Origin of the sequence: Heyndrickxia ginsengihumi (assembly GCF_011008565.1) — a bacterium.
Taxonomy (GTDB): Bacteria; Bacillota; Bacilli; order Bacillales; family Bacillaceae_C; genus Weizmannia; species Weizmannia ginsengihumi.
Map to the genome: position 1 here is coordinate 1 of NZ_JAAIWK010000004.1, position 206,850 is coordinate 206,850.

Consider the following 206,850-nt stretch of genomic DNA (forward strand, 5'->3'; position numbering starts at 1 on the left):
GATCATATGTTGAATAATGCTCATCTAATTCCTTTAATATCTCGTATTTCTCTTCTGCAGAGTAAGATCTTTTGGACATAACAAATACTCCCCCATAAGCAGCCAGATTTTTATTTTTTAATCTGTCTACCTAAAGGGGAGCATATCAAGTATCCCATCGGGTTTTCTTTATAAAGGACCGGTCTTTTTTGAAAGGACTTCCTTATTTTTGCAAATTTGATTTTAACATGTTCGTTACTTTTGATCTTTCGGAATCTGGAACAGATAAGTAATAAATGCCGTTTATCTTTTCACTTGTTCCCTGCACTTCGTATTGTTCAACGTTTTTACTTGCCCCGCGATAATTAGACTGGATCTTCATCATATCGTCAAATGTTAGATTCGTTTTAACATTGTCTCCTAAAGCATTAAATATTTCATTAAAGCGTGTGACAGATTTTATGCTCGCTGCTTTTTTAATAATGGCTTCAATAACTTGACGCTGACGTTGATTTCGTCCAAAGTCACCATTCGGATCAAGGTGGCGCATTCTTACATAACCGAGCGCCTGTTTACCATTTAAATGTAATTCGCCCTTGTGATAATGATAACCTTTTTTATAATATCCTTCATCATACCAGTCAAGTTTGTTATTAACTGTAATTCCTCCGACTGCATCGACAAGCGCGCTTAGTGCCTGCATATTCACTCGTATATAATAGTTGACTGGTACGTTTGTGAAGTTTTCCACTGTTTGAATAGCCATTTTCGTACCACCATATGCATATGCAGCGTTTATTTTGTTCATAGTACCGCGGCCTGCAATTTCTGTTCGAGTATCCCTAGGAATACTGACCATTTGCATTTTTTCTGTTTTTGGGTTTAATGTAATAAAAATAATCGTATCTGAACGTCCGACATCATTTTTACGTTGATCGACGCCTAGCAAAAGAATAGAAATCGGTGGCGCATTTTTGGAATTTAATTTAGGTGTTGTATGTGATTTACCAAGGTTAACTGATTCATGCATTTTATCGGCTGTTTCCTTTGCAGAATGGTAAAGATAGTAGGCATATCCTCCACCAGCAACAATGATAATCCCAATAACACTCAAAATCGTAATTAGGACTTTTTTCATGCGTTTTTTCCTCTCTTTAAATTAAAATAGTGTCATAATAGCAGATTATAGCATGATTCTCCAAAATAGGACATTAAATTTGCAGAGGATGAAATGCTACGAAAACTTTTCTCATTGAATTATTATGTTGTTTTAACACTAATTTAGGATTTTCCCTTTATCATTATAAATGTTGCAGGATTTAAACCCTTTTTCCCTTTTTATTAAACATTAGCTAAAAATGATTCCGGTATACATAAACCGGAATTTTTTTTGTTCGCTATAACAGTGTGAAAGAAAAAAGTATAGTTTAAGAAGTATACAATTAGTATGGAAAGCATTCGCAATTTTATGTGTCATTCAGCGAATGCTTTTTTTATCGTTTTAATTTTGATTAAGAAAAAATTAAGAAAGAAATTGGACAATAGACTCATCAAGAAAAGCTTGGCTTGTGAATCAAGTATGAGAGGAGAACAATTATGAAGAAGTGGTTAGTGATTATTGTTATTTTCATTGTGATCATAGGAGGAGGTTCATTCTTTTATATAAAACATAAACAGAGTAGCAGGCAGACATTTGCACAACAAACACAAACATCCACAGTTCAAAAGGGTTCGTTAAAAGTAACAGTAAGTGGTTCCGGTACTGTTAAGTCTGCGAGTAGTAAAGATGTAACATCTGATACGATGGGAACTGTTGACGAAGTACTCGTTTCTAAAGGGGACAAGGTTAAGAAAGGTGATGAACTTGTTACTTTTACGGATGGCAGTGACCCAATTACTGCACCAAATTCAGGAACAGTTACAAGTCTTAATGTCGAAAGCGGCGATAAAGTAAACCAAGGTAAGGTTGTTGCTCATATTACAAACTATAGTGATCTGGAAACGACAATTAATGTAGACGAGCTTGATATTAATAAAGTCAAGAAAGATCAAGATGCAACGATTACATTAAGTGCAATAGAGGATAAAACATTCAAGGGAAAAGTAACAGATGTAGCACAAGAAGGTACTTCTACAAACGGTGTTTCTACATTTGAAGTGACTGTCTCTATTGAAAATCCGAAAGATATTAAGGTTGGTATGACTACTGAAGCTAATATCGTCACAGCTAATAAAAAGAATGTCGTCTACGTTCCAGTTGATGCTGTTCATACGAATGGAACTAAAAAATATGTTGTTGTGAAGAATTCAGATGGAAGCACAAGTATGCAAGCTGTTAAGGTTGGTATTAATAATGACGACAATATTGAAATTACAAGCGGCTTAACTGTTGGACAAGAAATTGTATTGCCAACGATTAAGAGCAGTTCATCTAGTTCTTCTACTTCCGGTCAAGGACGATATGGCGGAAGTGGAATGGGTGGAATGAGCGGCGGTATGCAAGGCTTCAGTGGAGGAATGTCAGGCGGAGGCTTCCGAAGTGGAGGGGCAAGCAGATGAGTAAAACATTAATTGATATTAAACAGATGGTAAAAACATATAAAATTGGTGGAGAGACCGTGACGGCTCTTCACCGAGTTTCCCTTCATATTGAAAAGGGAGAATTTATTGCAATTATCGGTCCGTCGGGATCGGGGAAATCAACATTAATGAATATGATTGGCTGTTTAGATAAACCTGATTCAGGAGAGTATCTACTAGAAGAACAACATGTCGGGAAAATGAATGATAACCAATTAGCTACGATTCGTAATCAAAAAATTGGCTTCATCTTTCAAAACTTCAATCTACTCCCGAAATTAAGTGCGATTGAAAATGTTGCATTGCCATTATTATATCAAGGAGTTTCCCAACATGATCGTGTTGAAAGGGCGAAGGAGTGCTTGAATAAAGTTGGGCTTGCTGATCGTGCCTACCATCTTCCAACACAGTTATCAGGTGGACAGCAGCAACGGGTCGCCATTGCACGCTCATTAATTTGTAATCCGCCGATTTTGCTGGCAGATGAGCCAACAGGTGCGTTAGATAGTAGAACCAGTCAAGAAATTATGGAAGTGATAAAGGCTTTAAATGAAGAAGGACGTACAATTATTTTGATTACACATGACTTAGGTGTCGCAAAACAAGCAAAAAGGGTTGTTCAAATAAAAGACGGGCAGCTCTTTGAGAACGGGGGTAATTTCATTGAAACTTCTGCCCTCTCTTAAGCTGGCATTTATCAATATTAAAACGAGTAAATTAAGATCTATTTTAACGATGCTTGGGATCATTATTGGTGTTGCATCCGTCATTGCCCTTGTATCGATTGGACAGTCCAGTACAAAATCTGTTACATCCTCAATTAATAGTCTCGGAACAAATTTATTGACCGTTACTGTCCAAGATTCAGATAGTAATGATTTTACACTAGATGATGTGAATGCACTAAAAAAATTAAGTGGCGTTAAAAATGTTGCTCCGGTCGTTAGCGGCAGGGTGACAGCAAAATATAACAGAACATCTTCTACGATTAATGTAGTAGGAACGACGGCATCCTATCAAACGATCAAAAATACAACTGTCCAAAATGGCCGTTTTTTAGCAGACATCGATAACGATCTAAGGTTAAAAGTGGCTGTCATTGGATCAGAAACGGCAACAACATTATTTGGGGCAGATAACCCTATTGGGCAACAAATTCAATTAAATGGTACTTCTTATAAAGTTGTCGGTGTTCTAAAATCGGTCGGAAGCTCAATGGGAAGCAGCGGCGATAATACAATCATTGTTCCATTAAGCACAGCAGAAAGATTATTACAATCGACAAGTATTCAATCCGTTTATGTACAAGCACAAAATTCAAACATGGTCACATTTGCTGAAAATGAATTAAATCGTTCACTGTATTCTGTTTTCCATGACAGTGATAGTTATAGTGTCGTCAATCAACAAGATGTTATGGATACAATGAGTTCTGTTTCTAGTACGTTATCACTAATGCTCGGAAGTATTGCAAGTATTTCTTTGTTAGTTGGTGGTATTGGAATCATGAATATTATGTTTGTGTCCGTTACAGAAAGAACAAAAGAAATCGGCATTCGGAAAGCAATTGGAGCGAAACGAAAAGATATATTAATGCAGTTTTTAATTGAAGCGACTGTTTTAAGCGCGCTCGGAGGATTAATTGGTATTGGCATAGCCTTTATAGCCATCAAAATTTATGAGCTGTTTGCAAGTACAACAGTTGCTTTGTCTATACCAGTAACATTGTTAGCCTTTGCCTTTTCAGTTGTCATTGGCATAGTCTTCGGTGTATTCCCGGCAAATAAAGCATCAAAATTAAATCCAATACAAGCTTTAAGGTACGAATAAAACGAGGGCATGATACGAATATCATTTGTGAATGATATTCAAGTATCAGGCCCTTTTTAAAAAACGCCGGGAAAATCTTCAATATATAGAAACTGTTTTGTTATAATTGGGAAAATGGAGGTAGAGAACATGAAACTACTTATAATAGAAGATAATGAGTCATTATTAGATTCTATGAAGCAATTTTTACAAGATGAATTCGAAGTTGAAATTGCAACAACGGGGGATGATGGCCTTTATATGGCGCAGCAAGATATTTACGACATTATTATTCTTGATGTGATGCTTCCTGAAATAGATGGATTTGAAATTTTACGGCATTTACGCCATGATAAAATTATGACGCCTGTATTGTTTGTGACAGCAAAAGATTCTCTAGAAGACCGTGTTAAAGGCTTAGAGATTGGCGGTGATGATTATATTGTCAAACCTTTTCAAGCAGATGAATTAAAAGCAAGAATCCGTGCATCTTTAAGAAGATCGGGCAGCTTAACGATTGATCATACATTACGCTATCGCGGTATTGAGCTATTTGGTAAGGAAAAAGAAATAAACATAGATGGGAAACCACTTAAACTAACAATTAAACAGTATGAATTATTAGAGTATTTAGTTCAAAATAGCGGTCATATTTTAACTAGAGAGCAAATTTTTGACCGCATATGGGGGTTTGAATCGGATACAACCGTTGCAATTGTAGAAGTGTATATTCATCATTTACGGAAAAAATTAGAGCCGTTTGGATATCACAAAGATATTCAAAATGTAAGAGGGATTGGCTATTTGCTAAAGGAGCCTACTGAATAATATATGTTTCAGAAAACAAGAATAAAATTAACGGTTTTGAATTCATGCGTGTTTATTTTACTAATCAGTGTATTAGGAAGCGTTATTTATATGTATGTCAGAAACCATATGTTTGATGATGTTGATCGCAATATTATGGATGCCATTCATCGTGTTGAAAAAGCAGGGCTAGTTCAACAAATGCATGATCCACGATTGCGGCTATTAATTTGGGGTAACGATAAAATCATTAGTAATATAGATGGTCCTGATGAGTATATTTTTGAAAAAAACGCATCTAAGTTTATGCCCCATCAAATGAACGAATTTCAAGATATAGAAGTAGACGATTCGTATTTTCGTACTTTTTCTGTAAAAGCCATTGTCCAAGGTAAGACAGTTACATTGCAATTTGTAGAAAATATTGATGGAGAAATGATGATGCTTCACAAGCTTATGCTTATTACGATTATCGGCTGTGTTTTAGCGGGCATCTTTGCGGTAATCGCAGGTTTTATTTTAGCCGAGCGGGCATTAAAACCAATTAAGCGATCATGGGAGAAACAGCAGCAATTCGTTTCTGATGCGTCACATGAGCTCCGGACACCGCTGGCGGTTATTCAGTCGCGAGCTGAATTATTGCTCCAAAAACCAGCGGCAACCATCCAAGATCAAATTTCTAATATTTCTGTTGTCTTAAAAGAATGCAGACGTTTGACTAAATTAGTGGCGAACTTGCTTACATTAGCACGTTCAGATTCCAATGAAATTGAAATTGAAAAGAAAGAATTCTATTTGGATGAATTATTAAAAGAGATTACCGAGCATTTTTCAGAAGTGGCATCTATTCAAGGAAAAGAAATCGTATTAAAGTCTGCTCCACCTATTACGTTTATCGGTGATCGTGATCGTATTCATCAACTGATTGTTATTTTACTAGATAATGCGATGAAATATACAGATGAACACGGAACCATCCAACTTTCTTGTTTTGAAGAGAAGAACCACGTAGGATTGATGGTGAAAGATAATGGGATTGGCATTAAAGAGGAAGACCAGGTAAAAATCTTTGACCGGTTTTATCAGGTGAGCAAGTCGAGAACGAAGACCGACAGCTTAGGATTAGGTCTTTCAATTGCACAGTGGATTGTAGAAAAACATGGCGGGAAAATTAAAGTAGAGAGTAAGTTTGGGGAAGGTACGACCTTTATTATTACTTTTTCGAAAAAGAAAATAAAGTAGCTAAAAGGGACAGATGTGATGGAATGAACTCATATCTGTCCCTTTTTAATAATGTATATAAGATAAAAAAATATGTGAGCGTAAAAAGCTCACATATTCTTTGAGATTAACTTTCAATTTGGACTTTGCTGTTACGGCTAATTTTCCATGATAAAACAAAACCGATTATAGATAATAATAGGAAGACAATATTAATAATCAGTCCAATGATACTGGATTCGATTCTCATTAATGAGAAGGAATTGTTATATCTTTGCACTCCTCCAGCTCCCATTCCAGCCATTTGGCGGTTTCCGTATCCGCCGCTCATTTCTCCTGAACTATTTGTACTGTTTGAACTGCTAGTTGAACTACTGCTGGAACTATTATTACTATTGTTATTTCCATATTGTTGCATCATTCCGGATGGCCGCGACATGTTATTTTTCATATGGGAAGTTGAAAAATACGAATAAATTCCTAATCCCCCTTGAAGAAATAATAAGATGGAAGTAATGAGGCTTATCCAAAAATGGGCTTTCACTGTCTGTGACATTTTCAATACTCTCCTTTTTATAAAATAATGAACTTGTTGTAGGTATGGACTTCAACACCTATTATGAAATAGTTTCATTAATTTTCACTTAAAAAGGAGAAGAGGTTTTCCCGAGAATTATTTATTCTTGTTCATCAATTTCACGAATTAAGTTCCAAGTACGATAAATACGGTCTGTCATTTTTTCTGGATCTTTCAATAACAATTGATAAAAATTTTCATTATGGCTAAGTGTATCTAATAGTTTTTTCTCAGAAGAGCTGATCAGTTCACTTGGTTCATTTATTTCCGGATTATTAGTAATTCCTAATAAATAGTCAACAGAAACTTTCAGTGTCCGTGATATTTCATATAGAACTTTAATAGAAGGAAAACTGTATCCTGTTTCGTAATTTGAAATATTCCGATCTGTTGTGCCAATCAATTTAGCAAGTTCGGGCTGAGTATATCCGCGATCTTCACGGATCTTTTTTAATCGAGTAGCAAAAAATTGTTTCAGCTCATCTATGCTTCTATCTTTTTTGTCTGGCATAGTATAATTCTCCTTAAAAATTTCAAAAATTAAGTTGACACACAAAATAATTGTGTTAATATATGATTAAAGAAATTATTTTGTGGTTAATCTTTTAATAAAGATTATTAAAAACGTTGATAAGAGTTACAGGATAAAGTCATGCCAAAACTAAGAAACTTTATCTTCACTATAAAGCCTCAAATTCGCCAAATTATTAGTTGTCGTCCTGTAACTCTTTTTTTTACATTATACTAATATTAGTTTATCATGTATTTCGTTATTTTTTAATATTTATAGAGTTAAGTTTCATTTCTTTTCGAGAGAAACCCCCGAATATGATTATATTCGGGGGTTCGTGGTTGCCGTGTAATGCTATTTCAAATTTTGTAAATGGGTATTTACATTAATGGCGTGAAAACGGCTGTCATCATCTGAATTTTTATAGATGGTAATTCCCGTATTTTCTTGGGGAATCATACGATAATTGCGAAACGGTATTTCAAGTGTCCCCGCAACAAAAAATCTAATGGCTAAACTATGGGCGACAATTAAGATTGTTTCATTCGGATGCTGTTCTGTTTTTTCATCAATGAATGCGCGGAACCGTTTATAAACCTCACTGCCATTTTCGCCTTCAATTCCAGCCCTTGTTGTATATGGATCTTCTAACCAATGACTCCAATTATCTGGGTATTCCTTGGAGAAATCTTCTAACTTTTTTCCTTCCCATAAGCCAAAATCAGTCTCAACAATTCTGGCATCTTGTTGTACAGTAATTTCTCTATTTTGTAAAATCAAGCGGGCAGTATCGTATGCACGAGACAATGTGGAAGAATATGCTGCATCAAAATCCACATTTTGCAAATATTCACCAGCTTGAAGAGCCTGTTTTTTTCCAAGTTCAGATAAGCCAATATCACTTAATCCGCAATATTTATTGTCATGTGCGTTCCATTCTGATTGACCATGTCGTACTAAATAGAAAGTTGTCATATTAACCTCTTTTCATCTTCTTTCTGTAAAACTTTATCTTTATTGTAGCAAATCACGGACAATGAAGAAAATATGATAGAAGAAGTATAATTTTTTCTAATCCAAAAATTAATAATTGATAAGATATAATCATCTATTATATAATAATACAGGATGCTAGCTATAGTACTATAATAGTTAGTAGAGATGAACCAAACATTTTGCACAATTCCATAATATCGCTCAATTACATTTTTTGTAAGCGGGGGAACCAATTTTTGTACATGTTTGTACATTTGGGGTGAAACCTTTTATAGGTGGGGAGACTCTTTATTCCCTAATCCGTCAGCTAACCTCGTAAGCGTCTAGAGAGAGTCATGCGTGTCTAGTAACACGTATTTTTCAAGTGCTTACTGCGAAGGATCTCTCTTTCGTAGTTTTTTTTTACAGTAATATGTATAGTAGAATCTAACATTCTACTATTACTGAAATCAGTATCATTATATATAACATCTAGGAGGGGTTTTTATGAGAAAGATAAGCTTAGCTTGGCAAATTTTTATTGGCTTAATACTTGGCATTATCATTGGGGCTGTTTTTCATGGCAGTGATCAAGTAGCCAACTTTCTGCAACCATTTGGGGATATTTTCTTACGATTAATCAAAATGATTGTGATTCCAATCGTAGTGTCAAGTCTAATTGTTGGTATAGCTGGGGCAGGGGATTTAAAGCAAGTTGGTAAATTAGGGCTCAAAGCACTGATTTATTTTGAAATCGTGACAACGATTGCGATCATTGTTGGATTATTATCAGCTAATTTGGTTCATCCTGGTTCAGGTGTTAATATGGGTTCATTAACGAAAACAGATATTAACAGTTATGTGCAAACAGAAAAGCAAACACATGAGCAAGGTTTTGTAGCTACAATTGAAAGTATCGTTCCAACGAATTTATTCGAATCACTAGCGGAAGGAAATATGCTTCCAATCATTTTCTTCTCAGTTATGTTTGGTGTTGGTGTAGCTGCTATTGGGGAGAAAGGTCAACCTGTTCTTCGCTTTTTCCAAGGTGTTAGTGAAGCGATGTTTTATATTACGAATTTAATTATGAGATTAGCACCAATTGGCGTTTTTGCTCTAATCGGTGTAACTGTGACAAAATTTGGACTCGTTTCTTTAATCCCATTAAGTAAACTCGTTATTACTGTTTATATTACAATTATCTTTTTTGTTATCGTCGTACTAGGGTTAATTGCAAAACTTGTTGGAATTAATATTTTTAATATCTTTAAAATTTTAAAAGATGAATTAATATTGGCGTATTCAACAGCAAGTTCAGAGGCAGTTCTGCCGAAATTAATGGAGAAAATGGAAAAGTTCGGCTGCCCTAAATCAATTACGTCACTTGTTATTCCAACTGGTTATTCTTTTAACTTAGATGGTTCTACCCTTTATCAATCGCTTGCAGCATTATTTATTGCACAAATGTATGGCATTCATCTATCTATTAGTGCCCAAATTTCACTTGTGTTGGTATTAATGGTTACTTCAAAAGGGATTGCGGGAGTTCCAGGAGTTTCCTTCGTCGTATTATTGGCGACATTAGGTTCAGTCGGCATTCCATTAGAAGGACTTGCATTCATCGCAGGTATTGACCGTATTCTGGATATGGCAAGAACAGCTGTCAACGTAGTCGGTAACTCTCTTGCAACGATTGTTGTCTCAAAATGGGAAGGAAAATACGACAAAGCAAAAGCAAAAGCATATTTGGCAGAAATTGATCATAAAGAATCTGAATATGCAACAGAAGCAAAATAATAGAAAAAAAGATCACATCTACATTGGATGTGATCTTTTTTACTTTACTGTATAAAAGGGGTCAGGCACCATGAATAATTTTGCAATTCTTCCACAAAATATATAAAAAAGATAGGAGTGGAAGTATATGAAAAAAATAGTTCTTTCAATAGCTATACTTCTTTCGATTAGTATTGGCGCTTATTTTCAGGAGGGACATGCAAAAGTAGAAAATACAATGCAAACAAAACATCATCATATATCTGAAAAACAAGCTAGAGAAATTGCCTTGAAAAGAGTAAAAGGAAAAGTGATCCATGTAGAATTGGAAAAAGATAATGGAAATACCTATTATGAGGTAAAAATGAAGGCATCCAACAACATATACAAACTTGAGATTGACACAAAAACAGGAAAAATTGTCGAAATAGAAAAAGTAAATGAATAGTAATAAACATGATAAAAGACTGTATATAAAAATTGATATACAGTCTTTTATCATGTAAGGGCGATGTACGGGATTAATCTATTTTCGTATTTAATGACAGTGAACTATCAAAACAATAATGAGGATGTCACATTTTTCTTAGTGATAACGCTTCCCCGATTTTGTTTAATATTTTTTCGCTCTTTTCTTTTCCTTTTGTCATAACATTTACGTATAGGGCATCAATTAAACTTAATTGTGCAACGCGTGCTGAAATGGCACCTGAGCGAAAATCTGATTCGCATGAAGTAGTAAATAAAGGAACATCAACCTTTTGGCTTAAAGGGGATTTGGCAAAATTTGTTATACCGATTGATTTGGCACCGCTCTCTTTTACGACTTCAAGAAGTTGCAGCATATCTTTATTAGAACCAGAATAGGAGATAATAATTGCGACATCTTGAGGTGTTAATTGTGAGGCGCTCATCATTTGTAAATGCGTATCTGTATATGCAACTGTTTGCAAGCCTGTGCGTAAAAATTTATGTTGGGCATCAAGAGCAATAATGCCAGATCCCCCATTACCATAAAACTCGATTCGTCTTGCATTCAAAATGATATGGACAGCATGATGAAAAGAATTTTCATTAAACGTATGCATTGTATCTTGCAAAGTATTCATATTTGACTTAAATACTTTTTCAGCAATTTCTTTTTCACTATCAGTTTCTTGAATCGTTTCAAAGATATCTTGAACAGGTGTAGATATCTCAGAAGCTAAGGCGATTTTCATTGCTTGAAAGCCATTAAATCCGATCCGTTTACAAAAGCGAAAGACAGTTGCATCAGCAACAAACATGTCTTCAGCTACTTGGCTAATTGTACTATGAATTACTTTATTAGGATAATTTGTAATATAGTCAGCTATTTTTCTTTCTTTCTCGCTAAACTGTGTATACATCGCATGAATTCTCCGCAAGCACGGAATTGATTCCATATTTTCTCCCATTGTCCATACCCCTTTATGCATAATTCTTAATAGTATTGTATTACAAAAAAAATAAATTTGAAAGCGTTATCCATTGGTGCCTGACCCCTTTTGTGCTTTATTGCACAAAAGGGGTCAGGCACTTTTTTGAAAAAAATTTCAACATTTTTCTTGAATAAAAAAATTTTTGTCGTAAAATTGAATTATACTAAAAAATATTTCACTGGTAATGAATGTAACCGATTACTAGATTAGTTGTAAATTTTTTTGTTGTGAATTGTAAGCCTTATCAAGCAACATTAATCAACACGAAATTATTCAATCGATTAGGAGTGGGCAGAATGGAAAGTTTGTTTGGGTTAAGTCATAGTAATAGTTTGCTAATTTATACGTTAGTAGCTATTATTCTATTAATTTTTCTTATTGCTAAAGTGAATTGGCATCCATTTATTTCATTATTAGTTGTATCAGTTCTCCTCGGAATGGCGGCAGGAATGAAATTGCCAGCAGTGGCCGACGCCATTCAAGATGGTGTTGGAAGTACACTTGGCTCGATTGCAGTCATTATTGGTTTAGGTACGATGCTAGGAAAAATGATGGCAGAGTCAGGCGGTGCAGACCGTATTGCAAATACATTGCTAAATAAATTTGGGGAAAGAAAAGTTCACTGGACTATGATGGCTGTTGCCTTTATCGTTGGTATCCCTGTTTTCTTTGAAGTTGGTGTTGTATTATTAATTCCACTTCTTTATACAATTGCAAGAAGAACAAAAATGTCATTAGTAAAGATTGGTATCCCAATGTTGGCTGGCTTATCAACTGTTCATGGACTACTTCCACCACATCCAGCGCCAATGATCGCTGTTGAGGGGTTACACGCAAACGTTGCCAAAACGATTTTGTATGCAATCATTGTTGGACTTCCAGCAGCAATTATTGCTGGGCCAGTATTTGGTAGTTTTATCGCAAAAAGAATTAAAGTAGAACCTCCAAAACAATTATCAGAGCAGTTTTCTAAAAAAGATGATAGGAAATTGCCTAGTTTCGGAACAACAATGATTACGATTCTATTACCAGTGATTTTAATGTTAATTGGATCATTAAGTACTGTTTTCCATGAAAGTTCAGTTATAGCTGAGTGGAGCTCATTTTTAGGAAAACCGATTATTGCTTTAGTTATTTCTGTAATCGTTTCCTTCTTTACACTCGGATATGCTCGAGGATTCAATAAAAAACAACTTTCCTCATTTATGGGTGAATGTTTGGCGCCAACTGCAACTATTATTCTTGTGATCGGTGCAGGCGGTGCGTTTAAAAATATTTTAATTACAAGTGGAGTTGGTAATGCAATCGCTGATTTAGCAACAAGCGCAAATATCTCACCAATTTTATTTGCTTGGTTTGTTGCAGCGCTTATTCGTGTTGCTACAGGTTCTGCTACAGTAGCAATGACAACAGCAGTAGGAATTGTGGCACCAGTATTAGCACATGCAACTGGCAGCGTAAATATTGAATTAATTGTTCTTGCAATCGGTGCGGGATCACTCATCCTATCCCATGTAAACGATGCAGGCTTCTGGATGGTAAAAGAGTTTTTTAATATGACAGTTACACAAACATTAAAAACATGGACAGTAATGGAAACGCTTCTTTCAGTCATTGCTTTAGTTCTTATTCTCGTGATTAATGCTATAGTATAATAGTATTGAAGGACGGAAATATTCGAATAATAAAAATATGTTTTGAAAGCGAATTATAAAAAGTGGGGCAAGATCCCTTTTAGAGGTGACAGACATGCAGTGGAAATATATGTTGGGTGTAGATATCGGAACAACGAGTACGAAGGCGGTGCTTTTCACAAAAAAAGGAGAATTTGTGAAGAAGGTGTCGAAAGGATATCCATTATATAGTCCAACGCCATCAGTTGCTGAACAGGATCCCGATGCAATCTTTCGGGCTGTCATGTTGGCGATTGGTGAAGTAATGATTGAAAGCGGAATTGAAAAAGAAGAGCTCGGATTTATTTCATTTAGTTCAGCAATGCATAGTGTAATAGCTGTCGATGAAAATGGTGTCCCCCTTACTAAAAGCATTACATGGGCAGACAATCGAAGTGTGAAGTATGCGGACCAATTGAAAAAGTCTCCAAGAGGGCAGCAAGTTTATCAACGGACAGGGACACCGATTCATCCAATGTCTCCATTAGCAAAATTAATGTGGTTAAAAGAAGAACATACAGATGTCTTTGCAAAGACTGCCAAATTTCTAGGCATTAAAGAATATATTTTCTATAAATTATTTAACGAATATGTAATGGATTATTCTCTTGCTTCCGCAACAGGAATGTTTAATATTGAAAAGCTAACATGGGATGAAGAGGCATTAGAAATTGCGGGTGTTCAAGCAGATCGCTTGCCAAAATTAGTTCCAACTACATATATGTTTAAAGAGCTAAATGAAGATATGGCCTCTAAATTAAACATATCACCGAATACTCCCTTTGTGATCGGGGCAAGTGATGGGGTATTATCAAATCTAGGTTTGAATGCAATTAAACCTGGTGTTTTAGCAGTAACGATTGGAACGAGCGGTGCCATTCGTACGGTTAGTGATCGTCCAATCACTGATCCGAAGGGGAGAACGTTCTGCTATGCATTAACAGAGAACCATTGGGTAGTAGGAGGTCCAGTCAATAATGGCGGTATCACATTCCAATGGGCGCGCGATCAATTCGGCCAGTTAGAGATTCAGAAGGCAAAAGCTGGGGGAGAAGACCCATATGAATTATTAACGGCAATGGCAGAGCAAGTCGCTCCTGGTGCTGATGGTCTTATTTTTCATCCGTATATGGCAGGTGAACGTGCACCACTATGGAATGCCGAGGCGCGCGGTTCTTTCTTCGGACTTGCATTACATCATACGCGTGCACATTTTGTACGTGCTGTGCTTGAAGGTGTTATGTACAATTTGTATAGCGTCATGCTCGCACTCCAAGAACTAGTCGGTGAACCGAAAAAAATTCATGCAAGCGGAGGATTTGTTCGTTCGAAACTTTGGAGACAAATTATGGCAGATGTCTTTAATCAAGAAGTGATGATTCCGGAAAGCTATGAAAGTTCAAGCCTTGGTGCTGCTGTGTTAGGATTATATGCGCTTGGCGAAGTCGAAAGTCTTGAGGTTGTTGAACAAATGGTTGGTTCAACAAATAAGCTTGAGCCGATCGAAGAGAATGTCAAAGTTTACGAAGAATTAATGGGGATTTTCTTATCAGTAAGCAGAAAACTGGAAGACGATTATCATAGAATCGCCAAATATCAAAGAAAACATTTAGATGAATAATGTTGATTGAAGCCGTACATTTGTTGTACGGCTTTTTTATACGGCTTTGTTAAATAATTTTGTTGATATTCGATAAAAACAAACAAATGTTCTATAATAATCAAAAGAACGTATGTTTGTATTTCTTGAAATGACGTTAAGAGAATTGATAGCGGAGATAAAAAAATTAAATTCAGCAGAACAATATCGTTTAAAAGAATTCTTTATTAATTCAATTGCGTCATTTTCATTTAGTGAACCAGTATTTCGGGAAGTAACAGAACGTAAAAATAAAGATGATACACTTGTGTACATTGTGGTTCTAAGCAAGTTGTACGTTTTGGTAAGTATGGGGTGAAACTCGGACTTAAAGAAATTAAACTTCAAAGATACCGTTGTAAAGATTGTCATAAAACTTTTACTGATGTTACCTCAACTCCCCTTCACCACACTCATAAACCTGAAAAAATGGTTAGACTTTATTAGATGTATGTTGGAAGGGTATTCTCTTCGTAAATCAGCAGACCTTATTGGTGATGTTCATTTCGTTACCCTATTTTACTGGAGACACAAAGTATTATCATCCCTTAAACAAATGGATTTCGAGAAATTTTCGGGGATAGTGGAAATGGACGAAACGTATTCTCTGTACTCCGAAAAAGGAAAAAGAAATATCGAAGGGAGAAAACCTCGCAAACGTGGAGGTTCTTCAAAGTTTCGTGGTATCAGTCACGAACAAGTTTGTGTTTTAATTGCAAGAGACCGCCAAAAATTTACCTATTCAGGTGTTCTTGTAAAGGGCGAATTATGAAAACTCAATTAGACAAGGTTATTGGCTCTAAATTATCATCAGATAACACACTTTGCATAGATGCTTGGAGGGCTTTTTCCACTTATGCTAAAAGCAAAGGATTAGAACATTACCGTTTTAAGTCAGATGGGACAGAACGAGTAAAAGGGCTGTATCATATTCAAAATGTCAATGACTATCACAGTCGATTAAAAAGATGGATGCAACGATTTAATGGCGTAGCAACAAAATATCTCCAAAATTACCTTGTGTGGTTTGCATTTCTCGATAGCGTACATTTTAAAACAGATGGTATGTTTATCAAACAGTTTCTTGTGGAAAGTTGTGTTCATCCAATGACAGAAACGAATAGAACACTCCGTAAAAAGAAATTTGTTGCATAAATGAACTTGTGTAATCAAAAGGTATTTCGAAATTTTCACAGAATTTATGATATTAAATTTAAATATACAATTTAACTGCTCGAACTTTTACTAAAGGGGGCAATAAGAAAAGAGGTGTTAAATTGAAATACATTTACTATGTGTTATCACTAATTCCAGTAGCGTTTTTATTTCATTTCTATGAATATGGGCAACATCTAAAAGGAGAAGAGGCGAGATATTTATTTCCAACTTGGCTCATTTATATGCTAATTACAGGTTTGTTGTCTGTGTATATCAAAAAGCGTTATATGCTATTATTCCAAATTATTTCTTGTGTAATTTCTGTTTTATTAGCAAAATTATGGATAGCAAATGATGGTGCTTGGTTTACACCATTTGGACGAGATGTGGCAGTAGTCTGGATTGCAGGGATAACTTGTGTAGGGCAATTGATTATAAGGGCTTGCTTAAAGGTTTTTTAAAAGAATGGCAAATTATCTTTGAATCAAGATGGGAAGTGAAAATAGTTTTTTAGGTAAAGCAAGTTGATAAATAGGCTCAGTTCTTTTCCAATAGAACCGAACCTATTTTTTACATGTGTTAATCAACATTATAGTCTAACATAGCCTTTTATAAAAATCGCTTTCTTGACACGTTCCTTTACAGTAGGATCGGAAAATAAGCTTGTTCTTTTCTATGATTCACGAAAATAAGAAAGTAAAGAAACAATTTATTTTCGTGAACTAAATTGTTTCTATAAAAGTATCAAAGCTGATTGAAGCGGAAGGTGCGAGATGTGTATGGAGATTAACGAGATTGCTGAAACCCGCAGATGTGCAGCACCAAGGAGGTCTCAGCGTGTTCATGAAAAGCGAGCATCCTGAAGCGAAAATCAACGAATAAAGCCATTGTGTAAAAGAACGATTGTTTAGATAAAAGATAAAATAAAAAACAAGTGATGCATGATAGAAAAATATTGATAAAATAGTGAAGGAGGAAAGAAAACATTTATGGAGGGTATTCATAATGGTGTGAAAAAAGGTTTTAATCAAAAATTAAGGGGAAATTAATATTGTTCTAGTAGAAAAATGCATAGAATAAGATATAATTTTTTTGAAAACGAAAAGGAGAAGAAAATGATGCTAAAACGTTTCAGTTCAATCATTCTTAGCGCTGCTGTTATATTAGGGCTTGGAATGAACAGCGTTGTAAAAGCTGCAGGTTCAGATGATCAAGGAATAGATGAAAAATATGGGGAACCGATTGTTGTACTTGGAGAAACATTATCCGCTTCCCAAAAAGCTGAAGTAGAAAAATTACTTGGCGTAGATGATAGTAGTCAAGTACAAGAAATTACTGTAACTGGTGAAGATCTTGTTCACTATATTCAGGGTGAAGATCGCAACTCACATATGTACTCTTCGGCAAAAATTACGAGAAATGATTCTGGAAATGGAATCAATGTTAAAATCGTAACGCCAGAGAATATTACACAAGTTACGGCTGATATGTATAAAAATGCTCTATTAACAGCGGGAGTTGAAAATGCAGATATTGAAGTAGCTTCCCCAATTAAAGTGAGCGGGCATTCTGCTTTAGTAGGTATATATAAAGCATATGATTCAAGTAGCAGCAGCAATGATAAATTAGATTCTGACCGCACGAAAGTAGCAAGCCAAGAATTAAATGTAGCAACAGACTTAGCTAAAAATGATAATTTAAGCAATGATCAAGTAACACAACTTTTGTCTGAAATTAAGCAAGAAATTGCCAATCAACATCCAGCTACAAAAGCAGATATTGAACAGATTGTCGATGATAAATTAAAGTCTTTAAACATTCAATTAAGTGATTCTGATCGCCAGTTGCTTATTAATTTATTTGATGAAATGCGCAAGCTTAATATTAATTTTGGTTCTGTAAAAAGTGAATTAAGCGATTTATCAAGTAAGCTAAGCGATAAATTGAAAAATGTTGCGAGTGATAAAGGATTTTGGCAAAGTGTTGCTGACTTCTTTGGGAAAATCTTTTCAGCAATTGGAAGCTTTTTCTCTAGTCTTGCAGGATAATTGGTCGGTATTGCAAAAAAGGTTTGACATCCATTCAACGATGGTGTCGAACCTTTTTTTGTGTTGCGTAGTAAAAAAATAAAAATAATGATTGAAATCGAATGAATTATCAGTTATATTTTATGTAATCGATCTCAGAAAGCGCTTTCTTTTTTTCGGTTATATGTTTAAAGCATCTCATATTTTACGGTTTTTATAGGAGGGGAGAGCGTCACGCAAATAGGAGGATAACATGGCAAACATAGAAGATGTAGCAAAACTGGCAGGCTTATCAAGAGCAACAGTTTCTCGCGTTATTAACAATCAAAAATATGTAACAGAAGAAACAAGGCAGCGTGTGTACAAGGCAATGGATCAATTAGGGTATTATCCCAATTCCTCAGCGCAAAGATTGAGAAATCAAAGAACAAATACAATTGCTGTACTTGTACCATTTGTAACGAATCCTTTTTTTGCTTATTTGCTTGAAGGGATAGATGCCGTAGCGATGAAATATGGAATTCAGCTGCTTGTCTGTCAAACACGAAATAGTAAAGAAAAAGAGTTACAGTTTTTTAGATTTTTACAAGCAAAACAAGTAGATGGCATTATTTTAACATCAATAGAAAATCGCTGGGACGATCTAAAAACACTAACAAATTTTGGTCCTGTCGTCCTATGTAATGACTACGTAAAAGAAGCAAATCTTGCGACGATCAAATTAGATCAGCAATATGGAAGTTACATTGGGACAAAACATTTGCTTGAAAGAGGGCATACAAAAATTGCCTATTGCGAAGGGAAAGGCGGCAGTGATTTAGCAAAGGATCGGCTGGAGGGATTTAAACTTGCCTTAAAAGAACATCAATTGCTGTTACGAAAAGAATGGATGTTTCAGCATGCAACAAATATTGAAGGAGGGAAAATGGTCTTGAGAAAAATCTTGGCCATGGAGGATCGCCCTACAGCTATTTTTTCCGGAAGCGATCAGGTTGCTGCTGGTATTATGATGGAGGCGCAAAAGGCCGGTATTCAAATTCCAAATGAATTGGCAGTAGTGGGATTCGATAATCAGCCGATTGCAGAATTAACTTCTCTTGGGATTACAACGATATGTCAGCCAATAGAAAAGTTGGGGGAAAAGGCAATGTATCGTTTGCTGCAAATGCTTTTTCCAGAAGAACAATATCCTGAAACACCTGAACTAACGATGAAGCTCATTATTAGAGGATCAACTTAAATTTTTTTGGGGGGTTCATAATGAACAAACGAACAAAATTATGGGGAACAGTTGTTGTTTCTTTGTCCTTGTTGTTAGGTGCGTGTTCTAGCCAAACGAGTGGTGATTCTAAAAAAAGTTCAGACGCCAAATCTGGCAGTAAACCAGTTACCATTGTCTATGCAAAAGGAAAAGATGTGACAAAGGGAACAGAAAAAATGATTGAGGCATTCGAAAAAAGCCATCCGAACATTAAAATAAAATATCGAGAAATGCCAAACGACTCCAATCAGCAACATGATGCCTACGTAACAGCTTTAAATGCAAAATCCTCAGAAATTGACGTCTTTGATCTAGACGTAGTATGGCCAGCAGAATTTGCTCAAGCCGACTATTTATTACCTCTTGATCGCTTTATTCAGCGAGATCACATTGATTTAAATGAGTATAACAAAGGTGCATTAGCAGCATCTCAGTATAATGGAAAGCAATGGGCTTTGCCAAAATTTATCGACGCTGGGCTTCTTTATTACCGTAAAGATTTAGTAAAGCCAAATGAGGTGCCAAAAACTTGGGATGATCTTTTGAAAGAAGCTAAAGAAAAGCAAGGACAAGGCGGTACGAAGTTTGGATACGTAATGCAAGCAAAACAATATGAAGGCATTGTTTGTAATGCGATTGAATTTGTTGCTTCTTATGGCGGCCAATTTATCAATGATAAGAACCAAGTAGTTGTGAACAGCCCTGAAACGATTAAAGGGTTGAAAAAAATGGTTGAAATTGCACGTTCAAGTGCCGTCCCTAAAAATGTAAACACGTTCACAGAAATTGAATCAGATCAGGCATTTGTCGAAGGCCAAACTGTTTTCCTACGCAACTGGCCATATGAATATGCTAGTGCAAACGAGAAAGATAAATCTAAGATTGCCGGTGAAGTAGGGATTGCTCCTCTTCCTGCTGGGGATAAAGGCTCTGCAGCTGCATTAGGCGGTTGGCAAGCAGGAATTAATAAATATTCAAAACATCCGAAAGAAGCATGGGAATTTTTGAAATTTATGGCGGGTGAACAAGGACAAAAAATTGATGCGATTTACGGCGGTCATGCTCCAACGATTACGAAATTGTACCAAGATAAAGATGTGCTCAAAGCAAATCCAACATTTGCAGACAAAGGCTTCCAAAACGGCTTAAATGCTGCTGTACCTCGACCAGTCACTGCAAATTACCAAGAGATTTCTGAAATTATCCAAATCGAAGTATCAAAAGCAATTGCGGGAAAAGAAACGGTAGAGCAAGCGGTGAAAAATATGGAAACACAAATGAAAGCAAAAATAAAAGATTAACACATGAAAGGGGTCTGACCCCTTTCATGCAGTGAAGTGTGAAAGGGTAGCTTGGGAGAAAAATGGTTCGAGGGGTGATGAAATGGCAGATCGCTCAGAAAATCAACGGCCGCGAAAGAATCGTGATAAAGCCAAAGAGAAACGATTAGGTTATTTATTTGTAGCACCATCTTTACTATTGATTATCGTGATTGCCATTTGGCCAGTGCTGCAATCCTTTTATTTTAGTCTGTTTGATTTGCGTTTAAACAGTCCTACAAAATCAGAAACGCATTTGAATTACAGTATTGATTTGGAACAATATTTAAATCAATATCCATTTTTATTGACTGCCGTAGAAAATGAAATTCAACAAGAGCATTCCCCAGCAGCATTCAAGGATGTTAAAGAAAAATTAACTTCGATGGACAAAGAGCTCCAACAAAATCCAAAAGTAAAAGCGAATTATAAAAAAGTAAATGATAAACTACTAAACTATGAAAACGTCGATGCTAATAGCAGCATTGTCCCAATTGATAAAAAAACAGCGGAATCGATCCAACACTCATCGCAGCAAATATATAAAGAAGTGAAGGACGTTTCATCTAAGACAAAATTAAATCAAGGAAATAAACTTGTTGGACTTTCCTCAGGTTTGACGGAGTCAATTGTGAAGCCAAATTTTGTTGGTTTGCAGCATTATCAGCAAGATTTATCTAATCAAAGATTATGGAAAGCATTAAGTAATACAGTCATTTTTACGATCATTTCAGTTGGCATTGAACTAATTCTAGGAATGGCGATAGCACTGCTCATTAATAAAGCATTTGTAGGTAGAGGATTGATTCGCGCTACGATTTTAATTCCCTGGGCAATACCGACTGCTGTTTCAGCATTGATGTGGAAATTTCTATATGATGGCCAGAATGGCGTCGTTGCAAAAATATTTGAAGGTATCGGGCTTGTCAACAATATGGCGGATTTGCTTACAACCCAGACGGGTGCGATGTTTTCTATTATTTTTACGGATGTATGGAAAACAACTCCTTATATGGCACTTTTATTACTAGCAGGTTTGCAAACGATTCCCTCTTCGTTATATGAAGCTGCAGCGATCGATGGTGCTAGTAAATGGAAACAATTTTTAACTATTACTTTGCCATTGATGAAATCTAGTATGCTTGTTGCATTATTATTCCGTACATTAGATGCGTTTCGCGTATTTGATCTCATTTTCGTATTAACAGGCGGGGGTCCGGCAAACTCTACAGAAACCATCTCTGTACTTGCCTACAAGGTTATGTTTAACCAAACAAATTTTGGAGACGGCTCTGCCCTCTCAGTAATTGTGTTCATATGCGTAGCTATTATTTCAATGATCTATATTAAAATCCTTGGACGCGATTTATTAGGAAGCAATGGGGGGAAGGGGTGAAGGGATGAAAAAGCAAACGAGTTTTCTATTTTATATATTGTTGATCATATTCGTGTTTGTCGTGATGTTTCCTTTTTTGTGGATCCTTTGTGCTTCGCTGAAACCGGCCATTGAATTATTTGGAAGCAACGCCTTTACACCTTTTACAAAGCACCCAACTATTGAAAACTATGTCTCTGTCTTTACTAATTATCCATTTTTAAGATATTTATGGAATAGTTTCGTAGTTTCAACAATCACAACCCTTTACACTGTTTTCATTGCTTCCTTTGCGGCTTATGCGATTGCACGTTTAGAGTTTAAAGGAAAAACATTTATTTTAGGGCTTGTATTATCTGTAACAATGTTCCCGCAAATTGCGACACTCTCTCCAATATATATCTTTTTGAAAAATTTAGGGCTAACGAATTCTTACTTAGGGTTGATCATTCCGTATACAACGATTACATTACCTTTGTCTATTTGGATTCTTGTCACCTTTTTCCGCAAAATTCCACTTGAATTGGAAGAAGCGGCAAAGATGGATGGTGCATCTATTATCCAAACGTATTTCCGTATTATTTTTCCGCTGGCAGCACCAGGAATTTTTACAACTTCAATCCTTGTTTTTATAGCGGCTTGGAATGAATTTTTATTTGCATTAACGATTAATACCGAAGAAAAATTTAAAACGGTGCCGGTGGGAATTGCCATGTTTCAAGGGCAATTTACGATACCGTGGGGAGAAATTGCTGCAGCAACTGTCATTGTGACAGTTCCACTTGTTATTTTAGTATTAATTTTTCAAAGAAGAATTGTCTCAGGCTTAACATCAGGCTCGGTAAAAGAATAACAATATTCGTCTCCTGAAAGGTGGAATTTCTAATGAAAATTGGCGTTATTGGCTGTGGAAGTATTGCTCAACATCGGCATTTACCAGAGTATGCCGCACATCCCGATGCAGAGATTGTTGCGGTGTGTGATATTGTTCCAGAACGTGCTCAAACAATCGCAGATCAATATGGGACCCGTGCGTATACTGATTATCACGAAATGTTAGCAAATGAGGAAGTTGAGGCTGTAAGTGTATGTACACCAAATTATTTACATGCACCAATATCTATTGCAGCATTACATGCGGGAAAGCATGTATTGTGTGAAAAACCGATGGCATTGACGGTAGAAGACGCAGATAAGATGATCGAGGCAGCAAAATCTAATCAAAAAACATTGATGATTGGACATAATCAACGATTCGTTCGTTCACATGAAATAGCCAGAGAATTAATTGAAAGTGGAAAGATCGGAAAGATCTACAGTTTTCGGACGACATTTGGCCATGGCGGACCTGATACATGGAGTGTTGACGGAAAACATAGCTGGTTTTTCCAACAAGAAAAAGCAGGAATTGGCGCAATGGCAGATTTGGGCGTCCATAAAGCGGATTTAATTCGCTATTTGCTCGGTGAAGAAATCGTTGAAGTCGCTGCATTTGCAGGTACGTTTGCCAAGTCAGCTACAGTTGATGATAACGCGGTTTGTATTTTAAAAACTGAAAGCGGGATTGTCGGTACATTAACAGCAAGTTGGTCATATGTGTCGAAAGAAGATAACTCGACAATCATTTACGGTGAACGTGCCATTTTAAGATTAGAGGATCATCCACATTACTCATTAATTGTGGAGTACGCGAACGGCGAGGAAGCCCATTATGCTTTAGGAAAAATCCAATCAAATGAAGAAGGCGGACAAAATACTTCTCATGTGATCGATCATTTTTTAAAAAGCGTGATCAATCATGAAGAAGTACCTGTAACTGGCAGCGAGGGCAAACGCTCTTTAGGTGTTATTTTAGCGGCGATGGAATCCAGCCAGACAGGTAAAGTAATAAAAATCCACCCATAAGGAGCAGTTCTATGAGTCTATTGAAAATAGGGATTGTTGGAGTTGGAGGTATTGCAGTCAGTCGTCATATTCCGGCATTGTTACAGTTGGCAGATGAGGTTGAAATCATTGGGGTATACGATGTCAATATTGCTAGAGCAAAGGAAGTTTCTTCACAGTTTCGGATTACACATGTCTTTCATACGATGGAGGAACTTTTTCAACAAGCGGATGCAGTTGTAATTTGTACACCAAATAAATTTCATGCTGAAATTGCCATCGCTGCCCTTGAAGCTGGCTGTCATGTTCTATCCGAAAAGCCGATGGCAATGACGAGTAAAGAATGTATGGAAATGATTACGGCAGCTAAGAAAGCCCAGAAACATTTATCCGTTGCCTATCATTATCGCTTTATGAAGGAAGCACAAGCAGCGAAAAAAATAATGATGGCGAAAGAAATTGGAAAGCCCATGGTCGTACGTGTGCAGGCTTTAAGAAGAAGAAAGGTCCCGGGATGGGGTGTTTTCACAAATAAAGAATTGCAAGGCGGAGGCAGTTTAATTGACTACGGTTGTCATTTATTAGATCTTTCCCTTTGGTTGATTGGAAATCCAAAAGCAACAGAAGTAACGGGAACAACTTACAATGCTTTAAGTAAAACGCCTGATCAAGTGAATGAATGGGGCCAGTTTTCTCATGAAAACTTCGAAGTGGATGATCATGTTACCGCCTATCTTCGCTTTGAAAATGGCGCAACGATGCTAGTTGAAGTATCATGGTCAGCAAATATTGAACAAGATCAAGAAACGGTTAGCATTTCCGGAGATGAAGGCGGGCTTAACGTTTTTCCATTAAAGGTGAATTATGCAAAACATGGGATGTTGTTTACGAGTAAAGCAGATTGGATTCCACCTGTTTCAGATCCCGGGTTCGAGCAAGCGAAAAACTTTGTGAATGTTTGCCTTAATAGAGAGGAACCGATTGTTAAATGGGAAGAAGCATTGCAAGTTTCTGAAATCATTGAGTCGATATATAAAAGCAATGATGAAAGGAAAGGCATTCAACTTTAAACTTTAGGAGGTTTTAATCATGAAATTAGGTGTGTTTACTGTATTATTTAGAGATAAATCTTTTACAGACATGTTGGATTATGTGAAAGAAGCCGGGCTATCAGCTGTGGAAATCGGCACAGGCTGCTATTCCAGCGGGGTGCATTGTCCACTTGATGAGCTCCTAGAAAGTAAGGAAAAACGAGATGCTTACTTAAATGAAGTTGAGAAAAGAGGATTAACAATCAGTGCTTTTAGCTGCCATGGCAATCCTCTTTCACCTGATAAAGAATTTGCAAAACAATCCCATGAAACTTATTTGAAGACAGTCCAATTATCAGAGTATTTGAACGTTCCTGTTGTTAACTGCTTTTCTGGTACGGCAGGTGATCACGAAGGAGCAAAACATCCGAATTGGCCTGTAGCGCCATGGCCACATGACTATGGTGAAGTGTTGAAATGGCAATGGGAGGAGAAACTGATTCCTTACTGGAAAGAGGCTGGTGAATTTGCCGAACAACATCATGTGAAAATTGGATTAGAGCTTCATGGAGGTTTTTTAGTTCACACGCCTTATACTTTATTGAAATTAAGAGAAGCTACATGCGAAGCAATTGGTGCCAATCTAGATCCAAGTCATTTATGGTGGCAAGGAATTGATCCAGTTGGTGCAATTAAAATATTAGGAAAAGAAAAGGCTATCCACCATTTTCATGCAAAAGACACGTATATTGACCAGGATAATGTTAATATGTACGGTTTGCTTGATATGCAGCCGTATAACAATGTGCAAACGAGATCATGGTCATTTCGGTCAGTTGGTTATGGCCATGGTATTAAAGACTGGTCAGATATGATGAGCGCTTTAAGATTATATGGCTACGATTATGTAGTTAGCATTGAACATGAAGATCCGATTATGTCGATTGAAGAAGGATTTTCACGTGCAGTACAGAATTTGCAAACAGTATTAATAGAGGATAAACTAGAGAAAATGTGGTGGGTATAAATAAGTAGTAACCGAGGATAGTAGCTGTCCTCGGTTTTTTTTTCGTGAATGTGCATATCTTTTCTTTGTGTAGAACGGTATATAGAAGGTGTAGGGAGGAGGTGATGTTGATGCCAGAGGCTGTTTTAAAGGATACGAAAATTAGTTTAGTTTTTGACAATGGGGTTGATGCAAATGGAAAGCAGCTCTATAAAACGAAAACATTTAATAATGTCGCATTGCGAACAACACCAGAGGGAATTCAGCAATTTGCTCAAGCGATTGCGTCATTGCAGCAAAAAGGCTTGCTTCGTGTAGAAAGGAATGACAGCAGTGATGTTTTAAACTAATCAAAGGAGGAAAGGAGTGTCATGGATGAAAACGTTAGAACTGCAATTTTTATCAGAAGATCAAAAAACAGTGCGTGTTTCGATCGAAGATCCAATTGAACCAATTGATACAGCTAAAATAAAAGATGCGATGAGCAACGTACTTTCTTCCCAAGTTCTTGTTGGGTCTGCAGGCTTGCCCTTAACATCAATGAAAGGAGCACGCCTAATTGAACAAAACATTACGAATTATACGATTGAAGGATAGTTCAGTAAGAAGTGCCTGATCTCTTATGATCAGGCCTTTCATTTAAAATGGCAGTGGAGGTGCCTGTAGTGAATGATATGATGATTCTTATCAGTGAGGTTGGTTTCCCGATTGCAGTAACTGTTTATCTTTTATATCGGATTGAAGTCAAATTAGATGCGGTCATTGAATCGATTCAAACCTTGCCGGAACGGATGAGGAGTATTTGATATCAGGCAAAGACTCGGCTCATGCTTGTCCGAGTCTTTGTTTTAGATTGTATAAATTTAATCATTTTCTCCATAATAAACCTTAAAAAAAGAAGAAGGTTAGAATGTTATGACTAAACATGTATTGATTGCAATAATATGCTGCGTGCTATTTAGCTTGGCAGGATGCTCATCACAAAAGGTTCAACACCACGAAGCCATCACAACTTCAACAGCTAACGATTTATGCTCTGCACAGTCCAAAAATGAACGGCTCAAAATGGCAGTGCTCTGGTACGAAAATGCTGGGGAAATGAAAGCCCTTTATTATCAAGGATACCGGCTTGGAAAACAAGTAGTTGATCGCAGCTTACAACAACATATAGCGAAAAAAAGAGCAATTGTGTTAGACATCGATGAAACCGTTTTGAACAATGGTCCCTATTTAGAAAGCTTAGTAAAATCAGGTACAGATGATTTTGATCATGATTTTGGAGAGTGGGTAGAAAAAGCAGAAGCAAAACCATTGCCAGGAGTCCGTGACTTTTTAAATTATGTGAACAGAAAAGGCATTGATATTTATTATATTTCCAATCGCAATGAAAGACATTTAGAAGCAACAATGAAAAACTTAAAGATGGCAGGCTTGCCCCAAGTAACGAGCTCACATGTTTTATTAAAAACAAATGAAGCGAGTAAAGAATCACGGCGTCAATTGGTTGAAAAAAACCACGAAATTATTGCTTTGTTTGGTGACAATTTAATTGATTTTGCCCACGAATTTGATGGCAAAAGTACAGCCGAACGGAATAACGAAGTAGAACAGATGCAACAACTATTTGGAGATAAATTTATCGTCTTCCCAAATTCGATATATGGTAGCTGGGACGATGACCTTGATTGCCGCATTAAAGGGGCCTGACCCCTTTTGTGCTGTAACGAATAAAAGGGGTCAGACCCCTTGAAATGATTTTTATTTTGTACTATAATTCATATTGTCTTGAAGAAAGTCGCTGGTGTAGCACAGTTGGTAGTGCACTTCACTCGTAATGAAGGGGTCGTAGGTTCAAGTCCTATCACCAGCATTATAAAATCCTTGATACGATGCGGTTTCTCGTCATTAGAGAGACTGCATTTTTATTTTATTTTTGAGTGTATACGGAATTATTTAGTGTATAATTTTGTTTGAAGGTTTAAAAATTACAAATAATTCTGTGAGGCGATGGAGTTGAAAATTAGAGATGCGCAAATAGATGATTTGCCTGCAATGTTAGAGATTTATAATGATGCTGTTCGCAACTTAACGGCAACGTTTGACTTAGAAGAACAAACACTTGAGACTCGCCGTGAATGGTTTTTTAGTCATGGAGGGAGATATCCGTTGATTGTTGCTGAATCAGAAGGAAATGTTGTCGGCTATTGCTCATTATCGAAATATCGCGAGAAAGAGGCTTACATAAACTCTGCTGAACTTTCGGTCTATATTTCGAAAGACTTTCGGAGAAATGGACTCGGAACAATTTTTTTAAAGGAAATCATTAAGCGGGCAAAAGAGCTTAAATACCATACAATTATTTCTGGCATTACTGATGGAAATAGCGGAAGTATAGCACTCCATGAAAAATTTGGCTTTCATTACATAGGTTGTTTTCGCGAAGTAGGATATAAATTTAATCAATGGCAAGATGTTCATTTTTACCAGTTATTACTGGAGGATACAAAGCGATCAATAGAATAATATGAGGCTGGGACAAAACTCAAAAGTGGTTAGCTAAAGACGAACATTGCACAAATTAACTCCGGAAATAGACGTAGACCCTACGGGGGCTCACCAACCGCCCGCGGACAGCGCAGGATATTTCCGGAGCGTGGTGGAGCGCAATAGTTGGGGGTTCTTTAGTTAGTATTCTTTTGTCCCAGCCTCTCTTGCTATTTATTCGATGAAAGTTTAAATTTATTAATTAAATTTCCTAACGTTGCAACTACTAGCGAGCTTTTTTCGGAATCAAAGTGTGCTTCCCTCGTTAACTGGACCATTTTTTCAGTTGACTGATCTACACTTTCTACTGTTTTTGCATTTTGTTCATTAATACAGGCAATATTATGAATAATATCCCGCATTTGTTCTGTTACGTTTGGATGGGTAGCTGATGCTTGTGACATAGACGTTAATACATCTTGGACAATACGAATAAAATTAGATCCCTTTTCCACTTCTATATTGCTATCTTGAATCGCTTTCTGAACTAAAAATGAGTTATTTTCAATCTGTTTTAACATATTACTAATTTCGTCTGTTGCAATCGTTGTTTGATCAGCTAGTTTACGAATTTCATCGGCGACAATTGTAAATCCAAGCCCGTACTCTCCAGCTCTAGCTGCTTCAATTGTTGCATTTAATGCGAGCATATTTGTTCTTTTAGCGATCTGATAAATGGTCTCTACTATTTGTTCAATGTTTCGAGAAGATGCTGAGAACTGATTTGTTAAGCGTAAAGCAGCATTTACTTTTTCAACGATATGATTCATTTTCTCCGCTATTGTATTAACTTGATCTTGTGCTTCTAGTAATTGTTTTTGCGATAGGCGTTCTAAACTATTGAGTCTTTCACCGATCTCATCTACTTGCAACATCGCTGCTTGAACATCCTCGACTTGTTGATTAATCCCTTGGAACATCTCTCGCATTTGTTCAATAACAGTAAAAGAACCTTTCTCAACAAAAAGCGTTTTTTCACGTAATGATTCGTTATGTTTTTCCACATCATATGTGGCTGATTTTACTCTGCTCATCAAATGATCTTGAGTATCAATCAAATTATTTACCCATCTTCCTAGATCGCCTGTTTCATCATGAGAGAGCAAGTGAATATCTAAACGGCGTGTCAAATCTCCGCCTCCTTCAGCAATCTCACGAATAATAGCTGTCATGTTTCTCATACGTGTCACAATGGGCATTAATGTTTGTTTATGAAATAGGAAAGTGGCAATAACCGCATATATTAGCTCGACAAGAATCTTTATTGTGGATGGAAGGATTGTAAACATATGTAATAATTGATCAAGGATAAGTCCTAAAAATATGAAGAGAGCAAATTTCTTTGCGATACTCCAACTAATTGAACGATTGCGATAAACTTCTTCTAAATCGGCCTCACACATCATCCCCCACGTATCAAGTGAGCCTGGTAATTGAAAGGTAATCCCTTTTCCGATAACAGGAATATGACGATAATCAGAATAACCAGGAAACTGTACAAATAAATTTTCACCATGTTGAATCGTATTTTGAACACCAGGATGTAAATCGTTTGTTGCAGGATCTGTAAAGCGAATTTCAAATTCAGTATGCTTTTGTACCTGAACAATCCCCCAATGCTTTGTATGGATGCCATCTTTTAAGTTGTCGCCTAATGTAAAAGTACGATCTTCAAACCGGCTTCTAGATAGAGCAATTCCTTGGGGAATCGTCTCATCTAAAAAAGATCTCACCATAAACAAATAGTTATCTCCTGAATCGCGATAAACATGCCCGGCTTCCCGTTGGATAAGATCACCTAGTACGTCATTAGGGATGCGTCCTGCTAAAATGGTATGAACTTGTCCATTATGAAACACTGGCTGTAAAAATAATAACGTTACTTCGTCATGAAAATGAGAGGTTCTTGGACCGATTGCTAACGTAATTGGGTCAATAAAAGGTCCATATAATAGGTGTTTTTTCGTTCTGATGACATGTGTAATTGCTTGATGATAGACAGGGAAATGCTTTTTATCATAAGAAGTATCTATATGTTGTTTATATGTGGAAGAAGTTACGTTTGCTTCAAGATCGATTAAAAATAGCTCTGTAAAATATGTACTCTGTGATAATCTTAATTCAAGATATTTATTCAATTGATTTGCAGATGCTCTTTCAATTTCGGTTGCAGTATATTTCATAAAATCCCACTGTTCATTTGCCCAGTCTGTTAACAATACTACGCGTGTTTTCGCAATTCCTTCAAATATTTCTTCAATTGTGATCTTCTCTTGTTGATTTAATTTATACGACCACCACAACGGAAGCCCTTCCCGAAAGTCCAACCAATCAAAAAAACCCATATTTCCCACTCCTATTAATCTTCTTATTCAGCTTTTTATTTGAAAAGTGTTTCTTCTTTTGTTAGGTAATTGTTCGAATTATGTCATATTTTGTAACATTATGTATTTAATATCTATTATATGCACAATTGTTTATTTTTACAATAGTTAATAAAATTAAAAAAATCACTCTTTAAAAACGTTGTTTCTTTGTTCACGGATACCTATAACAAGGTATCCAAGCTGTTTTTAAAGAATGATAAACGATGCTTCATATTTATTCTTGCAAATTAAGTCAAGATATCTGTAGCAGCAGCCGGCGTGTAATTTGTGACTGAAAGAACGATCGGAACTCCTGCTTCTACTGTAGAACCTTCAGGAACGGTAACGACAAGTTGACCTGTACCTGTATCGCCTGGCGTGTATGCTAATAAGTTTCCCATTTGTTGAATGCCGTTGATAAAAACGTTGAAGAAACTGTTATTAGTTGTTAGAGCAGGCAATGTTGATGCGTTGGCTCCAGTATCTGTCCAGAAACTTTCAACAGGAATTGTGATTGTTCCCGCTCCCACAACTTGTGCGGCATTCTCATAAAAGAATGTACTCACTACTGGGTTTGCAGTAACATTTGTTGTGGCAGATACTGCCAATTTCATAATCTTAAGTGCCAATATGTTCACCACCTTTTTTACTATGGCATATTTTATGATTTCATTTTATTTGGTGCTTAGACTTTTTAAATTGTTCATAAAATGTACGAATCACATAAGGTAAAAGAGTTTTATATAATAACCATATCAAGAGTGAAGGAGTAGGCAGAGGTGGAAAATCCAAAATATGAACGTGCTCAAAATGATCCTTCAAGATTATTTTTAAATCTGCCCAGTGTCCAGTATGAACGAGAGTTTCGGCTCCATCTTCCTAACAAAGTAATGGTTTATGAGTTTTATACAATTTCGGACGGTTGTAGAAAAATATATACAAATAATGATGGAATTGAAGGAAACAACAAAATACTCGACCCTCTAACAGTGTCATATACAAGCCTGTTTATTAATGGGGTATTGCAACCGAGGGAAAACTATGTCATTCAAGAAGGGAAGCTCTTATTATTAACAGAGGATATCCCTATATTAGGTGCCCCAATTGTGCTGCAAATGATCAAATTATAAAGGTACAAGATTGGGGATGCAGTAGAAATCAGTTGCATTTTTTGGTGTTTCAATATAAAATATCAACGTGTTAAATATATTAGAAATTTGGAGAAGTACCCAAGTGGCTGAAGGGGGCGCACTCGAAATGCGTTAGGGCGGTTATTGCCGTCGCGTGGGTTCAAATCCCACTTTCTCCGCCATAAATGATGACAAAGTCAATTCCATTCCTAATGGAATTTTTTTGGTGCCTGACCCCTTTAATGCTAAAAAGCATTAAAGGGGTCAGGCACCTCTCTAGTATTTATGTTATTTTACACATACAATAGAAATAACATATTTTGTGGGAGGGAATGGCATGAATTTATTGACTAGTCATACATTAGAGGAAAGGCTGGAAACGATTGAATCGCTTTCGGGACAGTTTAAAGATAGAGCGGCGGAGAACGATGAAAAAGGACGGTTTCCGTTTGAAAATATTGAAGATTTAAAACGAATAAAGTACACCCTACTTACTGCGCCAAAAGAATATGGCGGGGAAGAGATTTCATTACATGAATTTGTTCGCCTGCAAGAAGCAATTGCCATTGGTGATGGCTCTACTGCTCTTTCCATTGGCTGGCATATGGGGCTGATAATGCATCTAGCAGAAACACGTCCATGGGATCCAAAGCTGTTTGAATTTATTTGTAAGGAAGTTACAAAAGGGGCTTTACTCAATACTTGTGCTACTGAAGCGCAAACAGGAAGCCCAACAAGAGGCGGGAAGCCAACAACGATTGCACAAAAATCTGGTGACACATGGATTATTAATGGAAGAAAAACATTTTCTACGATGTCCCCGGCGTTAGATTTTTTTGTTGTAACAGCTACAATTGATGAAACAGGCGAAGTGGGGAGCTTTTTAATTCCGCGAGAAACAAAAGGGCTCTCTGTAATCGAAACTTGGGACAGTATTGCATTAAGAGCAACGGGAAGCCATGATGTTGTATTGGATCGTGTAGAAATTCCTTTCGAGTATATGACTGAAATGATGTCTGCTAATAAAAAAAGGCCAGCCGGCTATTTATTGCATATTCCAGCTTGTTATTTAGGAATTGCAGAAGCTGCGAAACGAGAAGCGGAGTCGTTCGCGAAAAATTATACACCGAATAGCCTAAATCACCCGATCTCAGAGTTACCAACGATTCGTCAAAAATTTGGAGAGATTGAATTGAAATTAATGCAATCAAGGCATTTCCTTTATTCTGTTGCTAAAATGTGGGATGGGGGAAGTGAACAAGAGCGCCAACTGCTCGGCCCTGAGTTAGGAGCAGCTAAATTAACTGTCACAAATCAAGCGATAGAAGTTGTTGATTTAGCAATGAGGATAGTTGGGGCAAGAAGCCTTTCGCAAAAAAGTCCATTACAGCGTTATTACCGTGATGTCCGCGCAGGTCTACATAATCCACCAATGGATGACGTAACCATTATGCAACTTGCTTTTAGGGGTCAGGCCCCTTTTATGCGTTAACGCATAAAGGGGGTCTGACCCCCTTTTGAAATTTTTTTAGTAAAATAATTGCATATTTTTACTAAAAAAACTAAAATAAAAGTAAGCGTTACCAAAGGGCTGTTATTTTAAAAATGGGGGGATTATGGATGACTATAGAGCATTTAGATAGAAAATTTTATGAGTATTTTCAAGCGGAGCCTGTATCTGCCTTTTTTGCACCAGGCAGAATCAACTTAATAGGGGAGCATACAGACTATAACGGCGGTCATGTATTTCCTTGCGCAATTACATTAGGGACATATGCTTTAGCGAGAAAACGAGATGATGAAAAGATTCGATTCGTTTCTTTAAATTTTGAAGAAAAGGGAATAATTGAATTTACAATAAATCAATTAAACTATGATCAACATCATGGATGGGCAAATTATCCTAAAGGGGTAATTAAATTTGTTAAGGAGCAGGGATACGAATTGCATCATGGCTTTGATTGCCTTATCTATGGCAATATTCCAAACGGTGCAGGCCTGTCATCATCGGCTTCCATTGAGCTTTTAACAGGGGTAATGCTCGAAACATTATATGCTCTACAGATCCCAAGAATTGATTTAGTAAAGATAGGGCAGCAAGTAGAAAATCATTACATTGGCGTCAATAGTGGGATTATGGATCAATTTGCGGTAGGTATGGGCAAAAAAGATACTGGTATTTTTCTAGATTGTAACAAACTTGAATTTGAATATGCCCCTATTAAATTAGATCAACATCAAATTTTAATTATGAACACAAATAAACGCAGAGAATTATCAGATTCAAAATATAACGAACGTCGATCCGAATGTGATGATGCGTTAGCACAGTTGAAAAAAGTAGTATCTATTAAATCATTAGGAGATTTAACAGAAGAAGGATTTGAAAAAAATCAACATATCATAGAAAATAAGATTGTAAGGAAAAGAGCTAAACATGCAGTCTATGAAAATAGACGTACAATAAACGCTCTGAAAGCATTAAAACAAGGAAACTTGACTGAATTTGGAGAACTGATCAATGCTTCTCACCGTTCTTTACGTGATGATTATGAAGTGACAGGTAAAGAATTAGACACTTTAGTAAAAGCTGCCTGGGCGCAGGAAGGCGTACTTGGGGCGCGCATGACTGGTGCCGGTTTCGGTGGCTGTGCAATTGCTATAGTTGAAAAGGATAAAGTAGATGCTTTTATTGCCAATGTTGGAGCAATCTATGAACAAGAAGTTGGATACAAGGCAGATTTTTATATTGCTAGTGTTGGTGATGGAGCGAAAGAAATTAAATTGGAGGAAATTTCATGAGTATTTTAGTATTAGGCGGAGCGGGCTACATTGGCTCACATGCCGTTTATCAATTAATTGACCAGCAATTTGATGTAGTTGTCATTGATAATCTACAAACAGGTCACAGAACTGCCATTCATCCAGAGGCGAAATTTTATGAAGGGGATATTCGTGACCGTGCATTTATGAGAAATGTATTTAAACAAGAAAAGATTGAAGCGATTATTCACTTTGCCGCTAATTCACTTGTAGGTGAATCAATGGAAAAACCGCTAGAATATTTTGATAATAATGTGTTTGGGACACAAGTTGTTTTAGAGATGATGCAGGAATTCAACGTTCCACATATTGTCTTTTCATCAACTGCTGCCACATACGGTGAGCCAGAAGTTGTACCAATTACCGAAGAGATGCCTGTTCAACCGACGAACACATATGGTGAAACGAAACTAACGATGGAAAAAATGATGAAATGGTCTGAAAAGGCTTATGGCATTAAATACGTAGCACTTCGTTATTTTAATGTTGCTGGAGCAAGATCAACGGGGGAAATTGGAGAAGACCATCATCCTGAAACACATTTAATTCCTGTTGTGATCGAAACAGTGCTAGGGAAACGAGAGGCTATTACGATTTTCGGAGAAGATTACGATACAAAGGATGGCACTTGTGTACGTGACTACGTTCATGTAGAAGATTTAATTGCTGCTCATATTCTTGCTTTAAAATATTTACAAAACGGCGGCGAAAGCAATGTATTTAACTTAGGAAGCAGCCAAGGGTTCTCTGTGAAAGAAATTGTTGAGACGGTGAAAAAGGTGACCGAACGAGAAATCAATGTAAAAATTGGAGAAAGACGTGCCGGGGATCCAAGTACATTAATTGCTTCTTCCGATAAAGCAAAAAAAATTCTTGGCTGGAATCCGCAAAAAACTAATATTGAGAAAATCATTCAAGATGCTTGGAATTGGCATCAGCATCATCCAAATGGCTACGACGACAGAGGGTGAGATCATTGGACATTTATACAGTAGTTCAGCAGTTGGTGGAAAAGGCGGCTGCTGTCCATCTAATTGAAGATGCGGACAAAATTTATGCACGTAATCAAGTTTTGTCCCTCCTTCATTTGGAGGAATATAAAGAGGTTATTCATGAGGAAAGTGATCAAGATATTCCAACGTTACTAGAAGAGATTGTTCACTTTGCTGTGCAAAAAGGATTGATTGAGAATTTTTTTGATGATCGGGAAATATTTGCTAGCAAAGTTATGAACGTATTTATAGCAAGACCATCAACAGTTAATGAGCAATTCTATCAAAAATATTACGAAAGTCCAGTTAAGGCTACGCAATACTTTTATGAGCTTAGTAAAAACAGCAACTACATACAGATGAAGCAAATCCGTAAAAATATCGAATATAAAGTTGCAACACAATATGGAGATTTGGATATTACCATTAATCTTTCAAAACCAGAGAAAGATCCGAAAAGTATTGCGAAAGCGAAAGCAGTCAAAAAAGGTAACTATCCATCATGTTTACTTTGTGTTGAAAATGAAGGGTATGCCGGAAGAATTGGACACCCTGCTCGTTCCAACCATCGGATGATTCGAGTTCCGTTATTAGGAGAAGTATGGTATTTACAATATTCGCCGTATGTCTATTATAATGAGCATTGTATTGTCTTGGCAGAGGAACATCGCGATATGAAAATTAATCGCGATACGTTTGAAAGATTGTTGTTGTTCGTAGAAAAATTCCCTCATTATTTTCTTGGATCAAATGCAGATTTGCCAATTGTTGGGGGATCCATTTTATCCCATGATCATTATCAAGGCGGCGAATATGAATTTGCAATGGCGAAAGCAGAGATTGATTGGACTTTCAAAATGGATGCGTTTCCTGAAGTGGAAAGTTTCGTCCTAAAATGGCCAATGTCTGTGATCCGCCTGAGAAGTAAAGCTATTAATCAGCTTGTTTCTGCAAGCTCACGTATATTAGAAGTTTGGCGAACTTATTGTGACAAAACGGTTGAAATTGTTGCAGAAACAAATGGAATTCCGCATAATACGATTACACCGATTGCACGCAAACGTGGAGAGTATTTTGAAATCGATTTAGTTCTTCGTAACAATCGTACGAATGAGCAGCATCCACTTGGCATTTTCCACCCGCATGCAGAGGTTCATCATATTAAAAAGGAAAATATTGGTCTTATCGAAGTAATGGGTCTTGCGGTTTTGCCAGCACGTTTGAAAAATGAGCTAGTTGAAGTAGAAAAGTTTTTGTTAAACAAACCTAATCAAATCGAGAGTTATCATCTTCCATGGGCCAATCAATTAAAAAAGAAGTATGATCATTTCACAAATGAAAATGTCAGTGATATTGTAAGAAAAGAAGTTGGAAAGGTCTTTTTGCAAGTATTGGAGCACGCCGGCGTATTTAAAAGAAATGAACAAGGAATGACAGCGTTTAAAAAATTTCTGCAAAAGGTCTCCTTAGTGAAAGATTGACCTTGCTGATGAAAGGAAATGGTAATGATGGAAATCACTAAACGTTTATTCGGATATGTTAAAAACAAGCCAGTAATAGCTTTCCAATTGAAAAACGATCACGGCATAAAGATGACTTGTTTAAATTATGGTTGTGTCATTAGTGAGTTAATTGTACCTGACAAAGATGGAAAATTCGAAAATATCGTCCTTGGTTTTGATCATATTGAAGATTATATAAAGTACTCCCCTTATTTCGGGGCCGTCGTTGGTCGTGTTGCCGGGAGAATTAAAGATGCAGAGTTTGAATTAAATGGAAAAGTATATAAGTTATCAAAAAATGAGAACGGAAACCAGCTCCATGGTGGAGATCACGGATTTCATCATGTCATATGGAATGCGTCTACAATCGAGCGAGAAGATGCTGTAGGTGCGGAATTTTCATATAGCAGTGCTGATGGTGAAGAAGGTTATCCGGGAAATCTCGAAATACAAGTGACGTATTTGCTGACAAATAATCAAGAACTATTAATTACTTATCGGGGGAAGACAGACAAAAAGACAATTGTGAACGTAACCAATCATTCGTATTTTAATTTAAGCGGCAATTTGAAACGCGATGTAAAAGAGCACACGCTCCAGCTGGACAGTGATCAGTTTTTAGAATTAGATAAGGAATTGCTGCCGACAGGTAAAAAACTGAATGTTGATGGTACGGTATTTGATTTTCGTCATGGACGAAAGATCCGTGACGGGATTGAATCCCGCCATCCGCAAAATGTGCTAGTTGGAAATGGTTATGATCATCCGTTTCTTTTAAAGGGGGATAAAAATCCTATCATACTGCAAGATCAAGAAAGCGGTCGTATATTAGAAGTGGAAACAGATCAGCCAGCAGTTGTATTATATACAAGTAATTCTTTAACAGATGACTTTTCAATTCGAGGAAGAAGATCGAAAAAATATCTCGGCGTCTGTCTTGAAACACAAGGGGTTCCAGATGCGATCCATCATCCTGAATTTCCCTCAGTTGTGTTAAATCCTGGAGAAGAGTATACAGCAAGAACGAAATATGCATTTCGTGTATAAGATGTTGGAGTGATTGCATGGCAACCATTAAAGATATTGCAGAAAAAGCAGGCGTTTCAATCTCGACAGTTTCCCGAGTGTTGAACTACGATGAGACTTTGTCTGTAACAGATGAAACGAAGAAAAAAATTTTTGAAGTGGCTGAAGAGCTTTCTTATAAAAAAAGAAATGTAAGGAAGTCCGAAACAAAGAATATTGCGCTTATATATTGGTATACCGAGAGAGAAGAACTCGATGATTTATATTATATGTCGATCCGTTTAGGAATTATGGAGCGCTGTCAGCAAAAAAATATTCGGGTTATAACCTATTATCTTGATCAAATTGATGATTTTCATAAAGAAGATATCCAGGGGATTATTGCTGTTGGAAAGTTTAGTTTGAAGCAGGAAGAAATGTTGAGGCAACTCTCAACACATATCGTCTTTGTTGATTCGTCACCGAATGATGATCAATTTGATGCGGTTGTCGTCGATCTAAAAAAAGTAACGAAAAATATTATAGACTACTTCATCGACCATCAGCATAAACGGATTGGATTTATTGGCGGTCATGAAACGTTTAAAGATCAAACAGCTGAAATTGAAGATTCAAGAGAAACGACTTTTAAACAATACATGACTGAAAAAGGATTATTAGATGAATCACTGATTTATATTGGAAAGTTTACAGCACAGGATGGATACACTTTAATGAATCAAGCGATACGGGACCACCAGCAACAATTGCCGACAGCTTTTTTTGCTGCGAGTGATGCAATTGCGGTTGGCTGTCTGCGTGCATTATTAGAAAATAAAATTGCTGTACCTGAGCGTGTCAACATTATCGGTATTGATGATATCAGCGTTGCAAAATATGTATTTCCAGCATTAAGTACTGTGAAAGTGTATACAGATCTTATGGGAGAAACAGCTGTAGACCTATTACTGGAACGTATTGAAGGTAGAACAATCGCTAAGAAAGTATCGATTGCAACGAAGTTTATTAAAAGAAATAGCAGTTTTTAACAAAAGGGCCGTTTTCAAAAAGATTAGCGGAAAACTTTGGAGCGGGAACCAACGACTCTTTTTTATTAACATAAATAGTTTCATTTCGCACCCTCGTTCTAACTATTTTAGTTTTTACAAGATGCTTACCTTTAATCATGCTGGTTAGAGCGGAAGGATGCGAGACGCCTGAGGGAAAGTGGGCATCTTGGAGTTCCACTAGCAGCTTAACAACATGATGTTCGAACTAAACAAACAGTGACTGATTTCCTTCAATCATGAGTCAGTTATTATTTGTTAAGTTCGTTTTTTTTTTGTATGTTTTGGAGGCAATTAGCATAAAGTAAAAGGTATGGAAAGCTGTCCTCTTACCGTTAATTATTGTAAAAAGACTTTTTTCTAGTGATTTGTGTTATACTATAAAGAGAAGGGAGTCGTTTATGAATGGCATATTTTAATAATCAAAAGGAACCAGTTCCTGAAGTAGAGACGACTGTATGGGCTTGTACGAGTGATGATTGTAACGGTTTTATGCGTGAAAATTTTTCATTTGGTGAACATCCAGAATGCCCGTTGTGTCATTCTGAAATGAAGAAAGAGGTTAGAGTATTGCCACTTATTGGCGGATAATACTTTGCAAGTCATTCCTTTCATTTATGTTCTAAAAGAGCTAACCATCTCCCTGAGACGATTAGCTTTTTTTATTTTTATTATTATATTATAGTTTCTTTTCGATCATTATTTTTTATCGAATTCTTTGAAAATTTCATCAGCAATTTCTTCTAGTGATTTTACTTTTCCGTGAGGATGCTGTGTTTCTTTTCTAACTTCCCACTCTCTTTCTTTTTCATGTTTGGACTTCGTCATTTCACTCACCCCTTTTTAAAAATTTTTTCTTCATACATCTTTAATATCTCCATTACTCGGTAAAATTAAAATCATCCTTTTATATCTCTATAAGAATGTTATAATTACCTAATATTAGAAAATTGATTGAAAGAAAGAAGGAATGACGATGGCATTACAGGCTGGTACAGTAGCAACTTTAGACGTGATAAGAGAAGCCCCATTTGGGTATTTTTTAACGGACGGAACAGATGAAGTATTATTGCATCATCAAGATATGACAGATGACTTTGATGCTGAGAAACCGCAAACGGTATTTTTATTTCAAGATCATCAAGGGAGATTAACGGCAACGATGACTATTCCTGAGATTCAAATTGGAAAATACGGTTGGGCAGAAGTTGTCGAAGTGAAAGAAAAGCTTGGCGTATTTGTAACAATTGGGATTTCTAAAGATGTGTTAGTCTCATTGGATGATCTTCCAGCGATACACTCATTATGGCCGATAAATGGAGATCGATTATACATTACACTAAAAATTGGAAAAAATGGCCGCTTGTTTGGTAAACTTGCAACTGAAAATGTTATGAAGGAAATATCAACATCAGCAACAAGAACAATGTTTAATCAAAATATTCAAGGACACGCTTACCGCTTGTTAAAAGTAGGGACTTTTATCATGACAGATGAAGGATATATTGGGTTTATTCATGAATCTCAACGAAGACAAGAGCCGCGCCTCGGCCAAAAGGTAGAAGGACGAGTGATCGATGTTAAAGAGAATGGGATTGTCTATGTTTCTTTATTAGGAAGAGCCCATGAAGAAATAGATCGTGATGCCGAAGCTATTTTAGCATATATGGACAGTCGTGGTGGGAAAATGCCTTTCTGGGATAAAAGTACACCTGAAGATATTAAAGAACGCTTTGATATCAGTAAAGCTGCTTTTAAACGTGCACTTGGAAAATTGATTAAAGAAGATGTCATCTACCAAGAAGAAGGTTGGACATTTCGTAAACATCAGGGAGAAAAATAATCATGGCAATTCATCTGAAACGCGTTCATCATATTGCTATTATATGCACGAATTATGAAAAGTCGAAGCATTTTTATGTAAATATTTTAGGACTTCGGCCCATTAGAGAGATTTATCGTGAGGAAAGAAGATCTTATAAATTAGATTTAGCGGTAGGAGATGAATATCAAATTGAATTATTTTCTTTTCCTTCCCCTCCATCTCGACCTTCCTTTCCAGAAGCTGCTGGTCTTAGACATTTAGCGTTCGAAGTCGACTCAATTGATGACACCGTATCGGAAATTCAGGCTGCAGGAATTGAGGTTGAAGATGTGCGCATCGATCCAACGACGAATAAAAAATTCACTTTCTTTACAGATCCTGATCAACTTCCAATCGAAATTTATGAAGGTGCCTGACCCCTTTATTTCTGTGATATAATAAAGGGGTCAGACCCCTAAAAAGGAGAGGAATTAATATGCCTTTATTTCTAGAACCAGTTTTTCAAGAGAGAATTTGGGGAGGTACTGCTTTAAGAGATCAATTTGGATATGAGATCCCATCAGATCATACTGGGGAGTGCTGGGCAATTTCTGCACATCCAAATGGTCCTTCAGTTGTGAAAAATGGAGCTTTTGCAGGTAAAACGTTACAGCAATTATGGCAGGAACAGCCACAATTGTTTGGCCATTATCCAACAAAAGTCTTTCCATTATTAACGAAAATTTTAGATGCTAATTCTGATTTATCTGTGCAAGTGCATCCGAATGACGAATATGCAAATACATACGAAAATGGCGAGTTAGGGAAAACGGAATGCTGGTATATTATTGACTGTAAGGAAGGTGCAGAACTTATTTATGGGCATCATGCACAGTCAAAAGATGAGCTAATTGCACTCATTCGTGAAGGTAAATGGAATGATTTGTTACGTAAAGTTTCAATAAAGCCAGGAGACTTCTTCTATGTTCCGAGCGGTACGATTCATGCATTGTGTGAAGGGACACTAGTGCTAGAAACACAACAAAGCTCAGATACAACTTATCGTGTATACGATTATGATCGGACAGATGATAAAGGAAACAAACGTGAGTTACATTTAGATAAAGCAATTGATGTTTCTACTGTCCCACATCAAGATGCTGAAGTTCAGCTTGATGTAGACAAGCAACAAGGTGTGAATATTACAACGTTTGTAAAAGAAAAATACTTTACTGTTTATAAATGGGAAGTAGATGGCAGTGCTCAGTTGATACAAGATCAGCCATTTCAATTAGTCAGCATTATTAGTGGGGAAGGGATGTTAACTGTAGATGGGCAATCATTCCCACTAGAAAAAGGAATGCATTTTATTTTGACTGCTGATGAAAGTAAATTCTTGATTGAGGGAAAACTGACTGCAATCGTCTCACATCCATAAGAAAAAAATCCGTTGTTGCCGCAACGGATTTTTTTCACAAACTTTTTTATATGCAACACAATAAAAACGTTTATTGGTGGATAATTTATTTCGTATTCAGAAATAGATTGCTCATTACGAAAAAATCCTTTATAATAATAAAGAAATAGTTACCTTGATAACTTTTTTGGAAAACAGGAGTTTAACATCATGTCAAATTTTGATCCATTTTTTCATTTATTTTCACAAGTTGCTAGATCGATTCAGAAAAAGAGAAATGAAATATTATCTCCTTTAAATCTTTTTTATTCACAATGGTCAATTCTTTTTTACTTGAAAGAACATGGTCCATCAACACTCGTTGGGATCAGTAATTATTTGTTTGTGGAAAAACCGACGATCACGAGGACGGTGAAGCGCCTTGAGGAAAGTGGGTTAGTTCATCAAATTGATACAGCGGATAGACGTGAAAGATGTATTGATTTAACACCTTATGCAAGAGAACATTATGAAGAATGGCGTGACCATATGAGATGGATGGACGAAAAAGTGTTAGATGGAATACCTGAAGAAGAAATTGCGAATGCTCAACAGTTTCTTTCTAAAGTAATGAATAATTTAAACAATATGAAGGAGTGAGATGCTGTATATGAGTAAGCCAAAACTTTGGACGAAAGATTTTATTATTATTTCTTCCACAAACTTTTTTAGTTTTGTTACGTTTTATTTGTTAATGGCGACCATTTCCTTATTTGTAACAGAGCAATATCATGCTAGCCAAAGTGTAGCTGGGCTGGCAGTAGGGATTTTTGTCATTGCGACATTATTAGCACGGATTGTGATAGGAAAATATTTAGATCGTATTGGCCGCAAGCGGGTGTTAATTGTTTCGTTAATTGTCTTTTTAGTCATTACGTTGCTACACTTTGAAGCAAATAGCTTAATGTTTCTAATGATCATTCGCTTTATTCATGGTGCGGCATTTGGCGTGATTTCCACTACTGCAGGGGCTGTTGTCGCAGATCTTATTCCGGATGAGCGCCGCGGTGAAGGTACTGGCTATTTTGCGATGAGCATGAATTTAGCGATGGCTATTGGCCCGTTTTTAGGAATGATTTTAAGTCAGTATACTGGATTTAAAACAATCTTCCTTGTTGGCAGTATTTTTTCAGTAGTCGGTTTTATTGCGACGTTATTTTTAAAAGTACCAAAAGTAGAACTTTCAGAGCAACAAATAAAAGAAATTGCGAGTTTTAAAGTTAGAGATTTTTTCGAACCGAAAGCAATTCCAATTTCTGTCGCAGTTTTAGCTGTAACACTTGCCTATTCTAGTCTTCTTTCATTTTTATCTACGTATGCAAAACATATCAATCTAGTAGAAGTTTCAAGTTTCTTCTTCATCGTGTATGCAGTTGCGCTACTAGCAACACGCCCTTTTACAGGAAGATGGTTTGATGAACGTGGAGCTAATTTTGTGACTTATCCGCTTATTATTTGTTTGGCAATTGGCTTTTTCTTCTTAAGTCAAGCACATAACAGCATTATTTTTCTAGTAGCAGGTGCGTTAATTGGGATTGGATATGGAACAGTACAATCAAGCTTTCAGGCAATCGCTATTAATCAAGCGCCGTCCCATCGAAAAGCGTTAGCGACATCAACTTATTTTATTTTTCTTGATTTAGCAAATGGGGTCGGCCCATATGTGATCGGAACAGTCATTGCATTGATTGGCTTCCGAGAATTATATGTAGCGATGTCTATTTGGATTCTTGCTTGTATAGGAATTTATTATGTCATATACGGTAAAAAAGCAGCTGCTGAAAAAAAGAGCGCCGCTGTACAAAAAGCAACAGAATAATCTAAAAAGCCGACAAGCAATTTATAGCTTCTCGGCTTTTATGATTAAATGATGAAAATATGTGTAAGTGATAATCAAGGTGTCTCCACTTTTGTTATCATCCGGTTTCGACACCTAGCCCCTCGAGGTCAAATAACCTTTCGTCAATTAAGTCAAAGAGCGACTTTCTTGCCGAAAGAACATTTGCTTGTCGGGGCTAATCAAGGTGCCTCCACTTTTGTTTTTTTATATGTTTTTTCTTTTTTTAGTTGTGGGATAGCGAATGATAGGAGTAAACCGATAAGTGCGACTGTTGCCATTGTAATAAAAATATGATGAATGCCTGATACGAGTACACTTCGCAATAAGTTACGCGCAGAGGTTGAGAAAGTATGGGCATTCTCTGGATTAATAAGAGCGTTCAAGGCATTTCTTGTCAGGTGCTGCGGATTCTCTTTTTTCATTAATGAATTTGAAATGGTTGCATTAAAATATGTTCCAAATAAAGCAGAGCCAACAGATTGCCCTAAATTACGGAAAAATGTATTGGAGGCTGTTGCAGCTCCCCGATGTGACGAATCTACAGCAGATTGAACACAAACTAAGGAAATGGTCATCGCAATTCCGAATCCTAATCCACTAATAGCAGAAAAAATGTAGAAACACCACTCCATCGTATCAATCGTAAATGTCGATAACCAACATTCACTTATTAAAATCAATATTAACCCAACGATGAAGGCGAAGCGTGTTCCTTTATTCAATTGAATTTTTCCACCGAGAAATGATCCGATTGTCCATCCAACTGGCATCGGTGCTAACATAAGTCCAGAAACAGTTGCACCATGACCGAGCAGCCCTTGTGTCCACATTGGAATATAAACGTTAATTCCAATCAGAATGGCACTTGCTAAAAACCCGATTAGATTCGAAAGAGCGATTGCACGAATGCTAAACAGTTGTAGAGGAATCATCGGTTCTTCATGCCGGGATTCAATAAATAAGAAAATTCCAGTCATGATGATCGTCAAAATAAAAAGCCCAATAATTAGCGGAGATGACCAAGTATTCGTATCGCCTCCTTTTTGTAAAGCATAAAGAAAGGAAAGCATTGCGATTGAAAAAGTAATGGCCCCCCAAATATCGATCTTTTTCTTTCGTTTTTCCATATGTTCCTTTAAGGAAATAATGACCATAATGGTAGCGACAAGACCAAAAGGGACATTGATGAAGAAAATCCAATGCCAAGATAATTGATCGACAAAAAATCCGCCGATCAGTGGGCCAAGAACGCCGGCAATCCCCCAAGCAGCTGCCATAAATCCTAACATTTTTGCTCGTTTATGGTGCGGATAAATATCGGCAATGATAGTATTTGTTACAGGCATGATTGACCCAGCTCCAATTCCTTGGATTGCCCTGCAAATAATTAACATATCCATTGAGCGAGAAATTCCGCATAAAGTAGAGCCAATAAGAAAAGTAATAATACCGATCATAAAAATATTTTTGCGGCCAAATATATCAGATAATTTCCCGAAAATCGGAACTGTCACTGCGGATGTTAATAAATAGATGGTGAACACCCAGTTCATTATTTCGATTCCTTTTAAATCACTGACAATTCGCGGCATTGCAGTACTAACAATCGTTCCTTCAATTGCCGTTAAAAAAGTTGCAACAAACAAGGCGATTGTCACGACTTTTACATTTGTTTCTTTCATACATTAATCCTCCGTTTATTAATTAAGCCAACATCTAGTATATACTATCTTTTTCGAGAAACATAGCAAGCCGCCTAGTAAACAGGGAGTTGACTTTATAAAACAGAACGGTCTATAATTGGTATAGACAACTATATATATAAACCTTAAGAGGTGAAAAACATGACACAAAAAGTGTTAATGAATGTGGACATTTATACAGGTAAAGGGAAAGTGTTGAATGGGTATATACGCTTTTCAAAGCACATTATTGATATTGGAAGCATGGATGAATTGCAGTTGCAGGCGAATGATGAAGCGATAGATGGAAATGGTAAAAAGGTGATTCCAGGTATGATTGATATTCACATTCATGGTGGATACGATATTGATACGATGGATGCAAATGCTGATACGTTAGTGGAATTAAGCGAGAAACTTTTAAATGAAGGCGTTACGTCTTTCTTTCCAACGACGATGACACAAAGCTACGATGCTATTGAGAGAGCGTTGCAGGCTGTCAAGGCAGCGAAGGAAACAGGGAAAACAATTATAGAAGGCATTCATTTAGAGGGGCCATTTATTTCAAAACTCCGTGCTGGTGCACAACCATTACAATATATCCAAGCACCAGATATACAGCAATTTATGAAATGGTATGAGGCCTCAGGGGAATTGATAAAGTTAGTGACTTACGCTCCTGAAAATGAACATGCCCGTGAATTTGAAGAACTTTTAATCAACCATGGGATTGTTCCTTCAATGGGGCATTCTGATGCGGTTCGCGCGGAATTACTTCATAGTAAAACGACCCATGCGACACATATGTACAATGGCATGCGCGGACTTCATCACCGTGAGCCTGGCGTTGCAGGACATGCGTTGCTATCACCTCAAATTCAAGTAGAAATGATTGCAGATGGACTACATGTTCATCCTGATATGGTGAAACTGACTTACGAAATGAAAGGTCCGGAAAAATTAACTGTAATTACCGATGCGATGCGTGCTAAAGGACTTTCAGACGGTGAATCAGAGCTTGGTGGTCAAAAGGTATTCGTTCGTAACGGTGAAGCGAGACTCGAAAATGGAGCACTAGCTGGAAGTATTTTAACAATGGATGAAGCTTTTCGCAATATTATTGCATTCACAGGATGTTCCATTGAAGATGCTGTGCAAATGACATCAGTGAATCAAGCGCGAGAATTTGGTTTAGCGACAAAAGGTGAGTTAACAACGGGAAAAGATGCCGATTTTGTTATCCTTGACGAAGCATTGCAGGTAGTTGACACATATCATCTTGGAAAACGTCATGTAAGGGAGGAATAGAAGATGGAAATGTATACTTTTTCTACAAAGGAACAAGCATCAGCATTTGCATTTGAATTAATTGAAGCAGGTATTAAAAATGGTGAAGTTCGTACACTAGGTCTTGCAACAGGAGGAACACCTGATAAACTTTATGAATGTATGAGAAAATCTAATATAGACGTTTCAGAGATTACGACTGTAAACTTAGATGAGTACGTCGGCTTGGCTCCTGAAAATGAGCATAGCTACCATTATTACATGGAGAAAGAACTTTTTTCCCATCTACATTTTAAACAATCGTATTTACCAAATGGTATGGCTGCAAATTTACAAGGAGAATGTGATCGCTATGAAAACATTTTAGCGGAGCATCCAGTTGATCTTCAAGTGTTGGGAATTGGTAAAAATGGTCATATTGGTTTTAATGAGCCTGGTACGTCTTTTCAATCGAGAACCCATATTGTTGAACTGACTTCCTCAACAAGAGAAGCAAACCGTCGTTTTTTTAAGAGAGAAGAGGATGTACCTACACATGCCATTTCCATGGGTATTCATTCAATTATGTCGGCAAAAAAAATCGTATTGCTGGCATTTGGAGAAGAGAAAGCAGAAGCTGTTCAGCAAATGATCAATGGCCATGTTGATGAGCAATGTCCAGCAACTGTTTTACAAACACATGAGAATGTCATTGTCATTACAGATACACTAGCGGCATCAAAGATAAAGGGATGAATATAGAATGATTGATAAGGAATCACCCATCCCGATTTATTTTCAAATTCAAGAATATATTAGAAAAATGGTTGAAAGTGGAGAGTGGGAAGTTGGCGATGCCATTCCATCTGAAAGAATATTATCAGAACAATTTTCTGTAAGTCGAATGACGATTCGTCAGGCAGTGCAAGGGCTAGTTGATGAAGGGCTATTAACAAGAAAAAGAGGAAGTGGCACTTTTATTAGCAGTCAAAAAGTGGAGCAGCCTTTGGAAGGACGAACAAGTTTTACGAAGTTAATGGAAGATAGAGGGATGAAGCCTTCGAGTGAAATCATTGCCTTCCAGCAACGGAAAGCAGAAGGAACAGAGATAAAAGCGCTGAAATTATCGGAAGATGCACTCGTGTTATTAATCGAAAGAATTCGTTATGGGGATGATATTCCGATTGCTCTTGAAAAGATCGTAACTCCATGGGAAATTTCAAAAGATATAACAAAGGAAGAATTAAATCAATCATTTTATCAGTTTCTTGAAAGAAAAAAGGGACTGAAATTAGGAAATGGAACGCAATCAATTGAAGCAGTTGCTGCCGATGAACGTGTGGCACAATTATTAAAGATAAATAATGGATCTCCAGTTCTTTCAATTGAAAGGGTCACAACGCTAGCTAGCGGAGTTCCTTTTGAATATGTTCATTCACAATACGCAGGAAGTAGATTTAAGTTTTATATATAAAATAACAATAGAGGGTGCACAACGCACCCTCTATTGTTTTAGCCTATGGTCAAGCTTGACATGTTAAAGTTTTCCAAATTCTTCAAATTCATGATAGAAAAAATAAACATCGGCTTATGTAAACTTTATGCTAAATAGATGTGGTTCTCCGAAGTTTATCGCTCGCTTTCCGCGGGCAAGTGCCGAGCCACTTGCAGGGTCTCGTCAGTCTTGCCTTTCCCGTAAGAGTAGAGCGGATGTTTCTCCGAACCAATGAATATTCCTTTTAATAGGGATTAAAAAGAGGGTGCGTTGTGCACCCTCTTTTAGTAGTTGAATCAATATATTAATAGAAACGTTTATAGCTGTCGAAATGTGATTTCCAGTACGAATTATCAAGGGAAGCAATTTCAACTTTATCAGAAGCCGCTGAAATAAATTCCCCGTTGTCAAGGTAAATTCCTACATGTGAAACACCTTGTTTATATGTATTGTCAAAGAATACTAGATCTCCTGGCTGCGGACTTGAAACATAATAAGAACGGCTGTAATAACCAGATGCAGATAAGCGTGCAATATCATAACCAGCGTTATTAAACACGTAGTAAATAAAACCGCTGCAGTCAAAACCAGATGGAGAAGATCCGCCAAATTTATATGGAGTATTAACTAAGCTTTCTGCTAAACTAATCACTTTCGATGCTGATTTAGTAGAAGATTGAGTAGTCGTTTTTGTAGTTGCAGTTGTATCGCTTTTTACAACTGTTTTATTTGTGCTTGAAGCACTTACTGTTCCTGTAAGTTTTAATTTTTGTCCTACGTAGATCGTATCAGATTTCAAGTTGTTTAGTGATTTAATCGTTGAAACAGATACGTTGTAATGGCTGCTGATTCCCCATAAAGTATCTCCAGCTTTTACAGTATAAGTGGATGTAGAAGTGGAACTAGATGAGCTTGAGCTCTTAGTCGATGTTGAAACAACAGCGCCTGAAACTTTTAATACATCTCCAGGATGAATAAGAGTGGAAGATAAATTATTTAAACTCATAATCTTTGAAACTGTTGTGCTGTATTTTGCGGCAATAGCACTAAGCGTATCTCCAGATTTTACTGTGTACGTCTTCGTAGATGAAGAAGATGTTGAGCTTGCAGAAACTTTACCACTTGATTTAGATACTGTTAATACTTGATTTGGATAAATCGTGTCAGACTTAAGCTTGTTTAAAGATTTAAGTGAACTAACAGATGTATTGTATTGTTGTGAGATTTTCCAAAGGGAATCTCCTTTTTTTACTGTGTATGATTGAGCAAATGCTTGACTTGTGAAAGTTGTCGCTAATAATGTCGTTGCAGCAACAGATACGATTGTCTTTGATTTTCTATTCAACCTATGTAACCTCCATTGTTAGTATGTATTTTTTTAAGAATTATTTAATATCATTCTAACAAAATTTTTGTAAAAAGGTATCATTTTTTGGAATGTAATAAGAATGTAATATAACTAGAAATTTGATGGAAAATAAGATAAGAGGTCTATCATATCAAGAAATCGCAAAAAAATGTCTGTAACATTTTTGTATTAAAAATCGAAATTTCTGGAAATATTAGATAGGATAATCAATAAAATAGAACGAAGGTCTAGTCTAATTTCAATTTAATCGCTTTATAATTTGCAATTATTGCAAAAAACTGGTTCATTCGTATGATAAAAGAGATTACATACGAATGAACCAGTTCGTTTAGTAGTATTTAACTCATATTTTCTTTTTTAATTAGTTCCCTAAATTGATGGGCCTCATTGGTCGTTTGTGCCAAATATTGCGCAATCGTTTCATGATCTGATGTCATAGTTTCAATGGTGGCAGACATTTCTTCTAGGCTTGCAGATGTTTCCTCAATAATAGCCGCCAGCTCATTAGAAGCTCCTTCAACTTCATGTGCTTGATTTGTTACTTTACTAGAAAGAGATTTAAACTCTTTGAACTTCTCAACTTGATTGACTAATGTTTTTGATAATTTTCTAAAATAAGTAGTAACATTTTGACTCGATTCAGCAGTTGTTAAAATTTGTGTACTGCTTAATTGCATTTTTTCATGTGCTTTTGCATTACTTTCATTTAAATCAGTTAAATTTTCATTGATCTTTTCTGTCGTTTGATGAGTTGTTTCTGCGAGCCGACGAATTTCATCAGCAACAATAGAAAATCCTCGCCCAGCTTCGCCTGCTCTAGCTGCTTCAATAGATGCATTCAATGCTAATAAATTTGTTTGTTCTGTAATCTCTCTAATGCTATCTGTGAAACTGTTTGTTTCTGTAATTTTTTTCGTGAGTATTTCGAATGTATTATTCAATTCCATAATCGTATCAATAACATCGCTAATTTCCAGTGTTAATTTATCGACAAACTGTTCCCCTGATTTCGCAATATCTGTAGCTTCTTCAGCCTCATTCGTTAATTCATTAGAAATTGTATTCAAAATTTCCATAGAATGTAAAGTATTAGTAGCTTGACCGGCAATATTGGAAATTTGTTCACTTTGGGTTAAGCTTCCCTTTGAAATTTCATTAATAGCTGTTTTAATCTCATCATGAGATTGCAAATTTGTTTGGATATTTTCATTTGCTTGTGTGACATTGTCAATAATATTGGACATTTCTGATTGGTAATGTTGAGCCCGTTTTTCGACTTGTTCTTTCGTTTCTGTTAATGAAGAAAGGAAGGAGCTGCTCATTGATTTATGTAAATAAATAAGCGCATACAATAAAAATGTTGACAAAAGGTATACAGATATAATCGTTGTAAAATAAGTATCAATTAATCCGTGGTCAACAGATTTTGCAAAAAAACTGATTAACAGCTCGACAATGCCAAAACATGCGCCGATGATAAATAATGCGTTTTCAAATTGCATTGCAGAATAAATAAGTAAAAAGAATATTAAAAAGATCGTCGAAAAACTGTTATCAATAAATGAAATGTCAAGCAGACAGACAACGTGAGCCATAATGACCGTTATGTACGAGTAGCTGTTAAACCTTTTTAGACCTCTCACTAATGCAAAATATAGTATAATGATTAAAATCGCTTCAATTATAAACAAAATAGAGGCACCAATTGTTTTAGTAAATAAAGTCTCAATACTAGCAGCTACTAGTGCAATTAGTAAAGTGATAAATAATAGAAAGGTTTTTTTTCGTGTGTTCTCAATTTTTATTTGTTCGATGCTATTCATAGGAACCCCCCTTGAATGATGATGTAACATAAATGTATCATAAAATTAGATAAATATCTCTTTTTCTCGATATTTTTCTACTAAAAATGTATAAATTATGAAAGGGCTTTTTTGAGGAGAAGAGAACTTATTAATACTAGTTAAATAGGAGGTATTGTATTGAAAAAAAGTATGATACTTGGGACGTTGCTTCTGCTTGTTCTAACAGCATTAGCAGGGTGTCAAAAAGTGCCAACACCGAATGAAAGATTGTCTGATTACACTAAGCTTTGGAATAAACAAGACTTTACAAAAATGTATAATCAATATCTTTCTACAGAATCGAAGAATGAATATAAGACAAAGGATTTTGCATCACGATATAAAAAAGTATATGAAGATCTCAATGTCACGAAATTACATATTACTTTTGATTCCGTAAAAAAAGACGCTTTTAAAAACAAAGATAAAGTAAAGATTCCGGTGAATATTACTTTTGAAACGGTTGCAGGCAAAGTTTCATATAAAAAGACTGCTGAACTTGTGAAGGAAAAAAGAGATAAGAAAACAAACTGGTATTTAAATTGGGATCCAAGTTATATTTTACCGAACTTAACGCAAGACGATAAAATCCAGTTGAGTGAACAAAATCCTGAGCGGGGAGAAATTTTTGACCGCAATGGAAAAGGACTTGCTATTAATGCGAAAGCGTATCAAGTTGGTGTCATTCCAGGGGAAATTTCTAAAAAAACAAAAGAAAAGGTTGCCAAATTACTCGGTATTTCTGTAAAAGAAATTAATCAAAAACTTGGGCAGTCATGGGTCACGGAGAATGTATTTGTTCCTATTAAGGAAGTGCCGCAAACCGAAAAAGAACTGCTTAATAAGCTTACGGCCATGAAGGGTGTCAGCTTACAAACAACAGAAGTAAGAGAGTATCCATATGGAGAAGCGGCTGCGCATTTAACTGGCTATATTGGAAATATTACGGCAGATGAATTGAAAAAATTAAAAAATAAAGGCTACACGGCAAACAGTGTCATAGGTAAACGCGGATTGGAACAGCTTTATGATGAACAGTTGCGTGGAGAAGTCGGAGCAAAAATTAGTATTCAAAAACCAGATGGAAGTACATCAGTTGTCGCTGAAAAAACTGTGAAGAACGGTAAAGACATTCATACAACGATAGATGCAGCGCTGCAAAAGAAAATTTTCAACCAAATAAAAGGCAATGCTGGTACTGCGTCAGCAATTAATCCAAAAACAGGTGATGTACTAGCTTTAGTGAGTGCTCCATCCTTTGATCCAAATGAATTTGTTTTAGGCATGTCTAATAGTGCTTATAAAAAATTAGCTGACAATAAAAAACAGCCGCTTCTTAATCGGTTTGCTTTAACATATGCACCAGGATCAACGATTAAGCCAATTACAGGGGCTATCGCTTTAAATACAGGAACAACGACAACAACAGCTACAAAGACAATTAAAGGAACTGCTTGGAGTAAAAACAGCGACTGGGGTAACTATAAAATTACGCGTGTCCATGTAAATAATAGTCCTGAAAACATGGAAAAGGCGCTTATCCTATCTGATAATATTTTCTTTGCACAAACAGCACTTGATATCGGCGCTAATAAATTTGCAAAGGGATTACAAAGTTTTGGTGTTGGAGAGAATATACCTTTCGATTATCCATTAAAGGATTCACAAATTTCTTCCAATGGTAAATTTAGTAATGATATTCAATTAGCAGACAGCGGTTATGGCCAAGGACAAATGCAATTAAATATTTTGCATTTAGCTGTTGCTTATACGCCTTTTATTAACGACGGAAATATGATAAAGCCACATTTACTTAAAAATGAAAAAACGGAAACTTGGAAAAAAAGTGTGATCAGCAGTCAGACTGCAAATACGGTGGCAAAAATGCTCCGCCAAGTAGTAGCTGATCCAGAAGGAACCGGACATGCAGCCAATATTTCTAATGCCAAATTAGCTGGTAAAACAGGAACAGCAGAATTAAAAACAAGTAAAAAAGACAAGAATGGCAAAGAAAATGGATTGTTTGTCGCTTATGATGCGAATAAGAAAAATGTGTTAATTTCAATGCTGATTGAAGACGTAAAAAATCATGGCGGTAGTGGACTTGTTGTCCAAAAAGTAACCAATGTTTTTCGATAATAATTTAATATCTTTTGGAGAAAGATAAGGGATGGAGTAATCCATCTCTTTTTTTATATATTATGTACTTTTTACAAAGATATATTTAGAATTGGTAAAGAAAAAAAACAAGAAATATATCATATTAAATAAAATGATAGTGGATAATTTGTCGGAATAACATTATAATGAAAACAGTGTAAATTAATTAAAGAATTTGTTAAGATATTTTTAATAATTATACGTTATATTGTGAAGCATAAATGAATAAAAAATATACGTCGGTTTCTTTTCGTGTAGAAAAGGAGGAGGTAAAACATTGACTTACCTTACCTTGTTTGTTTGCTTTATGATGACCATTCTCATCACTCCATGGGTAAAAAAACTAGCAATTAAAATTGGTGCGGTAGATAAACCGAACAAGCGAAAAATTCATATGAAGTTAATGCCTCGTTTAGGAGGCCTTGCGATATATATTAGTTTTATTGTGGGAGTCCTCATTCTTAGGCCAGATAGTCCTCATTCATTCCCAATCTTGTTAGGCAGTCTAATTATTGTGATAACAGGGGTTGTGGATGATATTAAGGAACTGTCACCTAGAGTAAAACTATTGGGGCAATTATTATCCGCGATTGTTGTTGTCGTAGGTGGCATTCATGTTGAATTTATCAACCTTCCTTTCGGTGGACAGCTTGAATTCGGGATTTTCAGTATTCCGCTCACAATTTTATGGATTGTTGGTGTCACAAATGCGATTAATTTAATTGATGGTTTAGATGGGCTAGCAGCAGGTGTATCATCTATTGCCTTATTTACGATTTCAGGTATGGCAATTATTATGAGCGATCCATATGTTACAATTTTAGGTTTGATTTTAATGGTCAGCACAGTTGGATTTTTATTTTATAATTTCCATCCTGCAAAAATCTTTATGGGCGATACTGGGGCACTATTTTTAGGATATATGATTGCTGTTCTGTCATTACTTGGGTTTAAAAATGTAGCGTTTATCTCATTGATTATCCCAGTTATTATTCTAGGTGTTCCAATTTCAGATACGATCTTTGCCATTATTCGCAGATTTGTGAATAAACAGCCATTATCGGCTCCAGATAAATCTCATTTGCATCATTGTTTATTGCGTCTTGGATTTTCACATAGACAAGTTGTATTGATCATTTATGCGATTGCTGCAATGTTCAGCTTGGCGGCATTTATTTTCTCAATGGCAACGTTATGGGGCTCTCTCATTTTTATTGGCGTCTTGCTTATATCGATTGAGTTATTGGTCGAAAGTATCGGCCTTGTCGGAAAAGATTATAAACCATTATTGAATTTGTTAACTAAAAAAGGCTGAGTAATCAGCCTTTTAAATTTGTCATCAAAAGTATATTAATTAAAGAAACCCCGAATATTGCGTTCTAACTCAGCTCTGGAATATACTTCGCTTTCCGCAGGCGGCTCGTAAGCCTCCTCGTGCTCATGCACTTCGGGGTTCACCGATGCCTATCCTTCCGCAGGAGTCTACGTCTATTTCCGGAGCTGATTTGTGCAATGTTCCTCTTTAGCTAACGACTTGTTTTTCCAACTAAGTAATCAGCTCTTATAATTAAAAATTAAATCTCTTTTTCAAGATAAAGTACTTCGCCTTCAGTAATTGCTGCTTGTCCGTTCGTAAGTTCTGTCATCCACTCGATAAATGCTTCAACTTGGTCCGTTTCTACGTAAGTAAGAATCTCAACTTGATCAAGATAGTTGATTTCCTTTATGTTATTAAATATAGACGAGCGCAATTCATTTTCCACCTTACCGAGCCATGTATAATCAATTTTCGTGTGCACAATGCATACAAGAATTCTTTTCACAATGCCTGTATGATCAATGCCTTCAGAAGTTGATTTGCTATAAGCGCGAATCAGGCCGCCAGCGCCAAGCTTAATGCCGCCAAAATATCTCGTTACGACAACAGCTGTATCTTTTAAGTCTTTTTTCTTCAATACTTCCAGAATCGGCACGCCAGCAGTGCCGCTCGGTTCACCGTCATCGCTTGCTTTTTGAATTTGATTTTGTTCGCCAATCATATAAGCGGAGCAATTATGTGTCGCATTCCAATGCTCCTTTTTTATGGTCAAAATGAAGTTTTGTGCTTCTTCTTCTGTCGTGACCCGATTTACATGGGCAATAAATCTAGATTTTTGGATGATAATTTCGTGGGTTCCTTCACCTTTCACTGTTAAATATTGTTTTAACATCGTGACCTCCTAATGTTGATAATCCAATATCTTTCTTCATATATTCCATGATCAAACATTACAGTCAATAAATTCCTGTGTGTATCTCATTATATCATTGATTTTGTATGTTATAATTTTTTTAGGACGTTATTTAATAAGCAAACGTTGTAAGAAATAACATATTCCATTTTACTAGATGAGAAGAATACGTACAAAAGTTCTAGGGATAATGAATCAAATTTTGATATTTTCTATTTGGAAATAGTTTACTTACATGTTTCGAGGTAAAATAACTCTATAATCCGCAACGATTGAGGAGATATTTGGAGGAATGAACATGTCTTTAAAGTCTTTTAATTCTAAAGTGCTTGATGAAATTTTAGAGAAAATGGTTGCGGCAGTAGAGGAAAGTAAGCATGATATTTTTGAAATTGGGGAGCAATGTCGCCAAGACTATCAATCTCTTACAAAAGAGTTAGAAGAAATTAAGACTGTAGTAGGCCAAGTCATTAAGCGAACGGATGAATTTGAGCAAAAATCAAAATTTGCACGGCAACGTTTAGCGGAGGTTAGCCAGCATTTTCGCCATTTTTCGGAACAACAAGTTCGTGAGGCGTACGAAGATGCTCATAAAATTCAAACGCAATTGTCGATGTGCAGACAAAAAGAATTGCAGCTACGAGATAGAAGAGATGAATTAGAAAGGAGATTACAATCTCTTCAAGATACAATTGAACGTGCTGATCATCTTATTACACAAGTAACGATTGTACTTAATTATTTAACAAATGATTTACGGAGTATTAGTGATGCGATTGAAGATGCTAAGCATAAACAAGCATTTGGCTTACGTGTTATTGAAGCACAGGAAGAAGAAAGAAAACGTATTTCCCGGGAGATACATGATGGTCCTGCGCAAATGTTGGCAAACATGCTAATCCGTTCAGATTTAGTTGAAAAGGTATATCGTGAAAGGGGGATAGGTGAGGCACTGGCTGAAATTCATGACTTAAAAGAGCTAGTAAGAGATTCTTTAAAGGAAGTCCGCCGTATTATATATGATTTACGACCAATGGCATTAGATGATTTAGGCTTAATTCCAACCCTGAAAAAATATCTATCAACAATCGAATCTTATAATAAAGATGTATTTATTACATACCGGCATATTGGAGAAGAAAAACGACTTCCTACTAATTATGAGATTGCCATTTTTCGGCTAGTGCAGGAATCTGTCCAAAATACGTTAAAACATGCTAATGCTAAAAATGTGGATGTCAAAACAGAGATGAGAAAAGATTCTTTTACCGCAGTTGTGAAAGATGATGGTAAAGGATTTGACACTACCATTGAAAAAGAAGATTCTTTTGGCATTGTTGGTATGAAAGAACGTGTGAAATTATTAAATGGGGAAATTTCAATACACTCAAAAATCAGAAAAGGTACACTGGTAATTATTCAGATACCGCTTTGTTAATATATGCAAAGTTAAGGGAGGCGAATGGCATGACGACAAAGATCGCTATCATAGATGATCATCAATTATTTCGAGAAGGCGTTAAGCGTATTTTAGAATTTGAAAAAACATTCGAAGTTGTGGCAGAGAGCGAAGATGGAGAACACGCATTAGAGATTATTGAACAGTATCATCCTGATGTTGTGTTAATGGATATTAATATGCCAAATCAAAATGGAGTGGATACGACAAGACAGCTTGTAGAGGCATATCCAGATACAAAAGTCATTATCTTATCTATTCACGATGATGAAAGCTATGTCACACATGCATTAAAATCGGGTGCAACTGGATATTTATTAAAAGAGATGGATTCAGATTCATTAATTGAGGCTGTGAAAGTTGTAAAGGAGGGTGGTTCTTATTTACATCCAAGAATCACTCATAATTTAGTAGAAGAATTTCGCAGACTATCAGATCGCCTATCATCAGGTGCGGCCTACCAAAAACAAGAACTAATCCGCCCCTTACACCTATTAACACCACGAGAATGTGAAGTATTGCAATTATTAGCAGATGGAAAAAGCAATCGTGTGATAGGTGAAACTTTATATATTAGTGAGAAAACGGTCAAAAACCATGTAAGTAATATATTACAAAAAATGAATGTGAACGACCGAACACAGGCTGTTGTCACCGCAATTAAAAACGGCTGGGTTGAAGTTCGTTAATAAAAAATGTCCCTTCATAAGGGGCATTTTTTATGTTAGATGGATAATCGTTCTCCGAGCCAATGGAATGTTTGCTTTTTAATTTCTTTCTTTATATTGTTTTTTGTATGATATAGGCTATTTTATTTCTGTTCTGTGGGATTTATCACATTATCGAAACATGTATTTAAAGGATACTCCTAATAGTCTTTATTCGAAATTCGTTTTGATAGCCGCTCTAAGCAAAAAACTCATTATAAGGATATTTAAATATTATTTTATGACTAGTAGTTAGAGCGGAAGTGCGAGACCCCTGCGGGAATAGCGGAAAGCGAGTATCCTGAAGCAGAAATCATTACTTACTGAAGGAAAAGGTTTTAAGACTTCTGTATAAGTTCAGTTTTCATACAAATTGAACAACACTAATTCATAGTAAATGTACTATTCCTCCCTTTTCAAATCATGTATTTTCAACTAAAATAAAAAAAACATTTCTTTCAGTTAGTGTGGTGTTCCCATACTATGAAAATAAAGGAATGCGATGAAAGGAAAGTGAATATGAAAACTGCAATTGTAACAGATAGTACTGCTTATATTCCGAAAGAAGTGCGAGATGACCTTCATATTCATATGATTCCATTAAATGTCATTATTAATGGAGAATCTTTTCAAGAAGAAGTCGATATCACTGCGGAAGAATACTATGCAAAAATGCGGACTCTGGACAAGCTCCCTACATCCTCACAGCCGGCTATTGGTAAATTTGTTGAACTGTTTGAGCATTTAGCAAAAGATTATGATGCCATCATCAGCATTCATTTATCAAAAAACATTAGTGGAACATATCAAGGAGCGATGACAGCTGGTGACATGGTTGACGGTGTTGACGTTTATGCCTTCAATTCAGGCTGGAGCTGTATGGCGCAAGGGTTCCACGCCATTGATGCCGCTAAAATGGCACTGGATGGAAAAACCCCAGAAGAAATCCTTGCACGTTTAGAAAAGTTAAAAGCATCGACGAAAGCTTACTTCATGGTAGATGACTTATCACATTTACAGCGCGGTGGCAGATTATCCAGTTCACAAGCAATGATCGGAAGTCTATTAAAAATCAAACCATTGTTAACATTTAAAGATGATGTCATTGTTCCTTTTGAAAAAATTCGCACGCAGAAAAAAGCATTGAACCGTATTTATGAACTACTTGGTGAAGATGTTGCAAAAGGACTCCCTTTAAGAGCATCCATTATACATGCCAACCGCGAACAGCAGGCACAAGATATTAAAACGGAATTAGAGGCAAGATACCCAAATGTAGATTTTTCTATTAGCTATTTTGGACCTGTAATTGCAACCCATTTAGGTGAAGGTGCAATCGGGATCGCTTGGATGCTAAAATAAATAAAAAGTCAGTGTGATCAGGATGTTTCGCACTGGCTTTATCATTATTCATGATAGGAGTGATAGAAAGTTGACTACTGCTTTTACCCTCTCACAAGAACTTCAGCGCCATTTAGCTGGACGTTCCCTCCTCTTATCGGAAATCCCCTTTCCACTTGAACTCATTGAATCCCATAAAAAACAAGGGCTGATTACTGAACAGCCAGGTATTATTCAATCAACATTCACCTTCATCTGTCAAAGATGCGGAAATCAACATCCTTCTTTATTTGCTTCTTTCCCTTGTGCCCATTGCGGCAAGACGAGCATCTATTGTCGAAAATGCATCATGATGGGGCGGGTGGCAACTTGTACCCCATTATTTAATTGGATAGGTCCAGAACCGGAAATCGTTGTATCGCAATCGCCGCTGCGATGGAATGGCGCTTTATCATCAGGGCAAGAAGTTGCTGCCCAAGAAGTTGTTGAAGCGATTCGTCATTCATCAGAGCATTTAGTTTGGGCTGTATGCGGTGCAGGAAAAACTGAGATTCTTTTTAGAGGAATCAATGAGGCACTCCAGTCAGGAAAACGGATTTGTATTGCAACACCAAGAACAGATGTCGTCTTGGAACTCGCTCCCCGTTTGCAGCAAGTTTTTCCCACTACGAAAGTGGCAGCATTATATGGCGGCAGTCCTGATCGTCACGTATATGCACCATTAACCATTACTACGACCCATCAATTATATCGATTTCAACATGCATTTGATGTCATGATTGTCGATGAAGTTGACGCCTTTCCATATACGTACGATCAAACATTACAATACGCTGTTCAAAAGGCAGCAAAGAAACAGTGCGCGCATATTTATTTAACGGCGACGCCAAATGAGGCTTGGCAACGTGAATGCCGTTCTGGAAAACGTTCTTTTACAACGATTCCTGCTCGTTTTCACCGGCAGCCTCTTCCTGTCCCAGATTTTCGCTGGATTGGAAACTGGCGCAAACAACTTGCAAAAGGAAATATTCCGCATCGACTAGAACGCTGGATAAAACAACATCTTATTGCTAAGAAACAAGCTTTACTTTTCCTTCCAAATATTCATCTTATGAACACGATCCTACCAATGATGCAAATTTTTCACCATGCCATTGAATCCGTCCATGCTGAAGATCCTGATCGTAAATCAAAAATAGAAAACATGCGGACAAAACAAATCCCCATTTTGCTGACGACGACAATACTAGAACGTGGTGTCACAATTTCCAATATAGATGTAGCCGTTATTGGTGCTGAAGATGATATTTTTACAGAAGCAGCACTTGTACAAATTGCCGGCCGTGTTGGCAGAAGCGCACAATTTCCGTCAGGTGAGATCACTTTTTTTCATTACGGACGTTCTAGAGCGATGGTTCAAGCAAAGCAACATATTATGAATATGAATAGAGAAGCAAGAAGGCGGGGGCTCCTCGATGAATGAATACTGCTTATATTGTCATGAACGATTGGATGTGCAGCTTTCATGGTTCACACTTATGTTTCCGCCAAAGACAAGCTGGCTTTGTCATGTTTGTAAGAGGAAACTGACACGAATAACAGGTACGACTTGCAGAATGTGCTGCCGGCCGCTGGAAAACATTGCGGCTGGTTTTGTACAAAATGATTTATGCTTAGACTGTGTGAAATGGGAAAGGGACTCAAACTTTGCCGATGTGCTCGTCCAAAATATTTCTTTATTTGCATATGATGATGGGATGAAAGAGATGTTAGCACGGTTTAAATTTCGCGGCGATTATATTTTAGCAAAACTGTTTTCAGACGATATCAAACAAGCTTTACAAACATTACAATTTGACATGCTCGTTCCAATTCCGTTAAGTAAGGAGCGTCTTGCTGAACGCGGTTTTAATCAAGCGAAAGCACTGGCAGTTGAAGCCGGGTTCGAAACGTCAGACTGCCTTAAACGTATTCATACGGAGAAGCAATCAAAGAAAACAAGGGCAGAACGCTTTCAGTTAGAAAATATTTTTTATGTAAATGACCATTATGATATTAATGGGAAAACTATTTTATTAGTGGATGATATTTATACGACAGGTTCAACCGTCCGCCATGCTGCCTACGTATTAAGAAAACATGGCGCAAAAAAAGTCTGTGCATTTACATTGGCAAGGGGTTAAGAAAAAAGAAAATTTGCCGATATAATGATATAGAAACAATTAAGGGAGGATTAACGGATGGGTGAATTGGCAAACTGTCCGACATGCGGTAGATTATATACGAAAAATCCCGTACGAGACGTATGTGAAAATTGTTATAGAGAAGAGGAAAAAGCATATGATCGTGTTTATGCTTTTTTAAGAAAACGCGAAAATCGTGCCGCAACAGTTGAAACGATTGTAGAAAAAAATGATGTTACAGAAGAACTTGTATATAAATGGGTGAGAAAAGGACGGTTATTAGTAGCGCATTTTCCAAATCTCGGGTATCCGTGTGAACATTGTGGAACGTTAATTCAAAAGGGAAAACTATGTAACAGCTGTGCGAGTCGATTAAAAAATGATTTAGAACGTTTTGAGAATGAACAGCATAGACAAGAAGAGCTTTTGAGAAAAAGAACGTATTATTATAAAAAATGAGCGTTAAACATTTCGGAAAAAAACCGATATAATAGTTAGAGATAGTTTTTATGGTCGGACATGACGAAACGGAGGGATAGACGAATGAAGATTAATCCTATGAATATGTCGGGAATTCAAGCTTATCAAAGGACGCAAAATCAAAAGCAAGCCCAAACAAAAGCGGCTGATGCAAAAACAGATAAAGTGGAAATTTCTTATCAAGCGAAAGAAATGCAGGAAACATCACAAATTGATAAAGAGCGTGCAGATAAAGTAGCAGCATTGAGGCAGCAAGTCCAAAGCGGCAATTATAAAGCAGATCCTGAAAAGATTGCCCAAGGCTTATACAACTACTATGTTAAAAAATAATGAACAGTAAGGGGGTTCCTTCATGTCTATGCAACAACTGATCGTCTGCCTAGAAAAACTGCAAAAACTTCATGAAAGTTTACTCCAATTGGCTCGTGAAAAAACGGAGATGATAAAAACGAATGACATGGAGGGACTGCAAAAAATTACCAGCAATGAGCAGAAACATATTCGGGCCATTTCTACGCTGGAATTACAAAGAGATCAATTGGCACATGAGCTTGTTGACGGTCAAGAAGATGTGACGGTTTCGGCCTGCATCGAAGCCGCTGCCGGGGAAGAACGTTCAAAGCTGGAACAATTACGTGATATGCTGCTGCAAACGGTGGACAAGCTGAAGGAACAGAATGAGTTGAATCAGCTGATGATTTACCAGTCATTACAATTCATCAACCTTACACTTGATGCGATTTATCCGCAAAAACAGCCAACGACGTATGCGCCACCTGAAAAGTGCCAATTACAGACAAGTATTTCAAGATTTGATTCGAAAGCATAAATAAATGGTAAAACGGAGGATATGATATGAGCTCGACTTTTTCTGGCCTAGAAATTGCCAAGCGTGCAATGGCTGCTCAGCAGAGCGCTTTGTACACAGTCGGAAATAACGTTGCTAACGCAAATACAGAAGGCTATACAAGACAACGTGTGAATTTAACACCAACAGATGAGTACCCAACAGTCGCGAGAAACCGTCCACAAATGGCAGGACAAATTGGAACTGGTGTAGAAGCAGGATCTGTGCAACGTGTCCGTGAAAAATTTCTCGATGTTCAATATCGCGATAATAATAATACACTTGGCTATTGGAATGCACGTTCAGATTCATTAAGCCAATTGGAAGACGTCATGAATGATACGTCTGATAGCGGGTTGTCTAATACACTTGAAGATTTTTGGGAATCGATTCAAGATTTGAGTACTAATCCGGAAGACGTTTCAGCACGTTCTGTTGTGATTGAACGCGGGGAAACAGTAGCTGATACTTTTCATTATTTGAGTCAATCACTTTCAACGATAAAATCAAATTTAGGAAGTGAAATCAGTGTTTCGGTGAACGATATTAACTCCATTTTAAAAAGAATTGGAGATTTGAATAAACAAATTAGCCAGCAAGAAGTTAATGGCTATTTGCCAAATGATTTATATGATCAGCGTGATAATTTAGTCGATCAATTATCTAGTTATCTTAATATTAAAGTAAGTACCCAATCAAGCGGCGGCCAATCACCTGCGATGGCAGATGGCATATACAATATCACACTTGAAAATGGAGATGGACAAGAAATCTCACTTGTGCAAGGAAGTTCGTATTCAACACTTCAAGTCCAAAATGGAGTTGATAGTGACGGCGATGGTGTGCTTGACGCACCGCCAGCAGATGGAGAAATGACGGGGATTGTCGTTGGCGATACAACCCTTTCATTTGCGGATGCAAACGGCAATGTAACTTTTGCACAAGGTAAGCTTCGCGGCTCAATCGAAAGCTACGGCTACCAATATACAAACAGTGCAGGTAATACAGTAGCAACAGGTATTTACCCGGATGCGCTTGATCAATTAGACCAATTAGCATATACATTTGGTACGGTATTTAATGCAGTCCATGAAAAAGGAACAGACCTAGATGGAAATACTGGAAATGATTTTTTTACATTTGATGGTTTAACTGATTATCATGGTGCTGCAAATGCGCTAAAGGTTGATCCAAACATGACCTATAGTAAGGTTGCAGCTTCTACCAATGGCGACAGCGGTGATGGAACAAACGCGATCAATCTTGGCAATATTGAAGACTTTGAATTATCTTCTAGTTCTATCAGCTTGCAAGGTTTTACTGACCAGCTTGATTTATCATCACTAAATTTACCGATTTCAACTGGTACAATTGCAAGCAACTACGAAGGAATGATCGGTAAAATTGGTGTTGATGCCCAAGAGGCGAATAACTTACAAAGCAATTCCGAAAACTTATTGAATTCCGTTGATTCCAACCGTCAATCTGTCAGTGCGGTGTCTCTAGATGAAGAATTAACGAATATGATTAAATACCAACAGGCGTATAACGCTGCGGCCCGAAGCATCACCGTTTGCGATGAAATGCTCGATAAAATAATTAATAGCATGGGAACTGTAGGAAGATAGGTAGGTGAAAGAATATGCGTGTAACACAATCAATGTTAGCAAGTAACTTTTTAAATAACTTATCGAAAAACTATCAGAAGATGGCGACTTATCAAGAACAATTATCATCAGGGAAAAAAATCAACAAGCTTTCCGATGATCCCCTTTCTGCGATGAAAGGTATTGAATATCGAAGAACAGTGTCACAAGTACAGCAATTTGAAAGCAATTTTTCCGAAGCGAATACTTGGACACAAACGACAAATGATGCATTATCAGAAGCAAACAGTGTTATGCAGCAGATCCGTGATCTAACTGTTCAAGCTTCTTCCACAGGAACTGTAACAGATTCTGATCGGACAGCTATAGCTGATGAAGTTGAACAGCTTCGTGATCAATTGGTTACGATTGCTAACACGAAAGTTGGAGATAAATATATTTTTAACGGTACAGATACGGTCGATAAACCAATTGATGTTGATATTAATACAGTTGGAACGACGGCAACATTGAATATTAATAATCAACCGGTGCAAATTGAATTATCAAAGGGCATCTATTTACAAGTAAATGCGGATGGTTCAAAGGCGTTCTCTAATGATCTTTTTTCTGATTTGAATTCTTTGCTAAGTGATTTAAAATCGGATCAGCCGTCACAACCGCTTGATTCATATTTATCAAAAATTGATGACCATATAAATGCAATTTTAAGCGAGTTATCTCTCACAGGAGCACGCAGTAACCGTATTGAATTGATGCAAGACCGTGTTACCCAGCAAGAAACGACTTCAACAGAATTGATGTCCAATAATGAAGATGCTGATATAACCGAGATTTATACGGATTACTCAGTTCAACAAAGTGTGTATGAAGCGGCATTAAAAATTGGTGCTCAAGTGATGCAGCCAACATTATTAGATTTTCTAAAATAAATGTTAGACACCCTTGCCAATAATAGGTGATGAGGTGTCTTCTTTTTTACCATATAAGGAGTGTGACCAATGAACATTCAAACAAAATATCACGGCGAAATTAAAGTCAATGAACAGGAGATTTGGCATTTTGAGAAAGGTTTGCCAGGTTTTCCGGATGAAAAACAATTTGTGTTATTGCCATTACCCGATAATGATGTCTTTATGATTTTGCAGGCAGTGCAAACGCCATATATTGCTTTTGTAATTACAAATCCATTTCTAACGTTTAAAGACTACGAATTTAAGATTGATGACAGTACGCTTGAACAGCTACAATTAGAAAGTGAAAAAGATGTTGCTGTTTATTCGATCTTAACGGTAAAGGATCCGTTTGTGAACACAACTATCAATTTGCAGGCGCCGCTTATTTTTAACGTGAAAAATCATCAAGCGAAACAAATGATTTTAAATGATTCTCCATATCACACAAAACATTTGTTATTTCAACATGCACAAGAACCGGTAAAGGAGTGATTCGATGCTAATCTTGACGAGGAAAAAGGGTGAATCGATCCAAATTGGAGATGACATCGAAATCACGATTTCAGCAATCCAAGGTGAACAAGTAAAGATTGGCATCAATGCACCTAAATATATCGAAATTCACCGTAAAGAAGTTTATCTGGATATACAAAATGAAAATACTGAAGCCGCAAAAGGAATTCAGGATCTTCTCGATTTAATTAAAAAAGGGTAGACACGATAATGTTGTCTGATCCTTTAATATTTTTATAAAAAATTTTTTCAATATCTATTAAACAATTACTAAATTTGTCGATATAAGTAGTAAGCGGGGGAACAGGGCGGCCGACTTATTCCCCTGGAACATTAAACAGTTCACAAGGATGTGAACTTCAACATTCAAGGAGGAAACATACATGATTATCAATCATAATATTGCAGCGTTAAACACATTAAACAAATTAAATGCTGCTTCAAATGCACAAAGTAAGGCAATGGAAAAATTATCTTCAGGTCAACGTATTAACTCTGCAGCTGACGATGCAGCAGGTCTTGCAATTTCTGAAAAAATGCGTTCACAAATCCGTGGTTTGGATCAAGCATCAAGTAACGCACAAGATGCAAGTTCATTAGCTCAAACAGCTGAAGGTGCATTAAACGAAACAACTGATATTCTACAACGTATGCGTGAATTAGCAGTTCAAGGTGCTAACGATACGAATACTGACGAAGACCGTCAGCAAATCCAAACAGAACTTGATCAATTAACATCTGAAATCGACCGTATTTCAACAACAACACAATTTAACACACAAAATCTTTTAGATGGAAGCTTTAAAGGAACATTCCAAGTTGGTGCAAATGCAGGTCAAATTATTACCTTCTCTATCGGAACAATGAATTCAGCTGCTCTGTTTTCATCAGCAAGCATCAGCGTAGGATCGAATGCTAATGCAAGTGCGTCAATTTCCTATATTGATGGTGCAATTAAGAAAGTTTCAACACAACGTGCTAAATTAGGTGCTTTGGAAAATCGTCTAGATCACACAGTAAACAATTTAACTACTTCTTCAGAAAACTTAACATCTGCTGAATCACGTATAAGAGATGTTGATATGGCTCAAGAAATGTCTGAAGAAACTAAGGACTCTATCCTTTCACAGGCTGCACAAGCAATGCTTAGCCAAGCAAATCAACAGCCACAACAAGTGTTACAATTGTTGCGATAATATAGTATACGTCTCCTTCTTTTTAGAAGGAGATTCAATAAAATACCGTGGTGTTTTAAATATCACGGTATTTTATTGAATCAAAAACGTATTTAATGAGGGATATTATGAAACCATTTGTTTCTTTATGCATGATAGTAAAAAATGAAGAAAAAGTATTAGGCCGTTGCTTAGAGTCTGTTAAGGAGAATGTTGATGAAATTGTAATAGTTGATACTGGTTCAACAGATTCAACAAAAGAAATTGCTTCAAATTATACTGATAAAATATATGATTTTAAATGGACGGATAGTTTTGCAGATGCAAGAAACTTTGCACAATCAAAGGCAACTGGAGAATGGATTCTTGTATTGGATGCAGATGAATATTGTGATTCAGAAAACCTTAAAACTGCGATTCATGAGCTTAAAACAAAGGATAAAGATATTGACGCATATGAAGTGAAAATTTATAATTTTACCGGATATTCTGGGGAATCTATTGTTCAAAATGTTAGTATTCGATTATATAGAAATGATGAGACGATTGGATATTATAGAGCAATACATGAGCAAGTTTCGAAAAAAGAAGGTGAGTTAAAGACAGATGTTTCATCTTTGGTTCTTTATCACTCAGGTTATCTAGTTGGAGTAATTAAGAGTAAGCAGAAAAATGAAAGAAACTCTAAATTAATCGATAAAGAAATTAAGACATCTGGAAATAGTGCATTTGACTATTTTAATTTAGGAAATGAATATCGTTCTGTAGGAAACGTGGAGAAAGCATTGGAGTCATATATCAATGCTTATAAGAATAAACCAGATATTCGATATAGTTGGGTAGCCTTTGCGATTGTTCAAATTATTAATTGCTTATGTGATCTACATAGGTATTTAGATGCGCTTCATGTTATTGGCGATGCAGAATTACTTTATCCGACTTCACCAGATTTTAAATTTTTTAGAGCTAAAGTATATTTTGATCAACATCGTTTCGACGACGCAGCAGTTGTGTTAGAGGAAGTAATCGAAAATAAAGATAAATATCAATACTGTATTACTAGTGTTGATTTTTTAGAGTATCGACCACATCAGATGCTTGGATTGATATATAAACACAAAAATGATAATGATAAGGCAGTTTATCACTTTGCAAAGGCACTAAGTAAAAATAAATTTTGTAATGTTTCTCTTTTCAATTTAATTGAGATATTAACAAATAACTGTAGTTTGGCTGAGGTAGAATCTTTCATTCAAAATAATGAGTTTATAACAAATGAAAATGAATTATGTAAGTTTATTAAACTTTTTATATCTTTATCACAATTTGATCTAGCTAATCAATATATTCAAAAATTGAAAAATGATGGACTAATTCACCATGGATTTGCTATGAAATTACAGCTTGTGCAAGGAAATTATTCAATGATGGATGAATTTTTCAAAACAGATACGATCAATAATTTGAACTTGTTAATCAATAAAGGATGTTTAGATTTTTATGATCTTGTTTTATATAGTTTAACAACCAATGATTCTGATAGAATAGCTAGCTTATTAATAAGTTTGATAAATGATGAGGAGAAAAAGCAGTTATTAAACTTTTTATTTAATAGTCAAAAACCGAGTAAAATTATTAAAAATGATCTGCTAGAGCTTGTTGAAAGAACTTTGCAAGTTAAAAATATAAAATGGTTTACAGTACTTGCTCAAAAAATAGATGCATTTCCTGCAATTTATCAACCTGTGGGGCATTTATTGTACCAATATAATTTTAAAAACGAGGCTGTTCAAATATATAGTAAGATTAAGAATACCTACTATGAAGAACAAACATTTGTGAATTTAATTGAGTACCATAGTAGCAATGGCAATTTCTTAGTTGCCAAGGATCTTATTACAGAATCAATAGAGATTGGATATACTGATTTTAGAATTTTTGAATATGCACTGAAATTGGACGGTTACTTTGCAAAAACTGATGGTTGGAATATTAATGAAATTGTTAACAATGCTTTTTCACACTATCCAGGTAGTCAAAGTTTAGGATTATTATATAATTTAGTTCAACAGCAATCACAAGGTAACAAAGGTAATTCTAATCAATTGACGGTCGGCTTTTTCTTGGAAACTACTTTTCATTATTATGTATATGAATCAATTATTAATGAATTATTAAATAAAGGTGTTAATTGTCACCTTGTAATTAATGACTATTTTCAAGAACAATCTGAAACAAGCTATATGTATGATGATTTAATGTCCTTTATTCAAAGCTTAGATAGAAATGATATTGAAGCTTTTGCTGTTTCTATGGTAAAAGAAAGTCAATTTAAATATGATTGCATGGTAAGCTGTTATTATTCCGTACATTTGAATGAGATAGCAAATAAACATGTTAGAGTTATGTACGGATTAGCTAAAGATAATTGGAATTTTTCTTGGTGGAATGTTTTCTATGACAAAATTCTATGTTACGGAAATTATGATTACAGAAAATTAAATATCGATGATAATAGTGTAATTATTGGTAATCCAAAATTCGATAAATGGTTTAGAAAAGAATTTGATATTGAGAGAACTAAAGAAAAATTACTAATCGATGAAAATAAGAAAACTATTTTATATGCACCAACTTATGGTCATTTAAGTTCAATTGATGATTGGATTGACGATGTTAAGGCTTTAAATGATGACTATAATATCATTATAAAAATGCATCATGGTACAGCATATAGAGAGAGTGAAACATATCGTCGCGAAATGATAATGAGTAGTTTTAAAAATATAACTAGTGACCCTAGTGATCTACTTTCTCTTTTTGCAATATCCGACTTTGTTATTACAGATAATAGTGGAATTATATTTGATGCCATCTTAGCAGAAAAAAATATATTGTTATTAAATACAAATTACAATACGTCTCATAAAGATATGGGTAATGAGATAAAAATTAGAGAGACAATCATAAATTTAGATAAAGGTTATGATCTTAGAAGATATCTAGAAAATGAAAGTATTTTTAAACGTCAAAAAGATAAATTATCTAGCATAGTTTCAAATATGTATCATTTTAGAGATGGTAATTCTGGAAGTAGAGCTGCAGATGAAATTATTCGCCTTTTGAATCAGGAACAGTCAGCAACTGAAGAAAATAAATTTTTATATAGTCTTAGAAGGAGAGTTTTTGGAATCTAGATTATATATAAGCTTTTTCTTAAAAGAATCTAAAATTTCATAGTCATTGAACTTATTTTAAAGAACAACATAACTCAAGGGAACCTTCTGGTGTTTATAATAAATGTAAGATATTCAGAAGGTTCATATTGCCGCAAAATGAGTGACGAAAAATAATCGCTTAAAGGAATGTTTAATCTTGGTGAAAGGAAACGTAAAAGTAAGTGTTATAGTTCCAATGTATAATGTAATGTAACTAAAGATCAAAATGATTTATTTGCACTTTTTAAACTTTCTGACTTTGTAATTACTGATAATATCAGTATGATTTTTGAGGCAATGTTGGCAAAGAAAAATATATTATTGCTAAATCCAGAAAGAAGCTTTCCAATTAATGATAATTCTGGAGAAAAACTTATTAGAGATAATATTATTAATTTAAGTAAGGGATCAGATATTCGTAATTATTTAAATAATATTGAACTATTTAATAAGCAAAATGAGCGGGTTGAAAACATAATTAATAAAGTATATCAACTTACAGATGGATTTTCAGGAAAAAGGGCGGCAATTGAAATTCTGAAATTGATGGATGAAGAAGCACGACAAAATCAAGAAAATTATTTATTACGAAGTATTAGGCAACAAGTATTTGGTATTTAATGATTTCATCTTTTTTTCATCCTTTAGAATTAAGTATTTTAATATATGCTTATCTGGGAGGACTTTCTAATGTATTTATGAAAGTCCTTTTCTTTTGTGAATATTTACGGAGATATACTAGTTGAGTTAATGAATTTAAATGAAAGAAAATATGACTAACCTTACTAGTTCACTATTGTTTTATAGTTAATATAAAACAAGTTTTTTATAAACTCTAGCAAATTTTTCATAATAAATTAATTGACAAACAAAGACATAACTAACAGACGATAAAAAAGCACATTTTCTATTTAGATAGAAAATGAAAAAATAGTTAAAGGGAAGCCCTTAATACGGGAGGTAAGAAATGAAAATTACAAAAAAAGAAACAGTCTCAGCAGTCATAATGATAGACAAAATACACAATGTATTATCGGATAATGCAATGAAAGATGCTGAGTTCGTTAAACTTGTACCTGTTGTTGCAAAAATATGTATCAAATTGCATCCCTTGTATCACAATGATGTGCATTTTATGGCTCTTTTTAACTATGTAATCCAGTTGCTTGCTACTTTTAAAAGCGTTCCTATCGTTCCAATAAGTAAATCAATGGATAATAAAAGGCGTAAGCTCCTTTCTCTTCTTGAGCAATTCGAACTTTTGCAATTTAAGGATGTTCGATTTCATATTTATTTATATAACTGTACAATTGGGGATCTACCGATTAATGGTAAATATGTGCACTCTATTACGAGCTTACCTAGCAATACAAAAATACCGGTATCTATTCTTCAGTTTCAGGAAAGTAAGTCGGACTTTTCTGTATTAATTCATTCTGGTCAATTATCGAAAAATGATACAGCTTATGCAAATTTTTGTTTTCTACTAGAAGAAATTATGGACTCAATGAATGTCATAATTTCTGATTTGAAAAATCTTGATTATTACATGCGTGATAGACTTTACCTTGAAGCAAAATTAGAGAGTTTAAAAAAAAGATCAGATATTAGACTTTTGCTTGCAGGTTCCTCCTATACAATGTGTGGATTATTCGAAGAGCAAATGCCATTACCTGCACGAAATGTTGCAATAGATGCACAGGATCTATACTACACATTAAAAACAATTCGTACTGCGCTTACTTATAATCCGAATATTACGCACTGTATAATTTCATTTGCCTATTATTTTTGGGGATACGATTTATCTCTTTCAACTTCTATTTATCAATATAAACGTGTAACTGAAGTGAATTATCCTGTGTTTAAGGATAAACACAATTTTTCAGGAGACCCAATTGGAGAAACACAGACTTTTCTAACATCTATTACCCCTCTTAAAAAAAGTCTTTTTTCATTTGAAACATGGGCAGGTCAATATATTGATATTATCAAAAATAATTTGGCAGATTCACATTATTTTCCTTATCCGCGTGAGGACAGCGAAGTTCTTAAACATGATGATGTAACCAATCGTGAGAAGGCATTAGAAAGAGCTGAGAGCCATAATAAGTTTTTTAAATATACTTCTACTGTTAAAGAGAATCAAAAATTGTTTGCTGATTTCTTAAAGGAAATGAATAACTATGGAATAAAAATTCTTCTATATGTACCTCCTGTAACAGAATTTTATCGAAACAGCATTAATCCATGTTTAATTTCCGACTTCTACGCTTGTATGGAGCCACTTAAGGCAAACTATCATTTCAAATTGATAGACTTATTTAATTCAGATGCCTTTGAAAACACTGATTTTGCGGATTATGATCACCTAAATGATCTAGGTGCAAGGAAGCTTGCGGAAATTTTGGTTCATGAGTTGGAGTTTTAAAAGAAATTTGTGATACAGTGCCTGAATTTTTTATTACATCGCAATCCGCTCGTTATGATGGATAAGTGAGCACTGATTTATATGGATAGTTTCCTTCAAAATAAGTTTTTTTGAATAGCAGATAATTCTTTTTCTAAGTGTATTCTAATTTAGAGTAAATTGTTAAGAAGAACACGTCAAATTATCCAGCATTTTAAGGATTGAATATTAAAAAGGAGAGATTATTACTTTGTGGAATCTCTGCTCTACTGGTAGAATGAAAAAGACATCAGTTTTACACCGATGTCTTTCTTTTATTTACCAATAATATCCAGGTAATCCATACCCATACCCGTAAGGATAACCACCATATAAAGCAGGTCCAAGCAAGGCTGAAGTAGCAAGCCCACCAACCAGCCCTCCTAAGAACGGACCGCCAAATCCAAATCCGAATGGTCTGCCAAATCCGAATGGTCTGCCAAACCCGAATGGTCTGCCAAATCCGAATGGTCTACCGAATCCGAATGGTCTACCGAAGCCAAAAGGCCTTCCAAATCCAATTGGTTGTCTTTCATCTCCATAATATTCATTCACATCATAATAGGGCCCTTCTTGATAAACTTGATTCATATTGTCGTTGCCTCCTCAAAATTTATAAATAATTCTATAAAAGTGTATGCTTCGGCCTACAATTGGTATAGGTATATGCCTGTTTCATTAAAATTTTTCCGCTAAAGCTTTCGGAGAATCAACCGATACTAATAATAGAATATGAAAAAAGGGGAGTTCATAAATGATTGATCCGCTGCAGTGGCAATATTCTCCATCAACTGTGCCGGTTCAAGATCAAGCTTCTAATGTTAGTGCAACAGAACCGCTTCAATCACAAACGAACAGTAATGTAGATCAATATAAAGATAGCGATGAACATATTTCGGAAGAAAAAGTAAAAAGGGTCGTTGATGATTTAAATCAATCATTAGTAGGGGCAAATACCCATTTGAAATTCCAGTTTCATGAAAAACTGCAAAAATATTATGTAGCGATTATTGATGATCAAACAAATGAAGTGATTAAAGAAATTCCACCGAAAACATTGTTAGATACATATGCGGATATGATGGGTCATCTCGGATTATTAGTTAATACAAAGGCTTGAAAGGAAGGGATATAAAATGGTGCAAAGAATTGTAGGCTTGGCAAGTGGGATGGACATTGATTCCATGGTTAAATCAATGATGGATGCCGCCAAACAGCCGCTTATTAAACTGCAGCAAAAACAACAAATACTTGAATGGCAGCGCGACGACTACCGTACATTAAATCAAAAATTTTATGACTTTCGTTCATCTCTAACTCAAATGAAGTTAACAGCGCAGTATAGAGCAAGAACAACAACTTCATCTAATGAAAGTTTAGTAACTGCAACGGCAACAAATGTGGCCTCATTATCATCAACAACGATACAAAGTGTTACGCAATTAGCGACAACAGCAACAAGAGTCACAAATAATTCGGTAGCTAGTGACGCAACCAATCCAGGAATTGATGTCACAGATACGTTATTGAATCAAAGCTCAAACTTTGCAGCGAATATTAATTGGAGTAAAGGCGCGATTACATCGACTAATGTAACAGCAACAGGAACAAACTCACTTTCTTTAAATTTAGCAGGAACTCCACTTGCAGATGATAGTGGCAATGTCTCAATGAATGTCAAAGTAAATGGGAAAACATATAAAGTCGTTACAAGTGATGTTGTATCGGATCCTAGCCAACTTGATGATAACACAGTTCTTTTTACTCAATCATCAGATGGAACAACAGGGACATTACAATTTAAATCCGCGATATCAAGTGGGACAAGTGTAAGTGTTGAGTATGCATCAGAAACAGCGACACAAAATGTAACGCTTGCTTCAACTGATACAAAAACGATTCAGTTAAGCCGAAAGGGGCTCGCAACTGATACGACAGATACATTTAGCATGACAGTTGGTGATCATACGTATCAATTAGATGATTCGGGAAACTTATATGATACCGCTGATTCCTCAATCATTGTTGGAACAATTAATGGTGATAATGGGACCATTCAGTTAAATGATACGTTCTATACTGAAAATCCTGTATCTGATAGTACACCATTAAATGTTTCTGTTACTTATCAGCAAAAATATACTACGTTTAGCATGGGTGCTTACAATAGTGATGGTGAAGTAGATCATACTTTTTTTGTCCAAGCTAGTGATTCATTAAACGACGTAATTAATGATGTTAATAACTCAAACATAGGTGTCACGATGTTTTATGATGATGCTACCGGAAAAATGTCGCTAACACGAAAAGAGTCTGGAGATTTTAATAAATCTGGGGAAGAAATTATTATACCTGAGAAGACTGATAGTTCATCTTATAATTTCCTATCAGACACATTAGGGTTTGGCGATAGTACAGAATCAGGCGGAGAAAATGCAAAATTTACGATCAATGGATTAACAACTGAAAGAACGTCTAATTCATTTACAATTAACGGCGTTACTTATACGTTAAAAAATACATTTAATACAGAGAGCAATCCAAGTTCACCAGTGACAATCTCAGTGAACAATGATACTGATACAATCTTTAATAATATTAAAAACTTTGTCGATCAATATAATGACTTGATTAGTACTGTTCAATCTAAATTGAATGAAGAACGCTATACAGATTATCCGCCACTAACAGATGATCAGCGTTCACAAATGACGGATAATCAGCAAGATGAATGGGATGAAAAAGCGAAAAGCGGTTTGTTAAAAGGAGATTTAACCTTAACAAGTGCACTTTCAAATATGCGTTCATTAATTTATATGCCTGTTCAAAATGCTAATGTATCATCCGCTTACAATCAATTATCGAGTATTGGTATTACGACTTCTCCTGATTATACACAAGGTGGTAAGTTGGAAATTGATGAAGATAAATTGAGGGCAGCAATTGAAAATGATCCTGATTCAGTTGAAAACTTATTTCGTGGTACTGGAAGTAGTACTTCAGAAGAAGGGATTGTTCAAAGGTTATATGATAGTGTCAACAACACGTATAATACAATTGTTGATAAAGCCGGAACCTCAGCTTCAGTAAATAGTCAATTTTCAATTGGTAAAGATTTGGATCAGATTTCAAAACAAATAGATGATATGAATGATAAATTAGATGATCTTGAAAATAAATATTATGCGCAATTTGACGCAATGGAACAGGCAATTCAGCAATATAATAATCAGGCGACTTCTTTAGCGAGTTATTTTAGTTAAAAGGAGAGAAAAAGTAATGGCAACGAAAAATCCATATCAAGCGTATCAAAATAATTCTGTAACAACAGCGTCTCCAGGTGAATTAACACTGATGCTTTATAACGGCTGCTTAAAGTTTATTCATCTTGCTAAACAAGCGATTGAACAAAATAATATTGAAGAAAAACATAAAAACTTAATAAAAGCTCAAAATATCATTCGCGAATTGATGGTAACATTAGAACCGAAATTTGATGGGGCTGAAAATATGATGCGTCTTTATGATTTTATGTTGCAGGAGTTAATTGCGGCAAATTTAAAAAATGATATAAAAAAATTAAACGATGTTGAGGAATTAGTTACTGGCTTCCGTGATACATGGAAGGAAGTTATTCAATTAAACCGTAAGCAATCGTATGCTCAAGGCGGCAAAGCATAATGAATCATCTTGAAAACTACTTACAACTAACAGAGGAGCTATTGGCGCTTTTCGATCAAAAGATTGAAAGAGTAGAATTGATTTCACATGTTAAAGAGTTGCTTGCGAAGCGTGAAAGACATCTTGCACATATTCAACCGCCTTTTACTGATGATGATCAAATGGTTGGAAAGAAAATCGTAGATCTCGATCAAACATTAAAACCATTGTTACAACAGGTTAAAATTGAGATTCAGCAAGATATGAAAACAGTCGTGAAAAAACGGACGAATATGAAACAATACATTAATCCGTATACATCTTTACAGTTACATGACGGCAGATTTTACGATCGGCGCAGATAAAATAGAAAAAGGCTAGGACAAAACTCAAAAAATGGTTAGCTAAAGATGAACATTGCACAAATCATCTCCGAAAAGCGAAGTATATTTCCAGAGATGGGTTGGAGTGTAATGTTTGGAGGGGCTTTAGTTAATAAACCTTTGTCCCAGCTTTTTTTTGCTTTTCACAATTTCGTAAAAAAATTTCGCCAAAAAAGCAGGAATTTAGACAAGCTGTGTGTAATTATATAAGTGTAAGATTATTTGAATACTTACACAATTCGTTTAGGATTTTTAGATGAAAGGTTCCAAACGGCTTTGTAAGGAGATTTAGGAGGGGTCCACATGATGAACTACAACATTCGCGGTGAAAACATTGAGGTTACTCCAGCTCTACGAGATTACGTTGAAAAGAAAATTAGCAAACTTGACCGTTATTTTCTTGAAACGTTAAACACTGATGTTCATGTGAATTTGAAAGTCAACCAAGATAAAACAGCGAAAGTGGAAGTTACCATTCCTTTACCACAATTAGTGCTTCGTGCAGAAGAAGTACATGAAGATATGTATGCAGCCATTGATTTAATTGTCGATAAGCTTGAACGGCAAATCCGTAAACATAAAACAAAAGTAAATCGTAAAATGCGTGAAAAAGGAACAACAAAGGAATTCTTCAAACCAGTTGCTGTTAATCTTGAAGCTGAAGCTGAAACCGATAAGGATGATGCAGAGCTGCCAATTGTGCGGACCAAACATTTTAATTTAAAACCGATGGATAGTGAGGAAGCGGTTTTGCAAATGAACTTACTTGGCCATAACTTCTTCATTTATACAGATGCAGAAACCAACCATACCAATATTGTCTATAAACGTAAAGACGGAAAATATGGGCTTATTGAAACAAAATAAAGTTGAACAACACCCGCGATAACGAATTATATCGCGGGTGTTTTAATAAGGTGAGTGATCGCTGACCCCTTTAGGAGAGTGAAGAAAATGAAACCAGATTTTTTGTATCATCCTTATTCGTCAACAAGAAATACTGTATTTGCTAAAAATGGCATGGTGGCGACATCACAGCCACTGGCAGCACAGGCAGGGCTGGAAATGCTACAAAAAGGTGGAAATGCAATTGATGCGGCGATTGCGACGGCTGCCGCTTTAACGGTTGTGGAACCTACCTCAAACGGAATTGGTGGAGATGCATTTGCACTTGTTTGGACAAATGGAACATTACATGGCTTAAATGCAAGTGGTCCCGCTCCTCAATCGATCTCCATTGATTCGGTGAAAGCAATGGGCTATGAAAATATGCCGACTCATGGCGTGATTCCGATTACTGTTCCAGGTGCACCATCGGCATGGGCAGCGCTCTCGGAAAAATTTGGCGAACTTCCTTTTACAGAAGTATTAGCGCCTGCTATTCGCTATGCTGAAGAAGGCTATCCGTTAACTCCAACATTAGGGAAGTATTGGAAAATGGCATATCATCGCTTTACAGAAATGTTTCAAGAGGAAGTTTTCCAGCCGTGGTTTGATACATTTGCCCCCAATCATAAAGTTCCTGAAATAGGTGATGTATGGAAATCGCAAGGCCATGCGGATACGCTAAAGGAAATTGCTAAAACAAGAGCTGAAAGTTTTTATAGAGGTAATCTGGCAGCGAATATTAGTGATCATGTACAAAAATTTGGTGGCTTTTTATCAAAAGAGGATTTGGCCTCATACTATCCAGAATGGGTTGAGCCGATTTCAACGAATTACCGAGGTTACGATGTTTGGGAGATCCCTCCAAATGGGCAAGGATTAATTGCTTTGATGGCATTGAATATTGTAGGCGGCTTCCAATTCAGTGAAAAAGACTGCGTTGATACATATCATAAACAAATGGAAGCAATGAAGCTCGCTTTCACAGATGGAAAAGTATATATTACTGATGGCAACGAAATGGCGGCAGAAGTGAAAGATTTATTGTCAGAAGAGTATGCTCAAAAACGACGTGCTTTCATCCAAGATGAAGCGATCTTTCCGAAGCCTTCTGAGTTTACAAAAAGCGGAACAGTCTATTTAGCAGCCGCTGATCGCTACGGGAACATGGTATCTTATATTCAAAGTAACTACATGGGATTCGGTTCAGGAGTTGTCATACCTGGAACAGGCATTGCTTTACAAAACCGTGGTCATGATTTTTCTTTAGATCCTACTCATGCAAATGCCTTAAAGCCTGGGAAAAAAACTTATCACACAATTATTCCTGGATTTCTAACAAAAGATGGTCAGGCTGTAGGGCCTTTTGGAGTGATGGGCGGATATATGCAGCCGCAAGGTCATTTGCAAGTCATTATGAATACGATTGACTTTCATCTTCATCCACAGCAAGCTCTAGACGCTCCTCGGTGGCAGTGGATAGAAGGGAAAAAAATATTAGTTGAACCCTCATTTCCAAACCATTTGGTGCAAGCACTTATTCGCAAGGGTCATCAAATTGAAATTGCAAACGACAGCGGCCATTTTGGACGTGGGCAAATCATTTGGAGGAATCCTGATACAGGTGTTTTAATGGGAGGAACAGAATCGCGGACAGATGGAACAATCGCAGCATGGTAAAGGTGCCTGACCCCTTTAATGCTTCAAGGCATTAAAGGGGTCAGGCACCTGTTGTATATAGGGATTTTCAGTGTTAAAATGAAAAAAGGTGTATTTTTTAGCATGTAGCTTAAAAATACGAAATTTCTCTATAATATGGTAAAATAGAAATTTACAGAGGAAGTTATATAATTGTAGTGGATGATGTTCTAACACTCTCGTAAGTTTCGTTTATCAATTTAACATCATCATGAGGAGATTGGATTTGTACTCTCCTATTTGATCATAAAGGAGCGTTTTTGAATGGTAGCATTTTTAGATAAAGTGTTTGATGCCAACAAACGTGAAATCAAGCGTCTTGAGAAAAAAGCCAATCAGATCGAAAGTTTAGCAGCTGATATGGAAAAGCTCTCAGACGATCAATTACGTCAAAAAACAGAAGAATTTAAGCAACGCTATCAAAATGGTGAAACATTAGATGATTTATTAGTTGAAGCTTTCGCTGTTGTGCGCGAAGGAGCAAAGCGGGTGCTCGGTCTTTACCCTTATCATGTGCAATTAATGGGTGGGATTACGCTTCATGAAGGTAATATTGCGGAGATGAAAACCGGTGAAGGTAAAACATTAACAGCAACGATGCCTGTTTATTTAAATGCATTATCAGGCAAAGGTGTTCACGTTGTTACTGTCAATGAATATTTAGCTAGCCGTGATGCCAGTGAGATGGGGGAACTTTATCAATTTCTTGGCTTAACAGTTGGACTAAATTTAAACAGTATGTCAAGTGAAGAAAAACAGCAAGCATATGCTGCAGACATCACATATGGAACAAATAACGAATTTGGTTTCGACTATCTTCGTGACAATATGGTTGTTTATTTGGAACAAAAGGTTCAGCGGCCTCTTCACTTTGCTGTCATCGATGAAGTTGACTCGATTTTAATTGATGAAGCCCGTACCCCTTTAATCATTTCTGGACAGGCTGAAAAATCAACGAAGCTATATACGCAAGCAAATGCCTTTGTTCGTACTTTAAATAAAGAAACAGATTACACTTATGATGAAAAAACGAAAAGTGTACTGCTTACTGAAGAAGGAATTACAAAGGCAGAAAAATATTTCGGCTTGAAAAACTTATTTGATATTAACAATGTAACGATCAACCATCATATTAACCAAGCATTAAAAGCAATCGTAAGTATGCATCGTGATGTTGATTATGTCGTGCAAGATGGTGAAATTGTCATTGTAGACCAATTCACAGGTCGTTTAATGAAGGGCCGTCGTTTCAGCGAAGGATTGCACCAAGCAATTGAAGCGAAAGAGGCTGTTGAAATTCAAAATGAAAGTATGACGATGGCAACAATCACTTTCCAAAACTATTTCCGTATGTATGAGAAACTTGCCGGGATGACTGGGACAGCGAAAACGGAAGAGGAAGAGTTCCGCAACATCTATAATATGAAGGTTGTTGTCATTCCGACGAACCGTCCAATTGTTCGTGATGACAGGCCAGATCTCATTTACACAACGATGGAAGGAAAGTTCAAGGCCGTTGTTGAAGACATTAAACAACGTTATGATCTCGGACAACCAGTGCTTGTTGGTACCGTTGCAATTGAAACATCAGAATTAATTTCTGCAATGTTGAAAAAGAAAGGTGTACCGCATAATGTTTTAAATGCGAAAAACCATGAGCGTGAAGCTGAAATTATTGCTCAAGCTGGTCAGCGCGGGGCGGTTACGATCGCAACAAACATGGCAGGTCGTGGTACAGATATTAAATTGGGCGAAGGCGTCGTCCAACTTGGCGGTTTAGCTGTAATTGGTACGGAGCGTCATGAATCAAGACGTATTGATAATCAGCTCCGTGGACGTTCCGGACGTCAAGGAGATCCTGGTATTACCCAATTTTATTTATCAATGGAAGACGAATTAATGCGTCGTTTCGGTTCAGATAATATGAAGAGTATGATGGAAAGACTCGGCATGGACGATAATCAGCCGATTCAAAGTAAAATGGTATCAAAGGCTGTTGAGTCTGCACAAAAACGTGTCGAAGGAAACAACTTTGATGCGCGTAAACAATTATTGCAATACGATGATGTGTTGAGACAACAACGTGAAATCATTTACAATCAACGGAACGAAGTATTAACTTCTGAAAACTTGCGTGAAATTGTTGAAAATATGATCAAATCCGTTATTCAAAGAACAGTTGGTCTCAATGCCCCTGAACATGAAGATGAAGAAGAATGGAATCTTCAAGGGATTGTTGATTATGTTCATGCGAATCTGTTACCTGAAGGGGATATTACATTAAGCGATCTTCGCGGTAAAGACCCAGAAGAGATGGTTGACCTTATTTTTACAAAAGTAAAACTGCGTTACAATGAAAAAGAAGAAGCATTTGGACAAGAAAACATGCGCGAATTCGAAAAGGTGATTTTACTTCGTTCAGTTGATTCGAAGTGGATTGATCATATTGATGCGATGGATCATCTTCGCCAAGGGATTCATTTACGTGCATATGGTCAAATTGATCCATTGCGTGAATATCAATCTGAAGGCTTCGCAATGTTTGAACAAATGATTGCTGCGATCGAAGAAGATACAGCGAAATATATTATGAAAGCTGAAATTCAAGAAAATCTTGAAAGAGAAGAAGTGGCAAAAGGACAGGCAGTCGTTCCAATCGAGGAAGGCGAAAAGATTAAGAAAAGACCTGTTCGCAGAAAAGCGCAAGTTGGAAGAAATGCGCTCTGTCCATGCGGAAGCGGGAAAAAATATAAAAACTGCCACGGTAAAATGGAATAAGTAGTTTGAAGTCTGACATCACATTGTTGTGATGGTCAGATTTCTTTATGAAATTTATATGAGGTGATCTTAAATGGAATTATCAGAAATTCGATTAGAGCTTGAAAATACAGCCAAGAAATTGGCGGACTTTAGGGGGTCTCTTTGAATTAGAAACAAAAGAGACTCGTATTGCGGAATTAGACGAAATGATGCTGGACCCACATTTTTGGGATGATCAGCAAGGAGCGCAAAAAGTAATTAATGAGGCAAATGGCTTAAAAGAGCTTGTGAACGTTTATCACGATCTTATTGAGTCACAGGAAAACCTGGAGTTAACTTATGAATTGATTAAAGAAGAAAATGATCCAGAGTTACAGCAAGAATTAGAAGCAGAACTGCATGAATTTGTTGAAAAACTAAATGAATATGAACTTCAATTATTATTAAATGGTCCATATGATGCAAATAATGCAATTTTAGAGCTTCATCCAGGTGCTGGCGGTACGGAGTCACAAGACTGGGGTTCTATGCTTCTTCGCATGTATACACGATGGGGTGAAAAGAAGGGGTTCAAGGTTGAAACGTTGGACTATCTTCCTGGAGATGAAGCAGGGATTAAAAGTGTGACATTGCTGTTTAAAGGACATAATGCATATGGTTATTTGAAGGCGGAAAAAGGGGTTCATCGCCTCGTTCGTATCTCTCCTTTCGATGCTTCCGGACGCCGGCACACATCCTTCGTTTCTTGTGATGTCATGCCTGAATTTGATGATGATATTGAAATCGAAATCCGAACGGAAGATTTACGAATTGATACGTATCGTGCAAGCGGTGCTGGTGGTCAGCATATTAACAAAACAGAATCTGCTGTACGTATCACACATATTCCAACAGGTATCGTTGTTTCTTGTCAATCTGAACGTTCGCAAATTCAAAACCGTGAACACGCAATGAAAATGTTGAAGGCGAAATTGTACCAAAAAGAATTAGAAGAACAAGAAAAGGCATTGGCTGAAATACGCGGTGAACAAAAAGAAATTGGCTGGGGTAGCCAAATTCGTTCATATGTATTCCATCCGTACTCCATGGTAAAAGACCATCGGACAAATGCTGAAACAGGAAATACGCAGGCAGTCATGGACGGTGACATCGATATGTTCATCGACGCGTATTTACGTTCGAAAATTTCTTAATGAATTTGAGCCTATCTCATAAGTGCCGGTTTGGCACCAACTATCACCATATGATGATTTAAACATCTTTTCTCGTATATGGCGATTGCAGGTGCCTAGCACTTATAGAGATAGTTTTTTTATGCGTAAAAATACATTCGTATGAGACGTCATCGCTTTGGAAAATTAAGTTCTACTAAATTAAGCAAATAGATCTGATTTTCTGGAAGAATGAGGCGCTTACGTTTTCAATGTGAGGGTGAACTATGAAGAAGAAAAGAAATCGGCAAACAAATCAATTACATTCAAAACTGCTGGAACTGGTTTATATTTTAATCGGCTCTACGATTATCGCTATTTCATTTAATGTGTTTCTTTTGCCAAATCAAGTTGCCTCTGGAGGGGTCAGTGGTATTAGTACAATTCTTCACGGGTTATTTGGCTGGAAACCAGCATATGTGCAATGGGCTTTAAATATCCCGCTCTTTATCGCTGGTTTAATCTTTTTAGGTTATCAATTTGCGATAAAAACGTTAATCGGGACGTTCTTTTTACCGTTTGTCGTTATTTTGACGGAGCATTGGCAGCCATGGACGCATAATCCTCTACTTGCATCTATCTTTGGCGGCATTGGCGTTGGCTTAGGGCTAGGGATTGTCTTTCTAGGACAAGCTTCTACTGGTGGAACGGATTTAGCTGCGCAAATCATTCATAAATTCACAGGTCTCTCATTAGGCAAATGTGTCGCAGTGATTGACGGTCTTGTTGTGTTATCAGCTGCAATTGTATTTGATATTGAAAAGGGATTATACGCTATTATCGCTTTATTTGTTACGAGTAAAACAATTGATTTTGTTCAAGTAGGATTTAATCGTTCGAAAAACGTTCTAATCATTTCTGATAAACATGCAGCAATCCGCGAAGAAATTTTGCACAACATCGACCGTGGTGTTACGAAATTACAAGCTTTTGGCGGATTTACAGAACAAGAAAAGCCAATACTAATGTGTGTCATTGATCAATCTGAATTTACAAAACTGAAGCAGCTTGTCAAAACAATTGATGGAAATGCCTTTGTTATTGTAATGGATGCTGCCGAAGTGCTTGGAGAAGGTTTCAACACTCCGTAATGGCTATAATAACAAATAACTCTATGAAAAATGGAGGTATAAAGAGTGAAGAAATGTCTCAGTGCGATGATAGGAATTTTTCTTACCATCAATCTTTCTGCCTGTGGGAATGGTTCGAGTAATAATGGCAATAATTCAACAAGTGCTGGCGATGCTGAAACAATCTTCAATCAGAAATGTTCAAGCTGCCATGGGCAAAATCTCGAAGGAAATGTAGGGCCAAGTCTAAAACATGCTGGCTCAGATTTAAGTGAGAAAGAAATTTTAACGATCATTGAAAAAGGAAAATCTGGTGATAAAGGCGGTATGCCAGGAGGGCTAATTAAAGGCGACGATGCCAAGAAAGTAGCAAAATGGCTGTCTGACAAGAAATAGTGATAAATGGAGTGCAACTGACTGCACTCCATTTTATTTATGACTTTAGTCAGTTGAGCTCACCAAAGCGTGCGAAACAAAAAACCACCTGCTACGCAGGTGGGGATCAGTCGGCTATACCAAGAAACTCACTATCTTCTATAATAGAGATTGTTCAAGCCTCTAACTATAGAAAGGAAAGTGAGTATATTGGCCAATAAAGCAAATAGCTTGGCACATCCAAAATGGATGAATAAATACCATATTATATTTACTCACAAGTATAGACAAAAAATAATTTACAATTAATAAATATAGAAGATGCATTTGTGAAATACTGCGAATGCTTTGTCAATATAAGAATGTCCAGATAGTTGAGGGACATTTTATGCCAGATCATGTACATATGTTGGTAAGTATTCCACCTAAGATACGAACATGGCAGAAATCAGCTCCGGAAATATACGTAGACTCCTGCGGGAGGATAGGCATCGTTGAGACCCCGCAGTGCATGAGCACGAGGAGGCACACCAGCCGCCCGCGGAAAGCGAAGGATATTTCCGGAGCGGGGTTGGCGGGCAATTTCGGGGGTTCTTTCGTTCATATACTTTTGTCCCGGCTTCATTTTTTCATATTCCTCACATGGTTCCCTTCACGTACATTAAGTACTATTTACGATTGAAACTTGTAAAAATTTAACTAAATATGTTGAAATTGAAATATAATTGTAATATTTTTGTTCATGATTCTACATAGGCATGATGTTATAATTAAATCTGTACTTTTATTCGAGAAATTACGCATTTTTCGCTTTTTTTTGTGAGAATTTTGTTGAAAAATGGCGTTTTATCTTTTTTTTAGGTGCATCACAGTCTCTCATCTTTTAAAATGAATGAGGAAAAGTTAGGTGATTACATGATAGAACTACAAAATGTATATAAGAAGTATCCAAATGGCGTGATGGCTGCCAATGGATTGAATGTAAAAATTAAACAAGGAGAATTCGTTTATGTCGTCGGTCCAAGTGGTGCCGGTAAATCTACTTTTATTAAATTAATTTATCGGGAAGAAAGACCAACTAGCGGAACGATTATCGTGAATGGCGTCAACCTTTCAAAAATGAGGAATGGAAGAATTCCTTATTATCGAAGACAAATTGGCGTTGTATTCCAAGATTATAAACTGCTGCCTACTTTAAATGTTTACGAAAATATTGCTTTTGCCATGGAAGTTATTGAAAAGAATCCAGCAGAGATTCGTAAACGTGTAATGGAAGTCCTTGGTCAAGTTGGTTTAACACAAAAAGCGCGGATGCTGCCGGAAGAATTATCAGGCGGTGAGCAGCAAAGGGTGTCTATTGCGAGATCGATTGTCAATAAGCCAAAAGTGGTTATTGCCGATGAACCGACAGGAAACCTTGACCCAGAAACATCTTGGGAAATTATGAAAATCCTTGATGATATAAATCAGACGGGAACGACGATTGTTATGGCAACGCATAACCGTGAAATCGTAAATGCTATTCAACATCGTGTCATCGCTATTGAGGGCGGAAAAGTTGTCCGTGATGAAAGACAAGGAGGTTATGGATATGAAGATTAGTACGTTCATACGTCACCTCCGCGAAAGCTTTAAAAGTCTAGCTCGTAATGGATGGATGATGTTTGCTTCTGCCAGTGCAGTAACGATCACACTCCTGCTCGTTGGTGTTTTCTTTGTCATTATTATGAATATGAATAAATTTGCAAATGACATTGAAAAAGATGTAGAGATCCGCGTGCATATTGATCTTACAGCGAAAAAGGCAGACCAAGAAAAATTACGAAGCCAAATTGAAAGCATCAATGCAGTTCAATCCGTTAAATATTCTTCGAAACAACATGAGTTGAAAGATTTAATCAAAACAATGGGGAATGATTTTAAATTATTTAAACAAGAGAACCCATTATATGATGTTTATATTGTAAAAACGAAGAATCCTACCGATACTCCTAAAGTTGCCAAACAAATTGAAAAAATGGATCATGTAGAGTCAGCAATATATGGTAAAGGGAAAGTTGAAAATCTCTTCCACATTTTAAGCATTTGCCGCAATATTGGTTTAGTGTTGATTATTGCTTTATTGCTTACCGCGATGTTCTTAATCTCAAATACCATTAAAATTACAATCTTTGCTCGTAGAAAAGAAATTGAGATTATGAAATTAGTAGGTGCGACGAACTGGTTTATTCGCTGGCCGTTCCTGCTCGAAGGATTATGGTTAGGAATTTTAGGATCGATTATTCCAATTTTAATCGTTTCATTCGGATACTACTATTTATATGAGCTAGTATCTCCAAAACTTCAAAATCAATTTATTCAAATACTTGATTTTACACCGTTTGTATATGAAATTGACGTGTTGCTTATTTTGATGGGGATCTTAATCGGTGTTTGGGGAAGTACGATGTCGATCCGCCGCTATTTGAAGGTGTAATGTGTAAAACGAAAGAAGAGCATGGATCAACTAAATAAATAGATTTATTAACATTTTTGCTAGGGGAGGTTCGTTCGAGCATTCCTCTAGCTTCTAATAGATTTAGGATACATAATGGGAAAGGGGAAAGTCATGAGGAAACGTACTATGCTGTCGCTAGCTGCGGTATGTACGATTTGTGCGGGCAGTATATTTGCGCCTCACCTGTCTGCATTTGCTGCGAGCTTATCGGAATTGCAACAAAAAAAGCAAGACGTGGAAAATAAAAGTTCTGATGTTCAAGATAAAATCAATGACAAAGATAGTAAAATATCAGATATTAATGACAAGCAATCATCATTAAAGGATCAGCTTGATGCACTTAATGGAAAAATTGATGATGCCAATCAAAAAATATCCAGTAAGCAGAACGAAATTGATGATACGAATCAACAAATAGATCAATTAAAGAAAGACATTTCTGAATTAAAAAATAGAATTGAAGAGAGAAATAAAGTCTTAAAAGAGCGTGCCCGGGCAATACAGGAAAATGGCGGAGGCTCTGTTGATTACGTTGGTGTTGTTTTAGATTCAAAAAGTTTAAGTGATTTCTTTGATCGCCTTTCAGCAGTAAGAACTATTGTAAATGCCGATCAAAAAATTATTGACCAACAAAAACAAGATGAAGCGAATTTACAAGATAAACAGTCTGTATTTGAAAAGAAATTAGCTGATCTTCAAACAATGTTAGCAGACTTAAAAGATATGAAAGCGAAATTAAAGGATGATCAGGCGGCGAAAAATGCCCTTGTTGCAAAATTAAGTAAGCAAAAAGATGATCTTGAAGAAGAGAAAATGTCTCTTAAAGAGCAACAAGAAATTTTAGCCGATCAAAAAGCTTCAATAGAAAAAGCGATGGAACTTGCTAAAAAAGAATTAGCTGAGCAAAAGGTTGCCAAAGCAGCAGAAGCTAAAGCTAGTTCGAGCTCTAGCAGTTCTGATAACAGCTCTAATACTAGTACAAACAGTTCTAGTGGAAGCCTTCCAAAAGTTTCCTCTGGTGCATTTACAAGGCCAGCCGCTGGTTATATCTCCTCAGAATTTGGTAAACGGTCTGGTGAATTTTCTGGGTTCCATCCGGGAATTGATATTGCAAATAGTGCAGGTACCCCGGTTGTAGCAGCAGCTGACGGTGTGGTGTTTAGAGCTTATCATTCATCATCTTATGGAAATTGTGTAATGATTAGCCATTATATAAGTGGTAAATTGTACACAACTGTGTATGCTCATTTAAGCTCTTATTCTGTAAGTGCTGGTCAGCATGTAAGTAAAGGGCAGCAAATTGGCTCAATGGGATCGACAGGTGAATCCTCAGGACCGCATTTACATTTTGAAATTTATAATGGACAATGGACTCCACCACCACATAACGGCGCCCAAAATCCACGTAATTATATTAACTTTTAATAAAAAGTCGGACATCATTTAAGAGATGGTGTCTGGCTTTTTTTGTGTAGTCTGTTTCGTAACTTTTATGCTTTTTCATCTGGCTCATTTAAACCGCTCATAATAAAATTGATTGAGTGGAAGGATGCGTGACTCCTAATGGAATAGCGGAATTGATGAGACCCCACAGGCGTGCAGCACCGAAGAGGCTCAGCTTCCGTCCGTGGAATGCGAGCATCCAGGAGCGTAAATCATCTGCTCCACTTTTATGAAGAACCTCCAAATTTACAAAAAAAAAAAATAACATTTTATAAGGATAGTTGCTTTGAAATAAATTTCATTCGCTTAAACCGCACACAATGTTAATTGGAGGAGAAGGCAAGTATGAGTGAAAATCAACTCACACCATTTAAAAAACGCACCACTTTCTTTTAGGTGATAAACATGAACGGAAATGATCAAGAGGATAAAAACAAGATTATGTGTTATGATACATATGATATTTTGATCAGTGTCGCCCAGTCCGATTTAGTTCATTAACAAAGGAGAATGCGATGATATTAACAGTATTATTAATTTTATTTTTAATTTTAAACTTAATTTTATTAGGGACCGTTATTTTTCTAGAACGGCGTGATGTTGGTGCAACTTGGGCTTGGCTTTTAGTTTTGTCCTTTTTACCTGTTGTTGGATTTATACTTTATTTAATTTTGGGTCAAAATTTAAGCCGGAGAAAAATATTTGATTGGAAAGTCCAAGAAAAAGTCGGAATAAAAGAGATTTCCGAGTATCAAATCAGCTTACTGAAAAATAATTCATTTCCGTTTCATGATGAAAGAACGATTCAATATAAAGATCTTATTTACATGTTGCTGATGAACGATGGCGCTATTTTGTCACAAGATAACCATGTTGATATTTTTACAGATGGAAAAGAAAAATTTCAAGCATTGTTTGAAGATATCCGTAATGCCAAAGATAGTATTCATCTTGTTTATTATATTATTCGAAATGATCAACTTGGAAAAAGTTTAGTTGAATTGTTGACGATGAAGGCAAAAGAAGGTGTCAAAGTTCGGGTATTATATGATGATATGGGATCACGAACATTACCGCGGAAATTTTTTAAATCGCTTATCGAAGCAGGGGGCGAAGCGGCAGCCTTTTTTCCTGCCAAAATACCGTTGTTCAATTTGCGTGTGAACTTTCGCAACCATCGTAAGTTGGCCATTATTGACGGGCAAATTGGGTATATTGGCGGTTTTAATATTGGGGATGAATATTTAGGATTAAATAAAAGATTCGGTTACTGGCGAGATACGCATTTGCGTATTATCGGGCGTGCAGTTTATGGGATGCAGACAAGATTTATTATGGACTGGAATCAAGCATCTGTACACGATATTCATAATGCAAAACATTATTTCCCGGTTATCCCTCCTAAAGGCGAGACAGATATTCAAATTATTTCGAGTGGACCGGATTCACAGTCAGAACAAATTAAAAATAGCTATATTAAAATGATTAACTCTGCCAAAAAATATATTTATATGCAATCCCCCTATTTTATTCCTGACGATAGTTTGTTAAATGCGCTCAAAATTGCAGCATTATCTGGTGTAGATGTGCATTTAATGATTCCAAATAAACCTGATCACATGTTCGTTTATTGGGCGACCTATTCGAATGTCGGTCAACTATTAAAAAATGGTGTGAAAGTTTATATTTATGAAAATGGCTTTATTCATGCAAAAATGTTAGTGGTAGATGGAAAAATAGCTTCTGTTGGAACTGCTAATATTGATGTTAGAAGCTTTCGATTAAATTTTGAAGTGAATGCGCTATTGTATGATCAAAATCTTGCGGCGCGGTTAGCCAATATTTTTAGAGAAGACATGGAACAGTCAAGTGAATTGACTTTTGAAGCATATCAGCAGCGCTCAAGCATGATCCGTTTTAAAGAATCAATTTCTCGTTTGTTATCCCCTATTTTATAATTGTGAGTTTATTGTATTTATTGAAATCTTATTTTTTTCAAAAAAAAGGGTTGACGACTGTGATATAGTTTTCTATAATCCTAATCAAGAGCTATTTAAAATTTAAGAATATTATTCAATTACTCTTATCGAGAGCGGCGGAGGGACTAGGCCCTGCGAAGCCCGGCAACCTTCAAGGTAAATCCTTGAAAAGGTGCTAATTCCTACAGATCTTTGGTCTGAAAGATAAGGGGAGGTTTTTACATAATTGTAACCCTCTTCCTTATGAAGAGGGTTTTTCTTTTTCCTCTCTTCATAGCCTCTAGATCTGCCCTAATATGACGGAATTGTCGATATACTATTTTTCCTAGATAATTTTAAACCAAATAGGAGGAATTTAAGATGACAAGTGAATCATTACGTCCAGAAACATTATTATTACATGGTGGTCAAGAACCAGACTCTGCAACAGGATCCCGCGCTGTACCTGTATACCGCACTACTTCTTATGTGTTTAAAGATACCGATTATGCTCAAGGTGTATTTAATCTATCAGAAGAAGGTTTCATTTATACACGGATTGGAAATCCAACAGTTGATGTATTTGAAAAACGTGTCGCATTGCTAGAAGGAGGTACAGCAGCAGTTGCTTTATCTTCTGGTGCTGCAGCAATTGGATTTTCCATTTTAAACGTTGCAAGAGCCGGTGATGAAATTATTTCCGCTAGTAATTTATATGGCGGAACTTATAATCTATTTGCGGCAACACTTCCTCGTTACGGAATTACAGTAAAATTTGTTGATGCCTCTGATCCCGAAAACTTTAGAAAAGCTGTTACACCAAAGACGAAGGCATTCTTCGGAGAAATTATTGGAAATCCAAGCTTGCAGGTATTAGATGTGGAAGCAATTGCGAATATAGCCCACGAAAATGGTGTTCCATTAATTGTTGATAGTACGTTTGCTACACCATACTTAACAAATCCGATTCAATCTGGTGCAGATGTCGTTGTTCATTCGGCAACAAAATGGATTGGTGGACATGGAACGGCAATTGGCGGAATTGTTGTGGATGGCGGTCATTTTGATTGGAATACAGAAAAATTCCCTGACTTTAGTGAGCCGGATCCAAGTTATCACGGACTTCGTTACGGAGTAGATACGGCAGAGGCAGCGTTTGCGACGAAGCTCCGTGTTCAATTACTTCGTGATTTAGGCCCTGCCCTAAGCCCTGATAATGCATTCTTATTTTTACAAGGACTTGAAACATTGCATTTACGTGTTGAAAGACATAATAGAAACGCTTTGGAAATTGCGGAATTTTTACAAAATCATCCTGATGTTGCTTGGGTGAATTATCCAGGTCTTAAAGATCATCCATCACATGAATTGGCAAAGAAATATTTTAATGGTGGATTTGGATCAATGGTTAACTTCGGGGTGAAAGGCGGACGTGAAGTTGGAAGAAGAGTGATTGATCATATCAGTCTATGGTCACATGTTGCCAATGTCGGTGATGCGAAGTCGTTAATTATTCATCCGGCAACAACGACACACTCACAATTAAGTGATGAAGAACTTAAAAAATCCGGTGTAAGTGAAGACTTGATTCGACTATCTGTCGGCCTAGAAAATGTTGAAGATTTGAAAGCTGATTTAAATCAAGCAATTGAAAAAGCAAAGCAACTAGCAGTGAAATCATAAAAACTGTATGGGGGGAAGAAGGATGGAAAAGGTAGAAATTGGTACTTTATTATTGGAAAACGGAGAAACCATCCCTCATGCAGAACTAGCTTATGAACGGCGTGGCCCTATGGACGCGCCGATTATTTTAGTCTGTCATGCATTAACAGGAAGCCAGTACACGGTTGGAACGAGCGAGGAACCGGGATGGTGGGATGGATTAATTGGGCCAGGAAAATATATTGATACGAATCAATATCAAGTCATAACCTTCAATGTACTTGGCAGTTGTTATGGAAGCACTGGCCCACAATCAATTAATCCAGAAACGTCTCGTCCGTATCGAATGGATTTCCCATTTATTACGATTCGAGATATGGTTCATGCACAAAAAAGGGCATTGCTAGCCCTTGGTGTGAATAGAGTTAAAGCTGTGATCGGAGGTTCTCTTGGCGGCATGCAAGTACTAGAGTGGGGACTTCTGTACCCGAATGATATGGACCAATTACTGTTGTTTGCTTCAACCCCTTACTATAGTGATTATGGTATTGCCTTTAATGAAATTGGGATTACAGCGATTGAAAATGACCCAGGATGGAAAAATGGCTATTATCAATCTTCAGAGGATGTAAAAGGCCTTGAAATTGCGAGAATGGTTGGAATGGTCAGCTATCGAAGTGCTCCATTATTTGAAAGTAGGTTTAATAGAAAAATAGCGGAGGATAATCACAATAAATTTTCTTCGTATGAAGTATCATCATATATGCGATATCAAGGAAAAAAATTAACGGAGCGATTTGATGCGAATAGCTATTTATACTTACTGCGGGCGATGAATAGTCATGATATCGGCAAAGGAAGAGGAGGATGGAAAAAGGCTGCTTCGCAATATAAAGCGAAATTAATTGCTTTTGGATTTCAGCATGATTTAATTTTCCGACCTGAAGATATTGAGGCGTTCGCTCGTGAAGTTCCGGATAGTGAATATCATTTTGTTCCAACAAAGTTTGGGCATGATGGTTTTTTAGTTGAATTTGAAAATTGGGGACACATTGTACGGGAAGCGTTACAAGAAGAAAGTAAGATTCAAGTTTGGGGGTAGGCGAACAATGACGAAAATAAAAGCTGCATTGCTTGGATTCGGTACGGTCGGTCAAGGTGTATATGAAGCAATAAAAAGCCACCAAGAAAAGCTGCAGGAGCGATTAGTTGCAGAGGTTGAAATTGTTGCCGTTTTAATTAAAGAGCCATATAAAAAAAGAGAAATTGACCCATCTGTTTTAATTACAACGAATTTCGAAGATATTCTTAACATTCCAGACCTTGATGTTGTATTTGAAGCAATTGTTGGTGAGACACCAAGTTTTACATATTTATCAAAAGCAATTGAAAAAGGCTGCCATGTCATTACGGCTAATAAAGTGATGTTTGCCAAGTATGGTAAATTATTACTTGAAAAGGGAAGAAAGAAGAATGTGTATGTAGGATATGAGGCAACAACAGCAGGCGGGGTACCGATTATTCGTACGATTAGCCAGCAATTGCAAGTGAATGATATTCAACGTGTGCAAGCTGTTTTAAACGGCACATCCAATTTTATTTTAACAGAAATGAGAGAAAAAGGACTTTCTTTTCAAAAGGCTTTAGAAAGTGCTCAACTTCATGGATATGCTGAAGCAGATCCCGCAAATGATATTGAAGGAAAGGATGCCTTTTTTAAGTTAATGATTTTAAGTGATCTTGTCTTTGGTGCTCAGCCTGATTGGGATGCAGTGGAAGTTGAAGGTATCCAACATATTACTGTTGAAGATATTCAAGCAGCAAAAACTCAACATTTAAGGTATAAACATATCGCAGACATATACCGATATGGTCGAACGCTAAAAGCTTCTGTGAAACCAGTTTTAGTTGCTCCGGATCATGCCCTCTATTCTATCGAAGGTGTTGAAAATGCTGTCACGATCTATGCCAGTTTAGTTGATAAAATCACCATTTCTGGTCCTGGCGCTGGTAAATTTCCAACAGCGAGTGCGATGATTGAAGATTTCGTAAGTGGCTACCAAATTCCTCGTTACCAATTTACCTTAAACATTTGATATCATTATAACCCTTTGAATTGATCATTTTTATTATAAGAGAACATAACTTGTCCTTCTTGCACATATATTGAATTAAAGAATTTGAAAGTGTCTTAGTATCGGACACTTTTGGCAGGGAGGACAAGACTTGTATGAAGCGAAAATGGTTAGCGCTTGTAATTTCAGGTTCTTTACTTACTGGTGCGGGCAGTACATATGTAGGAACGAAATGGATGGAAGAAGCCCACAAAGAACCTGAAGCATCTCAGCAGCCACAATCAAAATCAATGCAAATGAGCAGTGAAGATTTAACGAAAATCGCTCAAGCCTATGATTTAATAAAAAGTCAATATGTACAAAAGGTTAATGAAAATGACTTAGTAGAAGGCGCGATTCAAGGGATGGTCAGTACTTTAAAGGATCCATACTCTGTTTACATGGATAAAGAAACTGCCAGCCAATTTAATGACTCTCTTGATTCCTCATTTCAAGGGATCGGAACAGAAATTACGAAAAAAAATGGAAAGATTATGATTGTATCACCATATAAAAATTCACCAGCTGAAAAAGCAGGGTTAAGACCAGGAGATGTGATTTCAAAGATTAATGGAAAAAGTACAGACGGTCTTGATCTATACGAAGCAACAACGCTCATTCGCGGAAAAAAAGGAACGGCTGTGAACCTTGAAATTATAAGAGAAGGCTCGGATAAACGGATAGCTGTAAAAGTGAAGCGTGATGATATTCCATTAGATACTGTTTATTCGGATCTTAAATATGAAAATAAAAAACCAATTGGCTATATTGATATTACACAATTCTCGAAAAACACAGCTGAAGATTTTAATAAAGCTTTAAGTAAGCTTGAGAAGGAGAATATGCAAGGGCTGATTATTGATGTTCGGGGAAATCCAGGCGGACTTTTATCAAGTGTTGAGGCGATCCTTAAGCAATTTGTACCAGAAGGGAAACCATATTTTCAAATAGAAGAGCGAAATGGACATAAAGTCCAATACGTATCTCATTTGAAAAAGAAAAAATCATATCCAATCGTTGTGTTAGTGGATAAAGGAAGTGCGTCTGCTTCAGAAATTTTAGCAGCTGCTTTAAAAGAAGCCGATGGTTATCCATTAATTGGTGAAAAGACATTCGGAAAAGGGACAGTTCAAGAAGCAGTGCCGATGGAAGATGGCGGTACGATTAAGCTGACGATGTTCAAATGGTTAACACCAGACGGAAATTGGATTCACCATAAAGGCATAGAACCTACAATTGCCGTAAAACAACCTGATTATTTTAATGTGCATACGTTAAATGTAAAGAAAACCTTGTCACCAGATATGAACAATGATCAGGTGAAAATTGCTCAGCAAATGTTAAAAGGACTTGGTTTTGTCCCTGGTAGAGAAGATGGTTATTTTGACTTGCAGACCGAGAATTCTGTAAAAGCATTCCAGTATAAAAAAGGCCTGAAAGTGACAGGGGAAATTGATGAAAAGACAGCAACGCAGTTAGAACAAGCTATTCTCGCAGCAATGAAGAAGGAAAAAAATGATCTTCAATTGCAAGTTGCATTGAAATATTTTAATAAAAACTAAGATGATGAAAGACAGATACTTTTCTCAAAGTATCTGTTTTTTTATAGAAGCCGATTTCACTTTATTTCAAATTATGTTGATCAAAAATAAATGGAGCCCCGTCAAAAAGATTGTAAGTGTTATTCCAAGATGGATAGGTTTTAGTCTATATATCTGTTAAAATAAGGTATAGAAGGATTGTGTGCAAGATGGAAGGTGATTATCTTTGGGACAAATATGGATAGAAGAGTTGCTAAAAGGGGTTGTACGATTTTTTCTGCAGCCAATTGTTTATTATGCCATTTTAATAGCTATTTTTACAGGCTATTTACGTGTGAAAAGAGAACGTAAAGATTTTCATGTGCGTTTATTCTCGATATTTCAAGAACTTAAGTTTTTATTTCCACTTGGACTACTTGCCGGTCTTATTCTTTCAATAGTGTCGGTCGTAACCGGGTATACAATTGCCTATCCCTTTATTGTTGCTGTCACGATTGTAACGATTCTATTTTCGCTTATAGGTCAATTTCGATATTTATCTCCAGCATTCACAATGGGGACGGCGCTTATTCTATTATTTTTACTAAGGATTGTTCCGATCTCTTCCCTAAGTAACATTGTACAGGCAGTATCTTATCATATGTACACTGGTTTTGCGATATTACTAGGATTATTCATGATTGTCGAAGGCTGGCTTATGCGCCAAAACGGTGCAAAACAATTATCACCTAAATTACGCAAAAGTCGAAGAGGCTTCACCGTTGGTGCATTTCAAGCAAAACGGATTTGGCTTGTTCCGGTATTATGCTTGTTGCCACTTGGCCCACTTACATCGTTTGTTGATTGGTGGCCAGTTATTTCGTGGGGTGGGCATTCTTTTTCTTTTGTGCTAGTTCCTTTTCTCCTTGGATTTCAACAGCAGATTCAAAGCACTTTGCCGCAACAAGCGATTGACCGTGTAAGCAAACAAGTGTGCTTAGTAGGGATATTAACGATTATTATTGCTGCAGCAGGATATTGGTATCCTATTTTTAGTATTGTTGCAGCATTTGTTGCCATCTTACTAAGAGGGTTTATCTCTTTAGGGCACCGAATGCGAGAAAATGCAGCCCCGTATTATTTTACACCACAGAAAAAAGGATTAATGGTGTTAGCTGTGATTCCCGGTTCTCCTGCAGATAAAATGGGCTTGGAAAAAGGTGAAATCATTCAAAAATGTAATGGAAAAATGGTTCGTCATAAAGATGAGTTTTATCAAGCGTTGCAAATCAATCCCGCCTTTTGTAAGCTTGAGGTTTTGGACATTCATAATGAAATTCGTTTTGCCCAAGGAGCATTATTTGTGGGGGATCATCATGAATTAGGCTTATTAACATTGGATGAAAAACCCGATTGGGATTCAGAAAAACATTATTCTTAAGTTTTCAGGCTTTATTCTTGAATCAATTATAACTTGTATGGAAAATCTAATGTATTAAAAAAGAGGCTGGACAAAACTCAAAAGTGATTAGTTAAAGACGCGAACATTGCACAAATTAGCTCCGAAAATATATGTAGACTTCTGCGGGAGGATAGGCATTGGTGAGACCATGCAGAAAGCGAAGTATATTTCCGGGGCGGGGTTGGAGTATAATATACTTTTGTCCCAGCCTCTTAGTTTATTTTGTCCCTATTTATTAATAATAGAACGCAAGGCCATGTAGCGAAGATCTCTCAGATCCTTGGCGTAAATCATCTCTTCTCCTTAAAGAAGCGCAAACATTCATTCACTCACGCTAAAAAATTTTCGACTCAATTCCAATTTAAGAGAAATCGTTTGAATTAAATGAGATTAATTCTCAATTACTAATTGACATTGGTTTTTAATATCTATAAAATAGAAGATGAGAATGAGAATCAACTATAAACTGGTTGAAAATTGAACGCCTATAAAGATCACCATATTATTTATTTAAATCCAAGTTATTGATATCCTTTCAGTGGACGGACTAGTGTCAGTAGCTGAAAGGGTAAAAGAAATAGAAAAAGGAATACAATCATCACGTTAAGGACAAAAGAATTAAAAAAAGCGAGAATCACTTGTTTGTGATTCTCGCACATTGATCAAGACGTGAAAAATTCACGTGCCTTTTCTAAATAGACCATATCTTTTTCTTCTAATTCTTCTTCATGATAAATTGCTTCTACCGGACAAACGGCTTGGCATGCGCCACAGTCGATACAAATATCTGGATCGATATAGAACATATCTTTTCCTTCAGATATACAGTCAACTGGACAAACGTCAACGCATTCAGCAGCTTTTTCGTTTTCACACGGTGAAGTGATTACAAACGCCATTTTTTAAACCACCTTTTTATTTTTATTACCATTAATTTTAAAATACATAAAAACAAGGCAACAACATGCCTCATTTAATCCTTCATTAGTATATCATAATATACCATCTTCTAGTAAAATGAAACAATTCTTATAAAAAAATTTTTGAAAAGCTGTTTACATAAACTTGTTTAGTAATTCAATCAAGCTGTTCATAGAGTTGGCAGAGCAAGCGAGGAGGTCTGGGATCAGCCCGCGGAAAGAGAGTCATCCCGAAGCGAAAATCAACACCTTAGCAAAAATAACCCCCTATTTTAAACAGAATGACTTGTTGATTGAAGTGGAAATCACTTCTTTAATATAAATATAAGTGTGAAAAAATGTGAATGAATTTAATATTAAAAGGTATCTTTTTATATTATTTCTTTTTAAACATTTCTCTATGTATCCCTGTTAATATTTGAAACATTGCAGTCAATATGTAAGTATTTGCTTCAAATTGTGTGCGATCAAATGATAGAGTAGCTTTACAATTTTAATAGACAGAAGATACAATAAAAGAAAATTGGGTTTGAGAAAGAAGGGGTTATTTTGTCTAAAAGAATATTAGTTGTTGATGATGAACCGTCTATTGTTACATTACTAAAGTTCAACTTAGAAAAAAACGGCTTTGAAGTAATGACTGCAGATAATGGAATAGATGGATATACAATGGCAGCAGAAGGCACATTCGATTTCATTATTTTAGATTTAATGCTACCAGGCATGGATGGGATGGATGTTTGCAAACAATTACGGCAGGATAAAATTTCAACACCGATTCTCATGTTAACAGCAAAAGATGATGAGTTAGATAAAATTCTAGGACTAGAATTAGGGGCAGATGATTATTTAACGAAACCATTCAGTCCACGTGAAGTAATTGCAAGAATTAAAGCAATTTTACGGAGAACAAAAACAGAAAATGAAACGCAAGTAAAAACAGACCATGTGATTCATATAGGCTTTCTTGACATTTTTCCTGAACAATATGAAGCGACTTATAAAGGGGAAAAATTAGATCTTACTCCTAAAGAATTTGAATTGCTATTATATTTAGCAAATCATGCTGGTAAAGTCCTAAGCCGTGATCAACTACTTGATGCCGTCTGGAACTTTGATTTTGCCGGTGATACTCGTATAGTGGATGTTCATATTAGTCACTTACGTGAAAAAATTGAAGAAGATACGAAGCAACCAAAATATATCAAAACAGTTAGAGGTTTTGGATATAAAATGGAAGTTATGTAAATGAATAAATTATGGATACGCATTACGTTTACTTTTTTAACATTGCTAGCAGTTGTTTTACTTACGATAGGCCTTTTTATTGCTGATTTAGTTAAAAATACATATATGGATATGACAAGAACTCAATTAGCTCAAGACGCGAAATTATTGTCAAAGACGATGAATATTGAAAAATTAAGTAAAAAACCAGGCTTACTGCAGGAAAAAATTGCACATAATTACTCTACTTATGAACCGCGTGTAACGATTATTAATTTGAACGGTAAAGTGTTAGCTGATTCTTATAAAGATCCTACAAAAATGGAAAATCATGCGAATCGTCCCGAATTTAGGGAAGTTGTTGATCAACATCTTTCACGCGGAGAGTCTATTCGGCCTAGCAAAACACTCGGCTATAGTATGTTGTATGTTGCTCATCCGCTTAAATATCACGGAAAAACAGTTGCTGTTGTAAGAATCGCCATTTCTCTAGAAAAAATTGAGACGGTATTACGAAGGCTATGGATTAGTCTAGCTTGCGCATTGCTCATCGCTTTTGTTATTGCTGCAATAATAGGTTTCAGAATTGCTAAACGATTTACCCGACCAATTGAAGCAAGCATTGAAGTAAGTACCAGACTTATGGAAAAGGATTATGATAGCCGCGTGCATGTAAAAGCGAGTGGTGAGCTCAAACAATTAACGGGTGCCATTAATGATTTGGCGGAAAATTTAAAACAGCAAATGGATGAGATTAAGGAAAATCAACAAAGATTAACGGCTGTTTTAGAAAATATGGTTAGTGGTGTCATGCTAATCGATGCAACAGCACAAATTGTACTTGTGAATCGTGCGATGGAAAAATTAACAGGAATGACATCTGCACAATTAATAGGGAAGCGACATATTGAGGCATGGAAAAATTTTGGTTTAAGTCAATTAATTGACTATGCTTTTCATGATCGAAAGAGTATGCATGATGAAGTGCATTTATACTATCCAACTGAAAGGATTCTAGATGCTCATGTAGCACCGTACTTAGATGATAAAGGCAGTATAAAAGGTATTGTAACTGTTTTACATGATATTACGGATATACGCCGCTTGGAAAAAATCCGTAGTGAGTTTGTAGCAAATGTTTCACATGAATTAAAAACACCGATCACGTCAATTAAAGGATTCGCTGAAACATTACTCGATGGTGCAATACAAGATGAAGAAACTTGTCAATCATTTCTTAAAATTATTTATGATGAAAGCGATCGCCTTCATCGTTTAATTTCAGACATTCTTGATTTATCAAAAATTGAGCAGCATCGTATTCCGCTTAAAGTACATTCACTTGATTTAATCCAAGTTATTCATGAGACAATTGCAACAACGCAAGAGCGTATTCAAGCAAAGCAATTAACTGTTTTGCTTCCTACACAGCATGAGGTTATGATGGAAGCTGACAAAGACCGTCTTCAACAAATCATCTTAAATCTTGTTACAAACGCCATTGCCTATACCCCTGAAAAAGGTCTTATCCAAATTGAAGTGCAGGAAAGAACATCAGATCTTGATCTAATCGTTCGTGATACAGGAATCGGTATTTCAGAAACCGATTTACCACGTATATTTGAACGCTTCTATCGCGTAGATAAGGCACGTTCCCGTCAATCTGGGGGAACAGGCTTAGGACTAGCAATCGTAAAACATCTTGTTGAGTCATCGCAAGGGAAAATTGCTGTTCAAAGTGAGGAAGGTAAAGGGACCACGTTTACAATTACATTACCGAAAAAACAAAAAGTCTGACATCGTCAGACTTTTTGTTTTTATTCTATGAAGAGTAATGGATGATCTTAGATAAAAAAACATTTTAAAAGCAAACATTCCACTGGTTTGGAGAAGCGTCCGCTCGACTCCTGCGGGAAAAGCAAGACAGGCGAGACCATGCAAGAATGCAGCGACGAAGCGGCTCGGCGCTTGCCCGCGGAAAGCGAGCGGTACACTTTGGAAAACCACCATCTATCTAACATAAAGAGGGAACGGCAAACTTAAAAGCCAAAGAGACTGGGACAAAAGTATATTAACTAAAGAAACCCCGAATATTGCGCTCCAACCCCGCTCTGGAAATATCCTTCACTTTCCGCAGGCGGCTGGTGAGTTTCCCAGTGCAATGTTCGGCTTTAGCTACCACTTTTAAGTTTTGTCTACAGTCTTTTTTATATAAAGTATTTTATGAGAGATATAATGAGATGATGGAAAATAAATGACGAGAAACAATATGACTGAGAGAGATAGATTAGAAATGCTCACAATAGACCAGTTAATACTGCAAGATCATTTGGTACGTAAGGTTGAAGCTGCTATCGATTTCTCCTTCATTTATCTATTAGTTGAAAATCTCTACTCACCATTCGTTCGTCGGAGTATCAACCCTGTAGTGATGCTTAAAATGAATATGTATTCGGTATTTGCCCTATGCGACACATTATTAAAGAAATAGAAACAAACATGGTAACTTACTTGAATAGACTAGTTGATTGGAGCGGAAGGGGCTTGACTCCTGGGGGATTAGCGTTACAGACGAGACCCCGCAGGAGCGTTAGCGACGAGGAGGCTTGGCGAACGCCCCCCGGAAAGCAAGCACCTGGAGCGGAAATCAACGGTTTTTACCGCAATTCCATTCAAAAATGATAAAAGACATCGGGAGTAAGTGCTCTCGATGTCTTTTGTCGACAATTTGAAGTCTGACATTGTCAGATTTTTTTTACGAGGTCAATTATTTGTTCCGCAATATGTTTGCCGTTTAACATACAATCTGCTAGACCTACACCATAATAGGAACAGCCTGCTAATAAAACATTTGGATCGCTTGCTTTCAGTTTTTGATTTAATGAATCAATCGTTTTTCGATGATTCAAATCATATTTTGGCATTTTTTGGTGCCATTTTGTTACTTCAGCTGTCACTGGTTGACCGGTAATATGAAGACTTTTTTCTACATCTTTTAATGCGATCTTAACAAGCTCTTCCTTTGATAGATGATTAAGCATATCATATACTTTTGGATCAGAATTTTTATAAAAAAGTCGTAATAATAACTGTTTACGTTCTGAAGTATGCGACCATTTTCTGCTTGTCCATGTACAAGCGTTGCAAACTAAGTCACTATTTTCAGGGACAATAAATCCTGTACCATCACTAGGAAGAATTGAGTCAGGAAGATCAAAACCGAGATATACACTAATGAGTGATGCTGTTTTTAGTTGATTAAACTCAGCATCTAATGATGGATTGTTTAACAGTGACTGTGCAACTGTATGAGGAGTTGCTAATACGATATAGTCTGCTGTAATATGGCGATCATTTGAAAGTGAAATTGTATAACCTTTATGTTGCCGTTCAATTTTGAGTGCTCTCGTATTTTTTAAAATGGTCGCATCTACTAATGTTTCTTCTAGACGATCAATAAGCGTAGAAAGACCGTTTCTAAAAGAAATAAATTTTTTCCGATCAGCAGATAAAAATTGCTGCCGATGATGGTGAAACCCACGGATGATGCTTCCATATTCATTTTTATAATCTACAAGAAACGGTAGTGTTGTTGCTAACGTGAGTTCATGTAGTTTCCCTGAATAAACACCCGATAAAACTGGAGCGATTTGATATTGAACTAATTCCTTGCCAAAAAATTGCTCAAGAAATTCACCTACTGAGCTATCTTTTGTAAATGTAGCGTTCTTTGTAATCAAATCTTTCAATGCGACCACTTTTCCTTTTGTCGAGACTAATTCGCTTCGAAAAAGTGATTCAATACTAGTAGGAATTCCAAAAACGGTATCTTCTGGTATGGGCTTTAATTGCTGCTGCTGATAAAGATAAGATTTTCCAACATCATTATAGACAACGTCATTTTGTAACTGCAATTCCTCTAAAAGCTCACTTACACCTTTTTTACGAGCGACGATGGAATCTGCTCCAGTTTCCATTATAAATTCCCCGTTATGAACGGTACTAATCTTTCCGCCTAAACTTGCATTTTCTTCTACTAATGTTAAATGTAAATCAAGCTGAGCGTTCTTTTTTAATTTTTGAAGTTCATACATCATGGTGAGGCCTGTAATACCACCACCAATCACTACGACTGTTTTCAAGTCCTTCTCTCCTTTTAATTCTTTGTCCTCTTATTATATATCAATTAATCCTTTTATGCTGATGTTGAATTTGTCCGTAATGTGACACCGTGCCGTTTCTACTAATCATCTTTACAAATTCTTAACATTTCATTCATATAGGCTTAATACCATTCTACTATATTTAGTTTTGTAAGATTCATTCACACATAAACCTTAGGGGGCAAAAAGATGAGAAAGAAGTTTGTTGCTTTATTTAGTTTTCTATGCATTTTTGCAATTATTGCAGCGGGTTGTGGAAACAGTTCTTCTAGTAGTTCTAGTGGAAGCAACAAAAAAAGTAGCTCTTCTTCCAATGCTACTGGATCAATTACAGCAGTAGGTTCGACTGCTTTACAACCATTAGTACAGGAAGCAGCCACAGAATATATGAATAATCACTCTGGAACAACAATTAATGTTCAAGGTGGAGGAAGTGGCACTGGTTTAAGTAAAGCTGATGAAGGTGCAGTTGACATCGGTAACTCCGACGTTTTCGCTGAAGAAAAAGATGGCATTGACGCTAGTAAACTAGTAGATCATAAAGTAGCAGTTGTCGGATTTGCACCAGTTGCAAATAAAAATGTAGGTGTTAAAAACTTAACTAAAAAACAATTGATTGATATTTTTACAGGAAAAATTAAAAACTGGAAAGAAGTCGGCGGTGCTGACCAAAAAATCGTGATTATTAATCGTGCTGAAGGTTCTGGTACACGGGCTGTATTTGAAAAAACAGCGCTTGATGGTGCTACACCTGTAAAATCACAAGAACAAGATTCTTCTGGTACTGTTCAAAAAATCGTAAGTGAAACACCTGGAGCAATTAGTTATCTTGCATTCTCTTACCTAAACGATAAAGTGTTAGCTCTGAATGTAGATAATGTTAAGCCAACTGAAGCCAATGTTCAAACAAACAAATGGAAAATTTGGGCTTATGAACATATGTACACAAATGGTGAAGCAAAAGGACTCACAAAAGCATTTTTAGATTATATGCTTTCAGATGATGTGCAAACAAAACTTGTTCCAAAATTAGGTTACATGTCTGTAGCAGATATGAAAGTAGAAAAAGATGCTAAAGGCAACATTACAAAGAAATAAAAGATTTAAAAAACAGATATGAGTAGCAGGGGATTTAACCCCTGCACTTATGTCCGTTTTCTTATGTGAAAGAGAGGGGAAACAGTTTGAACGAAAAGGCGCTAAAGTGGACAGAAATTGAGAGTAAAAACAAAACATCTCAATCAAAAAGAAGTGTTGAAAGACGCGGTAAAATGATTACATTTGCTTGTATTGCCATAATGGTTATCATCGCTGTATCAATGCTCGTTTTTGTCGCTTCTAAAGGTTTGAGTACATTTTTTGTGAACAAAGCAAATGTCATTGAATTTTTCACTGGAACAAACTGGGATCCAGGAAAAACCGATAAGACAGGGGCGCCAGCATTAGGTGCATTGCCAATGATTATTGGATCTTTTGCGGTTACGTTTATGGCTGCAATCATTTGTGCACCGTTAGCGATTGGTGGGGCCGTATTTATGACCGAGATTTCTGCAAGAATTGGTCAAAAAATGTTACAGCCTGTTATTGAATTATTAGTTGGAATTCCTTCGGTTGTATATGGATTTGTCGGTTTAAGTGTTATTGTACCGTTTATTCGCGAACACGTATCTGGCAGTGGATTTGGTATTGCAGCAGGAACTGTTGTATTAACCATTATGATTTTGCCGACGATGATGAGTTTATCGGTTGATGCCATCCGTGCGGTACCAGCATCATTACGCGAAGCATCTTTAGCGCTAGGAGCAACAAGATGGCAAACGATTTATAAAGTTGTTTTAAAAACTGCTCGTCAAGGAATTTTGACTGCCATTATTTTCGGAATGGCACGCGCCTTCGGTGAAGCACTTGCTGTTCAAATGGTAATTGGAAACTCTACTGTTATACCAACTTCGTTATTTGAACCTTCCTCAACATTGACTAGTATTTTAACAATGGGAATGGGGAATACGGTCATGGGGCAAGTAGAAAATAATGCTTTATGGACGCTCGCACTTATTTTACTGCTCATGTCATTAATTTTTATCATCATCGTTAGAATTTTAGGACGCAGGAGGACATATTAATGAAAGCAAAAATAGCAGATCGCGTCGCAACTACAGTGTTATACGCCATTGCATTGTTTATTGTATGCTTGCTTGTTAGCTTATTGGGCTACATTTTAGTTCATGGCCTTTCTCACATTAGCTGGTCATTTATTACTTCACCGCCGCAAACATTTGCTAAAGGCGGGGGAATTGGTCCGCAACTATTTAATTCCTTCTATTTATTAGTGTTAACTTTGATCATTAGTATTCCACTTTCATTAGGTGCAGGCATTTATATGGCTGAATACGCGAAAAAGAATCTTGTGACCGATATACTGCGTACAGCTATAGAGGTTCTTTCATCACTGCCATCTATAGTTGTTGGATTGTTTGGGTTTTTATTCTTTGTGTTAACAATGGGATGGGGGTTCTCCATTCTATCAGGTGCATTTGCTTTAACACTTTTTAACTTGCCGCTTATGGTGCGAGTTGTCGAAGATTCATTAAGAGGTGTGTCATCACTACAGAAAGAGGCAGGCTTAGCTTTAGGAATTTCAAAATGGGAAACAATCAAACATATTTTACTGCCAGCTGCCTTACCAGGTATTGTCACAGGCGTTATTCTTGCATCAGGGAGAATATTTGGAGAAGCTGCAGCACTTATTTATACAGCGGGTATGAGTTCGCCAAACTTAGATTTTCATAATTGGAATCCATTGAATAGCACTTCTCCTTTAAATCCGTTACGTCCTGCTGAAACGTTGGCCGTCCATATTTGGAAAATAAACGGTGAAGGGATTATGCCTGATGCGGCTGCAATTTCTAGCGGTGCATCTGCTGTTCTCATTATTTTTATTCTTTTGTTTAATATAACCGCTCGTTTAATTGGAAAAATCATTCATAAGCGTATGACAGCAAGTTAAAAAGGAGGCGCTAATTATGGCGACAACAACATTAATGAAGCCTAAAAACGAATATTGGGAGACGCAAGCTGTTTCTTTTGAAAAAGAAACAAAGCCAAAGGAAAATATTTTAGAAACAAAGGATTTACGAGTTTTTTATGGAGAGAAAGAAGCGCTGCACGGTGTTAGTTTATCCTTTCCAAAAAATCATGTAACAGCTCTAATAGGACCATCTGGCTGTGGAAAATCAACATTTTTGCGCAGTTTAAATCGTATGAATGATGAAGTGGCAGGGTGTCGAGTAAAAGGAGATATTCTTTATCGAGGATCTAACTTGAATACGAATCATGCTGATATTTTTATGATACGGAAGCATATTGGCATGGTATTTCAAAAGCCAAATCCGTTTGCTAAGTCTATTTATGAAAATATTGCATTTGGTCCGAAACATCATGGCGTTAAAAAGAAAGTAGTATTAGATCAAATTGTAGAGGAAAGTTTACGAAAAGCAGCGATTTGGGATGAAGTAAAAGATAGACTGCACAAATCTGCACTAGCACTTTCAGGCGGTCAGCAACAGCGCCTTTGTATTGCGAGAGCTTTAGCAATGGAACCAGATGTATTATTACTTGATGAACCAGCATCTGCTTTAGACCCAGTTTCAACCGGAAAAATTGAAGAATTAATTAGAGAGTTAAAACAAGATTACACTGTGGCAATCGTGACTCACAATATGCAACAGGCTGCACGTATTTCAGATTATACAGCATTCTTTTACATGGGAAATTTAATTGAAGTCGATGAAACTTCAGTAATGTTTACGAATCCAAAACAAAAACAAACAGAAAATTATATTTCGGGAAATTTCGGTTGATTTTTGATCATTCATGTCATGTGTAAGGAGAATAGATGATGATGACTTTATTGAAGCAAGCTACAGAGAAAGATACAGCCATTCATGCTCAACATGTAAATGTATTTTATAACGATTATCAAGCATTACATCAAATAGATTTAGAGGTTAAAAGAAATCAAGTAACAGCGTTAATAGGTCCGTCTGGCTGTGGAAAATCTACTTTTCTACGTACTTTAAATCGTATGAATGATCAAGTTCCTGGATTCCGGGTAGAAGGAAATATTTTCATTGAGAATCAGCAAATTTATGATTCAAAAATAGATATTGTTAATTTACGGAAAAATGTTGGGATGGTTTTCCAACGTGCAAATCCGTTTCCAATGTCAATTTATGATAATGTTGCATACGGCCCTCGCATCCATGGGATTAAACGAAAAAAAGTATTAGATGAAATTGTTGAAAAAAGTTTACGCTATGCGGCTTTATGGGATGAAGTGAAAGACCGTTTGCATGCTTCGGCTATTGGTCTATCTGGCGGACAGCAACAAAGATTAGTCATTGCGAGAGTACTAGCAGTTGAACCAGCTATCATTTTAATGGATGAACCTGCATCTGCACTTGACCCAATAGCAACTGCGAAAATCGAGGAATTGATGCTGGAGTTGAAAAAGTCCTATACAATCGTTGTTGTTACACATAGCATGCAGCAAGCAGCACGTGTTTCTGATCAAACCGCATTCTTTTTAAATGGAAAAATTGTAGAATTTGCTGAGACGAAAAAATTATTTACCAATCCTCAATTTCAAGAAACGGAAGACTATATTTCTGGACGTTTTGGGTAATGCCAAGGAAGGGGGCTATTCATGGTCAGACGAATGTTCGAAGATCGGTTGCTAGAATTGCATGAAACTTTATTTAAAATGGGGTTGCTAGTGGAAGAGGCTATTTATAAAAGTGTGCAATCTTTTATTGAAAAAGACAGTACGATAGCGAATGAAGTGATCTTGGAAGATCAGAAGATTAATGATTTTGAAATAGAGATTGAGAAAAAATGCTTTGAATTAATTGCAACCCAACAACCAGTTGGCAAGGATTTACGTTTAATTGCAACGATGCTAAAGGTTTCTACTGATTTAGAACGAATAGGGGATCATGCTGTAAGTATCGCCAAGACGACAGGAACATTAAGATATGAACCAGCTATTCATATGTATACCCAAATCCAAGAAATGGCTAATACTGTAAAATCAATGGTTCACGAGGGGCTTGATGCCTTTATTGCACTTGATGAAACAAAAGCAATTGAGGTTTCTAAAAGAGATGATGATATTGATCGAGACTTTAAATTGACTTTTTCAGAACTTGTAGAACTTATGAAACATGATCAATCTAATATTCAACAAGCATCTTATCTATTGCTTGTTGTTCAGCATTTAGAACGGATCGGTGATTACGTTACAAATGTTTGCGAGTGGATCGTGTATTTAAAGACTGGATCTCTTGTTGATTTAAATTAAATATAGCAATGTGGACGATGAATAAATCCAGAAACCTTGACGCTGGGTTTATTTTTTTTTAGAATATTATGCAATATACACAAGCTGATCACCACACATCATCATAAGATGTAAAAGAGGGTTTTATTGCAATACTTGGACAAAGTTCTATTGCTAACAATAAGATTCAGACTTTTAGAAAAAAGTCATCATTCTTTATAAGGAGTGAATTTCATGGGTGTGCACCATTATTTTAAAACGTTGTCAGATCTTGAGAAAATCTATCGATGTCCTGGAAAATTTAAATTTCAAGAACATTCAGTTGCAAGTCATTCTTTTAAAGTAACGAAAATTGCACAGTTTTTTGGAACAGTTGAAGAAAATGCGGGGCAGCAAGTAGATTGGCGGGCATTATATGAAAAAGCAATCAACCATGATTATCCTGAACTATTTACAGGAGATATTAAAACACCTGTAAAATATTCATCCGCAGAATTACACAGATTATTTACCCAAGTTGAAGAGGAAATGACAAAAAATTTTATTTTACGAGAGTTTCCAAAGGAATTTCGTGATATTTATTTAAACAGATTTAAGGAAGGAAAAGATGATACACTCGAGGGGAAAATATTATCTGTTGCGGATAAAGTAGACCTATTATATGAATCATTTGGTGAGATTCAAAAAGGGAATCCTGAACCGCTCTTCCAAGAAATTTATGAGGAATCTTTGCGAACGATCTTGCAATTTTCTGATATGGCATCGGTACAATACTTTTTAAAACATATTTTGCCTGAGATTTTATCGGAACGTTTTATTGAACAAAGCGAACTTCGAGCCATTACGAATAAAATCATTGAAAATGAATTCGAAAAATAATTCATTTTCAATGATTTTTTCTTGTATTTTTTCATGATATATAAAAAAATAAAGATAATCATCTTTTTATTCATCTATTGCAGAAGACATATTGTATTTACATATATTTAATTCCTTAGTGAATTTATTAGTTGGAGTGATCTTAAATGATTGACAAAGTATTGGCTGCTGTCTTTTTTCCGTGTTTCCTTGTCATTTTCTTTTCAAGAGTTACCTTTAACCAAGTAGTTGGTCTTATTCTATCTGTCGCACTTATTGTGGCATCCGTTTATAAAGGATACACCCATACTTGGCTTCTGTTTCTTATCGATGCAGCTTCTTTGACGATCGGATTTTATTTTGCTAACATCATGTTACATAAACAAAAAAAGAAACAGCGAGAACGCAGATTGAAATAGTTGAAAACATGCGGTAAGGATGAATGTCCCTACCGCTGTTTTCTATTTAAAAGCATCGATTAGAGCGAAATAAACGAAACAATGGATCAATTACATCTAAAACACCCGTTGTTTTTTAAAAAAAGGGGAAAATTTGTTCGTATTTATTGATTATTCCTATTTTGTTTGTGGTAAAATAAAAACTATAAAAATAGGAAATGACTGATATAAAAGGAAAAAGAGAAAGAGACAAATCAAACAAAAAGGAGGTCTTTCGTTGGAACAACATCCATTTCAGCTCGTTTCAAAATATCAACCTCAAGGAGATCAGCCTGAAGCAATTCGTCAACTCGTTGAAGGGATCCGCACAGGTAAAAAACATCAAACATTGCTTGGGGCAACAGGGACAGGAAAGACCTTTACGATTTCGAATGTAATTAAAGAAGTAAATAAACCTACACTCATTATTGCACATAATAAGACATTGGCCGGTCAGCTTTATAGTGAATTTAAAGAGTTTTTTCCAAATAATGCAGTTGAGTATTTTGTCAGTTATTATGACTATTATCAGCCTGAGGCTTATGTACCGCAAACAGATACATATATTGAAAAAGATGCAAGCATTAATGATGAGATAGATAAGTTACGGCATTCTGCCACCTCTAGCTTATTCGAACGGAATGATGTCATTATTATCGCCAGTGTCTCCTGTATTTATGGTTTAGGTTCACCAGAGGAGTACCGTGATTTAGTTGTGTCGTTAAGAGTAGGGATGGAGATTGAGCGAAATCGATTATTAAGTAAACTCGTCGATATTCAGTATGCAAGAAACGATATTGATTTCCAACGTGGAACTTTCCGTGTTCGCGGTGATGTAGTTGAAATCTTCCCTGCTTCCCGTGATGAACATTGTATTCGCATCGAATTTTTTGGAGATGAAATTGATCGGATAAGGGAAGTAGATGCACTTACTGGGGAAATTATTGCTGATCGTGACCATGTAGCAATTTTTCCGGCTTCTCACTTCGTTACACGAGAAGAAAAAATGAAAATCGCGATTCAAAACATTGAAAAGGAGTTAGAGGAAAGATTAAAAGTAATGAGGGACGCTGGAAAATTATTAGAAGCGCAACGCTTAGAGCAGCGGACTAATTATGATTTAGAAATGATGAGGGAAATGGGATTTTGTTCTGGTATTGAAAACTATTCCCGCCACTTAACATTACGTCCGCCAGGTGCAACACCATACACATTACTTGATTATTTTCCAAAAGATTTCCTACTTGTAATAGATGAATCGCATGTTACGATACCACAGATTCGCGGGATGTATAACGGTGACCAAGCAAGGAAACAAGTTCTCGTCGACCATGGTTTTCGGCTTCCATCAGCATTGGATAACCGTCCTCTTCGCTTTGAAGAGTTTGAGGATCATATTTCCCAAATTGTGTATGTATCTGCAACACCAGGTCCTTATGAATTAGAGCATACACCACAAGTTGTTGAGCAAATTATCCGTCCAACAGGATTATTAGATCCGATGATTGATGTTCGTCCGATTGAAGGACAAATTGATGACTTGCTTTCCGAAATTAATGAGCGAATTGCAAAGAAGGAAAGAGTTTTAATTACAACATTAACAAAGAAAATGTCGGAGGATTTAACCGATTATTTAAAGGAAATTGGTATTAAAGTTCAATATTTACATTCTGAGATTAAAACTTTAGAAAGAATTGAAATTATTCGCGATCTTCGTCTTGGCAAATATGATGTCCTTGTTGGCATTAATTTGCTCCGGGAAGGGCTTGATATTCCTGAGGTCTCCCTTGTCGCGATATTAGATGCTGATAAGGAAGGATTTTTACGTTCGGAACGTTCATTGATTCAGACAATTGGTCGTGCAGCTCGAAATGCAAACGGTCAAGTAATCATGTATGCTGATAAGATAACAGACTCAATGAAAAAAGCGATTGAGGAGACGAAACGTCGCCGCAAGATTCAAGAAGAATATAATGAGCAACATGGTATTACACCTAAAACGATTCAAAAAGACATTCGCGATACGATTCATGCCACATACGTAGCAGAAGAAACAGAAACGTATGAAGCAGCAGAAACAAGTAAAGCAATGACAGCAGAAGAACGTGAGAAGCTGATTGTTGAATTAGAAGAAAAAATGAAGGAAGCGGCAAAAGCGTTAGATTTTGAGACGGCTGCGAAACTTCGAGATACCCTTTTAGATTTAAAAGCGGAAGGATGACCTTTATATGGGACAAGATTATATTACTGTAAAGGGAGCGCGTGTCCATAATTTAAAAAATATTGATGTGACGATTCCAAGAGATAAACTTGTTGTATTAACAGGACTATCGGGTTCTGGAAAATCATCATTGGCGTTTGATACCATTTATGCTGAAGGACAAAGGCGTTATGTTGAATCATTGTCTGCCTATGCACGCCAATTTTTAGGACAAATGGATAAACCTGATGTCGATGCGATTGACGGATTATCTCCAGCAATTTCTATTGATCAAAAAACGACGAGCCGAAATCCGCGCTCAACAGTGGGTACTGTAACGGAAATTTATGATTATTTACGTTTATTGTATGCGCGGATAGGAAGACCGATCTGTCCAAATCACGGGATTGAAATCACATCGCAGACTGTTGAACAAATGGTTGACCGAATTATCGAATATCCTGAAAGAACGAAACTTCAAGTATTAGCTCCGATTATTTCGGGTAAAAAGGGCGCTCATGTCAAAGTGCTAGAGGATATAAAAAAACAAGGATTTGTTCGTATCCGTGTAGATAAAGAGATGCAAGATTTAAGTGAACCGATAGAATTGGATAAAAATAAAAAGCATTCAATAGATGTTGTAGTAGATCGTATCGTCGTAAAAGAAGGAGTAGAAACGAGACTTGCGGATTCCCTTGAGACAGCATTAAAGCTTGCTGATGGAAAAGTCATTATTGACGTCATTGACCAAGAAGAATTGCTTTTTAGTGAACATCTAGCATGTCCGCTATGCGGATTTTCTATTGATAAGTTAGAACCAAGAATGTTTTCGTTTAATAGTCCTTTCGGTGCTTGTCCGGAATGTGATGGACTTGGATCTAAATTAATCGTTGATATGGACGCTGTCATTCCGGACTGGTCGCTTTCATTAAATGAAAATGCAATTGCGCCTTGGGAACCAATTAGTTCGAAATATTACCCTCAATTATTAAAGGCTGTTTGCGATCATTATGGAATTGATATGGATACACCTGTTCGCGATTTGCCAAAGCATCAAATGGATAAAATTTTACACGGTTCTGGTAGTGAAAAAGTCTATTTTCATTACGAAAATGATTTTGGCATGGTTCGCGATCATTATATTGAGTTTGAAGGAGTTATTCGCAACATTGAACGCCGCTACAATGAAACGAGCTCTGATTTTACACGCGAACAGATGGAAAAGTATATGGCACAACAGCCGTGCCCAAAATGTAAAGGATATCGTCTTAAACCTGAAAGTCTTGCGGTGAAGATTAATCAGAAACATATTAGTGAAGTAACTAAATTCTCAATTGCAGAAGCTGCGCACTTTTTCCATCATCTAGATTTAACAGAAAAGGAACAAACGATTGCAAATTTGATTTTGCGCGAAATTGATTCGCGACTAGGTTTTTTGAATAATGTAGGATTGGATTATTTAACATTAAGCCGTTCGGCAGGTACGCTATCAGGTGGAGAGGCGCAGCGGATTCGTCTTGCAACGCAAATTGGTTCGAAGTTAACAGGTGTTTTGTACGTATTAGATGAACCGTCTATTGGCTTGCATCAGCGCGATAATGATCGGCTAATTGAAACGTTGAAAAATATGACGAGCATTGGCAATACCCTGATTGTCGTAGAACACGATGAAGATACGATGCTTGCTGCTGACTATTTAATCGATATCGGTCCAGGCGCTGGCGTTCATGGTGGAGAGATAGTTGCTGCTGGAACCCCTGAAGAAGTGATGAATGATCCGCATTCTCTCACAGGAAAATATTTGTCTGGAAAAAAATTCATTCGTTTGCCAATTGAGAGAAGAAAAGGTGATGGCCGTTTTATAGAAATAAAAGGTGCTAAGGAAAATAATTTAAAAAATGTTAATGTGAAATTTCCACTCGGGACTTTTATAGCTGTTACAGGTGTATCAGGCTCAGGAAAAAGTACGCTTGTGAATGAAGTTCTTCACAAAGCATTGGCACAAAAATTATACAAATCTAAAGAGAAACCTGGTGCACATAAAGAAATTAAAGGAATTGAACATCTTGATAAAGTTATTGATATCGATCAATCACCAATAGGAAGAACGCCGCGTTCAAATCCTGCTACTTATACAGGTGTTTTCGATGATATTCGTGATGTTTTTGCAGCAACGAATGAAGCAAAAATCCGCGGCTATAAAAAAGGAAGATTTAGCTTTAATGTAAAAGGTGGCAGGTGCGAAGCTTGCCGCGGTGATGGAATCATTAAAATTGAAATGCACTTTTTGCCAGATGTTTACGTACCTTGTGAAGTATGTCACGGGAAAAGGTATAATCGAGAAACATTAGAGGTAACATATAAAGGAAAAAATATTGCAGATGTTTTGGATATGACAGTAGAAGATGCTTTAGAATTCTTTGAAAATATCCCGAAAATAAAGCGGAAATTGCAAACAATCGCAGATGTCGGGTTAGGATATATTAAATTAGGGCAGTCTGCAACAACATTGTCAGGCGGAGAAGCACAGCGGGTAAAACTAGCTTCGGAATTGCATCGACGTTCAACAGGTCGCTCGCTTTATATATTAGATGAGCCAACAACAGGTTTGCATGTCGATGATATTGCAAGGCTACTAGATGTTTTACAAAGGCTCGTTGAGAACGGAGATACTGTTCTTGTCATTGAGCACAATTTAGATGTGATTAAAACAGCAGATTATATTGTTGATTTAGGACCAGAAGGTGGAGATAAGGGCGGAACAATTGTAGCAACAGGAACACCGGAAAACATTGCAGGGCATCCTCAATCATATACGGGCAAATATTTAAAACCTATATTAAAAAGAGACCGTGCAAGAATGGAACATGACATTCAACAGATTGGGACTGTATAATGATAAAAGTCTGACACGTATCAAATGAAAACACTTGAATATGGCGTCAGACTTTTTGTTTATTTTTTTAGTTGTCCTGTTAACTTCATGAAAAACACATCGAATATGAACTGAAAAACATTCAATATTCTTTTCCATCGTGAAGGCTGCTTAAGAAGTCGATACAGCCATTCAATATTTAATGCTTGCCAAACTTTTGGGGCCCGTTTCACACGATTTGCCCAGACATCAAAACTACCACCGACACCGATGAAAATTCCTTTTTTAAATAGAGAAAGATGATTTGCAATCCATTCTTCCTGTTTCGGGAAGCCTAAGCCGACAAAAACTAAATCTACTTCTTTTTTTTGAATTTCATCTACTATTGATTGATCATTTTCATCAATATATCCGTGATGATAGCCAGCGATATCTATATGAGGATATTTTTTCTTTATATTATGAACGGCATCTTCAATGACCTCTGGTTTTGCTCCGAGAAAAAAGACACGGTATGAATGGTCATTTGCTAAAGATAGGAGCTGAGTCATTAAATCGAAACCAGCAAGTCTTTCATGTAATGGTGAACCTACTAATTTAGAAGCAACAATGACACCAATTCCATCTGGTATAACATAATCAGCTGATTGGATCGTCTTTTTATAAGAAGGTTGACTGCCAGCTAATTTTAAAATTTCTGGATTTGCGGTAACAACGAATGTTTTTTTCGAATCTTTTATTCTCTCGTGCAGTTCATCCGTTAACTGATTCATATTTGAATGAACGAATGAAATTCCCAATACTTTTTTTGTTTCAAGCATCCTTCAACATCCTTACCAGGTATAGTTTGTCTAAAAATGTAGATTAGTATATTTAAAGTGAATGGATCAAGACTATTCAACTAGTTAGACAGCCTCTTGATTTTTTGTAAAGCTAGTGTATCATATCTTAAAAAGATTGAATAGGTATGCTCATATGAAAATGTTGGTGAAAAGTTTGCCAATTATAAGCAATCAGTAAGTATTTGAATTCCAATCAAAATAGACTATAATGTGTTATGTTGGAAATGATAAATATAAATGTTTAAGGGAAATATAAGAATAATATAGGATAATTTCAAGATATTACTGAACTAGGGAGAGAGTTAAATGAAAAAAGTAATCACATATGGCACATTCGATTTGCTTCATTGGGGACATATTAATTTGCTAAGAAGAGCAAAAGAACTTGGTGATTATTTAATTGTAGGTTTGTCTTCTGATGAATTTAATCAAATTAAAAATAAAAAATCTTATCATAGCTATGAAAACAGAAAAATGATTTTAGAAGCGATCCGCTATGTAGATGAAGTAATCCCGGAACATAATTGGGAACAGAAAATTGAGGATGTTCAAAAGCATAATATTGATGTTTTTGTTATGGGCGATGATTGGAAAGGAAAATTTGACTACTTGAAAGAATATTGTGAAGTCGTTTATTTACCAAGAACCGTAGGCATTTCAACATCAAAAATTAAAAATGATTTATTTTCTGTGAAATAATGGCTAGAGAATTATTTGTTACCATATACTTGTTGTTCTTTCGCATTTTATTTTTAGTATGCAAATTATTTCCATTGCAAAAAAAAATTGCGTTCGTTGTGTCGTTTAAACAGAACAACTTATATGTATACAAAGAAATTAAAAAGCAGCAAATTCCTGTAAAGATTGCTTTTATGTGTACTTCTTCCTGTTATGATAATGTTAGAAAAGAATTACCAACAGAAGAAGTACGCATGTTTGGTATTAACCGTCCGTTTGATTTTCTTAAAAGCATCTACCATCTTGCTACATCAGAATATGTGGTGGTAGATAATTACTACGGATTTTTGGCTGCTGTTCAATTTAAAGATGGCGTTGAGTGTATCCAATTATGGCATGCTGCTGGCGCAATTAAAACATTTGGTTTAAAAGATCGTAATATTCATCATCGCAGTAACAGAGCACTAAAAAGATTTAAAAAGGTTTATTCTCAATTTCATAAGGTCGTTGTCGGTTCTGATACAATGAAGCACATTTTCATGGAAGCATTCGGTCTTCCTTATGAAAATTTTTTATGCACGGGTGTTCCTAGAACCGATTTTTTTTATGATGAAAAATTGAAATCTACCATTATTAAAAAATTATATGATGCCAATCCTGAATTAAGAAACAAAAAGATCATTTTATATGCCCCAACATTTCGGGATGATGAATTAGATCATTTTCAATTGATGCTAGATGTAGAAAAAATGTTTAATGAATTACATCAAGATCATGTATTGCTCATTAAGTTGCATCCGGCAATCAGACATCATTTAGAATTAGAGGACTATAATGGGTTTGTATTTGATTATTCATACTATAAAGATGTGAATGAGCTATTATTAATTACAGATATTTTAATTACAGATTATTCATCGATTCCTTATGAATTTTCAATTTTGCAACGGCCGATGATTTTTTATCCATATGATTTGCAAAAATATGAAGAGAAGCGTGGATTTTGGGAAACATATGATAAAATGGTTCCAGGACCAGTCGCATTCGACACAAATCGCGTTATTCAGCTTATTAAACATAAACAATTTGACATACATTTGATCGCGGATTTTTCAAAATCCTGGAATACTTATTCAACAGGGAAATCAAGTGAAAAATTGGTAAAGTATCTTTATCAACATGAGGGAGATACGATTGTTGAGAGGAGTTAAGAATACATATGGTAGAACAGACGTTCAAAAGATGTACATTAAAAGAGTTGAGAATTGAACGTGATGATTATGTGCTTGATATATATGTTCCAACTCGTAAAGTATCAGAAGACAGTATATTATTTGTAAACATGATTGAAAGATATACAGAAAAAGAAGTAACTCTTGCTGCAAATGAAATAGAAAGAACAGATGAACTTATTTTAATTCAGGCGAGAATAGAAAAACGTCAATATGAGCAGTTGATGAGTGATAATACTTTCTGGGATGTTTATATTATATCTGAACAAGAAAATGATGTGGATACAGAAGAAGATAGTGATAGTGAAGCACCAAAAATAACTAAGTTTCGTGTGAAAAGCAATCAACAATATTTGGAACTATTATATACACATCAAAAAGAAATAGGAAAATTGTGGATACCATATGCAACAAATAAACAAAACCTATCATTCAAGATAAAAGAGCCACATATCATTGCGAGAGTAGAAGATGCTATTCTTGATAAAAACGGTATATTGACGCTTAAAGGGTTTGCAATTGATCCTTTAGAGAAAGATGTTATGTTGGAAAAAAATCTTGTTCTACAAGATGCAAATCATGAATTTGAAAAGAAGTACCCAGTTCAAACAGTTGAACGTCCAGATTTAGCAGAACAGTATGGTGATGGCGGGAAAACCTACAATTTTGCCGGTTTTACGGTTCAAGTGAATGTCATTGATTTAATTGAACGTATCGACGATAAAATTAGAATCAAGGCATATATTGAAATGCCGATCAATGGAGTGCCTGTACTAAGTTCACGCCTTAAATATGTTATCCATCATAAGCCGTATGCTGCTCAACGATATGTTAAAAAGGTAAATCAACAAAAGAAAAGAATTTCGTTAGCACGAACAAAAAAAGCAAAATATTTACGCTTGACAGTTGATGACTATTCTCTCATCCGTAGCGCTAAATCACTTGTTAGAAGGAAATTGATCGGGTTTAAGAAAAGTAAACAAATCAAAAAGACATATAAGTTAGCTTTCAAAATCATTGGTACATTACCGGCTAAGAAAAATGTAGTTATGTTTGAAAGTTTTCTTGGAAAGCAATATAGCGATAATCCTCGTGCGATTTACGAATACATGAAAGAGCACCATCCAGAGTTCAAACTGTATTGGAGCATTGATAAAAGATTTATTCATAATTTTGAAGGAAAAGATTTAATATACATTAACCGCTTTTCGATTAAATGGTTATTTGCTATGGCGCGAGCTCGTTATTGGGTGACGAATAGTCGGATGCCATTATGGATTCCGAAGCCAAAACATACAATTTATTTGCAAACATGGCATGGAACACCGTTAAAAAAATTAGCTGCCGATATGGATGAAGTTCATATGCCAGGTACAACGACAAGTAAATATAAACGGAATTTCTTGAAGGAAGCTAGTAATTGGGATTATTTAATTTCTCCAAATGCCTACTCGACAGAAATTTTCCGTCGAGCATTCCAATTTGAAAAAGAAATGTTAGAAACTGGTTATCCGAGAAATGATGTATTGTATAATGAAAATAAAAAAGAAACGATCGAAGCATTTAAAGTAAAATATGGATTGCCACTTGATAAAAAAGTCATACTGTACGCCCCAACTTGGCGTGATAATCAATTCTATGGAAAAGGTCGATATAAATTTGACTTAGCCCTTGATTTAACAATGTTAAAAGAGCGTCTTGGCGATGAGTATATTATTGTGCTTAGGATGCACTATCTTGTTGCTGAAAACTTTGACTTAACGCCATATACAGGATTCGCCTATGATTTTTCAAATCATGAAGATATTCGCGAACTGTATCTAGTGGCTGATTTACTAATTACAGATTACTCGTCTGTGTTTTTTGATTATGCGAATTTAAAACGACCAATGATTTTCTTTGTTTATGATATTGATGATTATCGTGATAATCTACGTGGCTTTTATTTCGATTTTGAAGAAAATGCACCAGGACCTTTAGTAAAAACAACTGAACAAGTAATCGTGGAGATTCGCAAGTTAGAATCGAACGGATTTACACTTTCAGAAACATTTAATGCATTCTATAATAAATTTTGCTATTTAGAGTCTGGACATTCTTCACAAAAGGTTGTGGATCGTGTATTTCGGGGAAGGAAAGACATATGAAGTCAATGATTACAGTTTTAAAGGAACAAATGAATAGTTTTTACTTAATTATGCGATTGTCCTTATATGAAATGAGAAGTGACAATAAAAATAATTATTTAGGAATTTTATGGGAAATTATTAATCCAATGATTCAAATCGCAGTGTATTGGTTTGTATTTGGTTATGGAATTAGGGGAGGACATAAACCTTTAGGGTTTATTCCATGGCTATTTGCAGGGATGACGATTTGGTTTTTTATTAATCCCGCTGTACTGCAAGGATCAAAATCGATATATACACGTATTCGAATGGTTGCGAAAATGAATTTCCCAATGAGTGCGATCCCGAGTTATGTTATATTCTCAAAGTTTTATCAGCATTTAATGCTATTAGTAGTGATAATGGTTATTTTGCAATTTTTAGGGCATCCCGTGTCGATTTATTATGCTGAGCTGCCTTATTATATGTTTAGTGTTCTAGTATTTACCTTTGCTTTATCACTGATCACATCGACGTTGTCAACGATTGTACGGGATGTGCAAATGATCGTTCAAGCGGTTATGAGAATGATGATCTATTTAACACCGGTGTTGTGGGATCCGTCAAATCTTGGTCCAAAAGTCCAAACAATAATGAAATTAAATCCTTTCTATTATGTGATTGAAGGCTATCGTTCTGCATTGCTAGGCAATACTGGCTGGTACTTTATTTCACATTGGCATTATACAGTATATTTTTGGGTTGTAACGATTATTATGTTAATGATTGGCTCTACTTTACATTTAAAATTTAGAAGTCGCTTTGTTGATTTCCTCTAAAAAAATTTGTCAATATAGTGAACAAAATATATTTCAAAAAAGTCGTTTTAATGACGGCTTTTTTGTTTATATTTAAAGTATAATAATGGTAAATTATTGTAATAATGGGGGGAATTACATTGGGAAATGTTACACCAGTTTTTATTTTTAATTCATTAGACATTGTTAGAGGCGGATTAACGAAAGCTGTTTTAACAAGAGCAAATACATTAGTTGAGTATTTTCCAGAAACACAATTTTTCACATTACTGTATCAAAGAGATCATAAAGAAATTATTCAAAAGTTGTATGAAAGTGGAAAATTGGATAAACGTATTAAAGTTCATAATTTCTTTTTGGATGCTATACCTTCAAAGGATGAAAGCAAAATAAATTCGACATCAGTCATCCAATCAGTTAAAGAGCAAGGGCTCATAGAATTTATTGATTCTGGTTCAAAACAACCAGCCTATCGTTACTATCAAAATGGATTGTATGTAAAGTATAAAAAATTCGATAAACAACAGCGGCTAATGTTTATCGATTATATGGATGAAGGCCGGCATCGCACAAGAAGAGAAGAGTTTGATCCAGATGGTAACTTATCAAGAATTCAACATATGGATTTAGTGACAAATACTCCAAAACTAGAGCGTTATGTAGACAGCAATGGTGAATGTTTTCTATCAATATGGGTAAATCCAAAAAGTAAAAAAAGCGGACGTTGTTTACTATTTCATCCAAAACCACGTGAATTTAATGACATTAGTAAGCTATATGCATTTTGGATCGCTGAAAAAATAAAACATCTAAATCATCCTATTTTAATGTCAGACTCTAGAGCTACTGATGAAGTTTTATTAAATATTAAAGAAAATGGTGTTAAAAAAATCGCGATTTGTCATAACAACCATTTTACAAAACCATATACAAAAGATAGTGAAATCAAAAAGACATGGGTCCCTTTATTAACAAATCTAAATGAGTTCGATAGAGTTGTTTTGTTAACAAATGAACAAAGGGAGGACATCGAAGAAACGTTTGGAAACCGTGATATTTTACGAGTAATTCCGCATAGTGTACAGCCAATTGAGACAAGCCATCAAAAGGTGGAACCATCACCATATTTGGCTGTTACTTTAGCTCGTTACAATGTCCAAAAAAGATTAGATGAAGCCATCAAAGCTTTTCAATTTGTAGTTGAAAAAATTCCAAACGCTGAGTACCATATTTATGGATTTGGTTCTGAAGAGGATAAACTAAAAGACTTAATTTCAAAATTAAAGCTACAAAAGCATGTATTTCTAAAAGGATTTACAAATGATGCAGTAGCCACTTATCAAAGTGCATGTTGTTCTATTTTAACTTCAGACTATGAAGGATTTGGACTTGTCATGACGGAGAGTTTGGCAGCAGGTACACCAGTAGTTGCATATGATATTAAATATGGTCCTCGTGATATCATTAGGGATGGGGTAGATGGCTATCTTGTTCCTAAAGGTGATCAAAAACAATTAGCAGAGAAAATTATTTACTTAATGGAAAATCCGAATATACGGAAACAGTTCTCAGAACATGCAAAAGATGTATTTCAACGTTTTAATTATGAAGATTATAAAAGACAGTGGAAAGAATTATTTATGGAATTTGAACCAAATAATAATGAAAATCAAGAGATAGAACAAGATGTAGAAGAAAAACAAGAGAAGCGTAGCATGTGGAGAATGCTATTCAAGAAATAATAACAACAGTGTAAAGTGACTCCCTCACAGAAGAACGAATAATTTCTGTGAGGTTTTTTACTTTCTTAAATAAATATGAAACTTACATATTGGGTATACGTAAATATAGTAATGATGTTTTTTAAAAAAGGAGGCATTACGATGGAGGATCAACGTAAACGGATATTAGAGCTTGTAAAAACGGGTACATTAACGATAGAGGAAGCGCTGACGCTTTTAGAGGCTTTAGACAAAGAACAACAGCATAAAAGTAAAACGCAAAACGAAGAAAGAAATCAAGCTGAAGAACAACATCAGAATGAGCATAATGAACAACAGAGCTCAACGAAGGATAAGGAACAGGCGAATACTTTTACGGAAGCAAAAGATAAAATATTTGATTTTGTAGGTGGAGCATTGAAAAAAATAAAAGATTTTGATTTTCCATTAAACCAGTCGGTAGAAATTTCGCATGTATTCCAGCAATCATCGGCAAATATAAACAGCATTAAGATTGACGTTGACCACGGGCATGTTCGCTTTAAGCAGTGGGACCAAGAGGATGTACGGATTGAATGTGAGGTAAAAGTATTTCGAACTGATGATTTCGAAGAAGGACGGAAATTTTTTCTGAACAATAGTACGTTTACACTTGACGATGAGCAATTGCAGTTTACAACTCATTCAAAATGGATGAAAGTGGATACGATTGTGTATGTTCCGCAACATAAGTATGAAACCATCGTTCTCCGCACTTTTAATGGATCAATACATGGTGAAGATATGACGGCGGTAAAAACAAATATAAAAACATTGAATGGCAAAATTTTTATTAAAGATAGTGAAATCAATCGTTTAGAAGCAGAAACGGCGAATGGAACGATTGACTTTGAAAAGAGTAATATCAATGAAGTTGAAGCGCAAACGATGAATGGGGAAATTAAATGGAATGGCGCATTTGTAACATCGGATTTTGAATCATTTAATGGGAATATTTCTATTTCCTTAACAGATGAGTATGCAGATACACTACATGCCAAAACTGTAACAGGAAATATTGAAATTATATTGCCTGACAAAACGGCAGTACAAGGAGAATGTAAAAGTAATTTTGGGAACTTCATGATTGCTTTAGAAGGAATTGAACGTATGGATGAGAAAAAAGAGATGATCCAAAAACAACTTCGTTTCAGCAGAAATTATGATACGAATAAACATTTATATATTTTTGCAGATGCTAAAACTGGAGCGGTATCTATTAAAGAAGGAGAAATGGATAAAAAGAAAGAACCTATTACGAATGAAGCGGAGGAAACTCAAGCAGACAGTCATGAAGAATAGGCTAGTCCTATAATAGCGCAACAAAATTTAGTATACTTAGCATATCTTTAAATGAAAAGGTTTGATGTTAATGCGATGGATTGTTGGAATCTTAATTAATGCTGTGCTGTTTATTGCAATATCCGGATATTTTGATGGCTTTTATGTATCGAGCGTTGGTTCAGCAATAATGGCAAGTATTTTATTATCAATATTAAATATTTTAGTGAGGCCGATTTTGATTTTGTTAACATTGCCCATTACTGTCGTAACATTGGGGCTATTTTTATTGGTTATCAATGCTGTCACCCTTATTATGACAGATAAGTTTATGGGAAATCGTTTCGAAATCGATAGTTTTGGAATGGCCTTGCTCGTAGCAATTATGATGGCTATTGTTAATCTCATTCTGCAGAAAACGGTCTTTAACAAGGAAAATAGAGGATAATCAAAAAGGGTCGAGGAGTGGTCTCATAGATCTAGCACATCACATATATCTATTTACAATAAGATATGATAAATGTGGTGGAGGATCTTTCTGTTGAGAAAGCTCAAGGCTCTTTTTTTACAATATTTCCCTCCTTTTATGATTTAGCAAAAGGGCTGGTCTAGAAGATTATATAAATGATAAAATAATATGAGGCTTTGAAATCATTCGATTAATATCGTTTTTTAAAGATTTTACATCGGATCTTGTAATAGGAGGATTAAAAAATTGGCAAAGGTTCGTGTTGCAGATATTATACAAAAGTTTAATCTCGAATTAGTAAGTGGTGAGGAAGGGATTCATCGTCCCATTACAACAAGTGATATTTCACGTCCTGGTTTAGAAATGACTGGCTTCTTTGACTACTATCCTGCAGATCGGATACAGTTGCTAGGAATGGCAGAGATTACATTCAGCCAACGTCTTACTTCCGAGGAACGTAAGCAACGGATGGAAAAACTATGCAGCGATATCACACCAGGAATTATTATATCGCGTGATTTGCCCGTACCTGAAGAATTAATAGAGGCTTCTGAGGAATATTCTATTCCTGTCATGAAAACACCGATGAAAACAACACGGTTTTCCAGTCGTTTGACAAACTACTTAGAATATAAATTAGCTCCGACAACTGCAGTACATGGTGTTCTTGTAGATGTGTACGGCGTTGGCGTGTTAATTACAGGAAGCAGCGGGGTTGGTAAAAGTGAGACGGCTTTAGAGCTTGTAAAACGTGGGCATCGTCTTGTAGCAGATGATTGTGTGGAAATTGTTCAGCAGGAAGAAGGCTCTCTAATTGGACATGCACCTGACTTAATTGAGCATCTTTTAGAGATTAGAGGTCTTGGCATTATTAATGTAATGACATTGTTTGGTGCAGGGGCTGTTCGAAGCCATAAACGCATAACGATGATCGCAAGTCTAGAACTATGGGATCAGCATAAGCATTATGATCGTCTCGGTTTAGATGAGGAAAAAGTTAAAATCATCGATACCGAAATTACAAAAATTACTGTTCCTGTCCGACCTGGGCGAAATCTAGCAATTATTATCGAAGTGGCAGCGATGAATTACCGGTTGAAAAATATGGGTGTCAATACTGCTCAGCAGTTTACAAGTAAGCTTGCAAATGCCATTGAAGAGCATAGCAACCATGATCATACACAGTTTAACTAAATCAGTTTATACAAAAAGAAGCAGAAATCATTCCCATCAAGATACAAATGTATTATAAGCACACGAATAAATATCTATTATGGATGTGAAAGAGGAGAAGGTATAAATGGAATCAAATATTAAACCATTAAATCCAATTGCCTTTCATTTAGGCGGGCTCGAGGTCCATTGGTATGGAATTATTATTGGCTGTGGAATTATTTTAGGATTATATATTGCGATGCACGAAGCGGCAAAACGCGGAGTTGACCAAAATATCATTGCGGACTTACTTATTTGGGCTATTCCAATTTCGATTATTTGCGCACGTATTTACTATGTATTGTTTGAATGGGGATACTATTCACAACATCCAAACGAAATTATAAAAATTTGGAATGGCGGAATTGCCATTCATGGAGCATTAATTGGGGCCGTCGTAACAGCCATTATTTTCACAAGAAAAAAAGGTGTTTCTTTCTGGAAAGTTGCAGATATTGTTGCGCCAAGTATTATTTTAGGACAAGGTATTGGACGCTGGGGAAATTTTATGAACCAAGAGGCGCATGGACGTGAAGTCAGCCGACAGTTTTTAGAACATCTTCATTTGCCAGATTTTATTATTAATCAAATGTACATAGATGGTACTTATTATCAGCCGACATTTTTATATGAATCTTTATGGGATATTCTCGGTTTTGTTATTTTGATTTTGTTAAGAAGAGCAAGTTTACATAGGGGAGAAATTTTCTTAAGCTATTTAATTTGGTATTCTATTGGCCGATTTTTTGTCGAAGGCTTACGTACAGATAGTTTAATGTTGACAAGTCATTTGCGGATTGCACAAGTAGTATCCATTGTCCTTATTATCATCGGATTATTTTTATGGGTTTATCGCAGAAAAACTGGTTTATCATCTAAATTGTATACAGAGCTTTAAACTCCGACAAAAAGATATCATTCAATCTTTGAAGCCTACATTAATAACAGCCTTTAAAATAACGTGAACTTTGGGGAAGATGATCTTCCCCATTATATTTATTGTAACGATTTTACAATATACACCTGTAAAGCGTTAAACTGCACACGTGAATGGAAACTTTTTGTTTGTAAAATATATTTATATTTAGAGAAATCAACTTCTCTTATTGATCAACCTATATTGACCGGAGCGGAAATCCATTATGTATTTAAACTGTTCATAAAGAGTTGAATTAGAGCAGAAGGTGCGAGAATCCTGCGGGAATAGCGGAATAGATGAGACCCCACAGGCGTGTAGCGCTGAGGAAACTCAACATCCCCCCACGGAAAGCGAGCATCCTGGAGTGGAAATCAGTAACTCCCTTTGATGAAAATCAGATAATAGTACGAAAACAGACTTGTTTAAAGTGTGCTGTAATTAAAAGAAGTGGATTTTACATAACCTATTTATTAAAAAAGATTGAAGCGGAAGGATGCGAGACTCCTGCGGGAATAGCGGAATAGATGAGACCCCGCAGGCGTGCAGCGCCGAGGAGGCTCAGCATTCGCCCGCGGAAAGCGAGCATCCTGGATCGGAAATCAACTCCTTTCCTGTTAAACCAACAACAAAGCTTGCGAAAACAGCTTTATAAGCAAATAATCATTTTTTATGTTTAACCTGTTAGAAAACCAGTTTGAAGCGGAAGGTGCTTGCGGGAAAAGCGAGATTGCGGAGACCCCACAGGCGTGCAGCGCCGAGGAGACCCAGCATCCCCCCGCGGAAAGCGAAACCCTGAAGCGAAAATCATTACTCCTTTTCCAGTTTATTTAAATAGAAAGGTGGCTTTTACATGCAAAAACAAATTACAACACTACTGTTTGATTTTGACGGTACATTAATCGATACAAATGAATTAATTACACAATCACATTTACATACACTCAATAAGTATTATCCTGGACGTTATAAACGCGAAGATGTACTAGTGTTTAACGGACCACCATTAATAGAAAGCTTCTCGACTATTGATCCAGAGCGGGCTGCTGAAATGGTGGAAACATACCGTGCTTTCAATCTTGCTCATCATGATGAATTGATAAAAGAATTTCCAGATGTCTTAGAGACTTTAAAAGAACTAAAGGAAAAACAGTTTAAGCTTGCCATTGTTTCTACGAAATTTCGAGACACTTTGCTGCGCGGATTAAACCTCATTCATCTTGATTCAATTTTCGATGTTATTGTGACACTAGATGATGTGAAACATGCCAAACCACATCCGGAGCCAATCGAAAAAGCATTGCAATTATTAGGGTCAGAACCAGGAGAGACATTGATGGTTGGAGATAATTCTCATGATATTGAATCAGGAAAGAATGCAGGTACATATACAGCTGGAGTTGCTTGGTCCGCAAAAGGGCGTGCTTATCTTGAAGCACTTCAACCAGATTTTATCCTTGAGAAAATGACGGATCTCTATTCAATATTAGGAGTTCGGCATCCATGAGAAATACAGAGCGGCATCGTGTTTCAGGAGCGAATTCGCTATGGCAAATTTATAAAACTGTGTCATTTTGGAAAGTGATGAAAAACTTTACGATCATTCAAATTGCTCGATATATGCCTTTTCTGAAAGTGAAAAATTGGCTATATCGGGCTTTCTTAAAAATGAATGTTGGTGATCAAACGGCTTTTGCTTTAATGGTAATGGTCGATATTATGTTTCCTGAAAAAATCACAGTCGGACGGAATTCGATTATTGGTTACAATACAACCATCCTTGCCCACGAATACTTAATTGATGAATACCGACTTGGTGAAGTCATTATCGGCAATGAAGTAATGATTGGTGCCAATACAACGATTCTTCCAGGAGTAAAGATTGGAGATCGGGCAATTGTTTCAGCGGGGACTGTTGTTCATAAAGATGTACCAGCAGGGGCATTTGTAGGTGGAAATCCTATGAGATTGATTTATACAAAAGAAGAAATGGAAAATAGAAAAAAATAACTTTAGTGGTAGTAGAACTGTCTCATTCAAGGTTCATTATTAAATCAAATATATGTTATACTACAATAAACTAACTATGTATAAAAATATTTGTGAGGGACCTTCATGGCAAAAGATATAGAAATACAACAAGAGCGGGATAATATTCGTTTCTTTATCCCTTCAGGGGATTTCTACTTTAATAAAGGAATGGACGCTTTTTACCGTAGTGATTTACAAAAGGCAAAAAAATATCTAGAACGTGCTGTACAATTGGAGCCAAAAGATCCGGTTTTTACTTTGCAATTGGCGGTCATTTATTCGCATTGTGAAGAGTTTCAACAAGCCATTGAGTTATTTCAAAGAATTTTAAAAGATTTGAATCCAAAAATGGTGGATTGCTATTATTTTATTGCTCATAATTATACGGAGCTTGGGTATTTTAATGAAGCTTATTATCATGTGAAAAAGTATCTTGAAAAAGATCCAGATGGGAAATATAAAGAAGAAGCGGAAGAATTACTGTACTTGATTGAAACAGAAGATGACGATTTTGAGTATTCATTATATGAGCAAGATGAATTAATGATGAAGCAAGAAGAAGCAAGATGGCTCCTTGAAACGGGTAATTTTGAAAAGGCCTTAATCCAATTGCGGGAATTAATTGAAAAGTATCCAGATTATTGGTCTTCCTATAATAACATGGCCCTTGCTTATTTTTATTTAGGACAAGTCGATCAAGCAGTTGAGGTGTTGGAGGAATTACTTGAAAAAAATCCTGGGAATTTACACGGATTGTGCAATTTGGCTGTCTTTTTCTATCACCATCGAAGAGATGAGGAATTAGGAAAGATACTAGAAGGACTTGAAAAGGTTCAGCCGTTATCGACTGATCATCAATATAAATTAGGGGCAACCTTTGCAATTGTCGGACGTTATGAACAGGCATATTATTGGCTAAACCTCTTAAAGAAGCGGGGGTTTGAGGGAGATGCCTCTTTTTATTATTGGTTGTCTAATGCAGCCCATCATACAGGACAATTCCAAGTGTCAAAAGCCGCATGGGAGCAGCTGTTAAAACTTGATCCAGAGAAAAAAGGACGGGAGCCATGGTTTCATCAGAATGAGCCTTTTCTTTATTTAGAAGAAGATATTAATGCTATTTTAAAAATGTTAAGCAGTGATAAAATGGTTGAACGTTTATTTGCCATCTTTCTTCTAGGAAATTCCTCACACCGAGATGAAATTATTGCTCATCCGGATTTCAAAGATTTAAATGAGTTTTCATTAACGGAAAAGCTTTATTTATCGCATGTTCTTGCGACGAAAACAAATATATCCTCTAATGTAAAGGAAATGTTTGTGCAAGCACATCAAGTAGCTTGTTTATTGCATGAGCATCACCGTCCGATTCATACAAACGCTCGTGATTTGTTTCTTTTATGGTTTTCAATCTTCTTGGAAGGATTGAAAAAGGAAGAGTTATTTAAAAATGAAAATGCTTATGCAGCAGCAACAGATTATGTTTGGAATAAACTAAATGGTGGTAATTTATCGCAAGCAGCAATTGCAAAGCAGTATCATATTTCAGTTTCAACTTTACAGAAATATGCCAAAAAAATACGTATGTTTATTCAATGAGCATTTTTTTGGACGAAGTGACAAGCATTTTTTATACTAAATGAAAGGACAGTAACCTGTCATTCCTTGAACTTATTTCCCCCACTTACAGGTGGGGATTCATTTTGATATAGAAAATGAATGTATGAAACTAATCTTATGTGGAAGTTTAAGAAAAAAATTACCAAAAGGAGTGTTGAAAATGGCAGATGAACAAATTTATGACGTTGTAATTATCGGCGCTGGTCCTGCGGGGATGACAGCTGCAGTTTACGCTTCACGTGCCAATTTGAAAACAGTTATGATCGAACGTGGCGTTCCTGGTGGACAAATGGCAAATACTGAAGAAGTTGAAAACTATCCTGGATATGATTCTATTCTCGGACCTGAGCTTTCAAATAAAATGTTTGAACATGCGAAAAAATTTGGCGCTGAATATGCTTATGGAGATATAAAGGAAATTGTTGTAGACGGGGATTATAAAATCGTAAAAGCCGGATCAAAGGAGTACAAAACTCTTGCTGTTATTATCGCAACAGGTGCAGAATATAAGAAATTGGGCGTTGCCGGCGAAAATGAACTAGGCGGTCGCGGAGTTTCTTATTGTGCTGTTTGTGACGGTGCTTTCTTTAAAGGAAAAAATCTAGTTGTAGTTGGTGGCGGGGATTCGGCTGTTGAAGAAGGAGTTTATTTAACTAGATTTGCAAGTAAAGTAACAATCGTCCACCGTCGTGATCAGTTGCGTGCACAAAAAATTCTTCAAGATCGGGCTTTTAAAAATGAAAAAGTTGAGTTTATTTGGAACCATACAGTAAAAGAAATTAATGAAAAAGATGGTAAAGTCGGATCTGTAACCCTTGTGAATACTGAAACAGGGGAAGAGAAACCATTTGAGACAGATGGTGTTTTCATCTACATTGGAATGGTGCCATTAACTAAATCTTTCCAAAGTCTCGGAATCACAAATGATGAAGGATATATTGTGACAAATGATGAAATGGAAACAAATATTCCTGGAATATTTGCAGCTGGAGATGTTCGTGAAAAAACACTTCGTCAAATCGTAACTGCTACTGGTGACGGAAGTATTGCTGCTCAAAATGCTCAGCACTATGTAGAGGAAATCAAAGAAAAATTGAATGTTTAAAAAGTTATGTTGTTTTAATGTTATTGTAACGGACATGAAATAATAAATTGTTACGATAATAATGTAGAAATTAACCCCCTTTTTAATAAATTTCTCCTTGAGCACAGTATATCTGTGCTCTTTTTTTAGTAATATCAATAAACGAATACAAAAATGTTTTTTTCTAGGTTCTGTAAATGGTAATTATAGTTGATTTGCTGTTATTAGCGGAACTCTGTTTATTGACGTTTAGCTATGATGGAGTATAACTAAAAATCTAATTCAATTTCCGTCGTACGCCTTCTTAAAAAGGAAAATGAGTTGGATTTTTCTTGAAAGCATGCCTATCTCTTTCATTGTTCATGAGTTTTATAAATAGTATAATATAAGCAAGTATCAGTCCGTTTTTATCAAATGTTCTCAAATTGGAAATATAACTTTACCATGAACTAACTTAAACATGCTCTTTTTAGTTGTGCGATTGTCAAATAGATGAATGAGGAATTGAGGTGTATCATTTGCAGCGTATTACAAATTGTGTGTACATGAAAGATGATAAAGTTTTATTATTACAAAAGCCGCGAAGAAATTGGTGGGTAGCTCCAGGCGGGAAAATGGAACAAGGTGAATCGATACGAGAAGCGATTACCCGGGAATTTCGTGAAGAAACGGGAATTTATATTAAAAACCCAGAATTAAAAGGGGTTTTTACGATTCTAATTAAAGACGGGGATCAAGTTGTATCTGAATGGATGATGTTTACCTTTTTAGCTACCGAAGGAGATGGTACTCATTTAGAAGTGTCACCAGAAGGGATATTACAATGGCATTCTCTGAATGAGATGAAAAACTTACCAATGGCAGAAGGCGATCATCATATTCTTGATTATATGGTGCAAGGTAGTAAAATGATCTATGGCCAATTTACTTATACACCTGATTTTGAACTTCTTTCATACCGACTTGATCCCAGCTAAATATAAGCGTAAGCTAATTCTTGCTGCTTTTTGGGACTATGTGTAAAGCATACCTAAAAGCCTATAAGCAATTCTCTATAGTACCCATTTAAACTAAGGCTGTTTTCGTGAATTTTTTGTTTGGCATCAAATTGTTCATATTGTTGATGTGCGCGAAAGGAGTGAGACTCCCGCGGAAAACGAGTATCCTTGAGCGAATATCAACTACCTCCTTTTTAACGAAAACGAAACAAGCCTGTTCTTCCTGCCTTGGTGGGAGAATGTAAGCTCATGATTTAACATTGTCTTTAAATGAAAAGAGAGTCGCTTTTAACTTTTGTTCCTTTCGATAGGGGGAAAAAACAATGAATACAGAACTAGATAAAGTACAACTCGTGATCATTACCGGTATGAGTGGAGCAGGTAAAACAGTAGCTATTCAAAGCTTTGAAGATTTAGGCTTTTTCTGTGTAGATAATTTACCACCAACACTTTTACCAAAGTTTCTTGAACTTATGAAAGACACAAGTAATAAAATGAATAAAGTAGCCCTTGTTATGGATTTACGCGGTCGTGAATTTTTTGATTTTCTGTTTAAATCGCTAGATGAATTGGATCATATTGCATGGGTTACACCAAAAATTATTTTTTTAGATGCCGAAGATTCTGTGCTAGTCCGAAGATATAAAGAAACACGAAGATCACATCCTTTAGCGCCATCTAGTTTACCGTTAGAGGGAATTCAACAAGAACGCAAGCTTTTAGAGGACTTAAAAGGACGATCACAAATTATTTTAAATACGTCAAAGATGAAGCCCCGGGAATTACGGGAAAAAATTATTACGGAATTTTCCGTGGAAAAACAGCCTATTTTTACGGTTAATGTTGTATCGTTTGGTTTTAAAAATGGAATTCCAATTGATAGTGATTTAGTTTTTGACGTCCGTTTTCTTCCAAATCCTTTTTATATTGAGCATATGCGTCCAAAGACAGGGCTAGATAAAGAAGTTTATGATTATGTTTTTAAATGGAATGAAACACAAACATTTGCAAACAAGTTAACAGATTTACTTTCCTTTATGCTGCCGCATTATAAACGAGAAGGAAAAAGCCAGCTTGTTATTGGAATTGGGTGCACGGGTGGTCAACATCGCTCAGTTGCACTAGCCGAATATATCGGTCAGTATTTTAAAAAAGATTATCATACGAGAATTTCTCATCGTGATATGAAGGGAAAGGAAAAGAACTAATGAGTGATAATAAACAGCCAAGAATTGTCATCATTGGTGGTGGAACAGGGCTGCCTGTTTTATTAAGAGGAATTAAAAAATATCCTGTTGATATCAGTGCGATCGTGACTGTTGCAGATGATGGCGGGAGCTCTGGTCGAATTCGCAATGAAATGAATATTCCATCTCCAGGTGATATTCGCAATGTATTAGCTGCATTATCGGATGTTGAGCCTCTTTTTGAACAGATGTTTCAGCATCGTTTTAAAACGAAGAATGAATTGTCGGGGCATTCTCTTGGAAATTTGATCATTGCGGCATTGACCTCAATTACTGGAGATTTCGTGCACGCCATTCAAGAAGTCAGTAAAGTACTAAACGTACGTGGAGAAGTGTTGCCAGCTGCTAACCAAAGTGTTATTCTTCATGCGGAAATGGAAGATGGATCAATCGTTTCTGGAGAATCGAAAATTCCTTTTTCAGGGAAAAAAATCAAAAGGGTGTTTTTAACACCAGAAAAGATCTCACCATTACCCCATACGTTAAAGGCAATTGAGGAAGCAGATTTAATTGTCATTGGCCCAGGAAGTTTATATACAAGTATTTTACCTAGTTTACTTGTTCCTGGATTAGGTGAAGCGGTTTGTAATGCCTCAGCCAAAAAAGTATATGTATGTAATTTAATGACGCAAGCAGGGGAAACACTTGATTTTACGGCAAGTGATCATGTTAAAGTATTAATCGATCATATGAAAAATGCGTGTATCGATAAAATTTTAGTTAATAATCAAGAAATCCCTGTGTCGATTCAAGAACGATACCGTGAAGAATTAGCTAAGCCAGTTATATATGATGTTGAAGCATTATCACAATTAGGATTGGAAATTATTTCAGATCGAATTCTCACTTATGAGGACGGCTATATTCGTCATGATACGAATAAAGTAGCGAGTATTCTTTATTCATTATTGAAAAGTAATGGAAAATAATTGAATTGTTCATGGATGAATATGATAGTTGATCATATCGCGTCCCCTTCAATAGCCTATTTAATATCACATTAGTGATAGCGAACGAATGAAAGGCGCGTTCTATACTGTTCTTAGGGGGTCTGAGCGATGTCATTTGCTTCAGAAATTAAAAAGGAACTTACGAATCTATCTGTTACAGATTGTTGTGCAAAGGCAGAATTATCCGCTCTTATTCGTATGAACGGTTCCCTGTCTTTTTCAAATAAAGTGCTTGTTGTGAATGTTCAAACCGAAAATGCAGCGATTGCTCGGAGAATCTACATCCTTGTAAAAAGATTATATGATATTCCTGTGGAATTATTAGTTAGAAAAAAAATGCGCCTGAAGAAAAATAACGTTTATATTGTCAGACTTAAGGCAGGCGCAAAAGAAGTATTGGAAGATTTACAGATACTAGGTGAGAATTTTACATTTATACAAGATATTTCTCCAAATCTTATTAAGAAAAAATGCTGCAAGCGCTCCTATTTACGCGGAGCCTTCCTTGCTGGTGGATCTGTCAATAATCCTGAAACATCTTCTTATCATTTAGAAATCTTTTCACTTTATAAGGAGCATAATGATTCTCTTTGTAAGCTAATGAATGCTTTTCAATTGAACAGTAAAACACTCGAAAGAAAAAAAGGGTTTATAACCTATTTAAAAGAAGCAGAGAAAATCACTGAATTTCTTAACATTGTTGGCGCACATAATGCTCTTCTTCGTTTTGAAGATGTACGAATTGTAAGAGATATGCGCAATTCAGTTAATCGTCTAGTGAATTGTGAAACAGCTAATTTAAATAAGACAATTGGTGCAGCTCTTAGGCAGGTAGAAAATATTCGATATATAGAAGAAACAGTGGGCCTGCAAGTATTACCTGACAAATTAAGAGAAATTGCTGAATTACGGGTAGCACATCAAGATGTTACGTTAAAGGAATTAGGTGAGATGGTATCGGGGGGCAAAATAAGCAAATCTGGTATTAATCACCGCTTGCGTAAAATTGATGAAATTGCTGATAAACTACGAGCAAATGATTCGAATCATCAGACTGTATTCGAATCTACACAAACATCCCAATAATTGCTCTATTTGTATGTAAGTTTTGGGGGAGGAATCAATCTCCTCTCTCATTAAAAAAGGAGAGGTGAGTAACATGATTGTCGAACAGGTCGAAGTTAAATTAAAGCATGGTTTGCAAGCGCGACCAGCAGCATTATTTGTTCAGCAAGCAAATCGATTTGCTTCCGAAATATTTCTTGAAAAAGATGAGAAAAAAGTAAACGTAAAAAGTATTATGGGATTGATGAGTCTTGCGGTAGGGCATGGTTCAGTTATCACTTTAATTGTGGACGGTCCTGATGAGCAAGAAGCATTTGAAGAGCTAAAAAAATATATTGAAGATCGCTAACAGAAAAATCCTACGAAGGATATTGATTTTTTCGTAGGATTTTTCTTTTGAACTAATTTTCTAGTTGCTTCGTTTTTACGGTTAAGAGAAACAGTGAAAAAATTGCTGAATGAAAAAGGTAGTTATAAAGAATAGGACTGAATTATTATAAGCCTTTGTGCCAATACAAATAAAATAAGGATACCCAAGTATTTGGGCATCCTTAATCATTCATGATTATTCATTATTTCCTTTTAGCTCATTACGTGTAATGATATGGTCGATTAATCCATATTCTTTTGCTTTTTCAGCAGTCATGAAATTATCGCGATCAGTATCTTTTTCAATCACTTCAATTGGTTGACCTGTATGATCTGATAAGATTTTATTTAATTTTTCACGAGTGAAGAGAATATGTTTTGCAGCAATTTCGATTTCAGTTGCTTGACCTTGTGCTCCGCCTAATGGTTGGTGAATCATTACTTCACTGTTTGGAAGGGCATAGCGTTTCCCTTTTGCACCAGCTGTTAATAATACAGAACCCATAGATGCAGCCATACCAATACAAATTGTTTGGACATCTGGCTTAATAAATTGCATTGTATCGTAAATAGCCAAACCAGCTGTTACACTGCCACCAGGGCTGTTAATATATAGGGATATATCTTTTTCCGGATTTTCTGATTCTAGAAATAATAATTGGGAAACAATTGAGTTAGCTACGTTATCATCAATTGCACTACCTAGCATAATAATACGATCCTTTAATAAACGGGAATAAATATCATATGCGCGTTCTCCACGATTCGTTTGTTCAATTACTGTAGGAATTAAATTCATTCTTTTTTCCTCCTTTAACGGGTTCATGTTTTCTTATCGTTTTCATTTGAGTTCAATAAGATAGGGATTAATGATAATCCTTATGTATTGTAATCATACAATATTGGTCAATTAAGGTCAAACCATTCGCTTGATTTTTCTCATAAATTTTGGATTTCTTTCAAAAGATTGCTGTTTTGTTAAATTTCCGCTCCAGGATGCTGCTTTCTGTGCGCAGATGTTGAGCCCGCTCCAATCAACTTTATGGATAGTATGAAAAGAAAACAACAAAGCTTATGAAAACAGCATATAATGTTGATCATTGACCATAAGACTTCTACTGGAAACATTTTCTTCTATAGAATACCATATTATCCAATTTTTCAGTAATTTAAACAAAATTAAGTATTGCAATTAGCTGTTATATCCACTATAATTAATAATTGTTCGATAAATATGCCCTCGTGGTGCAACGGATAGCACGTGAGATTCCGGTTCTTAAGATGTGGGTTCGATTCCTGCCGAGGGCGCTAAAAAATCAATATGAAACCCCTATTGAATTTATTTTTCGGTAGGGGTTTTTCTATTTTTCCAATTTCTAAGTTCGAGCAGCAACGAAGCGGCTCAGCTGACTGCGGAAAGCGAATGGTAAGCTTCGGAGAACACAGCAATAAGAATCGTCCCTGCATATTTATAACGCAGGGATTTTTTATATTTTGTATAATTTTCATTATAGAATAGCAGAGGATACTTGTGTAACAATACATTTGGAGACTTTTAGATTCATTCAGAACTTTTTGATGAAGTATATATAAAATTTTTTTAATCCCCATTTTTTATCTTCCATAAAGTAAATTTGATGTTACAAAAACACCAGCAGGAGGAAGGAGATTACCTTTAATAGGCGGTCCAGTAAGGTTAGTGTTAGTTGTAGCGATCCATGTTCCGTGTTCACCAGCCTGCAAAGACGGAGGGTTCATTATGAGCGGGCCACTAAACAGTAAATGCCGGATGTGAATCCCGGCATCATCAAATAAAGTTAGGTGGCCGGAAAATGAAGCATATGGTGTTTGAAATGTTAGTTGTTTACTACTTTCATTCCAATATCCGTTAATTGGAATAGGGGTTCCACGAAAATTAATTGTACCACTTACCCTATTGTTCGTAATTGAATGAAGGGTGAGCACTCCCCAAATGATCGGTCTACCAGCAATAGTGGCATGGATGCCCCAATCCGATGGAAAGGGAATACTTGTCGAGCTTTTTTGTGGTGATGCCAAAAAAATCCCTCCTTATGAAAATTGATAAATCAGCATGTAGATGCTTTTCCACTTTCGACTTCAAATACCTTATGATCTTTTTACTGTTTGGAAAAAAGATAATAAAGTATATGCAACGAGCATGATATTTGAGCAAATAGAAATTCACATCTAATTTTCTTATGTCACATTCAGGACAGACAAAAACCGTCGTTATTTGAATAGAATATATTAATCAATTAGAAATGGATCGTAAGGCAGTCTTTTTTTAAATAGAAATCCTATATGTATGTAAGTGTCAGAAATGTGAATGGTAATATATGTAAATCAAACAGTTGAAAGATTCTATGATATACATACATTTATAAATATTGTATATTAAAGAAAGAGGGGGAAAACTTATGGATATTCAAGTTGGGTTATGGCAAAAACAATCCATGAAATTGGCAATGACTCAGGATTTAAAGCAAGCAATAGAAATGCTTCAATTTTCATCACAGGAATTGACATCTTTTCTTGAAGAAAAAGCTGAAGAGAATCCCCTAATTGAACTTTCGAATACACATATGAAGCTAGTAGATTCACGTTTTTCAAGTATGAACAAAAAGAAAAAAAGTAAAGATAATCAAGATAAATTATGGATTGAGCAAATTGCCGATCGCACGGATTCTCTTGAAGATCATCTTTTTATGCAGTTAGATTTGAAAACGTTGCCACAAAATATGGCTAAAATAATTCACTTATATATACATCATCTCGATGAAAATGGATATTTAAATATATCTGTAGAAACTGCAGCAAAACAAGCGAAAGTATCTACAGAGGAAGCACAAGAAGGATTGGAAATATTGCAAATGTTAGATCCAGCAGGCATTGGAGCACGTTCATTGCAAGAATGTTTGCTCATTCAAATTTCACGGGATGCGAAAGCACCAGCTATTGCGTCAGAAGTAATTGAACATCATTTCTTAGAATTCGCTGATAAAAAGTGGAAACATATTGCGAAAGCTATCAATGTTCCTATTCAAGATATACAAAAGGTTTCTGACTATATACAAACATTAAATCCGAGGCCTGCAGCACCATTTATTAATGACTTACCTCAATATATCACCCCGGATTTAATGGTGAAATATCATAACGGGGAACTAGAACTATATCTTGTAGAACATGCTGTGCCTCGGATAGGTTTAAATGAAGATTATACGAGTATGATGTCAGCATCACAAGATGAGCAAGTCAGCCAATTTTTAAAGGAAAAAGTCCAAGAATATCGATGGATCCAAAAAAGTATCCAGAGTAGAAAAGAAACTTTATTAAAAATTGGCAATATCTTATTGGAAAAACAACATGATTTCTTTTTATATGGGAAAGGACAGCTTAAGCCTTTAACAATGAAAGAAGTATCTGAAATGATTGATATGCATGAATCAACGGTAAGCCGGGCTGTTCGCGAAAAATATATACAAACGCCATTCGGCACATTCCCACTGAAGTCGTTTTTTTCAAATGCTTTGCCAATTCACACAGAAACAGGAGAAGATTCAGCATCAAGCACACAAATTAAAACGGCTATTTCTGATTTAATTGCCAAGGAAGATAAGAAAAAACCGTTATCAGATCAAGCGATTGTAAATCTCTTAAATCAAGAAGGCTATGCTATTTCCCGCAGAACTGTAGCGAAATATAGAGAGCAATTAAACATACCTTCTTCAGCCAAAAGGAAACGGTATGATGATTAACGTTTGGTTTACTGTTAGAGGCTGGGACAAAAGTATATTAACTAAAGAAAACCCGAATATTGCGCACCAACCTCGGTGCGGAAATATCCTTCGTTTTCCGCGGGAGGCTAGTGTGCCTCCTCGTGCTCATGCAGCACTGCGGGGTATCACCGATGCCTATCCTTCCGCAGGAGTCTACCTATATTTACAGAGCTGATTTGTCAATGTTCGTCTTTAGCTAGCTACCACTTTTGCGTTTTGTTCCAGCCTCAAAAAATAAATGTGCAATCTTTGTCAACGTTGTCGTAACAAAAAAATAACTGGTGAATAATATATGAACAAAGTGTAAAAGATACACAAAGATAGCGTTTTTAATAGAAAAAACAGTTGTTTTTAGTTGAAATTCAAAATTTATCCTGCTACAATAATAATCGTTGCAAGGGTTATTTTTTTAGGACTGAGTGGGACGTAAATCGTCTTACTGGGACTTTATACGACCCGTGCAGGAAATTGAAGGAGTAATCATCTATGCTGTCGTTGATAGAGGTTCAAAAAAAATTATTGCCTGATCTCTTAATAATAATGCAAAGACGCTATCAAATTTTGCGATCCATTTCATTTATGGAGCCTGTTGGAAGAAGAACATTGTCGCAAGCAATGGGGCTTTCAGAACGAGTACTTAGAAGTGAAGTAGAATTTTTGAAAAGCCAAAAACTTGTTGACATTAAATCTTCTGGTATGAGTATTACAAAAACGGGTTCTAAGCTTTTACAAGAATTGGAAATCATGATGAGAGAAATATCGGGTATTAATGAAATAGAAGTTCAGTTGAAGAAGAAATTGAACCTTGAAGACGTAATTGTTGTCCCAGGAAATAGCGATGAAGAGCCTTGGGTAAAAAATGAACTTGGAAGAGCATGTGCTTTAAGAATGAAAGCATGCTTAACTGGGAACAATATAATCGCTGTGACTGGTGGAACGACAATGGCAGCTGTTGCAGATGCATTAACTGCTGATTTTTCTAACGATCAACAAGAAGTTCTCTTCGTTGCCGCAAGAGGTGGCATTGGGGAAGATGTTGAAAATCAAGCAAATACGATCTGTGCCAAAATGGCAGAAAGATCTGGTAGAAAACATCGCGTTCTCTATGTTCCAGATCAAGTAAGCCCAGAAGTGTACAAATCAGTTGTCACTGAACCTTCTATCAAAGAAGTGCTCACTCTTATTAAACAAGCAAATATTGTGTTGCATGGCATTGGCGATGCTCTAGTGATGGCGAAACGCCGAAAAACAAAAGACGAAGAAATGGAAAAAATTCTTCAAGGGCATGCTGTAGGTGAAGCATTTGGCTATTACTTTAATGAACAAGGTGAAGTTGTTCATAGAGTACAAACGATAGGGTTGCATTTAAAAGATTTACCTCATGTCGAGCATGTACTTGCTGTAGCGGGCGGCGTTTCAAAAGCAAAGGCCATCAAAGCCTACATAAACAGCAAACCAAAATCAACTGTGCTAATTACAGATGAAGGTGCAGCAAAACAAATATTAGCTTGCTCTTAAATTTGTTTTTAAAAGGGATTTCCCTTTTGAAATATATAAAATAAAACTATTATTTTCATTTTTAAGGAGGAAACAAAAATGACAGTTAAAGTTGGTATTAACGGATTTGGTCGTATTGGACGTAATGTGTTCCGTGCTTCATTAAATAATCCTAACGTAGAAGTAGTTGCTATAAATGACTTAACAGATGCAAAAATGCTTGCACACTTATTAAAATATGACACTGTACATGGTACTCTTGAACAAGAAGTATCTGTTGATGGAGATTCAATCGTTGTTAACGGTCAAAAAATCAAAGTTCTTGCAGAACGCGATCCAGCTCAATTAGGTTGGGGCAAACTTGGTGTAGAAGTAGTTGTTGAATCTACTGGTCGTTTCACAAACCGTGACGATGCAGCAAAACACTTAGAAGCAGGTGCTAAAAAAGTTGTTATTTCTGCACCAGCTAGCAACGAAGATATTACAATCGTTATGGGTGTTAACCAAGACAAATATGATCCAGCACAACATAGCGTAATCTCTAACGCTTCTTGTACTACTAACTGCTTAGCTCCATTTGCTAAAGTATTACATGAAAAATTTGGTATCAAACGCGGTATGATGACTACTGTTCACTCATACACAAATGACCAACAAATTCTTGACTTACCACACAAAGACTACCGTCGTGCGCGTGCAGCTGCTGAAAACATCATTCCTACAACTACTGGTGCTGCTAAAGCTGTTGCATTAGTATTACCTGAATTAAAAGGTAAATTAAACGGTATGGCTATGCGTGTTCCTACTTCAAACGTTTCTGTAGTTGACTTAGTTGCTGAACTTGACAAAAACGTAACAGTTGAAGAAGTTAACGCTGCATTAAAAGAAGCTGCTACAGGTGAATTAAAAGGAATTCTTGCTTACACTGAAGAACCACTTGTATCTAAAGACTTCAACGGTGTAACTGCTTCTTCTACAATTGATGCTTTATCTACTATGACTCTTGAAGATAACATGGTTAAAGTTATTTCTTGGTACGATAACGAAACTGGTTACTCTAACCGTGTAGTTGACTTAGTAGATTACATTGCTTCTAAAGGTCTATAATTCTCTAGAAACAATTAAAACTATGTAAAGAGCAATTAAAGGGGAGCGGGGAAGAATCCCCACTCCCTTTTTACATATTGCTTGCCAATTAAAAGGAGGTTCGACAGTCATGAACAAAAAATCTATTAAAGACGTTGAATTGCAAGGTAAACGTGTGTTCTGCCGTGTTGACTTTAACGTTCCATTGAAAGATGGACAAGTTACAGATGAAACAAGAATTCGCGCTGCCCTACCAACAATCCAATACTTAATCGATCATGGTGCAAAAGTAATCTTAGCTAGTCACTTAGGTCGTCCAAAAGGCCAAGTAGTAGAGGAACTAAGACTTACTCCAGTAGCAAAGCGTCTTAGCGAATTGCTTAATAAAGATGTGAAAAAAGCTGATGAAGCTTTCGGTGACACTGTTAAAGCTGAAATTAGCAATATGAACGATGGCGATGTTCTTTTACTTGAAAATGTTCGCTTCTATCCTGGAGAAGAAAAGAATGATCCAGAATTAGCGAAAGCATTTGCTGAGTTAGCTGATATCTATGTTAATGATGCATTTGGTGCTGCACACCGTGCCCATGCTTCAACAGAAGGTATTGCACATTATTTACCAGCAGTTTCTGGTTTCTTAATGCAAAAAGAATTAGATGTTCTTGGTAAAGCTCTTTCTAATCCAGATCGTCCATTCACTGCAATCATTGGCGGTGCAAAAGTTAAAGACAAAATTGGTGTCATTGAAAACCTTCTTGATATCGTCGATAACCTCATTATTGGTGGCGGCCTTGCTTATACATTTGTTAAAGCACAAGGTTATGAAGTTGGTAAGTCTTTACTTGAAGAAGATAAAATTGATCTTGCTAAATCTTTCATTGAAAAAGCAAAAGAAAAAAATGTCAACTTCTATATGCCTGTTGATGCTGTTGTTGCAGATGACTTCTCAGAAACAGCTAATAAAAAGGTGGTAGCTATTGAAGAAATCCCTGCTGATTGGGAAGGTCTTGATATCGGACCAAAAACAATTGAGTTGTACAAAAAAGTCATCCAAGACTCAAAACTTGTTATTTGGAACGGACCAATGGGAGTATTCGAAATGGATGCATACGCAAACGGAACAAAAGGTGTTGCCCAAGCATTAGCTGACGCGAAAGACACATACAGTGTGATCGGTGGTGGTGACTCAGCTGCAGCAGTTGAAAAATTCCATCTTGCTGATAAGATGAGCCATATTTCTACAGGTGGCGGTGCATCACTTGAATTTATGGAAGGTAAAGTTCTTCCAGGCGTAAATGCTTTAAACGATAAATAAGCTGCTTTCTCATTTTGGGAAAGAGAAAGGAAGTGCTCTAATGCGTAAACCAATTATCGCAGGAAACTGGAAAATGAATAAAACATTGTCAGAAGCAAAAACTTTTGCAGAAGAAGTGAAAAGTTTAGTGCCAAAAGCATCTGTTGTTGACAGTGTCATTTGTGCTCCAGCATTATTTTTAGAACGTTTAGTGGAAGTGACAAGCGGTTCTGATGTTAAAATCGGTGCTCAAAATATGCATTTTGAAGAAAGCGGCGCTTTTACAGGTGAAATTAGTCCAGTAGCTTTAGAAGATTTACATGTTGATTATGTAATCTTAGGACATTCAGAACGCCGTGAAATGTTTAACGAAACAGATGAGGCTGTAAACAAAAAGGTAAAAGCTGCCTTTGCTCATAAGTTAATCCCAATCGTTTGTGTTGGTGAAACGCTTGAACAACGCGAAAACAATGAAACAATGTCATTTGTCGGTTCTCAAGTAAAAGCTGCTTTTGAAGGCCTTACAGATGAACAAGCAAAACAAACTGTCGTTGCATATGAACCAATTTGGGCAATTGGAACAGGAAAATCTTCAACAGCTGCAGATGCAAATGAAGTTTGTGCCCATATTCGTTCCGTAATTGCTGAACAATTTTCTCAAAATGTTGCAGATGCTGTTCGTATTCAATACGGTGGCAGTGTAAAACCTGGCAACATTAAAGAATACATGCAACAGCCAGACATCGATGGTGCATTAGTAGGTGGAGCTAGTCTTGAAGCTCAATCTTATTTACAACTATTGGAGGCGGTAAGCCATGAGTAAAGCACCTGTTGCACTCATTATTCTAGATGGTTTTGGACTTCGTAATACTGTCCAAGGTAATGCCGTAGCACAAGCGAAAAAACCGAATTTCGATCGTTATTGGAATGAATTTCCGCACAATCAATTGACTGCTTCTGGTGAAGCTGTTGGTCTTCCACAAGGTCAAATGGGGAACTCAGAAGTTGGCCATTTAAATATCGGTGCAGGCCGTATTGTGTATCAAAGCTTAACACGCGTGAATATTGCGATCCGTGAAGGTGAATTTTCTAAAAACGATACATTTTTAGGCGCTATTGAACACGCTAAAAAGAACGATAAAGCTCTTCATTTGTTTGGACTTTTATCTGACGGCGGTGTGCATAGTCATATTAATCATATGTTTGCCTTATTGAAATTAGCTGCTGATCATGGTCTTAAAAAAGTGTATGTACATGCTTTTCTAGACGGTCGTGATGTTGGTCAAAAAACAGCTGAAAAATATATTAAGGAAACACAAGAAAAATTTAAAGAATACGGTGTTGGAGAGTTTGCAACAATCTCTGGCCGCTATTATTCGATGGACCGTGACAAACGTTGGGATCGTGTAGAAAAATCTTATCGTGCAATGGTTTATGGTGAAGGACCTGCTTATACAGATCCACTTGAAGTTGTGAAAGATTCTTATGAAAAAGGAATCTATGACGAATTCGTTATTCCATCTGTTATTACAAAAGAAGATGGTACACCAGTTGCAACTATTCAAGATAACGATTCAGTGATTTTCTACAATTTCCGTCCGGACCGTGCGATTCAAATTTCGAATACTTTTACAAACGAAGATTTTCGTTCATTTGATCGTGGACCAAAACATCCGAAAGACTTGTACTTCGTATGTATGACACATTTTTCAGAAACAGTCGATGGATATGTAGCATTTAAACCTGTTAATTTAGATAATACGATCGGTGAAGTATTATCCCAAAATGGTTTAAGACAATTGCGTATTGCCGAAACTGAAAAATATCCACATGTTACTTTCTTTATGAGTGGTGGTCGTGAAGAGGAATTCCCTGGTGAAACAAGAATTCTAATTAACTCGCCAAAAGTAGCTACTTACGACTTAAAACCTGAAATGAGTGCTTATGAAGTAACAGATGCATTGTTAGATCAAATTCAAAATGACAAACAGGATGCAATTATTCTCAACTTTGCTAACCCTGATATGGTTGGACATTCAGGTATGCTTGAACCAACAATTAAAGCAATTGAGACAGTTGATGAGTGTCTTGGAAAAATTGTCGATTTGATTTTAGAAAAAGGTGGGACTGCTATTATTACGGCTGACCATGGTAACTCTGATGAAGTGGTAACTCCTGAAGGTAAACCAATGACAGCACATACAACAAATCCAGTTCCTGTTATCGTTACGAAAAAAGGTGTCGAACTCCGTAGCGGCGGTATTCTAGGTGATTTAGCACCTACAATGCTTGACCTACTAGGTATCGAAAAGCCAGCAGAAATGACTGGTTCTACTTTAATAAAACATTAAGGGTTTGTCCCAATTAAAAGGAGAGAAATGATTATGTCAATTATTACTGAAATTTACGCACGTGAAGTACTAGATTCCCGCGGTAATCCAACTGTTGAAGTTGAAGTTTATACTGAATCAGGCGCATTCGGCCGCGCATTAGTACCAAGTGGTGCATCTACTGGTGAATATGAAGCAGTAGAACTTCGCGACAACGACAAAAACCGTTACTTAGGTAAAGGTGTAGAAACTGCTGTTAAAAACGTTAACGAAGTAATCGCTGAAGCAATTATTGGTTTTGATGTAACTGATCAAGTTGCAATCGATAAAGCTATGATCGAACTTGATGGAACAGACAACAAAGGTAAATTAGGCGCTAATGCAATCCTTGGTGTTTCTTTAGCTGTTGCTCGTGCAGCTGCAGACTTCTTAGAAGTACCTTTATACCAATACCTTGGTGGATTCAATGCAAAACAATTACCAGTTCCAATGATGAACATCTTAAATGGTGGTGCTCACGCTGATAACAATGTGGACATTCAAGAATTCATGATCATGCCTGCTGGTGCTCCAAACTTCAAAGAAGCATTACGCATGGGTGCTGAAATTTTCCATAGCCTTAGATCAGTATTAAAAGCTAAAGGTTACAATACTGCTGTTGGTGATGAAGGTGGTTTCGCTCCAAACTTAAAATCTAACGAAGAAGCTCTTTCTACAATCATTGAAGCAATCGAAAAAGCTGGCTACAAACCAGGTGAAGAAGTACTTCTTGCTATGGACGTAGCATCTTCTGAAATTTACAGTGATGAAGATAAAAAATATCATTTAACAGGAGAAGGAAAAGCCTTAACTTCTGAAGAAATGGTTGCTTGGTATGAAGAACTTACTGCTAAATACCCAATCATCTCAATTGAAGATGGTTTAGATGAAAACGACTGGGAAGGTCATAAACTTCTTACAGAACGCATTGGTAAAAAAGTTCAACTTGTTGGTGATGACTTATTCGTTACAAACACTGAAAAACTTGCTCGTGGTATCGAACAAGGTGTTGGTAATGCAATCCTTATCAAGGTTAACCAAATTGGTACATTAACTGAAACTTTCAATGCAATTGAAATGGCTAAACGCGCTGGCTACACAGCAATTATTTCTCACCGTTCTGGTGAAACTGAAGACAGCACAATTGCTGATATTGCTGTTGCTACAAACGCTGGTCAAATTAAAACTGGTGCTCCTTCACGTACTGACCGTGTTGCGAAATATAACCAATTACTTCGCATTGAAGATCAATTAGGTGAAACTTCTGAGTTCTTAGGACATCAAACTTTCTACAACCTAAAAAAATAATGGCTAATCATTGAGCTGTTTGCTTCCTAGTTATTATTTAGGAAGCAAGCAGCTTTTTTATTACAAAATCTCTATACTCTGCAAAAAGGTGATGCACGTCCCGTATTGCAGTTCATGAAGCAATATGATAAACTCAAAATTAACGTATGGTTCGTTGCAGGAGGTGTGTCTTTCGTGCATACATTATTAGTGACTTTGTTAATTATTGATGCAATTTTCCTAATTGCCCTTGTACTATTGCAGTCTGGAAAAAGTGCCGGCTTATCTGGAGCAATTTCTGGAGGTGCGGAACAGCTTTTTGGAAAGCAAAAAGTACGTGGAATTGATTTAGTGTTGCATCGGATTACGATTGTATTAGCGGTGCTTTTCTTTTTACTTGCAATGGGAATTGCGTATTATGACTTATAATTGATATCTTCATTCCTGACCACAGTCGGTCAGGGTTTTTTTTACGATTATGTTTTCCTATGTAAACATATTACTGGAAACTTTCTCCTTTGTTTGTAACAATAAACTTAGTTGCCAAAAAAGAATTGAACGCGTGATAAAGGGGCTTTGATCTATGAAAATCGTTTTACCAAAACCGTTTACGTTCGAAGCAGGGAAAAGAGCTGTACTCCTTTTACATGGTTTTACAGGAAATTCTGCAGATGTCCGTATGCTCGGTAGATTTTTAGAGAAAAAAGGATATACATCACATGCACCGCATTATAAAGGACACGGTGTACCACCTGAGGAGCTCGTCTCAACTGGTCCAAAAGATTGGTGGCAAGATGTTTTGAACGGATATGAGCATTTAAAAAGTAGAGGCTACAAAGAAATTGCTGTCGCTGGTTTGTCATTAGGTGGGGTATTTTCCTTGAAATTGGGTTACACTTTACCTGTAAAGGGAATAATACCAATGTGTGCGCCAATGTATATTAAAAGCGAAGAAACAATGTATGAGGGTGTCATTCAATATGCTCGGCAATTTAAGAAGTACGAAGGAAAAAGCGAGGAGCAAATTGAAAAAGAAATAGAAGAGTTTAAAAGGACACCGATGAATACGCTGCAGACCCTGCAACAATTAATTGCGGACGTACGGGCACATGTTGATTTAATTTATGCACCTACTTTTGTTGTACAAGCAAGAAATGACCATATGATAAATACAGAGAGCGCTAATATTATTTATAATGAAGTTGAATCAGTACAAAAGCAAATTAAATGGTATGAACAATCAGGCCATGTTATTACACTCGATCAAGAAAAAGAACAGCTTCATGAAGATGTTTATGAATTTCTTGAATCACTAGATTGGACAGTTTAATCACTCCCGATAAAAGGAGGGAATTTTGATGGAGCAAGAATTAATAGAACAAATATTATCTTATATGAAAGAAGAAAGTTATAAGCCTTTGACTGTTCAAGAATTGGAACAGGCGATGAATATTACTTCTTCTGCAGACTTTAAAGATTTTGTAAAAGCGCTCGTGCATATGGAAGAAAAGGGACTTGTTGTTAGAACACGAAGCAATCGTTACGGTTTACCTGAAAAAATGAACTTAGTTCGTGGTAAATTTATTGGTCATCCAAAAGGATTTGCATTTGTTTCGCCAGATGAGCAGGGGCTTGATGATATTTTCATCCCGCCACATGAAACGAATAATGCGCTAAATGGAGACACTGTTATCGTTCGTGTTTCGAGAAAAAGCTCGGGGCAAAGACAAGAAGGGACCATTGTCCGAATACTTGAACGCGGCCAGCAGGAGATTGTTGGAACGTATGTCGAAAGTAAACATTTTGGCTTCGTTATTCCGGATGATAAAAAATTTGGCAGTGATATTTTTATTCCGAAAAGTGCCAATGGTGGAGCTGTAGAAGGGCATAAAGTAATTGTGCACCTTACCTCGTATCCAGAAGGTACAAAAAGTGCCGAAGGAGAAGTTATTCAAATATTAGGGCATAAAAATGATCCTGGTGTTGATATTTTATCGATTATTTATAAACATGGATTGCCACAAGCTTTTCCTGAAGAGGTACTTGAACAGGCAAATGCTGTTCCGGAAGAAATTGATGAAAATGAAATTGGTAATCGCCGCGACTTAAGAGATCAAGTAATTGTAACCATTGATGGAGCAGATGCAAAAGATTTGGACGATGCTGTAACCGTGCAAAAACTAGCAAATGGAAACTATAAATTAGGTGTCCATATCGCTGATGTCAGCCATTATGTTCAGGAAGGATCGCCGATTGATCGTGAAGCATTTGAACGAGGTACAAGTGTTTATTTAGTAGACCGTGTTATTCCAATGATTCCACATCGGTTATCAAATGGAATTTGTTCACTTAATCCGAAGGTAAATCGTTTTACACTTTCATGTGAAATGGAAATTGACGAAACCGGTACTGTAGTGAAACATGAAATTTTTGAAAGTATAATCAAAACGACAGAGCGAATGACCTATGCAGATGTTAATAAAATTTTGGTTGATCATGATCAAGAAACGATGCAAAGGTATGAATCACTTGTCCCAATGTTTAAAACAATGGCAGAGCTTGCTGAAGTTTTACGGCATAAAAGAATGAGCCGCGGGGCAATTGATTTTGATTTTAAGGAAGCAAAAGTGCTTGTAAATGAAGAAGGAAAGCCGACAGATGTCGTGATTCGTGAGCGTTCTGTTGCTGAAAAATTAATCGAAGAATTCATGCTGGCAGCAAATGAAACAGTCGCAGAGCATTTTTATTGGCTCGATGTTCCGTTTATGTATCGAATTCACGAAGATCCAAAGGAAGATAAACTGCAACGATTTTTTGAATTTATTACAAATTTCGGGCTAATTGTTCGTGGTACAGCTAACTCAGTTCACCCACGTGCCTTACAAGATATTTTAGATAAGGTAGCAGGTCAGCCAGAAGAAATGGTTGTTTCAACTGTGATGTTGCGCTCTATGCAACAAGCAAAATATAATCCTGATTGTATTGGACACTTTGGTTTATCTACAAAGTTTTATACACATTTTACGTCGCCAATTCGCCGTTATCCTGATTTAATCGTACATCGTTTAATTCGTACGTATTTAATTGAAGGCAAACTTGATGAACATACGAAGGAAAAATGGAATGCAAGCTTACAAGAAATCGCTGACCATGCATCAAAAATGGAACGTAGAGCAGTTGATGCGGAACGTGATACTGATGAGCTGAAAAAGGCTGAATTTATGGAAGACAAAATTGGTGAAGTCTATGATGGCATCATTAGTTCTGTTACGAATTTCGGTATGTTTGTTGAACTGCCAAATACGATTGAAGGTCTTGTCCATGTCAGCTATATGACGGATGACTATTATCATTTTAATGACCGTCAATTTGCAATGATTGGTGAAAAAACTGGAAATGTTTTTCGTATTGGTGATGAAATTACGATCCGTGTCGTCAATGTGAACAAAGAAGAACGCAATATTGACTTTGAAATTGTCGGAATGAAAAATAATCAAAAGAAAGCACCGCAAGATCGGCCGAAAAAAATTGTCAAAGTAAGATCAGCAAAGGGCGATAAAAAAGACAAGCGGGAACATAAAGAAGAGTGGTCAACAAGACCGCCGAAAAAGAAAAATAAAAAAAGAAAAGCAAAACGTAAATAAGGGTCAAACACCACATACAATCTATGAGTTCGCTCTATGTTTTAGATTTGGATTGTGGTGTTCGTCCCTTCGTCAATGAAAGAGGGGAAACACATGCCTAAAGGTGAAGGAAAAGTTATTGCTCAAAATAGGAAGGCTAATCATGATTATTTTATAGAAGAAACATATGAAGCAGGGATAGTGCTTCAAGGGACTGAAATTAAATCGATTCGTGCTGGACGTGTCAATTTAAAAGATTCATTTGCCCGAATTGAAAAGGGAGAAGTGTTTTTATATAATATGCATATTAGCCCATATGAGCAAGGAAATCGTTATAATCATGATCCTTTAAGAACGAGAAAATTACTTCTTCAACGCAAGCAAATCAATAAATTGATTGGTGAAACGAAGGAACAAGGATATTCTTTAGTTCCATTAAAAATGTATATTAAAAATGGATATGCGAAAGTTTTAATTGGACTAGCACGTGGTAAAAAGAATTATGATAAACGTGAGGATTTAAAGAAAAAAGAAGCGAAACGCGAAATTGAAAGAGCGTTTAAAGCAAAGCAATATTAATGGAAAAACTTAACGTTTGAATAATGATGTTTTCATGATATAATAATTTATGTAACGAAGCCAGTTAATGCAATTTGCTTAAACATCTCAATCTATATTGTTCCTTTTTTATACGGGGACGTTACGGATTCGACAGGGATAGTTTGAGCTTAAGTTGCGAGCCGAGGGGTCGTCCTCGTAAAAACGCAAGCCTAAATATAACTGGCAAATCTAAACAAAACCTCGCTTTAGCTGCCTAATAAGCACTAAGCGGATCCTCCCTCCATCGCCCATGTGGTAGGGTCAGGGTCTCAACTTTAGTGGGCTACGCCGGTTGTCCTCCGCCTGGGGACGATGGAAGAGATGAATCAGGCTAGCACTTCGGACGCCCGTCGATAGGCAGAAGAAGCTGCGAAACGAAAATATATCGACTACGCTCGTAGATGCTTAGGTGTCGATATTTCTGGACGTGGGTTCGACTCCCACCGTCTCCACCAAATACATAATTAACCATTTGGTGGTATACATACAAATATAAAGCATAAGTTTTCCGAATGGAGAGCTTATGCTTTATTTATTATATGGGGCTTTCCAAGAGTGGGAAACAATATTATTTGCTTGTTTCCCGACGTATAACAGGCGCAACCTCGGTTGCCAGTTTTTCGATATTTTCCGCCACTTTTTTAAATGGCATACCGCCTATGTCCATTTGGGCAATAAATCGTTGATGACCGAACAGTTCATATTGGCGCATAATTTTTTCGATAATTTGCTGCGGACTTCCTACAAATAATGCAGTATCAGGTCCACATATTTGTTCAAAATCTTCTTTAGAGATAGGGGTATTCGTTTCAGATGGCTGTTTGGAATATCCCCAATAATTTAAGTAATAAGGAAAGAATTCATCTTTTGCCTTTTGACTCGTTTCCGAAATATAGCAATGCCCTGTTACTCCGACCTTCAAGTCTTCCTGTGCATGACCAGCCTCACGAGCAGACTGATGATATATATCGACAAGCGGTTTAAAACGGGCGGGATCTCCTCCAAGTATTGCCAGTGCTAACCCTGTTCCCAATCTTCCTGCTCTGGCAGCACTTTCTAAAGTTCCACCAACTCCGATCCATACCGGAAGATGCTTCTGGACAGGGCGCGGTGAAATTTCTGCATCCATTAATTCTGAACGAAATTGTCCTTTCCAAGAAACTTTTTCACTTGAGTTCAGCTTCAAAAGTAAATCAATGTTTTCTTCGAATAATTGATCATAATGTTCAAAGCTATAACCAAATAAGGGGAAGCACTCTATAAAGGCCCCGCGTCCAACCATCATTTCCGCACGCCCATCTGATAGAAGATCAAGGGTAGCAAAATCTTCAAAAAGACGGACAGGATCAATTGTACTTAATACGGTCGTAGCACTTGTCAGCTTGATTTGTTTTGTTGTTTGTGCAATCGCAGACAAAACAATCGCCGGTGCAGATACGGCGTAGTCAAGACGATGATGTTCGCCGACGCCAAACACATCTAACCCTGCCTCATCAGCCATTTTCGCTGCTTTAATGATTTCTTGAATACGTTGTTTTGTACTGACCGTTTTTCCAGTATGTGGATCTTGTCTTACATCAGCCAATGAATATATTCCGATTTCCATACCGGCATGTTTGCCTGCGAGATCTTCCTTCATGTTTCTCTCCTCCTACAATTCTACAATTAAAATATTGGTGTTTAGGGAAATTTCTCTGTTAAAGTACGGATAGGACTTCCAATAAAGTAATTTCCCTACTTGTATGAAAGCTCATCATTCTTCTGTAACTTCACCAATTATCAGTTTTACTTATAGCATATTCTTACGATCCGAATGGGTACCCAACCTAATGCAAGTATTATTTAAATAAGCATGATAGAGAACGATTCCATTAGCGGGACAATTAAACACAGTTGAAACAATGTTTATGACTGCTTAATTCAAAAGGGATTAGAAGAATTTATAAATACTTTTGTAAGTTTACTTATTGCTTAAAAATGAGGGTTAATATAATATGGAAGTCACATTCATATTATATTGACAGTAACTTTCATTTGTTATAAACTTTCTTTATGAATTTACCTTCAAGATATATATTTTGAAAATGGAGAGGCGGAGTAATAATGGGAACTAAGGAAACAAAGAAATGGTGGATATTGGGAGCATTATCATTTGCGTTATTAGCTGTTGGTCTTGATATGACCGTATTAAATGTTGCTCTTCCAACATTGGCTACTTCATTGAATGCTTCTACAAGTCAATTACAATGGTTCGCAGATTCATATAATCTTGTGTTAGCAGCGTTGTTATTACCAGCAGGAATGCTTGGTGACCGATACGGCCGTAAAAAGATGCTGTTAATTGCTTTACTTGTCTTTGGAGCAGGATCAATTGGTTGTGCTAATTCTGATTCTCCAGAGATGCTAATCTCTATGCGCGTATTTTTAGGGTTAGGTGCCGCATTTCTTTTGCCTTTGTCAATATCAGTTTTACCTGTTTTTTTTCATGGTGAAGAACGGTCAAGGGCGATGATGATTTGGGCAATAACGAATATGTTAGGAATACCTTTAGGACCGATTGTTGGAGGGTGGTTGTTAAAGCACTTCGAATGGGGTTCAGTATTTTGGATCAATATACCTTTTGTTGTCATTGGTCTAGTTGCAATTTCTTTCTTAATGCCAGAAAATAGCAGCAAGATTTCTTCAAAGATTGATTATCTTGGGATATTTACATCTAGTATTGGATTAACGATGGTCACATACGCAGTTATTAGAGCAGGTGAAAAAGGTTGGAGTGATGCTAGTGTTATCATTTTATTAATTGTTGGTGTAGTGATTTTGGGAATATTTACGATATGGCAACGTTATACGAAGCATCCACTTATTGATCTATCATTATTTCGTTCTGCTAGTTTTACTTGGGGATCAATTTTAGCTACATTAGTTTCTTTCGCGATGTTTGGTTTACTTTTTGCAATTCCTCAATTTTTTCAGGCAGTGAAAGGATATGATACATTTGGAACTGGACTTCGCCTATTACCTATGATTGCTGGCTTAATGGTTGGAGCGAAGATTTCAGATCAGTTAAGCAAGAGAATTGGGAGCAAGAATAACGTCGCAATTGGTTTTCTAGTGCTAGCGATCGGATTAGGAATTGGCGCATGGACAGATCTAGAAAGCGGCTATTGGTTCGCTGCTCTATGGATAACTATTTCAGGAATTGGTCTTGGATTATCACTGCCTAACTCAATGGACGCGGCACTTGCTGAATTGTCTGCAGAAAGAAGCGGAATTGGTTCTGCACTTATTATGGCACTTCGGCAGGTTGGAGGGACTATTGGCGTGGCGATTTTAGGTACGGTCATTAATTCAAGCTATCGTCATCATTTAAATATGAAAGGTTTACCATCGACGGTAACGGAAAAGGTGGAGCAAAGTGTTTCTGCAGGAGTTGTGATTGCTAAACAATTAAAATTTAATAGATTATTAGACTCTGTTCAAAAAGCATTTATTCATGGAATGGATATGATGTTAATTGGATGTTCAGGCATCGCTATAATCGGTTGTCTGCTTGCTTTTTTATTCTTGCCCCATAAACAACATGGTGCAAAGAAGGCAAACAAAGCTTGATCAAATATTGTGCCTCCCAGCATAAAATTGTAAACTAGATAGTATCGGATACTTATTGAAAATGGGTACAATTGTATGGCGGGGGTGAAAACTTGTCTATCGAAAATCAGCAAAAACCGAGTCTGCGTGAACGAAAAAAGGCGAAGACAAGGGCAATTATTCAGCAAAATGCATTGCGTTTATTTCGTGAAAAGGGATATACGGAGACGACAGTCGAACAGATTGCTGAAGCTTCTGAAGTTTCTTCAAGCACTTTTTTTCGGTATTTTCCAACGAAGGAATCTGTCGTGTTGGATGATGATTATGATGTAATGTTAGTTGAAGAATTCAAAAAACAGCCAAAGGAATTAAGTCCGATTCAAGCATGCCGAGTTGCTGTAAAAGCGGTGTTTTCTAGACTTCCAGAAGAGGAAATGCAAGCAATTAAGGAGAGAGTGGAATTAACGTTAGGTGTTCCAGAATTACGTGTTGCATCTTTTACGCATTTTACAAATACAATTGAAATGATCTCGCAAATTGTTGCTGAAAGAGTTGGATGTGATTTTGAAGACCAAGCAATTATAGTATTCTCAGGCTCGCTTGTAGGTGCAATGATGTCAGTGTGGATGTATGTCTTTAAACATCCAGAAAGCGATATTTTAGAGGCAATTGATGATGCTTTAGCATTATTAGAATCCGGATTACCTTTATAAATAGTTGAAATGCCGAATAGGTGATAATCGATAAATATCACTTATTCGGCTTTTTTATTAGGATAAGTATGCTAAAAGTGAGTAATTTCTACACTCATTTGTTGCAAACTCTATGAGGCTTACAAACTGAGTCTCAAACGACATCAGCTGTCCTATTTTCTCATTCCTTGTTATCTAGTTGGAGAAACTGGCGGACGTGCTTGATTTCGTCTTCCCGATTATAAATTGAGTATAGTTTACTGGCTAATCTTACGGGGTCTCCAAAGAAAAAGCGCTCGTATAAAGCTTGCCGTGTACCGAACGCACTCATTGAAGTATCCCAGGCGAGTCGAAAGATTTTTACACGATTTTCGGCATTTTCCGCTGCCCCTTGTAAATAAATATCGAGATCACTTCTTAAAGGTGAGGAAAAATCATTTTCGGTTGGTATGGCAACAAGCCCGCTAGCACCAATTTGCTGAAGAACTTCCATGCAGCGTCCATACAGTTTCGGAAATAAATTGGTGGCAACATCTAATTGTGTAGAGTTTGGCACCATTGTTCCCCACTTATCGATTGTTGCCTGTAACTCTGAAGTTAATAGAAGCGCTTTTAATGACTCTAAACCAATAATGATATCGCTCACTTTTTCATGTATATGTTGGTACTCTCCAACATTGATCGTACTAATCAAAACTTGTGTCAACCCAAGAATAAATTCAATTTTTATAATGCGACGGGAAAGGACTTGATGTGCAGTTAATGGGTTGTAGCTGCTCTCATTGTAAATTTTATAAGCAATTTCTGAGTTTTTATAAAAGAAAACTCTTTCCCAAGGAACTGTCACATGATCAAACACAACAACCGTGTCCACCTCGTCAAAACGTGATCCAAGTGGATGATCAAATGAAGATGGCCGATATCGGAATGATTCACGGCTAATAAACTTTAGTCCAGGGGTGTTGCTTGGAATCGAGAAGCCATATGCATGTTTTTCGTTAAAGGCTCCAGAAGGGGCAGGAAAAACTAAAATTTCGTCAGTAATACCGCCCTGGGTTGCTAATAAGCGTGCTCCTTGTATGACAATTCCATCACTATTTTCTTCCATTGTTTGTGCAGCAATAATTTGATCTTTGTCTTCATCAAAAAATGATTGTAATACTGCTCTATTTTTTTGCGGATTAATAAATGTATGAGTAAAGCACCAATCATTTTCCTTCGCATCTTCAAACAGCTGCTGCATATTTTTCGTAAATCTTTTCTCTTGTTCTGATAAAATGTCTGAGGCAGTAGCAAAAGTCATTAGCACCGTATTCATATAATCGGGAGATCTTCCCATCATTCCGGCACTTACTTTTGCCCACTCTTGTGTCATCAGCCTTCGTTTTTCTAAATCTTCTTTTGTTTTAGGTTCCAAAAATGATGTACCTATTTTATTTCCCGTTGTGCCAGATGTAAATGTCATTAGATCAGATTTTGTTGGGTCACATTGTAAATCATATAACTTAGCTTGGCTATTGATAATTCCTTCAAACGCAGGATGTTCAGAAATTTTTCCTTTAATTTTTTCCCCGTCCATCCATAAATCAGTTTGCAAAGCATTAATTCTTTCAATATATTCTTTTCCTGAAATAATAGGCATTTTCCTCACCATCCTTTTGCTCAATATGTATGTTATTCGGGGACGAATAAAGTGGTGAGAAAAGGTTTCATTATCGACTAAAAAAGCTCTCCTTTTAAAAAAGAGTCGGAAACTTATTTAACATTCACATTGAAATCTGCAATATGAAAAAAATCATATGAACTTCTCCTATTAGTTGTCCGTCCTTTTACATGAATGCTTTACTTCCTATGGAGGAGAATAAATGAAAAAAATATTAGTCATGCCATTGTTGCAAATGCCTTCTGGTCATCATCAGGTTGCTGAGGCATTAATCAATAAAATAGAAAATCTTAATGAAGAGGTTTTAGTAAAAAAAATTGATTTAATTTCCTATACAAATAAAACGTTAGAGAAAGTCGTAACAAAGACTTATTTAGAGTGGATCTCTAGAGCGCCAAATATATATCAGTGGCTCTATAAAACTTATATTTATTCGAAGTCTGGTTCGACATCGCTAATAAATATATATAACCATCTTTTTATGAAAAGAATGGAGCAGTTAATTAATGTAGAGCAACCGCATTTAATTATATGTACCCATAGCTTTCCGTCAATGTTACTTGCGCGCTTAAAAATAAAAAAAGGTCTGAAAGTACCAGTTATTAACGCCTACACAGACTTTTTTATAAATGATATGTGGGGAAAACAAGAAATTGATTTACATTTTGTTCCAAATAAACAAATAAAATTACAGTTAATAAATGAAGGAGTAAACGAAAGAAACATTTATATAACAGGGATTCCAATAGATGAAGAATTTAAAATGAATACTCACTTTCGTAAACAAGTCGAACGAAAAAAAATCTTAATTACAGGCGGCAATAGTGGTTTAGGTGATATGAAGCGTCTACTAAAAAGAGTGAGAAATAATCTACAATTTGATTACTTTGTTTTATGCGGGAACAATCAAGCGTTGTTTCAACAAATACAATCATGGAAATTACCGCATATCAAACCGATTTCGTATGTTTCTTCCCGAAAAGAAATGAGTTATTTGTACGATCAAGTTGATGCCGTCATTACGAAACCTGGGGGTGTGACGATAAGTGAGGCAATCCAAAAAAAGATTCCAATCTTTATTCACGCTAGTTTGCCTGGACAAGAAAAAGTCAATTTAGCTTTTTTAAAAGAAAAAGGTTTAGTCTTTGAGCTTGCAGGTGACAAGTCGATAGAGCAGCAACTGCAGGAAGTATTAATGAATGAGAATATTTTAAAGAATTATTATCAAAATGTGAATGCTTATCATTTAGAAATTGATGTAAGCAAGTTGAAATTGCAAGCTATTTTAGCGGCAGCTATTAATCATCCATATAAACCAATGAGAAGAAGTAAAAGGGATCAATTATATGTTTCAACATCTTATTGACATGATACAAGGAATGGGCATCATTGGGGTTTGCATTGTGATGCTGATTGAAGGATCATCCCTTCCATTCCCAGGTGTATTTATCTTAGTATCTTATGGGGCTGTTTCGCATTTAAATTGTAATCAAATATTATTCACGGCAGTCTTGATGGCAATAACTTATACGATTTCAAGTTTTATACCGTATTACATCTCTTCAGCGCTACAAAAAAAGATTCCTAAGAAATTTCAAAAGGGCATTGAAAAAGCGCAGTGCTTATTTCAGCGTTTTGGTGTTTGGACCATCGCCTTTACTAGACCGTTTAGTATCGGAAATTATATTTCTTATGTCGCAGGTCTATGCAAAATACCAAGATGGAAGTATAGTATTTTAACATTTATAGGAATTTATCCTTGGAGTATAGCCGTTCTATTTCTCGGGAAATCTTATCTGACTTTCGTATATGAAATAAATAAACAATTTAGCTACAGTACTTCTGTTCTTTATCCTGTAGGGATCATGTTAATTGTCTTATTATTTTTATTGGTTAGTATGAAATGTTGGTATAGGTATAGAGCAAACATGAAAGAATGAGATCATGGAGGAGATTAACCGTATGAATCATTTATTAAAGGGATTAACTTTGACATATAGGAATTGTTCATTATTAAATATAATTAGACTTCCGAAAAATAGTCGGTTAATAGAATTTGAATATGAGAAATAATCGTCTACTTTTAAAATTAGATCGTTACCTCGCTTCGTTTAGAGGGAGTTGAAAAGGGTGGAGCAAGATTTAAAGAAATTAATTCGTAAAGCAAAGAATGGAAACGTCGATGCCTTCTCTGCTCTTATTACGATGTATAAAGGACAAGTATTCCGGCACGCCTATGCAATGGTCAATGATCGAATGGAGGCAGAGGATATTGCCCAAGAAGCGTTTGTCAAAGCATATTATTCATTATCAAAATTGGATCATGAATATGCGTTTGTTTCGTGGTTAACGAGGATTGTGACGAATTTATGCTATGACCGCTTAAAAAAGATTCAGAAAAAAACGTCCATGCAAACAGAGATAGATGAACAGGAAGTTAGCAAGAGTGCATCGAATATCGAGCAGGCTAACATGAGAATACAATTACAGGAAGCTATGAAAAAGCTATCTCCTGAACATAGAAGTGTGTTAGTGTTACGTGATATCCAAGGCTATTCTTACGATGAGATTGCAAAAATTGTTGACATCCCTCTAGGAACAGTTAAATCACGAATCAATATTGCAAGAAAAATATTAAAAAACGAGCTCTCGAGAGGGTGATAAAATGGGTGAGCATGTTGAAGATTTGTTGTCTGCCTATATTGACCATGAATTAGATGAAAAGGATTTACTTGTTGTAGAAAGACATATTTCCGTTTGTCCATCTTGTCAACAAGAATTGGATCATTTAAAGATGATTCAAGAAGAGATGATCCGTTTTTATCAGGATATTGAAATTCCTAGTATGAATTTTGAAAAAGCAGTTACTGCGAAAATATTAAATGAAGAAGTCCGAATGGTTTTAAGTTATCGAGGATTTATTTGGTTTTTTGTACTATGTTTCGCCATATTGAGCGTATTGATGTATCCATTATTTAGGGCTAGCTTCTATGTTGGTATTAACATCGGTTCTGCGCTTGTTAATATTTTCATTAGTGCATTTAACTTAGCTGTATCATTACTTTCAACTGTGCCTAACTTATTTGGCATTATCGGCGTGATTACCTTCATTATTTTAGCATTCTGTTCATGGTCCGTCTTTCGTCTGTTACGAATCAAACCAGTAGAAGAGTGAGGGGATTTATCTTGAAAGGGCGCAGAATTATTATTAGTTTTATCACCGTTATGATTGTTAGCATGGCGATCTTTAATACGGCATTTGCAAAAGAGCCAAAAAATATTATTCACAATAAGCAAACGGTTATTCCTAAAAATCAACAATTGGAAAATGTTATTGTCCTAGGCGATGATGCCGTCATTAGTGGGAAGGTAAAAACAGCTGTTGTTGTCATAAATGGGAATCTTACCGTGAAAAAAGGCGCAGACATTAGAGGTTCTGTCTTTGTTCTAGGTGGAAAGGTTAGTCAAGAAAAAGGTGCAAAAATTACAGAACATGTCATTAATGTGAATTTGAACAATGAAACATTACACAGTCTAATCTTTGCTGGAACAATCATCTTGACGCTATGGTTTATGAGATTGGCTGTTAGTCTCATTTTAATTGTATTAACTGTTCTCGTTGGCGTTTTGATGAGAAAGCGAATTTCAATTGATTCTAAGTCGGTGTATTTTACTCCTGGAAAATTAATTTTGACAGGTTTTATGGGGACGATTGCATTAAGTGCATTAAGCATATTTTTAACCGTAACGATTATTGCAATTCCCCTTGTAATTATTGTCTTTTTAGGCATATTTGTTTCATTTATAATTGGACTTGTTTTCTTGAGCAGGGAAATAGGCAAGGAGTTTGCAATTGTTCGTGAAAAACCGGAATGGCTGGCATTATTTGTCGGTATTGTTCTTCTAACAGCTTTAATGAATATTCCACTTATTGGAGGAATCATATTTTTAATTTTATTATGGTATTCACTTGGATTATCCATTACCTCAATTTATCGAAAACTAAAAGAAAGAAGAAAAAGGAAAGGGAATGTTTAACATTTTTGCAAAAAAATTAAAATGAACTTTTTAAGATGAAGCTTTGTCTTTTCAATGTACATTCAATTTAGAAGGATAAGTATGATTTGAAACATGTAGATAAATAGACAAGGGGAATTAATGATGATAGAGGGAAAAGACAATGTTCTCATTTTAACGGGTTCCTTTGGAGAAGGGCATGTACAGGCTGCACATGCAATAAAACAAGCTATCAATATCCGTTCTCCCAAAACAGAAGCAACGATTGTAGATTTTATGGAGTGGGTACATCCCAATCTTTATCCATTAAGCCATTATGTATATATGAAAAGTTTAAAAACATGTCCGCATATTTATGGTTACATGTATGAGAAAACGTATGACCAGTCTGTTTTTTCTAAAACGATTAATACATTATTATCAGGCGGAATGAAAAAGGCGCTGCAAATGTTAAAGATGGTTCAGCCATCTGTTATAGTCAGTACTTACCCATTTGCGTCTAGTGTCATTTCTAAGTTAAAAGAATACGGACTGATCACCATTCCGCTCGTAACAGTAATAACCGATTATAGTTATCATAGTTCCTGGTTACATCCCTATACAGATCATTATTTAGTAGGGTCATATAATATGCGGCAAAAGTTAATTCGTCTTGGTATATCAGGTTCTAAAATTTCTTGTACAGGTATTCCAATTAAACCTAGTTTTCTTAAACAAAGGAAGAAAGAAGACATATTGAAAAAATATCATTTTCGTCCTGATCTTCCTACGGTACTCATTATGGGCGGCGGAGATGGGATGATGGGAAATGGTATTTTAGAGACGGAAAAACTAAATGACATCCCATTCCCTGTTCAGTTCATCATCATATGTGGTCATAATGAAAAATTACGAGTTCGTTTAAACAAACAGCTCATATCGTCAAAACATATATTTCATATAAAAGGATATATAGATTATGTTCATGATGTAATGGCTGTATCAGATGTAATGATTACGAAGCCGGGTGGAGTAACGACAGCTGAGGCACTTGCAATGGAGCTGCCAATGATTTTGTACAAGCCATTGCCAGGTCAGGAAGAGGATAATGCTCGTTTCTTAATACATTCTGGAGTTGCTGTCCAAGCAGAAGATGGAAGGGAAGTAATTGAGCAGATCACATGTTTACTTAGCAATCAGAGAGAACTTGAAGCAATGAAGGTGCAAACTCGGCAAATTCAAAACAAAGAATCTGCTTTCCGAGCTTTAAAGATTATTGATCGCTCAAAGGACATTCAATATCATGAACCACCTGAAATGCCGACACAGTTTTTAAAAAGAAAAAGATACGCCCGGATGAGGAAAAAATCACTACTGATGAATCAAGGGCAATAAATATAGAGCTCGTTACTTTTATTGAGAATTAAAGGAAGGATGTCAATCTGTGCTCATTTTTGCAGTATTAATACTTTTTATATTGTTAATGATTTATGCAATTATTCCATACATGTTATCTACTTGGGCAGGAGTTGGCGCATTTAAAAAAGGGAAAAGGGAGAATGAAATTGCTTTTACATTCGATGACGGGCCAGATCCAATTTATACGCCTGAGCTGTTAGACCTTTTAAAAGCGCATCGTGTAAAGGCAACTTTTTTTGTAGTTGGAGAAAGAGCAGAACGGTATCCTGCACTCATCAAAAGGATGCACGAGGAAGGACATTTAATTGGGGTTCATAATTATATCCATCATTGTAACTGGTTGATGTATCCTTGGACAATTAAAAAGGGCCTCGATCGTTCTGCAAACATTATAGAGGGCATCATCGGAGAAAAGCCGAAATTTTATCGTCCTCCATGGGGAATGATGAATATATTTGATTTTGTTATTCATCCGCGCTTCCATACGATTTTATGGTCATTAATGGTCGGTGATTGGAAAAGTAAAGGTGGGGCTGAGAAAAGAGTGAGAGGTATCCTGAACAATGTGAAGTCAGGAGATATTATTTTATTGCACGATTGTGGGGAAACATGGGGGGCAGATGAAGATGCGCCCCATTATACAATTGAAGGATTAAAAATTGTTTTGCAGGAAGTTCATAGTAGAGGATATCATTGTGTACGAATTGATGAAATGATGAATCATCATTTCTAAAAGAAGGATTAGTAAGGGAGATTTTACTACAAATGAATAGTCAGCTATTTTTTTTGATTCATAATTTATCAGGACATAGTCATCTACTAGATGATGTCATGATATTTTTTACGAGTGATGCTTTTCTATTATTTGCGATTGTGTTACTCATAGCATGGTTAGCAGGAAAGTCACAATTAAAAAGCATTGTGCTATATGCGGGAATAACTGGGATTGTTGGCTTACTCTTAAATGTACTAATTGGTTCTTTGTATTATGAACCGCGGCCATTTGTAACTTATCATATTCATATTTTATTGCCGCATGCTAAGGATGATTCTTTTCCAAGTGATCATGCAACAGGGACTTTTGCTATTGCCTTTGCCCTTTGGCTGCGAAATCGCAAATTAGGTTCTGTCATGATTGGCTGTGCTATACTGACCGGGATATCACGAGTTTATGTTGGCCACCATTATCCAATGGATGTTGCTGCAAGTATCGTTATTGCATTAGTAGTGTCTATTGCCATTTATAAAGTTGAAAGATATGTTGATCCATTGGTTCGTTCTATTATTAATGGCTATAACAGTTTGGTTGAAAAACTCATTAGAAAAAGATTTTCATAAATTGCATGGTTGAATAGTAAAAAGAGGTTGGGACAAAATTCAAGGATAGTTAGCTAAAGACGAACATTGCACAAATCAGCTCCGGAGCGAGATTGGAGCACAATATGCGGGTTTTCTTTAGTTAATATACTTTTGTCCCAGCCTCTTTCATTTATATTGGAAAATAATAAAACATTTATACGGCAGAGCTGAATAAGACTTCTATTCCACTATTATTACTTAACTTCTTCTGGCACAGATAAGCCAAGTCCTTCTGCGACACGTGTACCATATTCAGGATCTGCTTTGTAGAAATGCCCAATTTGACGAAGTTTAATTTCTTCTTTTTCAACAGGTTTCATCGCATTTACAATGTTTTCAACAAGACGTGTACGTTCCTCTTTGCTCATTAAACGGTAAAGTGCGCCTGCTTGTGAATAGTGGTCATCTTGATCATATGCAACACTTTCAGCAACTCCTGAAACCGGATATGCAGCTTGTTTTGCTTCCGGTGCTTCTTTAGGACCATCGAAGCTGTTTGGTTCATAATAAACAGAGCCGCCTCCATTGTCGTCACCACGCATATATCCGTCACGCTGATAATTACTTACTTCTACTCGTGGACGGTTAATTGGCAATTGATTATAATTTGCGCCAATACGGTAGCGTTGGGCATCATGATAAGCAAAAAGTCTACCTTGCAGCATTTTATCTGGAGATACATCGATACCAGGGACAAGCGTACCAGGTGAAAATGCAGCTTGCTCAACTTCAGCGAAATAGTTTTCAGGATTACGGTTTAATACCATGCGCCCAACTTCAATAAGTGGGTAATCTTTATGAGACCATACTTTTGTTACATCAAATGGATCATAGCGATAAGTATTTGCATCTTCTAAAGGCATAATTTGCACATATAATGTCCATGCAGGATGATCTCCATCTTCAATTGCATTAAATAAATCTTCGGCATGGTAATCAGGATTCTCTCCGGCAAGTTTTTCAGCAAGTTTTACATCAAGATTTTTCACACCTTGTTCGGAAATAAAATGATATTTAATCCAAACACCTTCTCCTTCAGCATTTGTCCACTTGTAAGTATGACTGCCATAGCCATTCATATGGCGCAATGTAGCAGGAATACCGCGATCACCCATTAAATATGTGACTTGATGTAGAGATTCTGGTGAAAGGGACCAAAAATCCCAAACCGCTGTTGGATTTTTTAAATGAGTTTTTGGATGACGTTTCTGTGTATGAATAAAGTCTGGGAATTTAATCGCATCACGAATAAAGAAAATAGGCGTATTATTTCCAACTAAATCATAATTTCCTTCTTCGGTGTAAAATTTGACGGCAAAACCACGTGGATCGCGCACAGTGTCAGCAGATCCCAGTTCTCCGGCAACAGTAGAGAAGCGGGCGAATAGAGGTGTGCGTTTACCAACTTCTGATAAGAATGCAGCCTTTGTATATTTTGTAACATCATTAGTAACTTCAAAATAACCGTGTGCACCTGCGCCTTTAGCATGAACAACACGTTCGGGAACACGCTCGCGGTTAAAATGCGCTAATTTTTCTAGTAAATGTACGTCTTGAATTAATGTAGGTCCTCGATGCCCAGCTGTAATAGAATTTTGGTTATCGCCAACTGGAGCTCCCCAGCTAGTTGTTAGTTTTCTTTGATTGTCACTCATGTGATCCCCACCTTTAATTAAAATAATTATAATTAGATGATAACATCTTTATAATAAAAATCAATATTTATTTATAATTATTTTAAATAAAATAAATTTAGTACTAATAATTTGGAGATTTTTTCTTAAACTTGTTTTTACAACAACTGTTCGTAAAATGATTAGAGCGGAAGGATGCGAGACTCCTGCGGGAAAAGCGGCATCGCTGAGACCCCACAGGCGTGCAACGCCGAGGGGCACAGCATCCGCCCGCGGAAAGCAAGCATCCTGGAGCGAAAGTCAATTACTACTTGAAATAATAGAGAGGATTTTCATTTATACTGGTAGATTTTCAATTACATATGTTTGAGTATGAATACTGTGAGGATATTATTTATTAAAGTGTATGATAAAGGGGCATAACATTTCAAATCATAAATCTTAATTTAAAGAAATTTTTATAATTTTAATATATTTACTCAATAAAAATAGTTGTTTCTATATAGAAACAAGTTAGAATACAGTCAAACCTCATTAGGACTATTATTTAATGGAGATCTCTTATTTTTAGGATCAGCTCAATTATCATGAATTTCAAAACAAAACATCTATCTAACATAAAAAAGACTGCAGATAAACTTGAAAAACAAGTGTATCTGCAGCTTCTTTTTTTCAATTATTCATTTATTGTTTTCTTTTTCTTTGTAAACTTCATTAAAAATTCATAAACAACTGGAACAATTAGCAAGGTCAATAATGTCGAACTTGCTAAACCGCCAATAACGGTAACACCGAGTCCTTTTGAAATTAAGCCTCCGCCGCCATATCCTAAAGCGAGAGGAAGAAGTGCAAAGATCGTTGCAATAGCTGTCATGAGAATTGGGCGAAGACGAGTTGCTCCAGCTTCAAGCAATGCTTCACGAGTTGAAAGCCCTTCGTTCTCTTTATGAATCACCCTATCAACCAATACGATCGCATTTGTGACAACTATACCGATTAGCATTAGAGCACCGATCATTGCAGTGACACTAATCGTTTCATGTGCTAAATATAGAGCAACTAATGCACCAATAACCGCAAATGGTAATGAGAATAAAATTGTAAATGGAGCAAGTGCGCCACCAAATGTAATCACTAGAACGAGATAGACGATCGCAATAGCTGCAAGCATCGCTAACCCTAATTTTGTAAAGGAGTCTTTCATATCTTCTGATACTCCGCCTGTTGAGATATCAATATATTTTGGTACGTCCAGTTTATCTACTTTACCTTTTACGCTTTGTGTGACTTTAGAAACGTCTGATGAAGTAATTTTTCCGGTAACACTTGCATAAATCTTTCCATTTCGTTTTTCTACTGAGTTTGGTGTCGTTGTTTTCTTCACACTTACGACATCTTTAAGGGCTACTTTATTTCCTAAAGAAGTTGTAACCTTTGTATTCGTTAATTCATTAATATTTTTGTAGCTTTCCTTGTTCGTTTGAACATAGACATTCAATTCTTTCCCGTCCTTTTTGACGGTTGTTAGAACTTGCTGATTTCCAGCTTGAGAAAGTCCTGTTCCTAATTGACCAGCCGTTAATCCTAATTTGCTCAATTTGTTTTGATCTGCAACTAATGCATACTCATCATATGTTTTTGATAAGCTTGTCTCAACGTTTTTCAAGTCATGGTTTTGTTTCATAATATGCTCAATTTTATTTACAACAGGCTTAATTTCATCCATGTTGTCTCCATAAACATACATTGTTAAGTCATTACTTGATGTTGATCCAAAGTCTTGAGACTTCCAAGTACCATGTTTAGACATTTTTTGCATTGCTTTAATCACTTTATCTGGTTCTTTATCAAAGTTTTTCGTACTATCCTTGTATTCAACGACAAATACTGCAGAATTATCTTGTGTGCTAAAAGCAGAACTTCCGATAGAATATTGGACGGTTTTTACACCTTTATGCTTAAGCAAATAATCTTCTGCTTTTGCGGCTGTTTTCTTAACATCTCCAAGTGTTTGTCCTGGATCAGGAGAATAAGTAGCATACACAACCTTTTGGGTGTCGTCTGACATGAAACTCGCACCAATTAATGGAGTGAGTGCAAGACTTCCTACTAAAAGAAGACAAGCTAATCCAAATGTAATCAGTTTATGGTTAAGTGACCAATTCAAAACTTTTTTATAAAAGCTTGCAAGTTTTCCATGCTCGCGATGATTCTCAACTTTTTTAAGTTTAATACCATTTTTAAATAAAGAATGAGCGAACATCGGAACAACTGTTAAGGCAATCAGTAATGATGCTAATAGTGAAAATACTAAAGTTAGGGCGAATGGCATAAATAATTCCCCAACCATTCCTTTTACTAAACCTAAAGGAATAAAGACAATCACTGTTACGATTGTAGAAGACATGATTGGCTTAAACACTTCGTTCGTTGCTTCACGAATAAGCTCTTTACCTTTTAGTTTTTCAGCTGGATTTGTGAGACGCCGGTAAATATTTTCAATGACGACAATCGAGTCATCTATTACACGGCCAATTGCAACGGTCATCGCTCCTAATGTCATAATATTTAACGTAATATCCATCTGTTTCAAAAGAATAAACGCAATAAAGATTGACATTGGAATTGAAATAACCGCAATAATCGTTGAACGGAAGTTACGTAAAAATAAAAGGATAATAATCACAGCAAAAATTGCACCAATGATTGCCTTTTCTAACATTGTTTTTACAGAATCGACAATCGGTGTTGCTTGATCTAATATTTTTGTAACTTTTAAGCCGTTATAGTCTTTTTCAAATTTATCGATTTTTTTATTGACAGCATTTGCTACATCAACAGTGTTTGCATCAGCTGCTTTTGTAATAGTAATACCAATTGAATCTTTCCCATTTGTTTTCGAAATGGTTTCATGCTTGCCAACTACTTTAATATCTGCAATATCCTTTAGCTTGACTGTTGGAATACCTGTTGCTTGTTTACTAGCTTGTCCACTTAAAGCGGCAGTACTGCCTGCACTTGCTTGTGTTTTTGGCGTATAAGAGATAGCAAGATTTTTAAAATGATCCAACGATTTTACATTTCCGTCAATGACAACGGATTTATCTTTTTTTCCAAAATTGATTAAACCAAGAGGGACAGAAACGTTAGAAGCTTGAATTTGTTGCTGTACAGTGTTTTCATCTAATCCTAATGCATTTAATTTATCTTGTTTAAATGCCAATTGTACTTCTTGGACGTATTGTCCTGAAGCTTGTACTTGAGAGACACCATCAATACTTTGTAATTGTGGGACAATGTCATTCTCAATGGTTTTTGTTAAATCTACGAATGATTTATTTTTATCTGTTATACTTAAAGAAAGAATCGGAAAATCATTGAGACTCACTCTTGAGACCGTTGGTTTGTCAACATTATCTGGTAAGTCTACTTTATCAAGTGCTTCTTTAATATCATTTTTTGCTTGATCCATATCTGTTGAATAGTCATATTCAATTTGTATGGAAGAGTTATTTTGTGTAGACGTTGTCGTAACATTTTGCACACCTGATAGATTTTTAATACCTTGTTCTATTGGCGCTGTTACTTTATCTTCAATTTCCTGAGGTGTTGCACCTGTATAGGTAGTTGAAATCATAATAACAGGGGTATTTATGTTCGGAATTGTTTCTAATTTCATATTGGTTCCTGCATAAATCCCTGCACATGCCACGATTAATGTCATTAACCAAATGGCAAACTTATTGTTTAGGCAGAAATTGATAATATGCTTCAAGATGTTGTGCTCCTTTGTAAATTTTTGTCATATATACGTAATTTGACTGACTGGTCATATCGATATAAAATATAACTGACTGGTCATTATTAATCAAGGTTTTTTTAAAGATTTGTTATTAAATGTACTAGTTTGATTAGCTTATTTAACAAATCTTTTATATAGAGGAAAGGATTGGGTACGTTTCATGAAACCTTCAACAGAACTTAAAAATGTTTTGATGACCTATAAATTCGGAATGGATGTATTAAAAACGAAAATTAATATTATGGTCGAAGAGGCACGTATAAAAGGTAAAAACAATCCAATCGAACATATTAAAACAAGATTGAAATCGGTTGATAGCATAAAAGAAAAATTAAAAAGAAAAAATTTAGAACCTACGATTGATAATATAAAAGAAAAAATATTGGATGTGATAGGGGTTCGTGTTGTTTGTGCCTTTATCTCTGATATTTACGAAATTTATCAGCTATTCCTTAATCGTTCAGATTTAAAAGTTGTTGAAGTTAAGGATTATATTAAGCACCCTAAACCAACTGGCTATCAAAGTTTACATTTAATTGTAAAAGTACCAGTTCAACTTGCAAACCAGGAAATATACGTTCCTGCCGAAATTCAATTGCGCACATTGGCGATGGATTTTTGGGCAAGCCTAGAGCATAAAATTTTCTATAAATATAATCGTGATATACCAGATTATTTAAAACATGAATTAAAGCAAGCAGCCGATACAGTGACACTGTTAGATGAGAAAATGAAAAGCATCCGGGATGAAGTCATCGCAATTGATTCTGTAAGAGATTCATTATTATTACCATCTTAAGAGTGGCTTTTGTGGACAGCGAGATCGAGGTGAGTACGTATGAAGCAAAAAAAGAAGGATCTAATCAAGATAGCGATAAAATTATTTGCCCGAAAAGGAATTCAGGCAACATCTGTTCAAGATATCGTTAGTGAATATGGTATTTCTAAAGGCTCCTTCTATCATTATTTTTCTTCAAAGGATGAGCTACTAGTAGATATTTTTCAATACTATTTTGATCATATCCTTCGGTTATTAAAAAACGCTGAACAGGAAGATTTACGCCCAAGAGATAAGTTTAAAAAGCAGATTATTATTCAATTCGACTTTTTCATTAAACATCGTGATTTTATTATGATGGTTTTAAGAGAGCAGAACCATTCAATTAACGAGGAATTACGTAAATTTTTTGAGAAAAATCAGTATGAAATCTATAAATACTGTGAAAAAAACATTCTTTCTATTTATGGGGAGGATGTTAAACCATATATATTTGATACAGTTCTAGTATATGAAGGAATTCGTAATGCTTACATGGGGATAACCGTTTTTAAAGGTGTAAATGTAGATTTAGACCAACTTTCAGAATTTATTCTTAAGCAGATTGATCATGTTGTCCGTCATTTTCTGGAAAAAAAGAATCCACCTATTACCCATGTGAACATTGAAGATATGTTTCCGCGTTGTAAAAAAAAGAAAGAGCAATTATTACCGATTTTAATGAATATGAAACGAACGTTAGAACAGGCAGATTTACATACGGAGAAAAAGAAAGAGCTGATTGATGTCGTTCAATTTTTATTAAATGAAGTAGAACAACGAGAGGAAGTAAAATCCTATGTATTCCGAGGAATGTTGGTACATTTCAAAGATATCAGTGCACTGAAAGCTGACGTCGATAGGATTGTAAATATACTGGATATTAAACTGTTATGAACAAGCTGATCGTGAAATACGATCGGCTTGTTTTATCTATCGTGATCTCGTTTACGTGACACTAGCTTGATAATGAAAATAATAACGGCAATGATTAGTAAAAGATGGATAAAGGCGCCAGCTATATGAGCGATTAATCCTAGAATCCAAAGAACAAGTAAAATCCCAATGATCGTCCAAAGCATTTGCAAGCTCCTTTCTTTATGATCTATCTTTTAGAATACCCTAATCATTCACGAACAAACGAACTTTTACCATTTTCAAAAAAAAGATTGGCACCACATAAACCTGATAAGATGAATGGTTTAAAACATCATATGCAGGTTAAACGTGGGACCAACCCTTTAAAGTGTAACTTGATCTAAAAATTCGCGGACCTGTTCAGGAGATTTTGCATTTGCACTATGTAAATGTGCCTTTTTTTCTCCATTTTGGAAAATTAATAAGCTAGGAATTCCCATTACTTGATATTTGTCAGCAAGTTCACGGAAATGGTCACTGTTTATTTCAAACCATGAGTATTGGGGATAGTCTTTAATGACCTCACCAATAAACATATCCATTACTTTACAATCAGGGCACCAATCAGCAAAAAATTTAATAATGACAGGTTCAGATTGAGCAGTAATGCTTTCGAATGTTTCAATATCTTTGATAGGTTCCATTGTGCTACCTCCTTCAATTTAAAGCAGGAACTGTTTTATGTTTCCCAGCATTATTGTATATGGAAAATCCGTTTCCTTCAATTTTTTTGATGAGATTATGTCAATTTTTGGGTTATTTACGGTATCGGCGTCAGAAAATGTTGTCTGTCATTAGGTTTTGCAAGCATCAATTGTAAATCAAAAGTTACATTCCAGTGCTAAAATGAAAAAAAGCAAAGATCATCATCGTATTAACAAAAAAAATGTTGTATAATGAACTTTGTTGTTACCACTATCGTCTTTTTTATGTCTTCGATTGATGCTACCACATGTAAAAAGCTTTTCAATGATTACAGTCAACTATTTCATTCATTGATTTTTTTTTACGATGCTGAGCATTTAAGCTAGTAAATTTTTAGTTAGAATTAGGTGAAATCGATATGTCTTCTCAGAACAATAATGGTTCAAAAGTTGATTATGGTATTGTACTAACATTACTATTGCTATGTGTTGTTAGTTTAGTGTCCATATACAGTGCCCAGCAAAGTGGGCAATATCATGAGAATTTTGTTATTAAACAAATTTTTTGGTATATAGTCGGGGCTGGGCTAATCGTCTTGGCTGTACAATTTGATTCCGATCAATTAAAACGACTTTCATGGTATGCATATGGCTTTGGTATTGCTTTGCTTTGCTTTTTAATCATTGCTCCATCTTCAATCGCTCCAACAATCAATGGTGCGAAAAACTGGTTTAAAATACCATTTCTTGGAACAATTCAGCCATCCGAGTTCATGAAAGTTTTCTTAATCTTAGTATTGGCGAGACTCATTTCGGATCATCATCAAAAAAATGGATATAGAACGGTTCAATCTGATTTATGGCTAATTGTAAAATTAGGGATTGCTACATTTGTACCGTTAATGCTTATTATTAAACAGGACTTAGGAACATCCCTAGTGTTTATGGCTATTTTAATTGGAATGATTTTCACGGCAGGAATTACTTGGAAATTACTACTTCCTTTCTTTGCTGGATTTGCCGGCATTGTAGCCATTATTTTTTATTTTGTATTATGGAAACCGAAAGTTTTAGAAACTTATCTCGGGATAAAAACGTATCAATTCGGCCGTATATATTCATGGCTAGATCCGTACAATTATTCATCTACTGAAGGATATCACTTGATTCGTTCTTTATTAGCGATTGGATCGGGACAAACTTTCGGTAAAGGTTATGGAAGCCGAGAAGTATACCTGCCTGAAAGCCAAACGGATTTTATTTTCAGTGTGATTGGTGAACAGTTTGGATTCATCGGTGCAAGTATTGTTGTCAGTCTGTTTTTCATGTTAATTTATCATATGACAAAAACTGGATTAGAGACGAAAAATGATTTTTACACATATATTTGTGCAGGAGTCATTTCGATGATTACATTCCACGTTTTTCAAAACATTGGCATGACTGTCGGTGTTCTTCCAATTACAGGTATTCCACTTCCGTTTATCAGTTACGGAGGAAGCTCGTTAATGGGGAATATGCTCGGAGTTGGACTCATTATGTCAATAAGATACCATTATAAAAAATATATGTTTTCAAACGAAAAATAATTAAAAAAAGGGTCAGATACTTCATTAATAATAGTAGTATCTGGCCCTTTTTCTACCTACTGAATGATGTTTCCGTATGGGAATTGATTGCTGTAGCTTTGATGTTGTTGGAACGATTGTTGAATTTTTTGCTGATCAGCAGCTTCTAAACTATACCAGCCTTGTTGAAACATTAATTCAAATAACTGTCTTTGTTGATTTTGTGTTTCTGTAAAAATCGATAGTAAATCTTGATATAAGGAATCATGACTTGCTTCATTTAATGCAGTGCTATATGATGCGGTCATATATTTCTCCATTGATAACAAATCATTAGCTAAATCTCGATCATTCATCGTTGGTGATTCAGGGACTTGTGTTTTTGGATTTTGAATTTTTTGCTGATTGTTCATAATCTTATCTCCTTATTAAAATGTCTTGGATTAAAAGTAAGATGAAATGAAGAATATGTTTTCAGTTCGTATAAAACGAAAAATTAATGCGACTGTGTAGAATTTAAATGATTTAAGATTTTTTGGTAGTGGCGTTGGTGCATTTGGCCACATGCTTCAAAAGCAGTTTTCAATGCAGGATTTTGACAATGTTCAGCAACGAAATGCGCTTTTTTCATTGCAAGTAAATTCCAAGCTAACATATCATCAATATAAGATAAATCCTTTGTTGTTATAACATTAGGTGGCTCTGTGTAAGTCATTTGTTGATTTTGCTGTGAAAAAGATTGTGATTGCAAAGTAAATCCTCCTTTTAAGTCAAATATTGTTTGCTTTTTTTATTATTTGATTGAACAGAATTTCCTATGCAATGTGATTTAAAATGTTTTAAAAGCAGATTACTTTTTTTACATATCGTTTGCATAAGTTGAGATCATCAACGGTATATGTAGTATTAGAAAGTCATTTTGAATGCTTGTCATCTTGTTGAAAAGGAGTAAGCGCTGATGGAGAAAATGTTGAGAAACTTCTTTTTATATTTGGCAGGAAATAAAACTTTAACAAAAATGGCGAAAAAATATGGTTTGAAATTTGGTGCGTCACGATTTGTCGCTGGTGAGACAATTGAGCGGGCTGTTCAAGTCATCCAAGACTTAAATCAAAAAGGCATTAAAGTTACATTAGATTTTTTAGGGGAATTTATCAGCAAAGAATCGGAAGCAAATGAAATGGCAAATAATACAATTCGTTCAATTAAATATATTGGTGAACAACATTTAGACGCACAAGTTTCATTGAAGCTGACATCGATGGGAATGGATATTTCTGATGAAATCGTTATGCGAAATATGCGAAAAATATTAGAAGTAGCAAAAACATACGATGTATTCGTAACGATTGATATGGAAGATCATACAAGAACCGAACAAACGCTAAAGATCTTCACCCAATTAAAATCTGAATATGACTGCATCGGTACTGTTATTCAAGCGTACTTATATCGTTCTCAGAAGGATATCGAACAGCTTCATCCTTTATCACCGCGCCTCCGTATCGTAAAGGGTGCATATAAAGAGCCGGCAGACGTTGCATTTCCAAATAAAAAAGAGGTCGATGAAAATTATAAAAAGCTTGTCCGCACTCATTTATTAAATGGACATTTTACGGCAATTGCGACACATGACGATGCTATGATCGAGTATACAAAACAATTTGTTCAAAACCATAAGATAGCAAACGATCAGTTCGAATTTCAAATGCTTTATGGAATTCGCCCAGAGCGCCAACTAGAACTTGTGAAAGAAGGCTTTAATATGCGCGTTTACGTACCATATGGGACTGATTGGTATGGCTATTTTATGCGGCGCCTTGCTGAACGCCCTGCAAATGTTGGTTTTGTGTTAAAAGGAATTGTGAAAAAATAATGTAGAGGAAAGGGGCAACGATCAAACAGCTGTCCCCCTTCATTCAGTTATTTTTTATATTGATTATTTTGACTGTTTACTTTTCCTCCACCGTCATGTTCTACCGTAGGCCCGGCATTTCCTTTAACACTTGCGGCGCTGACACCCGCTTTTGAAGGATTTTTCTTTAATTTTGCCATTGTTTTCACCTCCAATTGCATTTATTTTGTCCATTAATGCTTTTTTCATAAGCAAATCATATTTCATAAAATTTTTAAGATTAATTTATTGATAGTTTGAAAAAATTCGTATATATTGTTAAGTAGAAAAGGAGTTTTTATTTTTTTTGCCAGTAAAATGAATGGTTATTCATTCATATTCATGAAAGGAGATGTAAGAATGAAATATCATATTAAAAAAGCAGCTGTTTTAGGGTCTGGTGTAATGGGATCGGGAATCGCAGCTCATCTAGCAAATGTCGGTATTCCAACATTACTTTTAGACATTGTTCCAAAATCATTAACGGATGAAGAAAAGGCGAAAGGATTAACATTACAGGATAAAGCTGTCCGCGATCGTTTTAGCCGTTCTGCACTACAAAAATTACAAAAACAAAAACCTGCACCGCTTACTTCCAAAAAAAGTTTGTCATACATTGAGACTGGAAATTTAGAAGATGATTTGCAGCGCTTAGAGGAAGTTGATTGGATAATTGAAGTAGTAGTAGAACGTTTAGATATTAAAAAAGAGATATTCGAAAAAGTTGATCAATATCGGAAACAAGGTGCGATCGTCAGTTCAAATACTTCAGGCATTTCAATTGAAGCAATGGGAGAAGGCAGATCAGAGGACTTCAAAAATCATTTTCTCGGGACACATTTTTTTAATCCACCGCGCTATTTAAAGCTATTAGAAATCATACCGACATCTGAGACGAACGATGAGGTTGTTTCATTTATGAAACAATTCGGAGAAGATGTATTAGGAAAAGGAGTTGTCATTGCAAAAGATACACCAAATTTTATTGGCAATCGAATTGGCACGTACGGTTTACTTGTAACAGTTCAAGAAATGTTGAAAGGTGGCTACCATGTAGGTGAAGTAGATTCTATTACAGGACCAATGATCGGTCGGCCAAAGAGTGCAACTTTTAGAACATTGGATGTCGTTGGAATTGATACATTTGTTCATGTTGCAAACAATGTATATGAAAAAGTCGAAGGAAAGGAAAAAGAAATTTTTAAAGTGCCAGACTTTATTCATAAACTTGTTGCAAAAGGCTGGTTAGGAAGTAAATCGGGCCAAGGATTTTATTTAAAACAAGGCAAGGAAATACTAGAACTTAATCCTAATACATTGGAATATGAACAACGAACGAAAATGAAAGCGGATTCCTATGTATCTGCCCAGCAAGTAAAAGGAACAGCTAATAAAATGAAGACACTCATTTATGCTGATGATCGAGCAGGACATTTGCTTTGGAATATTATTGCCCCTGTTCTCATTTACTCAGCAGATCTAGTGAATGTGATTGCCGATGACATTGTTGCAATTGACCAGGCAATGAAATGGGGATTTGGCTGGAGTTTTGGCCCTTTTGAAACATGGGATGCTATCGGATTAGAACAGTCTGTGCAAAAAATGGAAGAAGAAGGCCTGCAAGTTCCTCAATGGATTAAAGACATGATAACAGCTGGATTTACATCATTTTATAAGGAAAACAATGGGCAGCAATCATTTTACCGTAATGGGAAATATGAGCCAATTAAAGTGAACGATAAACATATCCAACTTCAATCTTTAAAACAGCAAGGAAAAGTCATCAAGAAAAATACAGGTGCAAGTTTGATTGATATTGGCGATGATGTATTATTACTTGAATTTCATTCCAAAAGTAATGCAATTGGTTTAGATATTTTACAAATGATTGATTTTGCTATTGATGAAGTGGAACGGAATTATAAAGGGCTTGTGATCGGTAATCAAGGAAAAAATTTTTGTGTAGGTGCAAACCTAGCGCTTATGCTAATGGAAGCACAAGATGACAATATGTTTGAGTTAGATTTTGTTATACGCCAATTTCAACGTACGATGATGAAAATTAAATATAGCCCAAAACCAGTAGTTTCTGCACCATTTCAAATGACATTGGGGGGAGGTGCCGAGCTATGTCTGCATACGGCCCATATCCAAGCAGCTAATGAAACATATATGGGGCTTGTGGAGGTTGGAGTAGGGCTACTTCCAGGCGGCGGTGGAAATAAAGAGTTATATATCAAACATTTAAACAGTCTCCCTAATGGTGTCCAAGTTGATTTGCAAAGCATTGCCAATAAAGTATTCGAAACAATTGCGCTAGCTAAAGTATCAACATCAGCAGAAGAAGCTCGCTTAAATAACTTTTTAAGCCCATCAGATGGGATTAGCATAAATCCAGATCATCTTATTTATGATGCAAAACAGGTTGTACTGCATTTGCATGAGATGGGATATAAGGCGCCAGCACGTAAAAACATACCAGTAGTGGGTGAAAGCGGTTATGCTGCCTTGTTACTTGGGGCACAAACGATGTATTTATCGGGCTACATCTCAGAATACGATCTAACAATTGCGAAGAAAATTGCATATGTCATTGCGGGGGGGAAAGTTCCGTATGGTACGGAAGTTGATGAACAATATTTGCTTGATCTTGAACGAGAGGCATTTTTAAAACTTATTGCAGAACCAAAAACACAGGAAAGAATGCAATATATGCTAATCAATGGGAAGCCATTAAGAAACTAAATGATGTTTAATTTTGTTTGCTCTTATCAAAGATTGATAGATGAAAATGGCAAAAAAACAAGAAGGAAGAAGGGAAACGTATGAAGGAAGCAGTCATTGTCGCAGGTGCTAGAACCCCTGTTGGAAAAGCTAAAAAAGGGACATTGGCTAGTACAAGACCAGATGATTTAGGCGCAGTTGTCGTCAGGGAAACACTTAAGCGTGCAGGGCAATACGATGGAAATATTGACGATCTTATTATTGGCTGTGCGATGCCTGAAGCTGAACAAGGATTAAACATGGCGCGAAATATTGGAGCGCTTGCTGGACTACCGGACACTGTTCCTGCCATCACCATTAATCGCTATTGCTCATCTGGATTACAGGCGATCGCATACGGTGCGGAGAGAATTATGCTTGGTCATGCGGATACGATTATTGCTGGCGGTTCAGAATCTATGAGTCTCGTTCCAATGATGGGGCATGTTGCAAGGCCAAATGCGAAGCTCGCAGAAGAAGCTCCGCAATATTATATGAGTATGGGCCATACTGCTGAGCAAGTAGCAAAACAGTTTGGGGTAACGCGTGAAGATCAAGATGCCTATAGTGTTCGAAGCCATCAAAAAGCAGCTAAGGCACTTGCAGAAGGAAAATTTACAGATGAAATTGTGCCTGTTTCTGTGAATATTCGGAAGGTTGGCCCTGACAATAAGTTAATCGAAAAGCAAGTTTTATTCGAACAAGATGAAGGAGTGCGTCCGGATACGAATACAGCAACACTTGCCAAACTCCGACCTGCATTTGCTCTAAACGGCACTGTAACGGCAGGAAATTCATCACAAACGAGTGATGGCGCAGCAGCGGTTATGTTAATGGATAGAGAAAAGGCAGAGGCGTTAGGGCTAGCGCCGATGGCAAAATTCAGATCATTTGCTGTTGCAGGCGTCCCTCCTGAAATTATGGGAATAGGACCAGTAGAAGCGGTTCCAAAAGCTTTAAAACTCGCTGGTTTAAATATAGAAGATATCGGTCTGTTTGAATTGAACGAAGCCTTTGCATCCCAAACAATTCAAGTCATCCGAACATTAGGTTTGAACGAAGATATTGTAAATGTAAACGGCGGTGCAATTGCCTTAGGGCACCCATTAGGATGTACAGGTACAAAGCTTACTTTATCCCTTATACATGAGATGAAACGGAGAAATGTGCAATTTGGTGTTGTCACGATGTGTATTGGTGGAGGAATGGGTGCTGCAGGTGTTTTTGAATTAATATCTTAATCTATTAAATAAAGGGTGGAGGAGAAGCATATGAAAAATCAAACTGGAAAATTAATTAAAGGCGGAAGCTTTTTAATTGAAGATATTACTTATGACCAAATGTTTACAATGGAAGATTTATCGGAAGAGCAAAAAATGATTGCAAAAACGACAGAAGATTTTACAGAGAATGAGGTTGTTCCGCAAATTGAGTTTTTGGAAAAACATGAATTTAACCGATCTGTAGCCTTACTTAAAAGCGCAGGGGAATTAGGTCTATTAGGAGCGGATGTACCTGAAGAGTATGGTGGTCTTGGGCTTGATAAAGTAAGTTCAGCACTTATCTCAGAAAAATTGGCAAAAGTAGGGGGCTTTGCAATTTCCCATGGTGCCCATGTCGGAATCGGCTCGTTGCCAATTGTATTATTTGGTAATGAAGAGCAGAAGAAAAAATATTTGCCAGCACTTGCTACTGGTGAGAAAATTGCTGCCTATGCACTTACAGAACCAAGCTCTGGATCTGACGCCCGCGGAGCTAAAACAATTGCGAAATTAAATGATGCTGGTACCCATTATATTTTGAACGGTGAAAAGCAATGGATTACCAATGCTGGTTTTGCGGATGTTTTTGTCGTTTATGCGCAAATTGACGGTGATAAATTCTCCGCATTCATAGTTGAACGTGACTATCCAGGTGTATCAACAGGAGCAGAAGAAAAGAAAATGGGGATTAAAAGCTCATCGACACGGACGTTAATCTTTCAGGATGCTGAAGTTCCTGTAGAAAATGTACTAGGTGAAATTGGTAAAGGACATAAAATTGCTTTTAATATTTTAAACATCGGTCGATACAAACTAGGAGTTGGTGCTGTTGGATCAAGCAAGCATGTGCTACAGCTCGCAGTAAAATACGCAAATGGCCGTCAGCAATTCAAAACACCTATTTCACAATTTAATTTAACGAAAGAAAAACTTGGTACAATGGCGGCTAAATTATATGCTGCAGAAAGCTCCGTTTATCGTACGGTTGGTCTATTTGATGAAAGAATGAGTCATTTTACTCCTGAAGAAGAAAAGGACGGAAAGGCGGTTGCGAACGCGATTGCAGAATATGCTATTGAATGTTCATTGAACAAGGTGTTTGCCTCTGAAGTGCTCGACTATATTGTTGATGAAGCTGTGCAAATTCATGGTGGCTATGGTTTTATGGATGAATATGAAGTTTCAAGAGCTTATCGCGATTCCCGCATTAACCGTATTTTTGAAGGAACAAATGAAATAAATCGTTTAATTGTTCCAGGGACTTATGTGAAAAAAGCATTTAAAGGTGAACTGCCATTGTTGGCAAAAGCCCAGACACTTCAAGAAGAATTAATGATGCTTGTTCCTGAACAAGTTGGTAATCAGCCACTTGATCAAGAAAAATATTTGCTTCGTCATGCAAAAAAGGTGACATTGCTTGTTGCCGGGTTGGCATTACAAACATACGGAAAAGCATTTGAAAATGAACAAGAAATTTTAGCAAATATTGCAGACATGGTTTCGAATGTTTATGCTGCTGAGTCCTGTCTTCTAAGAACGGAAAAAGCATTTGGAAAAGACGGGGCTGAAAAACATGAACAAAAATTACTTTATACACAAATTTTCGTTCAAGAAGCGTTTAATCAGATTGAACAAATTGCAAAAGAATCAATTGCGGCAACAGTGGAGGGCGATCAATTACAATTAATGTTAGCAGCTCTGCGTAAACTTACACGCCATACACCAGTAAACGTTATTACTAAGAAAAGAGCAGCTGCAGATAAAATTATTGAAGCAGAACGTTATGTTCTATAAAATAAATATAAAATGAATGGAGAAAGGGTCTTACATCGACATGCAGAAATTATATATGTGCCATTATTGACACATAATAGTTTCAGTTGCGATGTTTGGCCCGTTTCTTTTCTTTTATTAGTCAGGAGGCTTACAATGGAAGTAACTTTTTATTGGTATCCGAAATGTGGGACATGCCGTAAAGCAAAAAAATGGTTAGAGGATCATCAGGTAGACGTTGAAGCAATTCATATTGTCGAACAACCGCCAACGAAAGAACAGTTAAAAGAATATTATCAGAAAAGTGGACTTGAAATTAAAAAATTATTTAATACAAGCGGGCAGAAATATCGTGCACTTGGTTTGAAGGATAAAATTCAAGACGCTTCAGAAGAGGAACTGCTCGAATTACTTTCTTCAGATGGAATGTTAATTAAAAGGCCAATTTTAATTAGTGATCAGACAGTATTGTTCGGATTTAAAGAAGAACAATATGAAAATATGCTAAATAAATCATAATGTTTCTTGATTTTCGAACATTTTTCATGTAAATATATAGTGAGAGTTCACTCTTTATTTGACATAATATGTCGTAATAAAGAAGAGTAAAGTTGTATACATACGACGGAGGGATTATGATGGGTGTACCAAAAGGATTGCGTTACTCACAAGAACATGAATGGGTTAAAGATGAGAATGGAAATTTTCGAGTAGGGATTACAGAGTTTGCTCAATCAGAATTAGGGGATATCGTATTTGTTGAATTACCTGAAGTTGGCGCTGAATTACAAGCGAATGAACCATTTGGAAGTGTAGAATCAGTAAAAACTGTTTCTGAATTATATGCACCTATTAGTGGAAAAGTCGTGGAAGTCAATGAAGAATTAACAGATAATCCGGAATACGTAAATGAATCTCCGTTTGAAAAAGCTTGGATGGTTTTGATAGAACCGGCAAACCCGAGTGAAGTAGAGCAATTATTAACGGCTGAGCAATATGAAGAAATGATTAACGAAGCATAATTAAACATGAAAAGGATGTCTTAAACTTTGAATGAAGAGACGTCCTTTTTTCATCTAAACTGTGTTAGAAGGATGAAATAAGTATGAATGATTGGACGGAAGAAGCGATTTTAGATCGCATCCAAAAAGAGGACAAAGTTGCACTTTATTTCTACACTCCTTTATGCGGAACTTGTCAAGTGGCGGGCAAAATGATAGAAATTACAGAAGCAATTATTAAAGATTTTCATTATGCAAAAGCGAATTTAAACTATGTCCCAAAGATGGCAGAAGTATTTCAAATTGAAAGTGTTCCTTGTCTTCTGTTGTTTAAAAGAGGAATTTTATTAGAAAAAATCTATGCTTTTCAATCCGTTCCTTTTTTAGTTGAGGCATTAAAAAACGTTTAGTTAGAAAATAAAAAAGACAATGTTCATGTACATTGCGCCGGCTTTGACAAATTAATGTTTTATAAGAGTTTACAGTCTTTTTAGTTTTAAAATAAGATGGTGGCCCTCAAGTTTATTTTCAGCCACCAATTAAAAGAAATTGGCAAACTGGACAACTATCTATTGAATAATAATTAATGGGGTATCTACACTCTGAGACAATGTTCGTGCACATTGTCTTTTTTTCGTGTTAATGCTGAAAAAAATGTAGAACGATTGTTGCAGGAGAATGCAGGAGGTAAAAGAATATAGAAATATAACATTATGTAAGAGGGAAGTGTTCGATATGGAAAAACTGTTTCAATCGTTTATCGCTGAACTTCAACAAAAAAATCATTTAAAGATTCTACTGCCTGCCCATCCGTTAGCTGTTCGTTTTTGTATTGAAGAGGGATGCTGGTCGCTAACACTATCTAGGGAAAACATAATATGGCAAAGCGTGGCGAAACTAGAAAGTATAATGAATTTGGAAATCAAGTTAAATAGTCAACTGCTACAACAAGTCTTATTAGGAAAGGTGAGATTAAGCAATATAGTGAAATCAGGAGAACTCATTTACAAAGGTTCATATAGACATTTCTTATTACTTGAATCGCTACTTTGGTTAGGTTGTACGAGAGAAATGGACAAATGTGGATGATATCTTCATATGAATGCCCCATCGCCCCTACAAACACGGAAACATCATTTCTACTTTAGAATCCAATTTAATAAATTGAAAATGGCTGTCTTGAAAAAGTCAGACATCACAAAAAGAATATATCTGCTAGGTATAACTTATGCGGAAAACCTTATGATATATTTTATAGGAAATGTGATGATCGCTTTTACAGGACAGCCTTTTTGTATATAACGAAATGATCATGTTCATGAAGTTTTTAGCCACATAGCAGCGATTATGTTATCATTTAAAATAGATGTTTTATTCCCTGAAATGACTAGATAATCCGGGTTTCTAACCGGTTGCGAATACTTTTAATTTGTTATAAAATAATAATGATAATAAAATGAGAATAAGATGATTGAAATATATATTTATGGAGGTATTTTTTCATGGCAGGTTCAAAACTAGTGATTAAAGATCTACACGTCGAAATTGAAGGCAAAGAAATTTTAAAAGGTGTTAATTTAGAGATTAGCAGCGGTGAATTTCATGCCATTATGGGACCAAATGGAACAGGTAAATCAACGCTTTCTTCTGCCATTATGGGACATCCAAAATATGTCGTAACACAAGGTAGTATTACATTAGACGGCAAAAATGTATTAGAAATGGAAGTAGATGAAAGAGCAAAAGCTGGACTTTTCTTAGCTATGCAATATCCAAGTGAAATTAGTGGTGTAACAAATGCAGATTTCTTACGTTCAGCTATTAATAGCCGCCGTGAAGAAGGAAATGAAATTCCGTTAATGAAATTTATCCGTGAACTTGATAAGAAAATGGAATTTCTAGAAATGGATACAAATATGGCTCAACGTTATTTAAATGAAGGTTTTTCTGGCGGTGAGAAAAAACGTAATGAAATTTTACAATTAATGATGATTCAGCCTAAGTTTGCCATTTTGGATGAAATTGATTCTGGTCTTGATATCGATGCTTTAAAAATTGTCGCAAAAGGAATCAATGAAATGCGCAGCAGCGAATTTGGGTGCTTAATCATTACGCACTACCAACGTTTGCTAAATTATATTACTCCTGACTATGTACACATTATGATGCAAGGTCGCGTTGTAAAATCTGGAGGTCCTGAACTAGCTTCACGCCTTGAAGCAGAAGGATATGATTGGATTAAAAAAGAGCTAGGAATTGAAGACGAAACGATCGGTCAAGAAGCATAAGTTAGGAGGATCTAATTATGATTGCAGAAACAAAATTGTCAGTAAGTCAACAGGATGTTCGCTCGTTTTCTGTTGAAAATGGTGAACCAGATTGGTTTACAGAGCTCCGTGTTCAAGCTTTAGAAAAAGCGGAAACAGTGCCAATGCCAGTTCCAGATAAAACAAAAATTACAACTTGGAATTTTACTCAATTCGAGCAATTTCATGTCGAAAGTTCAACATATTCATCATTAAATGAACTTCCTGAACATGTAAAGGCATTGATTGACTTAGAAAGTGAAAATCAAAATTTATATATACAACATAATCAGACACCAGCATTTATATCTTTAACTGAAGATTTAAAAGCAAAAGGTGTAATCTTAACAAATATTATTACAGCAATTAAAGAATACCCTGAACTCGTGAAGAAATATTTTATGACAAATGCTGTTAAAGTAGATGAGCATAAATTAACTGCACTACATGCAGCACTAGTTAACGGCGGAACGTTTTTATATGTACCAAAAAATGTAGTTGTCGAGCAACCAATTCAAACAGTATATATTCATGACCATGAATCAGCGCCTCTTTTCAACCATGTGCTCGTTGTAGCAGATGATAATAGTGCTGTTACTTATGTAGAAAACTATATTTCAGCTAATGAACAGGCTGCTGGCATCGCAAATATTATTACTGAAGTGATTGCAGAATCTAATGCGAAAATTGAGTATGGTTCTGTAGATACGCTTGCAAAAGGTGTAACAACCTATGTGAATAGACGTGGACATGCAGGTCGCGATTCCCAAATTGAATGGGCACTCGGAATGATGAATGATGGAAATACAATTTCGGATAATACTACTCAATTAATGGGTGATGGTTCTGTTTCCCATTCAAAAACAGTTGTAGTTGGCCGCGGTAAGCAAATTCAAAACTTCACAACAAGAATTACCCATTTTGGGAAAAATACAGAAAGCTTCATTTTAAAACATGGAGTTGTAAAAGATTCGGCTACATCAATCTTTAACGGAATTGGTAAAATTGAACATGGGGCATCTAAATCAGATGCCGAGCAAGAATCACGTGTATTAATGCTCAGTGAAAAAGCGCGCGGTGATGCAAACCCTATGCTTTTAATTGATGAAGATGACGTTATGGCGGGGCATGCTGCGTCTGTCGGACGTGTTGATCCAGTTCAATTATATTATTTAATGAGTCGAGGCATTTCCCGTAAAGAAGCTGAACGTCTTGTCATTCATGGCTTCCTTGCTCCGGTTGTGAATCAGTTACCAATCGAAGCTGTTAAGAAACAATTAACAGATGTAATCGAAAGGAAAGTAAAATAATGAACATTAAAGAAGTTCGTCGGCAGTTTCCAATATTGGATCAAGAAGTAAACGGTCATCCGCTTGTTTATTTAGATAGTGCTGCGACTTCTCAAAAGCCGCAATCAGTTATTGATACCGTTTCTAAGTATTATCAAGAATATAATTCAAATGTGCATAGAGGCGTTCATACACTTGGTACGAGAGCAACTGATGCGTATGAAGGGGCACGGGAAAAAGTTCGGAAATTTATTCATGCCGCTTCTACAGAAGAGATTGTTTTTACTAAAGGAACGACTGCAAGTTTGAATTTAATTGCAAGCAGCTTTGGTGCTGATCATATTAATGAAGGCGATGAAATTGTTATTTCTTATATGGAACATCACAGCAACTTAATTCCTTGGCAACAATTGGCAAAGAAAAAAGGGGCTACTTTAAAGTATATTCCTCTTCAAAAAGATGGTACATTATCATTAGAGGATGTTCAAAAAACAATTACTGATCAAACAAAGGTTGTCGCATTGGCACTTGTTTCCAATGTCCTTGGCACGATTAATCCAATAAAAGAAATCGCAAAAATTGCGCATTCACATAATGCTTATATAGTTGTTGATGCAGCACAAGGTGCCCCACATATGAAAGTAGACGTTCAAGAATTGGATTGCGACTTTTTAGCCTTCTCCAGTCATAAAATGTGTGGTCCGACTGGTGTCGGTGTTATGTACGGCAAAAAGCAGCTGTTAGAAAACATGGAGCCAATCGAATATGGTGGCGAAATGATTGATTTTGTTGATCTTTATGATTCAACTTGGAAGGAACTCCCTTGGAAATTTGAAGGTGGCACGCCGATCATTGCAGGTGCGATCGGTTTAGGCAAAGCAATTGATTTCCTTGAGGAAATTGGTATGGACGAAATTTTAGCATATGAACATGAAATTACTGATTATGCATTTGAACAACTTTCTGAAATTGAAGGACTTACCATTTATGGGCCAAAAGATCCTGGTTCACGGGCAGGCTTAGTAACATTTAATATTGCGGATGTTCATCCACATGATGTTGCAACTGTATTAGATTCAGAAGGCATTGCAATTCGTGCCGGACATCATTGTGCACAGCCTTTAATGAAATGGTTAGATGTTTCAGCTACTGCTCGTGCAAGTTTCTACTTATATAATACAAAAGAAGATATTGATCGTTTGGTTGCTGGTATTGTCAAAACAAAGGAGTATTTTACAAATGTCTTCTAATAATTTAGATGCTCTTTATCGCAGTGTGATTATGGATCATTATAAAAATCCGCGAAATAAAGGATCTTTAGATGATGGAAATTTAACTGTTGATATGAACAACCCAACATGTGGTGATCGAATTCATTTAACAATGAATGTTGAAAATGGAGTCGTAACGGATGCAAAGTTTACGGGGGAAGGATGCTCAATTTCCATGTCATCGGCATCTATGATGACACAAATCATTAAAGGTAAAACGATAGATGAAGCACAAAAACTTGCTGAAATTTTTTCCGAAATGGTTCAAGGAAGAGATTATGATGATGATATTGATTTAGGCGATATTGAAGCATTGCAAGGCGTATCAAAATTTCCAGCGAGAATTAAATGTGCAACTTTAGCGTGGAAGGCAATGGAAAAGGGCTTGAACGAAAAATAAGAGTGGAGGAGTGAAGAAAAATGGCAAAACAAATGCCTGAAATTGGCGATTATAAGTATGGTTTTCACGATAAAGATATTTCAATCTTCCGTGCTAAACGTGGACTAACAAAAGAAATCGTCGAAGAAATTTCACGAATGAAAGAAGAACCGCAATGGATGCTTGACTTTCGTTTGAAATCATTGGAGCATTTTTATAATAAACCAATGCCACAATGGGGTGGAGATCTATCTGCACTAAATTTTGACGAAATTACTTATTATGTAAAACCTACTGAACAATCTGGTCGTTCTTGGGATGAAGTTCCTGAAGAAATTAAAAATACATTTGATAAGTTAGGGATTCCGGAAGCTGAACAAAAATATTTAGCTGGGGTTTCTGCTCAATATGAATCTGAAGTTGTGTATCATAATATGAAACAAGATCTTGAAAAATTAGGTATTGTCTTCAAAGATACTGACTCTGCTTTGAAAGAAAATGAAGATATTTTCCGTGAACATTGGGCAACTGTCATTCCTCCAACAGATAATAAATTTGCGGCTTTGAACTCTGCTGTTTGGTCAGGCGGCTCCTTTATTTATGTTCCAAAAGGTGTGAAAGTGGATACGCCACTACAAGCATACTTCCGTATTAATTCTGAAAATATGGGACAATTTGAACGTACATTAATTATTGTTGATGAAGGTGCTTCTGTACATTATGTTGAAGGATGTACAGCTCCTGTTTATACGACGAATTCGCTTCATAGTGCAGTTGTAGAAATCATTATTAAGAAAGATGCTTACTGCCGTTATACAACGATTCAAAACTGGGCAAATAACGTTTATAACTTAGTTACAAAACGTGCGGTGTGTGCGGAAAACGCGACGATGGAATGGATTGACGGTAACATTGGATCTAAGTTAACGATGAAATATCCAGCTGTGTTATTGAAAGGTGAAGGCGCTCGTGGTATGACGCTTTCAATTGCAATTGCTGGTAAAGGTCAACACCAAGATGCTGGTGCAAAAATGTACCATTTGGCACCAAATACATCTTCCACAATTGTTTCAAAATCTATTTCTAAGCATGGCGGAAAAGTAACATATCGCGGTATTGTTCACTTTGGACGCAAAGCTGATGGTGCCCGTGCTAACATTGAATGTGACACACTTATCATGGATAACCAATCTACTTCTGATACGATTCCATATAATGAAATTTTAAATGATAATATCTCTTTGGAACACGAAGCAAAAGTATCAAAAGTATCTGAAGAACAGCTTTTCTATCTTATGAGCCGTGGAATTTCTGAACAAGAAGCAACTGAAATGATCGTTATGGGATTCATTGAACCATTTACAAAAGAATTACCAATGGAATATGCAGTAGAAATGAACCGTTTGATTAAGTTCGAAATGGAAGGTTCTATTGGATAATAGTAGTAAATTCAAAACCCTTCGAATTATCGAAGGGTTTTTTCTTTGCGTAAATGACTGATGGGATTCCCTATATTGACATACAGAAGCTGCTGACAGCATAGCCTCATTATTTTTTTAAAAATAGCAACCAATTCCTCATTTTATACATAAAACCTTCTTATTTAAGAAAGAATGACAGTAAGTGGTGATGAGCTATTATTTTTGGGATCGTGTTCTTCACTCTATTTAAGATTGTGAATAACTTCTCATATTGAAAGGAGTTTTTTAATTGAATTACCCTTCATTTGATGAAGTACTTCAAGTGAGAGAACTATTGATAGGGACTGTCCGTTCTCATTGGGTTAATGATAATATTACTTCATGGAAGTGGTGGTTTTTGTTACTGTCTGCAACGCTCCCATGGCTTTTATGGAATCATTTCAGAGATAGAACGAGAAGTATTGAACTATTATGTTACGGGTTAATGTGGGCGGTAATCTCTATCATATTGGATTTAATCGGTGTGAATGCCATTTTCTGGGGGTATCCTAATAAAGTACTGCCAATGATGCTGCCCTTTTTTCCAGCGGATCTCACAGTGATCCCCGTTACATTTATGTTTGTATATCAACTCAGTACAAATTTTACTGCCTACATAATAAGTACGGTTATTGCTGCTGGCTGTTTTTCATTTATCATTGAACCAATTTTTATTAAACTAAAATTGCTTACATTAAATAATTGGAATCATGCCTTTTCTTTTGTAGGTTTTGTGCTTATTTCATTTTTTATATATGGAATTGTCAATTTGCTGAAAGAACATTAGTATAGTCAAATGATTGGATTAAAATATTGACTGCTTACATGAAACGACATGGAGAATGAGCAACTCGCTTAAATTCTGAATGAAAGCGGGTTTTTCTTTTGCACTTTACTCACGGTATTCAATTAATCGTGGTAAAATAAACAATATAAACATATGTAAATATTGTACTGGAAATTTTTCTTGTCCTTTATCCTTACTATAAGGGGAATAGTAAATGATTGAAACGATACATATTTATCATACAAATGATGTTCATAGTCATTTTGAAAACTGGCCAAAAATTCGCCTTTTATTACAACAGAGACAACAAATGCACAACATAAATGGAGAGAGTGTATTTCTTTTTGATATTGGTGATCACGTAGACAGATGGCATCCTTTTAGCGAAGGAACGCTCGGAAAGGGAAATATTACTTTACTTAATGAAGCCGGGTATGATGCCGTTACGATCGGAAATAATGAAGGCATAACTTTGCCACATGAGGCATTAAATACTTTGTATGAGAATGCCCAGTTTGATGTCATTCTTGCTAATTTGTTTAATGAGCAACAACTGCGTCCTAATTGGGTTCAACCATATAAAGTATACACAACAAAAAATGGCGTCAAAATTGGTGTAGTAGCTGTAACAGCACCATTTACAAAATTATATGAGCTTTTAGGATGGACTATTTCCGAGCCTTTAGAGGAATTGGGTAAGCAACTGCGAGAATTGAACAAGCATGTGGATGTTATTGTTGTTCTTTCCCATTTAGGAATACACGATGATCGAACAATTGCAAAGTTATTTCCAGAGGTAGATGTTATTCTCGGTGGTCATACCCATCATGTATTATTGGATGGAGAATATGTGAATCAATCGATCCTTGCTGCTGCAGGAAAGTATGGCCGTTATGTAGGATATGTGGAACTAGATATTGATGTAGAAGCGAAAAAGGCTGTTAATAAATCTGCGATATTATTTGAAACTAGTCAATTGCCAGCCCCATCTGGTGAAATGAATGAAATTCAGCAATATAACATCGAAGGCAAACGTTTATTAAGCACTAAGGTTGTGCATCTTCCAGAGACGTTGACAACGGATTGGTTTACGGAATCCCCTTTAGCACAGCTTCTTTGTGAGGCCATTAACGAATGGTGTGGGGCTGATTGTGCCTTTCTAAATGCAGGCTTAGTATTGGATCATTTACAAAGAGGAACAGTCACAAAATTTGATATTCACAGGATTCTTCCTCATCCCATTAATCCTTGCTTAATTACTTTAACAGGTGAACAATTGCATGATATACTGCGCGCGACATTAGATCCAAAATGGGTCAATATGGAATTAAAAGGTCTGGGGTTTCGTGGGAAAATTATGGGGAAATTTATCTATCACGATATCCGCTTTGATCAACAACAAATTTATATTAAAAATCGTCCACTGCAATTAGATCATATTTATAAACTTGGGACAATTGATATGTACACATTTGGACATTTCTTTCCGCATATTCATGAGGCAGAAAAACAGTATTTTATGCCAGAATTTTTAAGAGATGTTTTAGCGTGGAAATTACAAAATGTATATCCTACTTCGAAACGTTGTACTTCATTATAATGTGTAAAAGCACGAAACACATTCCGCGACATACAGTATTATGTGAACTATTTGATTAAAGGAGCGGAATAAAAATGATCAACGTTTTTCCAATCCAGCTAGAAGATCATACTTTTATTGCAACATCAGTAAAATTACCAAAGACAAATCTATTAACGATATCCAATGATAAAGGCTACATTATGTGTGGAGCCCTCGATGTTGGTTTACTAAACAGTCAATTAAAGGATCGTCATATCGTTGCTGGCAGGGCGGTAGGAGTTAAAACGATTGAGCAATTGCTAGAATCGCCACTTGAGTCGATTACCTTTGAGGCTGAAAAACTTGGCATTCATGTTGGAATGATCGGAAAAGAAGCTTTATTAAAAATGGTTTAGAAATAAATTCCTTCTTTCAAGCATAGAAATAGCTTGTAAGGGGGGATTTTTTGATGGGGAAGTTTCGAACACGAAGACCCCGGCGAGGACCCTTGCCAATGAGATATGTTCTGCTTCTTTCTTTTGCCTTTTTTATTTTTTCAACGATCATAAGTATTGTCATCATTGATAAAGGCATTGAACCAACTTTAATGAAGTATGCAGATTCGGAAACAAAGAAATTAGCAGCCTATGTAACTAATCAAGCAATTGAGGATAATATTGCTAATAAAAATCTAAAAAATCAATTAAACTCAGTTGACGTAAAAACATTAAACGTCGTTCAGGCAAGTATTGAAAATGATATTATTAAAGATCTTAAAGAAATTGAAACAGGAAAAATTCAATCGTTGGAAGAAATTGCCCATGATGATGGTTTTGGAAAAGGGGATCAGTCAAAAAATGAGATTTTTTCAGTTCCTCTCGGTAAAGTAACAAATATCGCTTTACTTGGGAACTTAGGGCCGAATATTCCTGTCCAATTTCAAATGGTGGGGGACTTAGAAAGCACAGATTTTAAAGTAAAAAAGGAAGAATATGGGATTAATAATGCCCTCTTCTATATTTATTTTAAAATGAAAATTAAGATGCAAGTGGTCATTCCGTTTTCTTCTCATACGATTACGTATTCACGTGATGTGCCATTAATGATGAGCAATGAAAAAGGAGACGTCCCGCAGTTTTATAATGGGGATAGTAAATCGACTAACCCGACAATTGAGCTACCAAAAAGTTCAAAATAAGCAGCAAATAATCCCGTCATTTTAAGAGCGGGATTGTTTGCTTTTTAATTTACGTTGTTTATCGAATATTTCCCATCTCTTTAAAGATGGATAAGGGTCAAAAGACCACTCTGTTCGTCCATTATCTTTATATAAACCATAGTGCAGATGTGGAGGAAACTTTCCAGAAGTCCCTTTTGGACCGTAACCAGTGCTACCTACTCCGCCAATGACCATTCCTGGTTTTACAACTTGACCCACTTTAATATTTTTTGCATAGCCGCTTAAGTGGGCAAAATAGTGATATGTGTTGTTTAAATCTCGAATGCCAATTCGCCATCCGCCGTATTTATTCCATCCTTTCATTTCTACAATTCCATAAGAAGTTGCACGGACTGGAACACCATAATCAGCAAAAATATCTGTCCCTTCATGAATTCTCCTGCCTCCCCAGCCACGGCTATCTCCCCATGTACTTCGATAGCTATAATTATATTGTAATGGCAAAGGGAATGAATGCTCATCTAGATTGAGGGTATGAAATTTCTTATATATTTTTGCTTTCTCTAAAATCATCAATACTGTTTTATCACGCTTATAATAATTCCATAAAGCAATTTTCATATTATCATCATCTACACCATATTGTAATAGAAACGAGCTTATCGTATATAATAGATCTTTGTCATTCGTTTGATCTGCCTTATGATCACCATTCCCGTCTTTTCCCATACCATTAAAAAGGGCAATAGAGAGCGGGGCGCGATCATTTTTGTCTGGATTAAGTGGGCCTACCCATTTATCATTTGGCATATAAATAGAAATAAGTCCATTTGTCTTTGGAAGATCATCGCGGACGGCACGAATACTTTTTTCATATTGATCAATGGCTGCTAAATAGTACCATGGAATATGCGTAATTGTTTCCATTGAAGTGAACAGTTCCATTCTTTTTTTATTTTTCTCACGATCTGATAGTTCTGCTGCATTCACGATATTCGGAAAAAAAAGAAATAGAAGCAAGCTAATTAGTAATGCTTTATGCACAATTCACACCTCTTCTTTATAATATCCTTTTGTTATTTTGTTGATAGAAGTGTTTTTTCATAAGTATAAAATTTTGGAAATCCGCTGACGTTTTCTTGTATAAAGTAAAATTCATATGGTAAAGTGATAGTGAAGGCAAAAACACGCACAACAATTTTGTGGAGATGATGAGAAATGAGTAAAACGGAAGAATATTTACGTAAACCCGATTGGCTGAAAATTAAGTTAAATACAAATAAAAATTACACTGGTTTGAAACAAATGATGCGCAGTGAAAATTTACATACGGTTTGTGAAGAGGCAAAATGTCCAAATATTCATGAATGCTGGGGAACACGTCGTACAGCTACATTTATGATTTTAGGGGCAGTTTGTACACGTGCTTGTCGTTTTTGTGCAGTTAAAACAGGTCTTCCATCTGAATTAGATTGGCAAGAACCAGAACGTGTAGCAGATTCAGTGCAAAAAATGAATTTAAAACATGTTGTCATCACAATGGTTGCACGTGATGATCTAAAAGATGGCGGGGCTTCAGTCATGGCAGAAACGATTCGGGCAATTCGCCGCAAAAATCCTTTTACTACAGTGGAAGTACTACCGTCTGACTTAGCTGGAAACTATGATAGTTTATATACACTTATGGATGCAAAACCGGATATTTTAAATCACAATATTGAAACCGTTCGCAGATTAACTCCGAGAGTACGGGCTCGTGCAAAATATGATCGTTCATTGGAATTTTTAAAACGGGCAAAGGAAATGCAACCAGATATTCCAACAAAATCAAGCATCATGGTTGGTCTAGGGGAAACAAAAGAAGAATTAATTGAAGCGATGGATGATTTAAGAGCAAATGATGTAGATATTTTAACGCTCGGTCAATATTTACAGCCATCAAAAAAACATATAAAGGTACAAAAATATTATCATCCAGATGAATTCCAAGAATTAAAAGAAATTGCTATGAGCAAAGGTTTTAGTCATTGTGAAGCAGGACCGCTCGTTCGTTCTTCTTACCATGCCGATGAGCAAGTAAATGCAGCTGCACAAGTTAAACATATTATGGGTAAAATTGAGGAACAACAACGGACACAGGAAGTATAATAAAAAGGTGTCTCATAAGGGTCTGGTTAGCAAATGAATCAATAGTAAATAAGCTAATGCTTTTACCCTATTATGAGATGCCTTTTTTTGCTTTTTCGTGCTCATTTATTTATGCTTATATAATAATCATGGACGCTCAATTTTTTACATGGTCATCAAAACAAAGATCATCAATAGTAGTGTATACTAGGATTATTGTAGCAGAATAATTGGAGTGATTGAAATGATCCATATTCATAATCAACATTATGAAGTGATAAAAGAGTTTCGAGATGGTTTTGATGAAGAGGCATTTCGAAATCGATATAGCGAAATATTAGAAAAATATGACTACATTGTGGGAGATTGGGGTTATAATCAATTAAGATTACGCGGCTTTTATGATGATCAAAATCCAAAAGCAGCCTTTGATACAAAAATTAGCACATTGACAGAGTATTTATATGAGTATTGTAACTTCGGATGTGCCTATTTTGTTGTCCAAAAAGTGGAAGGATGATAAATATGGTTTGACACCTTTTGTAAATGGTGTCAAACCTTTGTAGTATCAACATTAATTACTTTCATCATAAGGAGGCTCTTGATTCACTGCCCCGTCATCATGTGTAGGGTGGGCGCCTGGATATTCCCTTGGTAAATCTTGATGAAATGATTTAAATTCATAATTAAAGGCGCTATAAGGTCGATTGCCTTTTTTCCACGGACTCGATTTTCCTTGTACAGGCGTATCAATTCCTCTTGGAGATCCATAAGGCCCTTCCGGCAGATCTTCAGGAATGAAAAAATTTTTTTCCGTTTCTACATTTGAAAAGTCAGTATAGGGTATATTTTCTTTATCAATGTGATCATATTTTTCCATAAAAATCTTCCTTTCCGTTCATATTATTTGCGGTTGTTCATAAATTATCCGAAGAGCAAGAAATGGACAGCAACATTTTAAGTCGTTCATAAAGGGGATTAGACTGGAAAGTGTGAGGCTCCTGGACCACCCGCAACAATCGAACACTTAAAGCGAAAATCAATTATTTCTTTAAACAGCAATCTTTTTGAAAAGAGCTTTTCCATTTTTATGATAAAATAATAAAGAGATCAAATAGAAGGTGAGTCGGTATGTATTTTGTTGATCGTGAAAAAATTGAAGAAATTTTAAAATATATGGAAAAAATGATTGATTTGATTAAAGCAAAGCGGGAATGGAAGACTGAAGTAGAAAAGATAGCGCTTGAAAGAATAGCGGAAACAATCATTGAATCAATTATTGACGTAGGTAATGCAATGATTGATGGATTTATTATGCGGGATCCTGGAAGCTATGAGGACATTATTGATATTCTCGAAGATGAAAAAGTCATTGAAAATGAAGTGGCCCAACAGTTAAGAGCGGTTATTGCATATCGGAAACCACTTGTACGTCAATATACATCAATTGATCAAGCAGAAATTTATCAATTATTGATTGAAAATCTTGATTCACTTGAAAGTTTTCCTACATGTGTTAGAAAATATTTAATAAATGAGTTAGGTCCTGTTACAGCATTTAAAAAATAATGATGAGCATGCAACGTTAAACACAACTTTTCAAACAAGGTCTTACCAATCCATTATTGCCGACAACTTAGAATGAATCTAGAAAGGAATTATAGCATGAAAGAATATAAAGCTTATTTAATTGATTTAGATGGTACGATGTATCGTGGAACAGAAAAAATAGAAGAGGCGGGAGATTTTATAAACCGCTTGAAAGCGAAAGGCATTCCATACTTATTTGTTACAAATAATTCATCACGGACGCCTAAGCAAGTAGCGAAAAAACTGCAAGATTTTGATATACCGACAGAAGAAGATCAAGTTTTTACAACATCTATGGCAACTGCTCAGTATATCTATAATGAAAAGAAGGATGCTTCTGTTTATGTGATTGGTGAGGAAGGGATTAAATCAGCGCTTAAAGAAAAAGGCTTTACTTTAACGGAGGATCGTCCTGATTATGTTGTTGTTGGGATTGATCGTGAGATTAATTATGAAAAACTTGCGATTGCGTGTATCGCTGTACGGAATGGAGCGACATTTATTTCTACAAATGGTGATATTTGTTTGCCAACAGAGCGAGGATTATTGCCTGGTAATGGAGCGATTACTTCCGTTATTTCTGTGGCAACACAAACAGAACCAATCTTTATCGGAAAACCTGAATCGATTATAATGGAACAAGCTTTGAGTTATATTGGCACACAAAAAGATGAAACTATTATGGTCGGTGATAATTACGATACCGATATTTTAGCAGGTGTAAAATCTGGAATGGATACGTTACTTGTTCATACTGGAGTTACAACGAAAGAAATATTAAAAACAAAAGATGTTCAACCAACATATGTTATTGATTCTTTAGATCAATGGGAAGTTTAATATAACATATTACTAAGAGGGCAGACTTTACTCTTTATTAATATTAAAGGGTAAAGTTTGCCCTTTTTTAGGAAGGCAATTTATTGACTTTCATGTGCAGCCCGGTGTGCATGGCGGCTTGAGGCAGCAGCAGCAATGGCGCCGACAATATCATCTAAAAAAGTATGGCATGATCCATTAGAATGGTCATTTAGTTTTGCTAAAATTCCCGGCTTTTGTTTATCAATATAACCATAATTCGTAAATCCGATGGAACCATATACGTTTACAATTGAAAATGCGAGAATTTCATCAATTCCGTATAAACTTTCATCCCGGGCAATCGTACTTTGCAGCGGTTCATCTAAAAGTCCTTTTTCAGCCAATTCATCTAATTGAATTCCTGTTACAATCGCATTTTGTACTTCACGTTTCGCAAGTACACGATTGACACTTTCTATACATTCCTCTATTGTCAAATCGGGAAAATATTTATTTTGTAAATACATCACAAGTTCTGCAATGTCTTCTATTTCTACCCCGCGTTCTTTTAGCTTTTGACGTGCAATTTGTTCTGAAATATCCTTTTGTTGTTTATTTTCCATTTTATCACCTTCTGAATTATGATTATGAACTATGATCTTATCATGGACATTCCTGTCGATTTTATGAAATATAGCAAGCATTTGTCTTTACCCTCATATCATATATATAAGAACTAGAGACGCGATTTTATTATGATTGATGAAGGAGAGAAGACGATGTCACAAGCCTTGCTTAAGAAATATTTCAACATCATACCGGAAAAATCCTTTTTTGATGGAAAGCAAGTACGATACCAACTTAAAGATCGATTGTATACACTTGTTCCAGTTACTAATGTTGACGAGAATGTGTTAGTTGAATTATATGAAATGTCGAATCACCTTATGACGACAGGGGATCGATATGTTTCGACTTTTTATCCGGCAAAGGATGAAAAATTCCTTGTGACAGATCATGATATTGATTACGTTCTATTGGAAAATCGCTATTTGAAAGAAGTGGACTATCAGCATCTAGGGAGAAAATTGGCTAAAATGCATGTTAGAGGAAGATCAATCCCTGTAAATATTCAACATACAAATCGCATGGGGCAATGGAAAACATTTTGGGAGCAACGTTTACAGCAGATGGAAAGAGTATGGTATCAAACAGTTGAAGAACATCCTGATAGTCCATTTGAACAGCTGTTTGTCGAAGCTTTTCCCTATTATATTGGTCTATGTGAAAATGCTATCCAATATGTTGTCGATACAGAATTAGATGATACCCCAACAGATGAGGATGCTGGGACAATTTGCCATGAAAGATTTCATCGAGGAGTATGGGGAAAGCGGTATATGATTCATCAGCCATTTGATTGGGTTTTCGATCATGCAAGCCGTGATATTGCTGAGAAGATCCGCGAAGAATATGTACGAAAACAACGTACATTTATACCTGAAATCCAAACATTTTTACAAGAGTATCAATCAATATCTCCGTTATCATCTTTTTCGTGGCGATTTATTTATGCACGTTTATTATTTCCCCTGCATTTTTTTCAATGTGTAGAAGAATATTTTCTATCTCATTCAGAAAGAGATCAAAAATATTTCGAGGATCAGCTCCAAAAAATTATACGGGATGCTAAACAATATGAGAACTTTTTAGGGGATTTCTATGAATTGGCACGAGTCCCTGTCAGAAGAGAAAAAATCCCTCTCGTAGGCTGGCTAAAATAATAAAAAAGCCTAGCATTATGTACACATCATATTGATGTGTCATGCTAGACTTTTTTGTATTAAAATACTTGTTCCACTTCGACAACACCAGGGACTTCTTCAAAAAGAGCACGTTCAATCCCTGCTTTAAGCGTAATAGTAGAACTTGGGCAGCTACCGCATGCTCCTAATAAGCGAAGTTTTACAATTCCATCTTCAACGTCAATAAGTTCACAGTCACCGCCATCACGAAGTAAAAATGGGCGTAATTTATCTAATACTTCTTGTACTTGTTCATGTATTGTTTGTTCAGCCATTCATATCGCTCCTTTCCATATTCTCATTATAATCAAGCATCAAAAAAAAATCTATTAAATGGTGCCAGTAAATTTTTATAGAATATTTTCCTTTTTTTCTCCGTTGTGTAAAATGAAGAAAAGGGGTGAAAAGGATGGAGAAATGCGTGACCATTGAAGTTTATGGTGCAGATCAAATATGTGCTAGCTGTGTGAACTCACCATCGTCTAAAGATACGTATGAATGGCTAGAAGCGGCGATATCCCGAAAATATCCAAATCAACCATTTATCATGAAATATGTTGATATATTTCATCCACCAGATGAAGTTAAAGCACTATCTTTTGCTCAACAAGTTATAGAGGATGATCTGTTTTATCCAGTTGTTTTAATTGAAGGGGAAATAGTTGCGGAGGGCAATCCTAAATTAAAAGATATCTTTTTGAAAATGGAAAACTACGGCTATACTACTAATTAATCGCATATAAGACACGATGATTGTGTATCAATGACGCAAAGACTATAATAAACATAAAGAAGGAGGTGCGAATGATGAGTAATGTTGTAACGATTTCGGAAGCAGCTGCATTACAAATTAAAGATATGATGGTTCAAAATAATGAAGAAGGTGCATACTTTCGTGTTGCTGTAAATGGCGGAGGATGCAGCGGTTTATCATATGGTTTGGCATTTGATCATGAAGTAAAAGACGGCGATGAGCAAAGCGAACAATATGGTATTAAAATATTAGTGGATAAAGAAAGCGCCCCTATTCTAACAGGAACAAAAATTGACTATAAGCAATCGATGCTTGGCGGCGGATTTACAATTGATAATCCAAATGCGATCGTATCATGCGGTTGTGGATCATCATTTAAAACAGCAACAAAAGCTGGTACACCTGAAAAATGTTAATGATAAAGGACCTAGATCACAATGATCGAGGTCCTTATTTTTATTCGAATAAAGATGTACTATGCATAGGCTGCATGCGGGCTTTTGGATCGATATGCATTTTTGCGGAACTTACAGCAGTTGTCGCTTCACCAAATCCTGTTGCAATTAAGTTGATTTTTCCATCAAATGTACAAATATCACCAGCGGCATAGACTCCAGGTATATTTGTTTCCATTTTCGAGTTTACAACAATTGAATTTTTCTCAATCGTTAATCCCCATTCTTTAATTGGACCTAATGAAGAGACAAAGCCATAATTACAAATTAAAGCATCAATCTCAATCGTTTCTTTTGCATCGCCTTTTACTTCTTCGATGACAAGTTGAGAGATGGCTTGTCCATCGCCAACAATTTCACTGGCAACAAATGGTGTTTTAATATCAACACGAGAGTTTTGCAGTTGTTCAACTGTATGCTCGTGTGCCCGGAATTTATCACGTCTATGAATGAGTGTTACTTTTTCTGCAATTGGTTCAAGCATTAAAGCCCAGTCAACTGCAGAATCTCCGCCGCCAAGAATGGCTACTTTTTGACCCGCAAATTGATTTAAATCGTTGACGAAATAGTGAAGGTTTTTCCCCTCATATTGAGAAGCATGTTCAACTTCTAAACGGCGAGGTTGAAAAGCACCATTTCCCGCAGTAAGGATAACTGCTTTTGAGTGATGGATTTCTTTATCGGTTGTTAATGTAAAAATGCCCTCATCATTTTTTTCAAGCGTTTTTACCGATTGTTCAAGGCATACAGTAGGTGAAAACATCTCTGCTTGTTCTTTTAAGCGATTCACTAAATCTATTGCCTTAACCTTTGGAAATCCAGCGACATCATATATATATTTTTCAGGGTAAAGGGCTGAGAGTTGGCCACCTAATTGTGGCAGACTTTCAATAATTTTAACGGACATTTTCCGCAATCCTCCGTAGAAAGCGGTAAATAGTCCAGTTGGACCTCCACCAATGATCGTAATATCATAAACGGTTTGATCTTCCTTCAAAGAAATCCCTCCAATACAAATCATTCTTCTCCATCATAGCATATTTATGAAATTTTTCTATTTTAAAAACCGGGGCTTTTATGAAATAGGCTTCATTTTTTAAAATAATTTCATCGCCATGATCATTAGGATTGATCATATTCGTTTTTTGTTAAGATTTCTGTTCATTATTATTGGAGCGTCTACGTTAAACCCCACAGGCGCATGCCGAAAAGGTTCACGGATCGTCCGGGGTAGCGAGCCACTGAAGGGGAAATCGTCACCCTTCTATTTAAGAAGAGCTGCCATTTATTTTTGCTGCAACGGCATATTAATTTAAGTGTAGGAAATGATTAGCGTGTCAGCGGGAGATCCTGAAGTAATTTGTGTAAAAAGTCAGAAATAATTATTATTTAGGAAAAGTTTTTCTTTTCTTTTAAAATTGAATTATATATTGAAAAACGGATATAAAAAATATATGATGTTAGAGGATAATTGTGTCATATATAGGATAAAAGATACTCTAATGCATAAGGATACTAGTGAAAAAAATCACATGTTATGCATATGGGGAATAAAGTATAACTTATTTAGATGGGAAAGTTTTTATTGCCGGTCACATGTTTTAAATATGACTTTTTTTAAGCGGTTTCATCCATGTGAAGCATGTAGTAGTTGTAAATGCGATAAGGGGGAAGAAAGCATTGAAGAAAAAGATCGTCGTTTTAGGTGCAGGCTATGGTGGACTAATGACCGTAACTCGTTTGCAAAAACAACTAAAAGCACAAGAAGCAGAAATTATATTAATCAATAAACATCATTATCATTATGAAACGACATGGCTTCATGAAGTTTCCGCCGGTACTTTAGAACCTGAAAGGGTACGTTATGATATTAAGAGAGTGTTGAATCGCAATAAAGTAACATTTATTGAAGGCGAAGTGCAAGTGATCAAAAAAGACGAACATAAGGTTATATTAGATCAAGGTGAAATTACATATGATTATCTTGTCGTTGCATTAGGTTCTAATTCAGAAACGTTTGGAATTGAAGGGTTGAAAGATTACGGATTAGCCATTACCGATGTGAATGCGGCGAGAAGAATACGCGAACATATTGAACAACAATTTGCAATGTATACAAAAGAACAGAATGAAAAGTATGTGACAATTGTTGTTGGTGGAGCAGGATTTACTGGAATTGAATTTCTAGGAGAATTAACAAATCAAATACCAAATCTTTGTGAGAAATATAATATTCCGCAAGAAAGCATTCGCATTATTTGCGTGGAAGCCGGTTCTGTGTTCCTGCCACAATTTGATCGTGAACTTGCAGATTATGCATTATCTTATTTAGAGCATAAAGGGGTTCAGTTTTATCTCGGAACAATGGTACAAAAAGCTCTTAAAGATGGTGTCATAATTGGGAAAAAGAACGGGGAAGAAGAGCCATATAAAATAGAAGCTGGTACATTGATTTGGTCTGCTGGTGTACGAGGTAATTCAGTCATTGTCAATTCAGGCTTTGAACACATAAGAGGCCGTGTAGAAGTGAATTTGGATCTAACGGTTCCAGGTTACCCAAATATTTTTATGATTGGTGATTGCTCATATATCATCAATAAAGAAAACAATCGTCCATATCCTCCTACAGCTCAAATTGCTATGCAGCAAGGGGTTACATGTGCTCGTAATCTTGTTAAACTTGTTAAAGGTCAAGCAGATCTTGAGGATTTTGTTTTTGATGATAAAGGCACGGTTTGCTCGCTTGGAGAAGATAATGCCATTGGTGTCGTTTATGGTAAAAAATTAAAAGGTACTACTGCTTCTGTCATGAAAAAAGTCGTAGATGATCGTGCATTGTTTTTAATTGGTGGTACAAGTTTAGTATTAAAAAAGGGAAAATTTAAATTTTTTTCATAAATAGAAAGGGAAAGATACGAGTGTACATTCAAGGATGCTCAGCACCCGTTCGTGGAAAGCGAGTGTCCTGGAGCGAAAATCAACCTTTTTTAAAAGGAAAATAACAAGTATAAAAGAACATCCTTTAAAAATTTATTGCTATTTATTAGATGAGGTCAGTTGTTTATCAAGATGAATGGAGCAGAAGGATGCGAGACTCCTGGAGCGAACACCATCTTCTTTTTTGTAAAAAAACAATAAAGTTTACAAAAACAGCTTTCTTTTCATTTTATACCATCCTATAACTCTTGAATGGTTGAGAAAAGAAGCATTTTATTGATGAAGTAAAGGCTTGGTCGTTACACTTTAACTTTTTCTCTTTTGACTTTTGATAACTGAATATATGGAAAATTTTATGTTTTTCCATATATAGACACTTCTCTCATGCATATTTCGATCCTGATTTGGAAAGGAATAGATTGGGAGGAGTGAATACATGAACAAGAAAAAATGGTTAAAACGACTTATTATGGCTGTACTGCTTGTCTTTGCGTTACTTTCGTGCTTTAAAACAATTTCTGGAGTCGATGCCCGTGAAATTAATGCCTATAACCAATCAGAAAACATCGAAAAAGGAACAACATCGAGTCAAAAGAAAACACAGTCTCTAGAAGATGCGTATAATTGGAGCAAGGAATATCCCCATAAACAAGTAGTAGCAACAGGATATACAGCCGGAGTTGAATCGACTGGCAAAACACCGAACGAACCGGGTTATGGAATTACGTACTCAGGAGTGAAAGTGAAAAGAGATTTATATTCAACCATTGCTGCGGATACGAATATCTTTCCGATTGGAACGATTCTTTTTATTCCTGGTTACGGTTACGGAGTCGTTGCTGATACAGGCTCTGCTATTAAAGGAAATCATTTAGACCTGTATTATAAAACAGTATCGGATGTTTATAACAAATGGGGAAAGCAAACATTAGATGTCTATATTGTAAAAATGGGAAAAGGGAAATTAACTGAGAAGGATCTTACACATTTAAATGAAAATAAGGCAATGCAAGTATACCGACAACAATATATAAAATCAGAGGTAGAATAGCGCAAATACAATTGCGCTTATTTTTATATCTGATGTAAAAAATCGAATGTTTCTTGTTGCTAGTACGATATAATAGAGTTGAGGTGAAAACAATGTTTGAAGTACATAATAAAAATCCATTTACAAGTGAAGATGATTGTTTATTTATTGGTGTTCAAAATGTACCAGAAAAATTTAATGGTCAGTTAGCTCAATTAGATAGCATGTTTAACGGGCAACTAACGGAGCTAGTAAAACAAGGAGATATTTCCGCCAAATGTAAACAGTTATCTATTATTCATACATTAGGAAACATGTCTGTAAAACGTTTAGTATTTATCGGGCTAGGAAATCCGAAATATTTAAAGGAAGAGCAGTTAAAAAAAGCCTTCGGAAGAGCATTTAAGCATGCTCAAAAACAAAAATGGAAATCAATAGGAATTGTTCTTGATAGCTTTATAACCGAAACGTTGCCTTTTGATGATGTGACTTATATCATCAGTGAAGCTTTTCCTTTAGCTACATATCATTTTGCTGGATATAAGCAACAGGCAAATATTCCAGATGTGAATATTGAAAAAATCGATATCTTTAGTGAATATGATCAGCAAGAAATCAATGCTGCTTGCACAACTGGTTATGCTTATGGAAAGGCGACCAACTCTGCAAGAACATTAGTAAACACACCTGCCAATCTTTTGACAGCTTCAGATTTAGCAGATTATGCAAAGCAATTAGCTGATACATATCAATTTGAGCTTGAAATTTTAGAAAAAGAAGATATGGAAAGACTTGGAATGGGGGCGATGCTCGCTGTCAATAAAGGATCAGTAGAGCCTCCAAAAATGATTGTATTAAAATATAAAGGGAAAGAACAGTGGACCGATGTCATTGGCCTAGTAGGAAAAGGGGTTACGTTCGATACAGGGGGATATTCTCTTAAAACAAAAGCGGGCATTGTCGGTATGAAAACAGATATGGGCGGTGCTGCAGCAGTTTTAGGAGCTATGGAAATCATCGGCGAATTAAAACCTGAGAAAAATGTAGTGGCGGTTATTCCTTCAACAGATAATATGATTAGCGGCAATGCATTTAAGCCTGATGATGTTATCACAAGTTTTAGTGGAAAAACGATTGAAGTATTGAATACGGATGCGGAAGGAAGACTTATTTTAGCTGACGCTGTAACTTATGCCCAACATCACGGAGCAAACTATCTTATTGATGTTGCTACATTGACAGGCGGTGTAATTACTGCTCTAGGTTTGGATAAGACAGGTGCAATGACGAATGATGAGGCATTTTTTGAACAAGTACTTGAAGCTTCTTTAGAAAGTGGAGAATTTATTTGGAGACTTCCAATTACTGAATCTGATCGTGAGCGGGTAAGAAATAGCTCTATCGCTGATTTAAATAATTCTCCAGGTAGAGAAGGTCATGCCATTATGGGTGGGGCATTTATAGGAGAATTTGCTGAGCATACTCCTTGGGTCCACCTTGATATTGCAGGAACAGCTACAGTTAATAAAGATCATGATCTTGGTCCAGCAGGTGCAACAGGTGTAATGGTTCGAACACTTGCAACATTAGTTGAAAGGTTTTAATTTCTTTTTTTAAAAAAGGAGTTGTTGATCTTCGCTTCAGGATGCTCGCTTTCCGCGGGCAGATGCTGAGCCCCCTCGGCGCTGCACGGAGGCCACTGAAAATCTTACGTTTTTATATAAATTGATTTAGCAAAGGCAGAAAAAAGGCAGTTTGTTGTTCTAGTTCAGACAACAAACTGCCTTTTTT

General features: G+C 36.1%; 190 protein-coding genes, 3 tRNA genes, 1 other RNA gene, 3 pseudogenes and 2 riboswitches. Of the genes and pseudogenes, 165 read left to right on the plus strand and 32 right to left on the minus strand.

Going from position 1 to position 206,850, the window contains the following annotated elements; all coding sequences use genetic code 11:
- Nucleotides 1–202 precede the first annotated feature (202 nt).
- Complete coding sequence (locus G4D61_RS03865; protein WP_025730380.1) at nucleotides 203–1,117, minus strand: LCP family glycopolymer transferase; 915 nt, start codon at nucleotides 1,115–1,117, stop codon at nucleotides 203–205.
- 458 nt (nucleotides 1,118–1,575) lie between these two features.
- Between G4D61_RS03865 and G4D61_RS03870 the strand changes: the two genes are divergently transcribed.
- The 5 genes from G4D61_RS03870 to G4D61_RS03890 all read left to right on the plus strand — a co-directional run bounded on the left by G4D61_RS03870 (nucleotide 1,576) and on the right by G4D61_RS03890 (nucleotide 6,417).
- Nucleotides 1,576–2,538, plus strand: a complete 963-nt coding sequence (locus G4D61_RS03870) for an efflux RND transporter periplasmic adaptor subunit (protein ID WP_025730383.1) — start codon at nucleotides 1,576–1,578, stop codon at nucleotides 2,536–2,538.
- Nucleotides 2,535–3,245: an ABC transporter ATP-binding protein gene (locus G4D61_RS03875; RefSeq protein ID WP_025730385.1), complete on the plus strand. Its 711-nt coding sequence runs from the start codon at nucleotides 2,535–2,537 to the stop codon at nucleotides 3,243–3,245. Before G4D61_RS03870 ends, G4D61_RS03875 begins: the two co-directional genes overlap by 4 nt.
- Nucleotides 3,223–4,389 (plus strand): ABC transporter permease, encoded by a 1,167-nt coding sequence (locus tag G4D61_RS03880; RefSeq protein WP_025730387.1) that lies wholly within the window; start codon nucleotides 3,223–3,225, stop codon nucleotides 4,387–4,389. Before G4D61_RS03875 ends, G4D61_RS03880 begins: the two co-directional genes overlap by 23 nt.
- Before the next feature lie 129 nt (nucleotides 4,390–4,518).
- Entirely contained in the window at nucleotides 4,519–5,196 is a 678-nt protein-coding gene (locus G4D61_RS03885) for a response regulator transcription factor (RefSeq protein ID WP_035355543.1), read from the plus strand.
- A gap of 3 nt (nucleotides 5,197–5,199) precedes the next feature.
- Nucleotides 5,200–6,417 carry a sensor histidine kinase gene (locus G4D61_RS03890; protein ID WP_025730391.1) on the plus strand — a complete coding sequence of 406 codons (1,218 nt, stop codon included), beginning with the start codon at nucleotides 5,200–5,202 and terminating at the stop codon, nucleotides 6,415–6,417.
- Between the two features lie 106 nt (nucleotides 6,418–6,523).
- Here G4D61_RS03890 and G4D61_RS03895 read toward each other — a convergent pair whose 3' ends face one another.
- The 3 genes from G4D61_RS03895 to G4D61_RS03905 all read right to left on the minus strand — a co-directional run bounded on the left by G4D61_RS03895 (nucleotide 6,524) and on the right by G4D61_RS03905 (nucleotide 8,459).
- A complete protein-coding gene (locus G4D61_RS03895) occupies nucleotides 6,524–6,952 on the minus strand; it encodes a hypothetical protein (protein ID WP_025730393.1) in 429 nt (142 codons plus the stop codon).
- Between the two features lie 121 nt (nucleotides 6,953–7,073).
- Nucleotides 7,074–7,484, minus strand: coding sequence for a helix-turn-helix domain-containing protein (locus G4D61_RS03900; RefSeq protein WP_025730395.1), 411 nt, complete (start codon nucleotides 7,482–7,484; stop codon nucleotides 7,074–7,076).
- A gap of 354 nt (nucleotides 7,485–7,838) precedes the next feature.
- Nucleotides 7,839–8,459 carry a histidine phosphatase family protein gene (locus G4D61_RS03905; RefSeq protein ID WP_025730397.1) on the minus strand — a complete coding sequence of 207 codons (621 nt, stop codon included), beginning with the start codon at nucleotides 8,457–8,459 and terminating at the stop codon, nucleotides 7,839–7,841.
- Nucleotides 8,460–8,668: 209 nt separating this feature from the next.
- Nucleotides 8,669–8,818, plus strand: a riboswitch (cyclic di-AMP (ydaO/yuaA leader).
- Between the two features lie 148 nt (nucleotides 8,819–8,966).
- Between G4D61_RS03905 and gltP the strand changes: the two genes are divergently transcribed.
- Both gltP and G4D61_RS03915 read left to right on the plus strand, forming a co-directional pair.
- Nucleotides 8,967–10,256 (plus strand): glutamate/aspartate:proton symporter GltP, encoded by a 1,290-nt coding sequence (gltP, locus tag G4D61_RS03910; RefSeq protein WP_025730398.1) that lies wholly within the window; start codon nucleotides 8,967–8,969, stop codon nucleotides 10,254–10,256.
- A 127-nt stretch (nucleotides 10,257–10,383) separates the two neighbouring features.
- Nucleotides 10,384–10,683, plus strand: coding sequence for a PepSY domain-containing protein (locus G4D61_RS03915; RefSeq protein ID WP_025730400.1), 300 nt, complete (start codon nucleotides 10,384–10,386; stop codon nucleotides 10,681–10,683).
- 127 nt (nucleotides 10,684–10,810) lie between these two features.
- Here the strand turns inward: G4D61_RS03915 and G4D61_RS03920 are convergent, their stop codons facing one another.
- Nucleotides 10,811–11,671, minus strand: coding sequence for a MurR/RpiR family transcriptional regulator (locus G4D61_RS03920; protein ID WP_025730401.1), 861 nt, complete (start codon nucleotides 11,669–11,671; stop codon nucleotides 10,811–10,813).
- 320 nt (nucleotides 11,672–11,991) lie between these two features.
- Between G4D61_RS03920 and G4D61_RS03925 the strand changes: the two genes are divergently transcribed.
- The 19 genes and pseudogenes from G4D61_RS03925 (at nucleotide 11,992) to G4D61_RS04010 (ending at nucleotide 28,591) form a co-directional block, all read left to right on the plus strand.
- Nucleotides 11,992–13,350, plus strand: a complete 1,359-nt coding sequence (locus G4D61_RS03925; RefSeq protein ID WP_025730403.1) for a GntP family permease — start codon at nucleotides 11,992–11,994, stop codon at nucleotides 13,348–13,350.
- A 94-nt stretch (nucleotides 13,351–13,444) separates the two neighbouring features.
- Entirely contained in the window at nucleotides 13,445–14,989 is a 1,545-nt protein-coding gene (gntK, locus tag G4D61_RS03930; protein ID WP_035355540.1) for a gluconokinase, read from the plus strand.
- 354 nt (nucleotides 14,990–15,343) lie between these two features.
- Nucleotides 15,344–15,454, plus strand: a complete 111-nt coding sequence (locus tag G4D61_RS18615) for an IS1/IS1595 family N-terminal zinc-binding domain-containing protein (protein ID WP_437177733.1) — start codon at nucleotides 15,344–15,346, stop codon at nucleotides 15,452–15,454.
- Nucleotides 15,455–15,458: 4 nt separating this feature from the next.
- Nucleotides 15,459–16,162 (plus strand): annotated as a pseudogene (locus tag G4D61_RS03935) (IS1595 family transposase).
- 122 nt (nucleotides 16,163–16,284) lie between these two features.
- Entirely contained in the window at nucleotides 16,285–16,626 is a 342-nt protein-coding gene (locus G4D61_RS03940; protein ID WP_035355537.1) for a hypothetical protein, read from the plus strand.
- Between the two features lie 657 nt (nucleotides 16,627–17,283).
- The gene (locus tag G4D61_RS03945) at nucleotides 17,284–18,213 is read left to right on the plus strand and encodes a DUF1002 domain-containing protein (RefSeq protein ID WP_025730409.1); all 930 of its coding nucleotides are present in this window, start codon (nucleotides 17,284–17,286) and stop codon (nucleotides 18,211–18,213) included.
- A gap of 232 nt (nucleotides 18,214–18,445) precedes the next feature.
- Nucleotides 18,446–19,432, plus strand: coding sequence for a LacI family DNA-binding transcriptional regulator (locus G4D61_RS03950; RefSeq protein ID WP_025730410.1), 987 nt, complete (start codon nucleotides 18,446–18,448; stop codon nucleotides 19,430–19,432).
- 20 nt (nucleotides 19,433–19,452) lie between these two features.
- Nucleotides 19,453–20,754 (plus strand): ABC transporter substrate-binding protein, encoded by a 1,302-nt coding sequence (locus G4D61_RS03955; protein ID WP_035355534.1) that lies wholly within the window; start codon nucleotides 19,453–19,455, stop codon nucleotides 20,752–20,754.
- An 82-nt stretch (nucleotides 20,755–20,836) separates the two neighbouring features.
- On the plus strand, nucleotides 20,837–22,168 hold the full coding sequence (locus tag G4D61_RS03960) for a carbohydrate ABC transporter permease (RefSeq protein WP_163173277.1): 1,332 nt from the start codon (nucleotides 20,837–20,839) through the stop codon (nucleotides 22,166–22,168).
- 4 nt (nucleotides 22,169–22,172) lie between these two features.
- Nucleotides 22,173–23,000 carry a carbohydrate ABC transporter permease gene (locus G4D61_RS03965; RefSeq protein ID WP_025730415.1) on the plus strand — a complete coding sequence of 276 codons (828 nt, stop codon included), beginning with the start codon at nucleotides 22,173–22,175 and terminating at the stop codon, nucleotides 22,998–23,000.
- Nucleotides 23,001–23,032: 32 nt separating this feature from the next.
- Nucleotides 23,033–24,052 (plus strand): Gfo/Idh/MocA family protein, encoded by a 1,020-nt coding sequence (locus G4D61_RS03970; RefSeq protein ID WP_035348940.1) that lies wholly within the window; start codon nucleotides 23,033–23,035, stop codon nucleotides 24,050–24,052.
- 11 nt (nucleotides 24,053–24,063) lie between these two features.
- Entirely contained in the window at nucleotides 24,064–25,101 is a 1,038-nt protein-coding gene (locus G4D61_RS03975) for a Gfo/Idh/MocA family protein (protein ID WP_025730419.1), read from the plus strand.
- Nucleotides 25,102–25,120: 19 nt separating this feature from the next.
- Nucleotides 25,121–26,089 carry a sugar phosphate isomerase/epimerase family protein gene (locus tag G4D61_RS03980; protein ID WP_035355531.1) on the plus strand — a complete coding sequence of 323 codons (969 nt, stop codon included), beginning with the start codon at nucleotides 25,121–25,123 and terminating at the stop codon, nucleotides 26,087–26,089.
- A gap of 110 nt (nucleotides 26,090–26,199) precedes the next feature.
- Nucleotides 26,200–26,418, plus strand: coding sequence for a DUF1659 domain-containing protein (locus tag G4D61_RS03985; protein ID WP_025730423.1), 219 nt, complete (start codon nucleotides 26,200–26,202; stop codon nucleotides 26,416–26,418).
- A 25-nt stretch (nucleotides 26,419–26,443) separates the two neighbouring features.
- Nucleotides 26,444–26,665, plus strand: coding sequence for a DUF2922 domain-containing protein (locus G4D61_RS03990; RefSeq protein ID WP_025730425.1), 222 nt, complete (start codon nucleotides 26,444–26,446; stop codon nucleotides 26,663–26,665).
- A gap of 77 nt (nucleotides 26,666–26,742) precedes the next feature.
- Nucleotides 26,743–26,874 carry a YvrJ family protein gene (locus G4D61_RS03995; protein ID WP_235929319.1) on the plus strand — a complete coding sequence of 44 codons (132 nt, stop codon included), beginning with the start codon at nucleotides 26,743–26,745 and terminating at the stop codon, nucleotides 26,872–26,874.
- Nucleotides 26,875–26,983: 109 nt separating this feature from the next.
- Nucleotides 26,984–27,775, plus strand: coding sequence for a 5'-nucleotidase, lipoprotein e(P4) family (locus G4D61_RS04000; RefSeq protein ID WP_035355528.1), 792 nt, complete (start codon nucleotides 26,984–26,986; stop codon nucleotides 27,773–27,775).
- 90 nt (nucleotides 27,776–27,865) lie between these two features.
- A tRNA-Thr gene (locus G4D61_RS04005) sits at nucleotides 27,866–27,938 on the plus strand.
- Nucleotides 27,939–28,075: 137 nt separating this feature from the next.
- Nucleotides 28,076–28,591 (plus strand): GNAT family N-acetyltransferase, encoded by a 516-nt coding sequence (locus G4D61_RS04010; RefSeq protein ID WP_035353245.1) that lies wholly within the window; start codon nucleotides 28,076–28,078, stop codon nucleotides 28,589–28,591.
- 191 nt (nucleotides 28,592–28,782) lie between these two features.
- Here G4D61_RS04010 and G4D61_RS04015 read toward each other — a convergent pair whose 3' ends face one another.
- Both G4D61_RS04015 and G4D61_RS04020 read right to left on the minus strand, forming a co-directional pair.
- Nucleotides 28,783–30,957 (minus strand): methyl-accepting chemotaxis protein, encoded by a 2,175-nt coding sequence (locus G4D61_RS04015; protein ID WP_025730441.1) that lies wholly within the window; start codon nucleotides 30,955–30,957, stop codon nucleotides 28,783–28,785.
- Nucleotides 30,958–31,226: 269 nt separating this feature from the next.
- Nucleotides 31,227–31,607, minus strand: coding sequence for a DUF4183 domain-containing protein (locus G4D61_RS04020; protein ID WP_025730442.1), 381 nt, complete (start codon nucleotides 31,605–31,607; stop codon nucleotides 31,227–31,229).
- A 150-nt stretch (nucleotides 31,608–31,757) separates the two neighbouring features.
- On the opposite strand from G4D61_RS04020, the gene G4D61_RS04025 reads away from it, so the two are divergent.
- The 9 genes from G4D61_RS04025 to G4D61_RS04065 all read left to right on the plus strand — a co-directional run bounded on the left by G4D61_RS04025 (nucleotide 31,758) and on the right by G4D61_RS04065 (nucleotide 40,088).
- Nucleotides 31,758–32,108: a DUF4183 domain-containing protein gene (locus G4D61_RS04025; RefSeq protein ID WP_025730444.1), complete on the plus strand. Its 351-nt coding sequence runs from the start codon at nucleotides 31,758–31,760 to the stop codon at nucleotides 32,106–32,108.
- Nucleotides 32,109–32,197: 89 nt separating this feature from the next.
- Nucleotides 32,198–32,290 (plus strand) — tRNA-Ser (locus G4D61_RS04030).
- Between the two features lie 155 nt (nucleotides 32,291–32,445).
- Nucleotides 32,446–33,600: an acyl-CoA dehydrogenase family protein gene (locus G4D61_RS04035; protein ID WP_025730446.1), complete on the plus strand. Its 1,155-nt coding sequence runs from the start codon at nucleotides 32,446–32,448 to the stop codon at nucleotides 33,598–33,600.
- Between the two features lie 128 nt (nucleotides 33,601–33,728).
- Entirely contained in the window at nucleotides 33,729–34,910 is a 1,182-nt protein-coding gene (locus tag G4D61_RS04040) for a galactokinase (RefSeq protein ID WP_025730447.1), read from the plus strand.
- The gene (gene galE, locus G4D61_RS04045; protein WP_025730448.1) at nucleotides 34,907–35,902 is read left to right on the plus strand and encodes a UDP-glucose 4-epimerase GalE; all 996 of its coding nucleotides are present in this window, start codon (nucleotides 34,907–34,909) and stop codon (nucleotides 35,900–35,902) included. The genes G4D61_RS04040 and galE overlap by 4 nt, the downstream gene beginning before the upstream one ends.
- 5 nt (nucleotides 35,903–35,907) lie before the next feature.
- Complete coding sequence (gene galT, locus G4D61_RS04050; RefSeq protein WP_035353264.1) at nucleotides 35,908–37,404, plus strand: UDP-glucose--hexose-1-phosphate uridylyltransferase; 1,497 nt, start codon at nucleotides 35,908–35,910, stop codon at nucleotides 37,402–37,404.
- A gap of 27 nt (nucleotides 37,405–37,431) precedes the next feature.
- Nucleotides 37,432–38,472, plus strand: coding sequence for an aldose epimerase family protein (locus tag G4D61_RS04055; RefSeq protein WP_035353266.1), 1,041 nt, complete (start codon nucleotides 37,432–37,434; stop codon nucleotides 38,470–38,472).
- 17 nt (nucleotides 38,473–38,489) lie between these two features.
- Nucleotides 38,490–39,479: a LacI family DNA-binding transcriptional regulator gene (locus G4D61_RS04060; protein ID WP_163173278.1), complete on the plus strand. Its 990-nt coding sequence runs from the start codon at nucleotides 38,490–38,492 to the stop codon at nucleotides 39,477–39,479.
- A 423-nt stretch (nucleotides 39,480–39,902) separates the two neighbouring features.
- Complete coding sequence (locus tag G4D61_RS04065) at nucleotides 39,903–40,088, plus strand: cold-shock protein (protein ID WP_025730456.1); 186 nt, start codon at nucleotides 39,903–39,905, stop codon at nucleotides 40,086–40,088.
- 108 nt (nucleotides 40,089–40,196) lie between these two features.
- Here the strand turns inward: G4D61_RS04065 and G4D61_RS18075 are convergent, their stop codons facing one another.
- Entirely contained in the window at nucleotides 40,197–40,325 is a 129-nt protein-coding gene (locus G4D61_RS18075; protein WP_231473095.1) for a DUF6254 family protein, read from the minus strand.
- Between the two features lie 148 nt (nucleotides 40,326–40,473).
- Between G4D61_RS18075 and G4D61_RS04070 the strand changes: the two genes are divergently transcribed.
- The 5 genes from G4D61_RS04070 to G4D61_RS04090 all read left to right on the plus strand — a co-directional run bounded on the left by G4D61_RS04070 (nucleotide 40,474) and on the right by G4D61_RS04090 (nucleotide 44,576).
- The gene (locus G4D61_RS04070; protein WP_163173280.1) at nucleotides 40,474–41,340 is read left to right on the plus strand and encodes a CvfB family protein; all 867 of its coding nucleotides are present in this window, start codon (nucleotides 40,474–40,476) and stop codon (nucleotides 41,338–41,340) included.
- A gap of 8 nt (nucleotides 41,341–41,348) precedes the next feature.
- Entirely contained in the window at nucleotides 41,349–41,738 is a 390-nt protein-coding gene (gene gloA2 / locus G4D61_RS04075) for an SMU1112c/YaeR family gloxylase I-like metalloprotein (RefSeq protein WP_025730460.1), read from the plus strand.
- 53 nt (nucleotides 41,739–41,791) lie between these two features.
- Entirely contained in the window at nucleotides 41,792–42,739 is a 948-nt protein-coding gene (manA, locus tag G4D61_RS04080) for a mannose-6-phosphate isomerase, class I (protein WP_025730462.1), read from the plus strand.
- 189 nt (nucleotides 42,740–42,928) lie between these two features.
- Nucleotides 42,929–43,357: a MarR family winged helix-turn-helix transcriptional regulator gene (locus tag G4D61_RS04085; protein WP_025730464.1), complete on the plus strand. Its 429-nt coding sequence runs from the start codon at nucleotides 42,929–42,931 to the stop codon at nucleotides 43,355–43,357.
- Nucleotides 43,358–43,367: 10 nt separating this feature from the next.
- Entirely contained in the window at nucleotides 43,368–44,576 is a 1,209-nt protein-coding gene (locus G4D61_RS04090) for an MFS transporter (RefSeq protein ID WP_035353272.1), read from the plus strand.
- A gap of 200 nt (nucleotides 44,577–44,776) precedes the next feature.
- Here the strand turns inward: G4D61_RS04090 and G4D61_RS04095 are convergent, their stop codons facing one another.
- Nucleotides 44,777–46,279, minus strand: a complete 1,503-nt coding sequence (locus G4D61_RS04095) for an MDR family MFS transporter (protein WP_163173282.1) — start codon at nucleotides 46,277–46,279, stop codon at nucleotides 44,777–44,779.
- 162 nt (nucleotides 46,280–46,441) lie between these two features.
- On the opposite strand from G4D61_RS04095, the gene nagA reads away from it, so the two are divergent.
- The 3 genes from nagA to G4D61_RS04110 are packed head-to-tail and all read left to right on the plus strand — an operon-like array spanning nucleotide 46,442 to nucleotide 49,019.
- The gene (gene nagA / locus G4D61_RS04100) at nucleotides 46,442–47,587 is read left to right on the plus strand and encodes an N-acetylglucosamine-6-phosphate deacetylase (protein ID WP_035353283.1); all 1,146 of its coding nucleotides are present in this window, start codon (nucleotides 46,442–46,444) and stop codon (nucleotides 47,585–47,587) included.
- Nucleotides 47,588–47,590: 3 nt separating this feature from the next.
- Entirely contained in the window at nucleotides 47,591–48,301 is a 711-nt protein-coding gene (nagB, locus tag G4D61_RS04105; RefSeq protein ID WP_035353285.1) for a glucosamine-6-phosphate deaminase, read from the plus strand.
- A 7-nt stretch (nucleotides 48,302–48,308) separates the two neighbouring features.
- Nucleotides 48,309–49,019, plus strand: coding sequence for a GntR family transcriptional regulator (locus tag G4D61_RS04110; RefSeq protein ID WP_035353288.1), 711 nt, complete (start codon nucleotides 48,309–48,311; stop codon nucleotides 49,017–49,019).
- Nucleotides 49,020–49,344: 325 nt separating this feature from the next.
- Here the strand turns inward: G4D61_RS04110 and G4D61_RS04115 are convergent, their stop codons facing one another.
- Nucleotides 49,345–50,385: a C40 family peptidase gene (locus G4D61_RS04115; protein ID WP_163173284.1), complete on the minus strand. Its 1,041-nt coding sequence runs from the start codon at nucleotides 50,383–50,385 to the stop codon at nucleotides 49,345–49,347.
- Nucleotides 50,386–50,747: 362 nt separating this feature from the next.
- Nucleotides 50,748–52,232, minus strand: a complete 1,485-nt coding sequence (locus G4D61_RS04120; protein WP_163173286.1) for a methyl-accepting chemotaxis protein — start codon at nucleotides 52,230–52,232, stop codon at nucleotides 50,748–50,750.
- A 159-nt stretch (nucleotides 52,233–52,391) separates the two neighbouring features.
- Here G4D61_RS04120 and G4D61_RS04125 point away from each other — a divergent pair, with 159 nt between their 5' ends.
- Together G4D61_RS04125 and G4D61_RS04130 are read left to right on the plus strand one after the other, a co-directional pair.
- A complete protein-coding gene (locus G4D61_RS04125; RefSeq protein ID WP_035353290.1) occupies nucleotides 52,392–54,392 on the plus strand; it encodes a penicillin-binding transpeptidase domain-containing protein in 2,001 nt (666 codons plus the stop codon).
- Nucleotides 54,393–54,690: 298 nt separating this feature from the next.
- A complete protein-coding gene (locus G4D61_RS04130; RefSeq protein ID WP_025727205.1) occupies nucleotides 54,691–55,728 on the plus strand; it encodes a glycosyltransferase family 4 protein in 1,038 nt (345 codons plus the stop codon).
- 259 nt (nucleotides 55,729–55,987) lie between these two features.
- On the opposite strand, the gene G4D61_RS04135 is transcribed toward G4D61_RS04130, so the two are convergent.
- A complete protein-coding gene (locus G4D61_RS04135) occupies nucleotides 55,988–56,623 on the minus strand; it encodes a YigZ family protein (protein WP_035353292.1) in 636 nt (211 codons plus the stop codon).
- 319 nt (nucleotides 56,624–56,942) lie between these two features.
- Here G4D61_RS04135 and G4D61_RS04140 point away from each other — a divergent pair, with 319 nt between their 5' ends.
- From G4D61_RS04140 to G4D61_RS04215, 16 genes are all read left to right on the plus strand, one after another.
- Nucleotides 56,943–58,082, plus strand: coding sequence for a sensor histidine kinase (locus G4D61_RS04140; protein WP_025727203.1), 1,140 nt, complete (start codon nucleotides 56,943–56,945; stop codon nucleotides 58,080–58,082).
- Nucleotides 58,083–58,111: 29 nt separating this feature from the next.
- Complete coding sequence (locus G4D61_RS04145; RefSeq protein WP_035353293.1) at nucleotides 58,112–58,792, plus strand: response regulator; 681 nt, start codon at nucleotides 58,112–58,114, stop codon at nucleotides 58,790–58,792.
- A gap of 537 nt (nucleotides 58,793–59,329) precedes the next feature.
- On the plus strand, nucleotides 59,330–60,172 hold the full coding sequence (locus tag G4D61_RS04150; RefSeq protein ID WP_035353365.1) for a fatty acid kinase binding subunit FakB: 843 nt from the start codon (nucleotides 59,330–59,332) through the stop codon (nucleotides 60,170–60,172).
- A gap of 70 nt (nucleotides 60,173–60,242) precedes the next feature.
- Nucleotides 60,243–61,634: an ATP-dependent helicase ComFA gene (locus tag G4D61_RS04155; RefSeq protein ID WP_235929317.1), complete on the plus strand. Its 1,392-nt coding sequence runs from the start codon at nucleotides 60,243–60,245 to the stop codon at nucleotides 61,632–61,634.
- On the plus strand, nucleotides 61,627–62,334 hold the full coding sequence (locus tag G4D61_RS04160; protein WP_163173290.1) for a ComF family protein: 708 nt from the start codon (nucleotides 61,627–61,629) through the stop codon (nucleotides 62,332–62,334). The genes G4D61_RS04155 and G4D61_RS04160 overlap by 8 nt, the downstream gene beginning before the upstream one ends.
- A 57-nt stretch (nucleotides 62,335–62,391) precedes the next feature.
- A complete protein-coding gene (locus tag G4D61_RS04165; RefSeq protein WP_163173291.1) occupies nucleotides 62,392–62,793 on the plus strand; it encodes a TIGR03826 family flagellar region protein in 402 nt (133 codons plus the stop codon).
- 84 nt (nucleotides 62,794–62,877) lie between these two features.
- Nucleotides 62,878–63,144, plus strand: coding sequence for a flagellar biosynthesis anti-sigma factor FlgM (gene flgM / locus G4D61_RS04170; protein ID WP_163173293.1), 267 nt, complete (start codon nucleotides 62,878–62,880; stop codon nucleotides 63,142–63,144).
- 22 nt (nucleotides 63,145–63,166) lie between these two features.
- Nucleotides 63,167–63,643, plus strand: a complete 477-nt coding sequence (locus G4D61_RS04175; RefSeq protein WP_163173295.1) for a flagellar protein FlgN — start codon at nucleotides 63,167–63,169, stop codon at nucleotides 63,641–63,643.
- Nucleotides 63,644–63,669: 26 nt separating this feature from the next.
- Nucleotides 63,670–65,289, plus strand: a complete 1,620-nt coding sequence (gene flgK / locus G4D61_RS04180; RefSeq protein ID WP_163173297.1) for a flagellar hook-associated protein FlgK — start codon at nucleotides 63,670–63,672, stop codon at nucleotides 65,287–65,289.
- Between the two features lie 14 nt (nucleotides 65,290–65,303).
- The gene (gene flgL / locus G4D61_RS04185; RefSeq protein ID WP_163173299.1) at nucleotides 65,304–66,200 is read left to right on the plus strand and encodes a flagellar hook-associated protein FlgL; all 897 of its coding nucleotides are present in this window, start codon (nucleotides 65,304–65,306) and stop codon (nucleotides 66,198–66,200) included.
- A gap of 69 nt (nucleotides 66,201–66,269) precedes the next feature.
- Nucleotides 66,270–66,716: a flagellar assembly protein FliW gene (gene fliW, locus G4D61_RS04190; protein ID WP_163173301.1), complete on the plus strand. Its 447-nt coding sequence runs from the start codon at nucleotides 66,270–66,272 to the stop codon at nucleotides 66,714–66,716.
- Between the two features lie 4 nt (nucleotides 66,717–66,720).
- On the plus strand, nucleotides 66,721–66,939 hold the full coding sequence (gene csrA / locus G4D61_RS04195) for a carbon storage regulator CsrA (RefSeq protein ID WP_025727192.1): 219 nt from the start codon (nucleotides 66,721–66,723) through the stop codon (nucleotides 66,937–66,939).
- A gap of 181 nt (nucleotides 66,940–67,120) precedes the next feature.
- A complete protein-coding gene (locus G4D61_RS04200; RefSeq protein WP_035353312.1) occupies nucleotides 67,121–67,933 on the plus strand; it encodes a flagellin N-terminal helical domain-containing protein in 813 nt (270 codons plus the stop codon).
- Between the two features lie 107 nt (nucleotides 67,934–68,040).
- Entirely contained in the window at nucleotides 68,041–71,109 is a 3,069-nt protein-coding gene (locus G4D61_RS04205) for a glycosyltransferase (RefSeq protein WP_163173303.1), read from the plus strand.
- A 321-nt stretch (nucleotides 71,110–71,430) separates the two neighbouring features.
- Nucleotides 71,431–71,751: a hypothetical protein gene (locus tag G4D61_RS04210; RefSeq protein ID WP_163173305.1), complete on the plus strand. Its 321-nt coding sequence runs from the start codon at nucleotides 71,431–71,433 to the stop codon at nucleotides 71,749–71,751.
- A 346-nt stretch (nucleotides 71,752–72,097) separates the two neighbouring features.
- The gene (locus G4D61_RS04215; RefSeq protein WP_163173307.1) at nucleotides 72,098–73,561 is read left to right on the plus strand and encodes a hypothetical protein; all 1,464 of its coding nucleotides are present in this window, start codon (nucleotides 72,098–72,100) and stop codon (nucleotides 73,559–73,561) included.
- A 297-nt stretch (nucleotides 73,562–73,858) separates the two neighbouring features.
- Here G4D61_RS04215 and ymaG read toward each other — a convergent pair whose 3' ends face one another.
- A complete protein-coding gene (gene ymaG / locus G4D61_RS04220; protein WP_025727187.1) occupies nucleotides 73,859–74,170 on the minus strand; it encodes an inner spore coat protein YmaG in 312 nt (103 codons plus the stop codon).
- 163 nt (nucleotides 74,171–74,333) lie between these two features.
- Between ymaG and flaG the strand changes: the two genes are divergently transcribed.
- The 20 genes and pseudogenes from flaG to G4D61_RS04320 all read left to right on the plus strand — a co-directional run bounded on the left by flaG (nucleotide 74,334) and on the right by G4D61_RS04320 (nucleotide 98,256).
- Nucleotides 74,334–74,699: a flagellar protein FlaG gene (flaG, locus tag G4D61_RS04225; RefSeq protein ID WP_163173309.1), complete on the plus strand. Its 366-nt coding sequence runs from the start codon at nucleotides 74,334–74,336 to the stop codon at nucleotides 74,697–74,699.
- 16 nt (nucleotides 74,700–74,715) lie between these two features.
- On the plus strand, nucleotides 74,716–76,842 hold the full coding sequence (gene fliD / locus G4D61_RS04230; RefSeq protein ID WP_163173311.1) for a flagellar filament capping protein FliD: 2,127 nt from the start codon (nucleotides 74,716–74,718) through the stop codon (nucleotides 76,840–76,842).
- Nucleotides 76,843–76,858: 16 nt separating this feature from the next.
- On the plus strand, nucleotides 76,859–77,260 hold the full coding sequence (gene fliS / locus G4D61_RS04235; protein WP_025727184.1) for a flagellar export chaperone FliS: 402 nt from the start codon (nucleotides 76,859–76,861) through the stop codon (nucleotides 77,258–77,260).
- Entirely contained in the window at nucleotides 77,260–77,604 is a 345-nt protein-coding gene (fliT, locus tag G4D61_RS04240; RefSeq protein ID WP_035353035.1) for a flagellar protein FliT, read from the plus strand. The genes fliS and fliT overlap by 1 nt, the downstream gene beginning before the upstream one ends.
- Nucleotides 77,605–77,925: 321 nt before the next feature.
- Complete coding sequence (gene hpf, locus G4D61_RS04245) at nucleotides 77,926–78,489, plus strand: ribosome hibernation-promoting factor, HPF/YfiA family (protein WP_025727182.1); 564 nt, start codon at nucleotides 77,926–77,928, stop codon at nucleotides 78,487–78,489.
- An 87-nt stretch (nucleotides 78,490–78,576) separates the two neighbouring features.
- Nucleotides 78,577–80,187, plus strand: coding sequence for a gamma-glutamyltransferase (gene ggt / locus G4D61_RS04250; protein WP_025727175.1), 1,611 nt, complete (start codon nucleotides 78,577–78,579; stop codon nucleotides 80,185–80,187).
- 282 nt (nucleotides 80,188–80,469) lie between these two features.
- Entirely contained in the window at nucleotides 80,470–82,983 is a 2,514-nt protein-coding gene (gene secA, locus G4D61_RS04255; protein ID WP_035353038.1) for a preprotein translocase subunit SecA, read from the plus strand.
- Nucleotides 82,984–83,056: 73 nt separating this feature from the next.
- Nucleotides 83,057–84,158, plus strand: a protein-coding gene (prfB, locus tag G4D61_RS04260; protein WP_152604237.1) for a peptide chain release factor 2 whose coding sequence is annotated in 2 segments (ribosomal slippage) — nucleotides 83,057–83,128 and nucleotides 83,130–84,158 — 1,101 coding nt in all. Because the reading frame shifts where the segments join, the coding sequence is not laid out codon by codon here.
- Between the two features lie 245 nt (nucleotides 84,159–84,403).
- The gene (locus G4D61_RS04265) at nucleotides 84,404–85,267 is read left to right on the plus strand and encodes a YitT family protein (RefSeq protein ID WP_025727172.1); all 864 of its coding nucleotides are present in this window, start codon (nucleotides 84,404–84,406) and stop codon (nucleotides 85,265–85,267) included.
- A gap of 45 nt (nucleotides 85,268–85,312) precedes the next feature.
- Nucleotides 85,313–85,642, plus strand: a complete 330-nt coding sequence (locus G4D61_RS04270; protein ID WP_371316504.1) for a c-type cytochrome — start codon at nucleotides 85,313–85,315, stop codon at nucleotides 85,640–85,642.
- A gap of 189 nt (nucleotides 85,643–85,831) precedes the next feature.
- Nucleotides 85,832–86,054, plus strand: a pseudogene (gene tnpA / locus G4D61_RS04275) (IS200/IS605 family transposase); the annotation flags it as partial.
- 482 nt (nucleotides 86,055–86,536) lie between these two features.
- Nucleotides 86,537–87,223 carry a cell division ATP-binding protein FtsE gene (ftsE, locus tag G4D61_RS04280; RefSeq protein WP_035353100.1) on the plus strand — a complete coding sequence of 229 codons (687 nt, stop codon included), beginning with the start codon at nucleotides 86,537–86,539 and terminating at the stop codon, nucleotides 87,221–87,223.
- The gene (gene ftsX, locus G4D61_RS04285; RefSeq protein WP_025727169.1) at nucleotides 87,213–88,097 is read left to right on the plus strand and encodes a permease-like cell division protein FtsX; all 885 of its coding nucleotides are present in this window, start codon (nucleotides 87,213–87,215) and stop codon (nucleotides 88,095–88,097) included. The genes ftsE and ftsX overlap by 11 nt, the downstream gene beginning before the upstream one ends.
- Nucleotides 88,098–88,229: 132 nt before the next feature.
- Nucleotides 88,230–89,543: a murein hydrolase activator EnvC family protein gene (locus G4D61_RS04290; RefSeq protein WP_163173313.1), complete on the plus strand. Its 1,314-nt coding sequence runs from the start codon at nucleotides 88,230–88,232 to the stop codon at nucleotides 89,541–89,543.
- Nucleotides 89,544–90,076: 533 nt separating this feature from the next.
- Nucleotides 90,077–91,519 (plus strand): cardiolipin synthase, encoded by a 1,443-nt coding sequence (gene cls / locus G4D61_RS04295; RefSeq protein WP_025727167.1) that lies wholly within the window; start codon nucleotides 90,077–90,079, stop codon nucleotides 91,517–91,519.
- A 122-nt stretch (nucleotides 91,520–91,641) separates the two neighbouring features.
- Nucleotides 91,642–91,751: riboswitch (SAM riboswitch) on the plus strand.
- 149 nt (nucleotides 91,752–91,900) lie between these two features.
- Nucleotides 91,901–93,202 carry an O-acetylhomoserine aminocarboxypropyltransferase/cysteine synthase family protein gene (locus G4D61_RS04300; RefSeq protein WP_025727166.1) on the plus strand — a complete coding sequence of 434 codons (1,302 nt, stop codon included), beginning with the start codon at nucleotides 91,901–91,903 and terminating at the stop codon, nucleotides 93,200–93,202.
- A gap of 22 nt (nucleotides 93,203–93,224) precedes the next feature.
- On the plus strand, nucleotides 93,225–94,283 hold the full coding sequence (metX, locus tag G4D61_RS04305; protein ID WP_235929318.1) for a homoserine O-acetyltransferase MetX: 1,059 nt from the start codon (nucleotides 93,225–93,227) through the stop codon (nucleotides 94,281–94,283).
- Between the two features lie 7 nt (nucleotides 94,284–94,290).
- The gene (locus tag G4D61_RS04310; protein ID WP_035353044.1) at nucleotides 94,291–95,277 is read left to right on the plus strand and encodes a homoserine dehydrogenase family protein; all 987 of its coding nucleotides are present in this window, start codon (nucleotides 94,291–94,293) and stop codon (nucleotides 95,275–95,277) included.
- 134 nt (nucleotides 95,278–95,411) lie between these two features.
- The gene (locus G4D61_RS04315; protein ID WP_025727163.1) at nucleotides 95,412–96,857 is read left to right on the plus strand and encodes a S41 family peptidase; all 1,446 of its coding nucleotides are present in this window, start codon (nucleotides 95,412–95,414) and stop codon (nucleotides 96,855–96,857) included.
- Nucleotides 96,858–97,062: 205 nt separating this feature from the next.
- On the plus strand, nucleotides 97,063–98,256 hold the full coding sequence (locus tag G4D61_RS04320; RefSeq protein WP_025727162.1) for a PDZ domain-containing protein: 1,194 nt from the start codon (nucleotides 97,063–97,065) through the stop codon (nucleotides 98,254–98,256).
- Nucleotides 98,257–98,939: 683 nt separating this feature from the next.
- Here the strand turns inward: G4D61_RS04320 and G4D61_RS04325 are convergent.
- A complete protein-coding gene (locus G4D61_RS04325) occupies nucleotides 98,940–99,176 on the minus strand; it encodes a ferredoxin family protein (protein WP_025727161.1) in 237 nt (78 codons plus the stop codon).
- 570 nt (nucleotides 99,177–99,746) lie between these two features.
- On the opposite strand from G4D61_RS04325, the gene G4D61_RS04330 reads away from it, so the two are divergent.
- From G4D61_RS04330 to G4D61_RS04340, 3 genes and pseudogenes are all read left to right on the plus strand, one after another.
- Nucleotides 99,747–100,445, plus strand: a complete 699-nt coding sequence (locus G4D61_RS04330) for a response regulator transcription factor (protein WP_025727160.1) — start codon at nucleotides 99,747–99,749, stop codon at nucleotides 100,443–100,445.
- Entirely contained in the window at nucleotides 100,446–102,221 is a 1,776-nt protein-coding gene (gene pnpS / locus G4D61_RS04335; RefSeq protein WP_035353047.1) for a two-component system histidine kinase PnpS, read from the plus strand.
- 457 nt (nucleotides 102,222–102,678) lie between these two features.
- Nucleotides 102,679–102,926: pseudogene (locus G4D61_RS04340) on the plus strand (transposase); the annotation flags it as partial.
- A gap of 242 nt (nucleotides 102,927–103,168) precedes the next feature.
- Here G4D61_RS04340 and G4D61_RS04345 read toward each other — a convergent pair.
- Nucleotides 103,169–104,566 carry a protoporphyrinogen oxidase gene (locus tag G4D61_RS04345; RefSeq protein WP_035353053.1) on the minus strand — a complete coding sequence of 466 codons (1,398 nt, stop codon included), beginning with the start codon at nucleotides 104,564–104,566 and terminating at the stop codon, nucleotides 103,169–103,171.
- Between the two features lie 210 nt (nucleotides 104,567–104,776).
- Here G4D61_RS04345 and G4D61_RS04350 point away from each other — a divergent pair, with 210 nt between their 5' ends.
- The 10 genes from G4D61_RS04350 to uvrA all read left to right on the plus strand — a co-directional run bounded on the left by G4D61_RS04350 (nucleotide 104,777) and on the right by uvrA (nucleotide 116,316).
- Nucleotides 104,777–105,685, plus strand: coding sequence for a phosphate ABC transporter substrate-binding protein (locus G4D61_RS04350; protein WP_163173317.1), 909 nt, complete (start codon nucleotides 104,777–104,779; stop codon nucleotides 105,683–105,685).
- An 86-nt stretch (nucleotides 105,686–105,771) separates the two neighbouring features.
- Nucleotides 105,772–106,710 carry a phosphate ABC transporter permease subunit PstC gene (pstC, locus tag G4D61_RS04355; RefSeq protein ID WP_035353056.1) on the plus strand — a complete coding sequence of 313 codons (939 nt, stop codon included), beginning with the start codon at nucleotides 105,772–105,774 and terminating at the stop codon, nucleotides 106,708–106,710.
- Nucleotides 106,710–107,594, plus strand: a complete 885-nt coding sequence (gene pstA / locus G4D61_RS04360; RefSeq protein WP_035353059.1) for a phosphate ABC transporter permease PstA — start codon at nucleotides 106,710–106,712, stop codon at nucleotides 107,592–107,594. The genes pstC and pstA overlap by 1 nt, the downstream gene beginning before the upstream one ends.
- A 16-nt stretch (nucleotides 107,595–107,610) precedes the next feature.
- Complete coding sequence (gene pstB / locus G4D61_RS04365) at nucleotides 107,611–108,447, plus strand: phosphate ABC transporter ATP-binding protein PstB (protein WP_163173319.1); 837 nt, start codon at nucleotides 107,611–107,613, stop codon at nucleotides 108,445–108,447.
- Between the two features lie 38 nt (nucleotides 108,448–108,485).
- Nucleotides 108,486–109,271, plus strand: coding sequence for a phosphate ABC transporter ATP-binding protein PstB (gene pstB / locus G4D61_RS04370; protein WP_163173321.1), 786 nt, complete (start codon nucleotides 108,486–108,488; stop codon nucleotides 109,269–109,271).
- 21 nt (nucleotides 109,272–109,292) lie between these two features.
- On the plus strand, nucleotides 109,293–109,946 hold the full coding sequence (phoU, locus tag G4D61_RS04375) for a phosphate signaling complex protein PhoU (RefSeq protein ID WP_025727151.1): 654 nt from the start codon (nucleotides 109,293–109,295) through the stop codon (nucleotides 109,944–109,946).
- A 213-nt stretch (nucleotides 109,947–110,159) separates the two neighbouring features.
- Nucleotides 110,160–110,804 carry an HD domain-containing protein gene (locus tag G4D61_RS04380; RefSeq protein ID WP_025727150.1) on the plus strand — a complete coding sequence of 215 codons (645 nt, stop codon included), beginning with the start codon at nucleotides 110,160–110,162 and terminating at the stop codon, nucleotides 110,802–110,804.
- Nucleotides 110,805–110,950: 146 nt separating this feature from the next.
- Entirely contained in the window at nucleotides 110,951–111,202 is a 252-nt protein-coding gene (locus G4D61_RS04385) for a CsbA family protein (protein WP_025727149.1), read from the plus strand.
- 256 nt (nucleotides 111,203–111,458) lie between these two features.
- Nucleotides 111,459–113,441, plus strand: a complete 1,983-nt coding sequence (gene uvrB / locus G4D61_RS04390) for an excinuclease ABC subunit UvrB (RefSeq protein ID WP_025727148.1) — start codon at nucleotides 111,459–111,461, stop codon at nucleotides 113,439–113,441.
- A 7-nt stretch (nucleotides 113,442–113,448) separates the two neighbouring features.
- The gene (gene uvrA / locus G4D61_RS04395) at nucleotides 113,449–116,316 is read left to right on the plus strand and encodes an excinuclease ABC subunit UvrA (protein WP_035353062.1); all 2,868 of its coding nucleotides are present in this window, start codon (nucleotides 113,449–113,451) and stop codon (nucleotides 116,314–116,316) included.
- 59 nt (nucleotides 116,317–116,375) lie between these two features.
- Here the strand turns inward: uvrA and G4D61_RS04400 are convergent, their stop codons facing one another.
- Nucleotides 116,376–117,116 carry a WecB/TagA/CpsF family glycosyltransferase gene (locus G4D61_RS04400; RefSeq protein WP_025727146.1) on the minus strand — a complete coding sequence of 247 codons (741 nt, stop codon included), beginning with the start codon at nucleotides 117,114–117,116 and terminating at the stop codon, nucleotides 116,376–116,378.
- 327 nt (nucleotides 117,117–117,443) lie between these two features.
- Here G4D61_RS04400 and tagD point away from each other — a divergent pair, with 327 nt between their 5' ends.
- From tagD to G4D61_RS04490, 18 genes are all read left to right on the plus strand, one after another.
- Nucleotides 117,444–117,836: a glycerol-3-phosphate cytidylyltransferase gene (tagD, locus tag G4D61_RS04405; RefSeq protein WP_025727145.1), complete on the plus strand. Its 393-nt coding sequence runs from the start codon at nucleotides 117,444–117,446 to the stop codon at nucleotides 117,834–117,836.
- Nucleotides 117,837–117,910: 74 nt separating this feature from the next.
- Nucleotides 117,911–119,026 carry a CDP-glycerol glycerophosphotransferase family protein gene (locus tag G4D61_RS04410; protein ID WP_306304293.1) on the plus strand — a complete coding sequence of 372 codons (1,116 nt, stop codon included), beginning with the start codon at nucleotides 117,911–117,913 and terminating at the stop codon, nucleotides 119,024–119,026.
- 8 nt (nucleotides 119,027–119,034) lie between these two features.
- The gene (locus G4D61_RS04415; RefSeq protein ID WP_035353067.1) at nucleotides 119,035–121,194 is read left to right on the plus strand and encodes a CDP-glycerol glycerophosphotransferase family protein; all 2,160 of its coding nucleotides are present in this window, start codon (nucleotides 119,035–119,037) and stop codon (nucleotides 121,192–121,194) included.
- Nucleotides 121,191–121,994 carry an ABC transporter permease gene (locus tag G4D61_RS04420; RefSeq protein WP_025727142.1) on the plus strand — a complete coding sequence of 268 codons (804 nt, stop codon included), beginning with the start codon at nucleotides 121,191–121,193 and terminating at the stop codon, nucleotides 121,992–121,994. The genes G4D61_RS04415 and G4D61_RS04420 overlap by 4 nt, the downstream gene beginning before the upstream one ends.
- 119 nt (nucleotides 121,995–122,113) lie before the next feature.
- On the plus strand, nucleotides 122,114–123,715 hold the full coding sequence (locus tag G4D61_RS04425; RefSeq protein WP_025727141.1) for a glycosyltransferase: 1,602 nt from the start codon (nucleotides 122,114–122,116) through the stop codon (nucleotides 123,713–123,715).
- Between the two features lie 141 nt (nucleotides 123,716–123,856).
- A complete protein-coding gene (locus G4D61_RS04430; protein WP_025727140.1) occupies nucleotides 123,857–125,035 on the plus strand; it encodes a DUF4097 family beta strand repeat-containing protein in 1,179 nt (392 codons plus the stop codon).
- A gap of 70 nt (nucleotides 125,036–125,105) precedes the next feature.
- A complete protein-coding gene (locus tag G4D61_RS04435) occupies nucleotides 125,106–125,462 on the plus strand; it encodes a phage holin family protein (RefSeq protein ID WP_035353070.1) in 357 nt (118 codons plus the stop codon).
- A 267-nt stretch (nucleotides 125,463–125,729) separates the two neighbouring features.
- On the plus strand, nucleotides 125,730–126,677 hold the full coding sequence (hprK, locus tag G4D61_RS04440; RefSeq protein WP_025727138.1) for an HPr(Ser) kinase/phosphatase: 948 nt from the start codon (nucleotides 125,730–125,732) through the stop codon (nucleotides 126,675–126,677).
- A gap of 106 nt (nucleotides 126,678–126,783) precedes the next feature.
- Complete coding sequence (gene lgt, locus G4D61_RS04445; RefSeq protein WP_025727137.1) at nucleotides 126,784–127,596, plus strand: prolipoprotein diacylglyceryl transferase; 813 nt, start codon at nucleotides 126,784–126,786, stop codon at nucleotides 127,594–127,596.
- 871 nt (nucleotides 127,597–128,467) lie between these two features.
- Nucleotides 128,468–129,121 carry a pyrophosphatase PpaX gene (gene ppaX, locus G4D61_RS04450; RefSeq protein WP_025727136.1) on the plus strand — a complete coding sequence of 218 codons (654 nt, stop codon included), beginning with the start codon at nucleotides 128,468–128,470 and terminating at the stop codon, nucleotides 129,119–129,121.
- Nucleotides 129,118–129,624, plus strand: a complete 507-nt coding sequence (locus G4D61_RS04455; protein ID WP_025727135.1) for an acyltransferase — start codon at nucleotides 129,118–129,120, stop codon at nucleotides 129,622–129,624. The genes ppaX and G4D61_RS04455 overlap by 4 nt, the downstream gene beginning before the upstream one ends.
- A 105-nt stretch (nucleotides 129,625–129,729) precedes the next feature.
- Nucleotides 129,730–131,244, plus strand: coding sequence for a tetratricopeptide repeat protein (locus G4D61_RS04460; protein ID WP_025727134.1), 1,515 nt, complete (start codon nucleotides 129,730–129,732; stop codon nucleotides 131,242–131,244).
- 181 nt (nucleotides 131,245–131,425) lie between these two features.
- Complete coding sequence (trxB, locus tag G4D61_RS04465) at nucleotides 131,426–132,370, plus strand: thioredoxin-disulfide reductase (protein ID WP_163173323.1); 945 nt, start codon at nucleotides 131,426–131,428, stop codon at nucleotides 132,368–132,370.
- Nucleotides 132,371–132,867: 497 nt separating this feature from the next.
- Entirely contained in the window at nucleotides 132,868–133,326 is a 459-nt protein-coding gene (locus G4D61_RS04470; RefSeq protein WP_025727132.1) for an NUDIX hydrolase, read from the plus strand.
- Nucleotides 133,327–133,670: 344 nt separating this feature from the next.
- Entirely contained in the window at nucleotides 133,671–134,555 is an 885-nt protein-coding gene (rapZ, locus tag G4D61_RS04475) for an RNase adapter RapZ (RefSeq protein ID WP_025727131.1), read from the plus strand.
- On the plus strand, nucleotides 134,555–135,523 hold the full coding sequence (locus G4D61_RS04480; protein WP_025727130.1) for a gluconeogenesis morphogenetic factor MgfK: 969 nt from the start codon (nucleotides 134,555–134,557) through the stop codon (nucleotides 135,521–135,523). Before rapZ ends, G4D61_RS04480 begins: the two co-directional genes overlap by 1 nt.
- A gap of 129 nt (nucleotides 135,524–135,652) precedes the next feature.
- Nucleotides 135,653–136,630: a DNA-binding protein WhiA gene (whiA, locus tag G4D61_RS04485; RefSeq protein WP_025727129.1), complete on the plus strand. Its 978-nt coding sequence runs from the start codon at nucleotides 135,653–135,655 to the stop codon at nucleotides 136,628–136,630.
- Nucleotides 136,631–136,703: 73 nt separating this feature from the next.
- Nucleotides 136,704–136,958 carry an HPr family phosphocarrier protein gene (locus G4D61_RS04490; protein ID WP_025727128.1) on the plus strand — a complete coding sequence of 85 codons (255 nt, stop codon included), beginning with the start codon at nucleotides 136,704–136,706 and terminating at the stop codon, nucleotides 136,956–136,958.
- A gap of 216 nt (nucleotides 136,959–137,174) precedes the next feature.
- Here the strand turns inward: G4D61_RS04490 and clpP are convergent, their stop codons facing one another.
- Nucleotides 137,175–137,804 (minus strand): ATP-dependent Clp endopeptidase proteolytic subunit ClpP, encoded by a 630-nt coding sequence (clpP, locus tag G4D61_RS04495; protein ID WP_081749957.1) that lies wholly within the window; start codon nucleotides 137,802–137,804, stop codon nucleotides 137,175–137,177.
- A 410-nt stretch (nucleotides 137,805–138,214) separates the two neighbouring features.
- Here clpP and G4D61_RS04500 point away from each other — a divergent pair.
- Nucleotides 138,215–138,286 (plus strand) — tRNA-Arg (locus G4D61_RS04500).
- A 306-nt stretch (nucleotides 138,287–138,592) separates the two neighbouring features.
- Here G4D61_RS04500 and G4D61_RS04505 read toward each other — a convergent pair.
- Nucleotides 138,593–139,036, minus strand: coding sequence for a hypothetical protein (locus G4D61_RS04505; protein ID WP_025727125.1), 444 nt, complete (start codon nucleotides 139,034–139,036; stop codon nucleotides 138,593–138,595).
- A gap of 380 nt (nucleotides 139,037–139,416) precedes the next feature.
- On the opposite strand from G4D61_RS04505, the gene rpoN reads away from it, so the two are divergent.
- The 12 genes from rpoN to ssrA all read left to right on the plus strand — a co-directional run bounded on the left by rpoN (nucleotide 139,417) and on the right by ssrA (nucleotide 152,989).
- Entirely contained in the window at nucleotides 139,417–140,757 is a 1,341-nt protein-coding gene (rpoN, locus tag G4D61_RS04510; protein ID WP_025727124.1) for an RNA polymerase factor sigma-54, read from the plus strand.
- Nucleotides 140,758–141,264: 507 nt separating this feature from the next.
- The gene (locus tag G4D61_RS04515) at nucleotides 141,265–142,296 is read left to right on the plus strand and encodes a sugar-binding transcriptional regulator (RefSeq protein WP_025727122.1); all 1,032 of its coding nucleotides are present in this window, start codon (nucleotides 141,265–141,267) and stop codon (nucleotides 142,294–142,296) included.
- A 78-nt stretch (nucleotides 142,297–142,374) separates the two neighbouring features.
- A complete protein-coding gene (gene gap / locus G4D61_RS04520) occupies nucleotides 142,375–143,382 on the plus strand; it encodes a type I glyceraldehyde-3-phosphate dehydrogenase (RefSeq protein ID WP_025727121.1) in 1,008 nt (335 codons plus the stop codon).
- 109 nt (nucleotides 143,383–143,491) lie between these two features.
- On the plus strand, nucleotides 143,492–144,676 hold the full coding sequence (locus G4D61_RS04525) for a phosphoglycerate kinase (RefSeq protein ID WP_025727120.1): 1,185 nt from the start codon (nucleotides 143,492–143,494) through the stop codon (nucleotides 144,674–144,676).
- Between the two features lie 40 nt (nucleotides 144,677–144,716).
- Nucleotides 144,717–145,478 carry a triose-phosphate isomerase gene (gene tpiA, locus G4D61_RS04530; RefSeq protein WP_025727119.1) on the plus strand — a complete coding sequence of 254 codons (762 nt, stop codon included), beginning with the start codon at nucleotides 144,717–144,719 and terminating at the stop codon, nucleotides 145,476–145,478.
- On the plus strand, nucleotides 145,471–147,006 hold the full coding sequence (gene gpmI, locus G4D61_RS04535) for a 2,3-bisphosphoglycerate-independent phosphoglycerate mutase (protein WP_025727118.1): 1,536 nt from the start codon (nucleotides 145,471–145,473) through the stop codon (nucleotides 147,004–147,006). Before tpiA ends, gpmI begins: the two co-directional genes overlap by 8 nt.
- Nucleotides 147,007–147,039: 33 nt before the next feature.
- Nucleotides 147,040–148,332, plus strand: a complete 1,293-nt coding sequence (eno, locus tag G4D61_RS04540) for a phosphopyruvate hydratase (protein WP_025727117.1) — start codon at nucleotides 147,040–147,042, stop codon at nucleotides 148,330–148,332.
- A 174-nt stretch (nucleotides 148,333–148,506) separates the two neighbouring features.
- Nucleotides 148,507–148,740 carry a preprotein translocase subunit SecG gene (gene secG, locus G4D61_RS04545; protein ID WP_025727116.1) on the plus strand — a complete coding sequence of 78 codons (234 nt, stop codon included), beginning with the start codon at nucleotides 148,507–148,509 and terminating at the stop codon, nucleotides 148,738–148,740.
- Between the two features lie 154 nt (nucleotides 148,741–148,894).
- Nucleotides 148,895–149,641: an alpha/beta hydrolase gene (locus G4D61_RS04550; RefSeq protein WP_035353085.1), complete on the plus strand. Its 747-nt coding sequence runs from the start codon at nucleotides 148,895–148,897 to the stop codon at nucleotides 149,639–149,641.
- 28 nt (nucleotides 149,642–149,669) lie between these two features.
- Complete coding sequence (gene rnr / locus G4D61_RS04555) at nucleotides 149,670–151,955, plus strand: ribonuclease R (protein ID WP_025727114.1); 2,286 nt, start codon at nucleotides 149,670–149,672, stop codon at nucleotides 151,953–151,955.
- A gap of 93 nt (nucleotides 151,956–152,048) precedes the next feature.
- Complete coding sequence (gene smpB / locus G4D61_RS04560; RefSeq protein WP_025727113.1) at nucleotides 152,049–152,513, plus strand: SsrA-binding protein SmpB; 465 nt, start codon at nucleotides 152,049–152,051, stop codon at nucleotides 152,511–152,513.
- Nucleotides 152,514–152,627: 114 nt separating this feature from the next.
- Nucleotides 152,628–152,989: a transfer-messenger RNA gene (gene ssrA / locus G4D61_RS04565) on the plus strand.
- 113 nt (nucleotides 152,990–153,102) lie between these two features.
- On the opposite strand, the gene G4D61_RS04570 is transcribed toward ssrA, so the two are convergent.
- Complete coding sequence (locus G4D61_RS04570) at nucleotides 153,103–154,173, minus strand: LLM class flavin-dependent oxidoreductase (protein WP_035353088.1); 1,071 nt, start codon at nucleotides 154,171–154,173, stop codon at nucleotides 153,103–153,105.
- 464 nt (nucleotides 154,174–154,637) lie between these two features.
- Between G4D61_RS04570 and G4D61_RS04575 the strand changes: the two genes are divergently transcribed.
- Together G4D61_RS04575 and G4D61_RS04580 are read left to right on the plus strand one after the other, a co-directional pair.
- Nucleotides 154,638–156,143, plus strand: coding sequence for a DHA2 family efflux MFS transporter permease subunit (locus tag G4D61_RS04575; RefSeq protein ID WP_163173325.1), 1,506 nt, complete (start codon nucleotides 154,638–154,640; stop codon nucleotides 156,141–156,143).
- Nucleotides 156,144–156,235: 92 nt separating this feature from the next.
- Entirely contained in the window at nucleotides 156,236–156,835 is a 600-nt protein-coding gene (locus tag G4D61_RS04580) for an acyl-CoA-like ligand-binding transcription factor (protein WP_025727110.1), read from the plus strand.
- A gap of 160 nt (nucleotides 156,836–156,995) precedes the next feature.
- On the opposite strand, the gene hpaB is transcribed toward G4D61_RS04580, so the two are convergent.
- Complete coding sequence (gene hpaB / locus G4D61_RS04585; RefSeq protein ID WP_025727109.1) at nucleotides 156,996–158,456, minus strand: 4-hydroxyphenylacetate 3-monooxygenase, oxygenase component; 1,461 nt, start codon at nucleotides 158,454–158,456, stop codon at nucleotides 156,996–156,998.
- A gap of 223 nt (nucleotides 158,457–158,679) precedes the next feature.
- Here hpaB and G4D61_RS04590 point away from each other — a divergent pair, with 223 nt between their 5' ends.
- The 8 genes from G4D61_RS04590 to G4D61_RS04625 all read left to right on the plus strand — a co-directional run bounded on the left by G4D61_RS04590 (nucleotide 158,680) and on the right by G4D61_RS04625 (nucleotide 165,230).
- Complete coding sequence (locus tag G4D61_RS04590) at nucleotides 158,680–159,843, plus strand: MGDG synthase family glycosyltransferase (RefSeq protein ID WP_025727108.1); 1,164 nt, start codon at nucleotides 158,680–158,682, stop codon at nucleotides 159,841–159,843.
- Nucleotides 159,824–160,417, plus strand: a complete 594-nt coding sequence (locus tag G4D61_RS04595) for a DedA family protein (RefSeq protein WP_025727107.1) — start codon at nucleotides 159,824–159,826, stop codon at nucleotides 160,415–160,417. Before G4D61_RS04590 ends, G4D61_RS04595 begins: the two co-directional genes overlap by 20 nt.
- Nucleotides 160,418–160,607: 190 nt before the next feature.
- Nucleotides 160,608–161,138 (plus strand): RNA polymerase sigma factor, encoded by a 531-nt coding sequence (locus G4D61_RS04600; protein ID WP_025727106.1) that lies wholly within the window; start codon nucleotides 160,608–160,610, stop codon nucleotides 161,136–161,138.
- A gap of 4 nt (nucleotides 161,139–161,142) precedes the next feature.
- On the plus strand, nucleotides 161,143–161,652 hold the full coding sequence (locus tag G4D61_RS04605; protein ID WP_025727105.1) for an anti-sigma factor family protein: 510 nt from the start codon (nucleotides 161,143–161,145) through the stop codon (nucleotides 161,650–161,652).
- A gap of 11 nt (nucleotides 161,653–161,663) precedes the next feature.
- Nucleotides 161,664–162,515, plus strand: a complete 852-nt coding sequence (locus G4D61_RS04610) for a hypothetical protein (RefSeq protein WP_025727104.1) — start codon at nucleotides 161,664–161,666, stop codon at nucleotides 162,513–162,515.
- 123 nt (nucleotides 162,516–162,638) lie between these two features.
- The gene (locus G4D61_RS04615) at nucleotides 162,639–163,868 is read left to right on the plus strand and encodes an MGDG synthase family glycosyltransferase (protein ID WP_231472987.1); all 1,230 of its coding nucleotides are present in this window, start codon (nucleotides 162,639–162,641) and stop codon (nucleotides 163,866–163,868) included.
- 49 nt (nucleotides 163,869–163,917) lie between these two features.
- Nucleotides 163,918–164,625 carry a polysaccharide deacetylase family protein gene (locus G4D61_RS04620; protein WP_035353093.1) on the plus strand — a complete coding sequence of 236 codons (708 nt, stop codon included), beginning with the start codon at nucleotides 163,918–163,920 and terminating at the stop codon, nucleotides 164,623–164,625.
- 32 nt (nucleotides 164,626–164,657) lie between these two features.
- Complete coding sequence (locus tag G4D61_RS04625) at nucleotides 164,658–165,230, plus strand: undecaprenyl-diphosphatase (protein ID WP_025727101.1); 573 nt, start codon at nucleotides 164,658–164,660, stop codon at nucleotides 165,228–165,230.
- Between the two features lie 215 nt (nucleotides 165,231–165,445).
- On the opposite strand, the gene katA is transcribed toward G4D61_RS04625, so the two are convergent.
- A complete protein-coding gene (gene katA / locus G4D61_RS04630) occupies nucleotides 165,446–166,906 on the minus strand; it encodes a catalase KatA (RefSeq protein ID WP_025727100.1) in 1,461 nt (486 codons plus the stop codon).
- Between the two features lie 655 nt (nucleotides 166,907–167,561).
- Nucleotides 167,562–170,660 carry an efflux RND transporter permease subunit gene (locus tag G4D61_RS04635; protein WP_025727099.1) on the minus strand — a complete coding sequence of 1,033 codons (3,099 nt, stop codon included), beginning with the start codon at nucleotides 170,658–170,660 and terminating at the stop codon, nucleotides 167,562–167,564.
- Nucleotides 170,661–170,847: 187 nt separating this feature from the next.
- Here G4D61_RS04635 and G4D61_RS04640 point away from each other — a divergent pair, with 187 nt between their 5' ends.
- Together G4D61_RS04640 and G4D61_RS04645 are read left to right on the plus strand one after the other, a co-directional pair.
- The gene (locus tag G4D61_RS04640) at nucleotides 170,848–171,486 is read left to right on the plus strand and encodes a GTP pyrophosphokinase (protein ID WP_025727098.1); all 639 of its coding nucleotides are present in this window, start codon (nucleotides 170,848–170,850) and stop codon (nucleotides 171,484–171,486) included.
- Nucleotides 171,487–171,525: 39 nt separating this feature from the next.
- Nucleotides 171,526–172,401, plus strand: a complete 876-nt coding sequence (locus tag G4D61_RS04645) for a TetR/AcrR family transcriptional regulator (RefSeq protein WP_025727097.1) — start codon at nucleotides 171,526–171,528, stop codon at nucleotides 172,399–172,401.
- Between the two features lie 32 nt (nucleotides 172,402–172,433).
- Here the strand turns inward: G4D61_RS04645 and G4D61_RS04650 are convergent, their stop codons facing one another.
- Together G4D61_RS04650 and G4D61_RS04655 are read right to left on the minus strand one after the other, a co-directional pair.
- Complete coding sequence (locus G4D61_RS04650) at nucleotides 172,434–172,586, minus strand: lmo0937 family membrane protein (protein ID WP_152604318.1); 153 nt, start codon at nucleotides 172,584–172,586, stop codon at nucleotides 172,434–172,436.
- A gap of 159 nt (nucleotides 172,587–172,745) precedes the next feature.
- The gene (locus G4D61_RS04655) at nucleotides 172,746–173,066 is read right to left on the minus strand and encodes a thioredoxin family protein (protein WP_025727096.1); all 321 of its coding nucleotides are present in this window, start codon (nucleotides 173,064–173,066) and stop codon (nucleotides 172,746–172,748) included.
- A 419-nt stretch (nucleotides 173,067–173,485) separates the two neighbouring features.
- Here G4D61_RS04655 and G4D61_RS04660 point away from each other — a divergent pair, with 419 nt between their 5' ends.
- Nucleotides 173,486–174,655 carry an FtsW/RodA/SpoVE family cell cycle protein gene (locus G4D61_RS04660; RefSeq protein WP_025727095.1) on the plus strand — a complete coding sequence of 390 codons (1,170 nt, stop codon included), beginning with the start codon at nucleotides 173,486–173,488 and terminating at the stop codon, nucleotides 174,653–174,655.
- A gap of 56 nt (nucleotides 174,656–174,711) precedes the next feature.
- Here the strand turns inward: G4D61_RS04660 and G4D61_RS04665 are convergent, their stop codons facing one another.
- Nucleotides 174,712–175,047: a spore coat protein gene (locus tag G4D61_RS04665; RefSeq protein WP_025727094.1), complete on the minus strand. Its 336-nt coding sequence runs from the start codon at nucleotides 175,045–175,047 to the stop codon at nucleotides 174,712–174,714.
- 83 nt (nucleotides 175,048–175,130) lie between these two features.
- Nucleotides 175,131–175,385 (minus strand): hypothetical protein, encoded by a 255-nt coding sequence (locus G4D61_RS04670; RefSeq protein ID WP_025727093.1) that lies wholly within the window; start codon nucleotides 175,383–175,385, stop codon nucleotides 175,131–175,133.
- Nucleotides 175,386–175,592: 207 nt separating this feature from the next.
- On the opposite strand from G4D61_RS04670, the gene G4D61_RS04675 reads away from it, so the two are divergent.
- The gene (locus tag G4D61_RS04675; RefSeq protein ID WP_025727092.1) at nucleotides 175,593–176,510 is read left to right on the plus strand and encodes a proline dehydrogenase family protein; all 918 of its coding nucleotides are present in this window, start codon (nucleotides 175,593–175,595) and stop codon (nucleotides 176,508–176,510) included.
- Between the two features lie 47 nt (nucleotides 176,511–176,557).
- Here G4D61_RS04675 and G4D61_RS04680 read toward each other — a convergent pair whose 3' ends face one another.
- Nucleotides 176,558–176,689 carry a YuzL family protein gene (locus G4D61_RS04680; protein ID WP_081749955.1) on the minus strand — a complete coding sequence of 44 codons (132 nt, stop codon included), beginning with the start codon at nucleotides 176,687–176,689 and terminating at the stop codon, nucleotides 176,558–176,560.
- Nucleotides 176,690–176,888: 199 nt separating this feature from the next.
- Between G4D61_RS04680 and G4D61_RS04685 the strand changes: the two genes are divergently transcribed.
- The 16 genes from G4D61_RS04685 (at nucleotide 176,889) to yunB (ending at nucleotide 193,578) form a co-directional block, all read left to right on the plus strand.
- A complete protein-coding gene (locus G4D61_RS04685) occupies nucleotides 176,889–179,273 on the plus strand; it encodes a 3-hydroxyacyl-CoA dehydrogenase/enoyl-CoA hydratase family protein (RefSeq protein WP_025727091.1) in 2,385 nt (794 codons plus the stop codon).
- Nucleotides 179,274–179,353: 80 nt separating this feature from the next.
- Nucleotides 179,354–180,532 (plus strand): acetyl-CoA C-acetyltransferase, encoded by a 1,179-nt coding sequence (locus G4D61_RS04690; RefSeq protein ID WP_025727090.1) that lies wholly within the window; start codon nucleotides 179,354–179,356, stop codon nucleotides 180,530–180,532.
- Nucleotides 180,533–180,562: 30 nt separating this feature from the next.
- Complete coding sequence (locus G4D61_RS04695; protein ID WP_025727089.1) at nucleotides 180,563–182,347, plus strand: acyl-CoA dehydrogenase FadE; 1,785 nt, start codon at nucleotides 180,563–180,565, stop codon at nucleotides 182,345–182,347.
- Between the two features lie 135 nt (nucleotides 182,348–182,482).
- Nucleotides 182,483–182,845, plus strand: a complete 363-nt coding sequence (locus tag G4D61_RS04700) for an arsenate reductase family protein (protein ID WP_025727088.1) — start codon at nucleotides 182,483–182,485, stop codon at nucleotides 182,843–182,845.
- 119 nt (nucleotides 182,846–182,964) lie between these two features.
- Nucleotides 182,965–183,348 carry a glycine cleavage system protein GcvH gene (gcvH, locus tag G4D61_RS04705; protein WP_025727087.1) on the plus strand — a complete coding sequence of 128 codons (384 nt, stop codon included), beginning with the start codon at nucleotides 182,965–182,967 and terminating at the stop codon, nucleotides 183,346–183,348.
- A gap of 83 nt (nucleotides 183,349–183,431) precedes the next feature.
- Complete coding sequence (locus G4D61_RS04710) at nucleotides 183,432–183,737, plus strand: thioredoxin family protein (protein ID WP_025727086.1); 306 nt, start codon at nucleotides 183,432–183,434, stop codon at nucleotides 183,735–183,737.
- 325 nt (nucleotides 183,738–184,062) lie between these two features.
- On the plus strand, nucleotides 184,063–184,416 hold the full coding sequence (locus G4D61_RS04715) for a hypothetical protein (RefSeq protein WP_152604319.1): 354 nt from the start codon (nucleotides 184,063–184,065) through the stop codon (nucleotides 184,414–184,416).
- 413 nt (nucleotides 184,417–184,829) lie between these two features.
- On the plus strand, nucleotides 184,830–185,615 hold the full coding sequence (gene sufC, locus G4D61_RS04720; RefSeq protein WP_025727083.1) for a Fe-S cluster assembly ATPase SufC: 786 nt from the start codon (nucleotides 184,830–184,832) through the stop codon (nucleotides 185,613–185,615).
- A gap of 17 nt (nucleotides 185,616–185,632) precedes the next feature.
- Nucleotides 185,633–186,943 carry a Fe-S cluster assembly protein SufD gene (gene sufD / locus G4D61_RS04725; protein ID WP_035355051.1) on the plus strand — a complete coding sequence of 437 codons (1,311 nt, stop codon included), beginning with the start codon at nucleotides 185,633–185,635 and terminating at the stop codon, nucleotides 186,941–186,943.
- The gene (locus G4D61_RS04730; protein WP_025727081.1) at nucleotides 186,943–188,172 is read left to right on the plus strand and encodes a cysteine desulfurase; all 1,230 of its coding nucleotides are present in this window, start codon (nucleotides 186,943–186,945) and stop codon (nucleotides 188,170–188,172) included. Before sufD ends, G4D61_RS04730 begins: the two co-directional genes overlap by 1 nt.
- The gene (sufU, locus tag G4D61_RS04735; protein ID WP_025727080.1) at nucleotides 188,162–188,593 is read left to right on the plus strand and encodes a Fe-S cluster assembly sulfur transfer protein SufU; all 432 of its coding nucleotides are present in this window, start codon (nucleotides 188,162–188,164) and stop codon (nucleotides 188,591–188,593) included. Before G4D61_RS04730 ends, sufU begins: the two co-directional genes overlap by 11 nt.
- 20 nt (nucleotides 188,594–188,613) lie before the next feature.
- Complete coding sequence (sufB, locus tag G4D61_RS04740) at nucleotides 188,614–190,011, plus strand: Fe-S cluster assembly protein SufB (RefSeq protein ID WP_025727079.1); 1,398 nt, start codon at nucleotides 188,614–188,616, stop codon at nucleotides 190,009–190,011.
- Between the two features lie 271 nt (nucleotides 190,012–190,282).
- Nucleotides 190,283–190,819 carry a CBO0543 family protein gene (locus G4D61_RS04745; RefSeq protein WP_025727078.1) on the plus strand — a complete coding sequence of 179 codons (537 nt, stop codon included), beginning with the start codon at nucleotides 190,283–190,285 and terminating at the stop codon, nucleotides 190,817–190,819.
- Nucleotides 190,820–191,033: 214 nt separating this feature from the next.
- Complete coding sequence (locus G4D61_RS04750; protein ID WP_025727077.1) at nucleotides 191,034–192,419, plus strand: bifunctional metallophosphatase/5'-nucleotidase; 1,386 nt, start codon at nucleotides 191,034–191,036, stop codon at nucleotides 192,417–192,419.
- Nucleotides 192,420–192,493: 74 nt separating this feature from the next.
- On the plus strand, nucleotides 192,494–192,796 hold the full coding sequence (locus G4D61_RS04755; RefSeq protein WP_025727076.1) for a YunC family protein: 303 nt from the start codon (nucleotides 192,494–192,496) through the stop codon (nucleotides 192,794–192,796).
- Nucleotides 192,797–192,849: 53 nt separating this feature from the next.
- Nucleotides 192,850–193,578 (plus strand): sporulation protein YunB, encoded by a 729-nt coding sequence (gene yunB, locus G4D61_RS04760; RefSeq protein ID WP_025727075.1) that lies wholly within the window; start codon nucleotides 192,850–192,852, stop codon nucleotides 193,576–193,578.
- 21 nt (nucleotides 193,579–193,599) lie between these two features.
- On the opposite strand, the gene G4D61_RS04765 is transcribed toward yunB, so the two are convergent.
- Nucleotides 193,600–194,604, minus strand: a complete 1,005-nt coding sequence (locus G4D61_RS04765) for a M23 family metallopeptidase (RefSeq protein WP_367613759.1) — start codon at nucleotides 194,602–194,604, stop codon at nucleotides 193,600–193,602.
- A 174-nt stretch (nucleotides 194,605–194,778) separates the two neighbouring features.
- Between G4D61_RS04765 and lipA the strand changes: the two genes are divergently transcribed.
- Both lipA and G4D61_RS04775 read left to right on the plus strand, forming a co-directional pair.
- Complete coding sequence (gene lipA, locus G4D61_RS04770; RefSeq protein ID WP_025727073.1) at nucleotides 194,779–195,708, plus strand: lipoyl synthase; 930 nt, start codon at nucleotides 194,779–194,781, stop codon at nucleotides 195,706–195,708.
- A 223-nt stretch (nucleotides 195,709–195,931) separates the two neighbouring features.
- A complete protein-coding gene (locus G4D61_RS04775; RefSeq protein WP_025727072.1) occupies nucleotides 195,932–196,207 on the plus strand; it encodes a YutD family protein in 276 nt (91 codons plus the stop codon).
- Nucleotides 196,208–196,261: 54 nt separating this feature from the next.
- On the opposite strand, the gene G4D61_RS04780 is transcribed toward G4D61_RS04775, so the two are convergent.
- Nucleotides 196,262–196,567: a hypothetical protein gene (locus G4D61_RS04780; protein WP_025727071.1), complete on the minus strand. Its 306-nt coding sequence runs from the start codon at nucleotides 196,565–196,567 to the stop codon at nucleotides 196,262–196,264.
- A 251-nt stretch (nucleotides 196,568–196,818) separates the two neighbouring features.
- Between G4D61_RS04780 and G4D61_RS04785 the strand changes: the two genes are divergently transcribed.
- Nucleotides 196,819–197,256, plus strand: coding sequence for a DUF86 domain-containing protein (locus G4D61_RS04785; RefSeq protein WP_163173327.1), 438 nt, complete (start codon nucleotides 196,819–196,821; stop codon nucleotides 197,254–197,256).
- A gap of 96 nt (nucleotides 197,257–197,352) precedes the next feature.
- The gene (locus G4D61_RS04790; protein WP_163173329.1) at nucleotides 197,353–198,117 is read left to right on the plus strand and encodes a 5' nucleotidase NucF; all 765 of its coding nucleotides are present in this window, start codon (nucleotides 197,353–197,355) and stop codon (nucleotides 198,115–198,117) included.
- Nucleotides 198,118–198,197: 80 nt separating this feature from the next.
- Here the strand turns inward: G4D61_RS04790 and G4D61_RS04795 are convergent, their stop codons facing one another.
- On the minus strand, nucleotides 198,198–198,701 hold the full coding sequence (locus G4D61_RS04795) for a phosphatidylglycerophosphatase A family protein (protein WP_025727068.1): 504 nt from the start codon (nucleotides 198,699–198,701) through the stop codon (nucleotides 198,198–198,200).
- A gap of 156 nt (nucleotides 198,702–198,857) precedes the next feature.
- Here G4D61_RS04795 and yutH point away from each other — a divergent pair, with 156 nt between their 5' ends.
- Nucleotides 198,858–199,862 carry a spore coat putative kinase YutH gene (yutH, locus tag G4D61_RS04800; RefSeq protein WP_163173331.1) on the plus strand — a complete coding sequence of 335 codons (1,005 nt, stop codon included), beginning with the start codon at nucleotides 198,858–198,860 and terminating at the stop codon, nucleotides 199,860–199,862.
- A gap of 59 nt (nucleotides 199,863–199,921) precedes the next feature.
- Here yutH and G4D61_RS04805 read toward each other — a convergent pair whose 3' ends face one another.
- Nucleotides 199,922–200,158 carry a NifU family protein gene (locus G4D61_RS04805; RefSeq protein WP_025727066.1) on the minus strand — a complete coding sequence of 79 codons (237 nt, stop codon included), beginning with the start codon at nucleotides 200,156–200,158 and terminating at the stop codon, nucleotides 199,922–199,924.
- Nucleotides 200,159–200,292: 134 nt separating this feature from the next.
- Between G4D61_RS04805 and G4D61_RS04810 the strand changes: the two genes are divergently transcribed.
- Together G4D61_RS04810 and G4D61_RS04815 are read left to right on the plus strand one after the other, a co-directional pair.
- On the plus strand, nucleotides 200,293–200,616 hold the full coding sequence (locus tag G4D61_RS04810) for a YuzD family protein (RefSeq protein ID WP_025727065.1): 324 nt from the start codon (nucleotides 200,293–200,295) through the stop codon (nucleotides 200,614–200,616).
- Nucleotides 200,617–200,690: 74 nt separating this feature from the next.
- The gene (locus G4D61_RS04815) at nucleotides 200,691–201,053 is read left to right on the plus strand and encodes a HesB/IscA family protein (protein ID WP_025727064.1); all 363 of its coding nucleotides are present in this window, start codon (nucleotides 200,691–200,693) and stop codon (nucleotides 201,051–201,053) included.
- 40 nt (nucleotides 201,054–201,093) lie between these two features.
- Here the strand turns inward: G4D61_RS04815 and G4D61_RS04820 are convergent, their stop codons facing one another.
- Nucleotides 201,094–202,089, minus strand: coding sequence for an NAD(P)/FAD-dependent oxidoreductase (locus G4D61_RS04820; RefSeq protein WP_025727063.1), 996 nt, complete (start codon nucleotides 202,087–202,089; stop codon nucleotides 201,094–201,096).
- Between the two features lie 683 nt (nucleotides 202,090–202,772).
- On the opposite strand from G4D61_RS04820, the gene G4D61_RS04825 reads away from it, so the two are divergent.
- From G4D61_RS04825 to G4D61_RS04835, 3 genes are all read left to right on the plus strand, one after another.
- On the plus strand, nucleotides 202,773–203,990 hold the full coding sequence (locus G4D61_RS04825; RefSeq protein WP_268978339.1) for an NAD(P)/FAD-dependent oxidoreductase: 1,218 nt from the start codon (nucleotides 202,773–202,775) through the stop codon (nucleotides 203,988–203,990).
- Nucleotides 203,991–204,465: 475 nt separating this feature from the next.
- A complete protein-coding gene (spsC, locus tag G4D61_RS04830; protein ID WP_163173333.1) occupies nucleotides 204,466–205,080 on the plus strand; it encodes a stationary phase survival protein SpsC in 615 nt (204 codons plus the stop codon).
- A 92-nt stretch (nucleotides 205,081–205,172) separates the two neighbouring features.
- The gene (locus G4D61_RS04835) at nucleotides 205,173–206,663 is read left to right on the plus strand and encodes a leucyl aminopeptidase (RefSeq protein ID WP_035355076.1); all 1,491 of its coding nucleotides are present in this window, start codon (nucleotides 205,173–205,175) and stop codon (nucleotides 206,661–206,663) included.
- The last annotated feature ends 187 nt before the right edge of the window (nucleotides 206,664–206,850 follow it).

What these genes read in the sequence shown, in the direction of transcription:
- G4D61_RS03865 (WP_025730380.1), bottom strand. Translation starts at nt 1,117, where the DNA reads ATGAAAAAAGTCCTAATTACGATTTTGAGTGTTATTGGGATTATCATT.
- G4D61_RS03870 (WP_025730383.1), top strand. Translation starts at nt 1,576, where the DNA reads ATGAAGAAGTGGTTAGTGATTATTGTTATTTTCATTGTGATCATAGGA.
- G4D61_RS03875 (WP_025730385.1), top strand. Translation starts at nt 2,535, where the DNA reads ATGAGTAAAACATTAATTGATATTAAACAGATGGTAAAAACATATAAA.
- G4D61_RS03885 (WP_035355543.1), top strand. Translation starts at nt 4,519, where the DNA reads ATGAAACTACTTATAATAGAAGATAATGAGTCATTATTAGATTCTATG.
- G4D61_RS03890 (WP_025730391.1), top strand. Translation starts at nt 5,200, where the DNA reads ATGTTTCAGAAAACAAGAATAAAATTAACGGTTTTGAATTCATGCGTG.
- G4D61_RS03895 (WP_025730393.1), bottom strand. Translation starts at nt 6,952, where the DNA reads ATGTCACAGACAGTGAAAGCCCATTTTTGGATAAGCCTCATTACTTCC.
- G4D61_RS03900 (WP_025730395.1), bottom strand. Translation starts at nt 7,484, where the DNA reads ATGCCAGACAAAAAAGATAGAAGCATAGATGAGCTGAAACAATTTTTT.
- G4D61_RS03905 (WP_025730397.1), bottom strand. Translation starts at nt 8,459, where the DNA reads ATGACAACTTTCTATTTAGTACGACATGGTCAATCAGAATGGAACGCA.
- gltP (WP_025730398.1), top strand. Translation starts at nt 8,967, where the DNA reads ATGAGAAAGATAAGCTTAGCTTGGCAAATTTTTATTGGCTTAATACTT.
- G4D61_RS03915 (WP_025730400.1), top strand. Translation starts at nt 10,384, where the DNA reads ATGAAAAAAATAGTTCTTTCAATAGCTATACTTCTTTCGATTAGTATT.
- G4D61_RS03920 (WP_025730401.1), bottom strand. Translation starts at nt 11,671, where the DNA reads ATGGGAGAAAATATGGAATCAATTCCGTGCTTGCGGAGAATTCATGCG.
- G4D61_RS03925 (WP_025730403.1), top strand. Translation starts at nt 11,992, where the DNA reads ATGGAAAGTTTGTTTGGGTTAAGTCATAGTAATAGTTTGCTAATTTAT.
- gntK (WP_035355540.1), top strand. Translation starts at nt 13,445, where the DNA reads ATGCAGTGGAAATATATGTTGGGTGTAGATATCGGAACAACGAGTACG.
- G4D61_RS03945 (WP_025730409.1), top strand. Translation starts at nt 17,284, where the DNA reads ATGCTAAAACGTTTCAGTTCAATCATTCTTAGCGCTGCTGTTATATTA.
- G4D61_RS03950 (WP_025730410.1), top strand. Translation starts at nt 18,446, where the DNA reads ATGGCAAACATAGAAGATGTAGCAAAACTGGCAGGCTTATCAAGAGCA.
- G4D61_RS03955 (WP_035355534.1), top strand. Translation starts at nt 19,453, where the DNA reads ATGAACAAACGAACAAAATTATGGGGAACAGTTGTTGTTTCTTTGTCC.
- G4D61_RS03960 (WP_163173277.1), top strand. Translation starts at nt 20,837, where the DNA reads ATGGCAGATCGCTCAGAAAATCAACGGCCGCGAAAGAATCGTGATAAA.
- G4D61_RS03965 (WP_025730415.1), top strand. Translation starts at nt 22,173, where the DNA reads ATGAAAAAGCAAACGAGTTTTCTATTTTATATATTGTTGATCATATTC.
- G4D61_RS03970 (WP_035348940.1), top strand. Translation starts at nt 23,033, where the DNA reads ATGAAAATTGGCGTTATTGGCTGTGGAAGTATTGCTCAACATCGGCAT.
- G4D61_RS03975 (WP_025730419.1), top strand. Translation starts at nt 24,064, where the DNA reads ATGAGTCTATTGAAAATAGGGATTGTTGGAGTTGGAGGTATTGCAGTC.
- G4D61_RS03980 (WP_035355531.1), top strand. Translation starts at nt 25,121, where the DNA reads ATGAAATTAGGTGTGTTTACTGTATTATTTAGAGATAAATCTTTTACA.
- G4D61_RS03985 (WP_025730423.1), top strand. Translation starts at nt 26,200, where the DNA reads ATGCCAGAGGCTGTTTTAAAGGATACGAAAATTAGTTTAGTTTTTGAC.
- G4D61_RS03990 (WP_025730425.1), top strand. Translation starts at nt 26,444, where the DNA reads ATGAAAACGTTAGAACTGCAATTTTTATCAGAAGATCAAAAAACAGTG.
- G4D61_RS03995 (WP_235929319.1), top strand. Translation starts at nt 26,743, where the DNA reads ATGATGATTCTTATCAGTGAGGTTGGTTTCCCGATTGCAGTAACTGTT.
- G4D61_RS04000 (WP_035355528.1), top strand. Translation starts at nt 26,984, where the DNA reads ATGACTAAACATGTATTGATTGCAATAATATGCTGCGTGCTATTTAGC.
- G4D61_RS04010 (WP_035353245.1), top strand. Translation starts at nt 28,076, where the DNA reads ATGGAGTTGAAAATTAGAGATGCGCAAATAGATGATTTGCCTGCAATG.
- G4D61_RS04015 (WP_025730441.1), bottom strand. Translation starts at nt 30,957, where the DNA reads ATGGGTTTTTTTGATTGGTTGGACTTTCGGGAAGGGCTTCCGTTGTGG.
- G4D61_RS04035 (WP_025730446.1), top strand. Translation starts at nt 32,446, where the DNA reads ATGAATTTATTGACTAGTCATACATTAGAGGAAAGGCTGGAAACGATT.
- G4D61_RS04040 (WP_025730447.1), top strand. Translation starts at nt 33,729, where the DNA reads ATGACTATAGAGCATTTAGATAGAAAATTTTATGAGTATTTTCAAGCG.
- galE (WP_025730448.1), top strand. Translation starts at nt 34,907, where the DNA reads ATGAGTATTTTAGTATTAGGCGGAGCGGGCTACATTGGCTCACATGCC.
- G4D61_RS04055 (WP_035353266.1), top strand. Translation starts at nt 37,432, where the DNA reads ATGGAAATCACTAAACGTTTATTCGGATATGTTAAAAACAAGCCAGTA.
- G4D61_RS04060 (WP_163173278.1), top strand. Translation starts at nt 38,490, where the DNA reads ATGGCAACCATTAAAGATATTGCAGAAAAAGCAGGCGTTTCAATCTCG.
- G4D61_RS04065 (WP_025730456.1), top strand. Translation starts at nt 39,903, where the DNA reads ATGGCATATTTTAATAATCAAAAGGAACCAGTTCCTGAAGTAGAGACG.
- G4D61_RS18075 (WP_231473095.1), bottom strand. Translation starts at nt 40,325, where the DNA reads ATGACGAAGTCCAAACATGAAAAAGAAAGAGAGTGGGAAGTTAGAAAA.
- G4D61_RS04070 (WP_163173280.1), top strand. Translation starts at nt 40,474, where the DNA reads ATGGCATTACAGGCTGGTACAGTAGCAACTTTAGACGTGATAAGAGAA.
- G4D61_RS04085 (WP_025730464.1), top strand. Translation starts at nt 42,929, where the DNA reads ATGTCAAATTTTGATCCATTTTTTCATTTATTTTCACAAGTTGCTAGA.
- G4D61_RS04090 (WP_035353272.1), top strand. Translation starts at nt 43,368, where the DNA reads ATGAGTAAGCCAAAACTTTGGACGAAAGATTTTATTATTATTTCTTCC.
- G4D61_RS04095 (WP_163173282.1), bottom strand. Translation starts at nt 46,279, where the DNA reads ATGAAAGAAACAAATGTAAAAGTCGTGACAATCGCCTTGTTTGTTGCA.
- nagA (WP_035353283.1), top strand. Translation starts at nt 46,442, where the DNA reads ATGACACAAAAAGTGTTAATGAATGTGGACATTTATACAGGTAAAGGG.
- nagB (WP_035353285.1), top strand. Translation starts at nt 47,591, where the DNA reads ATGGAAATGTATACTTTTTCTACAAAGGAACAAGCATCAGCATTTGCA.
- G4D61_RS04110 (WP_035353288.1), top strand. Translation starts at nt 48,309, where the DNA reads ATGATTGATAAGGAATCACCCATCCCGATTTATTTTCAAATTCAAGAA.
- G4D61_RS04120 (WP_163173286.1), bottom strand. Translation starts at nt 52,232, where the DNA reads ATGAATAGCATCGAACAAATAAAAATTGAGAACACACGAAAAAAAACC.
- G4D61_RS04135 (WP_035353292.1), bottom strand. Translation starts at nt 56,623, where the DNA reads ATGTTAAAACAATATTTAACAGTGAAAGGTGAAGGAACCCACGAAATT.
- G4D61_RS04140 (WP_025727203.1), top strand. Translation starts at nt 56,943, where the DNA reads ATGTCTTTAAAGTCTTTTAATTCTAAAGTGCTTGATGAAATTTTAGAG.
- G4D61_RS04145 (WP_035353293.1), top strand. Translation starts at nt 58,112, where the DNA reads ATGACGACAAAGATCGCTATCATAGATGATCATCAATTATTTCGAGAA.
- G4D61_RS04150 (WP_035353365.1), top strand. Translation starts at nt 59,330, where the DNA reads ATGAAAACTGCAATTGTAACAGATAGTACTGCTTATATTCCGAAAGAA.
- G4D61_RS04160 (WP_163173290.1), top strand. Translation starts at nt 61,627, where the DNA reads ATGAATGAATACTGCTTATATTGTCATGAACGATTGGATGTGCAGCTT.
- G4D61_RS04165 (WP_163173291.1), top strand. Translation starts at nt 62,392, where the DNA reads ATGGGTGAATTGGCAAACTGTCCGACATGCGGTAGATTATATACGAAA.
- flgM (WP_163173293.1), top strand. Translation starts at nt 62,878, where the DNA reads ATGAAGATTAATCCTATGAATATGTCGGGAATTCAAGCTTATCAAAGG.
- G4D61_RS04175 (WP_163173295.1), top strand. Translation starts at nt 63,167, where the DNA reads ATGTCTATGCAACAACTGATCGTCTGCCTAGAAAAACTGCAAAAACTT.
- flgK (WP_163173297.1), top strand. Translation starts at nt 63,670, where the DNA reads ATGAGCTCGACTTTTTCTGGCCTAGAAATTGCCAAGCGTGCAATGGCT.
- flgL (WP_163173299.1), top strand. Translation starts at nt 65,304, where the DNA reads ATGCGTGTAACACAATCAATGTTAGCAAGTAACTTTTTAAATAACTTA.
- fliW (WP_163173301.1), top strand. Translation starts at nt 66,270, where the DNA reads ATGAACATTCAAACAAAATATCACGGCGAAATTAAAGTCAATGAACAG.
- csrA (WP_025727192.1), top strand. Translation starts at nt 66,721, where the DNA reads ATGCTAATCTTGACGAGGAAAAAGGGTGAATCGATCCAAATTGGAGAT.
- G4D61_RS04200 (WP_035353312.1), top strand. Translation starts at nt 67,121, where the DNA reads ATGATTATCAATCATAATATTGCAGCGTTAAACACATTAAACAAATTA.
- G4D61_RS04205 (WP_163173303.1), top strand. Translation starts at nt 68,041, where the DNA reads ATGAAACCATTTGTTTCTTTATGCATGATAGTAAAAAATGAAGAAAAA.
- G4D61_RS04215 (WP_163173307.1), top strand. Translation starts at nt 72,098, where the DNA reads ATGAAAATTACAAAAAAAGAAACAGTCTCAGCAGTCATAATGATAGAC.
- ymaG (WP_025727187.1), bottom strand. Translation starts at nt 74,170, where the DNA reads ATGAATCAAGTTTATCAAGAAGGGCCCTATTATGATGTGAATGAATAT.
- flaG (WP_163173309.1), top strand. Translation starts at nt 74,334, where the DNA reads ATGATTGATCCGCTGCAGTGGCAATATTCTCCATCAACTGTGCCGGTT.
- fliD (WP_163173311.1), top strand. Translation starts at nt 74,716, where the DNA reads ATGGTGCAAAGAATTGTAGGCTTGGCAAGTGGGATGGACATTGATTCC.
- fliS (WP_025727184.1), top strand. Translation starts at nt 76,859, where the DNA reads ATGGCAACGAAAAATCCATATCAAGCGTATCAAAATAATTCTGTAACA.
- fliT (WP_035353035.1), top strand. Translation starts at nt 77,260, where the DNA reads ATGAATCATCTTGAAAACTACTTACAACTAACAGAGGAGCTATTGGCG.
- hpf (WP_025727182.1), top strand. Translation starts at nt 77,926, where the DNA reads ATGATGAACTACAACATTCGCGGTGAAAACATTGAGGTTACTCCAGCT.
- ggt (WP_025727175.1), top strand. Translation starts at nt 78,577, where the DNA reads ATGAAACCAGATTTTTTGTATCATCCTTATTCGTCAACAAGAAATACT.
- secA (WP_035353038.1), top strand. Translation starts at nt 80,470, where the DNA reads ATGGTAGCATTTTTAGATAAAGTGTTTGATGCCAACAAACGTGAAATC.
- G4D61_RS04265 (WP_025727172.1), top strand. Translation starts at nt 84,404, where the DNA reads ATGAAGAAGAAAAGAAATCGGCAAACAAATCAATTACATTCAAAACTG.
- ftsE (WP_035353100.1), top strand. Translation starts at nt 86,537, where the DNA reads ATGATAGAACTACAAAATGTATATAAGAAGTATCCAAATGGCGTGATG.
- ftsX (WP_025727169.1), top strand. Translation starts at nt 87,213, where the DNA reads ATGAAGATTAGTACGTTCATACGTCACCTCCGCGAAAGCTTTAAAAGT.
- G4D61_RS04290 (WP_163173313.1), top strand. Translation starts at nt 88,230, where the DNA reads ATGAGGAAACGTACTATGCTGTCGCTAGCTGCGGTATGTACGATTTGT.
- cls (WP_025727167.1), top strand. Translation starts at nt 90,077, where the DNA reads ATGATATTAACAGTATTATTAATTTTATTTTTAATTTTAAACTTAATT.
- G4D61_RS04300 (WP_025727166.1), top strand. Translation starts at nt 91,901, where the DNA reads ATGACAAGTGAATCATTACGTCCAGAAACATTATTATTACATGGTGGT.
- metX (WP_235929318.1), top strand. Translation starts at nt 93,225, where the DNA reads ATGGAAAAGGTAGAAATTGGTACTTTATTATTGGAAAACGGAGAAACC.
- G4D61_RS04310 (WP_035353044.1), top strand. Translation starts at nt 94,291, where the DNA reads ATGACGAAAATAAAAGCTGCATTGCTTGGATTCGGTACGGTCGGTCAA.
- G4D61_RS04315 (WP_025727163.1), top strand. Translation starts at nt 95,412, where the DNA reads ATGAAGCGAAAATGGTTAGCGCTTGTAATTTCAGGTTCTTTACTTACT.
- G4D61_RS04325 (WP_025727161.1), bottom strand. Translation starts at nt 99,176, where the DNA reads ATGGCGTTTGTAATCACTTCACCGTGTGAAAACGAAAAAGCTGCTGAA.
- pnpS (WP_035353047.1), top strand. Translation starts at nt 100,446, where the DNA reads ATGAATAAATTATGGATACGCATTACGTTTACTTTTTTAACATTGCTA.
- G4D61_RS04350 (WP_163173317.1), top strand. Translation starts at nt 104,777, where the DNA reads ATGAGAAAGAAGTTTGTTGCTTTATTTAGTTTTCTATGCATTTTTGCA.
- pstA (WP_035353059.1), top strand. Translation starts at nt 106,710, where the DNA reads ATGAAAGCAAAAATAGCAGATCGCGTCGCAACTACAGTGTTATACGCC.
- pstB (WP_163173319.1), top strand. Translation starts at nt 107,611, where the DNA reads ATGGCGACAACAACATTAATGAAGCCTAAAAACGAATATTGGGAGACG.
- pstB (WP_163173321.1), top strand. Translation starts at nt 108,486, where the DNA reads ATGATGACTTTATTGAAGCAAGCTACAGAGAAAGATACAGCCATTCAT.
- phoU (WP_025727151.1), top strand. Translation starts at nt 109,293, where the DNA reads ATGGTCAGACGAATGTTCGAAGATCGGTTGCTAGAATTGCATGAAACT.
- G4D61_RS04380 (WP_025727150.1), top strand. Translation starts at nt 110,160, where the DNA reads ATGGGTGTGCACCATTATTTTAAAACGTTGTCAGATCTTGAGAAAATC.
- G4D61_RS04385 (WP_025727149.1), top strand. Translation starts at nt 110,951, where the DNA reads ATGATTGACAAAGTATTGGCTGCTGTCTTTTTTCCGTGTTTCCTTGTC.
- uvrA (WP_035353062.1), top strand. Translation starts at nt 113,449, where the DNA reads ATGGGACAAGATTATATTACTGTAAAGGGAGCGCGTGTCCATAATTTA.
- G4D61_RS04400 (WP_025727146.1), bottom strand. Translation starts at nt 117,116, where the DNA reads ATGCTTGAAACAAAAAAAGTATTGGGAATTTCATTCGTTCATTCAAAT.
- tagD (WP_025727145.1), top strand. Translation starts at nt 117,444, where the DNA reads ATGAAAAAAGTAATCACATATGGCACATTCGATTTGCTTCATTGGGGA.
- G4D61_RS04415 (WP_035353067.1), top strand. Translation starts at nt 119,035, where the DNA reads ATGGTAGAACAGACGTTCAAAAGATGTACATTAAAAGAGTTGAGAATT.
- G4D61_RS04420 (WP_025727142.1), top strand. Translation starts at nt 121,191, where the DNA reads ATGAAGTCAATGATTACAGTTTTAAAGGAACAAATGAATAGTTTTTAC.
- G4D61_RS04430 (WP_025727140.1), top strand. Translation starts at nt 123,857, where the DNA reads ATGGAGGATCAACGTAAACGGATATTAGAGCTTGTAAAAACGGGTACA.
- G4D61_RS04435 (WP_035353070.1), top strand. Translation starts at nt 125,106, where the DNA reads ATGCGATGGATTGTTGGAATCTTAATTAATGCTGTGCTGTTTATTGCA.
- lgt (WP_025727137.1), top strand. Translation starts at nt 126,784, where the DNA reads ATGGAATCAAATATTAAACCATTAAATCCAATTGCCTTTCATTTAGGC.
- ppaX (WP_025727136.1), top strand. Translation starts at nt 128,468, where the DNA reads ATGCAAAAACAAATTACAACACTACTGTTTGATTTTGACGGTACATTA.
- G4D61_RS04455 (WP_025727135.1), top strand. Translation starts at nt 129,118, where the DNA reads ATGAGAAATACAGAGCGGCATCGTGTTTCAGGAGCGAATTCGCTATGG.
- G4D61_RS04460 (WP_025727134.1), top strand. Translation starts at nt 129,730, where the DNA reads ATGGCAAAAGATATAGAAATACAACAAGAGCGGGATAATATTCGTTTC.
- trxB (WP_163173323.1), top strand. Translation starts at nt 131,426, where the DNA reads ATGGCAGATGAACAAATTTATGACGTTGTAATTATCGGCGCTGGTCCT.
- rapZ (WP_025727131.1), top strand. Translation starts at nt 133,671, where the DNA reads ATGAATACAGAACTAGATAAAGTACAACTCGTGATCATTACCGGTATG.
- G4D61_RS04480 (WP_025727130.1), top strand. Translation starts at nt 134,555, where the DNA reads ATGAGTGATAATAAACAGCCAAGAATTGTCATCATTGGTGGTGGAACA.
- whiA (WP_025727129.1), top strand. Translation starts at nt 135,653, where the DNA reads ATGTCATTTGCTTCAGAAATTAAAAAGGAACTTACGAATCTATCTGTT.
- G4D61_RS04490 (WP_025727128.1), top strand. Translation starts at nt 136,704, where the DNA reads ATGATTGTCGAACAGGTCGAAGTTAAATTAAAGCATGGTTTGCAAGCG.
- clpP (WP_081749957.1), bottom strand. Translation starts at nt 137,804, where the DNA reads ATGAACCCGTTAAAGGAGGAAAAAAGAATGAATTTAATTCCTACAGTA.
- rpoN (WP_025727124.1), top strand. Translation starts at nt 139,417, where the DNA reads ATGGATATTCAAGTTGGGTTATGGCAAAAACAATCCATGAAATTGGCA.
- G4D61_RS04515 (WP_025727122.1), top strand. Translation starts at nt 141,265, where the DNA reads ATGCTGTCGTTGATAGAGGTTCAAAAAAAATTATTGCCTGATCTCTTA.
- gap (WP_025727121.1), top strand. Translation starts at nt 142,375, where the DNA reads ATGACAGTTAAAGTTGGTATTAACGGATTTGGTCGTATTGGACGTAAT.
- G4D61_RS04525 (WP_025727120.1), top strand. Translation starts at nt 143,492, where the DNA reads ATGAACAAAAAATCTATTAAAGACGTTGAATTGCAAGGTAAACGTGTG.
- tpiA (WP_025727119.1), top strand. Translation starts at nt 144,717, where the DNA reads ATGCGTAAACCAATTATCGCAGGAAACTGGAAAATGAATAAAACATTG.
- gpmI (WP_025727118.1), top strand. Translation starts at nt 145,471, where the DNA reads ATGAGTAAAGCACCTGTTGCACTCATTATTCTAGATGGTTTTGGACTT.
- eno (WP_025727117.1), top strand. Translation starts at nt 147,040, where the DNA reads ATGTCAATTATTACTGAAATTTACGCACGTGAAGTACTAGATTCCCGC.
- G4D61_RS04550 (WP_035353085.1), top strand. Translation starts at nt 148,895, where the DNA reads ATGAAAATCGTTTTACCAAAACCGTTTACGTTCGAAGCAGGGAAAAGA.
- rnr (WP_025727114.1), top strand. Translation starts at nt 149,670, where the DNA reads ATGGAGCAAGAATTAATAGAACAAATATTATCTTATATGAAAGAAGAA.
- smpB (WP_025727113.1), top strand. Translation starts at nt 152,049, where the DNA reads ATGCCTAAAGGTGAAGGAAAAGTTATTGCTCAAAATAGGAAGGCTAAT.
- G4D61_RS04570 (WP_035353088.1), bottom strand. Translation starts at nt 154,173, where the DNA reads ATGAAGGAAGATCTCGCAGGCAAACATGCCGGTATGGAAATCGGAATA.
- G4D61_RS04575 (WP_163173325.1), top strand. Translation starts at nt 154,638, where the DNA reads ATGGGAACTAAGGAAACAAAGAAATGGTGGATATTGGGAGCATTATCA.
- hpaB (WP_025727109.1), bottom strand. Translation starts at nt 158,456, where the DNA reads ATGCCTATTATTTCAGGAAAAGAATATATTGAAAGAATTAATGCTTTG.
- G4D61_RS04590 (WP_025727108.1), top strand. Translation starts at nt 158,680, where the DNA reads ATGAAAAAAATATTAGTCATGCCATTGTTGCAAATGCCTTCTGGTCAT.
- G4D61_RS04595 (WP_025727107.1), top strand. Translation starts at nt 159,824, where the DNA reads ATGTTTCAACATCTTATTGACATGATACAAGGAATGGGCATCATTGGG.
- G4D61_RS04605 (WP_025727105.1), top strand. Translation starts at nt 161,143, where the DNA reads ATGGGTGAGCATGTTGAAGATTTGTTGTCTGCCTATATTGACCATGAA.
- G4D61_RS04615 (WP_231472987.1), top strand. Translation starts at nt 162,639, where the DNA reads ATGATAGAGGGAAAAGACAATGTTCTCATTTTAACGGGTTCCTTTGGA.
- G4D61_RS04625 (WP_025727101.1), top strand. Translation starts at nt 164,658, where the DNA reads ATGAATAGTCAGCTATTTTTTTTGATTCATAATTTATCAGGACATAGT.
- katA (WP_025727100.1), bottom strand. Translation starts at nt 166,906, where the DNA reads ATGAGTGACAATCAAAGAAAACTAACAACTAGCTGGGGAGCTCCAGTT.
- G4D61_RS04640 (WP_025727098.1), top strand. Translation starts at nt 170,848, where the DNA reads ATGAAACCTTCAACAGAACTTAAAAATGTTTTGATGACCTATAAATTC.
- G4D61_RS04645 (WP_025727097.1), top strand. Translation starts at nt 171,526, where the DNA reads ATGAAGCAAAAAAAGAAGGATCTAATCAAGATAGCGATAAAATTATTT.
- G4D61_RS04650 (WP_152604318.1), bottom strand. Translation starts at nt 172,586, where the DNA reads ATGCTTTGGACGATCATTGGGATTTTACTTGTTCTTTGGATTCTAGGA.
- G4D61_RS04655 (WP_025727096.1), bottom strand. Translation starts at nt 173,066, where the DNA reads ATGGAACCTATCAAAGATATTGAAACATTCGAAAGCATTACTGCTCAA.
- G4D61_RS04660 (WP_025727095.1), top strand. Translation starts at nt 173,486, where the DNA reads ATGTCTTCTCAGAACAATAATGGTTCAAAAGTTGATTATGGTATTGTA.
- G4D61_RS04665 (WP_025727094.1), bottom strand. Translation starts at nt 175,047, where the DNA reads ATGAACAATCAGCAAAAAATTCAAAATCCAAAAACACAAGTCCCTGAA.
- G4D61_RS04675 (WP_025727092.1), top strand. Translation starts at nt 175,593, where the DNA reads ATGGAGAAAATGTTGAGAAACTTCTTTTTATATTTGGCAGGAAATAAA.
- G4D61_RS04680 (WP_081749955.1), bottom strand. Translation starts at nt 176,689, where the DNA reads ATGGCAAAATTAAAGAAAAATCCTTCAAAAGCGGGTGTCAGCGCCGCA.
- G4D61_RS04685 (WP_025727091.1), top strand. Translation starts at nt 176,889, where the DNA reads ATGAAATATCATATTAAAAAAGCAGCTGTTTTAGGGTCTGGTGTAATG.
- G4D61_RS04690 (WP_025727090.1), top strand. Translation starts at nt 179,354, where the DNA reads ATGAAGGAAGCAGTCATTGTCGCAGGTGCTAGAACCCCTGTTGGAAAA.
- G4D61_RS04695 (WP_025727089.1), top strand. Translation starts at nt 180,563, where the DNA reads ATGAAAAATCAAACTGGAAAATTAATTAAAGGCGGAAGCTTTTTAATT.
- G4D61_RS04700 (WP_025727088.1), top strand. Translation starts at nt 182,483, where the DNA reads ATGGAAGTAACTTTTTATTGGTATCCGAAATGTGGGACATGCCGTAAA.
- gcvH (WP_025727087.1), top strand. Translation starts at nt 182,965, where the DNA reads ATGGGTGTACCAAAAGGATTGCGTTACTCACAAGAACATGAATGGGTT.
- G4D61_RS04710 (WP_025727086.1), top strand. Translation starts at nt 183,432, where the DNA reads ATGAATGATTGGACGGAAGAAGCGATTTTAGATCGCATCCAAAAAGAG.
- G4D61_RS04715 (WP_152604319.1), top strand. Translation starts at nt 184,063, where the DNA reads ATGGAAAAACTGTTTCAATCGTTTATCGCTGAACTTCAACAAAAAAAT.
- sufC (WP_025727083.1), top strand. Translation starts at nt 184,830, where the DNA reads ATGGCAGGTTCAAAACTAGTGATTAAAGATCTACACGTCGAAATTGAA.
- sufD (WP_035355051.1), top strand. Translation starts at nt 185,633, where the DNA reads ATGATTGCAGAAACAAAATTGTCAGTAAGTCAACAGGATGTTCGCTCG.
- G4D61_RS04730 (WP_025727081.1), top strand. Translation starts at nt 186,943, where the DNA reads ATGAACATTAAAGAAGTTCGTCGGCAGTTTCCAATATTGGATCAAGAA.
- sufU (WP_025727080.1), top strand. Translation starts at nt 188,162, where the DNA reads ATGTCTTCTAATAATTTAGATGCTCTTTATCGCAGTGTGATTATGGAT.
- sufB (WP_025727079.1), top strand. Translation starts at nt 188,614, where the DNA reads ATGGCAAAACAAATGCCTGAAATTGGCGATTATAAGTATGGTTTTCAC.
- G4D61_RS04750 (WP_025727077.1), top strand. Translation starts at nt 191,034, where the DNA reads ATGATTGAAACGATACATATTTATCATACAAATGATGTTCATAGTCAT.
- G4D61_RS04755 (WP_025727076.1), top strand. Translation starts at nt 192,494, where the DNA reads ATGATCAACGTTTTTCCAATCCAGCTAGAAGATCATACTTTTATTGCA.
- yunB (WP_025727075.1), top strand. Translation starts at nt 192,850, where the DNA reads ATGGGGAAGTTTCGAACACGAAGACCCCGGCGAGGACCCTTGCCAATG.
- lipA (WP_025727073.1), top strand. Translation starts at nt 194,779, where the DNA reads ATGAGTAAAACGGAAGAATATTTACGTAAACCCGATTGGCTGAAAATT.
- G4D61_RS04775 (WP_025727072.1), top strand. Translation starts at nt 195,932, where the DNA reads ATGATCCATATTCATAATCAACATTATGAAGTGATAAAAGAGTTTCGA.
- G4D61_RS04780 (WP_025727071.1), bottom strand. Translation starts at nt 196,567, where the DNA reads ATGGAAAAATATGATCACATTGATAAAGAAAATATACCCTATACTGAC.
- G4D61_RS04785 (WP_163173327.1), top strand. Translation starts at nt 196,819, where the DNA reads ATGTATTTTGTTGATCGTGAAAAAATTGAAGAAATTTTAAAATATATG.
- G4D61_RS04790 (WP_163173329.1), top strand. Translation starts at nt 197,353, where the DNA reads ATGAAAGAATATAAAGCTTATTTAATTGATTTAGATGGTACGATGTAT.
- G4D61_RS04795 (WP_025727068.1), bottom strand. Translation starts at nt 198,701, where the DNA reads ATGGAAAATAAACAACAAAAGGATATTTCAGAACAAATTGCACGTCAA.
- yutH (WP_163173331.1), top strand. Translation starts at nt 198,858, where the DNA reads ATGTCACAAGCCTTGCTTAAGAAATATTTCAACATCATACCGGAAAAA.
- G4D61_RS04805 (WP_025727066.1), bottom strand. Translation starts at nt 200,158, where the DNA reads ATGGCTGAACAAACAATACATGAACAAGTACAAGAAGTATTAGATAAA.
- G4D61_RS04810 (WP_025727065.1), top strand. Translation starts at nt 200,293, where the DNA reads ATGGAGAAATGCGTGACCATTGAAGTTTATGGTGCAGATCAAATATGT.
- G4D61_RS04815 (WP_025727064.1), top strand. Translation starts at nt 200,691, where the DNA reads ATGAGTAATGTTGTAACGATTTCGGAAGCAGCTGCATTACAAATTAAA.
- spsC (WP_163173333.1), top strand. Translation starts at nt 204,466, where the DNA reads ATGAACAAGAAAAAATGGTTAAAACGACTTATTATGGCTGTACTGCTT.
- G4D61_RS04835 (WP_035355076.1), top strand. Translation starts at nt 205,173, where the DNA reads ATGTTTGAAGTACATAATAAAAATCCATTTACAAGTGAAGATGATTGT.